Raw genomic sequence first — 230686 nt, 5'->3', positions numbered from 1 at the left:
CGGGCGTGTGCCCGCGCAGATGGATCACATCGAAGACGAGGTCGCCGACGGTGATCGTGTCACCGTCGGCCAGATAGCGCTGCGGCGTCACCGGCAGCGGCTCTGCGTCGAGCTCGTGGGCGGCGGTGGGAACCCCGGTCGCCTCGGCAAGCGCTTCGAGCGCCTGCCAGTGGTCGAAGTGCTGGTGGCTGGTCACGATGAGGGTCAACTTCGGCGCCTGTTCGCGCACCAGGTCGACCAGCAGCTCGGCGTCATTGGCGGCGTCGACCAATAAACTTTCCCCGGAGTGGGAACAGGTCACCACATAGGTGTTGTTGTCCATCGGGCCCACGGACATTTTCACGATGGTGGCGCCGGGCACCGTCCTGCGGGCCGCGGTCTGCGGTTCGACGTGTCCGGTGTAGGTGTCGGCGACGACTGTCATGGTCGCCACGTTACTTGTCGGTGGGTCGACATAGCATGGGGAGCGGCGTCCTCTCGCCAACAAACCCGCAGGAAGGGGGGCCGGTGGCTGACCGGCTGATCGTCAAAGGCGCGCGTGAGCACAACTTGCGCGGCATCGACTTGGACCTGCCCCGCGACAGTCTGATCGTCTTCACGGGATTGTCTGGATCGGGCAAGTCCTCGTTGGCGTTTGACACCATTTTCGCCGAGGGGCAGCGCCGCTACGTCGAGTCGCTGTCGGCCTATGCGCGCCAGTTCCTCGGTCAGATGGACAAGCCGGACGTCGACTTCATCGAGGGGCTTTCGCCCGCGGTGTCGATCGACCAGAAGTCCACCAACCGCAACCCGCGCTCCACGGTCGGCACCATCACCGAGGTCTACGACTACCTGCGCCTGCTGTACGCCCGCGCCGGTACCCCGCACTGCCCGGTGTGCGGTGAGCGCATCGCACGGCAGACCCCGCAGCAGATCGTCGACCAGGTGCTCGCCATGGATGAAGGTCTGCGGTTCCAGGTGCTCGCACCGGTGGTGCGCACCCGCAAGGGTGAATTCGTCGACCTCTTCGACAAGCTCAACAGCCAGGGCTACAGCCGGGTCCGAGTCGACGGTGTCGTGCACTCGCTGACCGAACCTCCGAAACTGAAGAAGCAGGAAAAGCACGACATCGAGGTGGTCATCGACCGCCTGACGGTCAAGAGCAGCGCCAAGCAGCGCCTCACCGACTCCGTCGAGACGGCGTTGAATCTGGCCGACGGCATCGTCGTGCTGGAGTTCGTCGACCGCGAAGACGACCACCCCCATCGCGAGCAGCGGTTCTCCGAGAAGCTGGCCTGCCCCAACGGGCATCCGCTGGCCGTCGACGACCTCGAACCGCGGTCGTTCTCCTTCAACTCGCCCTACGGCGCTTGCCCGGAATGCAGCGGCCTGGGCATCCGCAAGGAAGTCGACCCCGAGCTGGTGGTTCCCGACCCGGACCTGACGCTCGCCGACGGTGCGGTGGCACCGTGGGCGATGGGCCACACCGCCGAGTACTTCACCCGGATGATGGCCGGCCTGGGCGAGTCGATGGGCTTCGACGTCAACACCCCGTGGCGCAAGCTTCCGGCCAAGGCGCGCAAGGCGATTCTTGAAGGCTGCGACGAGCAGGTCCACGTTCGCTACAAGAACCGGTACGGACGGACCCGGTCGTATTACGCCGAGTTCGAAGGTGTGATGGCGTTTCTGCACCGGCGGATGGAGCAGACCGAATCCGAGCAGATGAAAGAGCGCTACGACGGGTTCATGCGTGACGTGCCGTGCCCGGAGTGCCAGGGCACCCGGCTCAAGCCGGAAATCCTCGCGGTCACGCTGGCCGCAGGGGAGTACGGCGCGAAGTCGATCGCCGAAGTGTCCGAGCTGTCCATCTCGGATTGCTCGGAGTTCCTCAACGCCCTCACCCTGGGTGCCCGTGAGTCGGCCATCGCCGGCCAGGTACTCAAGGAGGTGCAGTCGAGATTGGGCTTCCTGCTCGACGTCGGGCTGGACTATCTGTCGTTGTCTCGCGCGGCGGGCACCCTGTCCGGCGGTGAGGCCCAGCGCATCCGGCTGGCCACCCAAATCGGGTCGGGTCTGGTCGGCGTGCTCTATGTGCTCGACGAACCGTCCATCGGGCTGCACCAGCGCGACAACCGTCGTCTCATCGAAACCCTCACGCGGCTAAGGGATCTGGGTAACACCCTGATCGTTGTCGAACACGACGAAGACACCATCGCGCATTCTGACTGGGTGGTCGACATCGGACCGGCGGCCGGTGAGCACGGTGGTCAGGTGGTACACAGCGGCCCGTACGCCGATCTGCTGCGTAACCCCAACTCGATCACCGGTGCCTACCTGTCGGGCAAGCAGAGCATCGACGTACCGGCGATCCGCCGCCCGGTGGACCGCCGCAAGCAGATCACCGTCATCGGCGCGCGGGAGCACAACCTGCATGACATCGACGTCGCGTTCCCGCTCGGGGTGCTCACGTCGGTGACGGGCGTGTCCGGCTCCGGGAAGTCCACTTTGGTCAACGACATCCTGGCGACCGTGCTGGCCAACAAGCTCAACGGGGCGCGTCAGGTACCGGGCCGCCACACCAGGATCAACGGGCTGGAACACCTCGACAAGCTGGTCCGGGTCGACCAGTCGCCGATCGGGCGCACCCCGCGCTCCAATCCGGCCACCTACACCGGCGTGTTCGACAAGATCCGCACCCTGTTCGCCGCCACCACCGAAGCGAAGGTGCGCGGCTACCAGCCGGGGCGGTTCTCGTTCAACGTCAAAGGTGGCCGCTGCGAAGCATGTTCGGGCGACGGCACGATCAAGATCGAGATGAACTTCCTGCCCGACGTCTACGTCCCGTGCGAGGTGTGCCACGGCGCGCGCTACAACCGCGAAACCCTCGAGGTGCACTACAAGGGCAAGACGATCTCCGAGGTGCTCGACATGTCCATCGAGGACGCCGCTGAGTTCTTCGAGCCGATCAGCAGTATCCACCGCTATCTGCGCACGCTGGTCGACGTGGGGCTGGGCTATGTCCGGTTGGGACAGCCGGCACCGACGCTGTCCGGCGGTGAGGCGCAGCGCGTCAAGCTCGCCGCCGAACTTCAGAAGCGCTCGACCGGCCGCACCGTCTACATCCTGGACGAGCCGACCACCGGTCTGCACTTCGAGGACATCCGCAAGCTGCTGAAGGTCATCAACGGCCTTGTCGACAAAGGTAATTCGGTGATCGTCATCGAACACAACCTGGACGTCATCAAGACCTCGGACTGGATCATCGACATGGGTCCCGAGGGTGGTTCCGGCGGCGGCACCGTCGTCGCGCAGGGCACTCCGGAAGACGTGGCCGCGGTGCCGAGCAGCTACACCGGCAAGTTCCTCGCCGACGTGCTGCCTGCGGCACCGGCACCCAAGCGGACAACCCGGCGGCGCAAGGTCAGCTAGCCCTGGACCGTCGGGCGGATCGTGATGTCGCCGATCTCGACATCGCGAGGCTGCTCGATGGCGAACGCGATCGCCCGGGCAACCGCCTCGGGCGGCAGGCCGAAACTCTCCATCGCCGCGCGAGCCTGAGCACGCGCTTCGGGGTCTTTGATCGACGAATCCAGTTCGGTGTTGACGTATCCCGGGGAGATCGACGTGGTGCGGATGATGCCGTCGGTGGATTCCTGACGCAACGCCTCCAGCAGGGTGCGCACGGCGTTCTTGGTCGCGGCGTACACGCCCATTTCCGGGACGATCTTCAGCCCGGCGGTCGACACCACGGTCACGAAGTCGCCGTGTCCCTGCCGACGGAACACCGGCAACGCGGCGGCGATGCCGTGCAGGACCCCGCGCAGGTTGACGTCGATCATCGCGTCCCAGCCGTCGACGTCGAGGTCGGCCGTCGGCCCGATTCGCGCGATGCCGGCATTGCCGACGAACACATCGAGACGGCCGTACTCGTCGACGGCCGCCGAGACCAGGCGCTCGACGTCGGCGCGTTGCGTGATGTCGGTTGCGACGGTCAGCGCCGTCCCGCCGGCGTCGCGAATCTCGTCGGCCAATTCGTCGAGCCGGTCCCCGCGGCGGGCACCGAGGACCACGGCGGCACCCTGCCGTGCCAATAGTCGCGCCGTCGCCGCACCGATCCCGCTGCTGGCGCCGGTGATCGCGACGATTTTGCCGGTCAGGATTGATCCGGCTTGTGCATCGACGCGCGGATCTCTTCCAGTCGCTCGGCCGCCGCCCGCTGACGGGACTCGTACTGCTCCTCGACGGTGCGACCTTCGGGCGTCTCGGCGTCCAATTCGGCTGAGCCGAGCGCAGTTCCGTACCGCGTCTCGATCTTCTCCTGCACCGATTCGAAGGTGGGCACCCCGGATTCGTTGTAGCCGGAGTCCAGCGGGGGTTGGGCGACGGATTCGTCGGGCATGACGATCACCGTACTCCGGGCGGCCTCCCGGCGGCAGCGATCGTGACCGGCCCCGGTGGCGGCACCGGCGGGCCCGGTAGCGCGACCGCCGGGATGCCGGGTGTCCCGATCTGGCCGGCCAGCCAGGGCAGGGCGTCGGCAAAGGCACGCGCGGCGAAGGGCCAATCGTGCTTGCCGGGCTGAGCCACCACCGAACAGTTGATGCCATTGGCGGTGCCCAATCCGCACAGGGTGTTCGCCGCCGCGGTTTGGTCGTTCGGATTGGGGTTGGCGTCGCGGCCGCCGAGGCCGCTCGCGCCGGTCTCGATGGTGGTGGGGGTCGCGCGCTGCGCGGACGGGGATCCGGAGATGGCGAACCACCCTGATACGCCTTGGTAGGGGCCGTGTCTGGTGATGACGGTGGCGGGATCGAAGTTCGCGTACGCGGCCGCGTCACCCCCGAACAGCCGGGAGATCGTCTGGGTCCTGGTGCCGGAGTTGGGGGTCAAATCGCCGGCGATGTCCTCGAACGTGCTGAACATGTCCGGGTGCATCGTGGTGAGGTCGACGGCGCAGGTACCGCCCATCGACCAGCCGACCAGGCCCCAGTTCGTGCGGTCGGCACTGACACCGAAATTCGAAAGCAGGAACGGCACAACGTCTTTGGTCAGATGGTCGGCCGCATTGCCCCGCGGGCCGTTGACGCATTCGGTGTCGTTGTTGAAGGCCCCGCCGGAGTCGACGAACACGAACACCGGAGCGTTGCCGTGATGTGCGGCAGCGAAGTCGTCGATCGTCTTGATCGCGTTGCCCGCGCGTAGCCAGTCAGCGGGGGTGTTGAACTCCCCGCCGATCATCATCACCGTCGGCAGCTTCGGCGGCGGGTTGGTGGCGTAGTACGCCGGCGGCAGGTAGACGAGTTCGTCGCGATGCGCGAAATGCGAGGCGTCCGAGGGGATCGTCACCTTCACGACAGTTCCCTTGGCCGGGATGGCGTGTTGCTGCACCATCGCGGTCACCGTCGCGCGGTCGGTCTGGTCGGGCAACGGGCCCGCGGTGACTTGATTCCAGGCGGTCTGCACGGTCGGGAAGTAGCCCACCCAGAGGTTGAGCATCAACGCCGTCGCCAGCCCGCACAGCGGTATCGCGAGCACCGACATCCCACGACGCCACCAGCGCGTGCCGCGCCAGCCGACGACTGCGACCACCACCGCCAGCCCCGTGGCGGCGATCCACACCCACAGCTGCTGCGGGGCGGGGTCACCGGCCAGGCCGTCGTCGGCGATGCTCCATTGGGTGAACCAGGCGGCGGCGATACCGACGATGGCGGCCAGTGGCAGCCAAAGCAGACGCCAGCGCCGGGTGCGCCAGCCCACAGCGAACACCAGGACCAGGCCGGCCACGATCTGCACCGTGAGGGGCAGCCATCCGTGCATCAACGAAATGTGTTGGTGATCAGCCGCGGTCACGTTCTCATGGTGACGACAGTTCCTGGCTGGTCGCTGTGAAGTTCCTTCGGCGGGCTACCTGGGTTTGGCGAGCGGGAAGGGCAGCGTTTCCCTGATGCTGCGTCCGGTGATCAGCATGACCACGCGGTCGACGCCGACTCCGAGGCCACCGGTCGGTGGCATGGCGTATTCCATTGCCTGCAGGAAGTCCTCGTCGAGCTCCATCGCCTCGGCATCGCCGCCGGCGGCCAGCAGCGACTGCTCCTGCAGCCGGCGTCGCTGCTCGACCGGATCGGTCAGCTCGCTGTAGGCGGTGCCCAGTTCGACGCCCCACGCCACCAGGTCCCACCGCTCGGCGACCCCTGGCTTGCTGCGATGCGGACGGGTCAGCGGCGAGACCGAGGTGGGGAAGTCGGTGTAGAACGTCGGTGCTTCGGTGTGTTCCTCCACCAGCCGCTCGTAGAGTTCGAGCACCACCGCCCCGCAGTCCCAGTGGGTCAGGTAGGGGATCCGCGCGGCGTGGCACAACCGGCGCAGGACCTCCAGATCGGTGTGCGCGTCGATCTGTTCGCCGAGGGCCTCGGAGACAGCGTCGTGCACAGTCTTGACCGTCCACGTTCCGGAGATGTCGATCGGCTCGAGCTGGTCGGGGAAGTCCTGCCTCGGCCGCATCACCACCGCGGAGCCGTTGGCGGCGATCGCGGCGTTCTGGATCAGTTCGCGGCAGCCGTCGAGCCACACCCGGTAGTCGGCGTGCGCCTGGTAGGCCTCGAGCAGGGTGAACTCCGGGTTGTGGCTGAAGTCGACGCCCTCGTTGCGGAACGCCCGGCCCAGCTCGAAGACCCGCTCGACGCCACCGACGCACAACCGCTTGAGATACAGCTCAGGGGCGATGCGCAGATAGAGGTCGAGGTCGTATGCGTTGATGTGGGTTTTGAACGGCCGGGCGTTGGCCCCGCCGTGGATCTGCTGCAGGATCGGCGTCTCGACTTCGAGAAAACCCTTGTTGAACAAGGTGTCCCGGATCGAGTGCAGGACGTTGCTGCGCGCGCGGATGAGGTCGCGGGCTTCGGCGTTGATGGCGAGGTCGACGTAGCGCGCGCGGACCCGAGCCTCCGGATCCTGTAGGCCCTTCCACTTGTCCGGCAAGGGACGCAGGCACTTTCCGAGCATGCGCCACTGCGCGACCAGTACCGAGCGGGTGCCGTTCTTGCTGTACCCCATGTGCCCGGTGACCTCGACGAGATCACCGAGGTCGACTGCGGCGAAGTCTTCGGCCGCGCCGTCGAGCGTCGCCTTGTCCAGCAGCAACTGCACATCGCCGGACCAGTCGCGCAGCTGGGCGAACACAACGCCGCCGTAGTCACGCGCACGCAGGATCCGGCCTGCGACGCTGAGGGTGACGTCGTCGGCGGCGTCCAGTGCCTGGGCCACGGTGTGGGTCGGCGGGCTGCCTACCGGGTATGCGTCGATCCCGTTGCGCTGCAACGTTTTCAGTTTCGCCATCCGGACACGAACCTGGTCGGGGAGACGGTCGCGATGCCGGCGCTCGGGGTCGGCGGCAGGCTCGTCGACCGCATCGGGCGCCGTGCCGTCGGCGTGTAGCCGTCCCGACGCGGCCAGGTCCTCGGGGACCGCCGAGTAGTGGCCGGTGTGCTGCTTGGTGCGCCGGGAGAACGGCAGCACCAGAAAGCCTTCGGCAATCACGGACGCGACACCGACCCGCGGTACCAGCCGGGCGTCCTCGTAGCAGGCGTAGCGGGGCACCCACTGTGGTTGATACTTCATATTGGAGCGGTACAAGGTCTCCAGCTGCCACCACTTCGAGAAGAACACCAGCATGGCGCGCCAGAGCCGCGCCACGGGGCCGGCGCCGAGCTGGGCGCCCTGCTCGAACGCGGCGCGGAACATCGCGAAGTTCAGCGAAACACGGTTGACGCCAAGTTCTTCGGCGTTCTGGAGCAGTTCGGTGACCATCAGCTCGATGGTTCCGTTGGGGGACTGAGGCGAGCGGCGCATCAGGTCCAGCGACAGCCCGTTGTTGCCCCACGGCACGAGCGAGAGCATCGCGACGACCTGGCCGGCGCCCGGGTCGCTTTCCTCACTACCCGCGCCCTGCACGGCCTCCACCAACAGGCAGTCACCGTCGGCGCGGTCCCCGAGCCGGCCCAGCGCCATCGAGAAGCCGCGTTCGGTTTCGGTGTCGCGCCAGCCGTCAGCCCGGCTGATCACGTCGGCCATCTCGTCAGGGGAAAAGTCGCGATGCCGCCGGAACCGGACTGTCAGGCCCGCGCGGCGGGCCCGGGTGACGGCTTGGCGCACCGCGCGCATGTCGGACCCGGACAGATGGAACTGGTCGGGATAGAGGATCGCCTCGTCGCCGAGTTGGAGGGCGTTGAGCCCGGCTTCCCGGAAGGCTTGGGCGCCTGTGGAACTGGCCCCCATCACCCCGGGCGCCCAGCCGTACTCCTGGCACAGCGACAGCCATGCCGCGATGGCTTGCGGCCAGGCGCGCGGGTCACCGATCGGGTCCCCGCTGGCCAGGCAGACCCCGACCTCGACGCGGTAGGTGATCGCGGCGCGACCGTTGGCGGCGAACACCACGGACTTGTCGCGGCGGGTGGCGAAGTAGCCGAGCGAATCGTTTTTGCCGTACACCTGCAGCAGTCCCCGGATCGCGGACTCGTCCTCTCCGGTCAACGCGTTCTCGGCGCGCTGGGACTGGAACAGCACGATCGCGGCCACCATCAGCGCCATGGCCCCGAACAGGCCGAGCAGTGCGTTGACGAACGTGTGCGGATGGCCGGTGAAGGATTCGGAGCCGGCGCCGGCGAATGCGCTGACCCGGTTGAGTGCGTAGAGGAATCGGTCTTCGCGAGCCAGCGTGCCGGGGAAGAATTCGAGGAGGGCCCAGCCGATCGCGGTGCCGACGGCCAAGCCGGCCACCAGCGTCGCGGCAGCCTTGACGAGGGCCCCACGGCGGACGCGCGCCCAGAATTCCTTGTAGGCCAGCACCAGCGCGATCGCCGCGGCGATGTGGAACACCAGGCCGATGACTTCGCCGGCGTCCACGGCTGCGGTCTCGTCGCCGGTCAGCAGGTCGGTGATGTTCCACACCGACGCGGCCACCATGTAGAAGATGAGAATCCACCAGGCGATCCGTTTGCGCGCCGCGAGCGCGGCGGCCAGCAGAGCAAGGACGAAGGCCCACGCGAAGCTGGTGTCGGGGAAGTTGAACAGATAGCTGTTGATGAACTCCCGCGGTATCCGAATGACGTGCCGCAGGATCGTCGAGACGCTCGACAGCAGCGACAGGGTCGCGATCACGCCGATGATCCAGCCGGCCGCGGCGGGCACCCAGCGGAACCGTGAAGTTGGCCGGCTCGTGGTGACGGTCATAGTGCCGCCGAGGATATTACTTCGACATACGAATTGTCTGTGGTGTGCTACCAGACGGGGCCGGTGTATTTCTCGCCCGGACCGTGGCCGGGTTCCTCGGGCGCGGCGCTGGCTTCCCGGAACGCCAGCTGCAGACTCTTGAGTCCGTCACGGACCGGGCCGGCGTGCGGCCCCAGATACTCCGCCGATGCGGTCACCAGGCCGGCAAGCGCGGTGATCAGCCGGCGGGCCTCGTCGAGGTCGCGGTGTTCGCTGGTGTCGGGATCAGGGGAGGAGAGCCCGATTTTCTCCGCGGCCGCGCTCATCAGCATCACCGCGGCACGGGTGATCACCTCCACGGCGGGGACGTCGGCCAGGTCGCGTGCCCGCGGGTCACTCGCGTCAGCCGGCGGTGTATTGGAGTCCGTCATGCCTGCTAGACTGGCATGCACGACCGTCCCGGCGTACGCCAGGACAGCAAGTGGAGTCCCACTCCCACCGTCGGCCACGGATGTTTCCGCAGGTACAACGGTCCGGTCGCAGGTACCGCAATGGTATCTGTTCTGCGGTTTCGCAGGCGGCGTCAGCCGTGATCGGTCGGCACTGGGCCCTGCTACATGCAGGGCCTTCTCGCTGATGGCGTGGTTTCTCCCGGCTGTTTCCTTGTGGCTCCGCGATGGTCCGAAGAGGAAACCGATCCAGGGAGGCCCCATCAGCACTGAGACCCGTGTCAACGAGCGCATCCGCGTACCTGAAGTCCGACTGATCGGGCCCGGCGGGGAGCAGGTAGGCATCGTGCGCATCGAAGACGCTCTTCGCGTCGCCGCGGATGCCGATCTTGACCTCGTCGAAGTAGCCCCCGACGCCAAGCCGCCGGTTTGCAAGATCATGGACTACGGCAAGTTTAAGTACGAGACAGCCCAGAAGGCGCGCGAGTCCCGCAAGAACCAGCAGCAGACCGTCGTCAAGGAGCAGAAGCTCCGGCCCAAGATCGACCCGCATGACTACGAGACCAAAAAGGGTCACGTGATCCGCTTCCTCGAGGCGGGGTCCAAGGTCAAGGTCACGATCATGTTCCGCGGCCGCGAGCAGTCGCGACCGGAACTCGGGTTCCGACTCCTGCAGCGGCTGGGTGCCGACGTCGCCGATTACGGCTTCATCGAGACCTCTGCCAAGCAGGACGGCCGCAACATGACGATGGTGCTGGCACCCCACCGCGGCGCGAAGACTCGCGCCAAGGCGGCGCATGACGCCGACGCCCCCGCGGGGCGCCAGGCCGAGGCGCAACCCACCGAAAACCCAGAGACCACGTAGAACTGAGGACCAATGCCCAAGGCCAAGACTCATAGCGGAGCATCGAAGCGCTTCCGCAAGACCGGCACCGGGAAGATCGTGCGGCAGAAGGCGAACCGTCGCCACCTGCTCGAGCACAAGGCCACCAAGCGCACCCGCCGCCTGGACGGTCGCACCGTCGTGGCGGCCAACGACGCCAAGCGTGTCAACGCGATGCTGAACGGCTAAGCGCCGTAACCCTCAACTTTCTGACCGAACGAGAATAGGAACACCCCAATGGCACGCGTGAAGCGCGCACTCAATGCCCAGAAGAAGCGGCGCACAGTACTCAAGGCGTCGAAGGGCTACCGCGGCCAGCGCTCGCGGCTCTACCGCAAAGCCAAAGAGCAGCAGCTGCATTCGCTGACCTACGCCTACCGGGACCGTCGTGCCCGCAAGGGTGAGTTCCGCAAGCTGTGGATCTCCCGCATCAACGCGGCTGCCCGCGCCAACGACATCACCTACAACCGGTTGATCCAGGGCCTGAAGGCCGCCGGCGTCGAGGTCGACCGCAAGAACCTCGCCGAGATCGCCGTCAGTGACCCCGCCGCGTTCACCGCGCTGGTTGAGGTCGCCAAGGGCGCGCTGCCGGAGGACGTCAACGCTCCCTCCGGTGAAGCCGCCTGACATTTCGGAGTCAGAGGCACTCACTGAACGATCCGCCCGGGTGGCGGCTGCAGTAAAACTGCAGCGCCACACCGGGCGTCGTCGTGCTGGGCGCTTTTTGGCCGAGGGCCCCAACTTGGTTGAGGCTGCGGGGCGCCGCGGACTGGTGGTCGAGGTATTCGCCACCGACGCTGCCGTGCAGCGCCATGCCCAGTTGCTCACCGGGTTGACCGTCCACCGGGTGACCGAGCGTGCGGCCAAGGCGCTCTCGGAGACGGTGACGCCCTCGGGGCTGGTCGCGGTGTGTACGGCGCCCGCCGACGATATCGATGCGGTGCTGGCCGGCCGGCCACAGTTGGTGGTGGTGGCCGTCGAACTATCGGAGCCGGGTAATGCCGGGACCCTGATCCGGTTGGCCGACGCGATGGGCGCCGCGGCGGTGGTGTTCGCCGGACACAGTGTGGATCCGTACAACGGCAAGGTCTTACGCTCCTCGGCGGGCAGTATCTTCGCGGTGCCGGTGGTGGTCGCCGACGATCCGGAGGATGTTGTTGCCCGGCTGCGCGGCGCGGGCCTGCAGGTGCTGGCGACGACGCTGGACGGCGAGGTGAGCCTGGACGACACCGACCCTGTCCTGGCCGCGCCGACCGCCTGGGTGTTCGGTCCGGAGTCACAAGGTCTTTCCGCTGACGTTGCCGCGCTGGCCGACCACCGGGTGAGGATCCCGATGGCTGGCGGCGCCGAAAGTCTGAATGTTGCTGCCGCTGCGGCTATTTGCCTGTATCAGAGCGCGCGCGTCCAGCGTGGCGGTGGCAACTCGTGCACAATGGCGGAATGAGTTCGGCTCGGCAGATCGGATTACCGGTCACCCGGATCGAGGGCCGGGACAAGGTGACCGGGCGTGCCCGCTACACGGCCGACACCGTGGTGCACGGATTGGCCTATGGCACAGTGGTGCAGTCCGGGATCGCCCACGGCATCGTGACCGTCGAATCGCTGCGGGAGAGCGCCGCCCGCGCGGCCGAGGCACCGGGCGTGCTGCATGTGTTGACTCCGTTGAACTGTCCGGTCCTGCATCGATTGCCGGACGACGTCACGTTCGACCTGCCGATGGAGCGCAGGCCACCGCTGTCGGATCTGACGGTTCAGCATGTCGGCCAGCACATGGCCGTGGTGGTCGCTGATTCGCCGGAGAACGCCACCTATGCAGCGTCGTTGTTCGACCTCCGCTACGAAATGCAACCGGCCGCATTGGGCATCGACGAGGTACTCGGCGCCACCCCGGCACCGGATGAGAAGGACGGCCAGATCCGCTACGGCAGTTACCTTCCGGATCACTTCGTGAAACTGGACGAGGAGAAACTGCAAGACCATCGCGGGCCCCGTGACGAACCGACCGGCGCGGCACGCCTCGATGTCGAATACACGACACCGCTCAATGCGCACTATCCGATCGAACTCTCGGCCACCATCGCGGCGTGGGACGGTGATCTGCTCACCGTGCATGACGCGACTCGGTGGATCACCGGAGAACGCGCGGCGCTGGCCGCCTACCTCGGTATCCCGGAACCTCACGTCCGGGTGGTCGCACCTCTGGTCGGCGGTGCGTTCGGGTCGAAGAGCTTTCTGTGGATGCACGTGGTGTTGTGCGCGGTCGCCGCGCGGGAGATCGGGCGTCCGGTCAAACTCGTCCTCACCCGCAACCAGATGTTCTCCTCGACAGGGCATCGGCCGCGGACCCGCCAGCAGATCAGTCTGGTCGCAGGCGGCGATGGTGCGCTGCGCAGCGTCGAACATCACACCGTGACCGAGACGTCGACGGTGGCTCACTTCTGCGAGCCCGCCGGGCTGTCCAGCCGCATCCTCTACCAGACGCCGCGGCTGGTGGTGTCCCACCGGACCGCGCGAATCAATGCTCCCACACCATGTTTCATGCGAGGACCGGGGGAGGCGCCGGGTCTGTTCGCGCTGGAATCCGCGATGGACGAACTCGCCGTCGACCTCGGCATGGACCCGTTGGAACTCCGCATCCGCAACCACGCCGACGCCGACCAGGCCAGCGCAAAACCATGGTCGGGCAAGCATCTCCTGGACTGTTACGAGGCCGGGGCGCGGCGGTTCGGGTGGGATAAGCGCCCTCTGCAGCCGCGATCGTTGTCGGACAACGGTATTCAACTCGGCTGGGGTATGGCCACCGCGACATATCCCGGTCGCCGGATGCCGGCCTCGTGCAGCGTGACCACTGCCGCTGACGGTTCCGTACGATTTGCTTCGGCCACCCACGAGATCGGCACCGGGGTGCGCACGGCGATGTGTCAGGTCGCCGCGGACGCCGCGGGTTTGCCGTTGCCGTCCGTGACGTTCGATTCCGGTGATTCCCTGTTCCCGGATGCGCCGTACAGCGGCGCGTCGCAGACGACGGCCACGGTCGGCTCGGCCGTCCATGCCGCCGCCACCCAATGGAGTGACCGGTTGCGCGCGTTGCTGATGACCGATGAGAGCACACCATTCCACGGAGCAGGTGACATCCGGTTGGTTGACGGCGATGTGGTCTCCGCGGGCCACCGGATGGCGGTCGCCGAGGCGATCACCAACGGTGGACAGCATTACCTGGACGAGCTGAGTTTCACCGTTTCGGTCGACGGTGGGCAGCAGCGCGACAGCGTCTCGCAGTCGTTCGGCGCGCACTTCTGTGAAGTCGAGGTCGACGAAGAGATCGGGCGGGCGACGGTGACCCGCTGGGTTGCGGTGATGGACTGCGGCCGAGTCCTCAACCCGGCACTGGCCCGCAATCAGGTGATGGGCGGCATCACGTTCGGCGTCGGCATGGCGCTGCTGGAACAGGTGCCCTATGACGCCCGAACCTCGCAACTCATCGGTGAGTACTACGTCCCGACGCACGCGGACCGGCCCGAGTTCGACATCACGTTCATCGATGAACCCGACTTCGGTCTGGACCCGCTCGGCGTACGGGGTATCGGCGAGATCGGCGCCTGCGGCGTCGCCGCGGCAGTGGCCAACGCGATCTTCCACGGTACCGGCCGCAGGATCCGCGATCTGCCGATCACTGTGGAGCAGTTGATGATTCACGATGTCGCGAGTCAGGGGAGCTGATGGTGTCCGACCACGGGATCGCCCTTCGCATCAACGGGACGCTGCACGAGGTCAGTGTCGACGTTCGGACCACATTATTGGACCTGTTGCGTGAGCGGCTCGGGATGACCGGCACCAAGAAAGGGTGCGATCACGGCTTGTGCGGCGCATGTACGGTGGCCGTCGACGGCGAGCGGATCGTCAGCTGCCTGGCGCTGGCCGTGTCGGTGGACGGGTCGGCGGTGACCACGATCGAAGGGATCGAAAGCAGCGACGCACTCGATCCCGTGCAACAGGCCTTCCTCGACCACGACGGGTTCCAGTGTGGCTATTGCACTCCGGGCCAGATCTCGTCGGCGCACGCGATGCTGCGTGAGCATGCCCGCGGCGATCTGTCCGCGGCATCGTTCGACGGTGACCGCGACGCCGCGCTCGCGGGTCACCCGGAACTGACCGAGCATGAGATCCGAGAACGGATGGCGGGCAACATCTGTCGGTGCGGCGCCTACTCGAACATCGTCGATGCCGTCGCGGCGGCAGCGAAGGCGACGTCGCAGTGAAGACGTTCGGCTTCCGGCACGCGCTGTCGGTGGACGATGCGATCCGTTCCGTCGTCGAGACCGGCGGCGCGTACCTCGCCGGTGGCACGAATCTCGTCGATCTGATGAAAAACGGTGTGCTGCAGCCGTCGGCGCTCGTCGACGTTCGACGCCTCGGGCTGACTTCGGTGGTGAGTACCGACATCGGCGGTGTGCGCATCGGTGCCGGTGTGACCAACAGCGCATTGGCCAATCATCCGTTGATTCGGCGCCAGTATCCGGTGTTGTCGCACGCGATTCTCAGCGGCGCCACCACCCAGTTGCGCAACATGGCCACCGTGGGTGGCAACCTGCTGCAACGAACCCGCTGCCCTTATTTCATGCAAACCGAGTTCGACCGCTGCAACAAACGGGTGCCGGGATCGGGATGCGCCGCGCTCGACGGGTTCAACCGCGAGCATGCGCTGTTCGGCGGCAGCGAGCAGTGCGTGGCGACCAATCCCTCCGACATGGCGGTGGCGCTGGCGATCCTCGACGCCGTCGTGCATGTGCAGGGCCCCGACGGCGACCGCAGCATCCCGATCGCCGACTTCTTCACGCTGCCCGGAGACGCCCCCGATCGCGAAAACTGTCTGCAGCCGGCGGAACTCATCACTGCGGTCGAGCTGCCCGCGTCGGCATTTGCGGCGCACTCGTGGTACCTCAAGCTGCGTGATCGACACAGCTATGCCTTTGCGCTGGTGTCGGCGGCGGTCGGCCTCGAACTGGTCGACGGGGTGATCGCGTCCGCAGCAATCGCGCTGGGCGGCGTCGCCCCGCGGCCGTGGCGGGTGCCTGCGGCCGAGGCGGCGTTGATCGGCCTGCGGCCCGAGGATGCGGTGCTGCGCAGGGCCGGCGAGCAGGCGATGGCGGGTGCCCGGCCGCTGAGTCAGAATGCGTTCAAGGTCCCGCTCGGGCGCAGCGCGGTGCATCGGGCGCTGGTCCGGGCGCTCGGTACAGGCGGGGTTCCGGAACCTTAGGGTTGGTGCCCGCCTTCGAGCGACAATCCAGTCCGTGTCAGTCCGCTGTGCAACCTTGGCGGCATGACCAACTCGCTGCTGCTGCGGGGGACCAACCTCCGCTACGTGCTGACCAGATATCTGCAACTCAACGGCCCAACCACTGTCGCCGACCTGGTCGTGGCGCTCGACGACTGGGGGTTTACCGTCGCCGGCAGGCCATCCAAGGCGATCTCGGATGCCCTGCGATGGGAACGGGTCCATGACCGAGTCCGCCCCCTCGGCCGCGGACGATACGCGGCCAAATGGGGCATTCCGCGTGGGACAGAACACCGCATTCATCAGCGTGTGGCAGCGCTGCGAGAGCAAGCCCGCCAGCTGTCGCTCGGAGGCGGGCACCAACCCTATGCGGCGCAGCAGGGTTGCACCCCGGAGCTCACGCCCCGAGCAAACCCTTGGCCACGTGGGTGATCTGCACTTCGTTGCTGCCGGCGTAGATCATCAGCGACTTGGCGTCGCGGGCAAGCTGTTCCACCCGGTATTCGGTCATGTACCCGTTGCCGCCGAACAGCTGGATCGCTTCCATCGCCACATCGGTGGCGGCCTGCGAGCAGTAGTACTTCATCGCCGACGCCTCGGACAGCGAAATCGGCGTACCGGTCTGCCCGCATTCGATCACCCGGAACAGCATGTTGCGCACGTTCATTCGGGCCACCTCCATGTTGGCCAGCTTGAGCTGGATCAACTGGAACTGACCGATCTCCTTGCCCCACAACGTGCGTGTCTTGGCGTAATCGGTGCACAACCGCAGGCATTCCTCGATGACACCGAGCGCCATCGACACCACGCCGATCCGCTCCGCGGCGAAACTCGACCGGGCGCTGTCGCGGCCGTCGCCGGACTTGTTCTCCTCGGTTTCGCCCAGCAACCGGTCCCGGCCAAGGCGCACGTTGTTGAAGAACAGCTCACCGGTGCGCGAACTGTGAATCCCCATCTTGCGGAACGGCTTTGCCTGAACGAAGCCCTCCATCCCGCGATCGAGCACGAACGTCAGCACCTTGCGATCGCGCTTGTCGGCCCCATCGCCCTCGTCGAGCTTGGCGTACACCACCACGACGTCGGCGTCGGGTCCGTTGGTGATGAACGTCTTCTGCCCGTTGAGGATGTAGTCGTCCCCGTCGCGAACCACGTAGGACTTCATGCCGCCGAACGCATCCGAGCCCGAATCCGGCTCGGTGATCGCCCATGCCCCGATCTTCTCGTAGGTCACCAGCTCCGGCAGCCAGCGCTCCTGCTGGGCCAGCGTGCCGCGGCTCTGGATCGTCGGGACCGTGAGTCCCAGGCTGACACCCATCCCGGTGACCAGGCCCATGCTGACCCGGCACAGCTCACTGATCAGGACGAAACCCATTCCTGCCGAGCCGCCGTCGCCGAACATGCCACCACCGCCGCCGGACTTCGACTCGGTGCCGGCCCGCAGCCGGTCCAGTCGTTTGTCCAGTGACTCGCGTGCCATCTCGGCGATGCCGAAGGTGGCGAACAGCTTGCGGATGATGGGGTACGGCTCCATATCGCCGCTCTCCAGGTCGTCGAGGTGCGGGCGCACCTCTTTGTCGACGAACTCACGGACGGCGTCGCGCACGGCGATATCGACGTCGGACCATTCGATCATGGGTTCTCCGGTTCAGGCGGCGGCGGAACGTCCTCGGGCGGGCCGCAAACCGGCGAGTGAGAACGTCGTGTGAACCAGCGACCCCGCACGCGCGAAGAGGCTCTTGGTCCGAGGGACATAGTGCATGGACAGCCCACGGCGATCTTTAGGGGGTGCCATGAAACCGGGTGCTTCGACCAGCGGCGCGTCCGCCGGGAGGTGTCCTGAGGCCCGCCGGTATGCCGACAGCGCGCGGGGGTGCAGCCGGATCTCGTCCGGCACCGCCAAGAACGCGACCTCGACCGCCTTGCCCAGCAACCGCAGCACCACTTCGTCGCCGGGCGTCCAGCGCATTCCGGCCTTCTCCCGCACCACCGGGTCGAACAATCCGGCGGCGATCCACCGCTGGCCGGCCACCATCGGCTTGAACAACTGATCCCACACCGGCGTCGGCATCAGCACGAATTTCGGCTTGGGGATGCGGATATCGAAGATGTCGAGGGTCGCCCGGTTGATCTCCAACTCGTCGCGGCACACCCGGTCCCAGTACTCGCAGAAGTCCTCCCACGTTTCCGGGACCGGCTTCATGCTCATGCCGTACATCGCGTACCACTGCACGTGTTCGTCGAACAGCTGGCGCTTTTCGGCCTCGGTCAGGCCGCCGCAGAAGTATTCGGCCACCTTCAGGATCAACATGAAGAACGTGGCGTGCGCCCAGTAGAACGTTTCGGGGTCCAGCGCGTGATAGCGCCGGCCCGCGGCGTCGACGCCCTTGATGCCGCGGTGGAATCCCTTGATCTGCTCACCGGTCTGACGGGCTCGCTCCCCGTCGTACACCACGCCCATGATCGGATACACCGACCGGGCCACCCGCTGAAGCGGCTCGCGGTGCAGGATCGAATGCTCTTCCACTCCAGCGCCCAGCTGCGGGTACATGTTCTGCAGCGAGCCGATCCACACCCCGAGCATCCCGGTGCGCAGATCGCCGAAGTATTTCCACGTCAGGGAGTCCGGCCCAAGCGGCTCGGCGTTACTTGTGGTCGACGTTGACCTCATCGCCTAACGATAGGTCTGACAACAGGTGTTGTCTACGATGGCGACGAAGCTGTGACCAGTCGTTTGGCATAGCGAGACGTCGACCGCGTCACACCTGGTTGGCCGGCCCGAAAAGCGTTGCCTAGGCTTGATCTTGTGGACGTCGAGCCGTTCGACGATCAACCCGATTCCCTCGTTGACGTCAACCAGCTGGTGCAGCCCGGGCGTGGGCCCGCGGCGTGGTGGCACAACACCAATCACAACCCCGGTGTCATCGCCCTCGTTCGTCGTGCCCGGCGGATGCTGCCCGGCGATCCCGACTTCGGCGACCCGCTGTCCGCGGCAGGCGATGGCGGGGCCCGTGCCGCCGCACGTGCCGCCGACCGCCTGCTGCGCGATCGTGAAGCGGCCACCCGCGAGGTGAGCTTGGCCACACTGCAGGTCTGGCAGGCGCTCACCGAACGCGTGTCGGGCCGCCCCGCCAACCCGGAGGTCACGCTCGTCTTCACCGATCTGGTGGGCTTCTCCAGCTGGTCGCTGCAGGCGGGTGACGACGCCACCCTGCGGCTGCTGCGCCGCGTCGCCCAGGTCGTCGAGCCGCCGCTGCTCGATGCCGGCGGCCACATCGTCAAGCGGATGGGCGACGGCATCATGGCGGTCTTCGCCGACCCCGCGACCGCCGTGCGTGCCACCATGGCGGCCCGCGAGGCGGTCCGAACAGTCGAGGTAGACGGCTATACGCCGCGTATGCGCGCCGGAATCCACACCGGCAGGCCGCAACGCATCGGCTCGGACTGGCTCGGTGTCGACGTCAACATCGCCGCTCGGGTGATGGACCGTGCGACCCGGGGTGGACTGGTCGTATCGGGGGAGACGCTGGAGTGCATCAGCCCCGACGAACTCGATGCGCTGGGCGTCACGGTCAAGCGGATCAGGCGTCAAATGTTCGCCTCTCGTGCCACCGGTGTGCCTGCTGATCTGGCGATGTACCGCCTCAAAACCCGCAGGGATCTGCCAGTCGAGGACGATGGAGACGATCTCGAAGCCCAGGCATAGTGGATGGAGATGGTTCTTTCACTGTTGACGAGGCTGGTCCGCCTCCGAGTCACCCTGGCTTACACCGCCGCGCTCGTGGCGGTGGCGGCCGTGCTGGTGGCCCTCGGCCCGCATTTCCGTGAACAGGTCATCTGGCATGCGAGCACCAACCTGCACAATCTCGCGCACGGCCGGCTCGGCACGCTGATCGGCAGCGCGTTCGTCACCGAAACCGGTCCGATCTACGTCTGGCTGCCCGGCTTGTTCGCAATTCTCGGTCTGGCCGAACTGTTGTGGCACAGCCGCCGGATGGTGGTGGCGTTCGTCGTCGGCCATGTCGGAGCGACGCTGCTCGTCGCAGCGGGCCTGACCGGCGCGCTGGCCGCCGGGTTGGCATCGTGGTCGATCGTCAACGCCACCGACGTGGGCATGAGCTACGGGGCAGTCGGAGTCCTGGGCGCGTTGACCGCGGCGATACCCCGCCAGTGGCGCGCGGCGTGGACGGGCTGGTGGCTGGCGGTCGCGGTCGGCTCGGCCATCGGAACCTTCGGTGACTTCACCAACGTCGGCCATGGCGTGGCGCTGATCCTCGGAATGGCGGTCGGCACCCGATTCGGCCATCCCGCGCACTGGACCACCGCGCGGTACGCGCTGTTGGCAGTCGCGGCGGCGTTCGGTTACCTGATCATGGCCAACACCGGGTTGTCGATTCTGACGACATCGACGCTGGGCGTTCTGGGCGCGTTGACTGCCACGCAGGTAGCCCGTCGGCGCGCGGTGCGCCGGGCCTTGACCGTCGCACCGTCGCCGCAGCCCGCCGTCTCCTGAGCAACACCCACCAGCTTGTCTGACCAGCTGCGCCGCAAACACGCGTCAGTTGTGACATAAATCTAGTCAGTACTGACATACGTGTGGTACGAATTCTCCCGAAGCCAGGGAGGGTGCCGACGTGACTCACCGCGACGCGACGTCAACTATGCGCGGCACGCTCCGCGTCGCGGTGGGACTGGGTTCTGTCGTCGTGCTTGCCGCGGTGGTCGCGGTGGCAGTCATCATGTTTCGCGGCGATCTCGCCCCGGGCGTGCCGATCACGGTGCTCTCGCCGCGTGCGGGGCTGGTGATGAATCCCGGCGCCAAGGTGAAGCTGCGTGCCGTCGAGGTCGGCACGGTGTCGTCGATCGACCAGAGTCCCAACGGTCAAGCGGTTCTTCACCTCTCGGTCGATCCGGCGCAGCTGTCGTTGATCCCCGGCAACGTAGGGGTCGAGATCTCCTCACCGACGGTGTTCGGTGCCAAGCTCGTCGAGCTGACGACGCCGGAGCATCCGTCTGCGCAGCCACTGCGTTCCGGTCAGGTCATCGACGCGACCAATGTGACGGTGGAAATCAACACCGTCTTCCAGCGGCTCACCTCGCTGCTCTCGCACGTGCAACCCGAGAAGCTCAATGAGGTTCTCGGTGTCCTCGCCGGCGCGATGAACGGCCGGGGCGAGCAGCTGGGAAAGATGTTCTCGGACATCGACACCCTGTTGGCCGAACTCGAGCCGAGCCTGCCCAATCTGCGCCACGACATCCGCGCGGCGGACGTCGCCGCCGGCGCCTACTCCGACGCGGCGCCCGACCTGGTGGGGTCGGTGGGCAATGTGACGCGGATCAGCCAGACGATCGTCGAGCGGCAGGACGATCTGGATGCGTTGCTGCTCAGCGCAATTGGGCTGGCCGACACCGGAACCACCGTCGTCGACGAGAATCGGGCGGCGCTCACCGACGTCCTGCGCATGTTGGTACCCACCACGGACCTGACCAATCGCTACCACGAAGCGTTGAACTGCACGCTTGCCGGTCTTCTCCCGATCGCGAAGGCGCCGCCGCAGCCCGATCCCGGCGCCGTCGTGTCAGTGAGCTTCACCATGGGCCTGGAGCGGTACCGCTATCCCGCCGACCTGCCAAAGGTGGCTGCGACCGGCGGCCCGCATTGCGCCGACCAAGGGCTGCCGCACCTGGCGCCCAACACCAAACCGCCCTTCCTGGTTACCGATATCGGTGCCAATCCCGCCCAGTACGGCAATCAGGGAATCCTGCTGAATTCCGACGGTCTCAAGCAGCTGTTGTACGGCCCGCTGGACGGCCCACCCCGAAACTCCGCACAGATCGGGCAGCCCGGCTGATGCGGTCATTACGGGCGACGACAGTCAAGTTCACCGTGTTCGTGGTGGTGATGGTCACCGCGACGGCGTTGCTGTTCATGACTTTTGCCCAATACCGCACCGGAAACACCAACGGGTACTCGGCAGTGTTCGCCGACGCATCGCGACTCAAACCCGGTGACAGCGTGCGGGCGGCCGGTATCAGGATCGGCACGGTCGACACGGTGACCCTTCGGGCCGACGCGACCGCCCTGGTGACATTCGACGCCGACCGCGACGTCCTACTGACCGGCGCAACCAAAGCCGCGGTGCGCTACCTCAACCTCGTGGGTGACCGCTACCTGGAGTTGGTCGATGCGCCCGGCCCGAATGCCGTGCTGCCTGCCGGTTCCCAGATCCCCATCGATCGCACCGAACCGGCCCTCGACCTCGATCTGTTGCTCTCCGGCCTCAAGCCGGTGATTGCGAGTCTGAATCCGCAGGACGTCAACGCCCTCACCGCTTCCCTGGTGCAGATCCTGCAGGGGCAGGGCGGCACCGTGGAATCGCTGTTCGACAAGACGTCCTCGTTCACCACCGCACTGGCTGAAAACGACAGTGTCATCGAGCAACTCATCGACAACCTCAAGGTCGTCCTGTCCACTCTGACGGCCGAGGGTGACCGATTCTCGGCGGCAATCGACCGCATCGAGAAGTTGATCACCGGCTTCGCCGCCGATCGCGATCCGATCGGTGCGGCGATCACCGCCCTCGATGCCGGCACCGCGTCGCTGGCCGACCTGCTCACCGCCGCGCGGCCACCGTTGTCCGGAGTGGTCGACGAGTTGAGCCGACTCGCCCCGATTCTGGATCAGGACAAGGAACGGGTGGATCGGGCACTGGTGAAGGCGCCGGAGAACTATCGGAAGCTGAGCCGGCTGGGCGCCTACGGCAGCTTCATCCAGATGTATGTGTGCGGCATGTCGGTGCGCGTGACCGACCTGCAGGGCAGGACCGCGGTCTTCCCCTGGATCAAACAGACCAACGGAAGGTGCGCTGAGCCGTGATGTTGAAATACCGCGGCGCAGCGCTTATCCGGGCCGGCTTCATCGGAGTCTCGGTCGCCATTCTGGTGACGCTTGTCGGCCTGGCGCCGCAAACGCTGTGGTCGTGGGCGACGCAGGTGCGTTACCAGGCTGTGTTCCCCGAAGCCGGCGGGCTGGTGGCCGGCAACGACGTGGTGGTGTCCGGCATCAAAGTGGGCACCGTCTCGTCGGTCGCACTACTGCGCGGGGATGCGTTGGTGACCTTCACCGTCGACGGCTCCGTGCACCTGGGATCGCAGACCACCGCGCATATCAAGACCGGAACCGTGCTCGGGGCGCGAATCGTCACGCTGGTCCCGGCGGGCGCCGGGACGCAGAAGCCCTCCGATCCGATCCCGGTCTCTCGAACCTCGTCACCCTACGTGCTCACCGACGTCATCGGAGATCTCACCGCCAACGCCTCGGGGCTCGACACGGCGACGTTGAATCAATCGCTCGAAACCCTTTCCGACACTGTCGATTCGATGGCGCCGCAACTCGGGCCCACATTGGCGGGGCTGACCAGGTTGTGCCAGTCGATGAACAGCCGCAACGACACACTGCGGGATCTTCTGCACAGTGCATCGGATCTGGCCGGGGTGCTGTCCGAACGCCGTGAGCAGGTCAACGCGCTCATCCTCAACGGCGCTGACCTGATCACTGTTCTCGCGCAACGCCGTCAGGCGATCGCTGAGCTCCTGGCCAACACATCGTCGGTCAGCAGGCAGCTCTCCGCGCTGGTTCACGACAACGAAGCCAAGCTGGCGCCCACCTTGACCAAACTCAACTCGGTCACCGAAGTGCTGCAGAAGAACAGCGACAACATCGCCAAGGCGCTGCCGGGGCTGGCCAAATACGAGATCACCATGGGCGAAGCCGTATCGAGCGGCTTCTACTACCAGGCCTACACCGCCAACGTCGTTCCTGCAGCGTTCCTGCAACCGTTCTTCGATTACGCATTCGGATTCCGTCGAGGCACGGACGCGGGACAACCGCCGGACAACGCCGGACCGCGAGCGGAGTTCCCGTTCCCGTACAACGGGATTCCGCCCCAACCGCAGGAGGGTCCACGGTGAGGCTCCGCAGCAAGATCGTCGCGGGCACCGCCGCGGTACTCGTCGCCCTCGCAGCTGCCGGCACCACACTGCTGGTTATGCACACGGTCTATCCCGCAACCACGATCACCGCGTATTTCACGGCGGCCACCGCCATCTATGCCGGTGACGAGGTGCGCGTGTCGGGGGTGAAGGTCGGCAGCATCGAGTCCATCGAGCCCGCCGGCAAGCAGGTCAAGATGGTCCTTCGCGTCGACCCGGGAGTGTCCATCCCCGCCGGCGCCCAGGCGGTCATCGTCGCACAGAACCTGGTGGCTGCCCGCTACCTTCAGCTGACGCCCGCCTATCGAGACAGCGGTCCGACGATGCCATCGGGTGCGGTGATCCCGGTTGAACGGACCGCCGTCCCGATCGAATGGGACGACGTCAAGACCCAGTTGATGCGGCTGTCAACCGATTTGGGGCCCAGCAGCGAGACAACCCGGCCTGCGCTGGCGCGGCTGATCGACGACACCGCTGACGCAATGGGCGGCAACGGCGTGAAGCTTCGACAGATGCTGGCCCAATTGTCAGCTGTCGCACGAATTTTCGCGGACGGAAGCGGCAACATCGTCGACATCATCAAGGGCATGCAGAATCTTGTCACCGTGCTGCGCGACAGCAGCGGAGCGATCGTCGACTTTGAGCAGCGTCTGGCCGCACTGATGGGGACGCTTGACGACAACACCGGCGATCTCGACGCCGCGTTGCGCGACCTGGCGACAGCCACCGCCGATGCGCAACGCTTCGTGAGCGGAAGCCGCGAGGTGACGGTCGAACAGGTCGAGCGCCTGACCGATGTCACCCGAAACCTGGCCGACAACCGCAAGAGTCTCGAGCAGCTGCTGCACGTGGCGCCGAACGCCTTCGCCAACTACTACAACGTCTACAACCCCGACACCGGCGACAACATCGGATCGATCGTCTTCAACAACTTCACCAACCCGATCCAGTTCATCTGCGGGCAGATCGGTGCACTGGAGAACGCCACCGCGCCGGAGACGGCGAAGCTGTGCGCCCAGTACCTCGGCCCGGCGATGCGGTTGCTCAGCTTCAACTTGTTGCCGTTCCCGATGAGCCCGTTCCTGATGAAGGCGCCGTCTCCGGAGAATCTCACCTACTCCGATCCGGCACTGGCGCCAGGGGGATCGGGGCCTGTCCCCGGTCCGCCCGAGAATCCGCCCGCGATCTCCGCGTATCAGGGGACACCGTGAGACACCGGCGAATCCAGGCGGCCATGGTGGTCGTCCTCATCACTTACGGGATCTCCGGATGTGGTTATCGGGGCCTGAACTCGCTGCCGCTGCCGGGTACGCAGGACAGGCGCGGCTCGAGCATCTTTCACGTCGAGGTCTCCAATGTCGCCATGTTGGAATCGAATTCGCCGGTCCTGATCGACGATGTTGTCGTCGGCACCGTCGGCGAGATGCGATTGCGCAACTGGCATGCCGACGTCGAGGTGTTCGTCCGCCCGGATGCGGTGGTGCCGGCCAACGCGGTCGCCACCGTCGGACAGACGAGTCTGCTGGGTTCGATGCACCTGGAGCTGGATCCGCCGATCGGCGTAGCCCCGCAGGGCCGGCTCCAGCCGGGAACGACGATCCCGCTGAACAGGTCATCGACATACCCGTCTACCGAGCGGACCTTGTCCACGCTGTCGGCGGTGGTCAACGGCGGGGGACTCGGTCAGATCGGTGATGTCATCCGAAACGCCAACACCGCATTCTCGGGACGGCAGGCCCAGATCCGAGACATGCTGCGGCGATTGGACGATTTCGTCGGTGCGCTGGACGGCGAACGCAGCGATCTGCTCGACATGATTCAGCAGCTGAATACCTTCGCCAGCACGTTCGCCCAGCAGCGTGACGTTGTCACCGCCGCATTGAGGCGCGTTCCGGCGGCACTCGACGTGCTCATCCGGGAGCGGCCGCGTATCGTCACCGCGCTGGACAAACTGCGAATATTCAGCGAATCCACCACCGATCTGATCGATGCGGCGCAGAGCGACCTGGTCACCAACCTGGGCAACCTCGAGCCGACGCTCAAGGCGCTGGCCGATGTCGGGCCCGAGCTCGACACCGCGCTGGCCTTCGCCACGACGTACCCCTATAACCAGAGCTACATCGACCGGGCAGTACGCGGCGACTACGTGAACATGTTCCTGGTTGCCGACCTGACGATTCCGCGACTCAAGCGAACGATGTTCCTGGGCACCCGGTGGGGCGACCAGGACGCGAAACTTGTTCCCGCTCCGGGCGAGCCGTGGTACCTGAACTACACCTACGACCCGCTCAAGACCGGCATCGCCGATCCGGTGCCGGCCACACCGCAGACGGCGCCGACGCCGGGCGGAGGCGGCTGATGCTGACCCGACTCGTACGGATCCAATTGGTGATCTTCAGCATCATCGCCGTTGCCGGCCTGCTGCTGATGACATTCCTGTTCATCCAGGTGCCGACGCTGCTGGGGATCGGCAAGATCAGGGTCACCCTGGAATTGCCCAGCGGCGGTGGTCTGTACCGGTTCTCCAACGTGACGTACCGCGGCGTGCAAGTCGGCAAGGTCACCGACCTGCGACTGACCCCGGGCGGCGCGCAAGCCACGCTGTCGCTGGATACATCGCCGAGAATCCCCGCCGATCTGCGGGCCGAGGTCCGTAGTGCCTCGGCGATCGGCGAACAGTATGTCGACCTGCGGCCGCAGCGCGGATCGGGTCCGTACCTGCAGGACGGATCGGTGATCACGCTGCAGCAGACCACCATCCCGCAAGCCGTCGGCCCGATGCTGGACAGGGTGAGCGCGCTCGTCGGGAGCATTCCCGGCGATAAAATCGCTGTCCTGCTTGACGAGTCGGACACCGGCTTGCGCGGCGCCGGGTACGACCTGTCCTCGCTGCTGGATTCCTCGGCGACCGTCATCGACAAGATCGACGGCGTACGCACGGAGACCAGGTCATTGGTCGACGACGCCGTCCCGCTGTTGGATTCACAGGTTGCCACCACCGATTCACTGCGCGTATGGGCTCGTGGTCTGGCCGAGGTGACCAAGACGATCGCCGGGGACGACGACCGGATCCGTGCCCTGCTCGACACCGGGCCTGCTGCTGCCGACGAGGTCACCCGGCTGCTCGATCAGCTGGAGCCGACATTGCCGGTGTTGCTGGCCAACCTGAGCACGCTGGGTCAGATTCTGGTCACCTACAACTCGTCTCTCGAACAGCTCCTGGTTCTGTTGCCACCGGCCATCGCCAGCACTCAGGCATTCGGGCTGCCGACCAACAATCCCACGGGATTGCCGGTGGGGGAGTTCGCGATCACGTTGGGTGATCCGCCGCCGTGCACCGTCGGCTTCCTACCGCCGTCGTCGTGGCGGTCACCGGCCGACACAACGACCATCGACACCCCCGACGGCCTGTATTGCAAGCTGCCACAGGATTCGCCACTCGCGGTCCGTGGCGCACGGAACTATCCCTGCGTCGGCAAGCCGGGCAAGCGTGCTCCCACCGTGGAGATGTGCGACAGCGACCAGCCCTTCGTGCCGACAGCGGTGCGCCAGCACGCGGTCGGTCCGTATCCGCTGGACCCGAATCTCATCTCGCAGGGGGTTCCGCCCGACAGCAGGGTCAATCCCGACGACCACATCTTCGGCCCACCTGGTTCGCCCGCACCGGGGTTGGCTCCCAGTGCATTTGGCTCACCTGCTTCAGGCCGGTCGCCAGTGCAGGTCATTCCGTACAGCCCGGCGACCGGCAGTTACGTCACCGCCGACGGGCGCAGATTCGTCCAGTCGGATCTCGGCGCCTCGAAGGCGCCGACATCATGGAAAGACCTTCTGCCGTGCTAACTCTCGGAGGTCAGCGGCGCCAGTCCGGAACGCACCAGGCCCACACTGGTGGCCACCACCTCACGCAGATCGGTCGCGCAGCCGTCGCGTCCCCACCGCTCGACTGCGGTGACCAGAGCCGCCGCCAACACCGCGCCCGCGACCTCGGCGATCAGGTCGACATCGGGAAGGTCGGTGTAGCGACGCTTGACGAAATCGGTCAGCACCGCCGCGAACGACGCCTGCACCACCCGAAGATGCCCGGCCGCTCGATCCCCGTCGAGCAGTGTCGCCCGCATGATCGCAGCCTGGCGGACGACCTCCAGGTCGTGCGGGAAACTGACGACGCTGCCCAGCACTGCGTCGAACAGCGATTCGTCGGCCGGGCGCCGCGCCAGGGCATCGGCGAACCATTCGAGTTGAGTCTCGTAGTCCTGGAACAGCACCGCCTCTTTGGTCGGGAAGTGCCGGAAGAACGTCCGTTCGGTGACGCCCGCATCGTCGGCGAGCTGGGCGACGGTCACGTTCGTGAACCCGTCGGTGGCGAACCTCGCCAACGCCACCTCGCGCAATGCCTCTCGCGTCGCAGTGCGGCGCCGGTCATGCGAGTTCGTCATTACGGCATTTTCGCACAATGTCTTTCGCAAATTCACGGCAGTCGTGACATCAGTTCCATCGAGTGAGGAGAAACCAACAATGACCGACTACGACGCGATCGTCATCGGGGCGGGTCACAACGGCCTGACCGCGGCGGCAGTCCTGCAGCAACACGGCCTACGTACGGTGGTGCTCGAACAGAACACCTATTCCGGTGGTATGGCGGCAACTGTGGAATTGATCGACGGATTCCGTTACGAGATAGCCGGTTCTGTCCAGTTTCCGACCGCCCCGGAGGTCGCCGCGGCCCTGGAACTGCACACGATTCCGCAGGTCCATTCGGAGGTTCAGTCGGTCAATCTCGGTGAGGCAGGCGAGGAACCGATGATCCTGTACAGCGATCCGATGAAGTACATGACGCATCTGTCCGAGAGGCACGGGACCGATGCCGTGCTGGGTATGGCCAAGATGCTCGAGTGGACCACAGGTCCCTCGCGTGCACTGGGGCGCTTTGAGGCGCGCACCCCACCGAAGACCCTCGACGAGATGTATGCCTGCGCGACAAACGAATCCGAGCGCCGTGCCATCCACGAGATGCTGTTCGGCACGGCGATGGATGTCATCGACCGCAACTTTCCGGACAAGGACAAGTACGCGACCATCCGCGGGATGCTGGCGTTCCTGGCGATCAACTCCACCTATCGCGGTCCGTTCACACCGGGCAGTGCGACGTGCCTGGCGTTCGCGATGGGTGTGCCGGACATGGACGCCACGATGATGACGAAACTGGAGGGTGGCATTGGTGCAGTCTGCGACCACCTCAAGAAGCTGTTCGTCGATCGTGGCGGCGAAATCAGATATCGCACGAAGGTCGAGCAGATCCTCGTCGAGGACGAGCGGGTGACCGGAGTCCGGCTGCGTGACGGCTCGGTGCTGACTGCACCTGTCGTGGTGTCCAACCTGTCGCCTGATCTGACGTTGATCGATTTGGTCGGAACGGAGTATCTGCCGGGCAACTTGGTCGAGAGGCTGGCCGGACGCGACCATCGCGCCACGTTCATCCAGATGCATTTCGCGCTGGACGGCCTACCCGAGTTCGCCGCGCCGTACGAGCTCCTCAACGAAGAGGGCATGCAGCAGTCGGTCGGTGTCTTCGGTACACCCGAAGAGCAGCAACGACAGTGGGAGATGGCCCGGGCCGGAATGCTGCCGGACAATCCGTCGTTCGGTATGCAGATCCCGTCGGTTACCGACCCGTCCCTCGCGCCGCCGGGAAAGCACGCGGCCAGTGCGTACGCCTACGGATTTCCGGTGGAGGCGCCCCGCGAACAACACGGACGGCTCAAACACGAGATGGCCGAGACGGTGATCGACAAGATCACGAAATTCGCGCCGAACTTCCGGGACATCCAGATTCGGCACATCACGTTCGCGCCCTATCACATGCAGACGATGTTCGGTGCGCCCGACGGAGACTTCTGCCACGGTCTGCTGCACCCGGATCTGATGGGTCCGAACCGCCCGGGCCCCAAAGGATTCCTGGACATCCAGATTCCAGTACAGGGTTTGTATCTGGGCGGTGCCGGATGCCACGGCGGCCCCGGCATCACCTTCGTCCCCGGATACAACGCGGCCTATGCGGCGCTGGACGACCTGGCGGCGTCATGACCTACGTCATCGGCGAGCCGTGTGTGGATATCCGCGACAAGGCGTGCGTGGACGAATGCCCGGTCGACTGCATCTACGAAGGGCAGCGGATGCTGTACATCCATCCCGACGAGTGCGTCGACTGTGCGGCTTGTGAGCCGGTGTGTCCAGTCGAGGCGATCGTGTACATCGACGACGCCACCGACGAGTGGCAGCCGTACGTGGCAGCCAACGCGGATTTCTTCGCCGATCTCGGATCACCAGGCGGGGCACGCGGATTGGGCAGGCAATCCTTCGACGCGCCGCTGGTGTCCCAGCAGCCGCGAAAGGACGTTGCCGAGCACTAGCTGCCTTCGCCGTCTCCGGATAGGAAGCGTTCTGGGTGGTGGTAGGTGTTGGTGCCTGCGGAGAGTGGGAGTTGTGGTGGGGGGATCCATTCGGTGTCGCCGTTGGCGAGTTTTCGGGTTTTCCAGCCGTGGTCGAGGAGTCGGTGATCGGCCGGGCAGGCCAGGGTGAGGGTGTCGATGTTGGTCAGCCCGCCCTGGGCCCATTCGTCGACGTGGTGGACCTCGGTGAGATAGCCGGGTGCGTCACATCCCGGGCGGGTGCAGCCACGTTCCTTGCTGTGCAGCATGATCCGCTGATCAGGTGTGGCGATGCGTTTGGTGCGGCCCAGCCACAAGGCCTGCCCGTGCACCCCGTCGAACAGAGCGAGGTAGTGGTAGGCGTGGCTGGCCATCCGGATGACGTCCGGGATGGGTAGCAGGGTTCCGGTGGCGGTGACCGCGTGCCCGGTCTTGGCCTGCAGGTCCTGCAGGGTGGCCGAGACGATCACCGTCACCGGTAACCCGTTGTGCTGACCGAGTTTCGGATCCCCGAGCTGACCACGCACCAATGCGGTCAACGCATCATGCTGGCGTTGGCCGTGGCTGCGCAGGTCACGCTCGGCCACGTCCTCGGATGGGGTGAGGGCGGGGGTCTGGTCGGCGGGGTTGCACACCCCGGGTGCGGCGAACTTGGTGAACCACCCATCCAGCAGCGCCCGCAACTCCGGCGTGGCGATCAACCGGCCCACACTCATCCCGTCGACTTGTTGCCCACCGCACCAGACGAAGCCGCGTTTACGGGCGCGGTCGTCATCGGAGAACGTCCCGTCGGGGTTGAGGTGCAGCGCCAACCGGTGGGCGATCTTGTCCAACTGGTCGGGCCGCATCGTTTGGGCGTGCTCGGCCAGTGTGCGTTCGGCCCTCTCGACCTCCACCGCCGGGACATGATCGGGCAAGTCACGAAAGAACCGCTGGATCACCCGCAGATGCTCGCCGTCGAGTTTCCCGTCATGCCAGGCCTTAGAGGTCTCGGGCAGCAGCGGCGGCAGCGGCTCACCGGTCAACGCCCGCCGCGGCGCCACCTGCTCGGCATCCCGCATGCGGCGTTTGGCCTCCCGCGGACTGATCCGCAACACATCGGCCAGGGTGATCGGTACCGGCGGGCAGCCCTCGACCTGCTCCAACCGCCCCACCACCGCGTGCGACACCGCGACCTGCCGGCGTCGCGCGGTCTCCAACCGCTGCAGAACCCTGAACCGATCCGGCGGTGACAACCCCTCGAGATCGACTGCGGCCAACGCCTCGACGACATCGTCGAGCGCCTCCAACACGCCGTCGATCAAACCCATACATCGAACATTAGTGCGAACCACCGACAAAAATAGCTGCCGGCAGCGAACCTGTGGATGAACGCGGAACTGGGGAAAACGATTCAGCGCGTTGGCGATTCCGCTAGCGGAACTCTTCGGCGCAGGCCTCGATCCAGTCCGACCGCCAGGACTCCGGTGGGTCGTCGAGCAGCTCTCCGGGCATCAGCCAGTCGTAGATCTCGGCGTAGGTGCGGGTGCGCTGCCCCTCGATGCGGCGGTTGAGCATCGAAGGCTCCAGCTCCTCGAATCCGTTGAGCCCCATCGAGGCGACGATCTGGGCAGCGCTGGCCACCGTGGCGCGTTGGAAGTTGACCACCCGCTCGGTCTTGTCGGGAACATAGAGCGCCCGGGCCCTCGCCTTGTCCTGGGTGGCCACACCGGTCGGGCATCTGTTGGTGTTGCACTTCATCGCCTGAATGCACCCGATCGCGAACATCATCGCTCGGGCGGACAGCGTGAAATCCGCACCCTGGCAGATGCGGCTGACGATGTCGACCCCGCTGGCGACCTTGCCCGAGGCCCCGACCCTGATGTGGCGACGCAGTCCCGTCCCGACCAGGGCGTTGTGCACCAGCATCAGCCCCTCCGTCAGGGGCATGCCGACGTGGTCCTCGAATTCCTGTGGCGCCGCACCGGTTCCGCCCTCAGACCCGTCGACGATGATGAAGTCCGGGGTGATCCCGGTGTGCAGCATTGCCTTGCAGATCGACAGGAATTCGGTGCGCGCGCCGATGCAGAGTTTGAATCCAACCGGCTTACCACCGGACAGACTTCGCAGCGTTGCGATGAAGTGCATCATCTCCAGCGGGGTCCTGAACGCGGTGTGCGCCGGCGGGGACACCACCGTCTGACCGATCGGCACGCCACGGGTGGCGGCGATCTCGGCGCTTACCTTGGCGCCGGGCAGCACCCCGCCGAGGCCGGGCTTCGCTCCCTGGGACAGTTTGATCGAGATCGCTTTCACCGTCGGCCAGGCCGCCTTCTCTTCGAACAGCGCGGCGTCGAAGTGCCCGCCGGCGTCGCGGCACCCGAAATAGCCGGAGCCGATCTCCCAGATCAGGTCGCCGCCGTGCTTGAGGTGGTACGGGCTGATGCCACCCTCGCCGGTGTCGTGGGCGAATCCGCCGCGGGCGGCGCCGCCGTTGAGGGCCTCGATCGCATTGCCCGACAGCGCACCAAAGCTCATCGCCGAGACGTTCAACAGCGCGATGTCGTAGGGCCGGGTGCAGTCCGGGCCGCCGAGCCGCACCCGGGGTGCCAGTTCAGATGCGAAACGGGCCCGCAGGGAGTGGCGGAGGAATTCGTAGCCCAGTGCGTTGACGTCCCGTTCGGTGCCGAACGGCTCGTCGCTCTTGGTGCCCTTCGCCCGTTCGTAGACCATGTCGCGGGTCTCTCGATCGAACGGACTGGCCTCGGTGTTCGACTCGATGAAGTACTGCCTGATCTCGGGGCGCATCGCCTCAGCCAGCCAGCGGGCGTGCGCCAGCACCGGGTAGGACCGCAGGAGAGTGTGTCGGGTCTGCAGCAGGTCCCAGGTGCCCAAGGCCGCGATCGCGACCAGCGGCACGGCGATCAGCCACCACAAGGAACTGGCTGCCAACGCGAGCGCCGCGGCGGCCAGTGCCACCACCCACAGCGAGGTGACGGCGAGGGCTCTGAGCATCGGGCTCCCTTGAGGGTGAAATGCCTGCGAGGCGTCATTCTGGCATCACCTATGATCGGCACTTGCGTCACATCCGTGGCGGAAATAAGCCCAGCTGCGAAAAAGGAGTGTCTTGCCGCGTGGGTGCCCAACCCGTCGACTTGTCGCAGGAATCGCTGACAGAGGCCGTCAGCGCGGCCCGGCACGCCTTCGAAGAGGCGGCCGACCTGGATGCGCTGGCCCGCGCCAAGACCGATCATCTGGGCGACCGCGCGCCGCTCGCACTGGCCCGTCAGGCGCTGGCGACTCTGCCGAAGGCCGACCGGGCCGAGGCGGGCAAGCTGGTGAACGTCGCCCGCGGCGACGCCCAGCGGAGCTATGACGAGCGCCTGGCGGTGCTGCGCGCCGAACGTGACGCGGCGGTCCTGGTTGCCGAAGCCATCGACGTCACGCTGCCTTCGACGCGGCAGCCCGTCGGGGCGCGGCACCCGATCACCATCCTGGCCGAGCACGTAGCCGACACCTTCATCGCGATGGGCTGGGAGCTGGCCGAAGGCCCCGAGGTCGAGACCGAGCAGTTCAACTTCGATGCGCTGAACTTTCCGCCAGACCATCCGGCCCGCAGCGAGTCCGACACGTTCCACATCGCCCCGGAGGGTTCGCGCCAGCTACTGCGCACCCACACCTCTCCGGTCCAGGTGCGTACGCTGCTCGACCGCGAGTTGCCGGTCTACATCGTGTCGATCGGGCGGACGTTCCGCACTGACGAACTGGACTCCACCCACACCCCGGTCTTCCATCAGGTGGAGGGGCTTGCCGTGGATCGCGGGCTGACGATGGCCCACCTGCGGGGCACGCTGGATGCGTTCGCCCGTTCCGAATTCGGCGAGGGCGCCCGCACCCGGATGCGGCCGCACTTCTTCCCGTTCACCGAGCCCTCGGCCGAAGTGGATATCTGGTTCCCGAACAAGAAGGGCGGCCCCGGCTGGGTCGAGTGGGGTGGTTGCGGCATGGTCAATCCAAACGTGTTGCGCGCCGCGGGTATTGACCCTGAGGTCTACTCGGGCTTCGCATTCGGGATGGGCCTTGAGCGCACGCTGCAGTTCCGCAACGGCATCCCCGACATGCGCGACATGGTCGAAGGCGACGTGCGGTTCTCGTTGCCGTTCGGGGTCGGTATCTGATGCGCCTTCCCTACAGCTGGCTGCGTGAAGTCGTGCAGCGCGGCGCACCCGATTGGGATGTCGAACCTCACGACCTCGAACAGGCCCTCATCCGGGTCGGCCACGAGGTCGAGGACATCATCACCCTCGGCCCGGTGAGCGGACCGCTGACCGTCGGGCGGGTGACCGCCATCGAAGAGCTCACCGAGTTCAAGAAGCCCATCCGGGCGTGCAAGGTCGATGTGGGCGAAGCCGAGGATCGCGATATCGTCTGTGGTGCAACCAACTTCGCTGTCGGCGACCTCGTCGTCGTCGCGTTGCCCGGCACCACGCTTCCCGGTGACTTCCACATCGCCAGCCGCAAGACATACGGCCGGCTGTCCGACGGCATGATCTGCTCGACGGCCGAATTGGGTTTGGGCGCCGACCATTCCGGCATCCTCGTGCTGCCGCCGGACACTGCCGAACCCGGCGCGGACGGCATCGCCGTGCTCGGACTCGACGACGTGGTCTTCGACCTGGCGGTGACGCCGGACCGCGGTTACGGCATGTCGGTGCGTGGCATCGCCCGGGAAATCGCCTGTGCCTACGACCTGGACTACGACGACCCGGCCGACGTTGCCCCACTGCCCGCCGAGGGCGTGGCGCTGCCGGTCACCGTCGAGCCGGAGACCGGCGTCAGCCGTTTCGCGTTGCGGCCGGTCACCGGTATCAATCCGAACGCATTGTCGCCGTGGTGGTTACGCCGCCGGCTGATGCTCTGCGGTATCCGGCCCATCTCACCGGCCGTCGATGTCACCAACTACGTGATGCTCGAGCTCGGCCACCCGATGCACGCGCACGACCGCAGCCGCATCAACGGCGAATTCGTGGTGCGGTTCGCCAAGCCGGGGGAGACCGTCGTCACGCTCGACGACATCGAACGCACACTCGACCCGGCCGACGTGCTGATCGTCGACGATGTCGCGACGGCGGCGATCGGCGGCGTGATGGGCGCGGGCACCACTGAGATCGACGACGACTCCACCGACATCCTGCTGGAAGCCGCGGTATGGGATCCGGCGGCGGTGTCGCGAACGATCCGCCGTCTGCACCTGGTCAGCGAGGCGGGCCGGCGCTACGAACGCTCCGTCGACCCCGCCATCTCCGTCGCCGCGGTCGATCGCTGTGCCCGGCTGCTCGCCTCGATCGCTGGTGGCACCATCGAACCCACCCTCACCGACTGGCGCGGGGACCCACCACGCGACAACTGGTCCCCGCCACCGGTGCGGATCCGGTTCGATCTGCCCGATCAGCTGGCGGGGGTGGAATACGACGGCGGCACCACGGTCAAGCGGTTGACCCAGATCGGCGCCGAGGTGACCGAGGACGAGGCCGACCCGGCGATCCTCATCGTGACCCCGCCGAGCTGGCGCCCGGATCTCGCCCAGCCCGCCGACCTGGTCGAAGAGGTGCTGAGGCTGGAAGGCCTGGACAAGATCCCGTCAGTGTTGCCCACCGCACCCGCCGGCCGTGGCCTGACCGCCGGGCAGAAGCGGCGGCGGGCGGTCGGCAAGGCGCTGGGACTGTCCGGCTATGTCGAGGTGTTGCCCACTCCGTTCCTGCCCGCAGGCGTCTTCGACCAGTGGGGCCTGTCGGACCGCGATCCGCGCCGGGTCACCACCACAGTGCTCAACCCGCTGGAGGCCGACCGGCCCAGCCTGGCCACCACGTTGCTGCCGGCTCTGCTGGAAGCGATGTCCCGCAACGTGTCTCGAGGCTTCGGCGACGTCGCGCTGTTCGCCATCGCGCAGGTGGTGTACCCCACCGATCAGACCAAGGGTGTCGAGCTGATCCCGACGCACCGCCGGCCGAGCGACGAGGAGATCGCCGCACTGGACGCTTCGCTGCCCAGTCAGCCGGTACATGTGGGTGCGGTGTTGACCGGTCTGCGCGAACCGCGCGGACCATGGGGTCCCGGGCGTTCGGTGGAGGCGGCGGACGCTTTCGAGGCAGTGCGGACCATCGCCCGCGCCTGCGGTGTCGAGGTGACGCTGCGCGCAGCGCAGTACCTGCCGTGGCATCCGGGCCGCTGCGCCGAGGTCCTCGTCGACGGGCAGGTGGTCGGCCACGCCGGGCAATTGCATCCATCGGTCATCGAGCGCTCCGGGTTGCCGAAGGGCACCTGCGCACTCGAACTGGACCTGGACGCCGTGCCGATCGTCGCGACGCTGCCCGCCCCGCGGGTGTCGCCGTTCCCGGCGGTGTTCCAGGACGTCAGCCTGGTCGTCGCCGGTGATGTCCCCGCTGCGGCAGTGGTCGACGCTGTTCGTGGCGGCGCCGGTGAGCTGTTGGAGGATGTTGCGCTCTTCGACGTCTACACCGGACCGCAGATCGGCGCGGACCGCAAGTCGCTCACGCTGGCTCTGCGCTTCCGGGCGCCGGACCGGACGTTGACCGAGGACGAGGCCAGCGCCGCCCGCGATGCGGCGGTCGCCGCGGCCGCCGAGGCGGTCGGGGCCGAGCTGCGGGGCTGATCCCTCGCCGCGCGGGCCGCCCTGGAATGAATTTGCATACGTTTGCATAACCATGCAGAATTATGGGATGACTTCGGTGGCGATTGCCGGCGCCAGTGGTTACGCCGGCGGTGAGATCCTGCGCTTGCTGCTCGGACATCCGGCGTACGCGGACGGCCGGCTGACCATCGGAGCGCTGACCGCCGCCGCCAGCGCAGGCACGCAGCTGGGAGAACATCACCCGCACCTGTTGCCGCTGGCCGGCCGGGTACTCGAGCCCACCGAGACCGAGATCCTGGCGGGCCACGACGTGGTGTTCCTGGCCCTTCCGCACGGCCACTCGGCGGCGCTGGCCGAGCAGCTCGGCGATGGCACCGTGATCATCGACTGCGGCGCCGACTTCCGGCTCACCGACGCCGATGACTGGCAGCGGTTCTACGGGTCGGAGCATGCGGGTAGCTGGCCCTACGGGCTGCCCGAACTACCCGGCGGCCGGGACCGGCTGCGGGGCGCCACCCGGATCGCCGTACCCGGCTGCTATCCGACCGCGGCGCTGCTGGCGTTGCTGCCCGCGGTCGCCGCGGACCTGGTCGAGCCCGCGGTCACCGTGGTGGCAGTCAGCGGCACCTCCGGAGCGGGCCGCGCGGCCAAGGTCGACCTGCTGGGCTCCGAGGTCATCGGTTCGGCGCGGGCGTACAACATCGCCGGTGCGCACCGGCACACCCCGGAGATCGCGCAGGGTCTGCGCGCGGTGACCGACCGCGCTGTGACGGTCTCGTTCACTCCGGTGTTGATCCCCACGTCCCGCGGCATTCTGGCCACCTGCACCGCCCGCACCAAGGCGTCGGCGTCCGAGATTCGCGCGGCGTACGAAAAGGCTTATGACGCCGAACCGTTCATCCACCTGCTGCCCGAAGGCCAACTGCCCCGCACCGGGGCGGTGATCGGCAGCAACGCCGCTCAGCTGGCGGTGGCGGTCGACGCCGACGCCGGCGTGCTGGTCGCGGTGTGCGCCATCGACAACCTGGTGAAGGGCACCGCCGGGGCGGCGGTGCAGTCGATGAACCTGGCGCTCGGCTGGGGCGAGACCGAAGGACTGTCGATCGTGGGAGTGGCGCCATGACAATCGGAGGGCAGGAGCGGAGCGACCTGGGAACGGGCACCGCGGATCAGACCAAACTTGTTCGCACCCAGGGGGTTACCGCGCCTGCGGGGTTCCGCGCCACCGGGATCGCCGCCGGCATCAAGGCCTCCGGCAACCTCGACCTCGCCCTGGTGTTCAACGAAGGCCCCGACTACGGGGCCGCGGGTGTGTTCACCCGCAATCAGGTCAAGGCCGCCCCGGTGCTGTGGAGCCAGCAGGTGCTCACCACCGGCCGGCTGCGCGCGGTGCTGCTGAATTCCGGTGGCGCCAACGCCTGCACCGGTGCGGGTGGCTTCCAGGACACCCACGCCACCGCCGAGGCGGTCGCCGCGGCGCTGTCGCAGTGGGGCACCGAGACCGGACCGATCGAGGTCGCGGTCTGTTCGACGGGTCTGATCGGCGATCGGCTACCGATGGACAAGGTGCTGGCCGGTGTCACCGAGATCGTCCAGGAACTCGGCGGTGGGCTGACCGGCGGTGAGGAAGCCGCGCGCGCCATCATGACCACCGATACCGTGCCGAAACAGGTTGCCCTGCATCACGCCCCGGAAACGGGGGAGAACTGGACCGTGGGCGGGATGGCCAAGGGCGCGGGCATGCTGGCCCCGTCGCTGGCGACGATGCTGGTGGTGCTGACCACCGACGCGGTAGCCGACGCCACAGCGCTGGACACCGCATTGCGCCGCGCGACCGCCAAGACCTTCGACCGCCTCGACGTCGATGGCAGCTGCTCGACCAACGACACGGTGCTGCTGCTGGCCTCCGGTGCCAGTGAGATCGCGCCCAGCCAGGACGATTTGGACGCGGCCGTGCTTCGGGTATGCGACGACCTCTGCGCGCAATTGCAGGCCGATGCCGAAGGTGTCACCAAGCGCATCGCGATCACCGTCACCGGGGCGCCGAGTGACGACGACGCGGTGACCGCGGGCCGGATCATCGCGCGCGACAGCCTGGTCAAGACGGCGTTGTTCGGTTCCGATCCGAACTGGGGACGGGTGCTGGCCGCGGTCGGAATGGTGCCGTTCGAGATCGACGCCCAGCGGATCACCGTGTCATTCAACGGTTTCCCGGTGTGCGTCGACGGCGCCGGCGCGCAAGGAGCTCGCGATGTGGACCTCTCAGGCGCGGACATCGAGGTGACGGTCGATCTCAAGCTCGGCGACGGGCAAGCGACCATTCGCACCACCGATCTGTCCCACGCGTACGTCGAGGAAAATTCGGCCTACAGCTCATGACCGCGACCGTGAACACCAAAGCGGCGGTCCTCGCCGAGGCACTGCCGTGGCTCAAGCAGCTGAACGACAAGATCGTCGTCATCAAGTACGGCGGCAACGCCATGACAGACGACCGGCTCAAGGCCGCGTTCGCCGACGACATGGTGTTCCTGCGCAATGTCGGTATTCACCCGGTCGTGGTGCACGGTGGTGGTCCGCAGATCAGTGCGATGCTCAAGAAGCTCGGCATCGAAGGTGAATTCAAGGGCGGGTTCCGGGTCACGACGCCGGAGGTGCTCGACGTCGCCCGGATGGTGCTGTTCGGTCAGGTCGGGCGTGAGCTGGTGAACCTGATCAACGCCCACGGCCCGTACGCGGTCGGCATCACGGGAGAGGACGCGCATCTGTTCACCGCCGTGCGGCGCGGCGTCACCGTCGACGGGGTGGCCACCGACATCGGACTGGTGGGCGACATCGACCACGTCAACGCCGCGGCAGTACTGGATCTCATTGCGGCCGGCCGTATTCCGGTGATCTCCACGATCGCCCCGGACGTCGACGGCGTCGTGCACAACATCAACGCGGACACCGCCGCCGCAGCCGTCGCCGAGGCGCTTGGCGCCGAGAAGCTGCTGATGCTCACCGACGTCGAAGGCCTCTACACTCGGTGGCCCGACCGGGATTCGCTGGTCAGCCAGATCGACACCGCGACCCTGGCCGAGATGCTGCCGAACCTGGAGACCGGAATGATCCCGAAGATCGAGGCCTGCCTGCGGGCCGTCGAGGGCGGGGTCCCCAGCGCGCACGTCATCGACGGTCGCGTCGAACACTGTGTCCTGGTCGAACTGTTCACCGATGAAGGCACCGGCACGAAAGTGGTTCCATGACACTGATAGAGCGTTGGTCCGACGTCATGATGGACAACTACGGCACCCCGCCGCTGGCATTGGCCGGCGGTGACGGCGCCGTCGTCACCGATGAGAACGGCAAGACCTACCTCGATCTGCTCGGCGGCATCGCGGTCAACATCCTCGGCCACCGTCATCCCGCGATCATCGACGCGGTCACCACCCAGCTCAACACGTTGGGCCACACCTCGAACCTGTATGCCACCGAGCCGGGCATCGCGTTGGCCGAAGCACTGGTCGACCAGCTCGGCGCGCCTGCCCGGGCGTTCTTCTGCAACTCCGGTACCGAGGCCAACGAGGTGGCCTTCAAGATCACCAGGCTGACCGGTCGCACGAAACTCGTTGCCGCCCAGAATGCCTTCCACGGCCGCACCATGGGCTCGCTCGCGTTGACCGGTCAGCCGACCAAGCAGGCACCGTTCGAACCGCTGCCCGGCTTCGTCACTCATGTGCCCTACGGCGACGTCGAGGCGCTCGCAGCAGCTGTCGATTCGGATACCGCGGCGGTGTTCCTCGAACCCATCATGGGTGAGGGGGGTGTGGTGGTGCCGCCCGAGGGTTATCTGGTCGCCGCGCGGGAGATCACCAGCCGCCACGGAGCGCTGCTTGTGCTCGACGAGGTGCAGACCGGGGTCGGGCGCACCGGCGCATTCTTCGCCCACCAGCACGACGGCATCACGCCCGATATCGTCACGCTGGCAAAGGGACTCGGCGGTGGGCTCCCGATCGGCGCCTGCCTGGCGATCGGACCGACCGCCGACCTGTTGACCCCGGGACTGCACGGCAGCACCTTCGGAGGAAACCCGGTGTGTACCGCGGCGGCGCTGGCGGTGCTCAGAGTGCTTGCCCAAGACGACCTGGTCACCCGCGCCGACGTCCTGGGCAAGACGCTGAGCCACGGCATCGAGGCGCTGGGCCACCCGCTGGTCGACCATGTCCGGGGGCGCGGCCTGCTGCGCGGTGTCGTGCTGACCGCGCCGCACGGCAAGATCGTCGAAACCGCCGCCCGCGACGCCGGTTTCCTGGTCAATGCCGCGGCACCCGACGTGGTGCGACTCGCCCCGCCGCTGATCATCACCGAGGCGCAGATCGACAGTTTCCTGCACGCACTACCCGCGATCCTGGATGAGGCGGCCCGATGAGCACCCTGAGGCATTTCCTGCGTGACGACGACCTGAACCAGCAGGAGCAGGCCGAGATCCTGCAATTGGCAGCCGTTCTCAAGAAAGAGCCGATGAGCCGGCGCCCGCTGGAGGGTCCGCGTGGCGTGGCGGTGATCTTCGACAAGAACTCCACCCGGACCCGGTTCTCGTTCGAGGTGGGCATCGCCCAGCTCGGCGGGCACGCCGTCGTCGTCGATGGCCGTGCCACCCAGTTGGGTCGCGAAGAGACCCTCGAGGACACCGGCCGGGTGCTGTCCCGCTACGTCGACGCGATCGTCTGGCGCACGTTCGCCCAGCAGCGGCTGAACGCGATGGCCTCCGCGGCAACGGTTCCCGTGGTCAACGCGCTCTCGGACGAGTTCCACCCCTGCCAAGTGCTGGCCGACCTGCAGACGCTGGTCGAACGCAAGGGTTCGCTGAACGGCCTGCGGATGACCTACTTCGGCGACGGCGCCAACAACATGGCGCACTCGCTGATGCTCGGCGGGGTGACCGCGGGCATCCACGTCACGATCGCCGCGCCGGCCGGATTCGAGCCGCACCCGATGTTCGTGGCGGCCGCCGAACATCGCGGCAGGCAGACCGGGGCCACGGTGACGCTGACCACCGATGCGGTCGCCGGTGCGAAGGGCGCCGACGTCCTGGTCACCGACACCTGGACGTCGATGGGGCAGGAGAACGACGGCCTCGACCGGGTGGTGCCGTTCCGGCCCTTCCAGCTCAACGCCGGCCTGCTCGACCACGCCGACTCTGATGCCGTTGTGCTGCACTGTCTTCCGGCGCACCGCGGACACGAGATCACCGACGAGGTGATCGACGGTCCGCACAGCGCGGTGTGGGACGAGGCCGAGAACCGGCTGCACGCCCAGAAGGCGCTGCTGGTCTGGTTGCTGGAGCACAAGTGACCAGCGAGGTCAGCACGACACGAGCCGGGCGGCAGGCCCGGATCGTGGCGCTGCTGTCCGCACAGTCGGTACACAGCCAGAGCGAGCTCGCCGCGCTGCTTGCCGACGAGGGTATCGAGGTCACCCAGGCGACGTTGTCGCGTGACCTCGAGGAGCTGGGCGCGGTCAAGCTGCGCGGCGCCGACGGCGGTAGCGGCGTCTATGTCGTGCCCGAGGACGGCAGCCCGGTGCGGGGGATATCCGGAGGCACGGAGCGGGTATCCCGCCTGCTCGGAGATCTACTGGTATCCACCGACGCCAGCGGCAATCTGGCCGTGCTGCGCACCCCGCCGGGTGCGGCGCACTACCTGGCCAGTGCGATCGACCGGGCGGCATTGCCCGATGTCGTCGGCACCGTCGCCGGCGACGACACCATCCTGGTGGTGGCCCGTGAGCCGATGACCGGCGCGCAACTGGCCACCATGTTCGAGACCTTTCATTAGAACCCAAAGGCAAAGGAGCACTTCATGTCCGAACGCGTCATCTTGGCGTATTCCGGCGGCCTGGACACCTCGGTGGCCATCAGCTGGATCGGCAAGGAGACCGGCAAAGAGGTGGTGGCCGTGGCCATCGACCTCGGCCAGGGCGGCGAGGACATGGAGGTCGTCCGCCAGCGTGCCCTCGATTGCGGTGCCGTCGAAGCGGTCGTGGTCGACGCCCGCGACGAGTTCGCCGAGCAGTACTGCCTGCCGGCGATCAAGTCCAACGCCCTGTACATGGATCGCTACCCGCTGGTGTCGGCCCTCAGTCGGCCGCTGATCGTCAAGCATCTGGTGACGGCGGCCCGTGAACACCGCGGGGGCATCGTCGCGCACGGCTGCACCGGCAAGGGCAACGACCAGGTCCGCTTCGAGGTCGGATTCGCCTCGCTGGCACCCGATCTCGAGGTGCTGGCCCCGGTCCGCGACTATGCCTGGACCCGGGAGAAGGCGATCGCGTTCGCCGAGGAAAACGCCATTCCGATCAACGTCACCAAACGCTCACCGTTCTCCATCGACCAGAACGTGTGGGGGCGGGCGGTGGAAACCGGTTTCCTGGAACACCTCTGGAACGCGCCGACCAAGGACGTCTACGACTACACCGAAGACCCGACGCTGAACTGGAGCACCCCCGACGAGGTGATCGTCGGCTTCGAGCGGGGCGTGCCGGTGTCCATCGACGGAAAGCCGGTGAGTGTCCTGCAGGCCATCGAGGAGCTCAACCGACGGGCCGGTGCCCAGGGGGTCGGTCGCCTCGACGTCGTCGAGGACCGGCTGGTCGGCATCAAGAGCCGCGAGATCTATGAGGCCCCGGGTGCGATGGTGCTGATCACCGCCCACACCGAACTCGAGCACGTCACGCTGGAGCGTGAACTGGGCCGGTTCAAGCGCACCACCGATCGCAAGTGGAGCGAATTGGTGTACGACGGTCTGTGGTTCTCACCGCTCAAGCGCTCCCTGGAGGCCTTCGTCGCCGACACCCAGCAGCACGTGACCGGCGAGATCCGGATGGTGTTGCACGGCGGGCACATCGCGGTCAACGGCCGGCGCAGCCCCACATCGCTGTACGACTTCAACCTCGCCACCTACGACGAGGGCGACACCTTCGACCAGTCGTCGGCCAAGGGATTCGTCCACGTCCACGGGTTGTCGTCGAAGATCGCAGCCCGCCGGGACTTGGCAGGCAATCAGACGTGAGCACCAACGAGGGCTCGCTGTGGGGCGGCCGCTTCGCCGACGGCCCGGCGCCCGCCCTGGCGGCGCTGAGCAAGTCCACCCATTTCGACTGGGTGTTGGCACCCTATGACGTGGCCGCCTCCAAGGCGCACGCCAAGGTTCTGCACACCGCGGGCCTGCTGACCGACGAGCAGCGCGACGGGTTGCTCGCCGGCCTGGACAGCCTGGGGCAGGACGTCGCCGACGGAAGCTTCACCCCGCTGGTCACCGACGAGGATGTGCACGGGGCGCTGGAGCGCGGCCTTATCGACCGGGTCGGTCCGGATCTCGGGGGCCGGCTGCGGGCGGGACGATCGCGAAATGATCAGGTGGCCACGCTGTTTCGGATGTGGCTGCGCGATGCGATGCGACGCGTCGCCGACGGTGCCCTCGAAGTGGTGGGAGCGTTGGCGACGCAGGCCGCGGCTCACCCGACGGCGATCATGCCGGGCAAGACCCATTTGCAGGCCGCGCAACCGGTGCTGCTCGCCCATCACCTCCTGGCGCATGCGCACCCGCTGCTGCGTGATGTCGACCGCATCGCCGACTTCGACGACCGCACCGCGGTGTCGCCGTACGGTTCGGGCGCACTCGCCGGCTCGTCGCTGGGACTGGATCCCGACGCCATTGCCGAGGAGCTGGGATTCGCTGCCGCAGCGGACAATTCGATCGACGCCACCGCCGCTCGCGACTTCGCCGCCGAGGCCGCCTTCGTCCTGGCGATGATCGGGGTCGACCTGTCCCGGCTGGCAGAAGACATCATCCTCTGGAGTACAACCGAATTCGGTTACGTAACGCTGCACGACTCCTGGTCGACCGGCAGCTCCATCATGCCGCAGAAGAAGAACCCGGACATCGCCGAACTCGCCCGCGGCAAGTCCGGCCGGTTGATCGGCAACCTCACCGGCCTGCTGGCCACCCTCAAGGCGCAGCCGCTGGCCTACAACCGGGACCTGCAGGAAGACAAAGAGCCGGTCTTCGACTCGGTGGCCCAACTCGAACTCGTGCTGCCCGCGATGGCCGGACTGGTCGCGACCCTGCGATTCGACACCGACCGGATGGCCGCGTTGGCGCCGGCCGGCTACACCTTGGCCACCGATGTCGCCGAGTGGCTGGTGCGCCGTGGCGTGCCGTTCCGGGTGGCACACGAGGCGGCGGGCGAGGCGGTGCGTGCAGCCGAGGGCCGCGGGGTTGGGCTTGATGAGCTCACCGATGAGGAACTGGCTGCGATCAGCGGTGAGCTGACCGCCGAGGTGCGCGATGTGCTGACCGTCGACGGATCGGTATCCTCCCGCGACGCCCGTGGCGGCACCGCACCGACCCAGGTGGCCAGCCAGCTCGGTGTGGTGCGCGAGAGCGTCGAGAACCTGCGCATCCGTTTGCGCCGCTAGAACGGCGCACGCGACCCACTACGATCGCCAGGTATGGGGGGAGCGCCGGATACGGCCGCCACGCCGCGGCGGGGCGTTCGTGGCTGGTTGGCCGGCCTCAGCCTGAGCCAGATCGGCCAGTTGGTGACCGTGGTCATCCTGGCCGGCACCGCGTTGTTCGGCGGGCTCGACACCGTCGACTCCGCCGTCACCGAGTTCAAACCGGGTGACGAGTTCAGCGACAACGCATTCACCGTCACGCTCGAGCGCGCAACCCTGGTCGACGAACTGCGGTCGGGTACCACGCTCATCGCGCCGAAGACGCCGGGCCGGACGTATCTGGGCGTCGTTATGAAGATCCGCAACGACGGCACGGTTCCGGCGTATCTCAACGACGAGATCGACCTGCGCGACCAGCCGGGCAAGCGGTTCTACGGTGTCGTCCGAGTGACCGACGGCAGCCCCGTTCCGAGCCTCGGCCCGGGTCTGACCGAGGAAGTCGGCGCGCTCTGGACACTGCCTCAGAACGCGCTGCGCCCGGGCGATTCCGTGACCGTGCGGATCTGGAAGAAGAAGTTCACCGAGCTCATGGTGACCTACGGGCGGACATGGGTGGACAGTGAGACCGAGTACGGCCAGGCGACAATTCCGGTGCGGGGCAAGCAATGAGCCGTCGCTCCGCGGCCGTGGCTGCGGCAACCGTGGTGGCCATCGCGCTGGCGACGCTGGTGTGGTTGCATCTTCCGGTCAACACGACCATCTATGGGCCGTTCGACGTTCATGCGGGTATCGCCAGCCGGGCCGTCGGCCAGAATCTGTCGGCAACGGTCACCCACGCCTCGATAACCCCGACCGTCATCGCAGCGCAGTCCCGGAAACGGTATGCGGCAGCAGGTGTGTGGGTGGTGGTGCTGACGAGGCTCGAGGCTGCCCGGGAGCCGGTGCTGCCGCACGCCGACCTGCTCGTCGGTCCCAACACCTACGCGCCCACCACCCAGCTGTTGTCGGGCGCGGACCTGGTGCAACCCGGAATCACTCAGCAGCGCACCTGGGCCTTCGACGTGCCGCCCGATCTGCTGAAGACGGTCCCTTCTGTGGTGATGCGGGTCTGGGGAGGCGACGGTCGACTCGATTCACGGTTGGTGATCGACATCCCGCTCGCGGGCATCGAGCGCCCTGGTTCGATCGTCGTTCCACCGTCGAAAGTGGGGGCACAGTGAAGCTGCCGATCCCGCGAAAACTGTGGCAGCGCAACGTCTCGGCGATGGTTGTCGTGGTGGCGGCGCTGGCGGTCCTGGTGGTGGTCGACCTGTGGCCCGACTGGTCACGGTACCGGGACACGGTGGCCCCACCGCACGTGATCGCCGCGGGCCGTAGCGGCACGGTCGACGGTCAAACCTGGTCGATATCGGGCGTTCGTCACCTCGACCGGACGCCCGGCCCGAGTGCTCGCCCGTTACCCGAAGGGACTGTTCTCCAGGTGGTGTCGATCGACCGGGCCAACGGTCCCGCCGGCGACCTGTGCACCGGTGTCATCACCGACGGCACCCGCCGGTGGCAGGCCGAAAGCGTCGGCGGTTACACCGCTGCACTGCCGGACAACGTCTCTGAACGCTGCACCAGGCCAGGTCCCGTGCAATTCAGTTTCCTGCTTCCCCAGGATGTGGTGCCCACCGCCGTCGACGTGACGAACCTCGACGGCCGGATCAGGCTGCGGCTGCAGCTGTAGACGACGCCTCGGGTTCGGGATCATGCGAGATGTGCTCGACGCAGTACGCGAATGTGCTTGCGACCAAACAGATTCGCAGCGGCTCCACGATGAGATGCGACACCAGGCTCACAGTGCCGCCGAAGCCCTGCCAGAAAGTCTGGGGCTGCGGGCCGATGACCCAGGCGACGCCCCGGAGGAGGTAGCCGTCGCCGAGCTGTGCCCGGTAGAAACTTCCCGTCATGTCGAGCCACGCCAGTCCGAGGTAGCCGAGCACGTACAGCGTCAACGCCAGGACGCCGCCGTGTAGCACGATGCGCGCCGAGTCGGTGATGGGTCGGAACTTGCCGACCTGATCCACCCCGTAGTCGACGACCTTCTCGCGCACCGCTTTCGGTATCACGCCCACGCGCCTCTGCAGGCGCTTCCCGGTGGTCGCCGAGCGGTCGATCCAGGTGGTCGCCCGCTGACCACCCACGCGCTGCAGCACGCTGCGCCAATCGCCTGACGAGGTGACGCCGTAGACGATGCCCGCCACGGCAAGCCAGATCAGCGGAACTGCGGCACCCCCGAACACCGTACGCAGCGCCCACATCACGACATCCCATACCTTCTCCAGCGGTGAGAAGTAGGAGAACACCTCAGCGCGGGTATTGCTCAGCCACACCATCACTCGCCGGTGCGCGACCCAATCGCCGGGCTTGGTCAGCAGGGTAAGACCCTGGTTGACCGAGAAACTGAGCACCAGGAACACCCAGAGTGCGTCGAAGTACAGTCGCACCGCCACCAGCCAGGACGGCAACCGATCCTTGAGCTTGCTCAGCACCGTGCGGAGCACCAGGGCCGCGCCGACGAGCAGCCAGGTGCCTGTGCCCACCGGAAGTTCGGCGGCGTGCAGATCGGTGGGCGGCCCACCGTTGACAACCGCCATCATCGATTCGCCGACACGGTACTGCAGTGCGCGTTGCTCGAAGGCCAGCCAGTCCTCGCGAAACATCTGCCATGCCAGGTAGATCGCGAAGAACGGGACGACGACGGTGGAGAACAGGTCGATGCGCCGCGCCGGCTTGCGCCCCCGCGCCGAGAGCACCGGGAAAGCCGGGCGCAGCACAAGGAACATCGCCACATAGGAGCCCAGCCGCGCCATCCCGGCAAGCGGCATGATCAGCGACGCCCACCAGTGGTTGTCGTAACCGGCCCAGGCGGCCCACTCGATGGCGCCGCGGCGGCCGAGCACGCCGAGCAGGTACAGGGCGGCCAGTTGCGGCCAGTACTGCGCGAAGACGCGCAGCGGCCGCAGCAGGTAGCGCATGGTTGACATCTTACGAAGCGTGCAGCTGAATCACTCGAGTCGTTCCGACAGATCGAGCCAGCGGGCCTCGAGATCTGTGATCTCGCCTTCGAGCGATCGCAGCTCTTGGGTCAGCTTGCTCAAGCCGACATGGTCGGACTGGTCGTGCTCGGCCAGTTCGACATGTTTGGCGTTCACCCGGTCGGACAACTTGGCCAGAGCCCGGTCCAACGACGCGATTTCCTTTTCCACGCTGCGTAATTCGGCACCTGACAGTGCCTCGGCCGATGGCGCGGAGCCGGATCCCTTGGACGGGCCGGGCGTGGCGGCGGCGGGGTGCGCCTTCGCCAGGCGCAGGTACTCGTCCACGCCGCCCGGAAGGTGGCGCAGTCGTCCGCCGAGGATCGCGTACTGCTGATCGGTGACACGCTCGAGCAGGTAGCGGTCATGGGACACCACGATCAGGGTGCCCGGCCAGGAGTCCAGCAGATCCTCGGTGGCCGCCAACATGTCGGTGTCGACATCATTGGTGGGTTCGTCGAGGATCAGCACGTTCGGCTCGGACAGAATCGTGAGCAACAGCTGGAGCCTGCGCCGTTGGCCACCGGAGAGTTCCCCGACCCGCGCGGACAGGTGCTCGCGGCGGAAGCCCAGGCGTTCCAGCAGCTGAGCCGGCGTGACGTCCTTGCCGTCGACGGAGAAGTCGGTCTGCAGCTGGGCGAGGACTTCCCGGACCATGTCGCCCTCGAGACCGGCCAAGATGCCTGCCTGCTGGTCGAGTATTGCCAGCTTGACGGTCTTGCCGCGCTTGACCCGGCCGCTGTCGGGTGTGACGGTGCCCGCGATCAGGCCGAGCAGCGTCGACTTTCCGGCGCCGTTCGCGCCGAGGATCCCGGTGCGCTCGCCGGGCGCGATCCGCCACTCGATATCGCGCAGTACCTGTCGTCCGTCGTAGGTCACCCCGACGTCGAGCAGGTCGACGACCTCTTTACCCAGCCGGGCGGTCGCCAGCTTGGCGAGCTCGATCGGGTTGCGCAGCGGCGGCACGTCTTCGATCAGCTGGTTGGCGGCCTCGATGCGGAACTTCGGTTTGGACGTCCGCGCCGGCGCGCCGCGCCGCAACCACGCCAGCTCCTTCTTCATCAGGTTCTGGCGCTTGGCCTCGACCGTCGCGGCCTGCCGGTCCCGTTCGACCCGCTGCAGAATGTAGGCGGCGTAGCCGCCGTCGAACGGCTCGACGATGCCATCGTGAACCTCCCAGGTGGTGAGGGCGACCTCGTCGAGGAACCACCGGTCGTGGGTCACGACGAGCAGCCCGCCGCCGGTACGGGCCCACCGCGTCTTGAGATGCCCGGCCAGCCAGGTGATGCCCTCGACATCGAGGTGGTTGGTCGGCTCGTCGAGTGCGATCACATCCCAGTCGCCCATCAGCAGCCGAGCCAGCTGGACGCGGCGGCGCTGACCGCCGGACAGCGTGGACACCAGCGCATCCCAGGCGATATCCGCGACCAGACCACCGACGACATCACGGACCTTGGGGTCGCCGGCCCACTCGTGATCAGCCAGATCGCCGACCAGTACATGCCCGACCGTGCTGGCGCCGTCGAGGGTGTCGGACTGGTCGAGTGCGCCCACGTGGATGCCCGTGCGACGGGTCACCCGCCCTGAATTCGGTGACAGTTGCCCGGTCAGCATGCTCAACAGGCTCGATTTGCCGTCGCCGTTGCGGCCGACGATGCCGATGCGGTCGCCTTCGTTGACTCCGACGGTTACGGAGTCGAAGACCACCTGGGTCGGGAATTGCAGATGCAGGGCTTCAGCTCCGAGCAGGTGTGCCACTGGCACGAGGCTACTGGTGAGAATGCAAACCGACGGGACGTGGATCGGCGTTATGCCATGATGTGCTGGCTGTCGGGGCCTCAAGCAGCAGCGACGTGGGACAGGGGAGCACCCGTGGATCTGAATTTGTCGGCGGTCACCAGGCCTGTGGAACGGCTGATGGCGACGGCGCAGAACGGTTTCGAGGTACTGCGGCTGGGCGGTCTGGAAACCGGGGCGGTGCCTTCACCGTTCCAGATCGTCGAGAGCAAGCCGATGTACAAGCTCCGGCGCTACTTTCCGCCGGACAGCAGGCCCGGCCAGCGGCCTGCCGGGCCGCCGGTCCTGATGGTCCACCCGATGATGATGTCGGCGAACATGTGGGACGTCACCCGCGAGGACGGCGCCGTGGGGATCCTGCACGAGGCGGGTATCGACCCGTGGGTGATCGACTTCGGCTCACCCGACGAGGTGGAGGGCGGCATGGAACGCAACCTCACCGACCACATCGTCGCGCTCAACGAGGCCATCGACACCGTCAAGGACACCACCGGTCAGAGCGTCCATCTGGCCGGCTATTCGCAGGGCGGCATGTTCTGCTACCAGACCGCGGCCTACCGGCGAACCAAAGACATCGCCAGCATCGTCGCGTTCGGCTCCCCGGTCGACACCCTGGCCGCGCTGCCGATGGGTATCCCGCCGAACATCGGTGCGGTGGCCGCCGACTTCATGGCCGACCACGTGTTCAACCGCATCGACATCCCGGGATGGTTGGCCCGCACCGGGTTTCAGATGCTCGACCCCCTCAAGACCGCGAAGGCCCGTATCGACTTCCTCATGCAGCTGCATGACCGCGACGCGCTGCTGCCGCGCGAGCAGCAGCGACGCTTCCTGGATTCCGAAGGCTGGATCGCCTGGTCCGGCCCCGCGGTCTCCGAATTGCTCAAGCAGTTCATCTCGCACAACCGGATGATGTCGGGCGGCTTCAACATCAACGGCCAGCTGGTGACGCTGTCCGATATCACCTGCCCGGTGCTGGCGTTCGTCGGCGAGGTCGACGACATCGGTCAGCCCGCCTCGGTGCGCGGGATCAAGCGTGCCGCTCCCGGCGCCGACGTCTACGAGGTGATGATCCGCGCCGGCCACTTCGGTCTGGTGGTCGGATCCAAGGCGGCGACGGCGACGTGGCCGACGGTGGCGGACTGGGTGCGCTGGCTGTCCGGGCAGGATTCCCGACCCGCGGCGATCGCGCCCATGCAGGACAGCGACGCCGAGCCGGACGAGTCCGGGGTGGCCCTGTCCGCACGGCTGATGCACGGCGTTGCCGAGGCGTCGGAAGTTGCCTGGTCGCTGGCGCGCGGTGCGGCCGGGGCGGTGGTGAACACCAGGAAGTCGATGCGCACGCTGGCGGTGGAGACCGCCCGCACGCTGCCGCGCCTGACCCGGCTGGGACAGATCAACGACCACACCAGAATTTCGCTCGGCCGCATCATCGACGAGCAGGCCGACGGCGCACCCAACGGTGAGTTCCTGTTGTACGACGGGCGGGTGCACACCTACGAGGCGGTGAACCGACGGATCAACAATGTCGTCCGCGGCCTGATATCGGTCGGCGTCCGGCAGGGCGTACGGGTCGGTGTGCTCATGGACACCCGGCCGTCGGCGCTGGTGGCGATCGCCGCGTTGTCCCGCCTCGGTGCGGTCGCGGTGCTGATGCCCCCCGACGCCGACCTCGCCGAAGCGATCCGCATCGGGGGCGTCAGCGAGGTCATCACCGATCCGGGCAACCTGGACGCGGCCCGCAAACTCCCGGTCCAGGTGCTGGTTCTCGGCGGCGGCGAGACCCGCGACCTCAATCTGCCCGACGACAGCAATGTCGTCGACATGGAGAAGATCGATCCGGACGCCGTCGCGTTGCCGGGGTGGTACCGGCCCAACCCGGGCTTCGCGCGGGACCTGGCGTTCGTCGCGTTCAACACCGTCGGCGGGGCGCTGGTGCCCAAACAGATCACCAACTATCGCTGGGCGTTGTCCGCGTTCGGCACCGCCTCTGCTGCGGCGCTGGGCCGCGGGGACACCGTGTACTGCCTGACTCCGTTGCATCACCAGTCCGGGTTACTGGTGAGCCTCGGCGGCGCGGTGGTCGGCGGAACCCGCATCGCGTTGTCGCGCGGGCTGCACCCGGACCGCTTCCTCACCGAGATCCGGCAGTACGGCGTCACGGTCGTCTCCTACACCTGGACGATGCTGCGCAGCGTTGTCGACGACCCGGACTTCCGGTTGCGTGGCAACCACCCGGTACGGCTGTTCATCGGCTCGGGCATGCCGCCGGGCCTGTGGCAGCGGACCGTCGACGCCTTCAGCCCGGCCAACGTGGTCGAGTTCTTCGCCACCACCGATGGCCAGGCTGTCTTGGCCAATGTGGCCGGCGCGAAGATCGGCAGCAAGGGCCGTCCGCTGCCCGGCGGCGGCCAGGTCGAGTTGGCTGCCTACGACGCCGACGACGACCTGATCCTGGAGGACGACCGCGGGTTCGTCGCGGTCGCCGAACCCAACGAGGTGGGTGTGCTGCTGGCCCGGCCGTGGGGGCCGATCGATCCGACCGCCTCGGTCAAGCGTGGCGTGTTCGCCCCGGGCGACACCTGGATTTCGACCGAGTACGTGTTCCGGCGCGACGCCGACGGCGACTTCTGGCTGCTGGGCAACCGTCCGCTGCTGATCCGCACCGAGCGCGGTGTGGTGTTTCCGGAGTTGGTCACCGACGCCGTCAGCCGGATCAACGCCGTCGACCTGGCCGCCACCTACAGCGTCGAGGAGGCCGGGGGAGTCGTCGCTGTCACCGCGATCACGCTGCGCGACGGCGTGTCGGTGACTACTGCGGACCTGACCGACGCGTTCGCGTCGATGCCGGTCGGCTTGGCGCCCGACGTGGTGCATGTGGTGCCGGAGATCCCGCTCAGCGCCACCTGCCGGCCGACGGTGTCGGCTTTGCGCGCCGACGGCATACCGAAGGCATCGCGTAACGCCTGGCATTTGGAGCCCGATACGGGGAAGTACAAGCGTTTGACGGCTGCGGCGCGCGCTCAGCTTTGCGGTACCGACGACTCGAGCGGTACCGAGAACTGAGCCTCTGCCCAGGTCGCGCGGCGCTGTTAGGCTCGCCGATAACCGCAGATCGCCACGCGTCGGAGGAATGCATGACAACCCAGACCGTTTCACGTCACTGGCGTCGCGCTGTCCGCGGCACGGCGATCGGTGCCCTGACCGCTGGGCTGCTGGTCGGCGTGGGCACGCAACAGGCGCTGGCGGACCCGAGCACGGCCCCGGCCACCCCCACGGCGCCGGCGACCGCGGATGCCAACGGCGTCCCGCAGTTCCAGAGCGCCGACCAATTGCTGCTGTTCATCGACCAGAACTACGACCAGGGCGCCAGCGGCGGGCAGTTGTCCAACCTGATCAAGTCGGTGATGAAACTGCGCGCACAGGGCATCAAGCCGTCGAGGACCAATATCGCCGAGATCCAGAATGCGCTGCAGTACCGCCCGAACCAGAAACCGCTGATCCAGGCGCTGCAGAACACGTTGGGTTACCAGCAGAAGATCTTCGCCCAGATGCAGCTCCTGCAGCAGGCACAGCAGCGGCAGCAGAACAATGCCGTGATGGGCGCCGGTCAGATGCCCAGCGACGGCGCACCGACCATCGGCGGCAACAACGCCCCGGCGGCGGCACCTCCGGCTGTGAGCCCATAGCCCCACATGCTCGACGAGAAACTGCTCAACATCCTGGTGTGCCCAGCCGACCGCGGGCCGCTGTTGCTGGTGGACGAACTTCTCTACAACCCTCGGCTGCACAAGGCCTACCGCATCGAGGACGATATCCCGGTGTTGCTGGTCGACGAGGCCGTCGAGGTCAGCCCCGAGGATCATGAGCGATTGATGGCGCGCTCGGCGTCCTAGAGCCCGGGCAATTCGCCGGTGAGGTAACGCTGCAACGTCGGCGCGATGGTCGCGCTGATTTGTTCCGGCGTCAGCGAGGCGAACGGCTCGAGCCCGATGATGTAGCGGGCCATCACCACGCCCACCAGCTGTGAGGCGACGAACTGCACGCGCAGTCGTCCCGTGCCCGGCGGGTTGTCCACTCGCGGCGCCACCTCGGCGGTGATCACTTCCTGCAGAAACGAGCGGACCAAGCTGACATCAGAACCGGTCAGCAGTGACCGGATGGTGGCGATGAGGCCCGCGCCCATCTCCGAATCCCACAGCGGCAGCAGGGTGGCGGGCAGCACGTGGCCGAGATCCTCGATGGGGGTGTCGCGCAGCGGAACCAGCACGGTCATCGGGTCGATCGGCAGTTGGATCGCGGCGGCGAACAGCTGCTGCTTGGTACCGAAGTAGTGATGGACCAGGGCCGAATCCACGCCGGCGGCAGCGGCAATCGAGCGGATCGATGTCTTGTCGATCCCGTTGCGGGCGAACAACTCTCGAGCGCGGGTGAGAATGCGCTCCCGAGTGTCGGAAGAACCGCGCGGCCGGCCGGGGCGTTTGGCCGAGCCGGCGCTCACGGTGTTCGCCGGCGCAGCGTCGCGGCGGCCAGCGCCATGGCCGCCATCGCGAAAGCGAGGACCACGACGATGTCCCGGACCGCGATGGTGGTCAGCTCGGTATGGCTGTTCACCTGCTGCAAGGCCTCCAGCGCGTAGCTGGCCGGCATCGCGTTGCTGATCCATTCCAGCCAGGTTGGCATCTGATTGCGCGGCACGATGATTCCGGCCAGCAGCAGCTGCGGGACGATCACCACGGGCATGAACTGTACGGCCTGAAACTCGGTGCGGGCGAACGCACTTGCCAGCAGGCCCAGGCCAACACCCAGCACGGCGTTGATGACGGCGATGACGAACACCCACACCGGGCTGCCCAAGGTGTCGAACCCCAACAGCCAGAACGCCACGACGCACGCCAGGATCGCCTGCGCGGCGGCCGCGACCGAGAACGCCGTGCCGTAGGCGGCCAGCAGATCGAGCCGGCGAAGGGGAGTGGTCAGAATCCGCTCGAGAGTTCCCGACGACCGTTCGCGCTGCATGGTGATCGAGGTGATCAGAAACATCACGAACAGTGGGAACAGTCCCAGCAGGATCAGGCACGCGGTCTGGAATGGCGAGACCGCGCCGGGGAACTTGGGCACGTCGTCGAACATGAAGTACATCAACGTGATGACCGCGCTGGGCACCACGAGAATCATTGCGACACTTCGATGATCGGCCCGGAGCTGACGCAGGATGCGGCCCGTGGTGGCCAGATAGGCGCGCGCGCTCAGCTTGCTGACGCTGCGGTGCTGTGCCTGATGATGGACAGGAACGCTTCCTCGAGTGACGTGCATCCGGTGTCCTCTCGCAGTCGGGTGGGGGTGGTCTGGGCCAGCAGTCGGCCGTCGCGCATGAGGAGCAGCCCCGCGCAGTGGTCGGCCTCGTCCATCACGTGGCTGGACACCAGCAAGGTGGTGCCCCGGCGGGCCAAGTCGTCGAATTGGGCCCACAGGTCTACGCGCAGCACGGGATCGAGGCCGACGGTCGGTTCGTCGAGCACCAGCAGGTCGGGCTGACAGACCAACGCGCAGGCCAGCGATACCCTTGCGCGCTGTCCGCCGGACAGGTTGGCGCAGTACGCCGCGGCGTGATCGCGCAGTCCGACGTCGTCGACCGCGCGATCGGCCACCGCGGGGGTGGCGCCGTACAGCGCGGCGAAGTAGCGGACGTTGTCGATGACCCGGAGGTCGTTGTAGATCGTCGGATCCTGGGTGACGTAGCCGACCCGGTGCCGCAGTGCGGGGGATCCCGCCGGGTGCCCGAGCACGGTCACGGCTCCCGACGTGACGATCTGGGTGCCGACGATGCTGCGCATCAGCGTGGTCTTGCCGCAGCCCGACGGGCCGAGCAGTCCGGTGATCGAACCGCGGGGGATCGTCACCGTGATGTCGTGCAGGGCGACCCGCTTACCGCGCACCACACGCAGGCGCTCGACCCGGATGGCGGGATCGGCACGGTCCACCAACAATTCATCACCCGATGAACTCATCACGCGATGAATAATGCTCCCCGGCGCGGGGAAGGTCAAGGGCTGGGGCAGAATTTCGTCCGATGGGTGGCGATCAGCTGGTTACGGATCCGGTCTCGGCGGCGCGGCTGCTGCTCGGCGGGGTGATCAGCTGCCGGGGTGTCAGCGCGCTCATCGTGGAGGTCGAGGCGTATGGCGGTCCGCCGGACGGCCCGTGGCCGGACGCCTCGGCGCATTCATATCGGGGTCCGAGTGTCCGCAACAACGTGATGTTCGGCCCGGCTGGTCACCTCTATACGTACCGAAGCCACGGCATCCACGTCTGCGCGAACGTGTCGTGCGGACCCGAGGGCACGGCGGCGGCGGTGCTGGTGCGGGCCGCGGCGATCGAGTCGGGTCTGGACGTGGCGCAGATCCGTCGTGGCCCGTTGGTGCGCCCGGCGGCGCTGGCCCGCGGTCCGGGCAACCTCTGTTCAGCGCTGGGCATCGTGATGGACGACAACGGGGTCGACGTCTTCGATCCGGCATCGCCGGTGACCGTCCAGCTCGGTGACGGGGATGGTCCGGAGAGTGCCGGGCCACGGGTCGGGGTCTCGCAGGCCGCCGACCGGCCGTGGCGATTGTGGCTCACCGGACGTCCCGAGGTGTCGGCATACCGCCGCAGTCCGCGGGCGCCAATCCCGGGCGCGAGCGACTGAGCGCATCCCATGCGGGAAGATCAACGCATGAGCACGACGATTCTCGACGAGTTGGGCTGGCGGGAGCTGATTGCGCAGTCGACCGATATCGACGCGCTCGCCGCGGCGGCCGCCCAACCCCCGATGACTGTGTATTGCGGATTCGATCCGACCGCGCCGAGCCTGCATGCGGGAAACCTGGTGCCGTTGCTCACACTTCGCCGATTCCAACGAGCCGGCCATCGGCCGATCGTGCTGGCGGGTGGCGCGACCGGGATGATCGGTGATCCTCGTGACACCGGCGAGCGGACCATGAACACCACCGACACCGTCGCTCAGTGGGCAGAGCGCATCCGTGGCCAGCTGGAGCGGTTCGTCGACTTCGACGAGTCACCCAGCGGCGCGATCGTGGAGAACAACCTGAATTGGACCGCGCAGCTGAGCGCCATCGATTTCCTGCGCGACGTCGGCAAGCACTTCTCGGTGAACGTGATGCTCGACCGTGACACGATCCGTCGCCGGCTCGACGGCGACGGCATCTCGTACACCGAATTCAGCTACATGCTGCTGCAGGCCAACGACTATGTGGAACTGCACCGGCGCTACGGCTGCTCACTGCAGATCGGTGGGTCCGATCAATGGGGCAACATCATCGCCGGGGTGCGGCTGGCCCGTCAGACGTTGGGCGCAAGCGTCCATGCGCTGACCGTGCCGCTGGTCACCGCCGCTGACGGAACCAAGTTCGGCAAGTCCACCGGAGGCGGCAGCCTGTGGCTGGATCCCGAGATGACCAGCCCCTATGCCTGGTATCAGTACTTCGTCAACACCGCAGACGCCGACGTGATCCGGTACCTGCGCTGGTTCACCTTCTTGTCCGCCGACGACCTTGCCGAGCTCGCCCAGGCGACCGCGGAACGACCACATGAGCGGGCCGCACAGCGGCGGCTGGCCCAAGAACTGACCACGTTGGTCCACGGCCAGGCTGCGACTGACGCCGTTGAGCACGCGTCGCAGGCGTTGTTCGGCCGGGGCGAGCTCTCCCGGCTCGATGAACCGACGCTGTCGGCCGCGTTGCGGGAGACGACGGTGGCCGAGCTCGGCCCGGGCGGTGCGGACGGCATCGTCGATCTATTGGTGGCCACCGGCCTGTCGGCGAGCAAGGGTGCCGCCAAGCGCACGATCGCCGAAGGGGGAGTGTCGGTCAACAACGAGAAGATCGACAGCGAGGACTGGGTGGCACAACCGTCCCACTTCCTGCACGGGCGCTGGTTGGTGCTGCGGCGCGGGAAGCGGAATATCGCTGGGGTACAGCGGGTTTGACGACTCGCGGCGCGGGCGAAACGCCGATCTAGCAGGCGATTTGACTCGCCGTTAGCTCGTCTGTAACTTATTCCAAGTCAGAGCGGCCCGGCCAAGCCGGAGAGCGCGAAGACCTCCCGGGAATCAAACCTGGTAACAGGGTTGTTCCTCTTGTCCGCACGATATCTACGCGGCCTTCGGGTCGCGGGGTTACTGCGCGGTCGAGTGGGTGACTGGGGTGTGTTGTTTGAGAACTCAATAGTGTGTTTGGTGGTTTTTGTTTGTTGTTGTTTTTTGCCGCATTCTGATACCCCCGTGTTGGGGTGCGGTTGTTGATGCCAGTTTTGGTGTCTTTTGTTTGGTTTCAGGCTTGTTCTGATTCGAATTCTGCCTTGCCTTTTTGGGTGAGGGGTTTTTGTTTGGAGAGTTTGATTCTGGCTCAGGACGAACGCTGGCGGCGTGCTTAACACATGCAAGTCGAACGGAAAGGCCCTTCGGGGTACTCGAGTGGCGAACGGGTGAGTAACACGTGGGTGATCTGCCCTGCACTTTGGGATAAGCCTGGGAAACTGGGTCTAATACCGAATAGGATCATGGCCTTCATGGGTTGTGGTGGAAAGCTTTTGCGGTGTGGGATGGGCCCGCGGCCTATCAGCTTGTTGGTGGGGTAATGGCCTACCAAGGCGACGACGGGTAGCCGGCCTGAGAGGGTGACCGGCCACACTGGGACTGAGATACGGCCCAGACTCCTACGGGAGGCAGCAGTGGGGAATATTGCACAATGGGCGCAAGCCTGATGCAGCGACGCCGCGTGAGGGATGACGGCCTTCGGGTTGTAAACCTCTTTCAGCAGGGACGAAGCGCAAGTGACGGTACCTGTAGAAGAAGGACCGGCCAACTACGTGCCAGCAGCCGCGGTAATACGTAGGGTCCGAGCGTTGTCCGGAATTACTGGGCGTAAAGAGCTCGTAGGTGGTTTGTCGCGTTGTTCGTGAAAACTCACAGCTCAACTGTGGGCGTGCGGGCGATACGGGCAGACTTGAGTACTGCAGGGGAGACTGGAATTCCTGGTGTAGCGGTGGAATGCGCAGATATCAGGAGGAACACCGGTGGCGAAGGCGGGTCTCTGGGCAGTAACTGACGCTGAGGAGCGAAAGCGTGGGGAGCGAACAGGATTAGATACCCTGGTAGTCCACGCCGTAAACGGTGGGTACTAGGTGTGGGTTTCCTTCCTTGGGATCCGTGCCGTAGCTAACGCATTAAGTACCCCGCCTGGGGAGTACGGCCGCAAGGCTAAAACTCAAAGAAATTGACGGGGGCCCGCACAAGCGGCGGAGCATGTGGATTAATTCGATGCAACGCGAAGAACCTTACCTGGGTTTGACATGCACAGGACGCCGGCAGAGATGTCGGTTCCCTTGTGGCCTGTGTGCAGGTGGTGCATGGCTGTCGTCAGCTCGTGTCGTGAGATGTTGGGTTAAGTCCCGCAACGAGCGCAACCCTTGTCTCATGTTGCCAGCACGTTATGGTGGGGACTCGTGAGAGACTGCCGGGGTCAACTCGGAGGAAGGTGGGGATGACGTCAAGTCATCATGCCCCTTATGTCCAGGGCTTCACACATGCTACAATGGCCGGTACAAAGGGCTGCGATGCCGTGAGGTGGAGCGAATCCTTTCAAAGCCGGTCTCAGTTCGGATCGGGGTCTGCAACTCGACCCCGTGAAGTCGGAGTCGCTAGTAATCGCAGATCAGCAACGCTGCGGTGAATACGTTCCCGGGCCTTGTACACACCGCCCGTCACGTCATGAAAGTCGGTAACACCCGAAGCCGGTGGCCTAACCCTTGTGGAGGGAGCCGTCGAAGGTGGGATCGGCGATTGGGACGAAGTCGTAACAAGGTAGCCGTACCGGAAGGTGCGGCTGGATCACCTCCTTTCTAAGGAGCACCACGAGAATCAGGCCCGCCCACATCGTGTGGGGGTTCGGTGATCTGATCGATTCGTTGGATGGCCTTTTATCACCTGTCGTGGGTGTCACCTGTAGTGGGTGGGGGTCTGGTGCACGACAAGCAAACGACCAGGACGGGGACCTTCCTTTGGTGGGGGGTTGTCTGGTGCTGCCAAACACACTGTTGGGCTTTGAGACAACAGGCCCGTGCCCGGGGTTCCGGGTGGCTCCGCGTTGGCGGGGTCGGTGTGTTGTTGCTCCATCTTTGGTGGTGGGGTGTGGTGTTTGATTTGTGGATAGTGGTTGCGAGCATCTGGCACGCATGAGGCGCCGGCTTCCTTTGGGGGTTGGTGGTTTTGTGTGTGCGATTGATGTGCAATTTCTTTTTTCGAATTGGTTTTTTGTGTTGTAAGTGTTTAAGAGCGCATGGTGGATGCCTTGGCACTGGGAGCCGATGAAGGACGTGGGAGGCTGCGTTATGCCTCGGGGAGCTGCCAACCGAGCGTTGATCCGAGGATGTCCGAATGGGGAAACCCGGCACGAGTGATGTCGTGTCACCCACTACTGAATACATAGGTAGTGGGGGGGAACGCGGGGAAGTGAAACATCTCAGTACCCGTAGGAAGAGAAAACAATTGTGATTCCGTTAGTAGTGGCGAGCGAACGCGGAGGATGGCTAAACCGTATGCATGTGATACCCGGCAGGGGTTGTGTGTGCGGTGTTGTGGGACGTTTCGTCTTCGGTCTGCCGGCCGGGGCGGGAGTGATAAACCGTGGTGTTAGGTGAAGTGACCTGGGATGGTCTGCCGTAGTGGGTGAGAGCCCCGTAACTGAAAACATCACGGCTCCTGTGGAACTGTTCCCGAGTAGCAGCGGGCCCGTGGAATCTGCTGTGAATCTGCCGGGACCACCCGGTAAGCCTGAATACTTCTCAGTGACCGATAGCGGATTAGTACCGTGAGGGAATGGTGAAAAGTACCCCGGGAGGGGAGTGAAATAGTACCTGAAACCGTGCGCTTACAATCCGTCAGAGCCCTCCTTCGTGGTGGGGTGATGGCGTGCCTTTTGAAGAATGAGCCTGCGAGTCAGGGACATGTCGCGAGGTTAACCCGGGTGGGGTAGCCGTAGCGAAAGCGAGTCTGAATAGGGCGTATCCACACAACAGTGTGTGGTGTAGTGGTGTGTTCTGGACCCGAAGCGGAGTGATCTACCCATGGCCAGGGTGAAGCGCGGGTAAGACCGCGTGGAGGCCCGAACCCACTTAGGTTGAAGACTGAGGGGATGAGTTGTGGGTAGGGGTGAAAGGCCAATCAAACTCCGTGATAGCTGGTTCTCCCCGAAATGCATTTAGGTGCAGCGTTGCGTGTTTCTTGCCGGAGGTAGAGCTACTGGATGGCCGATGGGCCCCACAGGGTTACTGACGTCAGCCAAACTCCGAATGCCGGTAAGTGAAAGCGTGGCAGTGAGACGGCGGGGGATAAGCTCCGTACGTCGAGAGGGAAACAGCCCAGATCGCCGGCTAAGGCCCCTAAGCGTGTGCTAAGTGGAAAAGGATGTGCAGTCGCAGAGACAACCAGGAGGTTGGCTTAGAAGCAGCCACCCTTGAAAGAGTGCGTAATAGCTCACTGGTCAAGTGATTGTGCGCCGATAATGTAGCGGGGCTCAAGCACACCGCCGAAGCCGCGGCATCAACCTTGTGTTGATGGGTAGGGGAGCGTCCTGCACACCGGTGAAGCAGCCTGGTAATGGAGCTGTGGAGGGTGTGGGAGTGAGAATGCAGGCATGAGTAGCGATAAGGCAAGTGAGAACCTTGCCCGCCGAAAGACCAAGGGTTCCTGGGCCAGGCCAGTCCGCCCAGGGTGAGTCGGGACCTAAGGCGAGGCCGACAGGCGTAGTCGATGGACAACGGGTTGATATTCCCGTACCCGTGTGTGAGCGTCCCTGATGAATCCATTCTGCTAATCGCCCAAATGGTGGCCAACCAATTCCTTCGGGAAGCGGGGGTCGCCGGCTGCGCGAGACCGGGTGGGTAGTAGTCAAGCGATGGGGTGACGCAGGTAGGTAGCCGTACCAGTCAGTGGTAATACTGGGGCAAGCCCGTAGGGAGTCAGATAGGCAAATCCGTCTGGCATATATCCTGAGAGGTGATGCATAGCCGAGTGAGGCGAATTCGGTGATCCTTTGCTGCCAAGAAAAGCCTCTAGCGAGCGCACACACGGCCCGTACCCCAAACCAACACAGGTGGTCAGGTAGAGAATACCAAGGCGTACGAGTGAACTATGGTTAAGGAACTCGGCAAAATACCCCCGTAACTTCGGGAGAAGGGGGACCTCCTACTGTCATGGCACTAGCTGCCGGCAGCGGTGGGGTGGCACAAACCAGTGAGAAGCGACTGTTTACTAAAACACAGGTCCGTGCGAAGTCGCAAGACGATGTATACGGACTGACGCCTGCCCGGTGCTGGAAGGTTAAGAGGACCCGTTAACCCTTCGGGGTGAAGCGGAGAATTTAAGCCCCAGTAAACGGCGGTGGTAACTATAACCATCCTAAGGTAGCGAAATTCCTTGTCGGGTAAGTTCCGACCTGCACGAATGGCGTAACGACTTCTCAACTGTCTCAACCATAGACTCGGCGAAATTGCACTACGAGTAAAGATGCTCGTTACGCGCGGCAGGACGAAAAGACCCCGGGACCTTCACTATAGCTTGGTATTGGCGTTCGATACGGTTTGTGTAGGATAGGTGGGAGACTGTGAAACTCACACGCCAGTGTGGGTGGAGTCATTGTTGAAATACCACTCTGATCGTATTGGACTTCTAACTTCGGACCGTATATCCGGTCCAGGGACAGTGCCTGGTGGGTAGTTTAACTGGGGCGGTTGCCTCCTAAAATGTAACGGAGGCGCCCAAAGGTTCCCTCAACCTGGACGGCAATCAGGTGTTGAGTGCAAGTGCACAAGGGAGCTTGACTGCGAGACGGACATGTCAAGCAGGGACGAAAGTCGGGACTAGTGATCCGGCACCCCCCGAGTGGAAGGGGTGTCGCTCAACGGATAAAAGGTACCCCCGGGGATAACAGGCTGATCTTCCCCAAGAGTCCATATCGACGGGATGGTTTGGCACCTCGATGTCGGCTCGTCGCATCCTGGGGCTGGAGCAGGTCCCAAGGGTTGGGCTGTTCGCCCATTAAAGCGGCACGCGAGCTGGGTTTAGAACGTCGTGAGACAGTTCGGTCTCTATCCGCCGCGCGCGTCAGAAACTTGAGGAAACCTGTCCCTAGTACGAGAGGACCGGGACGGACGAACCTCTGGTACACCAGTTGTCCCACCAGGGGCACCGCTGGATAGCCACGTTCGGACAGGATAACCGCTGAAAGCATCTAAGCGGGAAACCTTCTCCAAGACCAGGTTTCTCACCCTTTAGAGGATAAGGCCCCCGCAGACCACGGGATCGATAGACCAGACCTACACGCACCGCAAGGTGTTCAGGAACTGGCACTAACCGGCCGAAAACTTACAACAACCAAAACAACAAACCAATTTGTTTTCGGAAACTGTAAAGACGCACACACATTGCCCGCAACCACACCACAACAATCAACACACTGCACCCCACCACCAAAACTATGTACACTCGGAAAAGAGTGAATAAAGTTACGGCGGCCATAGCGGCAGGGAAACGCCCGGTCCCATCCCGAACCCGGAAGCTAAGCCTACCAGCGCCGATGATACTACCCCACAGGGTGGAAAAGTAGGACACCGCCGAACACAATTTAGAGAAACGCCCCCCGAGAAATCGGGGGGCGTTTCCATTTGAATTACGAATTCCATAATGCATTTTTCAATTGTCCGAATTGTGGCTGTCTGAGGCCTGCCCGTATCCTTTACAGGTGGTCGATGACAGGCAAGGCAATTCCGGTGGGCGTCCGTCCCGTCGGCCCTCGGCGGCAGGTGCTGGAAACCGCGATCGCCGGGGCAACAACGCACCACACCGGTCCGGACCGGGCCGTGCCCGTCCGGCGCAGCCGCGGCCGGCCGCCGATGGTGACGGGGGCGGCGCCGCCCAGGCCGGTCCGGTCATCCCGGCGTCCATCGAGGCCAAGCAACTCGCGCCCGAAATCCGCGGCGAACTCACGACTTTGGATAAGTCGACCGCCGACACCGTGGCCCGCCACCTGGTCGCGGCCGGCGAACTGCTCGACGAAGACCCGCAGGCCGCGCTGGAGCACGCCCAGGCCGCACGAGCCCGGTCGGGGCGGATCGCGGCGGTACGTGAAGCGGTCGGCATCGCCGCCTACCAGTGCGGCGACTGGGGTCAAGCACTGTCCGAATTCCGTGCCGCCCGCCGGATGGGCAGCAAGTCGCAGCTGCTTCCGCTGATCGCCGACTGCGAACGTGGCGTCGGACGGCCCGAACGCGCCATCGAACTCGCCCGCAGCCCCGAAGCGGCCGAGCTCACCGGTGACGACGCCGACGAGCTGCGGATCGTCGCCGCAGGCGCACGTGCCGACCTCGGTCAGCTCGAGCAGGCGCTGGTGGTGTTGTCCACACCGCAGCCCGACCCGTCGCGCACCGGCTCGACCGCTGCGCGACTGTTCTACGCCTACGCGGAGACGCTGCTGGCCCTCGGTCGCGGCGAGGATGCGCTGCAGTGGTTCATCCATGCCGCCGCAGCCGACGTCGAGGGCGTCACCGACGCCGAAGACCGGGTCGGCGAGCTGGCCTGAGATGACTACCCTTGCGCAGCAACATGATTGCTTGCTGCTCGATTTGGACGGCACCGTGTTTCGCGGTCATGAGCCGACCGAGGGCGCTATCGATGCCCTGGAGGCCGCGCAGACCCGCAAGCTGTTCGTCACCAACAACGCCTCCCGCGCCGCCGAAGACGTGGCGGCGCACTTGCGGGATCTGGGCTTCGTCGCGGACGCCGCCGATGTGGTGACCAGCGCCCAGAGTGCGGCCCGGCTGCTGGCCCAGCAGTTGAAACCGGGGTCGAAGGTGCTGATCGTCGGGACCGATGCGCTGGCAGGTGAGATCGAGGCGGTCGGGCTGCAGCCGGTGAGGCGGTTCGATGACGAGCCAGTGGCCGTCGTGCAGGGACATTCGATGACGACAGGATGGCCCGACCTGGCCGAGGCCGCGCTGGCCATCCGCTCCGGTGCGCTCTGGGTGGCGGCCAACGTCGACCGCACCCTGCCCACTGAACGGGGACTGCTGCCCGGAAACGGCTCGATGGTCGCCGCACTGCGCACCGCGACCGACGCCGAATACCAGGTGGCGGGCAAGCCCGCTCCGGCCCTGATGCGAGATGCCCTGGCGCGGGGCTCCTTTGATACTCCGCTGGTCGTCGGTGACCGCCTCGACACCGATATCGCAGGAGCCAACGCCGCGGATCTGCCCAGTCTGATGGTGCTGTGCGGGGTCAGCACCGCCGCCGAGGCGGTGCACGCCGTCCCCGAGCAACGCCCCACCTACATCGGTGGCGACCTCCGCGACCTGCACACCGGCTCAGAATCCCTGCGAGTCGCCGAGCAGCCGGCCTGGCGTGTCGAGGTGGGCGACGGCTCAGTGATCGTGAGCACGGCAGGCACAGACCACAGCGACGACGGGCTCTCGGTGGTCCGTGCGACCGCTCGCGCCGTGTGGGACGCGGCCGGAGCGGGGCGTCGGCTGACGGTGCGAGCCGGCGACGACACCGCACGCGCCGCGCTGCAGCGCTGGTCCCTGCTGACGGCACAGGATCAGCTAGCGTGAACGGTGATATGAACGCCGACCCCGAACAGATTCGCGCCGCTATCGACGCCGTGCTGGCCCAGGTGCCCAGCGTCGATCCCGACAGCGTCGACGTCGCCGATGTGGACATCGATGCGGTCGGACGGCAGCTCGAGGAAGCGCACCAAATCCTGGTCAATGCGCTGGAATCGGTGGAGAAGGGCTGAGTTCGCGCATGACGCGGCGTGCCCGGGTTGACGCTGAGCTGGTCCGTCGTGGACTGGCGCGGTCCCGGCAGCAGGCCGCCGAACTCATCGGCGCCGGCCGGGTCAGCATCGACGGCATGCGTGCGGTCAAACCTGCCACCGCGGTCGCCGTCACCGCGAACCTGACCGTCGAAGCCGGCGACGAGCGCACCTGGGTGTCGCGCGGCGCCCACAAGCTGATCGGAGCCCTGGACGCCTTCGGCATCGACCCGGCCGGGCGGCGCTGCCTCGACGCGGGCGCCTCGACCGGTGGCTTCACCGAGGTGCTCCTGGACCGTGGCGCCACCGAAGTCGTGGCGGTCGACGTCGGCTACGGCCAGCTGGCGTGGTCGCTGCGTTCCGATCCGCGCGTGGTGGTCATTGAGCGCACGAATGTGCGGGACCTGACACCCGATGCGATCAGCGGCCCTGTCGACCTGGTCGTGTCCGACCTGTCGTTCATCTCACTGGCCACGGTGCTGCCCGCACTGACTGTCTGCGCGTCCCCCCACGCCGATATCGTTCCCATGGTGAAGCCACAGTTCGAGGTCGGTCGCGAGCAGGTGGGTGCCGGCGGGGTGGTGTCCGATCCGGAACTGCGGACTGCCGCGGTGCTGGCCGTCGCAGCTCGCGCCGGTGAACTCGGCTGGCAGACGGTCGGCGCGACCGCCAGCCCGCTGCCCGGCCCCTCGGGCAACGTCGAATACTTCTTGTGGCTGCGTGCCGAAACAGACCACGGACTGCACGGAGACGAACTGGACGGCGCGGTACGCCGCGCCGTCGCGGAAGGACCGCAATGACTTCTGAGCGGGCAATCCTGCTCGTCGTACACACTGCTCGCGAGGAGGCCATCGAGACGGCCCGCCGGGTGGAAAAGGTGTTGGGCGACAACGATATAGCGCTGCGGGTTCTCTCTGCCGAATCCGTGGACCGCGGCACCCATTTCGACCCCACCGAAATGCAGGCGGTGGGCTCGACCACCGAAGTGGTCGACGCCGACGCCAACGCGGCCGTCGGGTGCGAGTTGGTGCTTGTCCTCGGAGGTGACGGCACCTTTCTGCGGGCCGCCGAACTGGCCCGCAATGCGGAAATTCCGGTGCTCGGAATCAACCTGGGGCGCATCGGGTTCTTGGCCGAGGCCGAAGCCGAGGCCATCGACACCGTTCTCGAGCACGTCGTCACCCGCACCTACCGCGTCGAGGAGCGGATGACTCTCGACATCGCGGTGCGCGACAAGGGCGAGGTCATCGCCCGCGGCTGGGCCCTCAACGAGGCCAGCCTGGAAAAGGGCGCGCGGCTCGGGGTGATCGGCGTCGTGCTGGAGATCGACGGCAGGCCGGTCTCCGCGTTCGGCTGCGACGGCGTGCTGGTCTCGAGCCCGACCGGCTCCACCGCGTACGCGTTCTCGGCGGGCGGGCCCGTGGTGTGGCCGGATCTGGAGGCCATGATCGTGGTGCCCAACAACGCTCACGCGTTGTTCGCACGCCCGATGGTCACGAGTCCGACTGCGCTGATTGCCATCGAGATCGAGGACGACAGCCACGAGGCGCTGGTGTTCTGCGACGGCCGCCGCGAGATGCGGGTGCCGGCCGGCGGGCGGCTCGAGGTGACCAAGTGCACGACCCCGCTGAAGTGGGTGCGCCTGGACAGCGCGCCGTTCACCGATCGGTTGGTTCGCAAATTCCGGCTGCCGGTCACCGGCTGGCGGGGGCAGTGATCCGCCGATGCTGGCTGAGATCCGGATCGAGTCATTGGGCGCGATCAGCGCCGCCACCGCTGAGTTCGACCGCGGACTGACCGTGCTGACCGGCGAGACCGGCACCGGCAAGACCATGGTGGTGACGGGCCTGCACCTACTCGGCGGGGCACGCGCCGATGCCACCAGGGTGCGGTCGGGTTCTGAGCGGGCGGTGGTCGAAGGCCGTTTCGCCACTGCAGAACTCGACGACGCCACCGGCAAGCGGATCGACGAGATCCTGGACTCCTCCGGCGCCGATCGTGACGACGACGGCAGCATCATTGCGCTGCGAACCGTCAGCCGCGACGGGCCGTCGCGGGCCTACCTCGGTGGGCGCAGCGTGCCCGCCAAGTCGCTGTCGACATTCACCTCGGAACTGCTGACGCTGCACGGCCAGAACGACCAGCTGCGGCTGATGCGCCCCGAGGAACAGCGCGCTGCCCTGGACCGCTTCACTGGGGTCGACGCGAAACTGGAGCGCTACAAGAAGCTGCGCGACCAGTGGCAGGTGGCCCGGCGGGATCTGGTCGACCGGACGAACCGGGCTCGCGAGCTGGCGCAGGAAGCGGACCGGCTGAAGTTCGCGCTGACCGAGATCGACGGTGTCGACCCGATGCCTGGAGAAGACGAATCGCTGGTGGCCGACATCCGCCGGCTCTCCGAACTCGACGCGCTGCGCGAGGCGGTCGCCGGCGCGCGCGCCAATCTCTCGGCCGACGATCTCACCGACGGTGAACCCCGTTCTGCCACGGATACTTTGGGGCGTGCGGCGGCCCTACTGCAGTCCACCGACGATCCCGCGCTGGCGGCGTTGGCCCGTCAGCTCACCGACGCGCTGACCGTCGCCGGCGACGTCGCCCGTGAACTCGGCGACTTCCTGGGCGACCTGCCCGATGACGCCAGCGCCTTGGAGACCAAGCTCGCGCGCCAGGCCGAGCTGCGCAACCTGACCCGCAAGTACGCCGCCGACGTCAACGGTGTGCTGGCGTGGGCCAAGGAGTCCCGCGAGCGCCTGGCGCAGCTCGACGTGTCGGAGGACGCGCTGGCCGGGCTGGGCCGCCGCGTCGACGAGCTCGCCGGCCAGGTGGCGACGTCCGCTCTGGAGCTGTCCAAGGCCCGCACCAAGGCGGCGAAGGGCTTGGCCAAGGCCATCACCGCCGAGCTGAACGGGTTGGCGATGACGCACGCCGACTTCAGCGTGACGGTGTCGCTGATGCCGGCCCGCGACGACGACAGTGCACCGTTGCGGTTGCCGTCGGGCGAGACCGTGCATGCCGGTGGAGAGGGCATCGACCTGGTCGAGTTCGGGTTCACCGCGCATCGCGGTTCCGATGTCCTGCCGCTGAACAAGAGCGCGTCCGGCGGTGAACTGTCGCGCGTGATGCTCGCGCTGGAAGTGGTGCTGGCCGCGTCGGCGGAGGGCACCACGATGGTGTTCGACGAGGTGGACGCGGGCGTCGGGGGTCGGGCCGCGGTGCAGATCGGCCGCCGTCTGGCGCGGCTTGCCCGCACTCATCAAGTCATCGTCGTCACCCACCTGCCGCAGGTCGCCGCCTACGCCGACAGCCACCTCGTCGTCGACAGCGCAGGCAACGGGACCAGCGGGGTGCGCCGCCTGGACACCGAGCAGCGGGTGGGGGAGCTGGCGAGGATGCTGGCCGGACTGGGGGAGTCCGACACCGGCCGCGCGCACGCCCGCGAGCTGCTCGACGCCGCTCAGGGCGATCGGGGACTCAGCTGAGCTCGATGACGATCGCGTAACCGTCGTGGTCGCCGGTGGTGGTGGTCCGGCGGTCGAGCTCGTTGTCCATGTCGACCAATCCCAGATCGGTTGCGCCGGCGCGCACCAGCGCGGCCCGCAGTCTGTCGCGGGCTCGATTGAACGACACGTAGACGTGGGTCGGGACGACATAGAAGAAGCCGGGGCGCTCGCGGCTGAACGAGGCGGTCCACACATAACCGGTCCCGTCCGGGGCGGGAGCTGCGCCGAACACGCGGCCATGATCATTGGTCAGCAGCCAGTGGGCGTTTGAGAACGCCTGCTCGGGTCCGGTGGGCTGCTGTCCGTAGACGACGCCGTCGATCAGACCCTGATACCCCGTGGAATGGACCGGCTGCGCGGGGAAGCCGGCCGCGCTCAGGGTGGCGTCGAGCTTGCGGGCCGACTCTTCGGCAGTGCTCGACGTCGGGTCGACGATGATCACGTTGATCGGTTGGTAGAGAGTCTTGAACGGATATTGCTGGTTGGGCCAGTCGGCGAGCGCGCCGCTCCGGCCGAGCATCCACTTCCCGATCGTCCCGTAGGCGGTCGTCGCGGTCTCGACAGGACTGGGACGCGCCTCTGGAGCGCCGGTCAGTGAGTCGTGCAGGTCCTCGAAGAACGTCGTGACCGCCGTGACGAGGGCCGGCACCGGCGGCGGTGAGACCACCGGTCGCGGGGCGGGCCGAGCCAGGCGGGCCGCGGGCCTGGAAACCCTTGAGGCCGACAGTGTCTTGCGGGTACGCGGGGTGGTGGTGGCGGCGGGCGATGGGCGGGAGTGGCCGGTCGAACCTGCCGAACTATCGGACCCGTGTGCGGCCGAGCTGGCACCGGGCGACTCGGCGCTGGCGACACCGCCCCCGGCCAGCACGGCCGCGCCCACGCCCAGCCCGACGAGCAGCCCGCTGAACCAGGTCGCGCGGGACATTCGGCTCATGCTCGGCTCCGTCGATCGGTTAGCTGACGGTAACGGGCGACGGCCTCGCATGGAGGAAATCGCGTATCCGAACTGTGTTACTGCTGTGACAAGATGTGACTTGTGTGGCTGGTGTTACGGCGCGCCTCCGCGAATATCGGCCGCGCCGCCGACAGAATCCCAGCATGAAGATGTCAGCGCTTCTCTCCCGTAATACCGGTGCACGACCAGGAGTCGCGGGGACAGCCCGCGTCGATCGCGACATCGATCGCCTGCTTCGCCGTGTGGGCCCGGGCGACATTGTGGTGCTCGACATCCTCGACCTGGACCGGATGACGGCGGACGCTTTGGTCGACGCGAACATCGCCGGCGTGGTCAACGCCTCTCCGTCGATCTCGGGCCGGTACCCCAACCTGGGCCCGGAAGTACTGGTGGCCAACAACATCACGCTGATCGACAGCGCCGGTCCCGAAGTCTTCAAGAAGATCAAGGACGGCGCGAAGATCCGGCTGCACAACGGTGGGGTGTACTCCGGCGATCGCCGTCTCGCCCTGGGCGTGGAGCGCAGCGACGAAGAGATCGCCGACCTCATGCAGGACGCCAAGACCGGGCTGGTCGCGCATCTGGAGGCGTTCGCAGGCAACACCATCGAATTCATCCGCAGCGAGAGCCCGCTGCTGATCGACGGTATCGGCATTCCGGACATCGACGTCGACGTCTACCGCCGTCATGTCCTGGTGGTGGCCGACGGACCCGGCGCCGAAGACGACCTCAAGGCGCTCAAGCCCTTCATCAAGGAGTACCAGCCGGTGCTCATCGGGGTGGAGAGCGGCGCAGACCTATTGCAGAAGAACGGTTACCGGCCCCAGCTGATCGTCGGCAACCCCGACCAGATGAGCGCTGACGTGCTCAAGAGCGGTGCGCAGGTGGTCCTGCCGGCCGATGCCGACGGGCACGCCAACGGTCTGGAACGCATTCAGGACCTGGGCATAGGGGCGATGACGTTCCCGGCCGCCGGCTCGGCCGCCGACCTGGCGCTGCTGCTCGTCGACCATCACGGCGCCTCGCTGATCGTGACGGCCGGTCATTCGGCGAGCATCGAAGAGTTCTTCGACCGCTCCCGCCAGCAGAGCAACCCGTCGACGTTCCTCACCAGGCTGAAGGTCGGCGAGAAGCTCGTGGACGCGAAAGCTGTTGCCACGCTGTACCGGAACCACATCTCCGGCGGGGCGATCGCCATGCTGATCCTGGCGGTGCTGTTCGCGATCATCGCCGCGCTGTGGGTGTCGCGGGCCGACACATTCGTCATCGACTGGATTGTGACCTACTGGAACCGCTTCTCGCTGTGGGTGCAGAGCTGGGTGACCTAGGCCTAGAGCAGAAAGGCTCACCGCTGTGATTTCGCTACGCCACCATGCCATTTCGCTGGCTGCGGTGTTCCTTGCGCTGGCCGTCGGCGTCTTCCTGGGCTCCGGCGTGCTGTCCGATACGTTGCTGTCCGGATTGCGCGACGAGAAGCAGGACCTCAACAAGCAGATCACCTCGCTGACCGATCAACGCAATGCGTTGAACGAAAAGCTCAGCGCTGCTGATGATTTCGATAAACAGATGTCGAGCCGAATCGTCAAGGACGCGTTGGCCGGCAAGGCGGTGGTGCTGTTTCGCACCCCAGACGCCAACGACGACGACGTGGCCGCGACAAGCCGGCTGATCGGTCAGGCCGGCGGAACTGTGACCGGCACGGTCGCGCTGACGCAGCAGTTCGTCGACGCCAACTCCGCGGAGAAGCTGCGTTCGGTGGTCAACTCCTCGATCGTTCCGGCCGGCGCACAGCTGAGCACCACGCTGGTCGACCAAGGTTCGCAGGCCGGCGACCTGCTCGGCATCGCACTGCTGATCAACCGCGACCCCGCCATCCGACCGGCCGACGACACCCAACGCGACACCGTGCTGGCCGCGCTGCGTGACACCGGTTTTCTGACCTACCAGGGCGACCGCCTGGCCGCGGCCAACACCGCGGTCGTCGTGACCGGCGGAGCGCTGGGCGACGACGCGGGCAACCAGGGCTCCACGGTTGCCCGGTTCGCCGCGGGGATGGCCCCGCACGGGTCGGGAACGGTGCTCGCAGGCCGGGACGGTTCAGCCACCGGAACCGCGGCTGTCGCGGTGACGCGCGCTGATGCCGGGATGGCAGCCGACGTGACCACAGTCGACGACATCAGTTCTGAGGCCGGCCGCATCACCACCGTCCTGGCGTTGCAGAACCTGGTCAACGGGGCGCCGTCGGGGAAGTTCGGCATCGGGCCGGGCGCGGCGTCGCTCACCGTCCCGCAGTAGACGCCGGGCAACACAGAGGTAACGAAGGCCACTGGCGTGTTAGCGCCGGGTTGTCGGCGTCGGTGTTAGGGTGAGATTCCGTGGGTAGGCAGGCCCCAGGCAGTTCCCAGCGATCCCCTGCCCGACGTCACGGAGGTTGCTCTTGCCCCCACTGCGCAAGCACCCGCAGACCGCCACCAAACACATCTTCGTCAGCGGTGGAGTTGTCTCGTCCCTCGGTAAGGGCCTGACCGCCAGCAGTCTCGGTCAGTTGCTGACCGCGCGCGGTCTGCAGGTGACGATGCAGAAGCTAGACCCCTATCTGAACGTCGACCCGGGAACGATGAACCCGTTCCAGCACGGCGAGGTGTTCGTCACCGAGGACGGCGCCGAGACCGACCTCGACGTCGGGCACTACGAGCGCTTCCTGGACCGCAACCTGTCCGGATCGGCCAATGTGACCACCGGGCAGGTGTATTCGTCGGTGATCGCCAAGGAGCGCCGCGGCGAGTATCTCGGCGACACCGTGCAGGTGATCCCGCACATCACCGACGAGATCAAGGGCCGCATCCTGGCGATGGCCGAGCCCGATGCGTCCGGCAACCGGCCCGACGTGGTGATCACCGAGATCGGCGGCACCGTCGGTGACATCGAGTCGCTGCCGTTCCTGGAGGCTGCGCGCCAGGTCCGCCACGAAGTCGGCCGGGAGAACTGCTTTTTCCTGCATGTCTCGCTGGTGCCCTACCTGGCGCCGTCGGGCGAGCTGAAGACCAAACCCACCCAGCACTCGGTGGCCGCGCTGCGCAGCATCGGTATCAGCCCCGACGCGCTGATCCTGCGCTGCGACAGGGACGTGCCCGAGCCGCTGAAGAACAAGATCGCGCTGATGTGTGACGTCGACATCGACGGGGTCATCTCGACGCCCGATGCGCCGTCGATCTATGACATTCCCAAGGTGTTGCACCGCGAGGAACTCGACGCCTATGTGGTGCGCAGGCTGAATCTGCCGTTCCGCGATGTCGACTGGACGCAGTGGAACGACCTGCTGCGCCGAGTCCACGAGCCCAAGGAGACCGTCCGAATCGCGTTGGTGGGCAAGTACGTCGACCTCTCGGACGCCTATCTGTCAGTGGCCGAGGCACTGCGCGCCGGCGGGTTCGCACACCGCGCCAAAGTCGAGATGCGCTGGGTCGCCTCCGATGATTGTGAGACCGACAACGGAGCGGCTGTTGCACTGGATGACGTGCACGGCGTGCTGATTCCCGGCGGGTTCGGCATCCGCGGCATCGAGGGCAAGATCGGTGCGATCCGGCACGCCCGCCACCGTGGGCTACCGGTGCTGGGCCTGTGCCTGGGGTTGCAGTGCATCGTGATCGAGGCGGCCCGGTCGGTGGGGCTGGCCGAAGCCAACTCGGCCGAATTCGAACCGGGCACACCGGATCCGGTGATCTCCACGATGGCTGACCAGCGTGAGGCCGTCGCCGGTGAGGCCGACCTGGGCGGGACCATGCGGTTGGGTGCCTACCCCGCCACGCTGGAAGCCGGTTCGATCGTCGCCGAGGCATACGACTCGACGCACGTGTCGGAGCGCCACCGCCACCGCTACGAGGTCAACAACTCCTACCGCGACCGGATCGCGCAGAGCGGTCTGCAGTTCTCCGGCACCTCACCGGACGGTCATTTGGTCGAGTTCGTCGAATACCCGCGCGATATTCATCCGTTCCTGGTCGGAACGCAGGCCCATCCGGAGCTCAAGAGCCGGCCGACCCGGCCGCATCCGCTGTTCGTTTCGTTCATCGGGGCGGCCATCGACTACAAGGCGGGCGAGCGGCTGTCGCTGGAGATCCCGGAGCAGCACTCCAACGGCAAGGAACACCCGGAAGGGGCGGCCCAGCCGCTGGCCGAGCAGGTTCCAGAGCATTCAGCCCGTGGCTGACCACGACTTCGAGACCGTCTCCTCTGAAACCGCTTATCGCGGAAACATTCTCGCCCTGCGAGTCGATCAGGTCCGGATGCCGGGCGGCAACATCGCCAAGCGCGAGGTCGTCGAGCATTACGGCGCGGTGGCGGTCGCCGCGGTCGACGAAGCCGGCCGGGTGGCGATGGTCTACCAATACCGGCACCCGATCGGGCGCCGGCTGTGGGAGTTACCCGCCGGGCTGCTGGACGAGCCGGGGGAGGACCCGACCGAGGCGGCGGCCCGCGAACTGCGCGAAGAGACCGGCCTGACCGCCGAACGCTGGGACGTGCTCGTCGACCTGATGTCCTCGCCAGGTTTCAGCGACGAGGCGTTGCGCGTCTATCTCGCCCGGATTCTCACCGACGTCGGGCGCCCCGAGGGCCACGACGAAGAAGCCGATATGGAGGTGCACTGGGTCCACATCGCCGATGCGGTGCAGCAGGTGTTGTCCGGCGAGATTGTGAATTCCACTGCGGTAGCCGGCATTCTGGCCGCGCACGCGGTGATCGTCGACGACAAGCCGACCCGGCCCGCCGATGTGCCGTTCCCGGACCGCCCGACAGCGTTCGCCGCGGGAAAGGCCCGCTCATGACGACCTTCTCGGCCGACATCCCGGGTCGCTCCGCTCCTGCCCTCCGAACTGCTTTGGACGATCAGCTGCAGGGCTATCTCGACCACCTGACCATCGAGCGCGGGGTGGCGGCCAACACGATCAGCTCCTACCGGCGCGACCTGCGCCGTTACGTCGAGCATCTGGCGTCGCGCGGCATCGACGACCTGACCGGAGTCAGCGAGAACGACGTCAGTGAGTTCCTGGTGGCGCTGCGCCGCGGTGATCCTGACGCCGGCGTGGTGCCGTTGTCGGCGGTCTCGGCAGCGCGCGCCCTGATCGCGGTGCGCGGCTTTCACCGGTTCGCCGCCGCCGAGGGAATCATCGGCATCGACGTCGCTCGGGCGGTCAAGCCGCCGACCCCGAGCCGTCGACTCCCCAAGAGCCTCACCCTCGACGAGGTCCTGGCCCTCCTCGAAGGCGCCGGCGGGGACGCCCCGTCGGACGGCCCGCTGACGCTGCGCAATCGCGCCCTGCTCGAGCTGTTGTATTCGACCGGCGCGCGGATCTCCGAGGCCGTCGGCCTCGACGTCGACGATGTCGACACCGAGGCCCGGTCGGTACTGCTGCGCGGCAAGGGCGGCAAGCAGCGCCTGGTGCCCGTCGGCCGCCCGGCAATCGCGGCGCTCGACGCCTACCTGGTGCGAGGCCGCCCCGACCTGGCGCGCCGGGGCCGCGGCACGCCGAAGATCTTCCTCAACGCCCGCGGCGGGCAGCTGTCGCGGCAGAGCGCATGGCAGGTGCTGCAGGACGCCGCCGAACGGGCAGGCATCTCATCGGCCGTGTCGCCGCACACGTTGCGGCACTCCTTCGCCACCCATCTTCTCGACGGCGGCGCCGACGTCCGCGTGGTGCAGGAACTGCTCGGACACGCCTCGGTCACCACAACGCAGATCTACACGCTGGTCACGGTGCATGCCCTGCGCGAGGTATGGGCCGGCGCACATCCGCGGGCATGATGTCGCGGGTCTGCCTCGTGCGGCGGCGACACACCGTTAGACTTTCGCGGATGTTCGCCACGCCGCCGAAAAGCCTGCTGACGGGGGGCACGGCGTGACCGACGAGGCAGACGAAGCCACACCGATCGGTCTCACCGGCCGCCCGCCCCGCCACATTCCCGAACCACAGCCGCTGACCTCGCATGGGCCGGCCACGGTCATCTCGATGTGCAACCAGAAGGGCGGGGTCGGCAAGACCACGTCGACGATCAACCTCGGGGCGGCGCTGGCGGAGTACGGCCGGCGGGTGCTGCTGGTGGATCTGGATCCGCAGGGCGCGCTGTCGGCAGGGCTGGGCGTGCCGCACTACGAGCTGACCCACACCGTGCACAACCTGATGATCGAGCCTCGGGTGAGCATCGACGAGGTGCTGATCAACACCCGGGTGAAAAACCTGGACCTGGTGCCCAGCAACATCGACCTGTCGGCTGCCGAGATCCAGCTGGTCAACGAGGTCGGACGCGAGCAGACCCTGGCCCGCGCGCTGCACCCCGTACTCGATCGCTACGACTACGTGCTGATCGACTGCCAGCCCTCGCTGGGCCTGCTGACCGTCAACGCCCTGGCCTGCTCCGACGCGGTGGTCATCCCGACCGAATGCGAATACTTCTCGCTGCGCGGGCTGGCACTGCTCACCGACACCGTCGACAAGGTGCGTGAGCGGCTCAATCCGCGGCTGACGATCAGCGGCATTCTCATCACCCGGTTCGACAACCGAACCGTCAACGCCCGTGAGGTGATGGCGCGGGTGCTGGAGCGCTTCGGCGACCTGGTGTTCGACACCGTCATCAGCCGCACCGTGCGCTTCCCCGAGACCAGTGTCGCCGGCGAGCCCATCACCACCTGGGCGCCGAAATCGGTTGGCGCACAGGCATACCGGTCGCTGGCCCGCGAGGTCATAGACCGCTTCGGCAAGTGACTGATTCGCCGGCGCCTGAAAAGGGCTTCCGTGTCAGGCTGACCAACTTCGAGGGTCCGTTCGATCTGCTGCTGCAGCTGATCTTCGCCCACCGCCTCGATGTCACCGAGGTCGCGCTGCATCAGGTCACCGACGAATTCATCGCCTACACCCGCGAGATCGGTCCGAAGCTCGAGCTCGACGAGACGACCACCTTTTTGGTGATTGCTGCCACACTGCTCGACCTCAAGGCCGCGCGTCTGCTGCCGGCCGGTGATGTGCACGACGAGGAGGATCTGGCGCTGCTCGAGGTGCGCGACCTGTTGTTCGCGCGACTGCTGCAGTACCGCGCGTTCAAGCATGTCGCCGAGATGTTCGCCGAGTTGGAGGCCGCAGCGCTGCGGAGCTACCCCCGGGCGGTGACGGTCGAGGATCGCTTCGCCGACCTTCTTCCCGAGGTCATGCTGGGTGTCGACGCCGCAGCCTTCGCCGACATCGCCGCCGCGGCGTTCACCCCGCGCCCGGTTCCTACCGTCGCGACCGAGCACTTGCATGCGTCGCAGGTGTCGGTGCCGGAGCAGGCCGAGCTGCTGTTGGAGTTCTTGTCGGCGCGCGGCGCCGGGCAGTGGGCGTCGTTCAAGGAACTGGTGGCCGACTGCGAGGCGCCGATCCAGATCGTCGGACGGTTCTTGGCGCTGCTCGAACTGTATCGGGCCAGGACGGTAGCATTCGAGCAGCCAGAACCACTTGGTGTGCTCCAGGTTTCATGGACCGGCGACCGGGTTGTGAACGAAGAGCTGGTCCGAGCCGAGTGGGAAGAAGAGTAGAACCAATCATGACCGACGACGCAGCCGACATACCCGAGGTCGCCCCTGGGTCCGACTCGGGGTCGGATCTCGGTATCGACGTCGCCCTTCCCGAGATGGACGACGACGAACTGGTCCGGGTGCTGGAGGCGCTGTTGCTGGTCGTGGACTCTCCGGTCAACGCCGAGACGCTCGCGTCGGTGACCGAGCAACCACAGGATCGGATCACCGCCACCCTGGAACGCATGGCGGCAGCGTTGGCGGACCGCGACAGCGGCATCGACCTGCGCGACGCGGGCGGTGGCTGGCGGATGTACACCCGGGCCCGGTTCGCGCCGTATGTGGAGCGGCTGTTGCTGGACGGGTCGCGGTCGAAGCTCACCCGCGCGGCGCTGGAGACGCTGGCCGTGGTCGCCTACCGGCAGCCGGTGACGCGGGCGCGGGTCAGTGCGGTGCGCGGGGTCAACGTCGATGCGGTGATCCGCACGTTGGTGGCGCGCGGGCTGATCACCGAGGCGGGCACCGACGAGGACAGCGGCGCGACCACGTTCGCCACCACCGAGTTGTTCCTCGAGCGGCTCGGGCTGTCGTCACTGACCGATCTTCCCGATATCGCCCCGCTGCTTCCCGACGTCGATTCGATCGACGATCTGAGTGAAAACCTGGATGCCGAACCACGTTTCGCCAAGCTGGCCGGTGTCTCGGCAGCCGATCCGAACGTCTCGATCGATGTGGACACCGATGCCTGAACCAGAAGGAGTGCGGCTGCAGAAGATCCTGTCGCAGGCAGGAGTGGCCTCGCGGCGGGTGGCCGAGCGGATGATCACCGATGGCCGGGTAGAGGTCGACGGACGCATCGTCACCGAGTTGGGCACCCGGGTCGATCCGGCCAACGCCGACATCAGAGTCGACGGGTCACGGATCGTCGTGGACGACTCGATGATGTACCTGGCGATCAACAAGCCCATCGGAATGCACTCGACGATGTCGGACGAGCGGGGCCGGCCGTGTGTCGGTGATCTGGTGGAGCACCGGGTCCGCGGCAACAAGAACCTCTTTCACGTCGGGCGCCTCGACGCCGATACCGAGGGCCTGTTGCTGCTGACCAACGACGGTGAGTTGGCGCATCGGTTGATGCACCCGTCGTATGAGGTGCCCAAGACGTACCTGGCGACGGTAACCGGCTCGGTGCCAAAGGGTTTGGGTAAGACGCTGCGGGCCGGTATCGAACTGGACGACGGCCCGGTCAAGGTCGACGATTTCGCCGTGGTCGACGCCGTGCCGGGCAAGACGCTGCTGCGGGTGACATTGCATGAGGGACGTAAGCGGATCGTGCGCCGGCTGTTGGCCGCGACGGGCTATCCGGTTGAGGCGCTCGTGCGGGTGAGCATCGGCGAGGTGACGCTCGGTGAACAGCGGCCCGGCAGCATCCGCGTGCTGACGCGCAAGGAAGTCGGCGATCTGTACAAGGCGGTAGGTCTGTGAGTTCATGCGTTGTGGCGGTCGACGGGCCGGCCGGAACCGGAAAGTCTTCGGTGTCACGAGGATTGGCGCGTGCGTTGGGTGCCCACTACCTGGACACCGGTGCGATGTACCGGCTCGTAACGCTGGCGATCTTGCGCGCCCACATCGATTTGACCGACGCGGACGCCATCGCGGCAGCCTCCGATGTGGCGCTGTCGGTGGGTTCTGACCCGGACGTGGACCGGGCTTACCTTGGCGTTGAAGATGTTTCGGCCGAGATTCGGGGCGACGAGGTCACCCGCGCGGTCTCGGCGGTGTCGGCGGTCCCCGAGGTGCGCACCCGGATGGTGGCGCTGCAGCGTGAATTGGCGGCGGAGGCCGACAGTGTCGTGGTCGAAGGCCGTGACATCGGTACGGTCGTGCTGCCGGATGCCGACGTGAAGATCTTTCTGACCGCCTCGGCCGAGACGCGAGCGCGCCGACGCAACGATCAGAACGTCGCGACCGGGCTGCCCGATGACTACGAGACGGTGCTGGCCGATGTGATCCGCCGCGACCACCTCGATTCGACCCGCGCGGTGTCGCCGTTGCGGCCTGCGGAGGACGCGATCATCGTCGACACCAGCGACATGACCCAGGACCAGGTGGTGGCCAGTCTGCTTGATCTGGTCGAAAAGCGAAGTGGTGCAATGCGATGAGCGAGGACGGCACGTGGTCTGACGAAAGCGAGTGGGAGCTTTCCGACGACGGATTCGACGACGACGAGCAGGCGCTGGCACCGCCACCGGTGGTGGCGGTGGTCGGTCGGCCCAACGTCGGCAAGTCCACGCTGGTCAACCGCATTCTCGGCCGGCGTGAGGCCGTGGTGCAGGACCTGCCGGGGGTGACCCGCGACCGGGTGTCCTACGACGCGTCCTGGACCGGGCGGCGCTTCGTCGTGCAGGACACCGGCGGGTGGGAGCCGGACGCCAAGGGCTTGCAGCAGTTGGTCGCCGAGCAGGCCTCGGTGGCGATGAAGACCGCCGATGCGGTGATCCTGGTCGTCGACGCGACCGTCGGTGCCACCAGTGGTGATGAGGCGGCGGCGCGAATCCTGCGCCGTTCAGGCAAACCGGTGTTCTTGGCGGCCAACAAGGTTGACAACGAGAAGGGTGAAGCCGACGCGGCCGCGTTGTGGTCGCTCGGACTGGGGGAGCCGCACCCGATCAGTGCCATGCACGGTCGCGGGGTGGCGGACCTGCTCGATGAGGTGGTCGCGGATCTGCCTGCGCAGTCCGAGGTCGCTCAGGCCACGGGCGGACCGCGACGGGTGGCGCTGGTGGGCAAGCCCAATGTCGGCAAGAGCTCGCTGCTGAACCGGTTGGCAGGTGCCGAGCGTTCGGTGGTGCACGACGTCGCGGGAACCACGGTGGATCCGGTGGATTCGCTCATCGAATTGGGCGGCAAGACATGGCGTTTCGTCGACACCGCGGGCTTGCGCCGCCGGGTCGGGCAGGCCAGCGGCCACGAGTTCTACGCTTCGGTACGCACCCACAGCGCGATCGATGCGGCCGAAGTGGTCGTCGTGCTGATCGACGCGTCGCAACCGCTGACCGAACAGGACCAGCGCGTCCTGACGATGGTGATCGAAGCGGGGCGGGCGCTGGTCCTGGCATTCAACAAATGGGATCTTGTCGACGAGGACCGGCGCTATCTGCTGGACCGTGAGATCGACCGCGAACTGGCGCAGCTGCAGTGGGCGCCACGGGTGAACATCTCCGCCAAGAGCGGCCGTGCGGTGCAGAAGCTGGTGCCGGCGATGGAGACCTCGCTGGCGTCCTGGGATTCGCGCATCTCGACGGGGCAGCTCAACACGTGGATTAAGGAAGTGGTCGCGGCGACGCCGCCGCCGGTGCGGGGCGGTAAGCAGCCGCGGATCCTGTTCGCCACCCAAGCGACCGCGCGTCCGCCGACGTTTGTGCTGTTCACCAGTGGTTTCTTGGAGGCGGGCTATCGCCGGTTCCTGGAGCGGCGGCTGCGGGAGACCTTCGGTTTCGAGGGCACCCCGATCCGGATCAATGTGCGGGTGCGGGAAAAGCGCAAGCTCAAGCCGCGCTGATTCGGCGGGTTTGACGGTATTTGGCCGCTGCTGGGCATAGATTGCCGGTCATGGAGTTTGCTACCTCATTGGCGCCCAGCCGCCGACTGGTCTATGGCATTGCCGGTTTGATGATCGCCGCGGCGCCTGCCGTCGCCGTGTTCTCCGGAGCATTCGACGGTGCGATGCCCCGAGTGCTGGCGTGCTCGGAATCCGACACCGAGGACAGCTTCTCGATGAACTGCGCGCCGTCGGTCATCCCCGACACCAGCGACATGCTGACCGAAGCCGAGGTCGCCGAGCCCGGATGGAACGGTGGGGACCACGGCGGCGGTCCGGCCGGTGGCGCGCCCGGCAGCGGCGGCCACCGCTAGGTCGCAGGGCCGCGGTTCCCATACGTGTCGAAGTGGACGACGTCCTCCACCGGCCGGCGGGTGGTCGGGCCGTAGCGTCCGCGCGGCCAGCCCAGCGGAACGACGCAGATCGGCGTCACCGAAAGCGGTAGGCCCAGGATTCTGCGCGCCGAGGTGACGTTCCACAGCGGCATGGTGATCAGCGACGCGCCCAGTCCCATCGCCCGCGCGGCCAGTAGCAGGTTCTGCACGCTGGGGTAGATCGAGCCGAAGTACGACGTCTCGCCCACGAACGGCGTCGGGACGTACGGCACGCGGGTGCCCCCACGCAGGCAGGGGACCACCAGGACCGGTATCTCGCTGAAGTGCTCGACCTGCCACTGGACGGCCTTCAGGATCTTGCGCATCGACTCGTCGTTGGCGGCTTGCCGTCTGCCGAGAGCGCCGTAGATCGACCAGGGCTGGCGGTATCGCTTGCCGAGCTGGTCTTTGACGCGTTGGTCCTTGACGACGATGAACTCCCAGTTCTGACCGTTGGACCCGGTGGGAGCGCGAAGTGCGAGCTCGATGCACTTCATCACGATGGCGTCGTCCACCGGGTCGGGTTTGACCCGCCGGATGGCGCGCTGGGTCATCATCGCGTCGAGCAGGGGCATGGAGAGGTTGGCCAGCGCCTCGTCGGTACTCGGAATCTCGCTCATGGGAACTACAGGCTAGGTGGGCGCACTGCCGGTGTAGGGCCGTGTGCTGTATCACGCTGCAGGGGAGCATGTTTGGTAGCCCCTGCGGGCGCCGTCGGTGCTGAGCGGTTCGCCGGATAGGGTTCCTGGGTGTCCGTTGCCCACATGATCGTGATCGTTCTGGCCGGGATGGGGGCCGGCGCCATCAATTCGCTGGTCGGTTCGGGCACGTTGATCACTTTTCCGACGCTGGTGACCCTCGGTTTCCCGCCCGTGACGGCGACGATGTCGAACGCGATCGGCTTGGTGGCCGGCGGGGTGTCGGGTACCTGGGGGTATCGCAAGGAACTGCGTGGGCAGTGGGATCGGCTGCGCTGGCAGATCCCGGCGTCGCTGATCGGCGCAGGCATCGGGGCGTTTCTGCTGCTGCACCTGCCGGAGAAGGTGTTCACCCAGATCGTTCCGGTGCTGTTGGTCGGCGCCCTGGTGCTGGTGGTGATCGGGCCACGTATTCAGGCCTATGCCCGGGCGCGTGCCGAGGCCGCAGGCCGTTCGGCCGAGCATGTGTCGCCCAAACGGATGATCGCCCTGGTGGTCGGGACATTCGCGGTGGGCATCTACGGCGGATACTTCACCGCCGCGCAGGGCATCCTGCTGATCGGGGTGATGGGCGCGCTGCTGCCCGAGGACATGCAGCGGATGAACGCGGCCAAGAACTTGCTGTCGCTGCTGGTGAACATCGTCGCCGCGGTGGCCTACACCATCGTGGCGTTCGACCGGGTGAGCTGGGAGGCGGCCGGGTTGATCGCCGCCGGATCGCTCGTCGGCGGGTGGCTGGGCGCACACTACGGGCGGCGGCTGTCGCCGAACGTGCTGCGGGCAGTGATCGTGGTGGTCGGGCTGATCGGGTTGTACCGATTGCTCACGGTGTAGCTGCGGGATCAACCCGCATGGACCCCCTCGCGCGCAACCATGTTGCGCTGTCGAGATCGGTCGGGCTGACAGGATTTGAACCTGCGACCCCTTCACCCCCAGTGAAGTGCGCTACCAAGCTGCGCCACAGCCCGCGTGCCCACCGGAACCAACCGATGGACGCCAAGGAACGATACATCAGCGGCGCCTGAAACTCCGAAACGGTCGACGCGTGCCCACAGAGAGTCGGCACCTCGCCCGGTCATGCTCGCGAGCAACAGCTTCACCAGCCTGACTCGGCACCGGATCGACAAGGGCTTCTGGGCGGGCCGGTAGGGCGGCAACCGCCCTGCGCGAGAACGCTATTCGATCCGTCAGGTGGCCTGCTGGGAGGGCGACTCGGCGGCCAGCGCGGCACTGAGTCCGCGGGCAGCCGCGGCGAGTTGTTCGCCCATCCGGATGACGTCGGCGCCACTCATCGGCTCGGGACTCGGAACAAGGCTCAGGATCAAGGCAATACGAGAGTCCGCAGCCAAGACCGGCGAGTCGATGTGGCTCACCTCGTAGGTTCGGTCCCTGTCCAGGCTGAGCGGAAACCACTGCTCCTGATGGATCAGCTCGTCGGTCAGCGCCTGCGCCAGCTCGCTGAGCCGGGTGGAACGGACCTCGGCACTACGGACGATGAGCGCCAGTTCCTGCAGGCGCAGATCGGGCAACAGATGAAGCCCGACCGCGTAGCCACGCCGTTCGGCGGCGGCGATGGCGTTCCGGTATCGGTCGCGCACGTCTTCCGGCAGCGCGGCCAGCCACCGCTCCCGCGCGCCCGCCCCGGCCCACGCCACCGTCGACGCCCCGTACGGCGGGCGGTGCGGGAACTGCGTACCGATCGGCATCGGATGGCCACCGCCGAGGCGGCTTCGAACTTGGTCGACGACGGTGGAATGGTCGTCGCCGACCGAGAAGGCGACGCAGTGCGCACCGGTCGCGGCGGACAGTTCGATCATCGCCGAGCGGGCCAGCGCCAGGGCCGGATAGTGGCCCGCCGCCTCCCGCCCGAGGCGGACCAGCGCGGGGCCCAGGTGGTACGTCTTGCGAACCGGGTCGCGCAGCAGCCAACCGGCCCGCAGAAGTTCCGAGAGCATCGAGTGGCAGCTGGCCTTGTGAACACTCAGATAGCGCGACACCTCGGCCAACGTCAGCCCGTCGCGTCCCTCGCCGGCCAGGTGCTCGAACAGGTTCACGACCCGCTCGGTCTGCGGGGATGGGCGCGGCGGCATTGACCGATGGTCGCATAATGCGACTCCTTGCGGTGATATACGCGACCGTGTGACGATGCCCACAATGAAGGACCTACGGGGCGCAGTGGCCGTCGTAACCGGGGGAGCCGGTGGCATCGGACGTGCCATGGGCAGACGCTTCGGCCAAGAAGGCATGAAGGTGGTGCTGGCCGACGTCCTCGCCGAACCGCTGGACGATGCAACCCGGGCGTTGACGGACGACGGCATCGAGGCGATCGGCGTCGTCACCGACGTCACTGACTACTCCTCGGTCGAATCACTGGCCAGGCAGGCTCTCGATCGCTTCGGGGCCGTCCATGTGGTGTGCAACAACGCCGGCACCGGCGCGGTGTCCGAGGGGTACATGTGGGAACACGATCTTGCGGACTGGCGCTGGGGCATCGACGTCAACGTCCTCGGTGTCATCCACGGCATCAAGGCGTTCGTGCCGATCCTGCTCGACCAAGGTGAGGGCCACGTGGTCAACACCTGCTCGGGCAACGGTGGTTTCGCGCCGATCGCCCGCGGTGCGATGGGCGGGCCGGCCACTGCGGTATACCCGATGACCAAGGCGGCCGTGCTGTGCCTGACCGAAAGCCTCTACACCCACCTGGAAATGACCGGGACCGGTGTGCGGGCCCATGTGCTCTTCCCCGGCGGCTTCTTGAACACCGGCATCTGGGAGTCGTGGCGACACCGCCCGCAGCAGTACGCCGCGACCCAGGAACGTCGCACCGAGCCGCACACCCTCGCCAACGTTGTCGCCCGCTTCGAAACAGCCGGTGCCCATGTGGAATTCACGCCACTGGAAACAGTTGCCGCTCAGGTTGTCGAGGGTCTCCGGACGGACAGCTTCTGGATGATGGGGCCACCCGCACCGTCCGATGACGTGGTGAGCAAGAAGGCGGCCTCGATCATCGCGCGAGGCGAACCCGACTACCTGGTCGACGTCCTCGGCAAGCACGCCGGGCAGAAGGCCGAAACTGAAGGAGGAAACCGATGAGCGTCAACGCCGTTCGCTATGGTCCCCGTCCGCCAGCCGCGCGCGTCGATCACGAGATCGACGCGACCAAGGCGCCGATCGCCACCGAGGCGGTCACCGTCACCTATCTCACCGACCCGGAGATCGTCGCTGCGGTCCTGCCCAAGCCGCTCGAACCGGCGGCCGAACCCCTGGTCCGCGTCCAGTTGCAGCGGGTCCAGATCGAGGGTCGACCGCCGTTCGGGTCGGCGGTGTTCTCGGTGACCGCCCGGCACGGCGACATCGACGGCGACTACCCGTTGTTCATGCCGCAGTCCACCGAACAATCCGTCACCGGTGGACGCGAAACCTTCGGTGAGCCAAAGAAGTTGGCCGACATCCGAGTGGACCGCGATGCCGACGATGTCACCGCGATCGTCGCCCGGCTGGGTTATCCCCTCGTCACGGTGCGCGGGCGGGTCACTGGTCCGGCGGAGTTGCCGCCCGACCAGGTGAACACCGAGTTCTACTTCAAGTTCCTGCGCGCTCCCGACGGCGACGGCATCACCGATCCGCACCTGGTCTACGGCGAGTACCACCGGCATTACGAGCTGCTGGAGGACATCGACGGCACGATCGAGCTGGGGGAGTCGCCACTGGACCCGGTCGCCGACATCGTGGTCCGCCAGCTCAGGTCGATCACCTGGTGCCGACGGCGGACCGTTCAGGTCGGCCGGATCGCCGGGCGGGTGCCGGCGGAGTGGCTGTTGCCGTACGTCCACCAGCGCTACGACGACGTCGCTCTGCTCGCCGCGCCGAGGCCCGAGCCGACGCGGGTGTAGCGGATGGACCGGTATACCGTCATCTCAGCCGACTGCCACGCCGGCGCCGACCTGCTCGACTACCGCGACTATCTCGATCCGGGATTCCGGGACGAATTCGACAGTTGGACAACGACGTACGTCAATCCGTTCGCCGATCTCGCCGACGCCGACGCCGAACGCAACTGGGACAGCGACCGCCGCAACGCCGACCTGGACGTCGAGGGGGTCGCCGGTGAGGTGATCTACCCCAACACCATTCCGCCGTTCTTCCCGTCGTCCAGCCTGGCGGCCACACCACCCGAGACCACCCGTGAGCTCGAGCTGCGCTGGGCCGGGCTGCGTGCACACAATCGCTGGCTGGCCGACTTCTGCTCGCTGTCGCCCGAGCGTCGCGCCGGGGTGGGGCAGATCCTGCTACAGGACCTCGACGAAGCCGTCGCCGAGGTGGCGCAGATCGCCAAACTCGGTCTGCGCGGCGGTGTTCTGCTGCCGGGGATACCGCCCGGGGCGGCCATCCCACAGCTGTACGCCGAGCACTGGGAACCACTGTGGGCGGCGTGCGCCGACGCCGGTCTCGTGGTCAACCACCACGGCGGCAACGCCGGACCCAGCCCCCTCGACGGCTGGGGCAGCTCATTCGCGGTATGGGTGTACGAGACGCACTGGTTCGCGCACCGGGCGCTGTGGCACCTGATCTTCAGCGGTGTGATGGATCGTCACCCGGACCTCACCGTGGTGTTCACCGAGCAAGGTGCCGGGTGGATCCCGGCCACCCTGGACTCCCTCGACGTCGCCGCGGCCCGTTACGCGCGAGAAGGATCCGCCATCGCCCGGTTCGCCGGACCCACCGCGGGCTCCCTGAGCCTCAAGCCCAGCGAGTTCTGGGCCCGCCAATGCTATGTCGGAGCCAGTTTCATGCGGCCGGTCGAATGCGCCGAACGGCACGAGATCGGCGTCGACCGAATCATGTGGGGAAGCGACTACCCGCATCTGGAGGGAACCGGTTTCTTCACCCGAGAAGCGTTGCGCTACACATTCTCCGGCGTGGCACCTGAGGAAGTCGCGGCCATGCTCGGCGGTAACGCGGCGGCCGTCTACGGCTTCGATCTGGCGGCGCTGCAACCCCTGGCCGACCGGATCGGTCCGACGGTGGCCGAGGTCGCCGAACCGCTGGCGGAGGTACCCGCGGGTGCAAGCAGCACCGTTTTCGAGCCCGACCCCATCCGTACCTGGTAATCGAAAGGCCCATCGTGAACAACGCTGCCCCGTACCTGATCATCTCCGCCGACACGCACGCCGAGCTTCCGACCGAGCGGTACCGGGAATATGTCGACCCCGAATACCGGGAGGATTTCGAGGCCTACCTCGCCGAGAAGCAGGCCGCGGCGCAAGCCGGTGGGTTCATCGACGAGGAGTTCGCGCAGACCTGGTTCGACGAGCACGGGGAGGGCATCGCCGGCGGATGGGATGTCGCTCAACGGGATAAGGAACTCGACGGAGACGGGGTGGCCGGCGAGGTCATCTTCCCAGACGCCGATGCAGTCACGGGCGTGGCGGGAGCTCCGTTCGGCGCCGGCCTTGGCCAGTCGGGCGACCTCGACCCCGGCCGGGCGATGGCCGGCGCACGAGCGCACAACCGGTGGCTGTCCGAACTGTGCAGCCACAGTCCGGAGCGGCGCGCCGGAGTCGCGGTGATCCCGATCCTGGCCGATGTCGATGCGGCGGTTGCCGAGATCACCCGAGCCGCCGAAGCCGGTCTGCGAGGCGGAATCCTGATCCCCGTGCTCTGGGGTGACTACCCGCCGTATCACGATCGTCGCTACGACAAGGTCTGGGCCGCTTGCCAGGACCTGCAGATGCCGGTGCACACCCACGTGGGTCCCGCTCCGAGTGCGGAGTACGGCGAGCACTTGGGGATCTACACCACCGAGGTGCGGTGGTGGGGAGCCCGGCCGCTGTGGTTCGCCCTCTGGGCCGGGGTGTTCGAGCGTTTCCCCGCGCTGCGCTGGGGTGCCACCGAGTGCGGTGCGTTCTGGGCCAACGATCTGCTGTGGTTGATGGACACCCGCTTCCTGCGGGAGCATTCGGCGAAGAAGATGAGCCGAGCGCTCGAGGGTGATCTGACCATGCCGCCCTCGGCGTACTTCGACCGGAACTGCTTCATCGGCGCCACCACGACCGAGCGTCGCGAACTGGCTCGGCGTTACGAGATCGGTGTTGCGAACATGCTGTGGGGCAACGACTATCCGCATCCGGAAGGAACCTGGCCGAACACCCGTAAATGGCTGCGGCACGCGTTCTGGGACATCCCCATCGACGAGACCCGGCAGATGCTGGGGCTGGCGGCGGCCGAGATCTACCACTTCGATCAGGAAGCTCTGGCTCCGCTTGTCCAGCGCATCGGTCCGACGCCGGACGACCTCGGGCAGGACGATGCCGTGAGCATTCCGAAGTGGGAGGCGGCGCGGCAGGCCGGCCGGCACTGGCTCACTGATACCGAGCCCCTCGCGGACCTGGTGGAGAACTGACGGTCTCGCGGCTTTCGGTGAGAAGCGTGCGCCACGCTTCTCGGGACGGTAAGAGAGTGGATATGGAACATACTGGGCCACTGCGCGGTATTCGCGTTCTGGAGTTGTCGCTGGCGCTGACCGGTCCTTACATCGGTGCGCTGTTCGCCGACCAGGGTGCCGATGTGGTGAAAGTGGAGCGGCCCGACATCGGCGACATCCTGCGCTGGATCGGCCCGAGTGTGAACGGGTTGAGCGCGGTGTTCCGGGTGTGCAACCGCGGCAAGAAGTCGATCGCGGTAGATGTCCGAACCGACGCCGGACGGGAGATCGCGCTCGAGTTGGCGACGCAGGCCGACGTGGTGATCCAGAACTTTCGTCCGGGCGTGGCCGATCGGCTCGGTGTCGGGTATGACGACGTCGTCGCGATCAATCCCGAGGTCGTCTACGTCTCGCTGACCGGTTTCGGTGAGGTCGGGCCCTATCGGGACCGCAGCGCCTACGACACGGTGATTCAGGCTTACGGTGGTGTGGCGTCCAGCCAGGCCGCACCCGACGCCGGGGAGCCAATCTTCTTGCAGCAGGTGCTGGCCGACAAGGTCACCGCGCTGTATGCCAGCCAAGCCGTCACCGCCGCTCTGTTCGCTCGGGCGACCGGGCGCGGCGGACAACACGTGCATGTCTCGATGGTGGATGCGGTGGTGTCCTTCTTGTGGACCGATGCGGCCGGCAACGAGGTCTTGCTCGACTCGGACAACTCGCAGCCGTCCAGTTTCACATCGGGATTCAAGCCGTTCCGGTTCATCGACGGGTGGGGTGTGGTGACTCCGATCTCGGATTCCGACTTCACCGGCATGTGCCGCGCGCTGGACGCGCCCGGCGCCGACGATCCACGACTGCAGACCGCCGAGCTGCGAAATCAGCACCGCCCGTTGATGGCCGAGGTGATGGCAGCGTGTTATGCCGGCGCGGAGAAGCTGACGGTGCACCAAGCGACGGAGAGATTCGAAGCCGCCGACGTACCGTACGCGATGATCGTGCCGCCCGAGGAACTGCCCGACGATCCGCACGCCATCGCTATGGGATTGTTCGAAGAACGTGACGACCCGGTGGTGGGGCGGGTGCGAATCCCGCGGCATCCCGCCCTCTTCGACGGCACTCCGGCTCGATTAGCCGGTCCGGCACCGAAATTGGGCGAGCACACCGAAGAGATACTCGCCCAGATGGGCCGCGTTGGTCAGGGGTCCGGCTTACGGGAAGCCGGGGTCATCGCCTGACGGCGGTCGGCTAGACCGCGACAGCCTCGAGAATGCTGATCGGACCGACGGTGTCGACCACTCGAGTCAGCCGGAACCCCGCCTTGTCGAGCAACTGACCGTACTCGGCCGCAGTGCGTTCGCGAGCGTTGGCGACGACAAGCATCTCGATGTCCACCCACTTGCCGTGAAAATTCCTGTCGTGGTCGGGAATGACGAACTCGATCAATAACACTCGTGCGTCCCGACGAGCGGCGCTGCGGACGTTCTGCAGAATGCGAACCGCATCGTCGTCGGGCCAATCGTGGATGATGTGCTTGAGCACATAGGCATCGGCGCCCTCCGGAACGGATTCGAAGAACGATCCCGGGTCGATTCGGATGCGGTGCTCGACCCCGTGCCGGCGGAGCAGAACCGGTGCACCGGCCACCACCTCGGGCAGGTCGAACAACACGCCGCGGGCCTGCGGCGCCGATTCGAGGATGGCGGCGAGCAGCCGGCCGTGACCGCCGCCGACGTCGGCGATCGTGGCGAAGCGGCTGAAGTCATAGGCCGCGACGACAGCGCTGACCGACGACTCCGACAGTCCCGTCATGGCCTGGTTGAAGAGTCCGGCGAGCGCCGGCTCATCGGCCAGGTAGTCGAAGATCGGCTTGCCCCGCAACGCCGGAACCACCGCGGAGCCTGTGCGTATCGCGTCCGCCACGTGACTCCAATGCTCGCGGTGCTGGGCTGAGCCAACCCAGCGGGCCATGCCCGCCATCGAGACGGGGGAGTCGGTGCGCAACGTCTCGGCAAGGGCGGTGAGCTCGTAGCGGCCGTCGCTGCGGTGCCGGAATACACCGATACCGATGAGGGCCCGAAGCATTCGGCGCAATGCGTCCTGGTCGACATTCAGTCGCCGCGAGAGCTCTTCACCGGTTGCAGGACCGCCCGCCAACTCATCAGCGATCCCGAGTTCGGCAGCGGCGGAGATCAATTGGGCAATCCAGGCGCCCATGATCAGTTCCATCATCGCCGCGGCCGGTGGGACGGCGCGTTGATTGATCCGGGATAGGTGATGGCGGACGCGCTCGACGGCCCGGACAAGTTTCGTCGGTGGCGTTTTGGTGGACGTCACGGGACCATCCCTTCCTGGTTCCTCGCGTAGCCATAAGCGACCGAACCGTAACCCCACTTTCCGTTTAGTGCAAGTGGGCACTTGCATTAGCATCTGGGTGTGCCCAAACGCATCGACGAAGACGACCTGTTCCGCACGACTGTCGCGGTATTCGCCGAGTGCGGGTACCGGGCCACCACCACCCAGGAGATCGCGGCGCGGGCGGGTGTCAACGAAGCGACGCTGTTCCGGCGCTACGGAGCCAAGGCGGCGCTGATCAACACGGCGCTGACGCACGTCTTGGCGGACTCATCGTTCGCGAGCGTGGCGGTCAGTGACGATGTCACGGCCGACCTCACCACGCTGGTGCGATCCTACGTCGAGACCGCGCAGCGCTACGGCGGTGCGGTCGCGACCCTCCTTGCCGAGGTGCCTCGGAATCTGGAACTGCGAGAAGCGATTACGGCGTTGATGCCCAATCTGGTCAACGCGGCCGCCGTGATCGCGGCGCATCAGGACGCTGGGCGGCTGGCGGCAGGCGACCCGCTACACGCGTTGGTCACATTGATCGGGCCCTTGTTGGTGTTCGGCCTATGGGCGCGCACCGGGGCGACGCCGGCGGTTCCCGATATCGACGCGGGCAAGGTGGCGGCTGCTTTCCTGGACGGGCACCGCGCCCGCGGCTAGTCGGGGTGGGTGGTCGGCAGGCCGAGTTCGTCCGCCGGCGCGCTGAGGTAGCGCTGCACGCTGGGACCGATGAGGGTGACCACCTCGTCGGGGGTCAGCGTCGACAGCGGTGGCACCCGCATGACGTACCGCAGCATCGCCGTGCCGACGAGGCTCGTGGCGGCGAGCATCGCCCGCAGTCGCGCATCGTCGGCACCGCCAAGGGCATCGGTGACCGCGGTCATCACATAACTGTGCAAGAACTCCCGAAATGCCTCGTGCGCATCATTGTTCGACGTCGCCGACTGCAGCATCGAGACCATGCTCGCAGCGGTGTCGGGTTGCTCCCAGATGCTCAGATAAGCGCGCACGATGCGGAGCCCCAACGCGTCGTCATCGCCGGCGGTCAGCTGGTCGGTGAAGAGACCGGGGTCGAGAACCAGCTTCATCGACTCGCGGAAGAGTTCTGCCTTCGAGCCGAACAGATACAACACCATCGACGGATCGACATGGGCTTCGTCGGCGATCGCCCGCAGCGTCGTCTTCTCGTAGCCGTGCCGAGCGAATTGGTTCTTGGCCGCACGCATGACCACGTCCCGGGACACGGGTTCGCCGTGGCGTCTGCCGCGTCGCTTGTCCATCGCTGCACGTGAAGGCATGTCTGACGATATCATTTCAATATCCATTGAATTAATTCTCTCGACGGTCTACGCTCTGCTCATGATTTCATCCGTCGTTGAAAAAAGTCCGGAAGCTCGGCCGGGACGTGCGGCGGAGCGGATGCGCGCGGGCTCAGCGGCCACGCGTGCGATGGGAATCGTCGTAGGTCTCTCCGTTGTGGTGGCGGTGTTGGCCATCGCATTCGCGCTACCGGCGGCCCGCAGCAAGCCACATGACCTACCGATTGGCATAGCCGGTCCGCACGCCGGACGGATCGCAGCTCTGCTGCAGCAGAACCAGTCCGGTTCATTTCGCGTGACCACCTACCCCGACGAGGCGGCGTTGCGGGCCGCCGTTCGTGGCCGGGATGAGTACGGCGGCCTGGCGCTCGGCCCTGCCGGCCCCGTCCTGCTCACCGCCACCGGTGCCAGTCCGGCTGTGGCTCAGGCACTTTCCCAGCTCGGCAATCAACTCTCGACAGCGATCACAGTCCCAGTGCGAACCGAGGACCTTGTGCCCCCGACCGCTCGAGACCCGCGTGGAGCGGGGCTCATCGCCTCCGGTCTGCCCATCACGCTCGCGGGCCTACTACCGGCGATCCTGTTGGTGTTGTTGCTGCCGAACCAGATTTGGCTCAGAGCCTTTGCACTGCTGATATTTTCAGCGACGGCAGCGGTGGCGATCACCGCGGTCCTCTGGTGGGTCGTTGGTTCACTCGATGGGAACGCCGGCGGTGTCGCGGCCGCTCTGATGCTGGGTGTGGCCGGTGCGGGGCTGGCGGTGCTGGGGTTGGGTACGGTGTTCGGGCGCATCGGGCTGGTGGTTGGTTCAGCGTTGGCACTGCTGTTGGGAAATCCGCTGTCAGGCCTGGCCAGTGCGCCAGAACTGTTGCCCCGGGGGTGGGGCGAGCTCGGTCAGTATCTTCCTCAGGGCGCGACGGCGACGCTGCTGCGTTCGACGGCATTCTTCAACGGGGCAGGAGGCGGCGCCGCGGTTGTGGTGTTGACTGCGTGGGCAGCCGCAGGCACGGTTCTCATCGGGATCGCGTTTCTCCGGTCGCGGACTCACCACGGCTCGAACGCCCGGCACTTCGGTGGCGCTCTCGTCTGGTTGGGTGCCGGCGCGATCACCGTGGGCATCGGCGCTGCTCTCGCGCAGGGGTCCGGGTCAGCCAGCGCCGACACCGGACACAGCGGGCGAAGCGACGCCGGACCAGCCTCACCCACCCGCCATGGCGATGCCGTCAAGGCCAACGCGCCGAAGGTAGTTCGGCCATCTGCCGGCGCCAATCGCACGACTGCCGGCCGAGCCGAGAAGAACCCAAGACCTCATGACGTACTGGGCTGGGTCCGCCGGGAGTTGCGCTACACCCTGTTCAACAAACCTCCGGTGATATCACCCGTTCAACATTCGCAGGATCCCGTTACCGGTGTCGTCACAGGTGATCTCCACGGCACCAACGGATCTCGGGGTGGACTGACGTACACAGTCAGTCAACCCGACAATGCTGCGGTCCACGTCAACCCGGACGGCACCTTCACCGTCACTCCCGACGCGACCACCGCCCACATTGGCGGGTCGGTGAGCTTCACTGTCACCGCCGACAACGGCCGCGCCTACCGGCTGCCCGGCATGCTGGGCCGCATCCAATCGGTAATCCACTACTACGCACAACGATTGGGCATCAGCGGCCAAGACTCGGCAACTACGACGGTGTCCGTCGATGTCGCGTCCATCAACAAGGCACCGTCCATCAGCGGGTATTCGGACACCACGTCCTCGGTCGACGGCTCGGTCTCCGGCCAAATCCAGGCAGCCGATCCCAACCAGGACAGCCTGCACTTCAGCGGATCGGCGACGAGCGCAGCCGGGGGAGTCGTCACCATCAACGCCGACGGATCGTTCACCTACGCGCCGACATTTCAGATACGCCACGCCGCAGCCGCTGACAACGCACCCGACACGGCAACCACCGACAGTTTCACGGTCACCGTCAGCGACGGCTACGGCGGTTCCACCACCCAGACGATCACGGTGCCGGTGAGTGCCGTCAACGGAAACCCCAGCGGCGGCACGATCACCGATTTGGCCGTCGACGACGTCATTGGTGTGGTCACCGGATCCGTCATCGGCGTCACCGACCCGGATTCGGACCCGCTGAGCTACAGCTCGAATCCGGCCACACCGGGTGGGGGGTTCGTCGACGTCTACGGTGACGGGTCATTCACCTACAACCCGACTGCCGAGCAGCGGCATCTCGCCGCGGCGTTGGGCGCCCCCTTCACCGTGACCCACGACAGCTTCGTCATTTCGGTCGCGGATGGCCACGGCGGCAGCACCGCGATCACAGTCGTGGTCCCGGTCGCGCCCGAGGTGGATGAACCTCCGACCGGGGTCGCGGCCGGCTGACGGCGACGAAGGTCGAGAACCGACACTGTGAGCTCGTAGAGGACTAGAGTTCGCTCGCCGGTCGAGAATTCTCGAAGACGGGAGGGCGGCGACGATGAGAAACCTACCCGGTGCCGCCGGGGTGTTGACGGCGATCATGGCTATCGGATCCACGGTGGCGGGTCCGACAGCATCAGCCTCGCCTGCGTGCACACCCGATTCGCTTGGTTTGACCACCAGCGCTCCCGCGTCACCCGGCGATGCGACGCAGATCCATTTCGACGTGATCTTCACCAACATCTCGCCTCAGCCGTGCGAGCTGAACGGGTATCCCGGCGTGGATCTCATCGGTCCAGACGACCCGATGTGGGGTCCGGATTATCAGGTGCCGCAACAAGGCGACGCTGCAGTGCCGATCACGCTCGCACCGGGCGTCTCCGCGAGCAGCCGTCTGACGTTCCTGGCGGACCCCAATGGCTGGGTGCCGGACACCATCGCGGTGACGCTGCCGAATGTGCCTGGGCGGATGGAAGTTCCCTGGATCACCGGCCGGGTGCCCGTCGCCCGGCAGGACGCCGCGAGTCACCCGGGGACCTACGTCGGACCGCTCCACGCGGTGGCGTCCGATGGATAAGGGGGAGCTGGCGGCCGAGCTCGGTCATCCGGGCGCTCAACAACTGCTGTCGGGGGCGATGGCTCGGCTCGCCTACAACGGATACGACGGCTTTCCACGCGTCATCCCCGTCGGGTTCCACTGGACGGGGGAACGGATCGTGGTGTCGACGGCGCCGACCTCACCGAAAGCCCGTGCGCTGGCGTCGCGGCCCCAGGTCGCCGTGACCATCGACGGCGGCTCGTCGCCTGAAGAGGCCAAGGCGCTGCTGGTGCGGGGCCTGGCCACCCTGGAAACAGTCGACGGCGTCACCGAGGAGTACCTCACGTCGGCTCGAAACACCATGAGTGGTGAGGAACTCACCGAGTTCGAGCGCAACGTGACGTCTACCTACCCGCAGATGGTTCGGATCTCGATCGAGCCGGTATGGGCTCGCTTCTACGACTTCGGCGCAGGCCGATTGCCGAAGTTCCTGTCGGACTTCATGACCGACAGCTAGGCCGTGATGCTTTGGGCGTAACTGAACACGTTGGCCGGGTCATAGGCCGCCTTGATCTGACGTAGCCGCTCGACATTGGTGCCCCAGTAGGCGTGTTCCCAGTCCGGCATTCCGGCGTTGGGCACGTTGACATAGGCCCCGTTGACGTAGGGCGCCAACGCTTCGGTGAGTCCGGCGACCCACGCGAGCACTGCCGCGGTCTCATCCTCCGCGGCCGGCGGGCCGCCGCGAACACCCCACCCTGCGCCCGGCTCGGCGTAGTACAACGCACCGCGGTGGGCGAACGCCGACCCGCCCGACGGCTCACTGTCGGCCAGCGCGCCACCGAACGCGTTGGTGAAGTAGTTGCACCCCGCGGGTGCCTTCGCCATGAACTCGGCAATGATGCGCACCGCGTCGGACGGCAAGGGGTCCGTCATGAACTGTGAGGCGAACTTCCAGTTCGCCGGTTCCGCTGTGATGGGGATCTGGAATCCCGCGTAGATCTCCGGCCACGTCGAGTCCTGCACCACGACATCAGGCCTCCCGATCGACAGCATGGGCGAAAGTAGCTGCAGTGCTTCAGCTTCCGTTCCGCCGGCAAGCAGGGCATGTAGCCCGATCTTGTCGCCCTCGATCTCCAGCTGACTCGTCAGCCGACGGTCCGCGTACGGCGCGGACTGCTGCCAGGACTCGAACACCGCCTCCAAATCCTCGAAGCCGGGCCACGTGGCGACGACGAAGATCGCTTGTGTCAGCGGATGAATGCGATACGTCAACGACGTGACGATGCCGAAGTTTCCGTTGCCCGCGCCCCGGAGCGCCCATAACAGGTCAGGGTTGTTGTGTTCGTCGGCGACGATCACCTCGGCGCCGCCGTCGGTTGAGGCGATAACGATCTCGACCGCCAGCAGGTTGTCCGACGCCATTCCGTACTTGCGTGTCAGCAGGCCGAAGCCGCCGCCCAGCGTCGCGCCGACCAGCCCGACGCTGCCTTCGGTTCCGGTGGGGGCCGCAAAACCTGCCACGCCGAGTCCGGTGACCGCCTCCAGCTGGTTGAGTCCCGCCCCGACGGTCGCGGTCCGGGCGTGCGCGTCGATGGTCACCGACTTCAACCCGCTGACATCGATCACCACCCCGCCGTCGACACCAGACCAGCCTTCCAGCGCGTGGCCGCCGCTGCGAACTCGGACGGCGAGTCCCTCCTTGCGTGCCCAGGTCAGAGCGTTGACGACATCGTCTGTGTCGCCGGCGAAGACGACGGCCTTGGGGCGGTGGGTGAAGAAGTGGTTCCAGCCCCGGCTGGCGTCGGCGTAGTCGGCATCGCCAGGGTGGACCACCCGGCCGGTGAGTGCAGCGGTCATGATCACTCCACCTCCGCGAACATGTTGGAATCTCCAGGCTCGTGCTCGAGCACCGAGCGATTGAACTTCCACATGTAGAGGAAGTACAGCCCGCCGGCCGCCGACAACCCGAAGGCCAGCGCGATGGGCGCCCATCCCGGGGACGTCGTGATCACCACGAAGAGCGAAATGATCACCCACACAAGCGCTCCGATCGCGACCGGCCATTCCCAGCGACCCAGGTCGAATCCGCCCGGCCTGCTGTCGAGCTTGTGACGCGTCGCCAGATACAAGATGATCGTGAACAGGTAGGGCAGGATCGTGACGATCGCGCCGGCCATGATCAGTTGCAGCAGTGCGTCTCCGGGCATCACCGCCATCAGGATCACGCCGACGGCCAGCACCAGGAATGTCGCGGGAATCGGTGTGCGGGTGCGCGGGTTGACCCGGCCCATCACCTTGTGAGCGGGAAAGCGGCCGTCACGCGACATCGCATAGATGTAGCGGGCTCCCGACACCATGCTGACCAGGGCGGCCCCGAAGAATGCCAGGGCGATCGCGGCCAGCAGCGGCCGCTCGAAGCCCGGCCCGAAGCGCTGATTCATGATCTCGGCCACCGGCGACTCGGTGTTCGAGACCTTGGCCATGTCGGTGATCGACACGGTCAGGATGATGACGAACACCATTCCCAGCACCGAGGCCGCAACGACCGAGCCGATGATCGCGCGCGGAACGGTACGCGTCGGATTCTTGGCCTCCTCAGCCATATTCGAGGCCGTCTCGAAACCCACCAGGGTGGACAACCCCATGATCGATGCCGCCATCAACCCGCCGCCGATGACCCAGAAATTCGGGTTGCCTTCGGTGATGCCGCGGGAGAACAGGTTGGCGGGTTCGGCGGTGCCGCTCACCATAATTGCGATGGTCAGGGCGACGCCGATGACGAGCAGAATGGCCAGTTCGACGCCAACGGACAGTGAGTTGACCCAACCGACGATGCGCGTTGCGGCAACGGCAAGGATGAATTGAATGATCAACAGCGCCACGGTCATTACGCGCGCGGTCGTCTCACTGGGCTCCATACCGAACAGCGGCATCAGACACTGGCTGGCCAGGGCGTTGTCGATGGTGACCGGACTGGCGACCGCACTGAGAACGGCCAGCCAGCCGAAGGCCCACCCGAGTTTGGGGCTGGCCAGCCGCGACGCCCAGGCGTAGGACGATCCGCTGAGCGGGATGCGCGCAGCGAATTGTGCGTACACCAACGCCACCAGAATCTGTCCGATCGCGACGATGGGGAACAGCCAGATGCCAACCGGCCCCGAATCCCGCAACACATCGTCATAGGTGGCGAAGATTCCCACCGCGACGGACAGGGACGCGAACGAGATGGCAAATACCTGAAAGCCATTCAGTGTTCGCTTGAGTTCCGGTTCGTAGCCGCAGTCTTCGCAGAAGTCGTCGGCGGCTTCGTCGCCGGTGAGAACTTGTGTCACGTGCTTCACCTTGCTGTTCGGTGTTGAGGGGACTGTAGGCCGCGGAAAGCAGTTACTTGCCGGTATGGGCCGTACTGGTGTGGGCGGCGCCAGGGAGGTGACCGGCACCCGCGCCGCTGTCGTCGCCGTGAATCGGTATCGGATGCCCCCGGGGTACGACTTCCTGGTCCCCGCGGTCGACAGACTGAAGTTGATGGGTGCCGGTCACCGGAGTCGCGGAGTCGGCCTGTGCCAGGCCGGTGCCGATGCCCAGAGCGGCGGCGGTGATGCCGCCGAAGAGTGCGCCGTAGGCGGCCATCTTCGTGATGCCGGTGATCGTGTTCATGCTGTTGAACGTATGGCCCATGGGCACACCGACTCTTCGGCTGAACTATGTGTTCTCCAGCGCGGCGAATGGGTCAAATGATGTAGGCCGTCCATGCCGCGATATGAACCGGGGACGGCGACAGCGTGACAGTTCGGCACGGCGGTTGGCGATTCGCCACCCTCGGCCGGCCGGCGCACGATATGAATCACGGGTGAGCAACCACCACGTGAACCTGACCCCGCAAGAAGAGTCGCTGATCGGCGAGAGCCAACCCGAAGCGTTGGCTCGGATGGACGCCTCGCAGTTGAAGGATCTGCAAAGCCGGCTCCGGCAGGCGCGGGAGAAGAACTTCAGCCTGTTGCGGCGCCAGGGCGCGGCTCGGGTGGAGGCCGAGGGCGGGCGCGGCGCCGCGCAGCCGGCCAATGAGAAACGCTCGGAAAAGGTGGATGTCTTCGACGAGGCGTTGGCTCGGGTGACGCAGCGGCTCGACGCCGTCGAGTAGCAGCTACCGCGCGGGGTCGCCGGGGCGGCCGCCCCGCCCCGCGAGGCCGCCCTTGCCGCCGGTACCTCCGTTGGGTGGACTTCCCGCCCTGGCGCCGCGTCCTGCTCGGGTCCCGCCGACACCCAACCCGCCGTTGGCCCCCGAGCCGCCGTTGCCGCCGGTCCCGGAATTGCTGTTACCACCGTTGCCGCCCGACCCGCCCGAGCCGCCGACGATGCCGCCGGCCCCACCGCTGCCTCCGCTGCCGCCTTGGCCGCCGGTGCCGGTGGTCGCACTGCCGCCCTGACCCCCGACTCCGCCTCGGCCGCCGGAGATTCCGCCCGCGCCCCCTGCGCCGCCGTTGCCGCCCAACCCGGCGATCCCGCTCGTGGTGCCGCCGCCGGTACCGCCGTCGCCGCCGCTACCACCGACCCCGAGGATGCCGCCAATGCCACCGACCCCGCCTTGGCCCCCGTTGAAAGATCCTCTGTTACTACCATTTCCGCCGCCACCGCCGGATCCGCCGCGGCCGTCTATCACGCCGCCGTTGCCACCGCGACCGCCTTGCCCGCCGGCTCCGCTGGTGCCGGCGTCACCTCCTTGGCCGCCGTCGCCGCCAGCGTGGAACAGTCCGCCGTTCCCGCCGGCGCCCCCGCCCCCACCATTGCTGATGACAATGCCGACGCCGAGGCCGCCGTCACCACCGTTGCCGCCGTGACCGCCGACACCACCGATCAGGCCGGAGTCGCCACCGCGGCCACCGGTGCCGCCGTTGCTGCCCGGGGATCCCATCCCGCCGTCACCACCGTCGCCGCCGTTGCCGATCAGGACACCGCCGTGGCCGCCATTACCCCCGTCGATGTGTTCGGATATCCCGCCGCCGCCCCGACCACCAGAGCCGAACAGGCCGGCGTTGCCGCCGCTGCCACCGTTGGCCCCTTGTCCGCCATTGCCGAGCAACCAGCCGCCGTTACCGCCGGTGCACGCGGTGCCACAGGTCGCGGGGTCGGGGCTGTATCCGTTGCCGATGAGCAGCCCGCCGTTGGGATGCTCGGCGGTGCCGTCGCCGACGAGCATCACCGGCGCGGGCCCGACGGATGCAAGCATGGCATGTCCCGGGTTGCCGTCACCGCAGGAGGGAATGCTCGAATTACATTGTGGTGCAGCACTTGCCGGGGTAGTCGCCGCCAGCGCGACGGCAACGTAGCCGGCGCCGGCGATGACCGCACCCGCGACGCCGCCGCGCACGTGATGAGCGCTGCTCATATAGTGGCCCGTCCGATGGCGAGCGGATGGACGACCGCCGGCATCCCGTGCCACACCGCGGCATCGGCCCGCACCGTGAACCCACATGCGTGCATCAGCTGCAGCGTCGGGCGGTTGCACACACATCCGCCCGCGAAGCCGCGCCATGGCCGCAGCATCACGTCCTGGTACGCCGCAAGCAAACGCGAGCCCGAGCGGATGTGTTCGATGAACAACAGCTGTCCGCCCGGTCGTAGCACGCGGGCGATCTCCCGCAACGCGGCCTCGGGGTCGGGAACGGTACACAAGACCAGCGTCGAGACGACGGTGTCGACCGATGCGTCGGTGAACGGCAGATGCAGGGCGGACGCATCGCAGATCCGCGCCGTGCGCCCGACCCGTTCGAGCCGCCGGGCGAGTTTGCGGCGCATCGCGGGTTCGGGTTCGGTGAGCACGAGCTCGTCGACGCCGTCGGGGTAGTGGGGGAGGTTGAGCCCTGTTCCTGCGCCGATCTCTACGACGCGTCCGCGCGCGTCGGCCACCAGCTCGCGCCGCCGGCGTCGCATGCCGATCAGCTCGCCCAGCCAGACGAACGGGTCGTAGACCAGCGCCATGACGCGCAGCCACACCGCGTAGGCGGGCGTGGGCTGCGGTTCGGTGCGGGAGTTCTCGCGGGCGGTCTCGGTCATGTCGAGAAACTACGGCCGCGCCGCGGCGACCCGCATCGCTCAACCCGGCCATCTTGCGTGGATGGCCGGTTCGGGTCACTCCGGGGTCGAGTCCGTCCGCGAATGCAGGAAATCGGGTGAACCCGACAGCTGCCTGGCTCGTGTCGTAGCAGACGACAGTTCCGGGTCGGCCAACGAGATAGGGGCACGTGCGCATCGTGGAACACGGTCTGATGGGACTTGCCTTCGGCGCCGGGTTGGTGGCTGTACTCAACCCGTGCGGCTTTGCGATGCTGCCTGTCTATATGACGCTGGTCGTCCGCGGCGACGCCGCCGGTCAGCTCACGGCGCTGCGCCGGGCCGGGATGGCCACCATCGAGATGGTGCTGGGCTTCATGACGGTATTCGGTGCGTTCGGCCTGCTCTCGGTCTCCGCGGCCGCGGCTGTACAGCAATACTTGCCGTACGTCACGGTGGCGATCGGCGTCGTCCTGGTTGCCCTGGGCATCTGGTCGCTGGCCGGCAGGCACCTTCCCGGACTCAACCCTGTGACCAGAAGCAGCCGGTGGGCTCCGACAGCGCGTGGCGGCTCGATGTTCGGCTACGGCGTCGGATACGCGATCGCGTCGCTGTCCTGCACCATCGGACCGTTCCTGGCCGTCACCGCGGCCAGCTTCCGCAGCAGCCTGATCGTCGACGGGCTGGTGACCTATCTGGTGTACGCGGCGGGCATGTCGCTGATCGTCGGCGTCCTGGCCATCGCCGCGGCCTTCGCCAATCCGATCGGGGTGTACCGAATGCGTCGAATCCTGCCGTATATCAACAGGTTCGGCGGGGCCCTGGTGCTGCTCGTGGGTATGTACGTCGGGTACTACGGCGTCTACGAGATACGCATCTTCAGCGGCGCCGCGTCGCCGCGCGACCCGGTGGTGGCCGGTGCCGGACGCATTCAAAGTGGTCTGGCGGAGTGGGTGCACGGCCACGGCGGTTATCCTTGGCTCGCGGCGTTGTCGGTCTTGACGCTGAGCGCGTTCGCGGTGTCATGGACCAGGCGCCTGCGCCGAACCGCCAAGGTTCGCCGCGTACTGCGGCTGCATTCCGGTGGGTTGAGCCCGTTCGCCCCGTAACTGACCGAATTCCGTTGGATTCCTGCTGAACCAACCGGAAACGCCACTCGTGACTCAAAAAAGAGGACACTGAGTGCGCGATCAGGGAAAGTTCATCACAGGACGAGGAGTGTCGATGTCGACACCTACGGTTGAGGCGAACGACGGTGTCGGGCCGCCCGAGGTCACGCCCGGCGACGCCCGGCAACGGATCCTCGATGCGACGGTCGAATGCTTCCGCGCCCACGGGTACGAGAAGTCGTCGATGCGTCTGATCGCGAATACGGCCAAGGTGTCGCAGACGCTGCTGCATTACCACTTCGAGACTAAGGAAAAGCTCTTCGAGGCCGCCATCAACGATGTGGCGACGAAACTGTTCGCCACGGCCGCGACCCAGCTGATGCCGGCCGATTCCGTGGGCGATGGTCTGGCCGACGCTGCCGGCCTGCTCTACACCCTGTTCATCGACAACATCGACACCGTGACGTTCGTCGTCGAGTTCGGGGCGGCGGCCAACCACAACGAATTCCTGCGCACCGCCTATCTCGAATTCCGGGACACTCAGCGACGGCAGTTCGCCATGCTGCTGCGGTCCATCGCCGGTGACGCGGCGCCGGAACATGTGATCGACGAATCGGTGCGACTCATGGAGGTTGTGCTCCTCGGGATGTCGATGCAGCGCCCGTTCGCGTCCGACCGGGACCGGTTGCGCGGCGACTTCGACAGCTTTGTCCTCATGTTGATCACCCGGCTCTTCGAGGGCTTGGCCTCGGGGTGACGGGATGACCACAGTCGACGGTCCGTCGTCACCCGGCGACACCCACCCGTACGCGCTGTGGGATGCGGCGTACGTTCTCGGCTCGCTGTCGTCGTCGGAGCGGCGTGAGTTCGAGGCGCACCTGAGGGGCTGCCCGTCCTGCGTCGACGCCGTCAGCGACCTCAGCGGAATGCCGGCGCTTTTGGCGCGGATCGACCGTGGTTACGTCGACACCCTTGACGACCGCGGCGGCCAGGTCGGACTGCCGGCACTGCGGGACGAACTGCTGGCCACGGTCAGCGCACGACGGCGTCGAACACGGACGGCGACGTGGACCTGGTCCGCGGCCGCCGCGATGGTGGTCGGCCTCACTGTTGTTGCCCTCCAGTCGAACCCGATCGTGATGACGCCGGCGCCGGTCCAGGCGACAGCGCTGACGATGACACCGATGAGGCCGGTTCCCCTGACTGCCACAGTCACTCTCACCCGGCGGACGTGGGGGACCCGCGTCGAGATGCAGTGCATCTATGAAGCCGCACCGATGGACGTCGACTACGGCGGCGGCGAGGCGAGCGACAAACTGGCGATGGTGGCGGTCGGTCGCGACGGGAGCCACACCCAGCTGGCCACGTGGACCGCGCGGATCGGGATGCCTGCATCGCCCGGTGGCAGCACGTCGATGCCTCTCGACGACATCGCTTCAGTCCAAATTGTTTCCGCCGATGCGGGAACTGTATTGCTCGAGCGCGACCTGTGAGGCTGCGGCGGCAGGTCAGATTTTTTCGACGTGCCGCCTCAATGCGTTTTACCTTCAGATGGGCATGTGCCCTCAGTCTGCGTTGGCGGCGAACTGAGCTTCGAGGTCGTCGCGGGTGACCGGCGGTCCCGGGAGCGGTGCTTCGTCAGGTGATCGCAGACCTCGGACGAACAAGCTGATGTGGCGGCGGCCGATGGTGGGCCACGCGGGACCGTGGGGCAAGGGCTGGCCGGTCATGGCCGCACACATGATGACATCGGTGGCGTTGACGTCGGTGTGCACCGTCCCGGCCGTGCGGCCCTCGGCGAGGAATTGTTCAAGGTAGGCGTTGATCCGTCGACGGGCGGCGACGGCGGCCTCCGAGGTCAGGGGCGGCGCTCCGCGCAGGGGCAACACCAGCTGGTGGCCGAGGTTCAGGCTTTCGAGCAGGTAGGTCTCTACCGCGTCGGCTCCGGTCTGCCCGGAGTCTTCGATCCGATCCAGGATGTCGATGAGCATGTCGTACGAGCGGTGCTCCAGGGCCTGCAGCAGCGCCGTGCGATCCGGGAACCCGCGGTAGAAGGTGCCGACACCGACCCCAGCGGCCTTGGCGATGTCCGCCAGCGGAATGTTGAGTCCCTGACGGGCCATTGCGTCGGCCGCGGCTTGCAGAATCTTCTCTCGGTTTACGAGCGCGTCGCGCCGCACCGCGCGTCGACGCGGCTGCGGGGGCAACTCAGCGGTCATCCCTCGAGTCTCACACAACACTCGGATCGGCCGACGAGGGCGACGCGGCGATGCGATGGGCGGCGGGCTCCCCGTCGTCGATTCCAGGGCCGAAGGCGGCGAAAGAGTGTGCCGCCCAATCGATCTCTGGATTCAATGCGGCCGCGCGCCAAGGCTGGGCCTTGGATCCGGCGAATCCTTCCGGCGGTAACGGACTTTGCATTGCCCAAACGCCCTGAGCCACCTACTCTACCGTTATGCGGAATATTTCGTCCGCTGTTCAGCGTCGCTGCAACCGCAGGACGCAGCTGCGGTGAGCGGAGATGAGTGTGGCGTTATCTGGTGTGGTCGCCGTCGTCGGAGCAACCGGACAGCAGGGCGGCGCCACCGCGCGGGCTCTGCTGAGTGCCGGGGTGGCGGTACGGGCGCTGGTCCGCGACCCGCAGAAACTGGCCGCGCAGGCGCTGATAGCTGCTGGAGCCCAACTGGTCATCGCTGATTTCGACGACCCGGCAAGTGTTCGGACGGCCTTCGACGGGGCCGAGCGTGTCTTCGCGATGACCACGATGACGTCGGGCCGTGGGACGGATGGTGAGATCAACGACGGCATCCTCATCGCGGATGCGGCCAAGTCTGCCGGAGTCGAGCATCTCGTATACAGCTCGGTGGGCGGCGCGGAGCGGCATACCGGGATCCCGCACTTCGAGAGCAAGCGCCGCGTCGAGGAGTACATCGAAAACATCGGAATACCAGCCACATACGTGCGGCCGACGTTCTTCTACGACAACCTGCTGAGCCAGTCGTCGGAACTCGAGGACGGCAACATAGTCGTGCGCCTTCCGATGCCCGACGGCATTCCGCTGCAAATGGTGGCTGTCAGCGACATCGGCGCCGTCGCCGCCGCTGTGCTCACCGACCCGTCTCGTGTCCCTATCGGCGCGGTCGAGATCGCCGGCGATGAGCTGACCGGCTCACAGATCGCCGACGTATTCGGACGTCGAGCAGGACAACCAGCACGTTTCGAGGCTCTGCCGGCCGCCGCTGCCGGCGATGACGACCTGCGCGCGATGTTCACCTGGTTCTCCACACCACCGTCCTACCAAGCAGATCGGGCGCTCACCGCAGAACTCGACCCCATTGTGCAGACATTCGAACAGTGGCTCGATCAACGCTGGAACCCGTGATCAGACCAACCTGGCAGTTCGGCCAGCATGGCGACTGGTGCACGCATAAAAACAGGCCCCTAAGCTGGCCGATCACGAGAGGCGACCCGACATGAGCATGGCTTACCTGGCTCAGCCCGAGCAGCAGCAAAAGCTGGAATGGCTCGACGGCGGCACGCTGGCGATCTTGCTGGACGGCAAGGCAACTGACGGACAGTTGATGGTCGGACGCTTTGATGTCAGCGAAGGTGAGGCGCCGCCTTACCACAAGCACACCCGCGAGGACGAGGTGTTCCTGTTGATCAAGGGAACGGCATTGGTTTGGGTCGATGACCAGGAGATGGAGCTATCGGAAGGCGGGATCGTCTTCTTGCCCAGGAACATTCCGCACACTTACCGCATCACGTCGAAGACGGCGGACTTGCTGATGATCAACACTCCGGCGGGAATCGAGGGCATGTTCCGGCACTCTGGGCGTGATCGGGCGACACCACGACCGGACGATTTCGAGATCTCTCCCTCGAAGATGGCAGAAGGAGCACAGGAATTCGGCCAGATCATCCTTGGCCCCCCGCGTTGACATCCCGTCCGAGTGCGTTGCCGCCCCGTCGGGTGTTCGCCATGGAGAGACCGCATGGACGGCTCTGGCGCCCAGTGGCGCTCTAAAAGACTAGATGACAACAACTTTCGGGATGGTGCCACGAGCGACGCTCGAGGCAAGGCCGGCGAAGTAGGCGCCGGACCACATCCACAGTCCCGCTTGCAGCCGCAGCGAGCTGCGGCCGATGGCCGCATCGCCGTCGGCATAGGCGGTCATGCTGGACAGCACCGCCGCTTTGCTGACCATGAGGTAGGCCGAACTCAACTGCACCAGCGCCGTATACGAGGCGGGGGAGAAGCCGGCTTGGGCCAACCCTTCCCAGACGAACTTTCCGGCGCCGGTCGCGCCCTGGAGCACAGTTGTCCACATCGACATCTCCGACCAGCCGGGCGTGGCCGGGTCGTCGAGCTTGCCCAGTGCGCTGTCGTAACGGGTGGCGAGCTCCAACGGGAACGCGGTCGAGTTGCACGCCAGGAAGCCGCTGCAGGCCAACGTGTCCTGCATCGACGGAACCCCTGCCGGTGGGTGCTCCAGCACCACCTGCAGATAGCCGCGGTTGTACCCGTACAGCGCCAGCAGCACCGGTACCGAAACATGTGCGACTGCCGAGACCGCCCAATCCGGCGCATTGGCCGCCACGCCTGTCAGCCCGGCTGATACGGCGTCGAACAACCGGATGCCGATCGCCGACGGCGACAGGTCGATTGCCGGGGAGGGCGCTGCGGGCACCGTGATCGCCGGAGCGCTGGTGGGGGTGGCGTGCAGGTTGTCGCGCAACCAGATTCCGCCGAAGTAGCCCGATGCCGCCAGGTTGCCCAGCAGCAGCCGCACCTGCGGCGCCGGAATGTTGTCCTCGGCCAGCGTGTCCAGACTCTTGACTGCCAGATCGCCGAAGAAGAACCGTGCACTGTCGGCCGGATCGCCGCCGGCCGCAACGAAATTCGTGGCGAATGGCTTCATGAAGTCGCCGGAGACCGTGAACGACGCGCCATTGACGACTGGCATCGGCGGCAGTATCACCGATACGTCGGGCGTCACAGTCGTTGTCAGGGAGGTCTTTTCGATTAATCGCGGAGCCGAGTGTGCTGCCTGTCGTGCGGCTGGGCGGCGACTCTGAGTGCGGGCCGACGTGGGGCGGCCGGCCTGCCGCGCCGACTTGGCGGCGGGCTTTGTCACCGACTTCTGGACAGAGGACCCGGCGTCGGGGGCGGCCGAGGCCACCCCGTGCCCGAGGAAGAGCCCGGCGCCGATCCCGAGCGCGAGCACACCGCCTGCGAAATACCCCGATGCCTGCACGCTGCAGAGACTATCAGTTCAGCAAATAATCGTGTCGGCGTTTACGCGTTCAATTCAGCGCGCGCCTCGGCCACGGTGTCCTCGTCGCAGAGACGCAGACTGTGGGCCAGTTCGGCGGCCTGCCCGGCGTCGGCGACCAGGTGCATCGGAATACCCTCGTCGCGCAGCGCCTGCGCGCGCTCGCGCAGAGACGCGTTGCGGTCCTCGTCGTCGGCGCCGACCTGACGGATGATGGCTGCCAGCACCCGTCCAGGGAATTCGCGGGCCACTTCCTCGTAGATCAGCGGGTCGCGCTGACCGCTGTCGCCGATCACGACAAAACGCATCCGCGGATAGGCCTCGAACAACCGGCGGACGGCGGCCCGCTTGTGCTCGGCGCCGCTCCGGCGCAAGTAGCGCTCGGTCGGGCCCCAGTCGGTGAGGAACATCGGGCCCGGCGGAAAGGCGCGCAGTTCGACGAACTGTTCCAGCATCGAATAGAACGACCAGCTGCCCGTCGAGACATAGAAGAAGGTGGGCTCCGCGCGACGGCTCCCGGTACGGGTCTCGACGCCGCGGGCCAGACCGCGGTAGAACGCCGCCATGCCGGGGATCGCGCTGCGCTGCTCCACGGCATGCAGCAGGGTCCTGGCGACCATCGCCACACCCTCGGTGAGGCCGGTGAGAAGAATGGTGTCGTCGATGTCGGAGATCACCAGATACGGCGCGGTCAGTGCCGGTTTGATCACCCAGCCGGCACCGGCGGCAGGTTCGTCGTCGGTGATCCCCGCGGCGACCGCCTCCGCGGTGTGCCAGCCGATGCGCAGCTTGGGCACCGGCAGCGAGAAGTTGGCGAAGCCGTGGCTGTCGGTCACCTCGGTGGCCCGATGCGTGCCGATACGCAGCTCGACCTCGGCACCGACGATCGACAACGTCGCGTGCCGTCGCACATTGCTCTGGGCGACGTCCCAGTAGGGGATTCGGCTGTCGCCAGGCAATTCCGGTGTCTCCATCACCCGGACCCGGACCTTGGCGACGTCGTCGGCGACGTACCCGCGGTAGACCACCACGTGAACGCCGCGGAATGCACCGAACTGCAGCTTGAGGTCCCGACGTCGCTCGGTGAGCCTGCCTTCCAGCCCGGCCACGACGGCGGTCAGATCCGAGGTGATCCGGCGGGGCAGACGAGGCATGAGAACAGCATGGCAGCCCGGGGTCCCCTGATTGGTGGACACCGGATTCATCCTCAGCGTCGGCCGACCGCCCGATGCCGCCGACGCTGGCGAACAAGCACAGTCGTAGGCAACGACGACGACACCGAACAGGGAGGTCAGCCATGTTGGCTCGAATCACGCGTTGGCTGGAGAAGGCGGGTAACAGCCTCGGCGGCGCGGATGCGCTGAACCCGATCGATCCCTTCTACGGTGCGACGTGGGCCGGTCCCGTGCCCGCCACCGTGGAAGGGCGCAGCATGAGCGCCGGGCGGCTGCCCTTGGTGGCGGCCGCGCACCTGCCGGTGTTCTGAGCCGTCGGTCTGGGCGCGCCGATCAAGTTCGCCCCGCCCAATGGGGTGGCGTACTTCGAAAACCTCGGCTGGTCGGTCGCGTTCGCGGAGTCGCTGTTGACGGCGGCCCGACGGTTCCGGCGGTTGCCGCTGCTCCTCCGGCTCGCCGCCCGTCTAACGCAGCCCGACCCGCGCAATCCGGGCGACAAGATGTGGAGCGCGGCAGTGTGTGTCACCCCGCGGGCCGGCTCAGGCCAGTAATGGATCGATCGCCGAGCGCGGCACCAGCACCTGGGTGGCGCCCGCCGCCTCGGGCAGCAGCTGGCCCTGGCTGAAGAAGAAGATCACGCCGTCGTCGGTGATCGCGAAGTCTTGGTAACTGGCGGGGTCCATCCCGGTGACCGGATCGACCGAGATCGGTTGGCCGGCCTGCTTCTGCAATTCGGCGACGACGATCGGGTACACCACGGTCAGTGGGTCGGCGCCGGGCCGCCACAGCGTGGCGTAGGTGATCGGCGTGCGGGAGGTCTGATCCCAGTTGAACGCTTTGAACGACGTGTCAGGGTGTGCGCCACCGATGTTCTCGTAATTCTGCAGGACCACCGATTCGGTACCCCGTGGCGGGACCGTCGAGGTGTAGGAGGTCGCCGTGATGTCGAGTTCGAAGGGCATGTCGCCCGGATTCGATGCCTGGGCGACGTTGAGGAAGCCGTCCCGAGTCTGGCTGATGTAATCGGCGACGGACTTGAGGTCCGGGTAGCGGCTGGGGAAGCTGATCTTGACCTGGTAGGCCGGGTCGGATTGCTGGATATCGCACGTCTGACCGTTGTCGATGCCCTTGAGATCCGCACAGTAGTTCTTGGGCGCGGCCGCAGCGATGCCGGGGGCGGCAGCGATCGCGGCGGCGGCGATCAGCATGGCCAGGGTCGCCTTGCGCATATCCGGATCCTTCCGTCGTGTCGACCCAGACTAGGACATGGCGCCGCGGCCAACGGGCAAGCGGGCTAGCGGGCTAGCGGAGGGCAGCTCGGCCTCGGATGCGCCCGAGGAGCACCAGCACCAGCAGCGTGACGAGAAGCAACAGTGTGGTGCTGGCCGCCGCCTGAAATGCCTGACCGCGATCAGTGAGCCCGAAGATGGTCACCGGCAGGGTTTTCCATGTTGCGGGATACACCATCACCGTTGCACCCAGCTCGCCCATCGACAGTGCCACCGCCAGCCCGGCGGCCGCGCCGAGCGCGGGCAACAGAAGCGGAAGGGTGACGCGCAGGAGCACTCGGACTGGGCCGGCCCCCAGCGACTCCGCGACCTGCCGATACGCCGGGTCCAACCGATTGAGCGCAGCTGACACCGCACTGAAAGCGAACGCGAGCACCAGCACGAAGTGGGCGAGGATGACGATCCACCGGGTGCCCCCCAGAAGGACTGGACGGCTGTTGAACGCGATCAGGAGCCCCAGTCCGATTGCGACCGACGGCACCGCGATCGGCAGATGGAATATGGCATCGGTCAACCGGCTCAGCCAGCGGGGCGCATCCTGGGCCGCGATCGCGGCCCAGGTTCCGATTACGAGCGCGAGGCCGCCGGCCAGGAACGCGGTCTGCACACTGACGGAAAGGCTGGCGAGATTCTCGCCGGAGAGCGCCGGTCCGAATCTGGCGAACCCGACGTTCGACGGCAGCGGACCGTTCCACGCGCCGGAGAGTCCGGCGATCACCACGGTGCCAAGGGGGGCGACGAATACCACCAGCACCACCACAGCGAAGACGGTCAATAATATGACGCGACTACGCTTGCCCCACAGCAACATCCGGCTAATCCTCTCAGGCCCGGCCGACGGAGATGCGGGTGAAAATGGCCCGGTAGCCGGCATACAGGGCCAGGGACAGCGCGATCTGGACTGTCGCGATCACCGCGGCGCCGGGCAGGTCGAACGTCACAATTCCCCGGGTATAGATCAGCACCGGCAGTGTGATCACACCCTTTGCGCCGGTGAACAGGACGATCCCGAACTCGTTGAGTGTCAGCAGCAAAACCAGGCTGCCGCCGGCCATCAGAGCCGGCCACGCTTCCGGCATGATCACCGACCGCAGGACCCGCAGGGGAGATGCACCCAGACTCGCCGCGACGTCGAGTTGCTGGCGCGGGAGAAGCGCGAAAGCCGCCAACAGCGGTCGGATCACGAAGGGAGTGAAGAAGGTGATCTCGGCGGCGACCACGCCCGCCGGGGTGTACAAGAAATTGAGCGCCGGCGACGAACTTCCGCTGACGCTGGAGATCAATGCATTGACCGCGCCCGCGCTGCCGTAGATGAACGTGAACGCGAGCGTGATCAGAAACGACGGCAGTGCGAGGACCGAGTCGATGAGTCGGCCGACCACTGATGAGCCCCGAAATGGCATGAATGCCAGCACGATTGCCAGGAATGTGCCCAGAACCAGACAGCCGGCTGTCGACGTCACCGCGATCGCCACGGTGCGCCACAGGGCAGACCGAAACGCCGGTGAACTCAAAACCGATTCCCACGTGTCGGTACCGAGGCCGTCGCCGCGAACTTTGGCCGATTCCAGGCACACTCGTAACAACGGGTAGACCGCGACGAGCAGCACGATGAGCAGCGGCGGCAGCGTCCACCACACCTGCCTGCGGCCGTGGCCCGTCCGGCCGGTGGGTGCCGCTTCGGTCGGTGCAGGCTGGTCGAGAAGCGCCGTCATCGGCCCGCCTGGACGAGCACGCCCGCAGGTTCCGGAAAACGCACACCGACCTCGGTGCCCACCGGGTAGCCGGTGTGTCCCGGCGCGTCCACCTCGATGAGGCGGTCGGCCATCCCTGCCACCGACAACACCACACGAGTCGTCGCACCCCGCCACACCGACGCGTTGACGGTGGCACGCAGTGCTTCCGGATGGCCCAAGCCCACGATCTGCAGTGCATGCGGCCGAATGCACAGGAGCGCCTGCGCGCCGGGCGCCCACTCGACCTTCCCTACCGCAGGCTGCGGCGCCTCCGCACTGACAGTCTTGTGCGCAACATTGACCAGCGCTGAGGTGCCGATGACGCGCCCGATGGTGCAGGGGATCAGGTTGGCCCCGCCGAGAAAGGCTGCCGTGAAACTCGTCGGCGGGCGCGTCCACAGGTCCTGCGCCGTATCGACATCCATCAGCCGCGCGTCGTTCATCACAACCACGCGATCGGCCAATGCCAGCGCCTCGGCCTGGTCATGGGTGACGTACAGCATCGCGGTGTCGGGCAGTGCCTCTTTGAGTTGCTGCAATTCCGCCAGCATCGACTGACGAAGGCGCGCGTCCAGGGCGGCCAGCGGCTCGTCGAGCAGAAGCACCTTGGGGCGGATCGCCAACGCACGTGCGATCGCCACCCGCTGCTGCTGTCCACCGGAAAGTTCACGCGGCAAGCGCTTTCCGAATGACGCCATACCCACCATGTCGAGCGCTTCGGCAACGCGCGGACCGATCTCCCGGCGGGCGACCCGCTGGGACTTCAATCCGAAGGCGACGTTGTCGGCGACCCGCATGTGCGGAAACAATGCGTACGACTGCAGCACAACCCCGATGCCGCGCTTCGACGGCGGCAGATCGGTGACATCACGTCCGCTGAGCCGGACCCGACCGGCCGTCGGCCGGACGAATCCCGCCAGCGCGTTCAGCGCGGTCGACTTGCCCGACCCGCTGGGGCCCAACAGCGCGACGGTTTCACCGACGGCGACTCTGAGGTTGAAGTCGATCAGCGCGTCGGTCCTCTTCTTGCCACGCCGGTAGCTCACCCCCACCCGGTCGAAGATGATGGCCGGGGCCGCGTCGGATACCGCCGGTGCCGACCGGCCGGTGGACGTGGCCTGAGATGAACTGACGGCGATCTCACTCACCTCAGTTTCCGGTGGCCTTCTGGTAGGCGGCGACGTCGGCGTCGAGGTCGGCGAGCACCGCGTTCCAGTCCGGCGACCAGACCTGCACACCGTTGAGCAGGCCGGTGGGCGTGGTGTTGTCCGACGAGCCAGCCGACGCCGAGACGACGGCATCCTTGACCGGGATGCCCAAAGCATCTGTGGCAACTGTTTTTTGCACCTCATCGGACAGCAGGAAGCTCAACAACTTCTTGGCAGCGTCTACATGCGGTGCACCCTTGGTGACACCTGCGACATAGGGCAGCGCGACCGTGGTTCGGGTGTGGTCGGCCATCTCGGGGAAGAAAATGACGAACTTCGAGCCGTCGTCTTTGATCGAGCCGAGATTCATCTGGACGTCACCGTTGGCAACCAGCAGTTCGCCGTTGCTCACCTTGGGCTGCAATTTTCCGGTGGATGACGACGGTCCGACGTTGTTGGCCTGTAGCTTGCCTAGGTAGTCCAGCGCCCCTGGCGTGCCCATCAGATGCTGCAGCAGAACCAGCACCGCGGTCCCGTCGCCGGCCTGCCCCGGGGTCGAATACTGCACCTTCCCCTTGAATTCCGGCTTCAGTAGGTCATCCCAGCTGACCGGCATCGGGTTCGCGCCGGGATTGGCAATGAAACTCAGTGCATTGTTGACGATCGCCACGTACTTGCCGCCGGGGCCGACAAGGTCCGGGGAGATGCCGGTCGTATCGGCGTCACCGGCCTGCAGCAATCCGGACTTGTCCGCTTTCTGGATGAACGGCGGCAGAGTGACCAACAAGTCAGCCTGCGGATTGGATTGCTCTTTCTCCACCCGCGAAACCACCTCGCCGGAACCCGCTTCGACGACGTTGACGTTGATCCCGGTGTCCTTGGTGAATGTGGCGAACTGACCCTTGTACCAGTTACCCAGGCCATCGGCGCTGTAGACGGTCAGCGTTGTGCCGCCGCCGGAGCTCGACGTGCCGGTGCCGCCACACGCGCTGAGCAGTGTCGCGACGACGGCGACGCTGGCCACCGCCCTCCAATTTCGGATCTTCATGAGTACCTTCCGGTTGCGCGGTTAGGGGTGATCAGGTCGGCGAATTCGGTCACGGTCGACACGATGTGGGTGGCCCCGGCGTCGCGCAGTTGCGCGGCATTGTGCGCGCCGGTGAGCGTGCCGGCCGCGACTGTGCAGCCGGCGCGTAGCGCGCTGTGGATGTCGCTGCTGGTGTCTCCCAGCGCCGCGACGTTGCCGACCCCGTCGACCTGCAGACGCATGAGCGTGGTCAGGATCAGGTCGGGGTAAGGCCGGCCGCGAATGCCGTCGCCGGGGGCCAGTGTCAGATCGGCCAGCGACTGCCAGCCGAGCGCGGCCAGCAGCTTGTCCTGGGTGGCGGCGCTGAATCCGGTGGTCAATGCGACCTTCACGCCTGCCTGCCGCAAGGCGGTGATGGCGTCGGCCGCCCCCGGAATCGGCCGGGCGTTGCCGGTGTCGATCAGTTCGTCATAGGCCTGCTCGAAGGCCAGATTCGCCCGCTGTGCCAGCTCTTCTGTTTCGAACAGAGCGCGGAAGACGGCGATCTTCGACTGGCCCATGGTGTCGAGCACGTAACGGCGCGCGCGTTCGCGTTCTTCGCCACTCGGCCGCAGGCCCGCCGCGGTGGCCGCAGCCTCGAAGGCCTGCACCACCAGGCCGTCGTCGGCCACCGTGGTGCCGGCCATATCGATGACTGCCAGTTGAATATCGTTGTTCGCCAAAATGTTTCCTCGTTTCCGTTCAGAGCCCGATCAGTTCTGCGGTGTGTTCGGCGATCGCGGGCGCCAGCGTCATCCCGCGGCCTCCGGGCCCCGTGATCACCCAGTTGCCGTCGCCGATCGCGCGCCGGCAGACCAGTTCGTTCCGGTCGACGCACTGGCTGTACACCCCGGCCCACCGGTGGCGAACCGGCGGCAAGCGCCGTCCCAGAAGCTCTTCGACCAACCCCACGAGATACGAGTAGGGCGCCTCGTGTACATCGAAGTCGAACGGCTCGGTGTATTCGTGGGTGTCGCCGATCGTGAGCCCGCCGTGGAGTCGCTGCACGCACAACAATTGCATCCGGTCAGCTTCTGCAATGGGGTGCTGAGGCTCGTTGTCCCGCAATCTGTTCAGTGCGGTCCCGGCGAAAGCCGGGTAGTACCGAAAGCTGTCGCCATCGGCGATCGCGGTGCTCAGCGGTTCGCCGAGTGGCTCGGTCTGCATCATCTGTAGCCGCACCCGCCGCACCGGAAGATCTCCGGCGAGTTCGCGAGTCAGTCCGCCATGCGCCGCGCCGGGGCACAGCAGGACGACATCACCCTCGTGGCGGCGGCCATGATCGTCGCGCACGACGTGACGCTCGACCGATCGGGCTTCAGTGCCCGGAAAGAACAGGTATCGACCGCTGTTTTTCAGATGTGCGCGGATGGCGGGCAAGGCTTGCCGTGATTCCACGGCGGCATCGCGCGAACAATGGAGTCCGGCAAGGAAGTTGCCACGCAACGCGGGGTTGAGGGCGCGCACCTCAGTGGGTGCCAGCAAGCGGAAACCGCGGCGGGCGGCGTCGGGACGGCGGCTCACGTCCTCGGCGACCGCCACCTCTCGGGCGGTGCGGAGCAGCGTCAGCGACCCCGCGGGACGAAAGCCCACGCCGGGGACTCGCTCGCCGATCTTCTCCCACAACTCGCGAGCCCGCAGGGCGGCGTCGAGTTCGCACTCCGCGCGTCCGGAAACCCAGACCAGTCCGAAGTTGCGCACGGTAGCGCCGCGTGCTTCGACCTCTCGTTCCAGCTGGACGACGGTGTGCCCGCGTTCGACGGCCTCCCACGCATGGGCGGTTCCCAGCACGCCGCCACCGACAATGGTCACCCGCATGGATAGAGGCTCTACGCCCCGAGCGACGGCGGACCTACGGTGCGGTTCAGCGCGCCTGAACAGAAGCTAAACGATTGGTATAGACCAATTCGCGCTATCCTGTCAGCCATGGTCCTCACCGATGTGCTGGCGGAGACGTCAGCCTTACTCATGTCGCTGCGTGGCGTGTGGGACGAAGACTGTGTCGACGAACTCGACCACGCGATGCAGGCCGCGGCCCGTGCCGTCGACGACGGCGCCGACGACGAACTGGTGCTGGCTGCCGCCTTGCACGATCTGGCGCACAGCCCGCTGTACGTCGGTCCCGACCGAGATCCCCACGATGTCGCCGCATGCAACTGGCTGACCCCGCGCTACGGCAGTCGCGTGGGATGGCTCGCGGGTGCTCATGTGATGGCCAAGCGCTACCTGGCCGCCACCGACCCGGCCTATGCCGAGGCACTGTCACCGCGGTCGGTGCTGTCGCTGCGGCAGCAGGGTGGCCCGGCCGTCGATGACGAAATATCCGGGCACCCTTGGTGGTCCGACGGGTTGCGGCTGCGGCGCTACGACGATGCCGCGAAAGTTCCCGGGGCGCCGGCGTTGAGCATTGCCGATCTCCTGGGCATCGCTGAGCGAGTGCTCCGACGCCGCGCGACATGAGCAAGGTGCATATGGTCCGCAGCGGCCTCACCGAACTCTTGGCGGGCCTGCAGGAGGGCGATGCCGTGCCCGCCGAGCGGGACCTGGCGATGCGATTTGGTGTCGCGCGTGACACGGTTCGGCAAGCGCTGCACGAGTTGCTGCTGGAGGGCCGTATCCAGCGCCGGGGCCGCGGTACCGTGGTCGCGAAGCCGAAACTCACACAACCACTTTCACTTCAGTCGTACACCGAGGGCGCCGACCGGATGGGCCGCAAGCCAGGCCGCATCCTGGTCACGTGGGAGGACGTCGAGGCCACCGCCGAGCTGTCGGCCGGACTCGATGTCGAACTCGGGGAGCCGGTGATGCACCTCGAGCGTGTGTTGTTGGCCGACAACGAGCGAATCGGACTGGAGAGCACCTACCTGCCCCTGTCCCGGTTCCGCACCTTCTATCAAACCTTCGATCCGGAGACGTCGTTGTACGCGGCGATCCGTGCGACGGGGGTCCGGTTCGCCTCGGCCGTGGAGCGCATCGAGACCATCCTGCCCACTCCGCGGGAGGCGGGTCTGCTGATGACGACCACCGCCATGCCGATGCTGCATCTGCACCGTCGCTCACTGGACGTCCACCGAAGGCCCATCGAGGTGGTCCGCGCGCTGTACCGCGGCGACCGTGTCGCCTTCCAGACGATGCTCGTCGACGATGCGTGAGTCAGCCCGTCCCGGCCTAGGACACGCCGAGCAGTGACTCGATCCCGCTGCGGGCGAAGTACAGCACGAATCCGGCCGCGACGATCCACAGCAGCGGGCTGATCTCGCGCGCCTTGCCGGCGGCGGAGCGCACCACCACCCACGTGACGAACCCGACGCCGATGCCGTTGGCGATGGAATAGCTGAACGGCATGACCGCGACCGTGAGGACGACGGGCAGGGCGACCGAGAATTCCGAGACGTCGACATGGCGGAGCTGGGAGAACATCATCGTCCCGACGATCACCAGCGCGGCCGCGGCGACTTCGGTCGGAACGATCTGCGCCAGCGGTCCGACGAACATCGCGGCCAGGAACAGCGCACCGGTGACGAGGTTGGCCAGCCCGGTTTTGGCGCCCTCCTCGATGCCTGCCCCGGACTCGATGAAGACGGTGTTCGACGATGCCGACGTCGCGCCGCCGACGACAGCACCGGCGCCTTCGATCACAAGCGCCGAACGCAGTCGCGGGAAGTTGCCGCGTTCGTCGGCCAGCCCGGCTTCCCTGGACAGTCCAGTGAAAGTGCCCATCGCGTCGAAGAAGTTGGCGAACACCAGGGTGAAGACGAGCATCGTTGCGGCCAGAATGCCGATCCGCCCGAAGCTGTCGAAACTGAAGGCGCCCACCAGAGAGAGATCGGGGAGCGCGAACGGCGATCCCGACAGGCTGGGGACCGACAGGGTCCAGCCACCGTGATTCTTGGTCGCGGGGCCCAGGTGCCAGATCGCCTCGATGATGACCGCGACGACGGTGCCGGCCACCAACCCCAGCAAGATGCCGCCCCGCACCTTGCGCACCACCAGGACGCCGGTGAGCAGCAGGGTGAACACGAACACCAATGTGGGCACCGTGGTGATGGACCCGTGGCCGCCGGCGCCCAATCCCACTGGGGGAGAGGGCAATCCGGTCGAGGAGATGAAGCCGGCATCAACCAGGCCGATGAACATGATGAACAACCCGATGCCGGCGGTGATCGCCAACTTGAGTTGCATGGGCACTGCGTCGAAGACGAGCCGACGCAAGCCGGTCACCGCCAGCGCCACGATGATCAGGCCGTTGATGACCACCAGGCCCATTGCCTCAGGCCAGCTGACCGTGCCGACCACGGTCGTGGCCAGGAACGAGTTGATGCCCAGGCCGGCGGCGAACGCGAACGGAAGCCGGGCGAAGACGCCGAACACAATGGTCATCACCCCGGCGGCCAGTGACGTGGTGGCCGACACCTGGGCGAAGCCCAGTTTGTGACCGGTCACGTCGGCGGCCCCGGACAGGATGATCGGGTTCAGCACGACGATGTAGGCCATCGCGATGAACGTGACCAGTCCGCCGCGAACCTCGGCGCCAATCGTCGACCCGCGGGCCGTGATCTCGAAGAAGCGGTCGAGACGATTCACGCTTGGCACCCTAAGCGACGACGTATGTCAGGCCGGCGCGGCGGTCACCGGGATGGTGACGGTGCCCTGGCACGCACCGCTTTCAATCGTGGTCTGGAACGTGCCCGCCAGCGATCCATCCGATTGCGGCGTGTAGGTCGTCACCGAATGCGCCGGGTCGTAGGTGATCGTGCCGTCCGGCAGCGTGCAGTCCCATCGCCAGCTGTTCGACCGCGACCATTGCGAGCCCGTCCACACGAAGCTGGTCGATTGCGCGGCGTTGTCCTTGGGTGTCGGGCCGTCGAGCACCGAGGCGGTGCAGATGTCGGCCGAACAGTCCGTGGTGATCTTGAACGAGGCGGTGTACGGCGTTTCCTGCTGTGTCGCCGCGATGGACGTGCCCGACTTCTGATCGGTGTGGAAGGTGATCTTGTACCAACCACCCCAGAATGCCTCGTCGGCGTGCGCGGCGGGTGCGGCCATCAGCAGCACAGCGGCGCTCGACGCGACACCAAAAACCTTGAAGCTAGCCAAAATAACTCTCGCCACCGGTGGGATAGCCGCCACCGTTCGTGGCGATGTGAACGTGAGTGTAGTGGTTGGCGTCGTTGCCGCCGAGGTTGGGCATGAGGGACGGTTTGCCGCCGTGGTCGTACATGATGCGGCGCCAGATCACGTGATTCAGCGACAGCCGGTCGGCATTGGCGAGGGCGAATGCCGCGATCCGGTCGCCCAGTTCCTTGCCTTCGGGCGTCTGCCAGTTCGGGATCATCACGTCGATGGCCAATCCCATCGGATGCCACTTCAACGAGTCGGCCCGCACTCCACCGATGTTGTGGATCTCCGGGAAGTAGGCGCTGATGAGGCGTTCGGCCAGGACCGTCTTGAGTTGCAGCCCCTGCTCGACACCGACGCCCGCGGGTAGCGCGTGCAGGGGGGTGCGGTTGACCGCACTTCTGCTGGCCACCAACTCGGCCTGCGTCATGACGACGTAGTGCGCCCCGATAGGTGCGGCGCCCACATCCAGGGGCGCTGCGGCGACCAGTTCGGCACAGCATTCGACCGTGCCCGATGTCATCCTGGCGGGGCCGGAGCCGGTGCTGCCGGACAGCACGGCGGCCAACGGGAGAGTGGCCAGCGCGACCACCGCGACCGACCATCGGCGCCGGGGCCTGGCTAACCGGTGTTTTCCCACGGACGGCACTTTACCTGGACAGTTCCGGCGCACATACACCGTTCGCTATCTTCTGGACTGGTGTCCAGGGCAGCTGGGAGACCCTGAAACGTTGCTATCGAACCGCGGTCGCGGCGCGCGCGGAAGCGTGCGAATCGGCGCCCGGGTGGGCTCTGAGCTGGGTGTTCATCTTCTGTTCACCGAACCGAATCCGGACCGATACTGTCGTCGTTACCGTTCGCTCGATCAGCCTCAGATTGCGGCGATTACTTCTTGAACCGGCCCGCGAATCCGCGCAGCGGCAGGTCGGCGCTCGTGATCAAGCCCGGTGCGGCGGCCACCACCGCGGGGATGGCGTTGAGCGCCGGCAACCCCGTGACGGTCATACCGATGGACGCGAACGACTCCACGTCGGAGAGGTCGACGCCCGGCTTCGGAAAGATCATGTGCTTGTTGTAGACGTACGGGTCGCCGGCGATCTGGGTGATGTAGCAACCCTTGATGTCCCAGCTCGGATCGGTATGTGGCGTCATCTGCCACTCGAGATGCGTCTCGACTCGCGGCACACCGTCGACCATGCCCTGGTATTTGAGGTAGTTGCCCCCGAGTGAGCCCTTGGGCAACTGGTACCAACCGAGGTCGACGTCCTTGGTGCAGGCGCCCAGTTCGTAGGTGAACTTCACCTCGTCGAGTTCGAGGTCGAAGCAGTCGGCCATCATCAGCACGCTGTCGGCGAAGACCCGGGTGTATTTCTCGAGCATCCCCGGCAGCGCGGGGTCGTCGACGGGCAGGCCGTAGCCGACCTCTTTCCAGGTGTCTGCCGAATGATGGCACGACACGTCCACGGACTCGATGGTGGTGACGTTCTCGATCTCGGCGACGTCGGACGAGCAGACGACGCCGAGGATCTGGTTGACTCCGGGGTTCATGCCGGTGCCGTAGAAGGTGGAGCCGCCCTTCTCGCACGCCTCCTGGAGAAGCTGGGACACCTTCTTGCCGGAATGGTGCGGATGGTTGGTGTCGCGATGCCAGCCGGTGATCCAGTCCGCGGTGGTGACGATGTTGATGCCCGCCTCGAGCACCGTCACATAGAGGTCCTCATCGGGGAACACCCCGTGGAAGGTCAGCACATCGGGCTTGGCGGCGATGATCTCGTCGACGGATCCGGTTGCGGTGACGCCGATCGGCGCGATTCCGGCGATCTCGCCGGCGTCGCGGCCGATCTTCTCCGGGGAGTAGCAATGCAGGCCGATCAGCTCCAGGCCGCGATGCTCACCGATGCGCTTGATCATCTCGGTGCCGACGTTTCCGGTCGCCACCTGGAACACCCGAATTGGGCTATTGGCTGACATTCGCGGGTTCTCCTTGATGGTCGGATACATAGAACTGGTTGGCCCACTTGCGAATTGCGGTGAAGCCGTCGAATTCAGTGGTCGCGAGCGCGGGCCGGTGGGTGTAGCGCTGGTGCTGCCAAATCTGGATGTCGGCGGCGAACTGGTCGATCACGTCCTGGGCGAAGGCTTGCGCCTTGGCTTCGGCTCTGGGGCTGTCATCGCCGGGTTTGCGGCCGATGTAGACCATGAACCGGACGTCGGAGGTGAACTCGTCGACCGGGGTGACCGCGGAGATCGTGCGGTTGTCCACCATGCCCCAGCTCTTGGTGACCGCGACACCGAGTCCGCCGTTGATGGCCTCGACGCCGCTGTTGATGTCGTCGATGATCTGGCCTTCGTCGCCCTCGAACGTGATCGTGAAATCCACGTAGGACACCGGCTCGTCGAAATCGTGACGGGTGAACAGCGGCACGATGGGCGTCTGGTGCACGAACTTGAAATGTGCGAAATCCACGCCGTTTTCGAGCACATACTGCGGATGAAGTTCAAGCTGCGGCCGGTATAGCCGGGCCTGCGGGTAATAGTCGGCAGCGGTCTTGTCGTCACCGAAGTCGGCGAAGATGTCCGGCGCGTCGAAGTACGGGTCGCGACCTTCCATGTCATGCCAGATGTACACCGAGGAATTTCGCTCCACGACCGGATAGGTGGGTATCCGGCGGCCGCGATTCGGCCTGTCCTGGTAGGGAATGCAGACGTTGCGTCCCTCGTGGTTCCACTGCCAGCCGTGAAACGGGCACTGGATGACCTCGCCGACCACCTGGCCGCCATACCCGAGGTGAGCGCCGAGGTGTTCGCAGTAGGCATCCATCACGGTCAACGCTCCCGACTGCGCGCGCCAGGCGACCATGTCGGTGTCGAAGTACTTCATGCGGTGGACGTCGCCGACCGCGATCTCGTCGGACCACGCCACCTGGAACCAGCCGGTGGGCTTCATCGACAGGGACGGTTTCGCCACGCTGGCGAGTCTAGAAACAGATCATAGAAGTGTCAATGAATCTGGGTTAGGCTGTCGATGTGGCCGAAGCGGACAGCGCGCGACGACGGCCGAACCGCCGGGGTTCGGCCACCCGCGAGAGCCTGCTCGAAGCCGCGTTGACTGCGCTGGCGTCCGGTCAGCCCGGCGCGGTGTCGGCCAACCGGATCGCGAAGGATGCCGGCGCGACCTGGGGCACCGTGCAATACCAATTCGGTGATACCGACGGCTTTTGGGCGGCGGTACTGCGCTACACCGCCGAGCGGCGCGCCAACATCTTCAGCCCGCCGGATACGTCGGCGAGCTTGCGTGACCGAGTGGCCGGCATCATCGACACGCTCTACGACGGGTTGACGAACCGCGACTCGCGCGCGATCGAGAACCTGCGGGCCGCGCTGCCGCGGGAGCATGCCGACCTCGAGCAGCAGTATCCGCAGACCGCCGCCGAGCTGTTCTCCTGGGGCCAGGGCTGGCAGGAGACCTGCCAGAAGGCGTTCGCGGACCTGCACGTCGATCCGCAGCGCATCCGGGAGATGGCCTGGCTGATTCCCGGCGCGATGCGCGGGATCGCCTCCGAGAAGCAACTCGGCAGCTATGGCGATCTCGATGCGGCCCGCCGCGGGCTCACCAACGCGATCGTCGCCTACCTCGGGTCCGCCTAGTTTCACGCCGAGATCGACGCCAGCGTGGGCGTCACTCGTACTTTCCCGCGCCAGCGTCGATCTCGACGCAGTCTTCCGTGACATTGAAGCCACGCAGGGTATGTGCGAGTAGAGCGCGGCGTGAGTTCAATCTCGCGCTGGTTCGCCTAGTTTCGCGCCGAGATCGACGCCAGCGTGGGCGTCACTCGTACTTTCCCGCGCCAGCGTCGATCTCGAGCGAGGTCAATCCTCCTTGGCGATAAGCCGTTTCAGCGCCACCCGGTCGGGGTCCAGCAGCTCGGCGATGCGCTCCTGGTTCACGTCGGCGACGATGATCTCGCCGACGTCCTTGTGGACATCGCTGAAGATGCCGTGCGCCTTCATCTTGTCGGCCTGGTAGATGTTGTCCTCGGTCGGCGTCACGTAGTAGACGGCGTCCGCCTTGAACCGGTGCACCATCCACAAATGGATCAGCGTCATCAAGCGCTTCTGGCGCAGCTTCTCGGCGAAGGTGTTCTGGTCGCGCACCGTCAGGATGCTCCGGCCGTGCCGGTCCTTGATCGGGTCGACGAGCACGTTGGCCAGCAGCTCCTGCTCGCCGCCCTTTTCCCGCTCGCCCCAGATGCCGAGCTCCAGGACCTCGCCGCCCGCTCGCCGCGGCCGCAAGCTCACCCGCAGCTTCTCGCCGAGCTCATAGTGCTCGCTCCACAGCGCCAACCAGTCTTCGAGCAGTTTCTTGGGCACTTCGGTCTGCACCAGATGCTGGTGCTGGGTGGAGCCCTTGCCCATCGACTTGGTGGTGGCGGTGCGGCCCGAGGACGCCGCCAGCGCGGCATCGCTGCGCGGACCACCGACCAGCGTCTGCGGCGTGCGATAAGGCGATTCGACCAGCCGCATCTTGCGCTGCAGGCGCGCCAGCGCCAGCATGCCGTCCTGGCGCAGTGCGGTGGCGAACTCCTCGGCGGCGACACCGTCGATCTGGTGGCCGCCGTAGGTCATGAAGTTGAAGACGAAGCCCATCTTCCCGAGCTCTTCGGGGAAGGCCCGCATCTCTTCGTCGGTCATCCCGGTGGTGTCCCAGTTGAACGAGGGGGACAGGTTGTAGGCCAGCATCTTGTCCGGATACACCGCATGGATGGCCTCGGCGAACTCGCGGGCATCGGCCAGATCGGCCGTCTTGGTCTCCATCCACAACAGGTCCGCAAACGGTGCTGCGGCAAGGGATTTCGCGATCGCGTAGGGAATGCCGCCGCGCACCTGGTAGTAACCCTCGGGGGTCTTGGCCCGCTCGGGATCCCACGCGGCGTCCACGCCGAGCTCGCGCGCCTTCTCCCGCGCCGCATACAGTGATGCGGTCTTGGCGAACTCGCGCCATTCCGCGGCGCTCATCTCGTGCGGCTCGCCTTCGCTCTCCCGGAACGCCAGAAGCTCGGCGACGGCGTCGCCGTAGGTGTCCAGCGACGCGTCGTCCTGCCAGGCGTCGACGAATCTCGACTCGACCTTGTCGAACAGGGCGTCCAGCGAATGCTCTCTACCCTCGCGCCATGCGCTCGCCTGTTCGGCGATGAGGTCCGCAATGCCCTGGCGCTGCAGCCACGCGTCGGCCACCGCGTATTCGGCTTCGGGCAGTGCGTAGAGCAGATGACCGTTGAGCTCGGTGACCCCCGACTCGTAGAACCGGCGGACCATCGCCAGGAAGCACGACTTGTACGGCGGCACCTTGAGATTGGTCGCGCCGAGCAGGAACGGCTGGTCGCGCTCATCTCCACGACTGTCGATGAGGTTGGCCGCCTCGGCGTCGGTGCGGGCGACGATGATGCCCGGCACACCCATGATGTCGAGCTGGAATCGGGCGGTGTTGAGCCGCTTGAGCTGTTCGTCGGACGGCACCAGCACCTTGCCGCCCTGGTGGCCGCACTTCTTGGTGCCTGGGCGCTGATCCTCGATGTGGTATCCCGCGACGCCGGCCTCCACAAAGCGGCGAATCAGGTTGCGCACGTGCGGGTCTCCGCCGTGGCCGGTGTCGGCGTCGGCGATGATGAACGGGCGGTAGTCGACGGCCGGTGTGGCCGCGCGCTGTTCCGGGGTCATCTGCAGGCGCAGGTACTGCTGGTTGCGGTCGGCCGTCAGCAGCGCGCGCACCAGGCCCGCGGCTTCCTCGGGCACCTGACTCAACGGGTAACTCGCCAGGTCCGGGCCAGGGTCCTCGGTGGTCGATCCCTTCGCCGAGGTCGCCCAGCCGCCGAGGTAGATGCCCTCGATGCCCATCCGCTTCATCGTCACCGCCTGGCCGGGCGAGTACGGCCCGAAGGTGGTGATGCTCTTCTTGGCCGCGAAGAGTTCCCGCAGGCGCTTGTAGAAGGCGGCCGACGCCTCGCGGGCGACGGTGTAGTCGACCGGGATCGTGCCGCGCTGCTCGACAACCTGGGCGGCGGTGTAGAGGCGGGTGATCCCCTCGAATCGCGGACCGTCGATGTATTGCTGGGTTTCGCTGACCGCACGCTCGTGGGGCGACTGGGTCGCTGAGTCCGCTTCGATGATGGACATAAGTCTCACGCTCCTCGCTGAGCTGTTCCCGCGCCGGCGACACCCCCGGGCGGCACAGTCGATTATCCCGACTCCACCGCTTACCGGAGCGGGTTTGGAGCCAGTTCGGGATACCGTCAGCATCCGCTAGGCGGTCACCACTCGTGCATCGTCGGCGCCATACATAAGCAGCAAATTTTGCAAAGGCAAATTCCAACCCCTATCGGGGCATTGGTGGTGGACGTGACGGTTCGCGGAATGGCTTGGGTAACTGCATATTTCACCGCGTGAATTCGGCGGGGCTTATATTGACGACGGCGCAACGAGAATTACCGAATTTACGGTTTGGCTAATTGCGCGAATGGCGACCATTCGACACTGAAATCAGGTACATTCCTGTGGTCCACGTCACTGGCCACGGCCGGGAGGGGCGCTCGTTCGCTTGGGTCGGGGTTGAGGAGGGGCTGGAAGTGAACTGGCGCGACCGTCCGCCGTTGAAGGCCGCCGGCTTGGTGTTCCTTGCCGTGATCGTCACGGTCCTGACGTTGGTCTATCTGCAATTTCGCGGCGACCTGTCGCCGCGGGCAACCCTGACGATGGTCTCCGATCGCGGCGGCCTGGTGATGGACACGGGTTCGAAGGTGACCTTCAACGGAGTGGTGATCGGCCGGGTCATAAATGTGAGCTCCGGTGAGCGCGATGGAAAGAACATTGCGCGGCTGCGACTCGACGTCGAGCCCCGCTATTTGGCCTACATTCCCGCCAATGTGCACGCCGACATCAAGGCCACCACGGTCTTCGGCAACAAATACGTCGCGCTGTCGACACCGAAGAACCCGGTGGCGGCCCGTCTGACGACGTCTGACGTCATCAACGCCTCCAGCGTCACCACGGAGTTCAACACTCTGTTCGAGACGGTCACGTCGATCGCCGAGAAGGTGGATCCGGTCAAGCTGAATCTGACCCTGTCGGCGGCGGCCGAAGCGCTGAACGGGCTGGGCACCAAGTTCGGCCAGTCGATCGTCAACGGGAACACGGTGCTCGACGACATCAACCCGCAGATGCCGCAGATTCGCCGCGACATCCAACGATTGGGCGATCTGGCCGACGTCTACACCAAGGCGAGCCCGGACCTGTGGGATGCGCTCGACCACGCGGTGGTGACCGCGAACTCGCTCAACGGCCAGCAGCACGACATCGATGCGGCGCTGCTGGCCTCCATCGGGTTCGGCAACACCGGCGCCGACATTTTCGAGCGCAGCAAGCCGTACTTCGTTCGCGGGATGGCGGATCTGGTGCCCACCACTCAGCTTCTGGACACCTACAGCCCGGAATTGTTCTGCGGCATCCGCAACATCGCACAAGCGGCGCCCAGCGCACTGGATGCGTTCGGCGGCAACGGATATTCACTCAGCACGATGACCGAGATCCTGGGTGCGCCCAATCCCTACGTATACCCGGACAACTTGCCCAGGACCAACGGCAGGGGCGGTCCGGGTGGAGCGCCGGGATGTTGGCAGACGGTCGACCGCAATTTCTGGCCGGCCCCCTATCTGGTGATGGATGACGGAGCCTCGATCGCGCCGTACAACCACTTCGAACTCGGCCAGCCCTTGCTCACCGAGTACGTGTGGGGTCGTCAGGTCGGAGAGAACACCATCAATCCCTGAGGGCTTACCGGAATCGGCACGCGCGCCTCGGACCCGCGGTTAACCTGAGCCGATGCGGGTCCATCTGGAGAGGTCACGATGCGTGGGCCATGCCCTGTGCTATGCCGTTGATCCCGAACTGTTCCCGGTCGATGACATGGGTTACTCGACACTAGAGGACCACGACGTCGCACCCGGGGACGAGCAGCGCACCCGGGACGGTGTCGAAGCCTGCCCGGAACAGGCGCTGGTGCTCTGGGGCGACTGATTGGCCGCGCACGAGGTGTCCGGTGACCCCACACTGCGCCGGACCCTCACTGTCTGGTCGGCGGTGGGTGTGTCGGTTGCTCTCATGGCGCCGTCGATGGCGATCAACATCAATCCGCAGGGGACGGCTTCCGCGGTCGGGCGTGCCGTCCCACTGGCATTCCTGTTGGCGACCGTCGGTGTTCTGCTGATCGCCCACACGTTCGTCCGGCTCGCGCAACGGTTCAGCCACGCCGGCAGTGTGTACGCCTTCGTCGGTGTCACGCTCGGACCGCGCGCCGGCAGTGTGGCCGGCTGGCTGAATGCGGGAACCTACGTCTTCTTCGGCGCGGTGACCGCGACGGCGGCTGGCATTTTCCTCACCGATCTGGCTCGAAAAATCCTTTTTCCCAACGAGTTACCGGATTGGATTGCGTTCATTTTCGCCTGGCTCGTGCTCGCTGGGGTGTGGTGGCTCGCAGCCCGCGAGATCAAAGGAGGCGCCACCGTCCTCCTGGTCACCGAAGGTCTGACGGTCATGCTGATCCTGGTGGTGGCGGCGATCACGTTGGGCACGTTGATCTCCGGCCACGCGCCCGGCGGTCAGCACGTGGACATGTCGGTGTTCACCGTCGCCCCCGGTACCTCGGTCTCGACGGTCTTCCTGGGAGTCGTGTTCGGATTCTTGTCTTTCGCCGGTTTCGAGGCTGCGGCGACTCTCGGTGAGGAGACCGAGGCGCCGCGGCGCAACATTCCCCGCGCCATCCTCGGTACCGCGCTGTTCGGTGGGGTGTTCTTCGTGGTTGTCACCGCAATCGAGATGATGGCGTTCGGTACGGACACCGCCGGAGTCACGGCCTTCGGCAAGTCCGACGCGCTGATGGGCGATCTCGCAGAGCAGTACGTTGCCCCTTGGCTGTCCTACGTGATCGTCGTCGGCGCCACGTTCAGCGCGGCAGCCTGCTGCCTGGCCAGCGTGGTGGGGGCGAGCCGGCTGATGTTCGCGCTCAGCAGGGACGGTATCGGCCCGGTTGCGCTGGCAGCGGTGCATCCCAGGCGCAACGTCCCGCATGTCGCAGCCGCTGCAGCGGTGGCGGTGGTATTCGGGATCCAGGCCATCGGCTGGGTTGCCCTGCGAGCGCGACCATTCGACGTGTTCACCATAGCGGCCACAGCGGGCACGCTCATATTGCTGGTGGCCTACGCGCTGGCCACGCTGGGAGCGGTAAGGCTGCTGTTCCTCGCGCGTGACAACCGGATTCGCAAGTCGGAGGTGATCCTGCCGTTGCTCGGATTGGCGCTGCTGGGATACACCCTGTATCGCAACGTGATTCCGTGGCCACAAGGCAGTGCGGTGTGGGGGCCGTGCCTGGCTGTTGCCACTCTGGTGCTGGTTGTGGCCGGCGTGCTCGCGCGGCCCGCCGCTGCCCGCGAAGCAGGAGAGAAACTCGTAGCCCAACAAGGCTTTTGACGAAGTACGCCGCACTGCCCAGGTGGGCAATGCGGCGCATTCATCGATGCGCTATGCAGGCTGAGGGGCGGGATCGCCTGGCGGAGGGGCGATATCGGCATTGACCGGCACGATGTCGCCGGCCGGCGGAGGAACATCCGCAGCCGGCGGCGGCGGTGCATCGACGGCGTCGACGAACACCGGCGCATCCGGGGCCGGCGGGGGAGCATCGGGGCCCGGCGGCGGCGCGAGCGGATCCTGCATATCCTCGGCAGGCATCGGCAGGTACATGTGGTGGGTGAACTGCGGCTGATAGGCGCCGCCGCCGCCCACGCGCACGCCGCCGCCCTCACCGCTGGACACCGCGGTGCCGTCGGGCAGCGTGACTGCGGTGTGGCCGCGGTTCCAGCCGATCACCAGCGAGTTGGGGGCGGTTCCGTAGTGGAATCCGCGGGCGAGGAGGGCCGCTTCCTCGTTGCCGGTGTGGAACCGGCTGCCGAAGGCGGGCCTGCCGGTGGCCACATTGGACACCCAGGAGGCCAGTCCCGAGCAGTCGGTGCCAGCCGGTGTGTCCCCGCCGGGGACGTACGGCGTGCCTGACACCTGACTGATCAGAGTCATCAACGTCGCGATTGCAAACATGCGGCCGAAACTAACAACAATTTGCGCGTACACCAAAGTCTGTGCTTTTCACCACGTTTCGCAAAACCGTGTGGTCTGCACAACATAAATTCTGAGAAATTTAAGGATAATCCGATTGAACCGCTTTGCGCATTCCGCGAATTAAACGTTATTACAAGGGATTTCGGCAACCCAGGGCTGGCAGCGCTTTGGCGGTGGTTGCGCGACCGGGTGGCTCATCGGCACTGGCCGTGACGGCGCCGAAACTACTTGAACGATTCAGGTGAGGTGGAATCGCGACTTTGCCGTGATCGCGCGAGGGGCCGAAGATCAGCCTTCGGCGCGAACCTGATCCTTGACTGCAGGCACGATCGGCGGGGCGGTCTTCCAGTTGGGCACACCGTCAGACTCCAGCGCCACCGGCCAGCCTTCCTCGTGGACCTGTGCCCAGTGCGAGTGATTGAGCTGATGCAGCGTGAAGCAGGCGTTCAGCGCGTTGTAGAAGCCCATGTTGTCTTGTGTTTGATTGACCGCTTCCTTGGCGAGCAACGCGGCCATCGTGGGCACCTCGGCGATCCGGCGGGCGAATTCCAGCGTCTTGTCCGCGAGTTCGTTCTGAGGAAAGACCTTCGAGATCATGCCCAGCTGGTAGGCCTCGTCGACCTCCATGGCATCGCCGGTGAGCATCAGCTCCTTGGTCTTGCGGGGACCGAACTCCCACGGATGGGCGAAGTACTCGACACCGCACATGCCCAGCCGGGTCCCCACCACATCGGCGAACCGCGTGCCTTCGGCCGCCACGATCAAATCGCAGGCCCACATCAGCATCAGCGCCGCCGCGTAGACGTCTCCGTGCACCTGGGCGACGGTGATCTTGCGCAGGTCGCGCCAGCGGCGGGTGTTGGCGAAGAAGTGGTGCCACTCCTGCAGCATCAGCTTCTCCGCGCCCTCGCGGGTGGCGCCCAGGCCCTGGAAGCTCGGGTGCTGGTCCGGCCCGGGGGTGTACTCGGCCCGGGACACCGCCGACCCGAGGTCGTGACCGGAAGAGAACATCGGGCCGTGGCCGCCCAGGATGACCACTCGAACCGTGTCGTCGGCCTCAGCCCGCAGGAACGCCTCGTTGAGCTCGACCAGCATGCCGCGGTTCTGCGCGTTGCGTGCCTCGGGACGGTTGAGCATGATGCGGACGATGCGGCCGTCATCGAACTCTTCGTAGGTCAGGAAGCGGTAATCGGTGGACATAGCGGCATTCTATGCAGACGAGAACGCCGTTACCCGAGGCGGGCGCGCAATTCACGCTTGAGCACCTTGCCGTAGCTGTTCTTCGGCAGGTCGTCGACGAAGACGTAGCGCTTGGGCCGCTTGAACCGCGCGATCCGCTCCAGCAGGTGGGCATCGAGCGTCGGGCCGGCTGCAGAGCCCACCACGAATGCCACGACAACCTCGCCCCATTCCGGATCCGGCGCACCGACCACGCAGGCCTCGGCCACATCCGGATGCTCCAGCAGCGCCTCCTCCACCTCCCGCGGATAGATGTTGCTGCCACCGCTGATCACCACATCCTTGGAGCGGTCGTGCAAGGTCAGGTAGCCGCGGTCGTCGAACGAGCCCATGTCCCCGGTGTAGAGCCAGCCCTGCTTGACGGTGTCGCGGGTGGCCTCCGGGTGGTTCCAGTACCCCGACATCACCACGTCGCCCCGGCACACGATCTCACCGATCTGGCCCGGCTGCGCGCGACCACCGTCGGTACGCAGCACAGCCACCTCGACCCCGGCCCGGGGATATCCCACCGACCCGAGGATCGCGTCGTCGCCGAGTTCATGGTCGGCGCGCCGTAATCCGGTGATCGTCATCGGCGACTCACCCTGGCCGTAGATCTGCGCGAAGACCGGCCCGAACGCGGCCATCGCCTTCTTGAGGCCGTCGACGTACATCGGGCCGCCGCCGTAGACGATCATGCGCAGGGTCGCGGGCGCCTCCCGCCCGGTGCCGACCAGACGCTGAATCATGGTGGGCGCCAGGAACGCCGACGCTCCCGGGTGCGCCGCGCAGAGATCGAGGAACTCGTCCGGGTCGAAGACGCCGGATGCGGCAACCACCTGCCGTGCTCCGCGCAGCACATAGGGCGCGATGTAGAGACCGGAGCCGTGCGACATCGGGGCGGCGTGCAACAAGCTGCAATTCTGGTCCGGTGAATCGATGTCGGCCAGGTGGGCCACCGTCATCGCGGTGAGGCTGCGATGGGACAGCATCGCTCCTTTGGATCGACCGGTGGTGCCGCTGGTGTAGAACAGCCACGCCAGAGACGACGGGTCGGTCGCCGGGACGTCAGCGGGCGCAGCGGTGAACAGGTCGTCGTAGTCCTGGCCGCCGATCACCTCGACACGCACCGGGGAGTGCGGAGCCAGCTCGGTTGCGATCTTTGGGGATGCGAAAACCGTTGCTGCGCTGCAGTCGTCGAGAATTTGTGCCATCTCGCGGGGATGGAGCTTGAAGTTGACGGGGACGACGACGCACTCGGCCGCCCACACCGCGTAGAAGAGTTCGATGATCTCCGCGCGGTTCTCGCTGGCGATCGCGATCCGCTGGCCTGGTGCGTGGACACCCCGAAGCGATGCCGCCAGTCGCAGCGCGCGCTGCCTGAGCTCATTCCAGGTGTGCAACTGCTGCTCGCCGCGGTAGACCGCACCGCGGTCGCCGAAGCGGTCCGCGGCCTGATCGAGGGTGGCGAACAGGTTCACCGGGCGACCCACTCCGAGGTCAGCGCGAAATCGGACAGATACTTGGTGGAGCTCCAGCCGCCGTCGACCACGATGGTCTGGCCGTTGATGAAACTGCCTGCGGGGGAGCACAAGAACGCCACCGTGCCGGCGATATCCTCGACCCGACCCAGCCGGGTGTGCGGTGTCATCTCGGTCTGCATCTTCCGGAAGCCGGGATCGTCGAGGCGGTGCTCCACCATCGGGGTGACGGTGACGCCCGGCGCGACGGCGTTACTGCGAATCCCTTGTGCGCCGTACTGGCACGCGATGTGCAGGGTCAGTGCGGTCAGGCCGCCCTTGGCTGCGGAGTAGGCGCCGCCGCGCAGACCGCCGACCACGGCGAAGGTCGAGGTGACATTGATGATGGCCGAACCTGTTCGCATATGCGGGATTACGTCGCGGGCGAGTCGGAACGGCGCCCGCAGCATGACGCCGAGGAAGTAATCCAGTGTCTCGTCGTCGGTTTCGTGCAGCGGCTTCGGGCTGCCGACGCCTGCGTTGTTGATCAGAAAGTCGACGTGTCCCCAGCGGGAGACCGCTTCTTCGACGATCCGCTGCGGAGCGTCGTCATCGGTGAGGTCGACGGCCAGCGTGGCCACCCGATCTGGATCGCCGATCGCGTCCGCCAGCGCGGCCAGCCGGCTCGCGTCACGCCCGGTGCCGACGATAGCCATTCCCGCCGCGGCGAGTGTTGTGGCGCAGGCGAATCCGATTCCGCTGCTGGCCCCCGTCACCACCGCGACCTGTGGATCACTCATCCGCGTCGACCAATCTCGCTCGTATCCGATGTTTCAGTACTTTGCCTGCGTCGTTCTTGGGCAGCGCGTCCCAGACGACGACCTGCTCGGGCCACTTGAACTTCGCGACACCGGTGGCCTGCAGGTAGTCGCGCAGATCACCGACGTCTGGCCCCGGCGCCCGGTCGGTGACGATCACCGCGCACGCTCGCTCCCCGGTGCGCGGATCGGGCACCCCGACGATTGCGATCTCGTTGATGCCGGGGTGGCCGAGCAGGACGTCCTCGATCTCCTTGGGCGCGATGTTCTCCCCGTTGCGGATCACGATGTCCTTGGCCCGGCCGGTGACGACGAGATAGCGGCCGCCCACCCAGTGACCGAGGTCGCCGGTGCGGAAGTAGCCGTCGGCATCGAAGGCGTCGGTGTCGTCGTCCGGGTGCAGGTAGCCCAGCAGCATCTGCGGGCCGCGTGCCCGGATTTCACCGTCCACGATCGTGACGTCGGCGATGCCGGGTCGGCCGTCGGTGTCGGCGGCGTGGTCGCGATCGTCGGGAGCGCCGATCGTGGTGACCGGCACCTCGGTGGAGCCGTACACCCGGGTGACCATCGCTTGCTCGAAATAGTCGGCCGCAGTGCGGATCAGCTGCGGTGGGACCGAGGCGCCGCCACAGATGAACACCCGCAGGTCGGGCAAGCGGGTGTTCGCGCGTTGGGCGGCGGCGAGAATCGCCTGAAGGAACGGTGTCGCGCCGGCCATGTGCGTGCAGTGCTCGGCGGTCAACCGTGCGACCGCCTCGTCGGCGTCCCACCGGTCCATCAGCACCGCGGTGGTGCCCAGCAGGACTGGGCATTCGAACGCATAGATCGACCCACCGATGTGGGCGATGGGGGAGGGAACCAGGAATGCCGACCCAGGGTCGATCAGCCAGTGCCCGCCGATCTGGCGAATCAAAGCGTGAATCGAATTATGGCTGTGAAGAACCCCTTTGGGCCGTCCGGTGGTGCCGGACGTGTAGAGGATCATCCGGACGGCGTCGGGGTCCAGAGTCGGAGCCGGAGCCGGCGGGCTCGGCAGCGAGTCGAACGCGAACTGCCCGGCCAGCGGTCCGCCACGGACCACGATGACAACCGGTGGATCGGGCAGCGTCGCGGTGACCCGCTGGAGCATCGCCGCATAGTCGTGACCGCCGACGTCACCGGGGACGAAGATCATTCGCACATCGGCGTCAGCCAGGATGAAGGCCAGCTCGTGGTCACGCAGCGACGGCAGAATCGGATTGACCACCATGCCGGCCACCGTCGCTGCGTGGTAGACGATCGCCGCTTCATGCCAGTTGGGCAACATGAACGACACCACGCTTCCGGCAGGCATCCGGGTCAGCATCGCGCCGGCCAGCCGGCTCGCCCGATCGTGAAGCGTCGCGCAGTCCAGGCGCACCGGGCCGTCGACGATTACCTCCCGCCGTGGGGTGTCACGAGCGGCGGCGGCCAACGCGTCCGCCAGGGTGTCGTGCACCCACGATCCGGAAGCGTAGGCCCGGGTGGCCAATTCGGCGTCACGCTGCGCGGAGCGCACGGCCCCTCAGCCCTTCACCCGTCGCATCGTCATCGAATGGCGGAACCGCGAGGCCGGGTGGGTGTTGACGGTGACCTGGGCGATCTCGCCATCGGACGTGATGTAGGTCCGCTGCATCTCAAGGGCCGGTGTGCCCGGTTCGACCTTGAGCCGGCCGGCCAGTTCGAGGTCGACCTGGACCGCGGAGATCTCTTGCCGCACTTCGACGATGCTGAGCCCGAACAGGTCCTCGATGAGCGGGAAGATGGGCCCGCTGTGGTTCTGCAACATCCGGCCCACCGCCGCGAACGCCCGGTTGATGTAGTACTCGGTGCGACAGACCGGGGCGTCCGCCCCGTCAGCGCTGCGGAATCCCCGAACCGCCAGCCATTCGTCGCCGGCCGCCAGACCTGTCCGGTGCTCGAGCGCGTCGTCGATCGTGACCATGGCGATCGATTCGATGGCGAACCGGGCACCCGTGGCGAAGGCCAGCAGGTCGTTGATGGACACCACATCCTGGACGTAGGCGTGCGCCGACGGCCGAGGCACCACCATCGTGCCTGCCCGCGGCCGGGACGACACCAAATTGTCCTCACGCAGCCGTCGCAAGGCTTCGCGGACTGTGTATCGGCTGACCGAAAACCGTTGACACAGTTCGTGTTCGGTGGGCAGCTGGGAACCGACGGGGTACACCCCGTCCACGATCTCCTTGCGCAGCGTGCGGGCCACCTGGATGTAGCGGTGGTCGCCGGACTCGGGATGCGGCATGTCAGCTCCTCCGGCGCAGGGCCAGGACACTGCCGTCGGCATCCGCCGAGACGTACACGGTGCCGTCCGGCGCGGCGGCGATCCCGGCGAAGGGCCCCTGGGGACCCGAGAACGGTGGCATGCCGCGCAGCGGCTTGGGGGTGACGCCGGGCGGGGCGCCGACCGGAAGACCCGAGGCGATCGTGGTGCGGGATCCGCTGTCCAGATCGACTTCGAGCAGCGACTTGGTGTCGCTGTCGACGATGTAGAGCCGGTTACCGTCCACCAGAATGCCCTGCGGACAACCCAATCCGTCCACCACCGGGTCGATCGTGCCGCCGTCGATCCTGACCACCCGGCCGCGTTCGCTGACCAGCGGGCTGCCGTCGGGCCCGAACGCCACCCCGACCGGGGTGTCCAGTCCGGCTGCCAGTACCTCGGTGCGACCGGCGTCCACCGACACCAGCCGCCCGGTGCCCTGCTCGACGGCGACTATGCCGCGCGCTCCGACGGCCACCCCGTAGAGCTGGTCCAATCCGTCTGCCAGAAAATCGCTTTCGCCGTCGGCGGGGCGGAACCGGGCGACCTGCCCGCCTGAGGTCGTCACCACGTATTCACCCGGCCCTGTCGCGGTGACCCCACGAATGAAACCGGGGTAGCCCGGGCTGAACAGCATGCCGAGGGTCTCGAGGGTGCCGTCGGCGCGCAGCGCATAGAAGTAGGTGCCGTCAGCGATGTACACCACGCCGTCGGGGCCGACCGTGAGATCCAACGGCCAGTTCAGTCCGCCGGGCAGCGCGGTGCGGGTCTGCAGTCCGTCGAGGACCTCGGTGATCTCACCGGTGAAGTTGGAGACGAACAGTCTGTTCCCGACGAAGGTGAGGTTGTCCAGTCCGGGACTGAGATTGGCCAGCACCGTCTGCTGCCCGGTGCGCGGATCGATCTGCAGCACCTGGCCGCTGTGTACCTGGGTGGAGACCAGATTCCCGTTCGCGTCGAACTTGACCGCATCGGGCACGCCCAGGCCGCCGGCCACCACGTCGGGGCCGCCGCCGTCCGGATCGATGCGCCAGATCTCGTTGGCCCCCATCACCGGGAAGTACAGCAGCCCGTCGGGTCCGACCTCCATCGCGTTGGGTGAGGGCACGTTCTCCAACAGGATGCGCGGCGGGCCGCCGGCCGGATCGAGCTCGAGGAGGCGGCCACCCTCGCGGCATTCACCGATGAAGAGCCGGCCGCGGTGCACGGTGATGCCGTTGGCGCACGGCAGATCGTCGCGCAGCACCCGGGTGGTGCCGTCGACGGCCCGCATGCTGACCCGCCCGTCCATCACCTCGGTGGCATAGAGGTTCCCGGCATCGTCGAACGCAACGTCGTCCGGGGCGATGATGTCGCCGCCTTTGGCGCTGATCGTGTCGAGTGATCCGGTCCCGATGTCCAGGGAGCTGATCTGGCTGCCGGTCACCTGGGCGATGTACACCCGACCGTCCGGACCGGTCCGCAGACCGTTGGCGCCGAACAGCCGGCTGGGCGCGGTCCGGCGCTCGATGGTCCAGCCCTCGGCCACCACCGGGGGTTGGGCGAGGGTGAAGCGGCCGTTCTGCTGCAGCATCACGGCGTGACCGTACCAAGCTGATTTAGTCCAGACAATAGGCGCCATAATTCTTCGCAGCGACCCTTGACGAGGCTATAACCGCTGCGGAATCATGTTCTCCATTCGGCAGAGCGTAGATATTTGTCCGGACAAAAAATGCGTGAAAGCAGGTTATGGCGGATCTCCTCAGGCTCGACGGCCGCATCGTGGTGGTGTCGGGCGCCGGCGGCGGCGGCATCGGAACCGCCGTCACCGGCATGGCCGCACGGGCCGGCGCGACCGTCGTCGCCGTCAGCCGTTCACAGGACAACCTCGACACCCACATCGGTCCGCTGATCGCCGACGGACTGCCGATCGTGCCGGTGACGGCCGACGCCGCGACCGACGACGGGATCGCTGCCGTGCTGGCCGCGGTGCGCGGCACCGAGGGGCGACTGTACGGCCTGGTGAACATTGCCGGCGGCGCCGCGCCCTCGACATGGATGCCCGCCACCCGGGTCAGCCGTGACGACTGGCGAGACCTGTTCACCGCCAATCTCGAGACGATGTTCTTCATGAGCCAGGCGGTGGCCGCCGAGATCCGGGCGGCCGGCGGGCACGGTTCGATCGTGTCGGTCTCGTCGATCAGCGGGATGAACACCGCGCCGTTCCACATCGCCTATGGCACGGCCAAAGCCGCGATCGTCGCGGCCACCCGCACCCTCGCGGTCGAACTCGCACCCGACGACATCCGGGTCAACGCGGTTGCGCCCGGAGTCACCGAGACTGCGGCGTCGCGTACCTACGTCGACGCCGATCCGGAACGGGATCGAGCGGCGATCGCGATGGGACGGCGGGGACAACCGGAAGAACAGGCCGGTGCCATCCTGTTCCTGCTCTCGGACCTCGCCGGCTACATCACCGGCCAAACCCTGCTCGTCGACGGTGGCCTGGACCTGCGATGGAGCCATCTGCGCGCCGACAACACCTCGCTGTTCCTCTCCGACGACGACTTCCGCCGCGAGATCAGCAGGCCCTGAAAGGATTTGACGATGGGCGAACTGGAGACTGCCGAAGAGCTCGCGGAGCCGATGACCATCGGTGTCGATGCCTACATCTCACCGGAGTACGCCCGTGCCGAGCGCGACAAGCTGTGGCGCAAGGTGTGGCAGCAGGTTGGCCGCGTCGAGGAACTGCCCGAAGTGGGCAGCTATCTGACATATGACATCCTCGACGACTCGATCATCGTGGTTCGGACCGGTCCCGACGAGTTTGCGGCGCATCACAACGTCTGTATGCACCGCGGCCGTCGGCTGGTGGACACCCCGGCAGGGGCCAAACATGCTGTGGGACGGGCCCGTAAGTCATTCGTGTGCGGATTCCACGGCTGGACATACGGTCTGGACGGCGCCTGTACCCATATCCGTGAAGAAGCCGACTGGAAGGGTGCGCTGAAACCGGGCAACACCCGGTTGCGGCCGGTGAACGTCGACACCTGGGGCGGCTGGCTGTGGGTCAACATGGACCCCGACTGCGAGCCGTTGGCCGACTACCTGTTCCCGGCCGCGAAGATCCTCGACCCGTTCGGGTTGGAGAACATGCGGTGCAAGTGGCGCAAATGGGTGCACTTCGACTGCAATTGGAAAGTCGCGCTGGAGGCGTTCAACGAGACCTACCACGTCTTCACCACCCACCCCGAGTTCAACAAGTTCGGTGAATTCAAGGGCTGGGCCAAGGCGCAGGGCCGGCACAGCAACATCGGTTACGACGCTCCGGAGGACATGGCCGAGACGAAGTCCAAGATCAGGCTCGGGACCGGCGACCCGCGGATCTCCACCGCGGAAATGCAGGTGTACACCATGGAGGAAACCAACGCCACCACCACGCAGACGCTGGTGGCCGCCGCGCTGCGGCTCGTCGACGAATTGCCTGAGGGCACACCGGCGGACAAGGTGCTCGAGCACTGGCTGGCCGCGGCGCGGCGCGACGACGAGGCGCGCGGGGTCGTCTGGCCGACGATCCCGGCCGACATCCTCGGACAGAGCGGCACCGCCTGGCAGCTGTTCCCGAACTTCCAGATCGGGCAAGGCCTCACCAGTGCACTGTGCTACGGCGCGCGCCCCGACCCGGGCTACGACCCGGACAAGTGCATCTTCGAGGTGTCGGTGTTCGAGCTCTACCCGAAAGGCGCCGAGCCCCAGACGGAATGGGAGTACAGCCCGGTCGGCGATCCGCGGTGGCGCAGCGTCCTGCCCCAGGACTTCTCCAACATGGCCGCCGTCCAGCAGGGGATGAAGTCGCTGGGTTTCCCCGGGACACAACCCAACCCGTACCGCGAGCGCAGCACGGTCAACCTGCATTACCAGTTGTCGAAATACATGGGTCTCGGCGAGCCGAGACCGCTCGCAGAGGAGAACGGCCGATGACCGCCGAGTGCGGACCCACCCCGACGCCCGGCGACATCGACGTCGATGCGCTGCGGGAGAAGTACCGCGTGGAGCGGGAAAAGCGGCTACGTCCGGAAGGCTCCGCGCAATACCTTGAGCTCGACGGTGAGTTCGCCGAGTTCTACGAAGTCGATCCGTATACGCCGGTGGTGCAGCGCGATCCGATCTTCGACGACGTCGACGTGGTGGTGCTCGGCGGCGGTTTCGCCGGGTTGCTCGCCGGGGCCTACCTGAAGAAGGCCGGCGTCGACGGCATCCGGGTCATCGAGATGGCCGGCGACTTCGGCGGCGTCTGGTACTGGAACCGGTTCCCGGGGATCCAGTGCGACAACGATGCCTACTGCTACATCCCGATGCTCGAAGAGCTGGGCTTCATGCCGTCGAAGAAGTTCGCCGACGGCGCCGAGATCTTCCAGCATTGCCGCAACATCGGCAAGCACTTCGGCTTGTACGACGGAGCGCTGTTCTCCACCCAGGTGCGCGAATTGCACTGGGAGGACGACACGCAACGCTGGCAGATCAGCACCGACCGCGGCGACGACCTCAGGGCCAGGTTCGTCGTGATGGCCCAAGGCTCCTACAACCGGCCGAAGCTGCCCGGCATCCCGGGCATCAAAGACTTTCAGGCGGCCGGTGGTCACGTGTTCCACTCCGCGCGCTGGGACTACGACTACACCGGCGGTGACGCCGACGGCGGGCTGCACAAGCTGGCCGACAAGCGCGTCGCTCTGGTCGGCACCGGCGCCACCGGCATCCAGCTGGTTCCACATCTGGGCCGCGATGCCCAGCAGCTCTTCGTCTTCCAGCGCACCCCGTCATCGGTGGACGCGCGAACCAACCCGCCCACAGATCCGGCCTGGGCCGCGACCCTGCAACCCGGCTGGCAGGAAGAGCGCAAGCGCAACTTCCACAACTGGTCGCCGTTCGTCGGGGTGGTGTTCGGTGAACCGGACCTGGTGTGCGATTTCTGGACCGAGCTCGGGCGGAACCTGACCGCCCGGATCGCCGCCAGTGAGGATCCCGCATCGGTGTCGATCGAGCAGATCATGGCGTTCCGCGAGGAAGAAGACTTCAAGATCATGGAGCGGCTGCGCCGCCTCGTGGCCGAGATCGTCGAGGATCCGGCCACCGCCGAGGCGCTGAAGCCGTACTACCGCTTCATGTGCAAGCGTCCGACCTCCAGTGAGCACTACCTGGCTACCTTCAACCGTCCCAACGTCACCCTCGTCGACGTGTCGGCGTCGAAGGGCGTGGAACGGCTGACCGAGAAGGGGATCGTCGCGGACGGGGTCGAATACGAGGTCGACTGCGTGATCTTCGCCAGCGGCTTCGAGATCTCCACCGAGATCAGCAGGCGGTTCGCGATCGACGCCATCGTCGGGCGAGACGGGGTGTCGCTGTTCGACCACTGGCACGACGCCTACGCGACCTTGCACGGCATGACCAGTCGCGGCTTCCCCAATCAATTCTTCATGGGGTTCATCCAGGGCGGAGTCTCGGCCAACACCACCGCGATGTTCGAGCAGCAGGCCAAGCACATCGCGTACATCATCGCCGAGGCCCAGCGCCGCGGCGCGACCACCGTCGAGCCAAGCCAGGAGGGACAGGACGCCTGGGTCAGCACCGTGCGCGAGCTGTCCATCGACAACTCGGCCTTCGAATTATCCTGCACGCCCGGCTATTACAACAACGAGGGCCGCGGCGGTTCGGAGAACAACGGATCGTTCCTCGGCGACTTCTATTCGCCCGGCTTCTATGCCTTCGACGAACTCCTCGCCGACTGGCGTGCCACGGGTGATCTCGACGGCCTGGTGCTCGGAGATTAGATGACACAGGCACGATTCGACGACCGCGTCGCCGTCATCACCGGCGCCGGCCGGGGGCTGGGCCGCGAGTACGCGCGGCTGCTCGCCGGACTGGGTGCCAAAGTGGTGGTCAACGACGTCGGCGGTGAGTTGACGGGTCACGGCGCCGACGGCGGTCCGGCCCAGCAGGTCGTCGAGGAGATCATCGCCTCCGGTGGGGAGGCGATCGCGTCGACCGACTCGGTGGTGACCGCCGCCGGCGGTGCGGCGATCGCCGCGGCGGCCACCGAGGCGTTCGGGCGTGTCGACGTGCTGATCCACAACGCCGGGAACGTCCGGCATGCGGCGCTGTCGGAGATGACGGTAGAGGACTTCGACGCGGTGCTCGACGTGCACCTGCGCGGCGCGTTCCACGCGGTGCGGGCGGCATTCCCGCTGATGTGCGCGGCCGGCTACGGCCGGATCGTCCTCACGTCATCGATCGGTGGTCTCTACGGCAACCACGAGGTGGCCAACTACGCCGCCGCCAAGGCCGGGGTGATCGGGTTGTCCAACGTCGTCGCGCTCGAGGGCGCCGCGCACGGGGTGCGCTGCAACGTCATCGTCCCGGCCGCGGTGACGAGAATGGCCGAGGGGCTGGACACGTCGGCCTACCCGCCGATGGGGCCGGAGCTGGTCGCCCCGGTGGTCGGCTGGCTGGCGCACGAATCCTGTTCGGTCACCGGCGAAATCCTGACCGCCATCGCAGGCCGGGTGGCCCGGGTGGCCATCGTCGAAAGCGCGGGGGTGTACCAACCGGCGTGGACAGTCGACGACGTGGGCGCCCACATCGGTGCGATCCGCGACCTCACCGAGCCGCTGCAGTTCCCGGTGGTCCCCGACGGGCACAACGCGCACATCGGTCACAGCTTCGCCGTGGCCAGGGGCACAGCGTGACCGGCACCGGGCCGCTGGCCGGGATCCGGGTGGTCGACCTCACCGCAATGGTGATGGGGCCGTACTGCACCCAGATCCTCGCCGATATGGGCGCCGACGTCATCAAGGTCGAGCCACCGGCAGGCGACGACACCCGTTACGTCTCGGTCGGCCCCGCGCCGGGTCTGTCCGGGGTATTCGTCAACGTCAACCGAGGCAAACGCAGTGTGGTACTTGATCTTCGCTCCGAGGAAGGCCGCGCCGCACTGCGCGCGCTGATCGCCGGTGCCGACGTCTTCATCCACTCGATGCGGGCGAAGGCGATCACCAAGCTCGGGTTCGGCTACGACGACGTCGCCGCCATCAACCCGTCGATCGTCTACACCAACTGCTACGGGTACGGCCACCGTGGACCCGATCGCGACCGCCCCGCCTACGACGACACCATTCAGGCCGAGTGCGGGCTGCCTGCCGTGCAGGCCGAACTGACCGGCGAGGCCAACTACGTCGCGACCATCGTCGCGGACAAGGTCGCCGGGCTCACCGCGGTGTATGCGACGACGATGGCGCTGTTCCACCGCGAACGTACCGGTGAAGGTCAAGAGGTCGAAGTCGCGATGTTCGAGACGATGGCCTCGTTCATGCTCGTCGAACACGCCAACGGGGCGATGTTCGATCCGCCACTCGGGCCGGCGATGTATCACCGGACCGTTGCGCCCAACCGAAAGCCGTACCGCACCAAGGACGGCTACATCTCAGCGCTGATCTACAACGACCGGCACTGGGCCAGCTTCATCAACGCGGTGCAGCCCGCGTGGAACACCGAGCGCTACACCACCCTGTCGGCCCGCGCCGCCGAGATCGACACGGTGTACTCGCTGGTGGCGCAGACCATGACCGAACGCACCACCGCGGAGTGGCTGACATTGTTTCTCGCGCTGGAAATCCCGGCCGCACCGTTGAACACCCCGCAGGCGCTGTTCGACAACGAGCAGCTGAACGCGGTCGGCTTCTTCGAGACGGTGGACACCCCGCAGGGCCCGGTCCGGATGCCGGGTGTGCCGACCTGGTTCTCCCGCACCCCGGGCCGCATCGGTGGGCCCACTCGTGAGCTGGGCGCCGACACCGCGGACGTGCTGGCGGAGCTGGGTCTGGCGGAGGTGGAAAGCGCATGACGCCCGCCGGCGACGATGCAGAGCGAGGCACGAGCGATGAGGAGGAGCGGCGCATGGGTCTCGACTTCGCGATGGGTGCACCCGCGGCGGCGCTACGCTCGCAGCTCAGAGAATTGGTGAAAGAGCATGTCCCCGAGGGCTTCCTCGGGGCGTTCACCGACGACCCGGCGGATCTGGCTGCTGCTCAGCGGTTCTGTCGGACACTGGCCGAACGCGACCTGCTTTGCCTGGCGTGGCCGCAAGAGTTCGGCGGGCGGGGCGCCTCGGCGTGGGAGCAGACCGTTGTCCGCGAGGAGATGTGGGCCCATCACGAGCCGCGCGGCGCGCAATACATGGGCGTCAACTGGGTGGGCCCGACGCTGATGCGCTACGGCACCGAAGCCCAGCAGCGCCAACATCTTCCGCCGATCGCCCGCGGTGAGGTCATCTGGTGTCAGGGTTTCTCGGAGCCGGAGGCAGGCTCGGACCTGGCGTCACTGCGCACGACCGCCCGCCGAGACGGTGACACCTGGCGGATCAGCGGACAGAAGATCTGGACCTCGTACGCGACCATGGCCCAGTGGTGCTTCCTGCTGGTGCGCACCACCAAAGCCGACAAGAAACAGCAGGGCCTGTCGATATTCCTGGTGCCCATGGATGATCCGGCCATCCAGGTCCGCCCTATTCGCACCATGATGGGTCCACATCACCTCAACGAGGTGTTCTTCGACGAGCTGCGGGTAACCGAGGCCGATCTGCTCGGGCCGTTGGACGGTGGCTGGTCGATCGTGCAGGATGTGCTGTCCTTCGAACGGGTCGGGATCGCCCGCTATGCCCGCTGCGAACGACTCCTCACGCTGGCGCCGCAGGCGCTGGGGGATCGGTGGGAGCAGCTGCCCGAGGAGCTGCGCGCACGCTGGGTGCGAATGTTGTTGCACTGCAGGCGGGCCCGGCTGATGGCGTACCGGGTGGTGGCACTGCAGAGCAGCGGGCGCATTCAGCCAGGCGACGCCGCGGCCTACCGGATCGCAGTGACGAAACTGGATCAGGACAGCGCCGAGGTGCTGATGGACATCATCGCCGAGGTGCCCCGTGACGACTCCGCGACGGCGTATTACCGTGCCGAGGTCGAAGACCACTGGCGCTACTCGCAGTCCGCGACCGTGGCCTCGGGCAGCATCGAGATGCAGCGCATTCTGATGTCGAGGGCGCTGCTGGCAGGTGCACGATGAACCTCGAACTATCCGACGACGCAGCCGAATACGGCCGCCAAGCACTGCGCGCCTTCGAGGCTGCCGGCGGGGACTCACTGGTCCAGCAGGCCGAAGCGAAGCCCGGCGACCGCGACGCGCTCGTTGTTCCGGTGCTGACCGAACTCGGCGCCTTCGACCTCGACGTGCGCACCGACCCGGAATCCGCCGAGGCCGCCGCCGCGCTGTGCCGCAGCGCGGGCTACTGGGCGCTGCCGTACCCGCTGGCCGAGCGCCTGGCTCACCCGACCGACCTGGACGCCGACGGACTGATCGTGGTGTCCGCCACCGCCCCCACCGCCGCAGTCCACGGCCTGCGGCACCGGTGGATTGCGGTCACCGTCGACGGTGCCCGCAGTTCGGCGACGCCAACCGCAGCGGTGGGGCCGGGCTTCATCTGCGCGCTGGAGCTGACGCCGATCGACACCGGCGGCACCGGCGACGTCGCGCTCGGCCTCGTGCTGCCGTGCTGGACCCTGCTCGGGATGCTGGACCGCGCCATCGAACTCACCATCGCCCACATCACCCTGCGTAAGCAGTTCGGCCAGCCGCTGTCGGCGTTCCAGGGAGTGCAGTTCCAGCTGACCGACGCCGAAGTGGAGCGCAGCGGGCTCGAGATGTTGGCCAAACACGCACTGTGGAGCCAGGACACCGACGATGCGCTCGCGCTGCGGCTGGCCGCCATCGAGGCTGCCGAGGTGGTGTTCCGGGTGTGCCACCAACTGCACGGTGCCGCCGGCTTCTGTGACGAGACCACCCTGTCGTGGCTGTCCCGGTACAGCCAACCGCTGCGCCGGCTTCCGTTCGGTCTGTCGGCGACCCGCGACCAGTTGGCCCGCCGTACGGGGCGGCGCGGCCTGACAGGGCTGTTCGCGTGAGCCTGGCGGATTTCCGTTCCGAGGTCCGTGCCTGGTGCGCCGACCATGTGCCGGCTGACTGGCGGTCTGACCAAACCGGCGTCCCCGACGCCGAATTCGTCGCCTTCCAGAAAGCGTGGTTTGCCCAACTGCACGCCGCGGGCTTCGCCGTCCCGCACTGGCCGGCGCGGTGGGGCGGCGGAATGCCGGTCGATCAGCAGATCGTGCTGTACTCCGAACTCGCCGCCCACGACGCCCCGCGGTTGGTCCTGGCGTTCGTCGGCATCCACCACGCCGCGTCCACCCTGCTGGTTGCCGGCACCGAGGAACAGCGCGCCCGCCACCTGCCCGCGATCCTGGACGGCGAGATCTGGGTGCAGGGATTCTCCGAACCCGAGGCCGGATCCGATCTGGCCGGCCTGCGTACCACCGCCAGACGAGTCGACGACACCTACCTGGTCAACGGTCAAAAGATCTGGGCCAGTGGGGGATTACACGCCGACTGGTGCCTGCTGCTGGCCCGCACCGATCCCGAGGCGCCCAAACGCCGGGGGATCTCCTACTTCCTGCTGGACATGACCACGCCGGGTATCGAGGTGCGGCCGATCCGCAACGCCATCGGGGAGTCGCACTTCTGCGAGATATTCCTCGATGACGTGGTCATCCCGGCTGCCAATCTGATCGGCGCCGAGAACGAGGGCTGGCAGGTCGCTCAGGCGACGCTGGGTGCCGAGCGCGGCATGACGATGCTGGAATTGACCGAGCGGCTGGGGAATGCGGGTTTCCGCTGGCTGGTGCAGGCCTGCTCGCCGGTGATGGATGCGAGGGTCGCCGATCGCCTGGCGCAATTCGAGATCGAGATCGCCGGGTTGCGCGGACTGTGCCGTGACCTGGTGTCCCGCGGCGAGAGCGAAGCCACCGGGGCGGCGGACGCCTCGGTGGTGAAGTTGTTCTATAGCGAACTGCTGCAGCGGATGACCGATTTCGGCGCCGAGATCGGCGGCCTGGCCGCCCACACCACACTCACCAAGCCCGCGTCCAGCGGCTGGGAGTCCGGAGCGTGGATGCTGGACTTCATCGGTTCCTGGGAATGGACCATTCCGGGCGGCGCCAGCGAGATTCAGCGCACCATCATTGCCGAGCGCGGGCTGGGGTTGCCGCGCGAACCGAGTCCGAGCGAGGCCTCGTGAGACCGCGAGAGTCGGGCAGACCTGATGACAAGCGAATTCGAGCAGTTCCACGCCGACCTCCGGTCGGTGGCCGGCGAGCTCCTGGCCAAGGAGCGCACCGTCGAGTGGGCAGTGATCGCCGACGCGGGATGGGCCGGACTGGAAGTGCCCGAGCACCTCGGCGGCTCCGGCGCGACGTTCGCCGAGGTGGCCGTGATCTGCGAGGAGATCGGCCGCGCAGCCAGCGCCACCAGCTTCCTCGGCAGCGCCGTGCTGGCTGTGGGAGTGCTGAACTGCCTGGCGCCCAGCGCCACTCGCGACCGGCTGCTCGCCGGCATCGCCTCAGGAGAGACCAGGGTGGCCGTCGCGCTCGAACCGCTCGGCTTCGTGCCCGACGCCGGCGGCGCCGACACAGTCCTGGTGCTCAGCGACGGCGGGGTCGCCGAGGCGGCCGTGACGATCACCGCGCAACCGGTGCTCGACGAGACCCGGCGGCTGGCCCGGGTCGCAGTCGAACAACGCTCGCAGGTCATGGTTTTCGACGGTGATCCCGAGGATGCCGTCCGCCGGATCCACGACCGGGCTGCCGTGGCCATCGCATGCGACAGTCTCGGCGTGGCGGAGGCCATGCTCGCCGCGACCGTCTCGTACGTGACGATGCGCCACCAGTTCAGCAGGCCCATCGGCTCGTTCCAGGCCGTCAAACACGCCTGCGCCGACATGCATGTGGCGATCGCGGTCGCCCGCCAGCTGGTACGCGCGGCTGTACACGCCGTCGCCGAGAACCAGCCCGATGCCGGGGCGGCCGCGGCAAGGGCTAAGTCGTACGCCTGCAGCACCGCCGTCGACGTGGCAGGCAAGGCGCTGCAGTTGCACGGCGGCATCGGCTACACGTGGGAAAGCGGCATCCACATCTACCTCAAGCGCGCCGCGCTGAATCGTTCGCTGTTCGGCTCGCCCGCAGCGCATCGTCATCAACTCGCACAAAGCTATCTGTAACGGAATCAAGGAGTTTCGCATGGGTGTACCGGTCTACAAACGCATTCTCGACCTGTTCGAGGCCGAGGGTGTGAATACACTGTTCGGCATCCCGGACCCCAACTTCGTGCACATGTTCACCGAAGCCGATGCCCGCGGCTGGTCGGTCGTGGCGCCGCACCACGAGCTGAGCGCGGGCTTCATGGCCGAGGCCGCATCCCGGATGACGGGCAAGCCCGGCCTGTGCATCGGCACGCTCGGCCCGGGGATGGCCAACATCGCCGGGGCCATCCAGTGCGCACTCGTGGAGAACTCACCGGTGATCTTCCTGGGCGGCCAGCGGGCCCGGGTCACCGAGCGCCGGGTGCGCCGCGGGCGCATCCAATTCGTCCAGCAGGAACCGCTTTTCGCCGCATCGGTGAAGTACAGCAGCTCGATCGAGTACGCCGACCAGACCGACGAGATCATCCATGAGGCGATCCGCAAGGCCATGTCGGGCACGCCGGGACCGACCTACGTCGAGTTCCCGTCTCACGTCATCCTCGAAGAGCTGGACGTCGACGACGCACCGCCGCCACCGTCCTACCGGCTGGTCAACCAGGGCGCAGGCGGCCGTGAGGTGGCCGAGGCCGCCGCATTGATTCGCGACGCCCAGCGGCCCGTGCTGCTGGTCGGTCACGGTGTGCACACCTCCCGCACGCAGCAGGAGGTCAGGCAGCTGGCCGAACTGATGGCGTGTCCGGTGATCCAGACCTCCGGCGGGACATCGTTCATCCCGGGTCTGCAGGACCGGACGTTCCCGTACCTGTTCTCCCCGGCCGCCAACCAAGCCGTCGAAGAATCCGACCTGTGCGTCGCGCTGGGCACCGAACTCGGCGAACCCATGCACTACGGCCGCACCCAGCATTGGGCCGCCAACAACGCGACGCGCAAATGGGTGCTGGTCGAGCAGGACCCAACCGCCATCGGCGTCAACCGGCCGGTCGACGTGGCGCTGGTCGGTGACCTGCGCGGTGTGGTGCCGCAGCTGGTGGAGGCGCTGCGAGCGACCCCTCGCTCCCCGTCGGCCACCCTCGAGACTCTGATCCGGGCCGACGCCGCCGAGCTGGCTCGGGTGGCCGAGGAGGCACCGAGCGGTCGCACCCCGGTGCACCCGGCCCGGTACGTCGTCGAGGCCACCAAGGCGTTCGACGAACTCGACGACGGCATCCTGGTGCGCGACGGCGGGGCAACCGTGATCTTTCAGTGGACCTATTCGCAGACCAAGCCGCGCGACGTGATCTGGAACCAGAACTTCGGTCATCTGGGGACAGGTTTGCCCTACGCCGTCGGCGCCTCGGTGGCCGACGGCGGTCGGCGCCCGGTCATGCTGCTGACCAGTGACTCGGCGTTCCTGTTCCACATCGCCGAGCTGGAGACCGCGGCCCGGCAGAACCTGCCTTTGGTGTGTGTGGTCGGCGTCGACCATCAATGGGGCCTCGAGGTGGGCGTGTACAAGCGGACCTTCGACCAGCCGTCGCCACAACCCGGCGTGCACTGGAGCAAGGATGTCCGGATGGACAAGATCGCCGAGGGTTTCGGTTGCCACGGTGAGTATGTGGAGAAAGAAGAGGAGATCGGCCCGGCGATCGCCCGCGCCTACGCCAGCGGAAAGGTCGGCGTGGTGCACGTGTGCATCGACCCGAAGGCCAACTCCGAGGAGATGCCGAAGTACGACCGATTCCGGACTTGGTACGCCGAAGGCACCCAATAACCCAACCGGATTGAGGAGGATGTGATCATGCGCGAATATCTGAAGTTTTACATCGATGGCCAGTGGGTGGATCCGGTCGAGCTGAAGACGCTCGACGTCGACAACCCGACACTCGAGCAGGTCGGCGGCACGATCGCCATCGGCAGCGACGCCGACGTGGACAAGGCGGTCAAGGCGGCCCGCACGGCATTCGGGACGTGGTCGGTCAGCTCCAAGGAAGACCGCCTCGATGCTCTGCAGACGATCCTCGACGAGTATCAGAAACGGCTGAAGGATCTCGCTGACGCGGTACACGAGGAGATGGGTGCACCTCCGACGCTGGCCGCGGGGCCGCAGGTGATGATGGGTCTCGGTCACCTCTCGACCGCCATCGACGTGCTGAAGAACTACAGCTTCGAGACAGAGCGCGGCCAGACGATGGTGGTCAAGGAGCCGGTCGGGGTGTGTGGCCTCATCACGCCGTGGAACTGGCCGATCAACCAGATCGCCTGCAAGGTGTTCCCCGCCCTGGCTGCCGGCTGCACCATGGTGCTCAAGCCGTCGGAGGTCGCGCCGTTCTCCGGGCAGGTCTTCACCGAGATCATCGACGCCGCAGGGCTTCCCGCGGGTGTCTACAACATGGTCTTCGGTGACGGGCCGGGGGTCGGCGCAGCGCTGTCCAGCCATCCCGGCATCGACATGGTGTCGTTCACCGGCTCGACCCGGGCCGGCATCGAGGTGGCGCGCAACGCCGCCCCCAGCGTCAAGCGGGTCAGCCAGGAGTTGGGCGGAAAGAGCCCCAACATCGTGCTCGACGACGAGGCGTTCGGTCAGAGCGTGGCGGCCGGGGTCGCGGTGATGATGATGAACTCGGGGCAGAGCTGCAATGCGCCGTCGCGCATGCTGGTCCCGAAGTCGCGGATGGCCGAAGCGGTGGCGGTGGCGAAGGCGACCGCCGAAGGAGTCAAGGTCGGCGACCTGTCCGACAGCTCGGCCATCGGGCCGGTGGCCTCCCGCGCGCAATTCGAGAAGGTACAAGGCCTCATCGAGAAGGGCATCGCCGAGGGAGCGACGGTGGTGGCCGGCGGCCCGGGCCGTCCTGAAGGCCTCGACACCGGCTACTACGTGCGCCCGACGGTGTTTGCGGATGTGAACAACGATATGACGATCGCCCGCGAGGAGATCTTCGGACCGGTGCTGTGCATCCTGGGTTACGACACCCTGGACCAGGCCGTCGAGATCGGCAACGACACCGACTACGGCCTCTACGGCTACATCTCCGGCGCCGACCTGGACCAGGCGCGCGCGCTGGCCCGCCGCATCCGTGCCGGCGCGGTCGCCATCAACCACGCGTTCGACATCAAAGCCCCCTTCGGCGGATACAAAACCAGTGGCAACGGACGGGAATGGGGCGAAGAGGGTTTCGCCGATTTCCTGGAGACCAAGGCGATCCTCGGCTACGCGCCGGTCGGCGCCGGGGACTAGGCCGGGCACGCACTAGCATCGGCACCCATGCGGGTGCTGGTGCAGCGGGTCACGTCGGCGTCGGTCTCGGTGGGCGGCGAGGTGGTCGGGGAGATCCGGCCGTCCGGCCAGGGCCTGCTGGCCCTGGTCGGCGTCACCCATTCCGATACCGACGCCATCGCGCGTAAGATCGCCGAAAAGCTTTGGCAATTACGGATTCTCGATGATGAACGGTCCGCGGCCGATACCGGTGCACCGATCCTGGTGATCAGCCAATTCACCCTGTACGCCAACACCGTGAAGGGGCGCAGGCCGAGCTGGAACGCGGCGGCGCCGGCCGCCGTCGCCGAACCGCTCGTCACGGCCTTCGCCGATGCGCTGCGGGCGCTGGGCGCCCACGTCGAAACCGGAGTGTTCGGCGCTGACATGAAGGTCGAGTTGGTCAACGACGGCCCGGTCACGGTGTTACTGGAGCTGTGACTCCCAGCGTGCGCAGCGGTCTGCCCGCGGTCTCGCGCACCGTCAGTACCGCGGCCAGGGACACCACCGCAGCGACGGCGACGTAAATGCCTGCGACATACGCGTTACCGGTGCGGGCACTGAGCAGCGTCACCACGTAGGGGGTGGTGCCGCCGAAGACCGCCACCGAGACGTTGTAGCCGATCGACAGCCCGCTGTAGCGCACGCGGGTGGCGAACAACTCGGCCGCGACCGCAAGGGACACCGACACGAACACCGCCTCGATCGCCGCCAGCAGACAGTGCGCGACGATGGCGCAGGCCAGCGAGCCGGAGTTCAGCAGCAGGAACGCGGGGTAGGACAGTACTGCGAAGCCGACGGCGCCGGTGACCAACAGCGGCCTTCGACCGATCCGGTCCGACAGGGCCCCCAGCGGGAGTATCAGCACCAGGGCCACGACGCTGGCGGCGGTGATCGAGACGAACGACGCTGTCTTGGAGAACTGCAGAGTCTTGATGAAATACGTTGGCAGATATGTGAATACCACGTAGAACCCCACGTTGTGGATGATCATCAACCCGATCACCTGCAAGATCGGCGCCCATGCCGTGGTGACCGCCTCACGCAGCGGCGAGGCCGCCACCTCGTCGGCCTCGGTCAGCTCGGCGAACGCCGGAGTATCGTCCAGGCGCAGCCGGATGTAGAGGCCGACAAAGCCCAGGGGACCGGCCAGCAGGAACGGGATCCGCCACCCGTAACTCTCCATCGCGCCGGCCGGTAGTGCTGCTTGGAGCAATGTCACGGTGATCGAGCCGAGTAGAAATCCCAGCACCGCCGACCAGACGAGGAAGCCGACCACCAACCCGCGCTTACGGTCAGGGGCGAACTCGGCGAGATAGCATGCGCCACCGCCATATTCGCCTCCCGAGGAGAAGCCCTGCAGGCATCGCAGCAGTAGTAGGCCGAGTGGGGATAGCACGCCGGCGGAGGCGTAGGTCGGCAGCAGTCCGATCAGCAGCGTCGAACCGGACATCAGCAGGATCACCAGGGCCAGCACCCGCTGACGGCCGAGACGATCGCCGAGCGGACCGAAGAAGAAGCCTCCCAGCGGCCGCATGAAGAAAGCCGCGGCGAAGATGGCGAAGGTGTTCAGCAGCGCGGCGGTCTCGTTGCCGGGCGGGAAGAACTTCACCGAGATGATCGTGGCGAGGAAGCCGTAGATCGCGAAGTCGTACCACTCCACCGCGTTTCCGATCGACGCTCCCGTGATCACCCGACGAAGGGGCGCTGCGCTCGCCGCATTGTGGCCCATGGGCAATCCCGATCGCCTCCCATCGAGGTCAACAGTCCGCGCCGAACAAAGATCATTCCGCTGCAATCGAAATCGTCACTGTACTGCCGCCCCGGCCGCCCCCGACGAAAACTCATGAGCAAATCGGCGGATAAGCCCGAGTGGGTTTGGTTGACTGGCAGTTGACGACTGGCAGGTATGGGAGGTCGACCAATCGACGGTGAGTCTGAGCATACGGACGCCGGCGTCCCCGATGACGTCCGGCACACAGTGATGAAAGCCGCCTACGACGAGCTCACCCGGTGGGGCTTGGAACGATTCGACATCCCGACCATGTGCTCTCGGCACAAGATCGACGAAGCACTGGTCACCGAGTACTGGGGCGACGGCAGCCGGCTCGCGCTTGAGGCGCTCTTGTATTGGAGCAACGACGTGCTCACCGCGCCCGACACCGGATCGCTGCGCACCGATTTGCAGGCCCTGGCCACGGTGGTGGCCCAACAAGTCAACGACACGGTCGGTCGCAGCCTGCTGCGGGCGTTGGTGGTGGACGACCGTGCCGCTTTCGCAGACGACACCCGGATGGCGTTCTGGATGCGGCGGTTCGCCAGTATCCGGTCGGTGTTCGACCGGGCCGCCGCGCGCGGTGAGCTGCGAGACGGCGTCGACACGATCGCCGCGATGCAACTCGTCCTCGCGCCGATCAATGTGCGTGCGCTCTACACCCGGGAACCGATCGCCGAGCACTACTGCGCTGCCATCGCCGACCTGGCCTGGCATGCCGTTGCGAAACGGTGACGTAGTCGCTGCCCGAGGCCGTCCGGAACGAATGTCGGTCGCCGGATTCCACGTTGGGCACCGGGATACCGCATTGGACTGCGGTTAGCGGCCTCCGATGAGTGGTATCTGAGGACGATGAGACCGCCCGTGGACGTAGTGGTCGTCGGCTCCGGGCCCAACGGGCTGGCTGCCGCGGTGATCGCCGCGGCCGCTGGGTTGTCGGTCCGGGTCCTGGAGTCCCAATCGGCCCCCGGCGGTGGCTGCCGCACCGAGATGCTGAATCTTGGGGTGCCGTTGCTACACGACGTGTGTTCGGCGGTGCACCCGATGGCGGTGGCCTCGCCGTTCTTCGAGCAGTTCGACCTGGCTGCGCGTGGTGTCGACCTACCGAAGCCGGCTATCGCCTTCGCCCAGCCGCTCGTGGATGGCCGGGCCGCGGTGGCCTATCAAGACCTCAACCGCACCGTGGACGAGCTGGCCGAAGACGGCGCGCGGGAGGGCCGGACCTACCGGCAGGTGATGGAACCGCTCGTCGAGAACTGGTCGACGGTGCGCGATATCGGGCTCAGCGACCTTCGCAGCGTGCCCCGCAGTGCTCTGCGACCCGCCGGCATGGCCGGCGCCGCAGCTCTCGCGAGCCGGGCGGTGGAGCTGGGCAGCCCGCTCTGGGACTGGCTGACCAGGGCGCCGCGCGCCGGTGCATTGCTCACCGGTGTCTCCGCGCACGCCAACGTCGTGATTCCGGCACTGGCCGGCGGCGCGACGGCCTTGCTCCTGGGCACCCTCGCCCACAGCCACGGCTGGCCGATTCCGGTTGGTGGCAGCCAGTCGATCACCGGCGCATTGCTGGCCGATCTGGCCGACCGCGGGGTGGAGGTGGTCACCGATTGCCAGATCACTGAGGCCGCCCAGCTGCCGCGGGCGCGGGCTTATCTGTTCGACACCTCCCCATGGGTGCTCACGCAGGTGTTCGGTACGCAACTGTCCAAGAGCTACCGCTCGGCGCTGGGGAGGTTCACTCCGGGCAACGGTGTCGCCAAAGTGGACTTCGCGCTGTCGGGTCCGGTGCCGTGGACGGATCCGCGGTTGGCCGAGGCAGGGACTCTGCACATCGGCGGCAGCCGAGAGGAGATGAAGCGGGCCGAGCGCGACACAGCCGCCGGCCTGCACAGCAGCACTCCGATGACTCTGGCCAGCCAGCCCACGGTGGTCGACGCCACCCGGTTCGGGCCGAGCGGCACTCGGCCGTTGTGGACCTACGCCCACGTGCCGAACAGCTCGACGGTGGACATGACCGAGGCGGTTACCACCCACATCGAGCGGTTCGCACCCGGGTTCCGCGATGTCGTGATCGGCTCGCGCTGTATTCCGGCCGCCGCAATGGCCGGGCACAATCCCAACTACGTCGGCGGTGACATCGCAGTGGGAACCGTGTCGCTCTATCGCATGCTCGCCCGGCCGGTTCCGAGGTGGAATCCCTACCGCACACCCCTGGACAACGTGTATCTGTGCTCGGCGTCGACCCCGCCCGGGCCCGGTGTGCACGGTATGTGTGGCATGCACGCCGCGGCGCGAGTCCTGGACGAACAATTCGGCATTCGGCAGCTCCCCGAGATCGGCCCGGCAGCCGTGGCGCGTCTACCGCGGAGCTGAGGGGCTGGGCCTTACCGGGCCAGAATGCCGACCGCACCGGCCAATCTATGACGAACATAAAATCTATGACGAACATAAAACGTTGCTGCCCGTAAACAAATCTGCAGCTTCAGTGGAAACCTCCAGGTACCCGCCGGCGCTTCCGGATCGGACCGGATCGGACCGGATCGGAGTGGTCATCGCGGAGGCCTGCATCCAAACGGCCACCGACCTGGCCGGCTTTGTCGGTGGTGTGACGCCTGACGACTGCCGGGACGGAGCCATCAATCCGAAAAGTATTGGGCGAGAACCGGTTTAGCTCTGATAGTTACCGGGAAAACGGACGGCTGAGAGATGTCAATTGTGAGAAGGAAGTGTTATCAGTGAGTTCCGTAAGAAATCGAATTGTGACGATTTCGGCCCTGTTTGCCGCCGCGGCCATACCGGCAGCGGTGGGACAAAGCGCGTCGCCGGCCGCAGATCCGATCGCGGATCCTTGCCCGACCAGCGAGACCACCCAGATCTACTTCGACGGTTGTCTGCCGTCGATCGACTCGCCGTCGCCGGAAGTGAATCTCCGTGGCCCCGATCAGCTGCCCGAGATTCGAGGGATCCCGTGTGACGGTTCGAACACCGGCACCTGCATCGGTCTGAGTCAGCTGCCGGGGGGAACGCCGGCCCAGCCGAACGCGACCGCCGATCAGCCCGATACGCAGGTTCGATCCTCGCCGTGAGGCGGGCATCATCCGCCGACGTGGATGTCCGCTAGGGAGACCGAGGTCGTTCGGGTCTAACCGAACCACGCGTGGACAGTGGCCCGCTGGAGCGCCGCAGAGGCGCCCACGCGGGCCCTTCGATGTGATCAGGCACCAACCAGATAGCCACAGCCAGGTTGTAGCAGAACAGTGCCGCCCACACCAGCAACACCGGCGCGGTCGAACCGAACGGGTGGCTGTGGTGGGCACCTGCGACGGCGCAGACGACAACCAGGATCACCGCAGCCACACTGACTGACCCGGTGACCATCAACGCAAGGCGCCGCCACAAAGCCGCCACTCCGGTGGCAACCGCCACCCCGAGCAGACACCATCCGAGTGTCCAGCCGATCCGCACGCCCCCGACCATCACGGCGTCGCGGCTTGGGGACATGCCGAGGATGATCAACACCGCGACGGTCGGGACGCCGACGACCACCGCTTGTACGGCCAGCCAGCGCCGAGCCCCCGACCAATGTGCGCCGGTGAGACTGACCCGTCGGATGTCGGTGGTCTCACCCGGTATCCGCCCTCTGGTATCACGTGCCATTGTGAGTCTCCTTCGGTCCGGTAAGAGTCGGTTATCACCTCTACCCCCGTGACGTTGCCGAATGGACCAGCCGTAAACACCTTGTCCGGCATTCCTAACGATGCCCACATAGTCAGCATGGCTGGTGATCGGAGCCCGCAGACGTGTTACACCAGACAACAGTTGCTGTTATGCAAACAATATAAGTGTTCGGTGAGGCCTCGATTAGGGTGCGGGCGGGACCGGTATGCACAGCCTCAGGCCGGGTAGCCATGGCTCATGCCCGCAGTGCCCGAGCCATGGACGTTACGCGACTACGCGTTCATCGCCGACGGAGAACGAGGCGCACTGATCGGCCCTCGCGGCGAGTACGTATGGATGTGTGCGCCCCGGTGGGACAGTGATGCCGTGTTCGGAACGCTCATCGGCGGCGGCGGCAGCTACACGGTCTCGCCGACAGATCCGTTCGTGTGGGGCGGCTACTACGAGTCTGGCTCGCTCATCTGGCGGTCACGGTGGGTAACCACGTCCGGCATCATCGAATGCCGGGAGGCGTTGGCGTTTCCCGGCCGGGCAGACACCGTTGTCGTCCTCCGGCGCATCGAGGCGATTCGGGGGGACGCCCGCCTGCACGTGCGACTGCAGCCGACTGCCGAGTTCGGCCGACTGCACATGCGCGACATCCGGCGCGACGACGCGCGCGGCTGCTGGTCGGCCAATGTCGGACCGTTGCGGATGCGATGGTCGGGCGCCGCAGAAGCGCAGATCGCCGGCGACACTGCCGCAGAGCGTTCGCTGGAGGCCACCGTCGTCCTCAGCGAAGGGGAGAGCGCGGATCTGGTGTTCGAACTGTCCGACCGCGAGCTGCCGGATCGGCCGTTGGTTGCTCCGCAAGTTTGGTCGGATACCGAAAAAGCCTGGGCAGCAGCTATTCCCAGCCTTGGTCCGACCGCAGCTCCACGAGATGCTGTGCACAGCTACGCGGTCATGCGGGGGCTGACCACCTCCTCCGGGGCCATGGTCGCGGCCGCCACCATGAGCCTGCCGGAACGCGCCGACGAGGGAGCCAACTACGACTACCGGTACGCCTGGATTCGTGACCAGTGCTATGCCGGTATCGCGGTGGCCGCCGACGGGCCACATGAATTGGTGGGCACAGCAGTGCATTTCGTGTCCGAACGGCTACTGGCCGACGGTCCCAACCTTCGGCCCGCCTACACCGGTGCCGGCGACACCGTGCCCAAACAACGGCGGCTCGACCTGGTCGGATATCCCGGCGGCTACGATCTCGCCGGAAACCACGTCCGCGACCAATTTCAACTCGACGTCTTCGGCGAGGCGCTGTTACTGTTCGCGGCCGCGGCGCGCCACGACATGCTCACCACCGACAGTCGCCGGGCTATCGATGTCGCCGTCGACGCGATCGACGCCAACATCGACCGACCCGATGCGGGCATCTGGGAACTCGACGAACGACGCTGGACGCATTCGCGCCTGTCGTGCGCGGCCGGTTTGCGCGCTGTGGCCGCCGCCGGGATCGACCGGGACTCGGGCCGACTGAGTACGCTGGCCGACCACATCGTCGCCGACACATCGTCACGGTGCCTGCACCCCACGGGCCGGTGGCAGCGGGCGGCCGACGACGAGCGGGTCGACGCGTCGTTGCTCCTACCCGCACTGCGGGGCGCCCTGCCGGGCCGCGACCCGCGTTCGGTCGCAACCTACCGTGCTGTGCAACGCGATCTGAGTCGCGACCACTACGTGTACCGCTATCCGCCTCGACGGGGACTCGGAACCAGTGACAGCGCCTTCCTTCTGTGCGGGTTCCTCATGGCGCTCGCCGCTCAGCAACAAGGCCACACGGTCGAGGCATACCGCTATTTCGAACGCAACCGCTCCGGTTGCGGGACGCCGGGGTTGTTCTCCGAGGAGTACGACATCCGCCAACGCCAGTTGCGCGGAAACATCCCGCAGGCATTCGTCCACGCGCTGATGTTCGAGGCATCGAGCACATTGGCGCGATCCACCCCAGACGACATGAAAGGAATGCGTGATGGCTGGATCGATGAACGGTAAAACCGTCGTAGTCACAGGCGCCAGCGCCGGAATCGGCCGTGCGGTGAGCCGGATCTTCGCGAACGAGGGGGCCAACGTGGGTCTCCTGGCGCGCGGGTACGAGGGCTTGGCCGCCACCGCCGCCGAGGTCGAGCACGCCGGCGGCCGAGCGCTCGCCGTTGCCACCGACATGTCGGATTACAAGCAGGTCGAAATGGCCGCAGATGCCATCGAGTCTGCGCTCGGTCCGATCGATGTCTGGGTCAACGTCGCCTTCGCGTCGGTGTTCGCCCCGTTCCACCAGATCGAACCCGACGAGTTCAAGCACGTCACCGAGGTGAGCTATCTGGGCTTCGTCTACGGCACGATGGCGGCGTTGCACGCAATGCGCCCGCGAAACGCGGGAACCATCGTGCAGGTCGGATCGGCACTGGGTGGTCGGGCCATCCCACTGCAATCGGCCTATTGCGGAGCCAAGCACGCCGTGAACGGCTTCACCGAGTCGTTGCGAACCGAGCTGATGCATGACCACAGTGGGGTCCATGTGACGGTGGTGCAGATGCCGGCGGTCAATACGCCCCAGTTCACCTGGGTGCTGTCTCGCCTGCCGAAGCATCCGCAGCCGGTTCCGCCGATCTACCAGCCTGAAGTCGCGGCACGCGCGGTGCTGTTCGCCGCCAAACATCCTGCCCGTAAACAGTTCTGGGTGGGTGCCAGCACGGTGGCAACGTTGTTGGGACAACGCATCGCGCCGCGGGTGCTGGACCGCTATCTGGCTGCAACCGGCTACAAGTCGCAGCAGACCGATGAGCCGGCACCGCGTAACGCTCCGAATCTGTGGCAACCCCACGATGACGACCTCGATGCCGACCACGGCGCGCATGGGTCCTTCGATGACAGGTCGCATGACCGCAGCCCGCAATGGTGGCTGCGGGAACACATCGCACCGATCGCCGCGGTGGCCGGGGGAGCGGCGGTGGCGGCGTTGGCCGCGCAACGCCGGTAATCGCCAGTCACCACGGGCTGAGTCGTCCGGTCGGCGCGAGAACGACTGACCGACGGCCCGGTTACATCAGATAGCCGTCGACTTCGAGACGCGCCGCGGGCTCCCCACCGGCTGCGGTGAATGCGGTGAGCGTACGGACGAGGCCATGCCGCTCGCGATTCGGCATCTTCGCCACGACGCGCGCGATCTCGTCGCGTCGGTGCTCGGTCACCTCGCGCACGATCTGCTGGCCGCGTGCCGTCAACTCCACCACCAGCTCGCGTCGCGAATCAGGATGGGGCCGTCGATTGATCAGCCCCGCCGTGACAAGACGGTCCACCATTCGACCCGTAGTCGACGGCTGCACGTCCAGGAGTCCGGCCAGAGTGGCGACGTTGACCGCGCCGCGGGCCGACAGAATGACGAGTGTCCGAAACTGCGGGATGGTGATTGTCTCGTCGACCTGAGCGATCGAGCGGGCCGAGATCGCCACCAGTAGACGCGACGCGGTCAACAGTGCATCGATGATCGCGTCCGACGAGTCGTCTTCGGCCGTCCCGTTGTGGGGCGTCATCGGTTCCTCCATCGCCGTGGGCGAATCCGCCGCTGTACTCCGCTCCAAATGTAGCGCGGCTCACGACGATTGCGAGCACTGGTCGCATCGTGCTGATGATCAAATACCGCTGGCTGCAACTGTTGCATAGTGCTATGGTTGCGGTGAGCGGCGCGCCGCTACGTGCGATCCGCGCGCGTCGGCTCGTAGCAGAGTGGATTCCGGCCGACGGGCAGGACGTGCGAGATGAAAATTGCGATCAGCGGCGCCGGGGTGGCCGGTCCGACACTTGCGTACTGGCTGCACCGGTGCGGGCACGAACCGACGTTGATCGAACGTGCGCCGCACTTTCGCGCCGGCGGCTACCTCATCGACTTCTGGGGGGTGGGATACCGCGTCGCGCAACGGATGGGTGTGGAGCCGGCGATCCGAGAGGCCGGATATCGGCTCGAGTCGCTTCGCTCAGTAGGACCGGACGGACGGGCCCTGGCCAGTATGAAGGTGAGCGAATTTCGGCGGGCTGCACGCGGTGAACTGATCAGCGTGGCGCGTGGCGACCTTGCGGCAATCATCTACGCCAGCATCGAAGATCAAGTCGAAGCGATCTTCGACGACAGCATCACCGCGATCGATCAGAACCCTGGCGGCGTCACACTGACTTTCGCGCGCACGCAGCCACAACAATTCGACATGCTCGTCGGAGCCGATGGATTGCACTCGAACGTGCGCCAACTGGAGTTCACCGCAGACGGCAGCGTGGAGCGTTACCTGGGTTGCCTGGTCGCGGCGGCAGTCGTGGAGGGTTATCGGCCTCGCGACGAGCTGGTGTATATGACCTACGGTCGCCCCGGTCGGTCGGTCTCACGGTTTTCGCTGCGCGGCGACCGCACCCTCTTCCTGTTCGTGTTCCGCTCGGATCCATGCAGTGATCCCGGCGACCTCGACGCGCGAAAAGAACTGCTGTGGCGTGAATTCGGGGATGCCGGCTGGGAGTGTAAACAGATCCTCACCACACTTGAGGATGTCGACGACCTGTACTTCGATGTGGTGAGCCAGATCCGAATGGACCGCTGGTCGCAGGGGCGGGTGGCATTGATCGGAGATGCGGCTGCCTGCGTCTCTCTGCTCGCCGGCGAGGGCACCGGTCTGGCCATGACCGCCGCCTACGTCCTGGCTGGTGAACTCCACTGCGCACAGGGCGATCACCATCGCGCATTCCTGGCATATGAAAGCCGGATGCGCCCCTTCATCGAAGACAAACAGGGCGTTGCGAAGAAACTGCTTCCGGTGTTTGCGACCAAGACGGAGTTCGGCTTACGGATTCGCCATCTGGTGATGCGGGCGATGAACTTCGGTCCGATTTTCGATCTCGTCGCCTCCGGCACTCTGCGCGACGACTTTGAGTTGCCGGACTACTCGATGTGATCTCGGCAGCCGATCCCCATGGTGCGAGAAAGGTCAGCGCAAGTGAAGATAGACAGACACGTCGAACCCCCCAGGCGTTTGGCCCGAATGCTCTACCGGATGCCGATCTACGCCTACCGCCTGGGCTGCGGCTGGATCTTCGGGGATCGGCTGATGCTGCTCAATCACATCGGCCGGGTCTCCGGCGCACCGCGCCAAGCGGTGCTTGAGGTGGTCAGGCACGATCGCGGGCACGATCGATATGTCGTGGCCTCCGGCTGGGGACCCACGGCAGCCTGGTACCGCAACGTTCTGCACACCCCGCGGGTCAGCATCCAGGTCGGCAGACGGAGAATACCGGTGACCGCCGTGCCTCTCTCCCCGGAAGAGGGAGCCGACGTCTTCGCCCGGTACGCGGCACGACACCGAACCCTGGCGCGCCACTTGCTCCCGCGTCTGATGGGATTTTCGGTCGACGGATCCGAAGGCGACTTCCGGGCTGTCGGGCTCCACCTGCCCTTCGTCGAGTTTGTTCCGCGCGCTCAGCAATTCGGTCAACCAGCAACCGAATCAACCGATTCGGGCAGCTATTCGAACGACGAAAGGAGATAGCGATGAGAACGGCGATGGTGGCCGAGGACGCCAGCCCCCTTGCGGCCGAAAGCGGCGAGGCCGGCGGTAAGAGCATCTATGTCGCGGAGCTGTCGGCGGCGATGGCTGCCCGCGGCCACGATGTCACGGTCTACACCCGGCGCAGTGACCCAGACAGCCCGAGGTGCATTGTGACGTCGCGAGGCTACACCGTTGTGCAGGTGGACGCCGGTCCGGCCAAGCCCTTGCCGGAAACCGAAGTATCGCACCACCTCGGAAAATTCAGCCATTCACTCGCCGAACAGTGGGTCGAAGAGCCACCCGACGTAGTGCACGCACACTACTGGACATCGGGCGTCGCAACGGAATTGGCCACCCGTGGCACCGGCATTCCGACAGTACAGACATTCCACGAGCTGGGCGCCGCCAAGGACCGGCAGCTGGGCCGGCGCCACGCCGACGCAACCGCGCGGACGAAACTGGAGGGATTGGTCGCACGGCACGCCTCATGGATCGTTGCGACGCACACCGACGAGCTGCAGGAGCTGATCCGGCTTGGGTGTTCGCGGTCTCATGCGTCGGTTGTGCCATGCGGTGTCGACGTGGAAAAGTTTTCAACAACCGGCCCCAGCGTCGAGCGTGGCAACCGCCCCCGGATCGTTGCTGTTGGTACGTCATTGGCGCACAAAGGATTTGACACGATAATCATCGCGCTGCGGGCTATTCCTCAGGCAGAGCTGGTGATCGTCGGCGGAGCTGACGTCGAAAGCCTTGCCGACGATGACGAGGTGCGGCGGCTGTCAGTGCTGGCCTCTGAGTTGGGCGTGGCTGAACGCGTGGTGTTCACCGGAGCAATACCGCACGACGCAATGCCCGAAATGCTGCGCTCGGCCGACGTGGTGCTGTCCACTCCGTGGAGCGAAGGTTTCGGCATTGTGCCCCTGGAAGCCATGGCGTGCGGAATCCCGGTGGTCGCGTCGGCAGTGGGCGGGGTGCGAGACACCATCGTGCACGACGTGACCGGCTCCCTGGTGCCGCCGCGCAACCCGCGCGCCATCGCCGCGGCCACCTCGACGATGCTCAATGATGCGTTCCTGCGGCGCAGTCAAGGACTTGCCGGACGAGATCGTGCCTGCGCGCGATACGCCTGGAATGAAATCGCCGACGAAGTGCTGCGCATCTATGAGGGTCTGCTCGACGCTCGCCCGACCTTGGACGCCACCCCGCCGGTCAAGGGTTACCCCACAATCGAGAAGTCGGCTGAATTCTGAACTCACAGGCGGTAGTCGGCCGCCCCGGCCGCCAACGTCATCCCGTGACCGGGACGTCGGCTCGTCACTTCCAGTGTCCCCCCGCTCACTGTGGGAGCCCCATCGACCAGCAGCGGTTCAAGGCGCACGTGGTCGGTGAACCATTCGACATGACGCACGCGGGGAACCGCCGCCGCAACCGGGGCGTGCAGCGAGGGCGCGCAATGCCCCGAAACATCCAGATTGTGTGCCGCGGCGATGGCGCATCCGCGTAGGAACCCCGTGTACCCGCCACAGCGGGTGGCGTCGAGCTGGAGGCAGCTGACGACCGGAGCCAGGGCTTGTGCATCGTAGGTGTCACTGATGTATTCGCCGGCGGCGACGTCGGCGGTCACCGCCCCTCTGAGGTCGGCGAGACCGGCCTTGTCGTCACTGCTGACCGGTTCCTCGAACCAGCGGAGCCCCAGGTCGGCCAGTTCTTCACCGACCCGTTTGGCTTGGCCACACGTGTAGGCGCCGTTGGCATCGACCATCAATTCGATGTCTGGACCAGCGATTTCACGCAGCAGCGCCGCCCGGCGCACATCCCATTCGACGTCGCTGCCGAAAGCTTTTCCGATCTTGATCTTCATGGATCTGCACCCGGCGGCCCGCCATGCCGCGACGTCCTGGGCGATCTCAGTGTCGGTCGAAGAGGTGAACCCACCCGAGCCGTAGATCGGCACACGGTCGCGGACCTGACCGAACAATGTGGTGACCGGGACGGCGAGCAGTCGTGCCTTGAGATCCCACAACGCGATATCGACCGCGCTGATCGCCTGCATCACAAGACCTTTGGTACCCAGATTGCGGCATGCGCGGTGCATCGCCGACCACGCGCCTTCGATGTCGAACGTGTCTCGGCCCCGTATTGCCGGTGTGAGGTTGTCCACGATCACCGCGGCGGCAGCGGTGCCGCTGTACGTCCAGCCCAGGCCCTCGACATTGCCGGCATGTACCTCGGCGGCGACCGCGGTCGTCGCATCCCATGTCAACGTTCCATCGGATTCCGGATGCGGTGCCGGAAATCGGTACGTCGACACCGTGACCCGCTCGATCGTAGGGGCGGCCGTCACGGCATCGCCTTACCGCGGTGATGCCGGAAGGCCAGAGTTGCGCCGAGGACCATCGCAGCGCCGATGCCCGCCAGCCGAGGGCCGGCACCGTGTCCGCTGTCGTCTTGGGTGCGCCAGCCGAGGGTGTCGGCGAGCACCTCGACGGTGTGGCGCGGGTTGCGGTCAGGAGCAAGGTGGCTGATCTGGGTGCGGCAGCTGAAGCCGTCGGCGATGACCGTCGTCGCGGCGTCCGCGGCGCGGACCGCCGGCATCAGCTTGTCCTCGGCGCACGTCACCGAGACGTCGTAATGGCCGTTCTCGAAGCCGAAATTGCCGGCGAGACCGCAACACCCGGCGTCGAGGATCTCGGTGGAAAGACCTGTCCGGTCGAGGAATTCGTGGTCCTTGTCGATGCCGAGAATAGCGTGCTGATGGCAATGCGGTTGCATGATCGCCTTGCCGTCCCGGTACTGCGGGCGCCAGTCCGGTGCGCGTTCGGCGAGCAGCTCCCCGATGGTGCGTGTCTGCTGAGCCAGCCGTTGGGCGTCTTCGTCACCGTGGAGCAGCTCCGGCAGGTCGGAGCGGAAGACCGCCGCGCAGCTGGGTTCCAACACAACGACCGGGGTGCCGGCGCGCAGAGCCGGCCTGAGAACCCCCAAGGTGCGCCGCAGGACACGCTGGGCGACCTCGAGCTGACCGGTGGAAATCCAGGTCAGTCCGCAACAGACGGCCTGACGCGGAACGTTGACCTCGAACCCGGCGTCCTCCAGGACGGCGACTGCGGCCTTGGCGATGTCCGGATCAAAGCTGTTGGTGAAAGTGTCCGGCCAGAGCACCACGGTGCCGCGGCTACCCCGGTGCGCGCGGCGACGGCGGAACCAGTCGGTGAACCGCTGGGTGGCGAAGCGCGGGATGTCGCGATGCTGGTCAATGCCGCCGGCGGCCCGCAGTGCAGTCGTGATGCCGGGCGTGTGCGCCAGTGTGTTGATCGGCCGCGGCGCAGCAGCGGCGATGCGGGCCAACAGTGGCAGCCAGCCCATCGAATAGTGGGCCAGCGGGCGGAGTCGGCGTTTGTAGTGGTGGTGCATGAATTCGGCCTTGTAGGTTGCCATGTCGACGTTGACCGGGCAGTCGCTGCGGCACCCCTTGCACGCCAGGCACAGATCCAGCGCGTCGCGAACTTCCCTCGACCGCCAGCCGTCGGTGATGACGTCGCCCTGCAACATCTCGAACAGCAGCCGGGCCCGACCTCGCGTGGAGTGTTCTTCTTCACCGGTGGCCCGGTAGCTCGGGCACATCACCCCTGATTCATGACCGCGGCATTTGCCGACCCCCACGCAACGGTTGGCGGCACGAGAAAAGCGGTGGTCATCATCGGGATAGGCGAACAGCGTTTTGGGTTCGATCGGGCGGAATTGCGAGCCCCAGCGCAGATCGGCATCCATGGGCCGGGGATGCACGACCTTGCCGGGGTTCATCTTGTTGAGGGGGTCGAAGATGCTCTTGAGTTCGCCGAACGCCTCGATGATCTTCTCGCCGAACATGATCGGCAACAGCTCACCGCGCTGCTGGCCATCCCCGTGTTCACCCGACAGCGATCCGCCGTAGCCGGTCACCAGCTGCGCCGCGGCCTCGATGAAGCTCCGGTACGTGGCGATCCCGGCGGCAGAGGTCAGATCGAAAGGGATGCGGGTGTGTACGCAGCCCTGCCCGAAGTGTCCGTACAGCGAGGCACTGCCGTAGTCGTAGCGCTCCAGCAGCTGCTGGAACTCGGCCAGATAGTCGCCCAGTCGCTCAGGAGGAACGGCGGCGTCTTCCCAGCCCGCGTGGGTGTCCTTGCCATCGGGCTGGTGTGCGGTCGCGCCGAGCCCGGCCTCCCTGGCGCTCCACATCCGCTCTTGCTGGTCGGCGTCGTCGATCACCAACGTGTCCTGAGAGTCGCCGCCGGTCAGGTCGTCGAGCATGGCCCGGGCGCGCTCGTCGGCTTGCTCGGGGTCGTCGCCGTTGAACTGGACGATCAACCAGGCGTCACCGCTGGGCAATTCGTCCAGTGCGCCCTCGGCGAGGTGCTTGACGTGCTCGAGTGAAACCAGGCGACTGTCGAAACCCTCCAGTGCGGCCGGCTGGTGCGGCAGGATCTGGGGCACCGCCGCTCCCGCCGCTTGGATATCGGAGAAGCCGAGGACGGTAAGCACCTGTGCCGTCGGCCGCCGCACCAGCGCAATCTCGGCCCGCAGCACTGTGACCAGCGTGCTCTCACTGCCGACCAGCAAACGGGCGGCATCTAAGCCCTTCTCCGGCAGCAGATTGTCCAGGTTGTAGCCAGAGACACGTCGCGGGATGTCGGGATACCGCAGCCGGATTTCGTCGGCGTATCTGTCGCGAAGGCCAATCAGCCGACGGTAGAGATCGGCCCTGTCGTCGTCGCCGGCCAGGATCTCGGCGAGCTGTTCATCGGAGGTGGGGCCGACCCACAGCCGTAATCCGTTGTAGGTCAGCACTTCCAGTCGCCGTACCGAGTCCACCATTTTGCCGTAGGCCTGTGCAGTCGCCCCGCAGGAGTTGTTGCCGATCATGCCGCCGATCGTGCAACTCACGTGGGTGGACGGCCGTGGTCCGACCATCCAGCCCGATTCCTTCAGGGCGTCGTTGAGGTCGTCGAGTTTGATGCCGGGTTCGACGACGGCGGTGCCGGCCGACTCATCGACCGAGACCACGCGGGTGCAGAACTTGCTCCAGTCGATGACCACCCCGGTATTGGTGCATTGGCCGGCCAGGCTGGTGCCGCCGCCGCGAGAGAACACCGAGCAGTCGTGTCTTCGGCACGTCGCGACGGCTTCGGCTGCGGCTTCCGGGGTGTGCGGCACAACGACGCCGATGGGAATCTGGCGGAAGTTGGAGGCGTCTGTGGAGTAGGCGCCCCGGCTGCCGGTATCGAATCGGACCTCTCCGTCTACGCGCCGTTCGAGCTCCTCGCGCAACATCGTGCGGTCGCGGCCAATTAGTTGATTGGAAGCAAGGATTGCCACTGGGAAACTCCTGTCAAACCGGTTTGTGTTCAGCGGCTTCGGGTAAGCGCCGTGCAGAACAGCAGATACCGGGTGCCCTCCGATACAGAGGAGAAAACATGGCAATGACAGTTGCGGACTACCTGCTTTCCCGCCTCCGGGACTGGGAAGTTCGACATGTGTTCGCGTATCCCGGCGACGGGATCAACGGGATCGTCGGCGCCTTCGGGGCTGCCGACAACCAGCCGCAATTCGTGCAGGCGCGACACGAGGAGATGGCTGCCTTCGAGGCAGTGGGTTATGCAAAGTTCAGTGGCGGACTCGGGGTGTGCATGGCGACCTCCGGACCCGGCGCGGTGCATCTACTCAACGGGCTCTACGACGCCAAGCTCGATCACGTGCCGGTCGTCGCGATCGTCGGGCAGACCGCACGAAGCGCGATGGGTGGTTCTTACCAGCAGGAAGTCGATCTGCAGTCGCTGTACAAGGACGTGGCCAGCGATTACCTGGTGGAGGTCAACGTCGCAGAACAACTACCGAATGCCCTGGACCGGGCCATCCGGACAGCTCTGACCAGACGGGCGCCGACGGCCCTGATCATTCCGTCGGATCTGCAGGAGGAGGAATTCACCCCACCACAGCACGCGTTCAAGCAGGTTCCCTCCAGTGGCCCGAGCTTCGGCTATCCGGTACTCGAGCCGTCGCAGCACGCGGTACAACATGCCGCCGAGATCCTCAACGCCGGAGAGAAGGTCGCGATCCTGATCGGCCAGGGCGCCCGAGGCGCAGCCGAAGAAGTGAAAATGGTTGCCGAACTCACCGGAGCCGGGATAGCAAAGGCCTTGCTGGGCAAGGACGTTCTTCCTGACAACCTGCCATATGTGACCGGCTCGATCGGACTCCTCGGTACCCGCCCGAGCTATGAGCTGATGCGTGACTGTGACACCCTGCTCATCGTCGGGTCGAATTTTCCCTACACCCAATTTCTGCCGAAGTTCGGCCAGGCTCGCGCCGTCCAAGTCGATATCGACGGAACCTCGATCGGTATGCGGTATCCCACCGAGATCAACATCGTCGCCGATGCGGCCGCGACCCTGCGGGCGATCATCCCGTTGTTGCTACCGAAGGATTCGACGACGTGGCGTGACGACATCATCGACAACGTCGCGCGCTGGTGGGAGACCATGGAAAAGCAGGCAATGCTGTCCGCCAAACCGGTCAACCCGATGCGGGTGGTCTGGGAGCTGTCCTCCCGGCTGCCCGGTGATGCGATCGTGGCGGCGGACTCCGGGTCATCGACGAACTGGTACGCACGATGCCTGAAAGTCCACGACCGGGTCCGCGGATCACTATCAGGGACGCTGGCCACCATGGGGCCCGGCGTACCGTACGCGATCGGCGCCAAGTTCGCCCATCCCGACCGCCCTGCGATCGCTCTCGTCGGTGACGGCGCGATGCAGATGAATGGCCTGGCCGAACTGCTCACCGTTTCCCGCTACCACCGGCAGTGGACCGATCCGCGGCTGGTCGTGTGCGTGTTCCACAACAACGACCTCAACCAAGTCACCTGGGAACTTCGAGCGATGGGCGGATTCCCGAAATTCGAGGAATCGCAGGCACTTCCGGATGTCTCCTACGCCGATATCGCGCGTTGCATGGGATTGGAGGCCATCACCGTGGATGACCCTGACGAGATCGGGAAGGCGTGGGACCGTGCGTTGGCCGCCGACAAGCCGACCGTGATCGACGTGTACTGCGACCCGGAGATGCCCCCCATACCACCGCATGCAACCTACGAACAGGGAAGGGAACTGCTGACCGCGCTGGCCAAGGGCGACCCGGCCCGCTGGCACATCATTATGCAGGGCGCAAAAGCCAAGGCCCAAGAGTTCTTACCCCATCGGGAAGGGTGATCCGATGAACTGGCTGGCTCTCACCCGGGCCGGGTTCGGAGTCGCGGTGCTGGTCGCTCCCGACGAGGTCGCCGGACATGTGGGCGATAGGGACCTGAGCAACGGAACCCGCACCGCCATGCGGATTCTCGGCGGTCGGCTGCTCGCCGAGTCTGCTGTGTGCGCCCTCCGACCGACCCGGTGTGTGCTGAAGATGGAAGCAGTCGTAGACGTCATACACGGGGTGACCATGGGTGGCGTTGCTGTTCTCAGCCGCAACGACAGTCGCCGGCGGGCCGCCGGTGCGAACGTTGCCACGGCGACGGCATTCACCGTCGCCGACGTGATCGCGGTTCGGCGGCACGAGCCGCCGAGCGCGCCGGAGAGCATCACGGTCCTGCAGTGGCGGAACACGTTGGCCGAACGGTTGTGCCAGTGGTTGCTGCGATGAGGTCCCGACTTCTTCGGAGGTTGGTGTGACGCCTGCGTGGCTCGTGATGCTGTCCTGGTGTGCGCTGACACTGGCCGCGATCAGTTCGGTGATCATCCTCGCCGACATCTATGCACGAGGCTATCGGCAGCGGATGCGGGTGATGGAGGCGGTGTGGCCGGTGACCGGCCTGTACTTCGGCCCGATCGCCGTCTGGATGTATTGCCGTTACGGAAGACCACAGAGCGGCAAGTGGTCAGCCGAGCGCAATCGCAGAAATCCGCCCGACAAGCCGAGCTGGGCCACCACCGCGATCGGTGTCAGCCACTGCGGGGCGGGATGCACTCTCGGTGACATCATCGCCGAATTCGCGGTCTTCGCGCTCGCCCTCGAACTATTCGGGAGCGCGCTGCTTCCGGAGTACATCGGTGATTACACGGCCGCGCTGGTGTTGGGAATCGTGTTCCAGTACTTCGCGATTGCCCCGATGCGGGGCTTGGGGCTGCGCAAAGGACTGATGCAGGCGGCGAAAGCGGATGTGCTCTCCCTGACTGCATTCGAAGTGGGACTGTTCGGGTGGATGGCGTTGACGTCGTTGGTCATCTTCGGCGGGCATCCATTGCACCCGAACAATCCCGTCTACTGGTTCCTCATGCAGATCGGCATGATCATCGGTTTCGCCACGGCGTGGCCGGCCAACGTCTGGTTGATCAGGCGAGGGATCAAAGAGGCGATGTGAACGGCTGGGAACACGCGCTGATCGGCGACTGGCACCAGGCGCTGTGGGCGGCGGTGAAGGCTTTGACGCTCTTCGTGACTGCGGCAGGGGCGTTCCGCGTCACCCAACGGCGCGCCATTGCGGAGTTCACCCCGTTCGATTGGGTCACCGCAGTCGCCGTCGGCGCGATCGTCGGGCGAACCGCGACCGCGTCGGACACCGCGTGGCTGACGGGGGCGGTGGCGCTGGTGACGTTGATGTCGGCACACGCGCTGATCGCTCGGATGCGGTTTGTTCCGTCGCTGCGGCGCTTGGTGGATCCGCCGCTGCGCGTGCTCATCCGCGACGGGGAGATCGACGAACGAAATTTACGGCGCAGTGGGCTGACTCGCACCGATCTCGACGCGGCGCTGCGACAACACGGCCATGACAGCCCGCGCGACGTTCATCTGGCATTGTTCGAAGAGAGAGGTGCGGTGTCCGTGCTGCCCGCGAAAAGCGATTGAACGCTGGCGCAGCGCAACGAGGAGGAGGCGGGGGATTTGCAGCAGTCAATCGACGGGCCGTCGGCGGCAGATGTCGATGCGGTATTGCGCGCCTCCCGCGCGCTGGTGGGCATTGCGGCCGCCTCCATAGCCGAGATCTCGGAAGTCGTCACCGTCCCGCAGCTGCGGGTGCTGGTGATGATCGACACCCACGGTCCGCTGAATCTCGCATCGGTTGCCGCGGGGCTGGACATCAGCCCGTCCAACGCCAGCCGGATCTGTGACCGGCTGATCAAGGCCGGCTTCCTGCACCGGCAGGATTCCGCGGCCGACCGGCGCAATATCTCGCTGTCGCTTACCCCAGACGGCAGACAACTGGTCCGCAAGATGAATCGCCATCGCCGCCGTGCCATCACCCGGGCGCTGCGCGCGATGAGCGCCAAAGAGCGGCAATCTGTGGTCGCCGCACTGGACGCGTTCGCCGTGGCTGCCGGGGAACCGGCGGGTGAGGCAGGGCTGCATCTGGTCTGGCCGGCCTGACAGCGCCGATTTGTTACCGGTCCGCGCTCTGGCGTGCACATCGGACGTGAGAACGTAGACCTCTATGCAATCCCACAGCTTCGTCACCTACGAGGAATTCGGGCGCCGGTTCTTCGAGATCGCGGTGACCGAGGAGCGGGTGGCTGCCGCGTTCGCCGAGATCGCCGGCGGCGAATTCGAGATGGGCCCGATGGCCCAGGGACCGGGCGGCCTGGCCAAGGTCACCGCGAAAGTGAGAATCCAAGAGCCGACCGCCCGCCGCAGCGTGGGTGACACCATCACCTTCAACGTGCGCATCCCGCTGGTGATCGAGCTGATCGTGGACTTGCGGGTCGACAAGCAGCGGTTCAAGGTCGACGGCGACATCGCGCTGCGGGCGACCGCCCGCGCGGCCGAACCGCTCACCCTGGTCATCGACGTCGCCAAGCCGCGTCCCTCCGACATCGCGGTGCACGTCACGTCGAAATCGGTGCGCGGCGAGATCCTGCGGATCGTCGCCGGTGTCGACACCGAGATCCGCCGCTTCGTCGCGGCATACGTCGCCGACGAGATCGACAGTCCCGCCTCGCAGCAGGCGAAGGTCATCGACGTCGAAGAGGCCGTCGCCGCAGCCTGGGACTGAGAAAGCCCCGTCACGTCACGATTAACGGTGTCTTAACGAAATCTTTCGCAAAGCGGGTAACCCCATCCGATGAACGGGTTGAGTGGACGGCGATGACCGCCGTCGACGTCGACCCCGAAGCGCCGCAGCGCGATCCGGATCCCAGAACCGACCGGCTCACGCTGCTCCGTCGCATCGCCATCGGGATTTGGCTCGCCGGAATCGTATTGTGGACTGCCACAAACGGTGTGGCCATCAACCGCGAACTCGTTCTGCTCTACGTGTGCACCGGGCTGCTGGCCGCCAGCATCGGAAGGCGCCGGGTGTTGCTGATCGTGCGGGATTGGCTGCCCTTCGCTGTGGTGCTGATTGTCTACGACCTGAGCAGGGGAGCAGCCGGGCTGATCGGCACCCCCACCCAGTGGGTGTGGCAGCCGGAGGTGGACCGCTGGATGTTCGGCGCGGTGCCCACGGTGTGGCTTCAGGAACACCTCAAGATGCCGTCCCCGCCCTGGTGGGAGGTGGTGATCAGCACGGTGTACATGTCGTTCTTCATCCTTCCGTACGTGGTGGCCGGCGTGCTGTGGCTGCGTGACCGGGCCGAGTGGAAGGCATTCGTCCGGCGTTTCCTGGTGCTGTCGTTCGCCGCGCTGGCCATCTATGCGGTGCTGCCTGCGGCCCCGCCGTGGGCGGCCGCTCGCTGCGAGCCTGCCGATGTGGCAGGCGGTCCGTCCGCACCACCGTGCATGTTCAGCCCGGTGCCGCACGCCGACGGCGGGCTGCTGGGCCCGGTGACCACCCAGCACCCCGGCGCCAATGACGTCGTGGAGCGGATCTCCAGCCGGGGCTTCGCGATGCTGCATCTGGACGTGGCCCGCGCGCTGCTCGACGAGGGGCAGGCCAGCGTCAACCTGGTCGCGGCCATTCCGTCGCTGCACGCTGGCCTGTCGGCGATGATCGCGGCGTTTCTGTGGGGACGGGTCGCCCGGCGCTGGCGACCGCTGCTGGCCGGCTACGTGATGATCATGGCGTTCACGCTGGTGTACGCCGCCGAGCACTACGTCATCGATTTGCTACTCGGTTGGGCGCTGGCCGCCGTGACGGTGCTGGCGGTGCGCCGTTACGAGCGTCGCCGACTAGCCGCGGCGGGACCGCCCGGTGAAATTGAGTGGCCGCCCGACAGCGCTGAGTTGGGTGAGGACGTCCTCGACGCGCGCCCTGGGCACCTCGGCCCGCCACTGCGGGAGGCTACCGGTCAGCTGTAAGGAGCTGGGCCCCAACGACAGACTGGTCAGGGTCAGGCCGCTGGCCAGCTCCGGGAGCCGCACCGGGTAGGACGGCAACCGCGTCGGCAACGCCCACCGCCGCCGAGTGGTGCGCAGCGCCCGCGGATGCAACCACAATGTCGAGCCATCCAATTCCACGTCGACCTCGACGCTGCCCAGCCGGGGGTGGCGGGTCCATCGCAACCTGGCGATCCCGTCGTCATCGACGTGACCCGACAGCCGGGGCAGCGACTCGGAGAACACCGCGTTGAGCGCCTGGGTGGAGACGGCCATGGTCACCTCGACGGGGGCGGCGACCAGTACCGGCGGAACGCCCGGCTTCAGGTGCACATTGTGCAGAACCATCGTGGCGCCTTCGAAATGATGCTTGCCCCAACGGATATCGGTCGCGGCGATCCGGACGGCGTTCAGCTGTCCGACGGCAAGGCCGCGAACGTCAAGACGGGAGTTGAATTCGGTGACGGTCAGCGTGACGTCCCCGCCGTCGAGTCGCACGGTCATCGTGCGGCCGACCACCAACCGCTTGACGGTCATGAACAGGGTGCGATACGCCATCGCCGCCCCGGTGCTCACCGGGAAGGTCGCCGCCGACGACCAGACCGAAGACAGCAGCGAACGTGCCATAGGGCTACCCATCCTGCTCGGTCGGCACGGCGCGGCGCAACAGTCCAACCCATGAGTTTGTATTCGCCGGGCGAGGGTATAACTGGGCCGATGACGTCCGTGGTGGTGGTAGGAAGCGGCTTCACCGGGTTCGAATGTGCACGACGGCTGCAGCGTCGCCTGCACCGGAGCCACGCAAATGTGCAGATCACCCTCATTTCGCCGATCGACTACATGCTCTACACACCGCTGCTGCCCGACGTGGCCGGCGGCCTTGTCGATGCGCGGTTCGTCTCCATCCCGCTGGCCGGCACGCTTCCCGGTGTTCAGGTGATCCGCGGCCGCGTCGACAACGCGGACCTGGCGGCGCACACGCTCGGCTACACCGACCCCGAGGGCCGAACCCACGAGATGCACTGGGATCGGCTGGTGCTCACGCCCGGCTCGGTGACTCGCCTGTTCGACATTCCCGGCCTGGCCACCTACGCCCGCGGCCTCAAATCGATCGCCGAGGCGCTCTACTTGCGTGACCATTTCCTCGAGCAGCTGGAGTTGGCCGGTATCGACTCCGACCCGGCGGTCGCCGCGGCCCGACGCACCGTCGTGGTGGTCGGCGCGTCGTATTCCGGCACCGAACTGGTCGTCCAGCTGCGGGCGCTGGCCGACGCCGCGGCCCGCCAGATGGGATTCGGCCCGGAAACGGTGCGCTTCCTTCTGCTGGACCTTGCCGAACAGGTGATGCCCGAAGTGGGCGAGAAACTCGGCAAAGCCGCACGGGAAGTTCTGCGCGATCGCGGCATCGATGTTCGGCTGGGTCTGACGCTGAAGGAAGTGCACGCCGATCACGTTGTGCTCAGCGATGATTCGCGGGTCGACACCCGGACGGTGGCCTGGGTGACCGGGGTGAGCGCCGCACCGCTGATCGAGACGCTCGGTCTGCCGACCGAGAAAGGCCGGTTGAAGGTCGGCGCGGACCTGCGGGTGCCCGGGCACCCCGACGTCTTCGCCGCCGGCGACGCCGCCGCCGTCCCCGACCTGACCAAGCCGGGCACCATCACCCCGCCCACCGCACAGCATGCGGTGCGGCAGGGAAAAGCGTTGGCGCGCAACGTCGCCGCCAGCCTGGGATTCGGCACCGCCAAGGACTACCGGCATCGCAACATGGGTTTGGTCGTCGACCTCGGCCCGCGCAAGGCCGTGGCCAATCCGCTCAACATCCAGGTCTCCGGCCTGCCCGCGAAGGTCGTCACCCGCGCCTATCACCTGTACGCGATACCGCGCGGAGTCAACCGGTGGGCGGTTGCACTGGCCTACCTCACCGACCTGATCTTTCCGAGGACGCTGGTGTCGATGGGACTCGCCAGCCAGGAAGATGCCCAGTTCTCCACCAGCGAGGGCATTCCGATGATCAAGGCCGACTGACTACAGATCCAGGGTCAGGTGGGCGCCGTCGGCTGCGCGCGATACGCACGTCAGCATCATCCCAGCGGTCCGCTCGGGTTCGGTGAGAAGCGAATCCCGATGCTGCACAACGCCGTTGAGGACGCGAGTGCGGCAGGTTCCGCAGAAGCCCTGCTGGCAGGAGTACGGTGCCGGGACGCGCTCGCGTTGCAGCGCCGACAGCAGCGTCTCCTCGGCCCGCACCGCCAGCGTGACGCCCGTCGAGGCCACTGTCGCGGTGAACGTCGTGCCGTCGACCACCGGCGGGGCGGCGAACCGCTCGAAGTGCAATTCGACGTCGTCGCGACCGGTCAGTGCTGCCCGAATCGCGGTCAGCATGGGCGCGGGACCGCAGGTGTAGACGCCGGAGCCATCCGGACAGTCGCCCAAAAGTTCGGCGGCGGTCGGGATTCCGTGTTCATCATCGGTCCGGATCTGCACCCGGTCGCCGAACCGGCCGATCTCGTCGAGGAACGGGATGGACTCGTGGCTACGCCCGGCGCAGATCATCGACCAGTCGATACCCAGCCGCTGGGCCACATCCAGCATCGGCAGGATCGGGGTGATGCCGATACCGCCGGCGATGAACCGCAGCTGCCGGGCGGGGGAGCCGTAACCGGGAACCGTGAGCGGGAACGCATTTCGCGGGCCACCGGTGGTCACCGTTGCCCCGATCTGAAGGTCGTCGTGCACCTCGATCGACCCGCCACCACCATCGGGGATGCGCCGCACCGCGATCCGGTAGCTGGTGCGCGAGGCCGGGTCGCCGCACAGCGAGTACTGCCGGATCCGCCCACTGGGCAGGCGGATGTCCACATGCGCGCCGGGATGCCACACCGGCAGGGGCCGTCGATCCGGCGCCGCCAGCGTCAGTGCCACCACGTTCTGATCCCGCGCGACCACGCGGCGGTCGACGACCTGCAGCGTGAACGTGCGCTCGCGGGGCCGCGGCGTGGCCGGGCGTCGCACTGCACCGCTGATCGCCCACAGCGCTGTGATCGACGCGTCGGTGAGGCGCAGCAACGGGTCGTGGCGAGTGCGGCCCGATGCGCTCGGCGGCGCGGGCCGTGGCCGGACTCTCACAGGTGCGCGGCGCGGGCGGCCGGCGAGCTGGCCAGGTAGGCGACCGCCTGCGCGGTGGACCCCACGTCCTCTGGTGAGTAGTTCGGCCGGAAGTAGGTCAGCGTGGTCGTGCCGAAGAGCTTGCGGTACTTGGGCAACAGGCCGCGTTTGGAGTCGTCGGCCCGCAGCTTCTGCATTCGCCACCAGCTCATGTCGAGGCTGGGGTCCGTCCGGCACAGGAACCAGGCGCCGCGGTTGAAGAAACCGGCCATCAGTGTCGCCGCGATGGCCATCGAGCGGATCCGGTCGAGATAGCTGTCGTGGAAGTAGACCGCGACATCGTGCGCGACGTTGCGGTGCTCGACCTCTTCACTGCCGTGCCAGCGGAACACGTCGACCAGGGTGGGGTCGGCGCCGTAGTCGTCCCAGGCGCAATTGAGCGCGAAGTCGCCCAGTACCGCGGTGTAGTGCTCGATTGCCGCGATCAGCCACAGGCGATCGCACAGATTGTTCAGCCGCTTGCGTGGGTCGGCCGACGTGCTTGGCGAGAGCACCTGACCGAACACGTAGTCGATCTGGCGCAGGATCGGCTCGGGGTCGACGCCGCGCGCCACCATCAGCTCCTGCAGAACCTTGTCGTGGGTGTCGGCGTGGGTGGCCTCCTGGCCGATGAACCCGCGCATGTCCTCGGCCAGCCGCGGATCCTTCACCAGCGGCAGCGCTTCGTTGTAGGCGTCGACGAACCATCGCTCGGCAACCGGGAGGACGATGTTGAGCAGCCCGACCATGTGGGATGCGACGGGATGGCCCGGGATCCAGTGCAACGGCGCCCCGGACACGTCGAAGGCGACTTTGCGGGCCTGGATCTGCACCGGGCCCGGATCGATCTCCCGTTCGAAACGGCGTGGGCGCAGCATCGGCAAACCTCCCGGCAGTGACTGCCGAGGAGTCTAGCTCGTCGCGGGGCGGGCTCAGCCGACCTGAGTCGGCGTCACGATGACGGTTCCGGGAGCACCCGGAGTCGGGCGCGAACCACCGTCGGACGGGATCTGCTGGGCGGGCGCCGTACCCGGTGCGCTGGGTGCAGGCGCGTCGGGCTGGGCGGCCTTGGTGCAGTTCAGCATCAGCGACATCTTGCCGCTGGCCAGGTATTTCTGGCTTTGCACGATGCACTTGGCCTGCGGAACGTCACTGCCCACCGAGCCGCCGAAGACCGTCGAGATGCCTTGAGCGTGCAGGATCGCGACCGCCTTGTAATACGGTTCGCCGAGGATGTTCATCGTGCCGCCGGCATTGGGGTCGGCGCTGCTGGACCCCATGCTGAGGGCGGCTGCTGCCGAACTTGCGGCAAGCGCGCCGGCGGCCACCAGGATGAGCCTTTTCACTCCAACCTCCGTCTGTGTCTGCGGTCGAACATAGCCCAGGGAGCTTGGAAGTCGCTCTGCGAGCAGATCACACCAGCCTCTTGCGACCTCTATCGCCACAAGGGCATGGATTCGTTTCACCGGTGTGTGACTAGAACGTCTCCCGGTGTCGTTCCTGCTCGACGACGGCGTCCAGGTCGGTCAGCCGCGCCATCGAGGACACCGCGCGCGCGGTGCGGTTGTTGCCGGCCAGCAGGTCCTGGTGGCGATGCACGAACCCCCAATATCCCGCGGTGAAGGGGCACGCGTTCGGCCCGAGGCGGACCTTGGGGTCGAAGCTGCACGAGCGGCAGTGATCGCTCATCTTGTTCACGTAGGCACCACCGGAGGTGTACGGCTTGGTGGCCAGTAGGCCGCCGTCGGCGTGCTGGCTCATCCCGACCACATTCGTCGGCATCACCCACGCGAAGCCGTCGACGAACGCGGTGGCGAACCACTCGGTCAACGCCCGCGGCTGGTAACCGCGCTGCAGCGCGTGGCTGCCCAACACCATCAGCCGCTGGATGTGGTGCGCCCACCCGCGGTCGCGCACACCGCCGAGCGCCTGGCGCAGGCATTCGGCGGTGACCGAGTCGGCGTCGAGTTCGGCCCACCAGGCCGGCAGCGGGGTGTCGGCGGACAGGGCGTTGTTGTCCAGATAAGCCGGGCCGAAGTGCCAGTACAGGTGCCACATGTACTCCCGCCACCCCAGAATCTGGCGGATGAACCCCTCGGTCGCGGCCAGTGGGGCGGTGCCGTCCCGGTAGGCCTGTTCGGCGGCGTGCACGGCGTCCAGCGGGTGCAGCACCCCGAGGTTCAGCGGCACCGACAGCAGCGAATGCGACATCGCCCAGTCGCCGCCCATCATGGCGTCCTCGTACCGGCCGAACAGCGGCAGCCGACGCTCGATGAACCTCGTCAGCGCCCGGCGGGCCTCGGCCGGGGTGACCGCGAACAGCCGCGGCCCGTCGACGCCGACCGTTGGTAGATCCATCGCATCCAGGTCGCGGCGCACCTGGTCGTCGATATCGTCTTCGCGCGGGTGGTACGGCGCATCGACGCCGATCGATGCACCGTTCTTGGGTGGGGGCTCGCGGTTCTCGGCGTCGAAGTTCCACCGCCCGCCCACCGGCTCGGAACCGTCCATCAACACGCTGAACCGCCTGCGCTGCTCGCGGTAGAAGTCCTCCATCCGGAACCGGCGCCGATCCCCGGCCCACCGTCGAAAGTCGGTTCTCGACAACGCAAATCCCGGGGTGGGCAACACCTCGGCAACCATTCCGTCGCGCTGGAGGCGCCGCACGAAGCGATCGGCGGCGAACGATGTCGGTTCGTGCACCAGCACCGGCTTGCCGTAATCGCGCAACGCCGCGGTGTAGGTCTCGGCGCGCACCAGGGTTGCCCGCTCACCCAGATCGGCCGCGGCGTGCCGCACGGCGGACAACACCAGGTGCAGCTTCTGCCGGTGAAAGCGGCGCCGTCGCAGTGCGGAGGTCGCCTCGACCAGCAACACCGGACGCTGCGCGTGTTCACCGCCGTAGAACTCCCGCCCGAGCTGATCGGCGAACAGCCACAGCGGAGTGTCGTCAGCGCTCATCGTCGGGTGCTAGCCGCCGTTGCCGCGCAATATCTCCTCGGCACATCGCAAGCGGGTATGCCCGGTTTCCTGCATACACACACGGACCGGGGACTCGGTCTCGGTCGGCGGAGCCGCAATGGGAGAAGTCGGCGACGACGTGACCACCGGATTCGGGATCTCGTCGGAATGCACCGACCACAGATAGCGGTTGGTGTACTGCAACTTCGTGCAATAGGCGGTCGCGCCGTCGGCGGTGGTTCCGGTCGCGCCCGGTTCGGTGCAGTCCGAGCCGATCACCGCGGTGGGGGTCGGCTCGACAGTGACGGTGTCGGTGTCGGTCGCCTCGGACGTCTCGGTCGTCGTCGCGGTGGCCGGTGGTGTCGTCGTCGCGGCCGGCGGTGGGGGCGGCGGGACCAGCGGGCTGGTCGCGGTCGTGGTGGCGGTGCGGAGGTCCTGGACGGCAACGTCCTCCCCGCGGTCGCGCCCGGCGACGAAGGCGATCGCGACACCGCCGACCAGCAGCACCGCCAGGACCGGGAGCAGGACCTTGAGCCACCGATTGTGGGACTGCGGGGCCGGCGCGCCGCTGGGCGCCGCATCGGTGATCGGGGTCAGCCGGGTGGCGTCGGCGTCGGGGTCGGCCAGGCCGTCACCCGACGCCGGGGTGGTGATGTGGTGGGCCAGGGCGCGCGCGAAGTCCACACAGCGGTCGAACCGCTCCGCAGGGTCCTTGGCCAGCGCCTTGCGCAGCGCTCCGTCGAGGTTCGCCAGCTCGGGGCGGTGGTCGGCCAGGCTCGGCGGCAACGCCGACAGGTGCTGGCTGATCACCACGGCGGGATTGGAATGCGGAAACGGCGGGGTGCCGGTGAGCAGGTGGTAGGCAGTGGCCGCCAGCGCATACTGGTCGGCGCGCCCGTCGAGGTCGCGGCCCATCAGCTGTTCCGGGGCGGCGTAGGACACCGTGCCGACCGTCATATTGGTTTGGGTCAACCCACTGGCATCGTTGTCCCACCGGGCAATCCCGAAGTCCGCCAACAGGATCCGCTCCTCGCCGGTTTCCTGCTTGGACACCAGGATGTTGGCGGGCTTGACGTCGCGGTGCAGCAGATGGCGTTGGTGGGCGTAGTCCAGCGCCTCGGCCACCGCGGTGACGATCTTGAGCACCTCGGCCTGCGGCAGTCCGGTGGGGAAGTTCTTCAACAGATCGCCGGCGTCATTGCCGTCGACGAAGTCCATGGCGATCCACAGCTGGCCGTCGGTCTCGCCCCGGTCGTGGACGCCGACGATGTGGGGGTGCCAGAGCGTGGCTGCGATGTCGGCTTCACGTTCGAACCGCGCCCGGTATTCGGCGTCGCTGCTCACCGAGGCCGGTAACACCTTGAGGGCGTCGCGGCGCGGGAGCCGGGGATGCTGAGCCAGGTACACCTCACCCATCCCGCCCGCGCCCAGCAATCGCAGGATCGTATAGCCCGCGAATGTCTCGCCTTCGGCCAGCGGCATGGGCTGATACTACAAATGTCCTGCCCTGGCGGGTTCGGACGCGCTGAGCGCAGCCAGCTGGTCCTCGGTGACCCCGAGGACGCGCAGGCAGGCATCGGCAACGTGGCGGGCGAGCGCGGCGGGGTCCGGGTGTGGTGGCGGTATCCACATGTTCACCAGGGACTCGACCAGACGGAAGGGGAGGTCGGCCGCGTCGTCGGTGATCCCGGTCGCCGCCAGGACAGCGCGGCTGAGGTCGAGGTAGGCCTGTCGCAGTCGCTCACGCTCTGTCCAGAAGGTGGCCAGCCGCGCTTCCCGGAGCTCGGGCAACAGGTAGAGAGCACCCAGGTTCCACTGTGAGGTCAGCAGCTGGGCGCCGTCGAAGGCGGCCAGGGCGTGCAAGGTCGCTGCGGCCGAGCGTGGGTCGCTGCCCTGTTCGAGCCCGGACAGGAACGTAAGGGTCGGCGTCACGGTCTGGTGCAGGAGCGCGGAGAGCAGCTCGTCCTTGGTTTTGAAGTAGTGGTACAGCGAGGCTTGCCGGATGCCGACCGCCTCGGCGATGGCCCGGGTCGAGGTGCTGGCGTAGCCGCGGCTGGTGAACAGCTCCGCCGCCGCGTCGAGGATCTCGTCCCGGGCGGTCGTGCCGGGTCTGCGTCGTTCGGTCAAGCGCGGACGGCCCGCCCGCGTCGTCTCCATGGTCCGATGTTGACCTACATCACCTGCGAAAAGACAGACCCGCGGATTTTCTGTCACATGACAGAAACGCGGGATACCTATCGGTTACGCGCCGTCTTGGTTTGGTTACGCCAGCGACACCCACCGCAACGAGAGGCCCGTAAAACTGTCAGTCGACAGGCTGATGGCTCACCGATGAGCGCATCCTCGTGGACCCTCTGACCTTCGGGAGACTCTGCATGGCGAGCGCCGCAAGTGTCGCGCTGCGACCTGACGCACCGGCGACGACGCCGGGTGATGTGGTCGCCGCGGTGGATGATCTCTGTGTCACGTTCCGCCGCAACGGCAAGGACGTGCACGCGCTGCGCGGAGTGTCGCTGCAGATCGCGCCCGGAGAAATCGTGGGCCTGGTTGGCGAATCCGGCTCGGGCAAGAGCGTTCTGGGATTCAGCATGCTCGGCCTGCTCGGCTCCGCTAAGACCGCGGGCAGTGTTGCGGTCTGCGGAACCGACATGCTCACCGGCGCTGCCAAGCAGCTGCGCAAGGTTCGCCGGCTCGACCTCGGCGCGGTGTTCCAGGATCCGATGACGTCGCTGAACCCGACGATGCGGATCGGCAAGCAAGTCGAGGAAGTGGCAGGCAGCAGCGACGAGGCCCTGAAACTGCTGACCGCAGTTGGCATTCCGGATCCCGAACGGCGGATGCGGGCCTATCCGCACGAACTGTCCGGCGGATTGCGCCAGCGGGTGATGATCGCGATCGCGGTGGCCGGGAACCCCGAATTGATCATCGCCGACGAGCCGACCACCGCACTCGACGTGACCGTGCAGGCGCAGGTGCTGGCGCTGCTGCAGCGGCTGCGTGCCGAGATCGGCTGCAGCATCGTTCTGATCACCCACGACCTCGGCGTCGCCGCGCAGATCGCCGACCGCATCGCCGTGCTCTACGCCGGGCGGATCGCTGAAATAGGACCCACCGCCGACGTTCTCGCCGCTCCCGCGCATCCCTACACTCACGGCCTGTTGCAGTCGCGGTTGACGCTGGACACGGCGCGGGACCGTCCGCTGGCGGCGATGGCCGGCCAGGTGCCCAGCCCGAGCGCGCCACTGCCCGGGTGCGCGTTCGTGCCGCGGTGTGCGCTGGCCCGCACCGAATGCTCCGCAACCCCGCCGGATCCGGTGGCATGCGCGGAGAACCGGGTGAGCGCCTGCATCATCGAGCCTGCGCAGATGCGCACCGAGTTGGCCGGCATCGTCGCCGCCGAGGTCGAGGCTTTCCCGGATCGTGCCGAGATCTCTCTCGAACAGCCGCCCGCCGTCGACGCCCGCACCGTCACCAAGACGTTCACCGTGCGCCGTCGCAGGCTGGACCGCTCCGGGGCATCCGGGGGCAAACTGCAGGCGCTGCGCGGAGTGTCGCTGACCGTCGCGCACGGCGAGTCGGTGGCGCTGGTCGGGGAGAGCGGCTCGGGCAAGTCGACGCTGCTGCGCATCATCGCCGGCTTGGAGAAGGCGACCACCGGCGAAGTCGAACTGGCCGGCGACACCCGCCCGCAGATGGTCTTCCAAGACGCCGGTGCCTCACTGACACCGTGGTTGTCCGTCGGCGAGCTGATCGGTGAACGGCTGCGTGGCACCTCGATGTCACGCAGCGAGCGCAAGGACGCTGTCGCAGCGGTGCTGGAGCGAGTCGGCCTTCCGCAGGATGTGGTCAAGTCGCGGGCCGCGCAGCTCTCCGGCGGCCAGCGGCAACGCGTCTCGCTGGCGCGGGCCACCGTGATCCCGCCGCAGGTGCTGCTCTGCGACGAGCCGACCAGCGCGCTCGATGTGTCGCTGGCCGCTTCGGTGCTCAACCTGATCGGCGAACTGCGCCGCACCCTGGACATGTCGGTGGTGTTCGTGACCCACGACCTGTCGGTGGCGCGGGTGGTCGCCGACCGCATAGCGGTGATGTATCTGGGGCGCATCGTGGAGATCGGCCCCGCCGAAGACGTGATCGGACGCCCGACACATCCCTACACCCAGGCGCTGGTCGACGCGATCCCCGACCTGGGTCGCGACTGCCGGGTGCTGGCAGGCGAACCCGCCAGCCCACTGTCACCGCCGACCGGCTGCGCCTTCCACCCGCGGTGCCCGATCGCGATCGACACCTGCAGCGACATCGAGCTCGACGTCCGCCTGGAAGGCACTCCCGGCAGCCCGCACCAGGTCGCCTGTATCGAACGGAAGGCGCGCTGATGGCCATCGCAGTCCCCGCCCCGGCACTGTTGCGCAGCCGCGCGAAGAGGATGTCGGCGCTACCGAAAGACCGTGCGCTGATCGTCAATTGGCTTGGTGTGTCGTTGCTGCTGCTGGTGACGGTGATCGCCGTCGCCGTGCCACTGCTGGCCCCGCATGACCCGCTGGTGCCGGTGGGTATGCCGCTGCAGGCGCCCGGCAAGAACGGCTTCCTGCTCGGTACCGACAGCGTCGGACGGGACATCTTGAGCCGCGTGCTGTTCGGCATCCGGTCGAGCTGGTTCGCGGCCCTGGTGGTGGTCGGCGTCGGGCTGCTCATCGGAGGGCTCGTCGGGCTCATCGCAGGCGCGACCGGCGGCTGGCTGGACGCAACCTTGATGCGGATCACCGACGGCTTCCTGTCGCTGCCCGCGCCGGTGCTGGCCATCGCCGTCGTCGCCGCACTGGGACCCGGGTTCGTGCACACCCTGATCGCGGTGTCGATCGTGTGGTGGCCGTTCTACGCGAGGCTGGTTCGCGGTGAGGTCGCGCGGTTGGCGGCCCGGCCCCACGTCGAGGCCGCCCGGCTGGCCGGGGTCGGACCCGTCCGGGTCGCCACCCGCCACCTGCTGCCCGGCGCTGTGCCCAATGCGCTGGTGGCCGCCAGCCTCGACCTCGGCACGTTGATCCTCACGCTGGCTGCGCTGTCGTTCCTCGGCCTCGGGCAATCGGCCCCCGCCCCGGAACTCGGCGCCGACGCCGCCCGCAACCTGAGCTATTTCCTGCAGCAGTGGTGGGTGCCGGTGATGCCCGGCCTGGGTGTCCTTGTCCTCGCAGTGATCGGCAACGTCGCCGGTGACAGCCTGCGCAACCTGATGAAGACGAGCTAGGAGGCCCGCAGGTGAAAACGTTCATCGCCTCCCGACTGGCCGCGACGCTGGTGATCCTGGTCGCACTGACCGCCGTGATGTTTGTGCTGCAACATATTTCGCCACTGGATCCGGTCAAGGCCCAGATGGGTGCACAGGCGTCGGCCTCGGCGGTGGCCGCGCGCCGAGAAGCGTTGGGCCTCAACGATCCGATCGTGACCCAGTTCTGGCACTACCTCACCGGAGCGGTCCAGGGCGACCTCGGAACGTCGTACCGGACTCGGCACGCCGTCGCCTCCGATCTCGGTAGCTTCTTCCCGGCCACCCTGGAACTGGCCATCTACGGTATCGGTATCGCACTGGTTCTGGCCGTGCTGCTGGCATTCAGCACCACTTTGAAGTGGCGCGGTTCGGCTGTGCTGCGGGCGATCCTGTTCACCGGGTCCTCGGCGCCGATGTTCCTGCTCGGCATCCTCGGGCTGATCGTCTTCTACCAGAAGCTGGGCTGGGTGCCGGCCAACGGGCGCATCGGTATCAGCAATCCGCCGACCGGCCCCACCGGATTGCTCACCGTCGACGGACTGCTCAGCGGGCGTTTCGACGTCGTCACCGATGCCCTGCACCACCTGATCCTGCCTGCCCTGGTGCTGGCATTGGGCCCGGCGGTCGCCATCGGCCGGGTGCTTCGGTCCAGTCTGCTCACCGACATGGACAGCGACTATGTGCGAACCGCACGCGCGAAAGGCTTGTCGGAGAGCCGAATAGTGGCCGGTCACGTGCTGCGCAACTGCGTCGGTTCGGCGTTGTCGATGACCGGGCTGCAGGTCGGCCTGATGTTCGCCGGCGTGCTGGTGGTCGAGCAGGTCTTCGGCTGGCCGGGCATCGGCCAGTACATCGCTCAGAGCATTCCGGTGGCCGACTTCCCGGCGATCGCCGGCGTCACGCTGATGCTCGGCGCCCTCTACGTCTTCATCAACACGGTCGTGGATCTTCTCCAGGCCGCCGCAGACCCCCGCATCGCAGTTACAGGAGGATAGGTGCCGAAACAGCCACTGATAGTGGGCAATCCGGTCTTGGTCGTCGTCGACATGCAAGAAAGTGGCGACATGCCCGTCGAGGAGGTGGGCATCCCGCACATGGCTGGATACGCCGATCGAATCGGCCGGGCGCGGCAGCTGATCGCCGCCGCGCGTGCCGCGACGATCCCGATCGTGTTCTTCCAGGAAGTGCACCGCGCCAGCGGCATCGACTTCGGCCGGGAACTCGACGGTGTCGAAGGACCGCACTGCATCGACGGCAGGCCGGGCACCCCGCTGCATCCCGAGCTGTTACCCGACTTCACCGGCCCCAACCACGAGTTCCACATCGTCAAGCGGCGCTATTCCGGTTTCATCGGAACCGAATTCGAGATCGTGCTGTCCGGGCTGAAGGCCGACACGCTGATCCTGATCGGCGGCCTGACCGACGTATGTGTGCACTACACCTTCGCCGATGCCCATCAGCGCGACTTCCACGTGCGGGTGGTGTCCGACTGTGTCGGCGGTTCGTCGATCTACCGGCACGATGCCGCACTGGACGCCATGGAATACCTGCAAACCGGCGCAACGCGGACCACCGAGGAGATCCTCGACGCCTTTGCATCCCTGACCACCCCGGTACTCGAAGGAGCCGCCCGATGAAGAAACTCACTACGCTGCTCGCGATCGGCGCGACCGCAGCCCTGGCTCTGACCGCCTGTGGCGGTTCGAATTCCGGGGGCAGCAGCACTCCGAACGCGGCGCCGACCGACAAGGTGCTGAAGCTGTCGTTCCTGCAGGATCCGGGCCAGCCGCCGGACCCCGACATCTACTACGCAGGCCAGGGCCTGCTGCTGACCACCAACACCTATGAGGGTCTGCTGCAGTACAAGGCCGGCACCGACAAGGCGGAGCTCCAGCCGCTGCTGGCCACCGAGTGGACGGCCTCGCCGGACAACAAGGTGTTCAACTTCAAGCTGCGTCAGGGGGTGAAGTTCCACGACGGCACTCCCTTCACCTCGGCGGCGGTCAAGGCGTCCTTCGACCGGCGCGCGGCGGTGAATCAGGGGCCCGCTTACATGGTCTCCGACGTCGAATCGGTAACCACCCAGGGCGATTACGACGTGACCGTCACGCTCAAGGCGCCGAACTCGGCGTTCCTGGACTACCTGGCCTGCCCATACGGTCCGCGGATGATGAGTCCTGACGGCCTGCAGAAGAACGGGGGCACCGACCACGCGCAGGGTTATCTGACCACCCATGACCTGGGCACCGGCCCGTACACGCTGACCGCCGCCGAGGTCGGCTCGAAGTACCAGCTGACCGCCTTCGGCGACTACTGGGGCGCCAAGCCGTACTTCGAGAAGGTCGAACTGCCGGTGATCACCGACGTCTCGGCGCAGCAGCTGCAGTTCAACAACGGTCAGCTCGGCGCGATCCTGCACGACCTGCCGTCCTCGGCCGTGCAGTCCTATCTGGACAACAAGGCGTTCGCGAATTACTCACTGCCGACCATGATGTCGAACTTCGTCTACATCAACCCCAAGAAGGGGATGATGACCGACGCGAAGAACCGCAACGCCGTCATGCAGGCGATCGACGTCGACGAATTGGTCAAGCAGACCTACTTCGGCCGCGGCAAGAAGGCTGACCAGATCTACCCGGCGAACATGATGGCCGCTGAGTATGGCAAGCAGTCGGTGACCCATGATCCGTCCGTTCTGACCACGCTGGCTGCGAGCCTGCCGGCCGACCAGAAGTCCGTCACCATCGGCTACGACTCATCGAACCCCGATAACCAGTTGATTTCCAACCTGATTCAGACCCAGCTGGCCGCGGCCGGACTCAATGCCAAGGTCCAGGCCTACCCGACGTCGGAGATCTACGGCTGGGTCGGCGGTGACGGTCAGGCGGCACCGGAGATCATGACCTACCTCGGCTGGCCTGATGCACCGTCGCCCTACACGTGGGGGCACATCTCCTGGGATGCCGACGGTGGCCTGAACTTCTTCGGGTGCTCGGCCCCGCCGATCACCGACGCGTTGGCCAAGGGTCTGCCCACCGGTGACCTCGCGGACTTCTCCACCGCCGGTGAGGAAGCGGTGAAGACCGGTTGCTGGCTGAACATCGCCAATGTCAACGATTTCATGGTCGCCCAGCCGTGGCTGAAGGGTATCGAGCAGGCGCACGTGGTGACCGATCCGAACTCGCTGCGGTTGGCCGCGCTGTCGGTGGGCTGACGCGAGTGGGTCTCGGAGATGGCAAGGTTCGTCGTATCGTCCTGCTGACGCTCGGGTGGGAGGAGTTACCGAAGGCGGTGTCGGTGTACGGCTCGCCACCGGAACTCCGGCTGCGTGAACCGGTTCCGGGGGTGTTGTTGCAGACCGATGGCGGCTGGGTGCTGCTCGACACCGGCTTCAACACCGCGCTGATCCGGGATCCGGCGCTGTACCGGCGGTTCTATCCGACCGTCGAGTACATCCCGGTTCTGCCGGGGCCGGGTGAGCCGATCGAGGAGTCGCTGCACGACATCGGCATCGACGTCGACGACATCCACCTCGTGGCGCTGTCGCACCTGCACCACGACCACGCCGGCGGCGTGAAGTTGTTCGCCGGCAAGGTCCCGGTGCATGCGCAGCGGCGCGAGCTGGAGTACGGGCTCTCGAACCACCCGGAGCCGGAACGACATGCCATCGCCCGCATCGACTTCGACGATCCCCGCATCGACTGGGTGCTGGCCGACGGTGAAGCCGAGATCGCGCCCGGTATCACCGCGGTGCCCACCTACGGGCACACGCCGGGGCATCAGAGCTTCGTCGTCGATCTCGACGAGTCGGTGGGCGGCGGCGGGTTCGTGTTCGCGTTCGACGCCGCCGACCTCACCGAGAACATCGAGCACGAGTTGGCGATCGGCGGGTTCATCGACGTCGACCCGGCCGACACGGTCGAGCCGATCCGCAAGCTGAAGAGGCTGGCCACCGACAAGGGATACGAGCTGGTGCCCGGCCACGACCCGCATGTCTGGCCAGAGCTGACGAGGGCCTTCGCGGAGCGGTTCGGCCCGGTGCCGCCGCCGTGACCACGGCCGCCGTCGAGCACGTCATTCGCGCGCCGCGCGCGGTGATCGACGGCGTGGTCCGGCCCGCGGCGATCGGGTTGGCGGACGGCATGATCCGCGTTGTCGCCGGCGTCGACGAGAAGCTCGCCGGCGACGGCGAAACGGTCTTCGGCCCTGATGTGGTGGTGTTGCCCGGTCTGGTGGACACCCATGTGCACATCGACGACCCGGGAACCGACTGGGAGGGCTTCGACTCGGCGACGGCGGCGGCGTTGGCCGGTGGCATCACCACGGTGGTGGACATGCCGCTGGACTGCGACCCGGTGACGACCACGATGGCGGCGTTGGAGGCCAAGCGGTCCGCGGCAGACGGCGCCTGCCATGTCGACACCGGTTTCTGGGGCGGCATCGTGCCGGACAACCTCGAGTCGTTCGGTGAGCTGGCCGGCGCGGGAGTGTTCGGCTTCAAATGCTTTCTGTCCGAATCGGGAAACGCCGACTTTCCGCCGCTGGACCCCGACCAGCTTCGGACGGCGATGGCCGTTGTGGCCGAACTGGATTCAGTGCTGCTGGTGCACGCCGAGAGCGAGCGGGTACTGACAGATTGCCCGGAGCCGGCCGGGCGGTCGTATGACGACTTCCTTCGGTCGCGGCCCGACGCCGCCGAGGAGGATGCGGTGCGCATGGTGCTCGACGCGGTCGCCGCGACCGGCGCCCGAGCCCACATCGTGCACGTGTCGAGCGCCGAGGTGCTGCCGATGATCGCCGAGGCCAAAGCGGCAGGACTTCCCGTCACCGCCGAAACATGCCCGCACTATCTGACTTTCGCCGCCGAGACCATCCCCGAGGGTGGGACGGTGTTCGCAGCCTGCCCGCCCATCCGCGGTGGGGACAACCGCGACCTGCTCTGGGCTGCCCTGGCCGACGGAACGCTCGACATGGTGGTATCCGACCACTCGCCGTGCGCGCCACACCATAAAGACCTCACCGGCGGTGACTTCGGCAGGGCCTTCGGTGGGATCAGCTCGCTGCAGATCGCACTGCCCGCGCTGTGGACCCAGGCGCGCCGGCGCGGATTCGCCGTGCACGAGGTATCCCGGTGGATGGCGCAGGCGCCCGCTGAACTCGCCGGCATGACCGACCGGGGAGCGATCGCCCCAGGCAGACGCGCCGACTTCTGTGTGTTCGACCCCGACGCCTCGTGGGTGGTCCGGGGTGCCGAGCTTCAGCACCGTCACCCGGTGACCCCGTATGAGGGCAGTGCGCTGACCGGTGCGATCCGTCAGACCTGGCGGGGCGGACGGCCGGCCGGTGAGGACAGCCGCGGCAACCTGCTGGCCGCCGGACTCCGGGAGCCGGCATGAAGATTCTGGTGCTCAACCCCAACACCTCGGCGACGATGACGGCGGAGATCGACGCCGCGGCCAGGGCGGCCGCCGCACCCGAGACCGACATCGTCACCGCGCAACCCGCTTTCGGATCCGTCGCGATCGACTCCGCTGCGGAGAGTTACCTGTCCGCCGTCGGGGTGATGGACGTCGTCGCCACCCAGCTCGCCGCCGGAACGTTCGACGCCGACGCCGTGGTGCTGGCCGGTTTCGGCGAGCACGGCAAAGATGCGCTGCAGGAGATGCTCGACGTCCCTGTGCTCGATATCGCCGAATCGGCCGCCCACGTCGCTCAGCTGATCGGCAGGAGGTTCTCGGTGGTCACCACCCTGGCCCGCTCCATCGCGCCGATCGAGGACCGACTGCTGTTGGCCGGGTTGGCTGCCCACTGTGCGTCGGTACGGGCGTGCGGCCTCGGGACCGCCGAGGTCGATGCCGACCCGGCCGGAGCGGTCGCCGCGATCGTCGCCGAAGCCGAACGCGCGGTGACTCTGGACGGCGCCGACGTGATCTGCCTCGGTTGCGCAGGGATGGCCGGGGTGACCGCCGCGATCACCGAGAAACTCGGCGTGCCCGCCGTCGACGGGGTGGCCGCCGCAGTAGGTCTGGCGCAGATGCTGGTCGGCCTGAACCTGTCCACCAGTAAGGCCGGTGTGTATGCCGCCGGGCCGGAGAACGCCCGCACGCACTGGCCACTATCGCAGGGGTTACGCACATGACCGGACTGGACTTGGCCTGCCGTGCGGTCGGCGGCAGCGTCGTGGCGGCCAGCGACGAGTCGTTCGGTTTCAAGGAACGGCTGATCGACGCGGCCGAACCCGACTTCGTGCCAGGCACTTTCGACTTGCGCGGCGAAGTCGTCGACGGCTGGGAGACCCGCAGGCACGCACCCGCGCCGGACTGGGTCATCATCCGGCTCGGAGTGCCGGGCCGGCTGCACACCATCGACGTCGACACCCGGTTCTTCACCGGCAACCATCCGACCGGCGCCGCGCTGTACGCGGCGACGCTGGCCGCCGGCGCCGACCCGTGTGATGCACGGGTGGACTGGCGGGTGCTGTCGCCGTCGACGGCTCTGAAAGCCGACGCGCACAACCTGATTGCCGTGGACGACGCGCGCCGCTACACCCACCTCAAGGTGGTGATCGCATCTGACGGCGGGGTGGCCAGGCTGCGGGCCTACGGCGATCCTGTTCCCGACCCGGCGCTGTGGTCGGGGGTGACCGTCGAGGTTTCCGGCGCCGAGCACGGTGGGCGCGTCGAGCACTGCAGCGACACGTTCTACTCCGACGCGCGGGCGCTCATCGCCGCGGACCGGCCGCAGAACATGGGGTCGGGCTGGGAAGCCCGGCGCCGGCGCGACATCGGACCCGACACCCATGACGCGGTGACGATCTCCTTTCTGACGCCCGCTGATCTGCTCCGCATTGAAATCGACACCTCCTACTTCGTGTTCAACGCCTCACGCGAGGTGTCCGTGCTCGGCACCCGTGACCGGCCCGATGCCCGACGGCCGTGGTGGGCGTTGCCGTTCGACGAGGTGGTGCTGCCCCGCACACACCTGATCGCCGACGCACGCCAAGTCTTCGTGGTCGATGCCCCCGCGATCACCGCCATTCGAGTCCAGGCCTACCCCGACGGCGGCATCGCGCGGGTGCGGGCGCTGGGCCGGCCCACGGCATCCGGATTGGCCGAGCTGCACTCGAGATGGGACGCGTCGCTGTGACCCTCGCGACCCCGGTGATCGCCGACTGCACCGGACTGTGGCGACGCACGCTGCTGGTCGAGGCCGACGGCTCCCGCGATATCGGCACGAATGTGCAATGGCTGCAGGGCATCTCCATGTTCGTCGATCTTCGCGGACCTGGCGAGGGTTTCGCCGGCCTGCTCAGCCAGCGTGACGACGTCTTCGAATGGGCCCGCCTGGTCGACCTGCAGCCACCCGGCCTACCCGACGCGGGGAGGATGAGCTGGAATGGTGACACCCTCGTGGAGATCGGCGTGCACGCCGACTACACCGAGCACTGGCAGCGCGAAGCCGTTGCGACACAACCCTGCTGGGGACTTGTGCTGTCGGCGTCGGCCATGACGGGTGTGCTGGTGCGAGTGGGGGACCGGTTCGGCTGGGCTCACCCCCAGGAGATCTCGCTGGGGACGGTCGACGGAACCGGTTGGCGGATCGACGAATCCAGCCATCCACACCGGGTCGGGGCGCGGCTGCAGCCGAGAATCCAGTCAGGACGGCTACGAGTCGACGACGACAGCGCCTGGGACATCAACGACAGCGAAGGAAGCGTGACAGTGTGAGTGGGGCGACATCATTCCAATCGGTACCTGTGATCGACATCAGCGGGTTGCGGTCCACCGATCCTGCCGACCGGGAGCGCGTCGCGGCCGAACTCGGCACGGCGGCACGTGACGTCGGCTTCTTCTACATCTCGGGGACTTCGGTCAGCGACGAGCTTTTCGATCGGCTACTGGAGGCCACCAAACAGTTCTTCGCCCTGCCGCTGGCGGAGAAGATGAAGTCCTACATCGGGCTGTCGAACTGTCATCGCGGTTATGTGCCGGTGGGTGAGGAAGGGTTCTACAGCGACAAGCCAGACTTCAAGGAAGCATTCGACACCGCACTGGACCTGCCCGCCGACGACCCCGACCACCTGGCGGGAAACCCGATGCTCGGACCCAACGTGTGGCCCAACCTTGCGGGCTTCGCCGAAACGGTCACCGAGTACTACCAGGCGGTGCTGGGCGTCGGACAGGATCTGTTGGGCGCCTTCGCCGTCGCGCTCGGAGAAGATCCGGACACCTTCACCCGGCACGCCACCAAGACGCCGAGCCAGTTGCGGCTGATCTACTATCCGCACAACCCGCACGCCGAAGACGCCCAGGGCATCGGCGCACACACCGACTACGAGTGCTTCACACTGCTCAAGCCCACCGCGCCCGGGCTCGAAGTCCTCAACGGCGCCGGGGAATGGATCGACGTCCCACCGATTCCCGGAACGTTCGTGGTCAACGTCGGCGACATGCTCGAACTGTGGACCAACGGGGCCTTCGTCGCCACGTCGCATCGGGTGCGCAAGGTCAAGCAGGAGCGGTACTCGTTCCCGCTGTTCTTCAACGTCGACTACCACACGGTGGTGCAGCCGCTGCCGCAGTTCGTCACCGCAGACGAGGAGTCACGACCGGCTTTGGTGGCCGGCGAGCACCTGTTCGCCCAGACCGCGCAGACGTTTGCCTACCTGCGGTCCCGGCTCGAGAGTGGCGATCTGGTGTTGCCGGACGGCTCGCTGGAGACCGGTACCTTCGGCCAGCAGGCGCTGCAGTCCCGCAACTGAGTGCGCAGGCTGCGGGCGTCAGGGCTCACCTCGATGCGGCAGTCGGTGAGCAGGCTTGACCTGTGCGTGGTGCGCGGCCGCGTGCTGCCCTTCGATCGGCGTCGACCTGCCGTTGATGGTGACGCCGGGACCGCTCCTCAGAACGGTCGTCGAGGTTTGGAACAGCGATCCCACGATGGACCCGGGCCCGTGGGCTTCGATGTCGTTTCGCCGGCCAAACCCGCTGAATGCAACATTTCGGGTGCCGGTCTGCTGCTTGCCGCCGAAGCCGGCGAAGACCTGGCTGTCACGGGAAAAGAAGCTGGCGGCAACGTTGAATGAGCCCACGGCGAGCACGTTGCTGCCGAACGGTGTGGTCGACGACGGGCTGAACACATTGAGTGCGATGTTGCCGATGCCCTCCGCCGCGGCCTGGGCCACGTATCGGCTGCTTCCCACGGCGATGGCGATGTTGCCGAAGGCCTTGTCTGCCAACGGTGTCCGGCCCGCATATCCGACCGACGAGTCGCCCAGCGCCGCCGCGAAATTCAGGTCACCGCCGGCCAAGATGGCTGTCGCATCGTTGCCGACGGCCACGGAGGTGCCCAGGCGGCTGCCGCGGTTGGCGTAGGCGCCAGCGCTGTAGCCGAGCGCGGTGACCGAATTCAACACGGTGTCTTCCTCGATCTTCGAAAACGAAAGCTTCCCTACCGAGATGGCGCTCCCGAGCGTGCCCAGGGCGTAGGCCTGTGCGCCGGGACCCAGCGCGATGGCGACACTGGTGGGGGTGCTGAAACAGTTGGTGCTGTTGCCGATCCCGAAAAACGATGCGCAGCTCGCACTCGCCTGCGGTGCGGACCCGAGTGCGGCCGCCACCGCGCCGGCGCCAAGCGACGCCAGTAGTATTCCGCCGGCGACCTTGTTACGTGCGAATCCTGTCATGCCCCGAACCTATGAGCGGCCAGGCATTCGGCGCATCACCCAGCCCGGCCATCTTCAGCAGATGGCCGTTCGCGGCCATCGGGGTGGCTATCTCAGCCGACGGGTGGGGCGCGTCTCGATCGCATCGATCGTCAGGGCACGCCGGCTCAGCACCCAGCCGGGTTCGGCTCGCTGGTACTCGTCGTCGTAGTGCAGGTACCACACCAGATCGGTGAAGCCCTCGGAACGGCGGTTGAAATGGTGTGCGGTCGCCGCGATACGCCCCTGCGCAACATCGGGATTCGAGCCGGCCGTGTACACCTCGGAGTCGATGCTGTGGTGGGTCCGCCCGACGCTGGTCGCCGCGGCGAGCGCCTCGCGAATGGCGTCAGGGCCGCGGTGCGATCGCGCCGGGGTCAGCATCTCCGGTGGTTCGGGCAGGATCAACTCACCGTCAGCCGCAAACAATCCGATCACGGTCTCGACATCCCGATCGTCGACCGCCGCCGCGTAGCGATGCACCAGATCCGACAGCGCCAGGCGATCCGGCACCGAAAGACTCACGGTTGCAGGCCCAATCGCTGCGCGCAGGCCGAGAGGAGGTCCTTGGCTTCGTTGATCTCGGTGACCGCAGGCATCCCGAGCACCACTCGTCCGGCTCCGACCTCGGCCAACCGCCCCGCCCGGTCGGCGTCGACCTTCGTCACCAGATGCCCCAGCGACAACTCGAGCGAAGCGGGGTCGCGCCCGGCGTCCTCGGCGGCCAGTCGCATCACCTCCACCAGCGTCGCAAGCTCGGCGCCGCCGACCCCGAGTGGCTGGAAACCGTCACCGAGCCGTCCCGCCCGCCGTGCCGCCAATCGGCTGTGCCCACCGATGTGAATCGGAATTCCCTCGGCTGCAACCGGTTTCGGGTAGCACATCGCGTGGTCGAAGTCATAGAACTCACCGTGGTGGCTCACTCCGCCGGGATTGTCGGCCCACAGCGCACGCAGCACCTCGATCTGCTCGTCCGCGCGACGGCCCCGGCTGGTGAAACCGGCTCCGCAGGCTTCGATCTCCTCCCGCAACCAGCCGACCCCGACGCACAGGCGCACCCGTCCGCCGGACAACACGTCGACGGTGGCGGCCCGTTTGGCCAGCATCACCGGATGGTGATTGGGCACCACCAGTACCCCGGTGGCCAGACCCAACGTGGTGGTCTGGCCGGCCAGGAACGCCAGCATCTCCAGCGGGTCGGGCACCGGGCACTCCGGGGCAACGTCGACCCGGCCGGACGGATCGTAGGGATACACGCTGGTGTACTGCGTCACCAGCACCGTGTGCTCGGCCATGACGATCGACTCGAAGCCACACGCCTCCAGATGGCGGGCGAACTCCGTCATCCACACGGGGTTCGCGGTGACCCCCGCGGCGATGGGAGCGACGACGGCGAACTTCACGTCGTGAGGCTAACCCGCGGGCTCCGGATCGCCTTCGCCCAGTCCCGGCAGATGAGCCATCAGCCGGTCCAGGAACACGACGTGGCCCTTCAGTAACTTCCGGCGTGCCTGGGCCACCGGGAACCATCCGACTCGGTCGAGTTCGGGGAAGTCCTGCATTCGCCCGGACCCCTTCGGCCACTCCATGCTGAAGGTGTTGCTCTGTGCCTGCGTGACATCCAGGTCCGTCTCGACGGCGAACACCGTCAACACCTTGCCGCTCGGCTGCTTGACCGCATCGAAATCGATCCGGATACCCTGCGGCACATCAGATCCCAACTCCTCGGCGAACTCACGCCGTGCGGCCGCCCACGCGTCGTCGGTTTCGGGGTCGTACTCGCCCTTGGGGATCGACCACGCGCCGTCGTCCTTGCGTGCCCAGAACGGCCCACCGGGATGTCCGATGAGCACCTCCACGACGCCGTCGACGTGTCGGTGCAGCAGCACGCCCGCGCTGTATTTCGGCATCGCTACTGCGGGTGTGGCGCGGTCGCGGACTGCATCACCGCCGCCAGCGTCTGCGCCCGCGGGTCGGTCAGCACATCCTCGAGCAATAGTGGCGAGCCGTCGGGTCCGGTCAGCGGGACGCGCCAGTTCGGGTATTCGTCGGTGGTGCCTGGCTGATTCTGGGTGCGCCGGTCGCCCACCGCATCGGTCAACGCCAGCGCCAACAACCGCGACGGGGTCCGGGCCAGATACCGATGCAGCGCCAGGATCACCTGCTCGGTGTCGGCATCGTCGCCGAGAAGGCCGACCCGGCGAAGCTCGGCCAGCCAGGCCGCCTGCTCGGCACGATCGTGGGCAAGTTCCTCCTCCGCGGGGCGGGTGAGCAGGCCGAGCTCGTCGCGCAACCGCACGTGCTCACCGGCGAGATAACCGGCCGTCGGCGGCAGATCGTGCGTGGTCACCGAGGACAAGCACAACTCTCGCCAGCGCTCGGCAGGCAGTGGTCCGCCGCCGCCGTCGCGGTCCAGTTCGAACCACAGGATCGACGTGCCCAGCACGCCGCGAGCACGCAGATAGTCACGCACCCACGGTTCCACCGTGCCCAGATCCTCGCCGACGACGACGGCGCCGGCCCGGTGCGCTTCGAGTGCGACGATGCCGATCATCGCGTCGTGGTTGTAGCGGACGTAGGTGCCCTTCGTCGGCGCGGCGCCGGACGGGATCCACCACAACCGGAACAGCCCGATGATGTGATCGATCCGCACCCCGCCGGCATGCCGCAGGATCGCCGCGATCAGATCCCGAAAGGGTTGGTAGCCAAGCTCTTCGAGCTGGTCGGGCCGCCATGGTGGTTGCGACCAGTTCTGGCCGAGCTGGTTGAACTCGTCGGGCGGGGCACCGGCGGCGACCCCGGTGGCCAACACATTCTGCAATGCCCAGGCGTCCGCTCCGTCGGGATGCACGCCGACGGCGAGGTCGTGCATGATGCCCAGCGCCATCCCGGTGCGGACGGCCTGGGACTGCGCGGCGGCCAGCTGATCGTCGAGCTGCCACTGCAGCCAGCGGTGGAACTCCACCGCCGAGCCGTGCCGGTGGACGAACTCGGCCACGTCGGGGCCGGCCGGATGGCGCAGGCCTTTCGGCCACTTCCGCCAGTTGCCGCCGTACTTCTCGGCCAGCGCCGACCAGGTGGCGAAGTCGTCGAGGGCCCGGCCTTCCCGCTGTTTGAAGGCCTCGAAGGCGAGCTCACGGCCCGCCGACCGCGGCACCCGGTAAATCGCTTTCAGTGCAGTACGTTTCGCCGCCCACGCCGAGTCGCGGTCGATGGCGTCGATCTTGCGTGACCGGGCCTGGACCGCGGCCCGCAACTTCCACACCCGGCCACGCTTGGGCAGCTGAGCGAACTCGGGAACGGACTCGACCCGCAGGTAGATCGGATTGGTGAACCGCCGGGATGTCGGCAGGTAGGGGGAGGGTTCCATGGGCCGGGTGGGTGCGGCCGCCTGCAGCGGGTTGACCAGGATGTAGCCGGCCCCGTGACGCGCCCCGGCCCACACGGCGAGGTCGGTGAGATCACCGAGATCGCCGACACCCCAGGAGTTTTCGGAGCGCACACTGTAGATCTGGGTGGCCAGGCCCCACGCCCGCCGCGCGCCGAGCCGGGCAGGCAGACCCAGCCAGGCCGGGGTGACGATCAGCGGCGTGCTGAATTCCTGACCGCCCGAGCTCAAGTGGACGCTGTGATAGCCCAGCGGCAGATCGGCGGGCAGCACGAACGTCGCTTCACCCACCAGCCTTCCGTCCAGGTCGTGCGGTGGAGTGAAGTTGTCGGCTTGGCGCACCCCGGTGCGCACCGTGCCATCCTCCAGCCGGACCCAGACGTGCGCCGGGTCACCATGGGTGACATGCGCCCAGAACGACGTTTCACTGTCGGCGCGGCCGATGATCGTCGGCGGCAGTGACCGGGACCAATACCGGGTGTCGTCTGCCGAAAGCGCTGCGGCGCGGCCCTCTTCGGTCCCGGCCTGCACACCGAGCGCGGCCAGCACCGCCACCAGGGTGTCCTCCTCGACCGGCACGGACCGCCCGGTCCAGTCGTAATACTCGGTGGCCACACCGAACCGATGGGCGAGTTCGGCCAGCGACGAAGCAGTCATGTGTGCCATCTTGCTTGGTTGCCCGTAACCTCGCCTCACATGGGCGGCCCCGGACTCGCTGTACGAAATCGGCGAGCCCGCATCGCCAGCGCCGCCCTGTTCCTGACGAACGGCGCGCTGTTCGCCAATCTGCTGCCGCGCTTCCCCGAGATCAAGGCCGACCTCGGCCTGTCCAACTCGGCTTTCGGTCTGGCGGTGGCCGCGTTCTCGGCGGGCGCGCTCCTGACCGGGGTGACCGCCGCCGCCCTGGTCCGCCGCTACCGTTCCTCGGTGGTCGCGGTCGCGAGTTCTCTGCTGCTCGCCGCGTTCACCGTGCTCGCCGGCCTGGCACCCACCGGGCTGACGCTGGCGGCCGCGCTGTTCTGCGCCGGTGCGGCCGACTCGGTGACCGACGTCGCCCAGAACGTGCACGGGCTGCGCGTGCAACGCGCGTACGGCCGCTTCATCATCAACTCGCTGCATGCGGTGTGGTCGTCGGGCGCGGTGCTCGGCGGCCTGATCGGCGCAGGCGCAATCTATCTCGGCATTCCCCGCGCCGTGCAGCTCTCGGCTTCGGCGCTACTGTTCGGCGCGGTGTGCCTGGTCGCCTACCGGTACCTGCTGCCAGGCCCCGACCATGACCACGCCGAACCCCGGCCGGGCGAGCGGGCCACCGCCCCGGCGGGTCGCAGCGTCTATGTGGCGTTGGCCGCGCTGGTGGCCATTGCGATCGCCGGCGCCGCAGTAGAGGACGCGGGCAGTTCGTGGGCCACGTTGTATCTGCGAGATTCGCTGTCGGCACCCGCTGCGCTCGCCGCGCTCGGCTATGTCGCCCTGGTCGGCTTCCAGTTCATCGGCCGTCTTGTCGGCGACCGGCTGACCGACCGGTGGGGGCCGTGCACGGTCGCCCGGGCCGGCGGCGTGATCGTCGCCGTCGGGATGGCGGGCGCCCTGGCGTTCCCCGGCATCCCGGGCACCATCGCGGGGTTCGCCGCCGCCGGATTCGGTTCGGCCACCCTGGTGCCCGGTGCCATGCACGCCGCCGACGAGCTTCCCGGACTGCGGCCGGGCACCGGGCTGACGGTGCTGACGTGGCTGATGCGAGTGGGATTCCTCGGATCGCCGATCCTCGTGGGGGCGCTCGCCGACGCCGTGTCGTTGCGCGCCGGTCTACTGACCGTCCCGCTGGCCGGACTGGCGGCGGTACTGCTGGCCCGGGCCCTCAGCCCACGGCACCGGTCAGTTCGATCGTGAGCACACCCGCGATGATCAGCGCGATGCCGCCCATCATCAGCGGGGTGAGGGGCTCGGCGAACACCACCCGGGCGATCACCGCGATCAGCGCGACACCGGCCGCCGACCACACGCCGTAGGCGACCCCGACCGGCATGCCCAGCGACAGGGTCACCGACAGCAGCGTGAACGACACCAGATAGCCGAGCAGCATCGGCGCGACCCACGCCTTCTTGCGGAAACCGTCCGAGGCGCGCAGGCACAGGGTCGCGCACACCTCGATGAGGATGGCCCCGGCCAGCGTCAGCCACATCACGGCGTGCCCTCCTCGCCGGCGTGATTGCGCGAACCGAGCTCTACGAGCAGGACGCCGGCGATGATCAACCCGATCCCGGCGACGATCGGGACCGTGAACGGGTCGCCGAAGATCACCGCTGCCAGAATCGCCGTCGCCGCGGTTCCCACCGCGCCCCAGACGCCATAGGCCACCCCGACCGGCATACCGGCCCGCAGCACCAACGCCAGGAAGTAGAACGAGGCGAGATAGCCGGACACCACCAAGACCAGCCACGCCGAATGGTCCTGTGACGCGCGCAGCGACAGGGTGCCGGTGACCTCCACGGTGATAGCGGCCAACAGGAGCGCCCATTTCCGCACGCGGGTCAGGATAGCTGGGCGCAATCCTGTGGCCGCCGTCATAGCTGGCCGCGGCGGTGACCGGATAGACCAGCCGCCGCACGCCCGGGTGCGTTACCCGTCGGTAGCGTGGATGGGTGGTGTCGTTCATCGACACGCACTTCTGTGGCAGGAGGACAACGATGACAGCGGATGCGAGCGTGCGGCCGATCGTGGACAACCCGATCGTCGAGACCCGCTACGGGCCGGTCCGCGGGGCCGACGACGGCCGGGTCAAGACCTGGAAAGGCATTCGCTATGCCGCCCCGCCGGTCGCAGACCTGCGCTGGCGGGCACCCGTTGCCCCGCAGCCGTGGACCGAGGTTGCCGACGCGACGACATTCGGTCCGGTCAGTCCGCAGCCGCGCAGCCCGATCCCGATGGGCTTGGGCACCCGCGCCGACGAGGACTGCCTGTTCCTCAACATCTGGGCGCCGTTGGAGACCGGGACAGCGGCCACCGGCGAGCCCAAGCCGGTGATGGTGTGGGTGCACGGCGGCGCCTACATCTTCGGGTCGGGCAGCCAGCCGATGTACGACGGCACCGTGCTGGCCACCGGTTCCGATGTCGTCGTCGTCACGATCAACTACCGGCTCGGCGCGCTGGGTTTCCTCGATCTCTCGTCGGCGGGGTTCGACAGCAACGTCGCACTGCGCGACGTGCTGGCCGCGCTGCGCTGGGTGCAGGAGAACATCGCCGAGTTCGGCGGCGACCCGGACCGGGTGACGTTGTTCGGTGAATCCGCCGGAGCCGCGATCACCACCACCCTGCTGGCGGTGCCGGAGGCAGCCGGATTGTTCTCCCGTGCGATCGTCCAAAGCGCACCAGCCACGTCCATTTACGGCGGCGAGCGCGCCGGCGCCGTCGCCGAGCTGTTCCTGGACAGGCTCGGCATGACAGCGGATGAGGCGCACCGCGCGCCCCTCGAAACTCTGGTCGACGCATCACAGCATCTGTTCGACCATGTTCCGGCCACCACGCCCGGACTGCTGGCATTCGCACCCACCGTGGACGGTGATCTGGTGCCGGACTACCCGGTGACGCTGGCCAGGGCAGGCAAAACCCATCCGGTGCCGCTGCTGATCGGTACCAACAAGGACGAGGCCGCCCTCTTCCGGTTGATGCGCTCACCGTTGATGCCCATCGCGCCCAAGTCGGTCCGGACGATGTTCAACGAGATGGCCAACGACCAGCCGGACCTGCAGCTCCCGACCGCCGATCAGGTCAGTTCGGCGTACCCCGCCAGAATGGCACGTACCCGCAGTCTCGGGGTGGCCAGCGACGTCGGCTTCCGGATGCCGACGGTGTGGTTCGCTGAGGGGCACACCTCCGTTGCGCCGGTCTACCTCTACCGATTCGATTGGGCCACACCACTGTTCAAGACGATCCGGCTGGGCGCCGCGCACGCCACCGAGCTGATCTACGTGTGGGGCAATCTGATCTCGGGTCCGCGCGACGTCACGTTCAAACTCGGCGGGCTCAAGACCGGCGAGGAACTGTCCGAGCGGATGCGCGCGCGCTGGACGGCGTTCGCGGCCACCGGCGACCCCAACCTGCCGCTCGGTCACCCGCACTGGGCGCCGTATCGCCTCGATGACCGCGCGACGCTGGTCATCGATCGCCGGGACCGCGTCGTCGATGACCTGGACCGGCCGATCCGCGAGACGTGGGGCAGCGAGGTACTCAGCTTTCGCTGAGCCTTCTTGACACCGTGTCTAACAACGCGGCCGCAACGCGTTAGACTCCCGCCCGGGAGGTGTCGCGTGGATCGAATCGGTGAACTGTTGTCCGTTCTCCCGCCGCAGATGCGTGAGCCGGTGCTGTTCGCAATCCCGTTCTTCCTCCTGCTGCTCATTCTCGAATGGACCGCGGCCCGCAAGCTCGAGCGCCTGACCGAAGCCGAACAGCCCGCGTCCGGCGCCTATCACGCGCGCGACGCGTGGGCCTCGATCTCGATGGGCCTCATGTCGGTCGCGACGATGGGTGTCTGGAAATTCCTGGCTCTGCTGGGCTACGCCGCGCTCTACGCCTACGTCGCGCCGTGGCACCTCTCGCCGACCAAGTGGTACACGTGGGTGGTCGCGATCGTCGGGGTGGACGTGCTGTTCTACGCCTACCACCGCACCGCCCACCGGGTCCGGCTGATCTGGGCCACCCACCAGGCGCACCACTCCAGCCGATACTTCAACTTCGCGACCGCGCTGCGGCAGAAGTGGAACAACAGCGGCGAGATCATCATGTGGATTCCGTTGCCGCTCTTGGGTGTTCCGCCCTGGATGGTGTTCACCAGCTTCTCGATCAGTCTGATCTACCAGTTCTGGATCCACACCGAGCGCATCGACAAGCTGCCGCGGCCCTTCGAGTTCGTGTTCAACACGCCGTCGCATCACCGCGTGCATCACGGGATGGACCCGGAGTATCTCGACAAGAACTACGGCGGCATCCTCATCATCTGGGATCGCCTGTTCGGCACATTTGCGCCCGAACTGTTCCGCCCGCACTACGGCCTCACCAAGCCGGTCACCACATTCAACATCTGGACATTGCAGACCCACGAGTACGCGGCGATCGCGCGCGACGTCCGCTCGGCGCGCCGCTGGCGTGACCGGCTGGGTTACATCTTCGGTCCGCCCGGCTGGGCGCCCCGCACCACCCGGCGGCCGGCGACTACGGTGGCCGCAAGCTAGTCAACATCGGTGCCGCCACCCGAGGATGGAGCCCATGGAGGTCAAAGAGGTCCTGCTGCCCGGAGTCGGGCTGCGGTACGAGTTCGACAACGCTGACGGCAATCGCATTGGGGTGATCGCCCGGCGCGGCGGTGATTTCGAAGTCGTCGTCTACGGCGCCCCCGACCCCGACCAGGCACGCCCGGTGTTCCGCCTCACCGACGAGGAAGCCGACGCGCTGGCCCAGATCCTCGGTGCCCCGCGAATGGTGGAAAGCTTCGCCGACCTGACCAAGGAAGTGCCCGGCCTGGACGCCGGCCAGGTCGAGATCGCGGTGGGGTCGCCGTTCGTCGACCGCCCGCTGGGCGACACCAAGGCCCGCACCCGTACCGGCGCATCGATCGTGGCCATCGTGCGCGACGAAGAGGTGTTGGCCTCGCCGAAACCCGACCAGGTGCTGCACGCCCGCGACGTACTGGTCGTGATCGGCACCGAGCACGGCATATCCGGCGTCCGTCGAATCGTCGACCAAGGATGATCTAGTGGCTGTGTCGGCGGCGCTGCTGCTCGAGCTCGGCGTCATCTTCACGGTCCTGACGATCCTGGGAACCCTGGCGCGCCGGTTCGCGCTCTCACCGATCCCGCTCTACCTGCTCGCCGGGCTGGCCCTGGGCAACGGCGGAATCGCGCCGGTTCCTGCGGCGGGGGAGTTCGTGTCCACCGGCGCCACGATCGGCGTGGTCCTGCTCCTGCTGACCCTCGGCCTGGAGTTCTCCATCGGCGAGTTTGCGGCCAGCATGCGTCGGCACCTGCCCTCGGCCGGTGTCGACCTCGTCCTCAACGCCACCCCGGGTGCGATCGCCGGCTGGCTGCTCGGCCTGAACTTCGTCGGCATCCTGGCGATGGCGGGCATCACGTTCATCTCCTCGTCGGGCGTGATCGCCCGTCTACTCAACGACCTGCGCCGGCTCGGCAACCGGGAAACCCCTGCCGTGCTGTCGATCCTGGTGCTCGAAGACTTCGCGATGGCCGCCTACCTGCCGCTGCTGGCCGTGCTGGCGGCCGGCGGCACGTGGTGGGAGGCGCTGCTGTGGATGGCTGCCGCGATGGTCGCGCTGGTCCTGGTGTTCGCGGCGTCGTACCGCTGGGGCCATCATCTGGGCAGGCTGATCAGCCATCCCGACGACGAACAACTCCTGTTGCGCATCCTCGGGCTGACCCTGCTGGTGGCCGCAGCTGCCGAACATCTGCACGCCTCGGCCGCGGTGGGCGCATTCCTGGTCGGACTCACGCTGACCGGGGAGACCGCTGAGCGGGCCCGCGCCGTGCTCACCCCGCTGCGGGATCTGTTCGCGGCGGTGTTCTTCCTGGCGATCGGGTTGTCGGTGGCGCCTGCGGACCTGGTACCGATGTTGCCTGCGGCCGTACTGCTGGCCGCCGTCACCGCGATCACCAAGGTGGCCACCGGGGTGTATGCCGCCCGCCGCGACGGAGTCGGCAGGCCGGGCCAACTTCGGGCGGGCACCGCGCTGGTCGCCCGCGGCGAGTTCTCGCTGGTGATCATCGGATTGGCGGGGACCACCGTCGCTGCGGTGGGGACGCTGGCCACGCCGTATGTTTTCGTCCTGGCCATCGTCGGGCCTCTACTCGCGCGGTTCGCCCGGTAGGACGCCCCCGTCATGGCACCATGCTGGGGTGCAGACCGTATTTGACCGCGACGTCGACCCCGCCCTGATCGCCCGGGCGCTGGGCTCCGCCGCGTTCGGATCGATGTGGCTGGACTCGTCGCTGGTCGCCCGCCCCGACTACCCCCGGCTCTCCAGCGACCTGACGTGCGACCTGTTGGTGGTCGGCGGCGGTTACGCCGGCCTGTGGTCGGCCCTGCACGCGAAGGCGCGCAACCCCGCAGCGCGGGTGGTGCTGATCGAAGCCGAACGGGTCGGCTGGGCGGCATCGGGGCGCAACGGCGGCTTCGTCGAGGCCAGCATCACCCACGGCGCAGAGAACGGAAAGTCGCGCTGGCCAGACGAATTCGACCGCCTGGAGAAGCTCGGCCTGGCCAACCTCGACGGAATGCAGGCCGATATCGCCGCCTACGGCATGAACGTGGACTGGGAGCGCACCGGCATGCTCACCGTCGCCACCGAACGCCATCAGGTCGGGTGGCTGGCCGAGGGCGCCGACGGCGGCGAGGGCCGGTTCCTGGACCAGGCGGCCGTGCGCGCCGAGGTCGCCTCACCGACCTATCAGGCCGGGCTGTGGGCGACCGACACCTGCGCGATCGTGCACCCGGCCCGGCTGGTCTTCGAACTCGCCCGGGCCTGCTCGGAGGCCGGGGTCGAGATCTTCGAGCACACCGCGGCGACGTCGGTACAGCGCGAACAGCGGGGGATCCGGGTGGAAACCTCGGCCGGGGTGCTCCAGGCCGACCAGGTTGTGTTGGCCACCAACGTGTTTCCGAGCCTGCTGAAGCGAAACCGGTTCCACACCATCCCGGTGTACGACTACGTGCTGTCCACCGAGCCGCTCACCGACGACCAGTTGGACCGCATCGGATGGCGCAACCGGCAGGGCATCGGAGACAGCGCCAACCAGTTCCACTACTACCGCCTCTCGGCGGACAACCGGATCGTCTGGGGCGGGTACGACGCGGTCTATCACTACGGGCGTCGCGTCGATTCGATGTACGAAGACCGGCCCGAGAGCTACCGCAAGCTGGCCGCGCACTTCTTCATCACGTTCCCGCAACTCGAGGACGTCCGGTTCAGCCACCGCTGGGCCGGTGCGATCGACACCAACACCCGGTTCTGTGCGCACTGGGGTCTGGCCGGCCGGGGCCGGATCGCCTACGTCAACGGATTCACCGGTCTGGGTGTCGGCGCCGCACGGTTCGCCGCCGACGTCTGCCTCGACCTGCTCGACGGTCACCCCACCGAGCGGACCGAGCTGGAGATGGTCAACCGCAAGCCGTTGCCGTTCCCGCCCGAACCGGTGGCCAGTGTGGGCATTCAGGCCACCCGGTGGTCGTTGGACCGGGCCGATCACAACGAGGGCAAGCGCAACCTCATCCTGCGCACCCTCGACCGCCTGGGCCTGGGGTTCGACTCCTAGCTCCGGCTTTTAACCCCATCTGCGGCGATTCGTGCGGCGACACGCCGGGTATGTCATTGTTCGTTGGTAACGATTTGAAATCGGCGCCGATACACAGTCGAGATACTTCCGCGGCGCGTCCTTGACGTACCGCCGACCGATCGGGGTGTACAGTGTCGCGCTTTGCTCAGAAAGTTGTCCTCGCCACTGCCGCTGTTGTCGCCGCCACCGGGACCTTGGCGCCGATCGCTGCAGCCGCCCCCGGCGTCGTCGTCTCGCCCGGCATGGAAATTCGCCAAGCAAGCAACGTCTGCACGCTCGGATACGTCGATCCGGTGGCGCGGGTGGCCTACTCGGCCGGCCACTGCCAGGCGGACGGCCCGGTCACCGACCGCGACGGGCGCTTCATCGGCATGGTGTCGACCTTCCAGGACAACACCCCGGACGGTGCCGTCGTCCGCACCGACCAGGTGATCTCCGACTACGAGATGATCACCCTCGGCGCCGACGTCACGGTCAACAACATCCTGCCCGGCGGCCGCCAGCTGGTCGCCGAGGCGGCCCCGCCGATGGCCAACGGCCAGCCGGTCTGCCATTTCGGCGTGATCACCGGCGAGAGCTGCGGCTCCATCGAGCGGGTCAACAACGGCTGGTTCACCATGGAGAACGGCGTGGTCAGCCAGAAGGGTGACTCCGGCGGTCCGGTGTACATGCCGATCGACAACAACAAGGCCGTGATCGTCGGGCTGTTCAACAGCACCTGGGGGAATCTGCCTGCGGCGGTGTCATGGGTGGCCACCAGCCAGCAGGTGCGCGCCGGCGCCGACGTGGTCAACGTCGCTGCCGCCGAGCAGGCCAACGCCAACTGACGTTCATTGAGCGCTGACGTCGCATATTCGACGCCTAGCTGACACCTGAGCGCTCAATCAACTAGCGCGCGAGCGCGAACACCGGGATTGCCGGTGCGGCCGAACGTAATTCGGTATCCGTCGACTGCGGTGTGAGGCCGGCGATGTGGCCCTTGACCTCCCAGTACCACCGATCGATATAGCGCTGGAGCAGGGCCGGCTTGGCGTCGTCGTCGACCTCGGTGAGGCGGACCGGTCTGCGGCGCCACCGGGGGCCGAGCTCCACCTCGCCCGCCGCCCGCGCATTGCGCGCCCATTGGGTGTTGCCGCGCGGGGACACCAGGTACTCGGTGTCGCCGACCCGCAGCACATTGACGACCACACTGCGCAGCGCGCCGGATTTGCGGCCGCGCACGCGCAGCGCCTGCGTGCCCGCGATGCTGACGCCCGCCTCGGCGAGCCGGCGGATGACGGCGTTGGCCGCCCGGGCGGCAGCGTTCGGACGGTCGTAGTGCTGATTCATGGTGCGTCCCCTCAACTCGACGTTCAGAGAGCAGTGCTCTCGTAACGAGGATGCCAGCGGTATGGCCGAAAAGCAAGAGCAGTGATCTCGGCTGTGTCAGACTCGGCGCGTGGGGAAACGGGAGGACGCGCGGCAACGCATCGAAGCCCAGATCGTCGAGATCGGGCGCAGGCAGCTGGCCACCGTGGGGGCGGCCGGGCTGTCGGTGCGGGCCATCGCCCGCGAGCTGGGCATGGTGTCCTCGGCGGTGTACCGCTACGTCGCGAGCCGCGATGCCCTGCTGACTCTTCTGCTGGTCGACGCCTACTCCGACCTCGCCGACGCGGTCGGGCAGGCGCGGGCGGACACCGATGGCGGCTGGCGAGCCGACGTCGCGACCATCGCCCACGCCATCCGCAACTGGGCGCTGGGTCAGCCCGCCGAGTGGGCCCTGCTGTACGGCAGCCCGGTGCCGGGCTATCACGCGCCGGCCGAGCTGACCACCGGACCGGGCACCCGGGTGATCGGCATGCTGTTCGACGCGGTCGCCACCGGGGTGGCCACCGGAGATATCGCCCTCACTGAACGCCATGTGGCTCAACCGATGTCGACCGACCTGATCCATGTGCGGGACGAGTTCGGCTTCCCCGGCGACGATGCGCTGGTGATCCGGTGCACCGCGATCTGGGCCATGCTGATCGGGGCGATCAGCCTCGAGGTATTCGGCCAGTACGGCACCGACACCTTCACCGATCCTCGGGCGTTGTTCGACGAGCAGCTCCACCTCGCCATCGAGCTGCTGACCGCGGGACCGCAAAACTAGAACACGTTCTAGCCACACCGGCGGCCCGGGGATATCCTCGAACCGATGACCGACCAGACACCTGTCCAGATCGCGTGGGTGACCCGCGACCTGGATGCCACCGAGGCGGCGCTGACGACGCTGCTCGGGGCCCGAAAATGGATTCGCATGCCCGATGTGCACTTCGGGCCCGACACCTGCGAACACCGCGGCAGCCCGGCCGACTACAACGCCGACATCTCGTTGAGCTACGCCGGTGACACCCAGCTCGAACTCATCGCGCCGACGCGCGGCGAGAGCATCTACACCGAGTTCCTCGCCCAGAGCGGCCCCGGGCTGCACCACATCTGCATCGAGGTCCCCGACGCCGACGCGTTCGACGCCGCGCTGACCGGCGGCGGCGAGTCGACGGACGTCGTCGCCCGCGGGGTGATGCCCGGCGGCATGCGGTTCGCCTACCTGTCCGCCGCCGCGGCCGGCGTGCCCTACCTCGAAATCGCCTACATCCCCGACGAGATCCGCACGTTCTTCGACTATGTGAAACAGGAGCAGCAATGAGTGGCCTGGACATTCCCGCGACCGTCGCCGCCGCGGATGTGACCGAATGGTCCGACGAGGTCGACGTCGTGGTGATCGGCTTCGGCATCGGCGGCGGGTGCGCTGCGGTCAGCGCGGCGGCCGCCGGTGCGCGGGTGCTGGTGCTCGAGCGTGCCGCGGTCGCAGGTGGCACGACCTCGATGGCCGGCGGCCACTTCTACCTCGGCGGCGGCACCGCCGTCCAGCAGGCCACCGGGCATACCGACAGCGTCGAAGAGATGTACAAGTACCTCGTCGCGGTGTCACGCGAGCCCGAACTCGACAAGATCCGCGCCTACTGCGAGGGCAGCGTCGAGCATTTCAACTGGCTCGAGGAGCTCGGGATCGCGTTCGAGCGCAGCTACTACCCGGAGAAGGCGGTGATCCAGCCCAACACCGAGGGGCTGATGTTCACCGGCAACGAGAAGGTGTGGCCGTACAAGAACATGGCGGTGCCCGCCCCGCGCGGCCACAAGGTCCCGGTTCCCGGTGACACCCAGGGTGCGGCGATGGTGATCGACCTGCTGCTCAAGCGGGCCGCCGAACTGGGCGTGCAGATCCGGTACGAAACGGGCGCAACGAATCTCGTCGTCGACGACGGGGCCGTGGTCGGCGTCTCGTGGAAGAAGTTCACCGAGACCGGGTCGATCCGGGCCAAGGCTGTGGTGATCGCCGCGGGCGGTTTCGTGATGAACCCCGAGATGGTCGCCAAGCTCACGCCGAAGCTCGCGGAGAAGCCCTTTGTGCTCGGCAACACCTACGACGACGGCCTGGGCATCCGCCTCGGCGAGTCGGTGGGCGGGGCCACCAAGCACATGGACCAGATCTTCATCACCGCGCCGGTTTACCCGCCGTCGATCCTGTTGACCGGAATCATCGTCAACAAGGAGGGCAAGCGGTTCGTCACCGAAGACTCCTACCATTCGCGCACGTCGGGTTTCGTGATGGATCAGCCCGACAGTGCGGCGTACCTGATCGTCGACGAGGCGCACATGCAGCGCCCGGAGATCCCGCTGATCACCTTCATCGACGGCTGGGAGACGGTCGAGGAGATGGAGGCCGCGCTGGGCATCCCGACGGGCAATCTCGTCGAGACGCTCACCAACTACAACGAGCACGCCGCCAAGGGCGAGGATCCGGAGTTCCACAAGCAGCCGGAATTCCTTGCGCCGCAAGACAAGGGGCCGTGGGGTGCCTTCGACCTGACGCTGGGCAAGGCGATGTACTCCGGCTTCACCGTCGGTGGTCTGGCCACCGACGTCGACGGCGAGGTGTTGCGCGCCGACGGCAGCGTGATTCCGGGACTGTATGCGGCGGGCGCGTGCGCGTCCAACATCGCTCAGGACGGCAAGGGCTATGCCAGCGGCACCCAGCTGGGGGAGGGCTCCTTCTTCGGCCGGCGGGCGGGAACGCACGCCGCCACGGTGGCGGCTGAAAGTGCCCGCGCCGCAGGCTAAACGGTTGCCGGCTCGTTGCCCTCGACATGGCCGAGGCGCCACTGGCCCTCGCCGAGCAGCTCCAGGTGCCGGACGTGGTGCTGCTCGACGGTGCTGCGGTGGCTGACGCTGACCAGGATGGTGTCCGGTAGCTCGGTGCGCACCATGTCGTAGAGCGCGAACTCCAGACCCTCGTCGAGCGCCGAGGTGGCTTCGTCGAGGAAGACCGCCTTGGGTTTGGTGAGCAGCACGCGGGCGAACGCGATGCGCTGCTGCTCGCCCGGCGACAGGACCTTGGCCCAGTCCTGGGACTCGTTGAGGCGGATCGTCAAGTGCGACAGAGCGACCTTGGACAGCGCCTGTTGCAGGTCCTCATCGCTGATCTCACCGGAGGTGGCGGGGTAGGACACCACCGTCCGCAGGTCGCCCAGCGGGACATACGGCATCTGCGACAGGAACATGGTGTCGTCATCCCCGGGGCGGCACAGGGTGCCCGAGGTGAACGGCCATAGCTGGGCCAGGCTGCGCAGAAGCGTGGTCTTGCCCGCGCCCGAGGGCCCGGTGATGACCAGTGTCTCGCCGGACTCCAGCCGCAGGTCGATCGGATCGACAAGCTGGCTGCCGCTGGGCGTGCGGACCTCGACGCGGCGCAGTTCCACCGAACCGTCAGTGCTGGTGACTGTCGTCAGCTTGGGCAGCTCGCGCGCCTCGGCGTTGGTTTCCACCAGGCCGTGCAGACGAATGATGGCCGCCCGGTAGGAGGCGAACGAGTCGTAGGCGTTGCGGAAGAACGACAGCGAGTCGTGGATCGACCCGAACGCGCTCGACGACTGGGTGACGTCACCGAGGTCGATCTGCCCGGCGAACAGCCGCGGCGCCTGGATCACCAGCGGCAGCGGGTTGATGATCTGGCTCATCGACAGGTTCCAGCCGGTCAGCGCGATCGTGCGATTCACATAGCGCTTGTAGTTGGCGATGATCTGGGCGAACTTGGCGCGCAGCAGGCCCCGCTCGGCGTTCTCGCCGCGGTAGAAGCCGACGGCCTCGGCCGAATCACGCAGCCGGACCAGCGCGTAGCGGAAGACGGCGTTGGTGAGCTCGTTGCGGAAACTGAGCCGGATCAGCGGATGGCCGATCCAGAACGCGATGACCGTCGCCACCAGCACGTAGACCAGCACCACCCAGAACAGCGCGTGCCCGAGGGTGACACCCAGGAACGTCAGCGGACCCGACAGGTTCCACAAGATCACGGTGAACGAAACCACCGTCACCAACGAGTTGATCGCGCCGAACAGCAGCGTGCTGGAGCTACCGATCATCGGGGTGTTCGGCGAGGACCCCACCCCGGCGGTGAAGATGTCGATGTCGTACTGGATGCGCTGATCGGGGTTGTCGATGTCGGTGTCGGTGAACCGGGTGCGGTAGTAGGCATGGTCGTCGAGCCAGTCGCAGGTGAGCCGGTCGGTGAGCCACACCCGCCAGCGAATGATGAACCGCTGCATGAGGTAGATGTCCAGCATCACCCGGCTGATGTAGATGGTCGCCAGGATGCCGAACAGGATCAGCGCCGCCCAGAATCCGTTGATACCGGACTGGCGAACTTCCTCGTTGCCGCCGCCTGCGCCCTGGAACGCGACCTGCAGCGACGTGAACAGGTCATTGCTGTAGTAGCTGAGCAAGACGTCGAGGCGCACCGAGATGATCGTCGAGAGCAACAGCACGGCGATCCAGATCCACACCCTGATGCTTTGGCGACCTTTGAAGTAATCCCCGGTGATCCGCCAGTACTGCCGGCCCCACACCGTGTAGCGGGCCAGCAGGACCAGCACGATGAGACTCAAAACGGCGCTGATCGCCCACGCTTTGGAAATCCAGATCAAGGACGGGACGAGCTCGTGTCCCCAGTCCATCGACGGGGTGAACTTCTCCAACGCGCTTCTCCTCCTGCGGCGCCGACCACACGACGCCCGATCTGCTGGCTTCCCGGCGAACCTACCCCGGCATCCCGGCGAAGGCGCGCGTGTGTGTCAGATGACGGGCGAAATGTGAGATTCGGCGTGTCGTCGGACCCGCCCCCGGGTCGAGTCATGGGCAGTGAAGCAAAGATAGCCGTCCGGGCGGATAACGACGGTTGCTCAACGTCCGGGTTGCTATCGGGCGGCGAATCGTGCCGACGGTACCGTTGACCCGTGGCGAAAACTCGCAAGGACAGTGTTGCCGGACCCGGCCGCATCAGCCGGGGCTTCTGGCGCATGCTCGGTGCCACCACCGAGAAGACCAAGGCCCATTCGATGGCCGAGGTGAACGCCTCGGCCGAGTTCGACGACAAGGCCAAGGGCCTCGACGACGAGCAACTGGCCAAGGCCGCGAAGCTACTGGAGCTCGGCGACCTCGCGTCGTCGTCCGACATTCCGCAGTTCCTGGCCATCGCCCGCGAAGCCGCGGAGCGCACCACCGGCCTGCGCCCGTTCGACGTCCAGCTGGCCGGTGCCCTGCGGATGCTCGCCGGTGACGTCATCGAGATGGCCACCGGTGAGGGCAAGACCCTCTCGGGTGCCATCGCCGCCGCCGGCTACGCACTGGCCGGGCGCAACGTCCACGTCGTGACGATCAACGACTACCTGGCCCGCCGCGACGCAGAGTGGATGGCGCCGCTGATCGAGTCGATGGGCCTCACGGTGGGCTGGATCACCGCCGAGTCGACCGCCCAGGAACGCCGCGCCGCCTACGAATGCGATGTCACCTACGCCTCGGTCAACGAGATCGGCTTCGACGTCCTGCGCGACCAGCTGGTCACCGACGTCGCCGATCTGGTGTCGCCCAACCCCGACGTCGCGCTGATCGACGAGGCCGACTCCGTGCTGGTCGACGAGGCCCTGGTGCCGCTGGTGCTGGCCGGCACCACCCACCGCGAGACCCCGAAGGTCGAAATCGTCCGGCTGGTGGGCGATCTGCGGGCAGGTATCGACTACGACACCGATGCCGACAGCCGCAACGTGCACCTCACCGACACCGGCGCCAAGAAGCTCGAGGCCGCGCTCGGCGGTATCGATCTCTACTCCGAGGAGCACGTCACCACCACGCTGACCGAGGTGAACGTCGCCCTGCACGCGCATGTGCTTCTGCAGCGCGACGTGCACTACATCGTCCGCGACGGCGCCGTGCAGCTGATCAACTCCTCACGCGGGCGGATCGCCTCGCTGCAGCGGTGGCCGGACGGCCTGCAGGCCGCGGTCGAGGCCAAGGAGGGCATCGAGACCACCGAGACCGGCGAGGTGCTGGACACCATCACCGTGCAGGCTCTGATCAACCGGTACCCGACGGTGTGCGGCATGACCGGCACCGCGCTGGCCGCCGGTGAACAGCTGCGCCAGTTCTACAAGCTCGGTGTCTCGCCGATCCCGCCCAACACGCCGAACATCCGCGAGGATGCCGCCGACCGCGTCTACATCACCGCCGCGGCCAAGATCGAGGCGATCATGGAGCACATCGTCGAGGTGCACGCCACCGGTCAGCCGATTCTGGTCGGCACCCACGACGTCGCCGAGTCTGAAGAGCTGCATGAGCGGCTGGTCCGCCGCGGCGTCCCGGCGGTGGTGCTCAACGCGAAGAACGACGAGGAAGAGGCCGCCGTCATCGCCGAAGCCGGCAAGCTCGGCACCGTCACGGTGTCGACCCAGATGGCCGGCCGCGGCACCGACATCAGGTTGGGCGGGTCGGAAGAAACCGACCACGATAAAGTCGCCGAGCTCGGCGGTCTGCATGTCATCGGCACCGGGCGGCACCGCACCGAACGCCTCGACAACCAGCTGCGCGGCCGCGCCGGCCGGCAGGGCGACCCCGGCTCGTCGGTGTTCTTCGCCAGCTGGGAGGACGACGTCGTCGTCGCGCACCTCGACGAGGGCAAGCTGCCCGCCGAGGCCGACGAGACCGGCAGGATCACCAGCCCCAAGGCGGGCGCCCTGCTGGACCACGCCCAGCGGGTGGCCGAGGGGCGGCTCCTCGATGTCCACGCCAACACCTGGCGCTACAACCAGCTCATCGCCCAGCAGCGCGCGATCATCGTCGAGCGCCGCAACACCCTGCTGAGCACGCCGGCGGCCCGCAACGAGCTCAAAGAGCTGTCGCCCGAACGGTACGAGGAACTGGCCGAGAAGTCCGGCGACGATCAGCTCGAGACGATCTGCCGCCAGATCATGCTGTTCCACCTCGACCGCGGCTGGGCCGACCACCTGGCCTACCTGGCCGACATCCGGGAGAGCATCCACCTGCGCGCGCTGGGCAGGCAGAACCCGCTCGACGAGTTCCACCGGATGGCCGTCGATGCGTTCGCGCACCTGGCGGCCGACGCCATCGAAGCCGCCCAGCAGACCTTCGAGACCGCCAACATCCTCGAAGAGGAGCAGGGCTTGGACCTCTCGAAGCTGGCCCGGCCGACGTCGACCTGGACGTACATGGTCCACGACAACCCGCTCAACGACGACACGTTGTCGGCGCTGAGCCTGCCCGGGGTCTTCCGCTAGGGCTAAGTTCATCACCATGGACCGTCGCGACCGGGTGCTGACGATCCCGAACGTCTTGTCGGTGATCCGGCTCGTGCTGGTGCCGGTGTTCCTGTACCTGCTGTTGGCCACCGATGCGTACGGGTGGGCGGTGGCGATCCTGATGTTCAGCGGCTTCTCCGACTGGGCCGACGGCAAGATCGCCCGCCTGGTGCCAAACCAATCGTCACAGCTCGGCGCCCTGCTGGACCCGCTGGTCGACCGCGTCTACATGGTGGCTGTGCCCGTGGGGATGGGCTTCGCGGGCGTGGTCCCGTGGTGGCTGGTGGCGACGCTGGTCGGCCGCGATCTGGTGCTCGCCGCCACCTTGCCGGTGGTGCGCAGCCGCGGGCTCACCGCGCTGCCGGTCACCTACATCGGCAAGGCGGCGACGTTCGCGCTGATGTCCGGTTTCCCGCTGGTGCTGCTCGGCCAGTGGGACGCGACGTGGAGCCGGGTGATCGGCGCCTGCGGCTGGGGCTTCCTGCTGTGGGGTGTCGGCATGTACCTGTGGTCGGCGGTGCTCTACCTGCTGCAAGTCCGTCTGGTGGTGACCACGCTGCCCAAGGCCGGCGTCAGCGATGCCCGCACCTGACAGCGCGCTCGGCGGCTACGACCCGCGAGCCGGCCGCAGCGAACGCCACGAGCGGCGACCTGCCCTCATTCCGCTGCCTGGTCTGTTGCGCTCGCTGCTCACCGAACATCTCGACCCCGGCTACGCCGCCGCTGCCGCTGCGCGGGAGAAGAGCGGACAATCCCGCGGACTGATCGCCGACCGGGCCTGGCAGGCAGTGGCGGCGGTGTTGATCGCGGTGGTGTTCGCCGCGGCGGTCGCGCAAGCCCGGACCACCGCGCCCGGCGTCAACGCCGCCCAGCAGGTCCTGGCTGCCAGCGTGCGATCCGCCGAAGGCACCACCGACCGGCTCACCCAGCGCCGCGACGAGCTGGCCACCCAGGCCGACACCATCCAGCGCCGCCAGCTGCGCGACGATGCGGCAGGCCGGGATCTGCTCAGCAGGCTCGACGCGCTCAGCCTGGCCGCGGCCACCACCGCGGTCATCGGACCGGGCCTGTCCGTCACGGTCACCGACCCCGGGATGGGGCGCGATCTGTCCGACGTGTCCAAACAGCGGGTGGCCGGCAGCAGGCAGATCATCCTGGATCGCGATCTGCAGCTGGCGGTGAACTCGTTGTGGGCCAGTGGGGCCGAAGCGATCTCGGTCGGGGGAGTGCGGATGGGGCCCAACGTGACGATCCGTCAGGCGGGCGGCGCCATTCTGGTCGACAATCATCCGATCAGCAGCCCGTACACGATCCTGGCGGTGGGGCCGCCGGGCGAGATGCGCGATACCTTCGATCGGAGCAGCGGGCTGCAGCGGCTGCGGCTGCTCGAAGTGTCTTACGGGGTGGGGGTCAGCGTGAGCAGCGGCGACGGCCTGTCGCTGCCGGCGAGCGCAGTACGGGAGATTAAATTTGCCAAGCAGATCGGCCGTTAAGGGGCGCACCAGCAGATGATCGGAATCGCCGCACTCATCGTCGGCATCGTGCTGGGCCTGGTATTGCATCCCAGTGTCCCCGAGGTCATCCAGCCGTACCTGCCGATCGCCGTCGTCGCCGCGCTCGATGCGGTGTTCGGCGGGCTGCGGGCCTACCTGGAGAAGATCTTCGACCCGAAGGTGTTCGTGGTCTCATTCGTTTTCAACGTGCTGGTGGCAGCGCTGATCGTCTATGTCGGCGATCAGCTCGGCGTGGGCACCCAGCTGTCGACGGCGATCATCGTCGTGCTGGGCATCCGCATCTTCGGCAACGCCGCCGCGCTGCGGCGCCGGCTGTTCGGGGCCTGAGGTGACCGACGACGAACACGGCCGCCACGAACTGCCGGGCCCGGCGCCGGCGCCGCTACGCAAGCCCCGCAGCCGCACGCAGATCATGTTCGGCGCGCTCGGCGTGCTGCTGTGTCTGATGCTCGGGGTGGCGATCGCCACCCAGGCCCGGCAGACCGAGACCGGGGACGCACTGGACACCGCGCGCCCGGCCGACCTGCTGGTCCTGCTCGGCTCGCTGCAGCAACGCGAAGCCACGCTCAACACCGAGGTGGCCGATCTTCAGCGCAACCTCGCGGCCATGCAGACCGCCGGCAGCAGCGACCAGGCCGCGATCCAGAACGCGCAGGCCAGGCTGGCTGCGCTGTCGATCCTGATCGGCACGGTCGCCGCCACCGGGCCCGGCGTGACGATCACGATCGACGATCCCGGACCCGGCGTCGCACCCGAAACCATGCTCGACGTCATCAACGAACTGCGAGCCGCCGGCGCCGAGGCGATGGAGATCCGCTCCGGGCAGCAGGCCGTCCGCGTCGGCGTCGACACCTGGGTGGTCGGCAGCCCCGGCGCGCTGGTGATCGACACACGAACTCTAAGCCCGCCGTATTCTGTTCTGGCCATTGGCGATCCGCCCACCTTGGCTGCCGCGATGAACATCCCGGGCGGCGCCGTCGACAGCGTCGAACGGGTGGGCGGGCGAATGACGGTCGCGCAGTCGGACCGTGTGGACATCACCACCTTGCGGCAACCGAAAGCGCGCCAATACGCTCAGCCCGTCAAATGAGCAGCCGACACCGAGGAGCACTGTGAGCGAAATCCCAGCCGACCTGCGCTACACCGCCGAGCACGAGTGGGTGCTGCGTACCGGTGACGACACCGTGCGCGTCGGTATCACCGACTTCGCCCAGTCCTCGCTGGGTGACGTGGTGTACGTGCAGCTCCCCGAGGTGGGCAGCGACGTCACGTCCGGTGAGTCGTTCGGCGAGGTGGAGTCCACCAAGTCGGTTTCCGACCTCTACGCCCCTGTGTCGGCCAAAGTGATTGCCGTCAACGGTGAATTGGAAGGCAGCCCCGGACTGGTCAACTCCGATCCCTACGGTCAGGGGTGGTTGTTGGAGTTGCAGGTCGACGGCGATACCCTCGAACAGGGGTTGGCGGCGTTGCTCGATGCGGACGCCTATCGGGACACAGTGACTGAATGACATTGTTAGGGTGCCTGCCAGCCACCGATCCGGAGGTGGTGGGCACAACGACGACCACTGCGCGGTACGGTCGTCGTAAGTGATTGGTGAGGCGGACGGGCGCCTTGTGCGGATTCCCGCCAAGTGCAGCCATGGCAGCCAGTGAAGGAGCAACGGGTGACCGACAAGGACCAGAACTCTGACGAAGTCACCGTGGAGACGACGTCCGTCTTCCGGGCCGACTTCCTCAACGAGCTGGACGCCCCGGCGGCCACCAGCGGCGAGAGCGGGGTGTCCGGGGTCGAAGGTCTCCCGGTCGGCTCGGCGCTGCTGGTCGTGAAGCGCGGCCCCAACGCGGGTTCGCGGTTCCTGCTGGACCAGGCGACGACGTCGGCCGGCCGCCATCCGGACTCCGACATCTTCCTCGATGACGTGACCGTGAGCCGCCGGCATGCCGAGTTCCGCTTGGACGGCAACGAATTCCAGGTCGTCGACGTCGGCAGCCTCAACGGCACCTACGTGAACCGCGAACCGGTCGACTCGGCCACCCTTGCCAACGGCGACGAGGTCCAGATCGGCAAGTTCCGCCTGGTGTTCCTCACCGGACCGAAGTCGGCCGAGGACGAAGGTGGTCCGGGAAGCTAGTGACCGCCCCCGATAGTCCCGCGCTTGCCGGGATGTCTATCGGAGCGGTCCTGGACCTGCTGCGACCGGACTTCCCGGACGTGACGATCTCCAAGATTCGATTCTTGGAAGCCGAAGGTCTCGTCACGCCGGAGCGCAGCGCATCGGGGTATCGACGGTTCACCGCGTACGACTGCGCACGGTTGCGGTTCATCCTGACCGCGCAGCGCGACCACTATCTGCCGCTGAAGGTCATCAAGGCTCAGCTCGACGCCCAGCCGGACGGCGAACTGCCACACGTCGGATCGCCGTACGCCGTACCGCGTTTGGTGACGGTGGCGGACGGCAGCCAAGTCGGTGACGACGCCGACGCCGAGACCGACGTAGCGCGCACCCAGGTGCGGCTGAGCCGTGAAGATCTGCTGGAACGCTCCGGCGTTGGCGAGGAGTTGCTGACCGCGCTGTGCAAAGCGGGCGTGATCACCACCGGCCCGGGCGGGCTGTTCGACGAGTATTCGGTGGTGATCGCACAGTGTGCGCGAGCGCTGGGGGATTACGGAGTGGAACCGCGGCACCTGCGGGCGTTCCGGTCCGCGGCCGATCGGCAGTCCGATCTGATCGCCCAGATCGCCGGCCCGGTGGGCAAGGCGTCGAAGACCGGGGCACGCGATCGCGCGGACGACTTGGCGCGTGAGGTCGCCGCGCTGGCAATCACGTTGCATACGTCGCTGATCAAGTCCGCTGTACGAGACGTTCTCGACCGCTGAGGACTAGACTCCAAAGGACTGCAACGAGCGCGGAGGTCAGACACAGATGGGCGAGGTTCGTGTGGTGGGCATTCGCGTCGAACAGCCCCAGAACCAGCCGGTCCTGCTGCTGCGGGAGTCCAACGGCGATCGGTATCTGCCGATCTGGATCGGCCAGTCCGAGGCCACCGCGATCGCGTATGAACAGCAGGGCGTCGAGCCCACCCGGCCGTTGACTCACGACCTGTTCCGAGATGTCATTGGCGCACTGGGCCATTCGCTCAAAGAGGTGCGCATCGTGGATTTGCGGGAGGGCACCTTCTTCGCCGACCTGATCTTCGACCGCGACATCAAGGTGTCGGCGCGTCCGTCGGACTCGGTGGCGATCGCCCTGCGGATGGGCGTGCCGATCTACGTGGAGGAGGCGGTCCTGGCCGAGGCCGGGCTGCTGATCCCCGACGAGAACGACGAGGAATCCACCGGCGCGGTCCGCGAAGACGAGGTCGAGAAGTTCAAGGAATTCCTCGACAGTGTGTCCCCGGACGATTTCAAGGCAACCTGACCACCAAGATCACGGACACGTATCACTTGGCCGAAGCGGTTCGACACGCCCGAGGGATGACCGTTGGCACGCCCAAGGGAAGCCATACTTTCATCACGACGACGAGCACGACCGCCCGTCGAGAAGCGTATGCTCGGTGGACTCGGACTGGGCAAACGTGGTTGGTGGAGCGGTAAGCGGGCCATAGGTTCGAACGGCGAGAGGAAGCATCGTGGGCGAGCAGCCACGTCAGGGACAGTTGGACCTTGCTGGCACGGGCTCTGATTCCGATGGCCGCTTTGAGGCGGACACGCCCGCCGGCGCGCCGGTGAGCGAGGCGGTGCAGCAGGGGCTGTTCCCCGACGACTCGGTTCCCGACGAATTGGTCGGCTACCGCGGGCCGAGTGCCTGCCAGATCGCCGGAATCACCTACCGCCAGTTGGACTACTGGGCGCGTACCTCGCTGGTGGTGCCGTCCATCCGCGGTGCGGCCGGCTCGGGCAGCCAGCGGCTGTACTCGTTCAAGGACATCCTGGTCCTCAAGATCGTCAAGCGCCTGCTCGACACCGGCATCTCGCTGCACAACATCCGCGTCGCCGTCGATCATCTGCGGCAACGCGGCGTGCAGGACCTGGCCAACATCACTCTGTTCTCTGACGGCACAACGGTGTACGAGTGCACCTCGGCCGAAGAGGTCGTCGACCTGCTGCAGGGCGGGCAGGGTGTGTTCGGCATCGCGGTCAGCGGCGCCATGCGGGAACTGTCCGGCGCGATCGCCGACTTCCCCGGTGAGCGGGCCGACGGCGGCGAGTCGATCGCCTCGCCGGAGGACGAGCTGGCGTCCCGGCGCAAGAGCCGCGACCGCAAGATCGGTTAGCAGCTAGAATCTTCTCTGTATCGCCCTCGCGCGGGAGAGTTTCGTGGCATCCAGTCACGGACGCCGAAGGAGCAACACCTCTCCGTCAACCTCTCAGGCACCCGGACCGCGCGTGGCCACGATGCCTCTGGAAAGCGGTGACTCGGATTTTTCTCGCCGGGATCACCCGCCCATGGGGAAAGGCAGCACCGCCCACATGCGGGCTGACCGAATCTCTCAGGCGCCCGGTCCGGGTGGACGACAGAGGGAGAGGACGCCGCTGACGGCTGCGCCGTAAGTCAGGAGTCCCCATGTCGAAACACGCAGGGTCCAATCACACCCCCACCTTCGCCGATCGTCACATCGGACCCGATTCCGACGCATTGGCCACCATGCTCGACGTGATCGGGGTCGCCTCGCTCGAGGAACTCGCGGCCAAGGCGCTGCCTGCGGGCATCCTCGATGCGCTGTCCGCCGACGGCATCGCACCCGGCCTCGATCAGCTGCCCGCCGCGGTGGGCGAGCACGAGGCGCTCGCCGAGCTGCGGGCACTGGCCGACACCAACACCATCGCGGTGTCGATGATCGGCCAGGGCTACTACGACACGCTCACCCCACCGGTGCTGCTGCGCAACATCCTGGAGAACCCGGCCTGGTACACCGCGTACACGCCGTATCAGCCGGAGATCAGCCAGGGCCGGCTCGAGGTGCTGCTGAACTTCCAGACGATGATCGCCGACCTGACCGGGCTGGATCTGGCCAACGCCTCGATGCTCGACGAGTCCACCGCGGCCGCCGAGGCGATGACGCTGATGCACCGCGCGTCGCGCGGTTCGGCCAATCGGCTTGCGGTCGACGAGGACATGTTCGCCCAGACCGCAGCCATCCTGGCGACCCGCGCCGAGCCGCTGGGCATCGAGATCGTCACCGCGGACCTGCGGGGCGGGCTTCCCGACGGTGAGTTCTTCGGCGTCATCGCGCAGCTTCCCGGCGCCAGTGGTCGGGTGACCGACTGGTCCAAGCTGGTCGAGCAGGCCCACGAGCGCGGCGCGCTGGTGGCACTGGGAGCCGACCTGTTGGCGATGACGCTGATCGCCCCGCCGGGTGAGCTGGGCGCCGACGTCGCGTTCGGAAGCGCGCAGAGATTCGGTGTGCCAATGGGATTCGGTGGCCCGCACGCCGGTTTCCTTGCGGTGCACAACAAGCACGCCCGCCAGTTGCCCGGCCGCCTGGTCGGGGTGTCGGTGGACAGTGACGGCGCGCCGGCGTACCGGTTGTCGCTGCAAACCCGCGAACAGCACATCCGCCGCGACAAGGCGACCTCCAACATCTGCACCGCACAGGTGCTGCTGGCGGTGATGGCCGCCTCCTACGCCAGCTACCACGGTCCGCAGGGTCTGACCGGGATCGCCCGGCGCGTGCACTCCCACGCCCGCTCGCTGGCCGCCGGGCTGAGCGCTGCCGGCGTCGAGGTGGTGCACGACACCTTCTTCGACACCGTGCTGGTGCACGTCCCGAACCGCGCTGCCGCGGTGCAGGCCGAGGCCAAGGGCCGCGGCATCAACATCTGGCGGGTGGACGCCGACCACGTGTCGGTCACGTGCGACGAGGCCACCACTCCCGCACACGTCGCCCTGGTGCTGGAGTCGTTCGGCGCCGGCCCGGCAGGCGAGTACACGGGTCCCGAAATCGATTCGCGGACAAGCGAATTCCTCACCCACCCGGCGTTCCACCGCTACCGCACCGAAACCGAGATGATGCGCTACCTGCGCACGTTGGCCGACAAGGACATCGCGCTGGACCGCAGCATGATTCCGCTGGGGTCGTGCACGATGAAGCTCAACGCCGCCGCCGAGATGGAGTCGATCACCTGGCCGGAGTTCGGCCGTCAGCATCCGTTCGCCCCTGCCGGTGACACCCCGGGACTGCGCAAGCTGATCGCCGACCTGGAAGGCTGGCTGACCGGTGTTACCGGGTACGACGCAATCTCGTTGCAGCCCAACGCCGGATCGCAGGGTGAATACGCCGGCCTGCTGGCCATCCGCGACTATCACCTGGCCAACGGCGACACCGGTCGCGACGTGTGCCTGATCCCGTCCAGCGCGCACGGGACCAACGCGGCGTCCGCGGCCATGGTCGGGATGCGGGTGGTCGTGGTGGCCTGCCGCGAGAACGGCGATGTCGACCTCGACGACCTGCGCGCCAAGATCGGTGAGCATGCCGAGCGACTGGCCGCGCTGATGATCACCTACCCGTCGACCCACGGGGTGTACGAGCACGACATCGCCAACATCTGCGCCGCGGTGCACGACGCCGGCGGGCAGGTGTACGTCGACGGCGCCAACCTCAACGCCCTCGTCGGGCTGGCCCGGCCGGGCAAGTTCGGCGGCGACGTCAGCCACCTGAATCTGCACAAGACGTTCTGCATCCCGCACGGCGGGGGCGGCCCCGGCGTCGGGCCGGTGGCGGTGCGGTCGCACCTGGCGGCGTTCCTGCCCGGCCACCCGATGGCCGAGGAGCTGCCGAAGGGCCACCCGGTGTCAGGGGCCCCGTACGGATCGGCGTCGATCCTGCCGATCACGTGGGCCTACATCCGGATGATGGGCGCGGGCGGCCTGCGCGAAGCCACGCTCACCGCGATCGCCTCGGCCAACTACATCGCGCGCCGCCTCGACGAGTACTACCCGGTGCTCTACACCGGCGAGAACGGCATGGTCGCCCACGAGTGCATCCTCGACCTGCGGGGGATCACCAAGTCCACCGGCGTGACCGTCGACGATGTGGCGAAGCGGTTGGCGGACTTCGGTTTCCACGCACCGACCATGAGCTTCCCGGTGGCCGGCACGTTGATGGTGGAGCCCACCGAGAGTGAGAGCCTGGCCGAGGTGGACGCGTTCTGCGAGGCGATGATCGCGATCCGCGCCGAGATCGACAAGGTCGGCTCGGGGGAGTGGCCGGCCGAGGACAATCCGCTGCGGAACTCACCGCACACCGCCGAATGCCTGCTGGTCGACGAGTGGACCCACCCGTACACCCGCGAGCAGGCGGCCTACCCGCTGGGCAAGGGAAACCGGGCGAAGGTGTGGCCGCCGGTGCGCCGCATCGACGGGGCGTACGGCGACCGGAACCTGGTGTGCTCCTGCCCGCCGGTGGAGGCGTTCGCCTAGCGCTTCTCGTCGAGTCAAAACTGAGGGCGAACCTTCGGCCCGAAACATCGCCCTCTGTTCTGACTCGATGCCTGATAGCGTCACCCTGTGCTGCCAGCCGAGGTTCGCCAGTGGCAAGAGGGCGGCCGGATGCTGTCCACGAGCGCCGGCAATGTCTTCGTCCGCTCTCACGCCGGCTCGTCCGGCCCGACCCTGCTTCTGCTGCACGGCTTCCCGTCGAGTTCCTACGATTTCCGCGGCGTCGTCGATCGCCTGGGGGACCAGGCCTGGCTGACGCTGGACTTCCTCGGCTTCGGACTGTCGGACAAGCCCCGCCCGCACCGCTACAGCCTGCTCGAGCAGGCCGACATCGTGGCGCAGGTCGTCGCCGACGCCGCACCGGGCCCGGTGGTGCTGCTCGCCCACGACATGGGCACGTCGGTGGCCACCGAACTGCTGGCCCGTGACGTCGCAGGCACGCTGCCGTTCGAGATCCAGCGCGCCGTCCTCACCAACGGCAGCGTCATCATCGAGCGCGCCAGCCTGCGGCCCAGTCAGAAGATCCTGCGTGGCCCGCTCGGCCCGCTGTTCGCCCGGCTGACCAACCAGCGAGGCTTCCTGCGCGGTTTCGCCAAGCTGTTCAGCGCCGCGCATCCGCTCTCGGACGCGGAGGCCCAGGCCCAGTGGGCGCTGCTGGCACGCGACGACGGCCATCGCATCCTGAACCTGCTGTGCGCCTACCTCAACGAACGGGTACGTTTCGCCGACCGGTGGCACGGGGCCGTCCGCGACTGGGACAAGCCGCTCGGATTCCTCTGGGCCACCGGCGATCCGGTGGCCACCACCAGCGTCCTGGCCGGCCTGCGGGAGTTGCGGCCTGCCGCTGAGGTGATCGAACTGGCCGGCATCGGCCACTACCCGCAGATCGAGGTGCCCGACGAATTCACCGCGGGCGCCCGACGGCTGCTGCAGATTTAGGACAACAGGGTCGACACGGCCGTCGCCAGGTCCGGCGAGTCGGACGTCGCGACATTCTGGTACGTGCCGCCCGAGGCCTGCGCGACGGCTTCCCACGTCGCCCGGTCGGAGTCGTCACCGAAATCGATCACGTTGATCGCCACGGGCTTGGCCGGATCGGCCGCCGACTTCACGTACTGAACCAGCCCGGGGCCGTCCAGCGTCTGATCGGTGTGCGGGCCCTGGGTGATCACCAGCATCGAATTGGCCTGGCCCTGACGGAAGTTCGCCAGCGCCTCGCCGTAGGCCAGCCGCAGCGTGGTGAACGACACGGCACCGCTGCCCGACGGCGCCAACCCGCCCAGCGTGTTCGTCAGCGCCGCGGCCTGATCCGATACCGGCGCCAGTGGCACCGCCGACTTGCCCTCGACACCGTTGAACGTCCACAGCCCGACCGCCGCGTTCGACGGCAGCGCCCCGATCCGGTTGGTCAGTGCGGTCACCACATTGGCCAGCCGCGACTTGCCGCCCTCGTCGGTGCCCATCGCCTGGTTGAGCATGATCGTGGTGGCCGACCCGGTGGCCGGAGTGGACACCGCCGCCGCGAGCGTGGCCCGCACCGACTCGTCCTCGATGGTCAGTGGCGAACCCAGTTGCGGGAAGCTGACCACATCGTTACCCGGCGGATTGGTGCCCTCGGCGCGGAAGCCGGCCTTCGCCAAGGCGCTGAGCTGTTCGGGTTTACGCATGAACCGGGCGAACTGGCTTGCCGCACTGATCTGTTCCTCGGACAACCAGGTCCCGGACAGCAAGACAGTGGGGTAGTCGGCCACCGCCACCGGTCCCGACGGCAACCATTCGGCGACACTGTTCTTGGCGTCCGGCGTCGACGACGCGCGGGCGAACAACTGCTGTTCCGTCGTCGCCACCGCGTGCACGGGCGCACCGGGGTCGCCGGAACCCAGCAGGGACTTCCACGCCGTGTCGGCGGTGTCGTCGGCGAGCTTGGGCTGGCCGGCGACCAGACCGTTGACCGCGCCGAGGCCGGCCGTGGCCGGCGCGTTCGCCGGCGCCGACGTCGAGGCCACCGCTTCGGCGGCCAGGTAGGTGGCGTCGGCATCGCCGACGGTGGGCAGGGCCAGGCGCAGCGAGCCCCAACCGGGCAGGTTCAGACCGTCCAGCGCGGTCGGGTTGGATTGCAAGCCCGGCAGCGCCGCCCAACCCTGCTGTCCCAGGGCGTCTTTGAGCTGCGGTCGAACCGCGAGAACCACAGGCGACGTGACCAGCGATCGGGCGTCGCTGACGACTTCCTTGCCCGCGGTGGATTGCAGGCGCGCCGCACCGATGGAACTGGCCGGAATCCACAGCGCCGGACGCTCGCCGAGATCGCCGGGCCAGCTGGAGACGAATCCGTCGACCACCCGATCCGAGTCGGCCGCGGTGACAACCATTTTCACGCAGCGATCCCCGACCGGGGTGACCGTGGCGTTGAAACCCTTGGCGAAGTTGTTGACATCGTCGACGATCGACGGGTCGGCCACCACCCCGACGTTGAGGGTGCCGCCCAGGCACTTCTGGGCGGCGTCGGTCGACCGATGGGACAGCGCATCACCGAAGAACCGCCACAGGATCACCGCGCCGACCACCACCACGACCGTGATCAGCGCGGCGATCACCCCGAGACTCACCCCGCGGCGGCCGCTCTCGCTGCGGTGCCCGCCCTCGAAAGCGATTCTGCGGCGGGCGGTGTCGGTCAGCGCAGCGGAGCCGGTGTCGTCATGTGCATCATCGACGCCGGAACCATCCGCATCACCGGGACGGGCGAAGCGACCGGTCGGATTGTCGTCGGCAGGCTCGTCACCGAATGAACCTCCGGGACCCGGTCTACTGTGCCTGCCCATGGCGGTGCTTGATCCTCTTCCCTGTCAACGGTGATGCGATGCGGAGGTGCTTGTCAGGCGCCGGCGCTGGCCTTGTACTCCCTGCGACGCCGATGCAGGATCGGCTCCGTGTAGCCGTTGGGCTGCGCGGCGCCGGCCAGGATCAGCTCCTGGGCAGCCTGGAAGGCGATGCTGTTGTCCGGATCCGTCGACATCGGCTTGAAGTCGGGATCGGACGCGTTCTGCTCGTCGACCACCGCCGCCATCCGGCGCAGGCTCTCCCGCACGGCGTCCTCGGTGATCACACCGTGCCGCAGCCAGTTCGCCAATAGCTGGCTTGAAATGCGCAGCGTCGCACGGTCTTCCATCAGCGCGACGTCGTGGATGTCCGGCACCTTCGAGCAGCCGACACCGGCGTCGATCCAGCGCACCACGTAGCCGAGGATCGACTGGCAGTTGTTGTCCACCTCTTCGTGGATCTCCTCCGGCGACCACGCCAGCTCCTTGGCGAGCGGGATCGTCAGCAACTCGTCGATGCTGGTGCGGGTCTTGCCGGCCAGCTCCTTGTGCACCTCGTAGACGTCGACGTAGTGGTAGTGCATCGCGTGCAGGGTGGCCGCCGTCGGCGACGGCACCCACGCGGTGGTGGCACCGGAGCGGGGCTGCCCGATCTTCTGTTCGACCATGTCGGCCATCAGATCGGTCATGGCCCACATGCCCTTGCCGATCTGCGCCTTGCCGGAGAACCCGGTCGCCAGGCCGATGTCGACGTTCTGGTCCTCGTAGGCCTTGATCCACGGCTGGGACTTCATGGCGCCCTTGCGGATCATCGGGCCGGCTTCCATCGACGTGTGGATCTCGTCGCCGGTGCGGTCCAGGAAGCCGGTGTTGATGAACGCCACCCGGTCGGCGGCGGCCTTGATGCAGGCCTTGAGGTTCGCCGAGGTGCGGCGCTCCTCGTCCATGATGCCGACCTTGATGGTGTTCTGCGGCAGGCCCAGCACGTCCTCGACGCGGCTGAACAGCTCGCAGGTGAACGCGACCTCGTCGGGGCCGTGCATCTTGGGCTTCACGATGTAGATCGACCCGGTGCGGCTGTTCTGCCGGGGGCTGCCGTCCTCGGCCTTGAGGCCGTGCACCGCGATCAAGCTGGTGAACAGCGCGTCCTGGATGCCTTCGGGGATCTCTGTTTCTTCGCCGCCATCAGCACACATTACGATCGCGTCGTTGGTCATCAGGTGCCCGACGTTGCGGACGAACAGCAGGCTGCGCCCGGGCAGCGTCAACTCGCCGTCGCCCGGCGTCTTGTAGGTCCGGTCGTCGTTGAGGACGCGGGTGAAGCTCTTGCCGCCCTTGCTGACCTCTTCGGCCAGGTCGCCCTTGTTCAGGCCGAGCCAGTTGCGGTAGCCCAGCACCTTGTCGTCGGCGTCGACGGCGGCCACCGAGTCCTCGAAGTCCATGATCGTGGTGATCGCGGACTCCAGCACGACATCCTTGACGCCGGCTTGGTCGGTCTTGCCGACGGGGGATTCGGGGTCGATCAGGATCTCGATGTGCAGGCCGTTGTTGACCAGCAGCACCGACCACGCGGGTTCGCCCAGCTCGCCCGTATAGCCGACGAACTTCTCCGGGCTGGCCAGCCCGGTGGACTCGTCGCCCAGCGCGATCTCGAGGGCGCCGTCGGCGACGCTGATGCCGGTCGCGTCCGCCCATGATCCCGACGCCAGCGGAACGGCCTTGTCGAGGAAGTCCCGGGCGTAGGCGATCACCTTGTCGCCGCGGACCTGGTTGTAGCTGGTGCCCGGCTCGGCGCCGCCCTCGGTGCTGATGACGTCGGTGCCGTAGAGGGCGTCGTAGAGCGAACCCCAGCGGGCGTTCGCGGCGTTGAGCGCGAAACGGGCGTTGAGGATCGGAACCACCAGCTGCGGGCCGGCGGTGGTGGTGATCTCGTCGTCCACCCCGGAGGTGGTGATGCTGAAGTCACCCGGATCGGGCTGCAGGTAGCCGATATCGGTGAGGAACTGCTGGTACTCACCGGCGTCGATGCCGCCGATGATCCGCTGCCGATGCCACCGGTCGATCTGCGCCTGCAGATCGTCGCGGCGGGCGAGCAGATCCTGATTCTGCGGCGTCAGGTCGGTGACGACCTTGTCCACCCCGGCCCAGAAGCTGTCGGCATCAATCCCGGTGCCGGGCAGCGCCTCGTTGGTGATGAAGTCGTACAACACCTGCGCCACACGCAGGTTGCCCACGGGCACGCGATCGCTCATCTGTCCTCCCTCACGACAATCAATTCATCTTACCCGCAGGTAGGAACCCCTCCGACACAGTGTCGTAGGCCACCTCCGCACCCAGCAGCCGCTCACACCACGCCAGCAGCGCCGCGCGCAACGGCGCCGCGCGCTCGGCTATAACTCCCTGGCACCGCACGTATTCCGCCCGCCCGGCGGGTTCCTCGACGGTGATGGGCTCAAACCCGAAGTCCGACAGGTCGTACGGGCTGGCCCGCATGTCGAGTTCACGCGCGTCGGCCGCCAGCTCCAAACAGCCCACCAGCAATTCCGAGTTCACCAGCGGCCCGAGCTTGAAGCACCACTTGTAGAGATCCATGTTCGCGTGCAGACAGCCCGGCTGTTCCCAGTCGCGTTGCGCGGCGCGGGTCGGTACCCCGCGGTTGCGCGGCGCGGCTGCGGGGGTGAAGAACCGATAGGCGTCGAAATGTGTGCAGCGCAGCGGCATCGACTCGACCACCGCATCGGTGCCCGCGCCGCCCAGCCGCAGCGGGACCTTGTCGTGGCGAACCGCGTCGGTGCGGTAGACCATCGCCCATTCGTGCAGACCGAAGCAGCCGAACTGCGGAGCGCGGGCCGCGGTGCCGCGCAGCAGGTCGGCCACGAAGCCGACCGTGGACAGTCGGGTGCGCAGGAAGCCGGCTTCGACGGTCACCCCGTCGGACGTCGCCGTGTAGCCGGCGCGGTCCAGGTATTCGGCGCCGGCGGGTCCGGCCAGCGCGGTGCCGTAGCCGGGATGCCACACCCGCAGCTGACGCGGTCGCAGGCTGTAGTAGGTGAACAGGAAATCCCACACCGGGTGCGCCTCGCCGCGCCGGGCGCGCTGCCGGTGCGGAGCTGTGAACGAGTCGATGCGGCGTCGATGCGAGGCTGCCCGCGCGGTCCACTCCGCTTCGCGGAGCCGGTGCGGCATGGTCTCTCCTCCTGGGCCGCGGCTCAGGACACCGTGGCCCGGGTCAGTTTACCGAGGTCACATACGACACATGACCGGGCCGCAGAACGGGAAAGCACTATCCGCCCCCTCGTAGCCAAGGCCGAAGGATGAATTGATGACGACCTCCCAGCCGAACCCGCGGCTGACCCGCTGGGAACACCACAGCGAGTGGCCGCTGGCCGCCGTGGCGGTGGTGTTCTTGGTGACCTATTCGCTGCAGGTGCTCGCCGAGCCGCGCGGTGTGGCGGGGGCAGTGCTGAACACCGTGATGACCGTGCTGTGGGTGACGTTCGTCGTGGACTACGTGGTCCGCTTCGCGCTCGCGGAAGCTCGGGCCCGGTGGTTTGTCCGGCACTTGTTCGACCTGGCAACTGTCGCACTGCCGTTCCTGCGGCCGTTACGGGTACTACGGCTGGTCGTGCTGGTGTTCACCCTGCAACGCGCTTTCGGCAACGCGCTGCGCGGCCGGGTGGTGGTCTATGCCACCGCCGTGGCGACCCTGCTGGTCTACGCCTCGTCGCTGGCGGTTCTGGACGTCGAAAGGGGTGCTCCCGACGCCAACATCACCAGCTTCGGCGATGCCTTGTGGTGGTCGCTGGCCACGATCACCACCGTGGGTTACGGCGACCAATATCCGGTAACGGTCGTCGGCCGGCTGATCGCCGCGCTGCTGATGGTCGGCGGAATCAGCCTCATCGGTGTCATCACCGCCACCGTCGCATCATGGATTGTGCAGCGCGTATCGGAGGACAACACCGCCTCCAACTCCGCCACGGCAGACCAGATCGAGGCGCTGCGCGACGAAGTCCGGCAGTTGAGCGAGGCGCTGGCCGTCACCGGCGACCGGCGCACACCGTCGCACGGGACCAGGTCCTACCGCTCCGAGGGGTCGCGACGTAGTCGCTAGCCGCGGAGCGGCTGCCGGTCACGAACGG

At 66.8% G+C, this 230686-nt stretch carries 212 protein-coding genes, 1 tRNA gene, 3 rRNA genes, 2 pseudogenes and 2 riboswitches (2 of these 220 running past the window's edge); of the genes and pseudogenes, 144 read left to right on the top strand and 74 right to left on the bottom strand.

The genetic code is table 11. The features are described 5' to 3' along the window. Nucleotides 1-424, bottom strand: partial view of an MBL fold metallo-hydrolase gene (locus G6N32_RS15755; RefSeq protein WP_115321269.1) — the 5' portion only. 254 nt of this gene lie to the left of the window's left edge; the window shows 424 of its 678 coding nt (coding positions 1-424); the start codon lies at nucleotides 422-424; its stop codon lies beyond the left edge, outside the window. Nucleotides 425-507: 83 nt separating this feature from the next. On the opposite strand from G6N32_RS15755, the gene uvrA reads away from it, so the two are divergent. Beyond that, nucleotides 508-3408 carry an excinuclease ABC subunit UvrA gene (gene uvrA, locus G6N32_RS15750; RefSeq protein ID WP_115320387.1) on the top strand — a complete coding sequence of 967 codons (2901 nt, stop codon included), beginning with the start codon at nucleotides 508-510 and terminating at the stop codon, nucleotides 3406-3408. On the opposite strand, the gene G6N32_RS15745 is transcribed toward uvrA, so the two are convergent. From G6N32_RS15745 to G6N32_RS15725, 5 genes are all read right to left on the bottom strand, one after another. Then, nucleotides 3405-4139, bottom strand: a complete 735-nt coding sequence (locus tag G6N32_RS15745) for an SDR family oxidoreductase (RefSeq protein ID WP_115321267.1) — start codon at nucleotides 4137-4139, stop codon at nucleotides 3405-3407. The two genes, uvrA and G6N32_RS15745, sit on opposite strands and share 4 nt — an antisense overlap. Continuing rightward, nucleotides 4133-4378: a hypothetical protein gene (locus G6N32_RS15740; RefSeq protein ID WP_115321268.1), complete on the bottom strand. Its 246-nt coding sequence runs from the start codon at nucleotides 4376-4378 to the stop codon at nucleotides 4133-4135. The genes G6N32_RS15745 and G6N32_RS15740 overlap by 7 nt, the downstream gene beginning before the upstream one ends. A gap of 5 nt (nucleotides 4379-4383) precedes the next feature. Next, nucleotides 4384-5793, bottom strand: coding sequence for an alpha/beta hydrolase (locus tag G6N32_RS15735; RefSeq protein ID WP_115321266.1), 1410 nt, complete (start codon nucleotides 5791-5793; stop codon nucleotides 4384-4386). An 87-nt stretch (nucleotides 5794-5880) separates the two neighbouring features. Continuing rightward, on the bottom strand, nucleotides 5881-9204 hold the full coding sequence (gene lysX / locus G6N32_RS15730) for a bifunctional lysylphosphatidylglycerol synthetase/lysine--tRNA ligase LysX (RefSeq protein WP_115320386.1): 3324 nt from the start codon (nucleotides 9202-9204) through the stop codon (nucleotides 5881-5883). Nucleotides 9205-9251: 47 nt separating this feature from the next. Next, on the bottom strand, nucleotides 9252-9614 hold the full coding sequence (locus G6N32_RS15725) for a DUF1844 domain-containing protein (protein ID WP_115320385.1): 363 nt from the start codon (nucleotides 9612-9614) through the stop codon (nucleotides 9252-9254). A 280-nt stretch (nucleotides 9615-9894) separates the two neighbouring features. On the opposite strand from G6N32_RS15725, the gene infC reads away from it, so the two are divergent. From infC to G6N32_RS15685, 8 genes and pseudogenes are all read left to right on the top strand, one after another. Further along, nucleotides 9895-10497, top strand: coding sequence for a translation initiation factor IF-3 (infC, locus tag G6N32_RS15720; RefSeq protein ID WP_163789562.1), 603 nt, complete (start codon nucleotides 9895-9897; stop codon nucleotides 10495-10497). Nucleotides 10498-10509: 12 nt separating this feature from the next. After that, nucleotides 10510-10704 carry a 50S ribosomal protein L35 gene (gene rpmI, locus G6N32_RS15715; protein ID WP_036344784.1) on the top strand — a complete coding sequence of 65 codons (195 nt, stop codon included), beginning with the start codon at nucleotides 10510-10512 and terminating at the stop codon, nucleotides 10702-10704. Between the two features lie 48 nt (nucleotides 10705-10752). After that, on the top strand, nucleotides 10753-11142 hold the full coding sequence (gene rplT, locus G6N32_RS15710) for a 50S ribosomal protein L20 (RefSeq protein WP_083122489.1): 390 nt from the start codon (nucleotides 10753-10755) through the stop codon (nucleotides 11140-11142). A gap of 1 nt (nucleotide 11143) precedes the next feature. Further along, nucleotides 11144-11959: a TrmH family RNA methyltransferase gene (locus G6N32_RS15705; RefSeq protein ID WP_115321264.1), complete on the top strand. Its 816-nt coding sequence runs from the start codon at nucleotides 11144-11146 to the stop codon at nucleotides 11957-11959. Further along, on the top strand, nucleotides 11956-14235 hold the full coding sequence (locus G6N32_RS15700; RefSeq protein ID WP_115320384.1) for a xanthine dehydrogenase family protein molybdopterin-binding subunit: 2280 nt from the start codon (nucleotides 11956-11958) through the stop codon (nucleotides 14233-14235). The genes G6N32_RS15705 and G6N32_RS15700 overlap by 4 nt, the downstream gene beginning before the upstream one ends. Continuing rightward, nucleotides 14235-14774 (top strand): (2Fe-2S)-binding protein, encoded by a 540-nt coding sequence (locus G6N32_RS15695; protein WP_115320383.1) that lies wholly within the window; start codon nucleotides 14235-14237, stop codon nucleotides 14772-14774. The genes G6N32_RS15700 and G6N32_RS15695 overlap by 1 nt, the downstream gene beginning before the upstream one ends. After that, the gene (locus tag G6N32_RS15690) at nucleotides 14771-15772 is read left to right on the top strand and encodes an FAD binding domain-containing protein (RefSeq protein WP_115320382.1); all 1002 of its coding nucleotides are present in this window, start codon (nucleotides 14771-14773) and stop codon (nucleotides 15770-15772) included. The genes G6N32_RS15695 and G6N32_RS15690 overlap by 4 nt, the downstream gene beginning before the upstream one ends. 63 nt (nucleotides 15773-15835) lie before the next feature. Continuing rightward, nucleotides 15836-16151 (top strand): annotated as a pseudogene (locus tag G6N32_RS15685) (hypothetical protein); the annotation flags it as partial. A 36-nt stretch (nucleotides 16152-16187) separates the two neighbouring features. Here the strand turns inward: G6N32_RS15685 and G6N32_RS15680 are convergent. Continuing rightward, nucleotides 16188-17423, bottom strand: a complete 1236-nt coding sequence (locus tag G6N32_RS15680; protein ID WP_115320381.1) for an acyl-CoA dehydrogenase family protein — start codon at nucleotides 17421-17423, stop codon at nucleotides 16188-16190. Nucleotides 17424-17435: 12 nt separating this feature from the next. Continuing rightward, nucleotides 17436-18458, bottom strand: a complete 1023-nt coding sequence (locus G6N32_RS15675) for an oxygenase MpaB family protein (RefSeq protein ID WP_115320380.1) — start codon at nucleotides 18456-18458, stop codon at nucleotides 17436-17438. A 135-nt stretch (nucleotides 18459-18593) separates the two neighbouring features. Here G6N32_RS15675 and G6N32_RS15670 point away from each other — a divergent pair, with 135 nt between their 5' ends. From G6N32_RS15670 to G6N32_RS15635, 8 genes are all read left to right on the top strand, one after another. After that, a complete protein-coding gene (locus tag G6N32_RS15670; RefSeq protein ID WP_115320379.1) occupies nucleotides 18594-19493 on the top strand; it encodes an adenylate/guanylate cyclase domain-containing protein in 900 nt (299 codons plus the stop codon). 9 nt (nucleotides 19494-19502) lie between these two features. Continuing rightward, the gene (locus G6N32_RS15665) at nucleotides 19503-20300 is read left to right on the top strand and encodes a rhomboid-like protein (RefSeq protein WP_115321263.1); all 798 of its coding nucleotides are present in this window, start codon (nucleotides 19503-19505) and stop codon (nucleotides 20298-20300) included. A gap of 148 nt (nucleotides 20301-20448) precedes the next feature. Beyond that, the gene (locus tag G6N32_RS15660; protein WP_115320378.1) at nucleotides 20449-21639 is read left to right on the top strand and encodes an MCE family protein; all 1191 of its coding nucleotides are present in this window, start codon (nucleotides 20449-20451) and stop codon (nucleotides 21637-21639) included. Continuing rightward, entirely contained in the window at nucleotides 21639-22664 is a 1026-nt protein-coding gene (locus G6N32_RS15655; RefSeq protein WP_115320377.1) for an MCE family protein, read from the top strand. The genes G6N32_RS15660 and G6N32_RS15655 overlap by 1 nt, the downstream gene beginning before the upstream one ends. Continuing rightward, nucleotides 22664-23758, top strand: a complete 1095-nt coding sequence (locus tag G6N32_RS15650; RefSeq protein WP_115320376.1) for an MCE family protein — start codon at nucleotides 22664-22666, stop codon at nucleotides 23756-23758. The genes G6N32_RS15655 and G6N32_RS15650 overlap by 1 nt, the downstream gene beginning before the upstream one ends. Further along, nucleotides 23755-24990 (top strand): MCE family protein, encoded by a 1236-nt coding sequence (locus G6N32_RS15645; protein WP_115320375.1) that lies wholly within the window; start codon nucleotides 23755-23757, stop codon nucleotides 24988-24990. The genes G6N32_RS15650 and G6N32_RS15645 overlap by 4 nt, the downstream gene beginning before the upstream one ends. A gap of 23 nt (nucleotides 24991-25013) precedes the next feature. Continuing rightward, a complete protein-coding gene (locus G6N32_RS15640) occupies nucleotides 25014-26138 on the top strand; it encodes an MCE family protein (protein WP_163789560.1) in 1125 nt (374 codons plus the stop codon). Continuing rightward, nucleotides 26138-27619: an MCE family protein gene (locus tag G6N32_RS15635; protein WP_115320373.1), complete on the top strand. Its 1482-nt coding sequence runs from the start codon at nucleotides 26138-26140 to the stop codon at nucleotides 27617-27619. Before G6N32_RS15640 ends, G6N32_RS15635 begins: the two co-directional genes overlap by 1 nt. On the opposite strand, the gene G6N32_RS15630 is transcribed toward G6N32_RS15635, so the two are convergent. After that, the gene (locus G6N32_RS15630; RefSeq protein WP_115320372.1) at nucleotides 27616-28215 is read right to left on the bottom strand and encodes a TetR/AcrR family transcriptional regulator; all 600 of its coding nucleotides are present in this window, start codon (nucleotides 28213-28215) and stop codon (nucleotides 27616-27618) included. The two genes, G6N32_RS15635 and G6N32_RS15630, sit on opposite strands and share 4 nt — an antisense overlap. 79 nt (nucleotides 28216-28294) lie before the next feature. Between G6N32_RS15630 and G6N32_RS15625 the strand changes: the two genes are divergently transcribed. Both G6N32_RS15625 and fdxA read left to right on the top strand, forming a co-directional pair. Beyond that, a complete protein-coding gene (locus G6N32_RS15625; protein ID WP_115320371.1) occupies nucleotides 28295-29863 on the top strand; it encodes a phytoene desaturase family protein in 1569 nt (522 codons plus the stop codon). Next, the gene (fdxA, locus tag G6N32_RS15620) at nucleotides 29860-30189 is read left to right on the top strand and encodes a ferredoxin (RefSeq protein WP_115320370.1); all 330 of its coding nucleotides are present in this window, start codon (nucleotides 29860-29862) and stop codon (nucleotides 30187-30189) included. The genes G6N32_RS15625 and fdxA overlap by 4 nt, the downstream gene beginning before the upstream one ends. Here the strand turns inward: fdxA and G6N32_RS15615 are convergent. Together G6N32_RS15615 and G6N32_RS15610 are read right to left on the bottom strand one after the other, a co-directional pair. Next, nucleotides 30186-31517, bottom strand: a complete 1332-nt coding sequence (locus G6N32_RS15615) for an HNH endonuclease signature motif containing protein (RefSeq protein WP_115320369.1) — start codon at nucleotides 31515-31517, stop codon at nucleotides 30186-30188. The genes fdxA and G6N32_RS15615 overlap by 4 nt on opposite strands. Nucleotides 31518-31620: 103 nt before the next feature. Beyond that, nucleotides 31621-33201, bottom strand: coding sequence for an FMN-binding glutamate synthase family protein (locus G6N32_RS15610; RefSeq protein WP_115320368.1), 1581 nt, complete (start codon nucleotides 33199-33201; stop codon nucleotides 31621-31623). A 119-nt stretch (nucleotides 33202-33320) separates the two neighbouring features. On the opposite strand from G6N32_RS15610, the gene pheS reads away from it, so the two are divergent. The 13 genes from pheS (at nucleotide 33321) to G6N32_RS15545 (ending at nucleotide 47004) form a co-directional block, all read left to right on the top strand. Next, entirely contained in the window at nucleotides 33321-34364 is a 1044-nt protein-coding gene (gene pheS, locus G6N32_RS15605; protein ID WP_163789289.1) for a phenylalanine--tRNA ligase subunit alpha, read from the top strand. Continuing rightward, nucleotides 34364-36859, top strand: a complete 2496-nt coding sequence (gene pheT / locus G6N32_RS15600; protein WP_115320366.1) for a phenylalanine--tRNA ligase subunit beta — start codon at nucleotides 34364-34366, stop codon at nucleotides 36857-36859. The genes pheS and pheT overlap by 1 nt, the downstream gene beginning before the upstream one ends. A 67-nt stretch (nucleotides 36860-36926) precedes the next feature. Beyond that, complete coding sequence (gene argC / locus G6N32_RS15595) at nucleotides 36927-37961, top strand: N-acetyl-gamma-glutamyl-phosphate reductase (RefSeq protein ID WP_115320365.1); 1035 nt, start codon at nucleotides 36927-36929, stop codon at nucleotides 37959-37961. Beyond that, nucleotides 37958-39217, top strand: coding sequence for a bifunctional glutamate N-acetyltransferase/amino-acid acetyltransferase ArgJ (argJ, locus tag G6N32_RS15590; RefSeq protein ID WP_115320364.1), 1260 nt, complete (start codon nucleotides 37958-37960; stop codon nucleotides 39215-39217). The genes argC and argJ overlap by 4 nt, the downstream gene beginning before the upstream one ends. Then, nucleotides 39214-40083: an acetylglutamate kinase gene (gene argB / locus G6N32_RS15585; protein ID WP_115320363.1), complete on the top strand. Its 870-nt coding sequence runs from the start codon at nucleotides 39214-39216 to the stop codon at nucleotides 40081-40083. The genes argJ and argB overlap by 4 nt, the downstream gene beginning before the upstream one ends. Then, complete coding sequence (locus tag G6N32_RS15580; protein WP_115320362.1) at nucleotides 40080-41246, top strand: acetylornithine transaminase; 1167 nt, start codon at nucleotides 40080-40082, stop codon at nucleotides 41244-41246. Before argB ends, G6N32_RS15580 begins: the two co-directional genes overlap by 4 nt. Then, the gene (argF, locus tag G6N32_RS15575) at nucleotides 41243-42172 is read left to right on the top strand and encodes an ornithine carbamoyltransferase (RefSeq protein ID WP_115320361.1); all 930 of its coding nucleotides are present in this window, start codon (nucleotides 41243-41245) and stop codon (nucleotides 42170-42172) included. The genes G6N32_RS15580 and argF overlap by 4 nt, the downstream gene beginning before the upstream one ends. Beyond that, a complete protein-coding gene (locus G6N32_RS15570) occupies nucleotides 42151-42654 on the top strand; it encodes an arginine repressor (protein WP_172507318.1) in 504 nt (167 codons plus the stop codon). Before argF ends, G6N32_RS15570 begins: the two co-directional genes overlap by 22 nt. A gap of 24 nt (nucleotides 42655-42678) precedes the next feature. After that, nucleotides 42679-43887, top strand: coding sequence for an argininosuccinate synthase (locus G6N32_RS15565; protein WP_115320359.1), 1209 nt, complete (start codon nucleotides 42679-42681; stop codon nucleotides 43885-43887). Beyond that, nucleotides 43884-45296, top strand: coding sequence for an argininosuccinate lyase (gene argH, locus G6N32_RS15560; protein ID WP_115320358.1), 1413 nt, complete (start codon nucleotides 43884-43886; stop codon nucleotides 45294-45296). The genes G6N32_RS15565 and argH overlap by 4 nt, the downstream gene beginning before the upstream one ends. A gap of 33 nt (nucleotides 45297-45329) precedes the next feature. After that, nucleotides 45330-45944, top strand: coding sequence for a hypothetical protein (locus G6N32_RS15555; RefSeq protein ID WP_115320357.1), 615 nt, complete (start codon nucleotides 45330-45332; stop codon nucleotides 45942-45944). Continuing rightward, nucleotides 45941-46495: a hypothetical protein gene (locus tag G6N32_RS15550; protein ID WP_115320356.1), complete on the top strand. Its 555-nt coding sequence runs from the start codon at nucleotides 45941-45943 to the stop codon at nucleotides 46493-46495. The genes G6N32_RS15555 and G6N32_RS15550 overlap by 4 nt, the downstream gene beginning before the upstream one ends. Then, on the top strand, nucleotides 46492-47004 hold the full coding sequence (locus G6N32_RS15545) for a hypothetical protein (RefSeq protein ID WP_147292040.1): 513 nt from the start codon (nucleotides 46492-46494) through the stop codon (nucleotides 47002-47004). Before G6N32_RS15550 ends, G6N32_RS15545 begins: the two co-directional genes overlap by 4 nt. Here G6N32_RS15545 and G6N32_RS15540 read toward each other — a convergent pair. Continuing rightward, nucleotides 46982-48295, bottom strand: coding sequence for a hypothetical protein (locus G6N32_RS15540; RefSeq protein ID WP_115320355.1), 1314 nt, complete (start codon nucleotides 48293-48295; stop codon nucleotides 46982-46984). The two genes, G6N32_RS15545 and G6N32_RS15540, sit on opposite strands and share 23 nt — an antisense overlap. A 30-nt stretch (nucleotides 48296-48325) precedes the next feature. After that, a complete protein-coding gene (locus tag G6N32_RS15535; protein ID WP_115320354.1) occupies nucleotides 48326-50113 on the bottom strand; it encodes an ABC-F family ATP-binding cassette domain-containing protein in 1788 nt (595 codons plus the stop codon). A 159-nt stretch (nucleotides 50114-50272) separates the two neighbouring features. On the opposite strand from G6N32_RS15535, the gene G6N32_RS15530 reads away from it, so the two are divergent. From G6N32_RS15530 to G6N32_RS15520, 3 genes are all read left to right on the top strand, one after another. Further along, nucleotides 50273-53218: an acyl-CoA synthetase gene (locus G6N32_RS15530; protein WP_232077782.1), complete on the top strand. Its 2946-nt coding sequence runs from the start codon at nucleotides 50273-50275 to the stop codon at nucleotides 53216-53218. A gap of 71 nt (nucleotides 53219-53289) precedes the next feature. Then, entirely contained in the window at nucleotides 53290-53841 is a 552-nt protein-coding gene (locus G6N32_RS15525; RefSeq protein WP_115320353.1) for a hypothetical protein, read from the top strand. Between the two features lie 6 nt (nucleotides 53842-53847). Further along, nucleotides 53848-54048, top strand: coding sequence for a Trm112 family protein (locus G6N32_RS15520; RefSeq protein WP_115320352.1), 201 nt, complete (start codon nucleotides 53848-53850; stop codon nucleotides 54046-54048). On the opposite strand, the gene G6N32_RS15515 is transcribed toward G6N32_RS15520, so the two are convergent. The 3 genes from G6N32_RS15515 to G6N32_RS15505 are packed head-to-tail and all read right to left on the bottom strand — an operon-like array spanning nucleotide 54045 to nucleotide 56166. Next, nucleotides 54045-54653 carry a TetR/AcrR family transcriptional regulator gene (locus G6N32_RS15515; RefSeq protein ID WP_115320351.1) on the bottom strand — a complete coding sequence of 203 codons (609 nt, stop codon included), beginning with the start codon at nucleotides 54651-54653 and terminating at the stop codon, nucleotides 54045-54047. The genes G6N32_RS15520 and G6N32_RS15515 overlap by 4 nt on opposite strands. Continuing rightward, nucleotides 54650-55468: an ABC transporter permease gene (locus G6N32_RS15510; protein ID WP_115320350.1), complete on the bottom strand. Its 819-nt coding sequence runs from the start codon at nucleotides 55466-55468 to the stop codon at nucleotides 54650-54652. Before G6N32_RS15510 ends, G6N32_RS15515 begins: the two co-directional genes overlap by 4 nt. Then, nucleotides 55402-56166, bottom strand: a complete 765-nt coding sequence (locus G6N32_RS15505; RefSeq protein ID WP_115320349.1) for an ABC transporter ATP-binding protein — start codon at nucleotides 56164-56166, stop codon at nucleotides 55402-55404. Before G6N32_RS15505 ends, G6N32_RS15510 begins: the two co-directional genes overlap by 67 nt. Nucleotides 56167-56225: 59 nt before the next feature. On the opposite strand from G6N32_RS15505, the gene G6N32_RS15500 reads away from it, so the two are divergent. The 11 genes from G6N32_RS15500 to recN all read left to right on the top strand — a co-directional run bounded on the left by G6N32_RS15500 (nucleotide 56226) and on the right by recN (nucleotide 69497). Further along, a complete protein-coding gene (locus tag G6N32_RS15500) occupies nucleotides 56226-56840 on the top strand; it encodes a DNA-3-methyladenine glycosylase (protein ID WP_115320348.1) in 615 nt (204 codons plus the stop codon). 27 nt (nucleotides 56841-56867) lie between these two features. Then, complete coding sequence (gene tyrS / locus G6N32_RS15495; protein WP_115320347.1) at nucleotides 56868-58139, top strand: tyrosine--tRNA ligase; 1272 nt, start codon at nucleotides 56868-56870, stop codon at nucleotides 58137-58139. A gap of 395 nt (nucleotides 58140-58534) precedes the next feature. Next, nucleotides 58535-60052: ribosomal RNA gene (locus G6N32_RS15490) — 16S ribosomal RNA — on the top strand. A 417-nt stretch (nucleotides 60053-60469) separates the two neighbouring features. Beyond that, nucleotides 60470-63583, top strand: a 23S ribosomal RNA gene (locus tag G6N32_RS15485). A gap of 133 nt (nucleotides 63584-63716) precedes the next feature. Beyond that, nucleotides 63717-63829, top strand: a 5S ribosomal RNA gene (gene rrf, locus G6N32_RS15480). Together the 16S, 23S and 5S rRNA genes form the textbook arrangement of a ribosomal RNA operon. A 122-nt stretch (nucleotides 63830-63951) precedes the next feature. Beyond that, complete coding sequence (locus G6N32_RS15475) at nucleotides 63952-64788, top strand: tetratricopeptide repeat protein (RefSeq protein WP_115320346.1); 837 nt, start codon at nucleotides 63952-63954, stop codon at nucleotides 64786-64788. A 1-nt stretch (nucleotide 64789) separates the two neighbouring features. Further along, nucleotides 64790-65815, top strand: a complete 1026-nt coding sequence (locus G6N32_RS15470) for an HAD-IIA family hydrolase (protein WP_115320345.1) — start codon at nucleotides 64790-64792, stop codon at nucleotides 65813-65815. Further along, nucleotides 65812-66000 (top strand): hypothetical protein, encoded by a 189-nt coding sequence (locus G6N32_RS15465; protein WP_115320344.1) that lies wholly within the window; start codon nucleotides 65812-65814, stop codon nucleotides 65998-66000. Before G6N32_RS15470 ends, G6N32_RS15465 begins: the two co-directional genes overlap by 4 nt. An 8-nt stretch (nucleotides 66001-66008) precedes the next feature. Then, on the top strand, nucleotides 66009-66818 hold the full coding sequence (locus G6N32_RS15460) for a TlyA family RNA methyltransferase (protein WP_115320343.1): 810 nt from the start codon (nucleotides 66009-66011) through the stop codon (nucleotides 66816-66818). Beyond that, nucleotides 66815-67735 carry an NAD kinase gene (locus G6N32_RS15455; RefSeq protein WP_115320342.1) on the top strand — a complete coding sequence of 307 codons (921 nt, stop codon included), beginning with the start codon at nucleotides 66815-66817 and terminating at the stop codon, nucleotides 67733-67735. Before G6N32_RS15460 ends, G6N32_RS15455 begins: the two co-directional genes overlap by 4 nt. 7 nt (nucleotides 67736-67742) lie before the next feature. Continuing rightward, nucleotides 67743-69497 (top strand): DNA repair protein RecN, encoded by a 1755-nt coding sequence (recN, locus tag G6N32_RS15450; RefSeq protein WP_115320341.1) that lies wholly within the window; start codon nucleotides 67743-67745, stop codon nucleotides 69495-69497. Here the strand turns inward: recN and G6N32_RS15445 are convergent. Next, nucleotides 69490-70452, bottom strand: a complete 963-nt coding sequence (locus G6N32_RS15445) for a hypothetical protein (protein ID WP_147292039.1) — start codon at nucleotides 70450-70452, stop codon at nucleotides 69490-69492. The two genes, recN and G6N32_RS15445, sit on opposite strands and share 8 nt — an antisense overlap. A 164-nt stretch (nucleotides 70453-70616) precedes the next feature. Between G6N32_RS15445 and steA the strand changes: the two genes are divergently transcribed. The 12 genes from steA to G6N32_RS15385 all read left to right on the top strand — a co-directional run bounded on the left by steA (nucleotide 70617) and on the right by G6N32_RS15385 (nucleotide 81934). After that, the gene (gene steA, locus G6N32_RS15440; RefSeq protein WP_036344812.1) at nucleotides 70617-71801 is read left to right on the top strand and encodes a putative cytokinetic ring protein SteA; all 1185 of its coding nucleotides are present in this window, start codon (nucleotides 70617-70619) and stop codon (nucleotides 71799-71801) included. A 25-nt stretch (nucleotides 71802-71826) separates the two neighbouring features. Next, the gene (locus tag G6N32_RS15435) at nucleotides 71827-72768 is read left to right on the top strand and encodes a copper transporter (protein ID WP_115320339.1); all 942 of its coding nucleotides are present in this window, start codon (nucleotides 71827-71829) and stop codon (nucleotides 72766-72768) included. Nucleotides 72769-72910: 142 nt separating this feature from the next. Continuing rightward, the gene (locus tag G6N32_RS15430) at nucleotides 72911-74683 is read left to right on the top strand and encodes a CTP synthase (RefSeq protein ID WP_115321261.1); all 1773 of its coding nucleotides are present in this window, start codon (nucleotides 72911-72913) and stop codon (nucleotides 74681-74683) included. After that, nucleotides 74676-75299 carry an NUDIX domain-containing protein gene (locus G6N32_RS15425; RefSeq protein ID WP_115320338.1) on the top strand — a complete coding sequence of 208 codons (624 nt, stop codon included), beginning with the start codon at nucleotides 74676-74678 and terminating at the stop codon, nucleotides 75297-75299. Before G6N32_RS15430 ends, G6N32_RS15425 begins: the two co-directional genes overlap by 8 nt. Further along, nucleotides 75296-76276, top strand: coding sequence for a site-specific tyrosine recombinase XerD (gene xerD / locus G6N32_RS15420; protein WP_115320337.1), 981 nt, complete (start codon nucleotides 75296-75298; stop codon nucleotides 76274-76276). The genes G6N32_RS15425 and xerD overlap by 4 nt, the downstream gene beginning before the upstream one ends. Nucleotides 76277-76370: 94 nt before the next feature. Beyond that, nucleotides 76371-77234, top strand: coding sequence for a ParA family protein (locus tag G6N32_RS15415; protein WP_036344816.1), 864 nt, complete (start codon nucleotides 76371-76373; stop codon nucleotides 77232-77234). After that, the gene (locus G6N32_RS15410) at nucleotides 77231-78040 is read left to right on the top strand and encodes a segregation/condensation protein A (RefSeq protein ID WP_115320336.1); all 810 of its coding nucleotides are present in this window, start codon (nucleotides 77231-77233) and stop codon (nucleotides 78038-78040) included. The genes G6N32_RS15415 and G6N32_RS15410 overlap by 4 nt, the downstream gene beginning before the upstream one ends. An 8-nt stretch (nucleotides 78041-78048) precedes the next feature. Beyond that, complete coding sequence (gene scpB / locus G6N32_RS15405; RefSeq protein ID WP_172507296.1) at nucleotides 78049-78768, top strand: SMC-Scp complex subunit ScpB; 720 nt, start codon at nucleotides 78049-78051, stop codon at nucleotides 78766-78768. Beyond that, a complete protein-coding gene (locus tag G6N32_RS15400; protein ID WP_115320334.1) occupies nucleotides 78761-79504 on the top strand; it encodes a pseudouridine synthase in 744 nt (247 codons plus the stop codon). Before scpB ends, G6N32_RS15400 begins: the two co-directional genes overlap by 8 nt. Continuing rightward, nucleotides 79501-80181 (top strand): (d)CMP kinase, encoded by a 681-nt coding sequence (cmk, locus tag G6N32_RS15395; protein ID WP_115320333.1) that lies wholly within the window; start codon nucleotides 79501-79503, stop codon nucleotides 80179-80181. Before G6N32_RS15400 ends, cmk begins: the two co-directional genes overlap by 4 nt. Next, nucleotides 80178-81581 carry a ribosome biogenesis GTPase Der gene (gene der / locus G6N32_RS15390; protein ID WP_115320332.1) on the top strand — a complete coding sequence of 468 codons (1404 nt, stop codon included), beginning with the start codon at nucleotides 80178-80180 and terminating at the stop codon, nucleotides 81579-81581. Before cmk ends, der begins: the two co-directional genes overlap by 4 nt. Nucleotides 81582-81631: 50 nt before the next feature. Further along, a complete protein-coding gene (locus G6N32_RS15385) occupies nucleotides 81632-81934 on the top strand; it encodes a hypothetical protein (protein WP_083122894.1) in 303 nt (100 codons plus the stop codon). Here the strand turns inward: G6N32_RS15385 and G6N32_RS15380 are convergent. After that, complete coding sequence (locus G6N32_RS15380; protein ID WP_115320331.1) at nucleotides 81931-82614, bottom strand: nitroreductase family protein; 684 nt, start codon at nucleotides 82612-82614, stop codon at nucleotides 81931-81933. The two genes, G6N32_RS15385 and G6N32_RS15380, sit on opposite strands and share 4 nt — an antisense overlap. Nucleotides 82615-82758: 144 nt before the next feature. Between G6N32_RS15380 and G6N32_RS15375 the strand changes: the two genes are divergently transcribed. After that, nucleotides 82759-83526, top strand: a complete 768-nt coding sequence (locus G6N32_RS15375) for a sulfite exporter TauE/SafE family protein (protein ID WP_172507316.1) — start codon at nucleotides 82759-82761, stop codon at nucleotides 83524-83526. A 60-nt stretch (nucleotides 83527-83586) separates the two neighbouring features. On the opposite strand, the gene G6N32_RS15370 is transcribed toward G6N32_RS15375, so the two are convergent. Then, nucleotides 83587-83660, bottom strand: a tRNA-Pro gene (locus tag G6N32_RS15370). Between the two features lie 219 nt (nucleotides 83661-83879). Beyond that, complete coding sequence (locus tag G6N32_RS15365; RefSeq protein WP_115320329.1) at nucleotides 83880-84782, bottom strand: helix-turn-helix domain-containing protein; 903 nt, start codon at nucleotides 84780-84782, stop codon at nucleotides 83880-83882. A 64-nt stretch (nucleotides 84783-84846) separates the two neighbouring features. Here G6N32_RS15365 and G6N32_RS15360 point away from each other — a divergent pair, with 64 nt between their 5' ends. From G6N32_RS15360 to G6N32_RS15340, 5 genes are all read left to right on the top strand, one after another. Then, nucleotides 84847-85785: an SDR family NAD(P)-dependent oxidoreductase gene (locus G6N32_RS15360; RefSeq protein WP_115320328.1), complete on the top strand. Its 939-nt coding sequence runs from the start codon at nucleotides 84847-84849 to the stop codon at nucleotides 85783-85785. Then, nucleotides 85782-86585 carry an acetoacetate decarboxylase family protein gene (locus G6N32_RS15355; RefSeq protein WP_115320327.1) on the top strand — a complete coding sequence of 268 codons (804 nt, stop codon included), beginning with the start codon at nucleotides 85782-85784 and terminating at the stop codon, nucleotides 86583-86585. The genes G6N32_RS15360 and G6N32_RS15355 overlap by 4 nt, the downstream gene beginning before the upstream one ends. A gap of 3 nt (nucleotides 86586-86588) precedes the next feature. Beyond that, nucleotides 86589-87803: an amidohydrolase family protein gene (locus tag G6N32_RS15350; RefSeq protein ID WP_115320326.1), complete on the top strand. Its 1215-nt coding sequence runs from the start codon at nucleotides 86589-86591 to the stop codon at nucleotides 87801-87803. A gap of 14 nt (nucleotides 87804-87817) precedes the next feature. Continuing rightward, nucleotides 87818-89095, top strand: coding sequence for an amidohydrolase family protein (locus tag G6N32_RS15345; protein WP_115320325.1), 1278 nt, complete (start codon nucleotides 87818-87820; stop codon nucleotides 89093-89095). A gap of 62 nt (nucleotides 89096-89157) precedes the next feature. After that, nucleotides 89158-90351 carry a CaiB/BaiF CoA transferase family protein gene (locus G6N32_RS15340; protein WP_115320324.1) on the top strand — a complete coding sequence of 398 codons (1194 nt, stop codon included), beginning with the start codon at nucleotides 89158-89160 and terminating at the stop codon, nucleotides 90349-90351. Between the two features lie 10 nt (nucleotides 90352-90361). Here the strand turns inward: G6N32_RS15340 and G6N32_RS15335 are convergent, their stop codons facing one another. Continuing rightward, nucleotides 90362-91450 (bottom strand): methyltransferase, encoded by a 1089-nt coding sequence (locus G6N32_RS15335; protein WP_163789287.1) that lies wholly within the window; start codon nucleotides 91448-91450, stop codon nucleotides 90362-90364. Between the two features lie 99 nt (nucleotides 91451-91549). Here G6N32_RS15335 and G6N32_RS15330 point away from each other — a divergent pair, with 99 nt between their 5' ends. Next, the gene (locus G6N32_RS15330; protein ID WP_115320322.1) at nucleotides 91550-92116 is read left to right on the top strand and encodes a TetR/AcrR family transcriptional regulator; all 567 of its coding nucleotides are present in this window, start codon (nucleotides 91550-91552) and stop codon (nucleotides 92114-92116) included. On the opposite strand, the gene G6N32_RS15325 is transcribed toward G6N32_RS15330, so the two are convergent. Continuing rightward, the gene (locus tag G6N32_RS15325) at nucleotides 92113-92754 is read right to left on the bottom strand and encodes a TetR/AcrR family transcriptional regulator (RefSeq protein ID WP_115320321.1); all 642 of its coding nucleotides are present in this window, start codon (nucleotides 92752-92754) and stop codon (nucleotides 92113-92115) included. The two genes, G6N32_RS15330 and G6N32_RS15325, sit on opposite strands and share 4 nt — an antisense overlap. A 121-nt stretch (nucleotides 92755-92875) precedes the next feature. On the opposite strand from G6N32_RS15325, the pseudogene G6N32_RS28850 reads away from it, so the two are divergent. From G6N32_RS28850 to G6N32_RS15310, 4 genes and pseudogenes are all read left to right on the top strand, one after another. Continuing rightward, nucleotides 92876-93817: pseudogene (locus tag G6N32_RS28850) on the top strand (ABC transporter permease); the annotation flags it as partial. 570 nt (nucleotides 93818-94387) lie between these two features. Further along, a complete protein-coding gene (locus G6N32_RS28845; RefSeq protein WP_232077781.1) occupies nucleotides 94388-95164 on the top strand; it encodes a cadherin-like domain-containing protein in 777 nt (258 codons plus the stop codon). Between the two features lie 94 nt (nucleotides 95165-95258). Further along, on the top strand, nucleotides 95259-95777 hold the full coding sequence (locus G6N32_RS15315) for a DUF4232 domain-containing protein (protein ID WP_115320319.1): 519 nt from the start codon (nucleotides 95259-95261) through the stop codon (nucleotides 95775-95777). Continuing rightward, nucleotides 95770-96255: a pyridoxamine 5'-phosphate oxidase family protein gene (locus G6N32_RS15310; RefSeq protein ID WP_115320318.1), complete on the top strand. Its 486-nt coding sequence runs from the start codon at nucleotides 95770-95772 to the stop codon at nucleotides 96253-96255. Before G6N32_RS15315 ends, G6N32_RS15310 begins: the two co-directional genes overlap by 8 nt. On the opposite strand, the gene G6N32_RS15305 is transcribed toward G6N32_RS15310, so the two are convergent. From G6N32_RS15305 to G6N32_RS15295, 3 genes are read right to left on the bottom strand one after another with little or no spacing between them, the layout of a single operon-like run. Further along, nucleotides 96252-97598: an FAD-binding oxidoreductase gene (locus tag G6N32_RS15305; protein WP_115320317.1), complete on the bottom strand. Its 1347-nt coding sequence runs from the start codon at nucleotides 97596-97598 to the stop codon at nucleotides 96252-96254. The two genes, G6N32_RS15310 and G6N32_RS15305, sit on opposite strands and share 4 nt — an antisense overlap. A 2-nt stretch (nucleotides 97599-97600) precedes the next feature. Next, the gene (locus G6N32_RS15300) at nucleotides 97601-99073 is read right to left on the bottom strand and encodes an APC family permease (RefSeq protein ID WP_115320316.1); all 1473 of its coding nucleotides are present in this window, start codon (nucleotides 99071-99073) and stop codon (nucleotides 97601-97603) included. Between the two features lie 52 nt (nucleotides 99074-99125). Beyond that, nucleotides 99126-99398, bottom strand: coding sequence for a hypothetical protein (locus tag G6N32_RS15295; protein WP_147292037.1), 273 nt, complete (start codon nucleotides 99396-99398; stop codon nucleotides 99126-99128). Between the two features lie 193 nt (nucleotides 99399-99591). Between G6N32_RS15295 and G6N32_RS15290 the strand changes: the two genes are divergently transcribed. Further along, entirely contained in the window at nucleotides 99592-99882 is a 291-nt protein-coding gene (locus G6N32_RS15290; protein WP_115320314.1) for a hypothetical protein, read from the top strand. 3 nt (nucleotides 99883-99885) lie between these two features. Here G6N32_RS15290 and G6N32_RS15285 read toward each other — a convergent pair whose 3' ends face one another. Both G6N32_RS15285 and G6N32_RS15280 read right to left on the bottom strand, forming a co-directional pair. Further along, the gene (locus G6N32_RS15285) at nucleotides 99886-101127 is read right to left on the bottom strand and encodes a PE family protein (protein WP_163789284.1); all 1242 of its coding nucleotides are present in this window, start codon (nucleotides 101125-101127) and stop codon (nucleotides 99886-99888) included. Next, nucleotides 101124-101795 (bottom strand): class I SAM-dependent methyltransferase, encoded by a 672-nt coding sequence (locus tag G6N32_RS15280; RefSeq protein ID WP_115320313.1) that lies wholly within the window; start codon nucleotides 101793-101795, stop codon nucleotides 101124-101126. Before G6N32_RS15280 ends, G6N32_RS15285 begins: the two co-directional genes overlap by 4 nt. A gap of 197 nt (nucleotides 101796-101992) precedes the next feature. On the opposite strand from G6N32_RS15280, the gene G6N32_RS15275 reads away from it, so the two are divergent. The 3 genes from G6N32_RS15275 (at nucleotide 101993) to G6N32_RS15265 (ending at nucleotide 104394) form a co-directional block, all read left to right on the top strand. Continuing rightward, on the top strand, nucleotides 101993-102901 hold the full coding sequence (locus G6N32_RS15275; RefSeq protein ID WP_115321260.1) for a cytochrome c biogenesis CcdA family protein: 909 nt from the start codon (nucleotides 101993-101995) through the stop codon (nucleotides 102899-102901). A gap of 115 nt (nucleotides 102902-103016) precedes the next feature. Then, the gene (locus G6N32_RS15270; RefSeq protein ID WP_115321259.1) at nucleotides 103017-103658 is read left to right on the top strand and encodes a TetR/AcrR family transcriptional regulator; all 642 of its coding nucleotides are present in this window, start codon (nucleotides 103017-103019) and stop codon (nucleotides 103656-103658) included. A 4-nt stretch (nucleotides 103659-103662) separates the two neighbouring features. Then, on the top strand, nucleotides 103663-104394 hold the full coding sequence (locus tag G6N32_RS15265; RefSeq protein WP_115320312.1) for a zf-HC2 domain-containing protein: 732 nt from the start codon (nucleotides 103663-103665) through the stop codon (nucleotides 104392-104394). Nucleotides 104395-104466: 72 nt separating this feature from the next. On the opposite strand, the gene G6N32_RS15260 is transcribed toward G6N32_RS15265, so the two are convergent. Further along, nucleotides 104467-105120 carry a TetR/AcrR family transcriptional regulator gene (locus tag G6N32_RS15260; protein WP_115320311.1) on the bottom strand — a complete coding sequence of 218 codons (654 nt, stop codon included), beginning with the start codon at nucleotides 105118-105120 and terminating at the stop codon, nucleotides 104467-104469. 308 nt (nucleotides 105121-105428) lie between these two features. On the opposite strand from G6N32_RS15260, the gene G6N32_RS15255 reads away from it, so the two are divergent. Then, nucleotides 105429-106283 carry an NmrA/HSCARG family protein gene (locus G6N32_RS15255; RefSeq protein ID WP_163789282.1) on the top strand — a complete coding sequence of 285 codons (855 nt, stop codon included), beginning with the start codon at nucleotides 105429-105431 and terminating at the stop codon, nucleotides 106281-106283. 91 nt (nucleotides 106284-106374) lie between these two features. After that, a complete protein-coding gene (locus G6N32_RS15250; protein WP_115320309.1) occupies nucleotides 106375-106842 on the top strand; it encodes a cupin domain-containing protein in 468 nt (155 codons plus the stop codon). 90 nt (nucleotides 106843-106932) lie between these two features. On the opposite strand, the gene G6N32_RS15245 is transcribed toward G6N32_RS15250, so the two are convergent. Then, a complete protein-coding gene (locus G6N32_RS15245; RefSeq protein ID WP_147292036.1) occupies nucleotides 106933-108159 on the bottom strand; it encodes a hypothetical protein in 1227 nt (408 codons plus the stop codon). Between the two features lie 41 nt (nucleotides 108160-108200). Beyond that, complete coding sequence (locus G6N32_RS15240; protein ID WP_163789280.1) at nucleotides 108201-109331, bottom strand: phosphatase domain-containing protein; 1131 nt, start codon at nucleotides 109329-109331, stop codon at nucleotides 108201-108203. A gap of 143 nt (nucleotides 109332-109474) precedes the next feature. Here G6N32_RS15240 and G6N32_RS15235 point away from each other — a divergent pair, with 143 nt between their 5' ends. Beyond that, nucleotides 109475-109663, top strand: a complete 189-nt coding sequence (locus G6N32_RS15235; protein ID WP_115320306.1) for a hypothetical protein — start codon at nucleotides 109475-109477, stop codon at nucleotides 109661-109663. 228 nt (nucleotides 109664-109891) lie between these two features. On the opposite strand, the gene G6N32_RS15230 is transcribed toward G6N32_RS15235, so the two are convergent. The 7 genes from G6N32_RS15230 to G6N32_RS15200 all read right to left on the bottom strand — a co-directional run bounded on the left by G6N32_RS15230 (nucleotide 109892) and on the right by G6N32_RS15200 (nucleotide 116409). After that, nucleotides 109892-110581: an esterase gene (locus tag G6N32_RS15230; RefSeq protein WP_115320304.1), complete on the bottom strand. Its 690-nt coding sequence runs from the start codon at nucleotides 110579-110581 to the stop codon at nucleotides 109892-109894. A 73-nt stretch (nucleotides 110582-110654) separates the two neighbouring features. Beyond that, a complete protein-coding gene (locus G6N32_RS15225; RefSeq protein ID WP_115320303.1) occupies nucleotides 110655-111452 on the bottom strand; it encodes an ABC transporter permease subunit in 798 nt (265 codons plus the stop codon). Nucleotides 111453-111465: 13 nt separating this feature from the next. Next, entirely contained in the window at nucleotides 111466-112356 is an 891-nt protein-coding gene (locus G6N32_RS15220; RefSeq protein WP_115320302.1) for a 2-aminoethylphosphonate ABC transporter permease subunit, read from the bottom strand. After that, nucleotides 112353-113525 carry an ABC transporter ATP-binding protein gene (locus tag G6N32_RS15215; protein ID WP_172507295.1) on the bottom strand — a complete coding sequence of 391 codons (1173 nt, stop codon included), beginning with the start codon at nucleotides 113523-113525 and terminating at the stop codon, nucleotides 112353-112355. Before G6N32_RS15215 ends, G6N32_RS15220 begins: the two co-directional genes overlap by 4 nt. A 1-nt stretch (nucleotide 113526) precedes the next feature. Then, complete coding sequence (locus G6N32_RS15210; RefSeq protein WP_115320301.1) at nucleotides 113527-114573, bottom strand: 2-aminoethylphosphonate ABC transporter substrate-binding protein; 1047 nt, start codon at nucleotides 114571-114573, stop codon at nucleotides 113527-113529. Continuing rightward, complete coding sequence (locus G6N32_RS15205) at nucleotides 114570-115238, bottom strand: phosphonatase-like hydrolase (protein ID WP_232077780.1); 669 nt, start codon at nucleotides 115236-115238, stop codon at nucleotides 114570-114572. Before G6N32_RS15205 ends, G6N32_RS15210 begins: the two co-directional genes overlap by 4 nt. A gap of 55 nt (nucleotides 115239-115293) precedes the next feature. Beyond that, entirely contained in the window at nucleotides 115294-116409 is a 1116-nt protein-coding gene (locus G6N32_RS15200; RefSeq protein WP_163789279.1) for a TIGR03364 family FAD-dependent oxidoreductase, read from the bottom strand. Nucleotides 116410-116517: 108 nt separating this feature from the next. Between G6N32_RS15200 and G6N32_RS15195 the strand changes: the two genes are divergently transcribed. Next, the gene (locus tag G6N32_RS15195) at nucleotides 116518-117051 is read left to right on the top strand and encodes an HD domain-containing protein (RefSeq protein ID WP_115320299.1); all 534 of its coding nucleotides are present in this window, start codon (nucleotides 116518-116520) and stop codon (nucleotides 117049-117051) included. Further along, nucleotides 117048-117743, top strand: coding sequence for a GntR family transcriptional regulator (locus G6N32_RS15190; RefSeq protein WP_115320298.1), 696 nt, complete (start codon nucleotides 117048-117050; stop codon nucleotides 117741-117743). The genes G6N32_RS15195 and G6N32_RS15190 overlap by 4 nt, the downstream gene beginning before the upstream one ends. Nucleotides 117744-117759: 16 nt before the next feature. Here the strand turns inward: G6N32_RS15190 and G6N32_RS15185 are convergent, their stop codons facing one another. The 5 genes from G6N32_RS15185 to G6N32_RS15165 all read right to left on the bottom strand — a co-directional run bounded on the left by G6N32_RS15185 (nucleotide 117760) and on the right by G6N32_RS15165 (nucleotide 122677). Continuing rightward, nucleotides 117760-119175 carry an NCS2 family permease gene (locus tag G6N32_RS15185; protein WP_115320297.1) on the bottom strand — a complete coding sequence of 472 codons (1416 nt, stop codon included), beginning with the start codon at nucleotides 119173-119175 and terminating at the stop codon, nucleotides 117760-117762. 27 nt (nucleotides 119176-119202) lie between these two features. Then, nucleotides 119203-119703 (bottom strand): Rv2253 family sensor-like surface protein, encoded by a 501-nt coding sequence (locus tag G6N32_RS15180; protein ID WP_473743255.1) that lies wholly within the window; start codon nucleotides 119701-119703, stop codon nucleotides 119203-119205. Next, nucleotides 119681-120349: a VldE C-terminal domain-containing protein gene (locus tag G6N32_RS15175; protein WP_115321251.1), complete on the bottom strand. Its 669-nt coding sequence runs from the start codon at nucleotides 120347-120349 to the stop codon at nucleotides 119681-119683. The genes G6N32_RS15180 and G6N32_RS15175 overlap by 23 nt, the downstream gene beginning before the upstream one ends. Before the next feature lie 245 nt (nucleotides 120350-120594). Next, on the bottom strand, nucleotides 120595-121680 hold the full coding sequence (locus G6N32_RS15170) for an NAD(P)H-dependent amine dehydrogenase family protein (RefSeq protein ID WP_115320296.1): 1086 nt from the start codon (nucleotides 121678-121680) through the stop codon (nucleotides 120595-120597). Beyond that, a complete protein-coding gene (locus tag G6N32_RS15165; protein WP_115320295.1) occupies nucleotides 121667-122677 on the bottom strand; it encodes an aromatic ring-hydroxylating dioxygenase subunit alpha in 1011 nt (336 codons plus the stop codon). The genes G6N32_RS15170 and G6N32_RS15165 overlap by 14 nt, the downstream gene beginning before the upstream one ends. A gap of 59 nt (nucleotides 122678-122736) precedes the next feature. Between G6N32_RS15165 and G6N32_RS15160 the strand changes: the two genes are divergently transcribed. Next, nucleotides 122737-123357 carry a TetR/AcrR family transcriptional regulator gene (locus G6N32_RS15160; protein ID WP_115320294.1) on the top strand — a complete coding sequence of 207 codons (621 nt, stop codon included), beginning with the start codon at nucleotides 122737-122739 and terminating at the stop codon, nucleotides 123355-123357. A 222-nt stretch (nucleotides 123358-123579) separates the two neighbouring features. On the opposite strand, the gene aceA is transcribed toward G6N32_RS15160, so the two are convergent. Further along, nucleotides 123580-125883: an isocitrate lyase ICL2 gene (aceA, locus tag G6N32_RS28630; protein WP_115320293.1), complete on the bottom strand. Its 2304-nt coding sequence runs from the start codon at nucleotides 125881-125883 to the stop codon at nucleotides 123580-123582. Between the two features lie 449 nt (nucleotides 125884-126332). Here aceA and G6N32_RS15150 point away from each other — a divergent pair, with 449 nt between their 5' ends. Genes G6N32_RS15150 through G6N32_RS15140 form a run of 3 tightly spaced genes read left to right on the top strand, consistent with a single transcriptional unit; the run spans nucleotide 126333 to nucleotide 129228 of the window. Next, nucleotides 126333-127532, top strand: coding sequence for an MCE family protein (locus tag G6N32_RS15150; RefSeq protein ID WP_115321250.1), 1200 nt, complete (start codon nucleotides 126333-126335; stop codon nucleotides 127530-127532). A 52-nt stretch (nucleotides 127533-127584) separates the two neighbouring features. Then, the gene (locus G6N32_RS15145) at nucleotides 127585-127779 is read left to right on the top strand and encodes a ferredoxin (protein WP_115320292.1); all 195 of its coding nucleotides are present in this window, start codon (nucleotides 127585-127587) and stop codon (nucleotides 127777-127779) included. Beyond that, nucleotides 127780-129228 carry an APC family permease gene (locus G6N32_RS15140; RefSeq protein WP_197935718.1) on the top strand — a complete coding sequence of 483 codons (1449 nt, stop codon included), beginning with the start codon at nucleotides 127780-127782 and terminating at the stop codon, nucleotides 129226-129228. It abuts the gene before it with no gap. Nucleotides 129229-129279: 51 nt separating this feature from the next. On the opposite strand, the gene G6N32_RS15135 is transcribed toward G6N32_RS15140, so the two are convergent. The 7 genes from G6N32_RS15135 to G6N32_RS15105 form a co-directional block, all read right to left on the bottom strand. Further along, on the bottom strand, nucleotides 129280-129849 hold the full coding sequence (locus G6N32_RS15135) for a C40 family peptidase (protein WP_163789277.1): 570 nt from the start codon (nucleotides 129847-129849) through the stop codon (nucleotides 129280-129282). A 309-nt stretch (nucleotides 129850-130158) separates the two neighbouring features. Then, complete coding sequence (locus G6N32_RS15130; RefSeq protein WP_115320291.1) at nucleotides 130159-131070, bottom strand: enoyl-CoA hydratase; 912 nt, start codon at nucleotides 131068-131070, stop codon at nucleotides 130159-130161. Nucleotides 131071-131099: 29 nt separating this feature from the next. Next, complete coding sequence (locus G6N32_RS15125; protein WP_115320290.1) at nucleotides 131100-132581, bottom strand: AMP-binding protein; 1482 nt, start codon at nucleotides 132579-132581, stop codon at nucleotides 131100-131102. Further along, the gene (locus tag G6N32_RS15120; protein WP_115320289.1) at nucleotides 132566-133348 is read right to left on the bottom strand and encodes an SDR family NAD(P)-dependent oxidoreductase; all 783 of its coding nucleotides are present in this window, start codon (nucleotides 133346-133348) and stop codon (nucleotides 132566-132568) included. The genes G6N32_RS15125 and G6N32_RS15120 overlap by 16 nt, the downstream gene beginning before the upstream one ends. Then, entirely contained in the window at nucleotides 133341-134903 is a 1563-nt protein-coding gene (locus G6N32_RS15115) for an AMP-binding protein (protein ID WP_115320288.1), read from the bottom strand. Before G6N32_RS15115 ends, G6N32_RS15120 begins: the two co-directional genes overlap by 8 nt. A gap of 6 nt (nucleotides 134904-134909) precedes the next feature. After that, nucleotides 134910-135650, bottom strand: coding sequence for a GntR family transcriptional regulator (locus G6N32_RS15110; protein ID WP_115320287.1), 741 nt, complete (start codon nucleotides 135648-135650; stop codon nucleotides 134910-134912). Nucleotide 135651: 1 nt separating this feature from the next. Beyond that, nucleotides 135652-137241: a Vgb family protein gene (locus tag G6N32_RS15105; protein ID WP_115320286.1), complete on the bottom strand. Its 1590-nt coding sequence runs from the start codon at nucleotides 137239-137241 to the stop codon at nucleotides 135652-135654. A 155-nt stretch (nucleotides 137242-137396) separates the two neighbouring features. On the opposite strand from G6N32_RS15105, the gene G6N32_RS15100 reads away from it, so the two are divergent. The 12 genes from G6N32_RS15100 to dtd are packed head-to-tail and all read left to right on the top strand — an operon-like array spanning nucleotide 137397 to nucleotide 151453. Continuing rightward, nucleotides 137397-138242, top strand: a complete 846-nt coding sequence (locus tag G6N32_RS15100; RefSeq protein ID WP_115320285.1) for an SDR family NAD(P)-dependent oxidoreductase — start codon at nucleotides 137397-137399, stop codon at nucleotides 138240-138242. A 12-nt stretch (nucleotides 138243-138254) separates the two neighbouring features. Continuing rightward, nucleotides 138255-139628 carry an aromatic ring-hydroxylating oxygenase subunit alpha gene (locus G6N32_RS15095; protein WP_115320284.1) on the top strand — a complete coding sequence of 458 codons (1374 nt, stop codon included), beginning with the start codon at nucleotides 138255-138257 and terminating at the stop codon, nucleotides 139626-139628. Continuing rightward, nucleotides 139625-141475: a flavin-containing monooxygenase gene (locus G6N32_RS15090; RefSeq protein ID WP_115320283.1), complete on the top strand. Its 1851-nt coding sequence runs from the start codon at nucleotides 139625-139627 to the stop codon at nucleotides 141473-141475. The genes G6N32_RS15095 and G6N32_RS15090 overlap by 4 nt, the downstream gene beginning before the upstream one ends. Next, complete coding sequence (locus tag G6N32_RS15085; RefSeq protein WP_115320282.1) at nucleotides 141476-142390, top strand: SDR family NAD(P)-dependent oxidoreductase; 915 nt, start codon at nucleotides 141476-141478, stop codon at nucleotides 142388-142390. Then, nucleotides 142387-143544, top strand: a complete 1158-nt coding sequence (locus G6N32_RS15080; protein WP_115320281.1) for a CaiB/BaiF CoA transferase family protein — start codon at nucleotides 142387-142389, stop codon at nucleotides 143542-143544. The genes G6N32_RS15085 and G6N32_RS15080 overlap by 4 nt, the downstream gene beginning before the upstream one ends. A 53-nt stretch (nucleotides 143545-143597) precedes the next feature. Beyond that, nucleotides 143598-144755 carry an acyl-CoA dehydrogenase family protein gene (locus G6N32_RS15075; RefSeq protein ID WP_115321244.1) on the top strand — a complete coding sequence of 386 codons (1158 nt, stop codon included), beginning with the start codon at nucleotides 143598-143600 and terminating at the stop codon, nucleotides 144753-144755. After that, on the top strand, nucleotides 144752-145651 hold the full coding sequence (locus tag G6N32_RS15070) for an acyl-CoA dehydrogenase family protein (protein ID WP_115320280.1): 900 nt from the start codon (nucleotides 144752-144754) through the stop codon (nucleotides 145649-145651). The genes G6N32_RS15075 and G6N32_RS15070 overlap by 4 nt, the downstream gene beginning before the upstream one ends. Next, nucleotides 145648-146820, top strand: coding sequence for an acyl-CoA dehydrogenase family protein (locus tag G6N32_RS15065; protein ID WP_115320279.1), 1173 nt, complete (start codon nucleotides 145648-145650; stop codon nucleotides 146818-146820). The genes G6N32_RS15070 and G6N32_RS15065 overlap by 4 nt, the downstream gene beginning before the upstream one ends. A 24-nt stretch (nucleotides 146821-146844) precedes the next feature. Further along, nucleotides 146845-147798, top strand: a complete 954-nt coding sequence (locus G6N32_RS15060) for an acyl-CoA dehydrogenase family protein (RefSeq protein WP_115320278.1) — start codon at nucleotides 146845-146847, stop codon at nucleotides 147796-147798. A gap of 19 nt (nucleotides 147799-147817) precedes the next feature. Then, nucleotides 147818-149530 carry a thiamine pyrophosphate-binding protein gene (locus tag G6N32_RS15055; RefSeq protein WP_115320277.1) on the top strand — a complete coding sequence of 571 codons (1713 nt, stop codon included), beginning with the start codon at nucleotides 147818-147820 and terminating at the stop codon, nucleotides 149528-149530. A 27-nt stretch (nucleotides 149531-149557) separates the two neighbouring features. Next, on the top strand, nucleotides 149558-150994 hold the full coding sequence (locus tag G6N32_RS15050) for an aldehyde dehydrogenase family protein (RefSeq protein WP_115321242.1): 1437 nt from the start codon (nucleotides 149558-149560) through the stop codon (nucleotides 150992-150994). Between the two features lie 27 nt (nucleotides 150995-151021). Beyond that, nucleotides 151022-151453: a D-aminoacyl-tRNA deacylase gene (gene dtd / locus G6N32_RS15045; protein WP_115320276.1), complete on the top strand. Its 432-nt coding sequence runs from the start codon at nucleotides 151022-151024 to the stop codon at nucleotides 151451-151453. Here dtd and G6N32_RS15040 read toward each other — a convergent pair. Next, complete coding sequence (locus G6N32_RS15040) at nucleotides 151431-152744, bottom strand: MFS transporter (protein WP_115320275.1); 1314 nt, start codon at nucleotides 152742-152744, stop codon at nucleotides 151431-151433. The genes dtd and G6N32_RS15040 overlap by 23 nt on opposite strands. 177 nt (nucleotides 152745-152921) lie before the next feature. Here G6N32_RS15040 and G6N32_RS15035 point away from each other — a divergent pair, with 177 nt between their 5' ends. The 3 genes from G6N32_RS15035 to G6N32_RS15025 all read left to right on the top strand — a co-directional run bounded on the left by G6N32_RS15035 (nucleotide 152922) and on the right by G6N32_RS15025 (nucleotide 155869). Continuing rightward, the gene (locus G6N32_RS15035; RefSeq protein WP_232077120.1) at nucleotides 152922-153521 is read left to right on the top strand and encodes a TetR-like C-terminal domain-containing protein; all 600 of its coding nucleotides are present in this window, start codon (nucleotides 152922-152924) and stop codon (nucleotides 153519-153521) included. A 129-nt stretch (nucleotides 153522-153650) separates the two neighbouring features. After that, complete coding sequence (locus G6N32_RS15030; RefSeq protein ID WP_197935716.1) at nucleotides 153651-155156, top strand: phytoene desaturase family protein; 1506 nt, start codon at nucleotides 153651-153653, stop codon at nucleotides 155154-155156. 386 nt (nucleotides 155157-155542) lie between these two features. Further along, a complete protein-coding gene (locus G6N32_RS15025) occupies nucleotides 155543-155869 on the top strand; it encodes a hypothetical protein (RefSeq protein ID WP_115320272.1) in 327 nt (108 codons plus the stop codon). A gap of 31 nt (nucleotides 155870-155900) precedes the next feature. On the opposite strand, the gene G6N32_RS15020 is transcribed toward G6N32_RS15025, so the two are convergent. Beyond that, nucleotides 155901-156440 (bottom strand): hypothetical protein, encoded by a 540-nt coding sequence (locus G6N32_RS15020; RefSeq protein WP_147292035.1) that lies wholly within the window; start codon nucleotides 156438-156440, stop codon nucleotides 155901-155903. 258 nt (nucleotides 156441-156698) lie between these two features. On the opposite strand from G6N32_RS15020, the gene G6N32_RS15015 reads away from it, so the two are divergent. After that, nucleotides 156699-158495 (top strand): glycoside hydrolase family 15 protein, encoded by a 1797-nt coding sequence (locus tag G6N32_RS15015; protein ID WP_115320270.1) that lies wholly within the window; start codon nucleotides 156699-156701, stop codon nucleotides 158493-158495. Then, nucleotides 158473-159480, top strand: coding sequence for an SDR family oxidoreductase (locus G6N32_RS15010; protein WP_197935714.1), 1008 nt, complete (start codon nucleotides 158473-158475; stop codon nucleotides 159478-159480). The genes G6N32_RS15015 and G6N32_RS15010 overlap by 23 nt, the downstream gene beginning before the upstream one ends. Nucleotides 159481-159541: 61 nt before the next feature. On the opposite strand, the gene G6N32_RS15005 is transcribed toward G6N32_RS15010, so the two are convergent. Next, nucleotides 159542-160033: a MarR family winged helix-turn-helix transcriptional regulator gene (locus G6N32_RS15005; RefSeq protein WP_115321239.1), complete on the bottom strand. Its 492-nt coding sequence runs from the start codon at nucleotides 160031-160033 to the stop codon at nucleotides 159542-159544. A gap of 225 nt (nucleotides 160034-160258) precedes the next feature. On the opposite strand from G6N32_RS15005, the gene G6N32_RS15000 reads away from it, so the two are divergent. The 3 genes from G6N32_RS15000 (at nucleotide 160259) to G6N32_RS14990 (ending at nucleotide 163278) form a co-directional block, all read left to right on the top strand. Continuing rightward, nucleotides 160259-161437 carry an FAD-binding domain gene (locus tag G6N32_RS15000; RefSeq protein WP_115320268.1) on the top strand — a complete coding sequence of 393 codons (1179 nt, stop codon included), beginning with the start codon at nucleotides 160259-160261 and terminating at the stop codon, nucleotides 161435-161437. A 99-nt stretch (nucleotides 161438-161536) separates the two neighbouring features. Then, nucleotides 161537-162028 (top strand): nitroreductase family deazaflavin-dependent oxidoreductase, encoded by a 492-nt coding sequence (locus G6N32_RS14995; protein ID WP_232077119.1) that lies wholly within the window; start codon nucleotides 161537-161539, stop codon nucleotides 162026-162028. 2 nt (nucleotides 162029-162030) lie between these two features. Further along, nucleotides 162031-163278 carry a glycosyltransferase gene (locus tag G6N32_RS14990; protein WP_115320266.1) on the top strand — a complete coding sequence of 416 codons (1248 nt, stop codon included), beginning with the start codon at nucleotides 162031-162033 and terminating at the stop codon, nucleotides 163276-163278. 2 nt (nucleotides 163279-163280) lie between these two features. Here G6N32_RS14990 and G6N32_RS14985 read toward each other — a convergent pair whose 3' ends face one another. Beyond that, nucleotides 163281-164372, bottom strand: a complete 1092-nt coding sequence (locus G6N32_RS14985; RefSeq protein ID WP_115320265.1) for an enolase C-terminal domain-like protein — start codon at nucleotides 164370-164372, stop codon at nucleotides 163281-163283. Next, nucleotides 164369-167380, bottom strand: a complete 3012-nt coding sequence (locus tag G6N32_RS14980) for an FAD-binding and (Fe-S)-binding domain-containing protein (protein ID WP_308213160.1) — start codon at nucleotides 167378-167380, stop codon at nucleotides 164369-164371. Before G6N32_RS14980 ends, G6N32_RS14985 begins: the two co-directional genes overlap by 4 nt. Before the next feature lie 98 nt (nucleotides 167381-167478). Between G6N32_RS14980 and G6N32_RS14975 the strand changes: the two genes are divergently transcribed. From G6N32_RS14975 to G6N32_RS14935, 8 genes are all read left to right on the top strand, one after another. Next, nucleotides 167479-169272, top strand: coding sequence for a thiamine pyrophosphate-requiring protein (locus G6N32_RS14975; RefSeq protein ID WP_115320263.1), 1794 nt, complete (start codon nucleotides 167479-167481; stop codon nucleotides 169270-169272). A 4-nt stretch (nucleotides 169273-169276) separates the two neighbouring features. After that, nucleotides 169277-169702, top strand: a complete 426-nt coding sequence (locus G6N32_RS14970; RefSeq protein WP_115320262.1) for a hypothetical protein — start codon at nucleotides 169277-169279, stop codon at nucleotides 169700-169702. Between the two features lie 25 nt (nucleotides 169703-169727). Beyond that, nucleotides 169728-170420, top strand: a complete 693-nt coding sequence (locus G6N32_RS14965) for a DUF4396 domain-containing protein (protein WP_163789275.1) — start codon at nucleotides 169728-169730, stop codon at nucleotides 170418-170420. Next, nucleotides 170417-170905 carry a DUF421 domain-containing protein gene (locus G6N32_RS14960; protein ID WP_115320260.1) on the top strand — a complete coding sequence of 163 codons (489 nt, stop codon included), beginning with the start codon at nucleotides 170417-170419 and terminating at the stop codon, nucleotides 170903-170905. Before G6N32_RS14965 ends, G6N32_RS14960 begins: the two co-directional genes overlap by 4 nt. Nucleotides 170906-170941: 36 nt before the next feature. After that, nucleotides 170942-171424 (top strand): MarR family winged helix-turn-helix transcriptional regulator, encoded by a 483-nt coding sequence (locus tag G6N32_RS14955; RefSeq protein ID WP_115320259.1) that lies wholly within the window; start codon nucleotides 170942-170944, stop codon nucleotides 171422-171424. A gap of 64 nt (nucleotides 171425-171488) precedes the next feature. Beyond that, the gene (locus G6N32_RS14950) at nucleotides 171489-172046 is read left to right on the top strand and encodes a hypothetical protein (protein WP_115320258.1); all 558 of its coding nucleotides are present in this window, start codon (nucleotides 171489-171491) and stop codon (nucleotides 172044-172046) included. Nucleotides 172047-172138: 92 nt separating this feature from the next. Further along, the gene (locus tag G6N32_RS14945) at nucleotides 172139-173290 is read left to right on the top strand and encodes a phosphatase PAP2 family protein (RefSeq protein WP_115320257.1); all 1152 of its coding nucleotides are present in this window, start codon (nucleotides 172139-172141) and stop codon (nucleotides 173288-173290) included. Nucleotides 173291-174025: 735 nt separating this feature from the next. Beyond that, nucleotides 174026-175336 (top strand): NAD(P)/FAD-dependent oxidoreductase, encoded by a 1311-nt coding sequence (locus G6N32_RS14935; RefSeq protein ID WP_115320256.1) that lies wholly within the window; start codon nucleotides 174026-174028, stop codon nucleotides 175334-175336. Here the strand turns inward: G6N32_RS14935 and G6N32_RS14930 are convergent, their stop codons facing one another. From G6N32_RS14930 to G6N32_RS14905, 6 genes are all read right to left on the bottom strand, one after another. Next, nucleotides 175337-176437, bottom strand: coding sequence for a PDR/VanB family oxidoreductase (locus G6N32_RS14930; RefSeq protein WP_115320255.1), 1101 nt, complete (start codon nucleotides 176435-176437; stop codon nucleotides 175337-175339). Beyond that, nucleotides 176434-177333, bottom strand: coding sequence for a metal-dependent hydrolase (locus G6N32_RS14925; protein WP_115320254.1), 900 nt, complete (start codon nucleotides 177331-177333; stop codon nucleotides 176434-176436). Before G6N32_RS14925 ends, G6N32_RS14930 begins: the two co-directional genes overlap by 4 nt. 54 nt (nucleotides 177334-177387) lie before the next feature. Continuing rightward, nucleotides 177388-177801: a hypothetical protein gene (locus G6N32_RS14920; RefSeq protein ID WP_115320253.1), complete on the bottom strand. Its 414-nt coding sequence runs from the start codon at nucleotides 177799-177801 to the stop codon at nucleotides 177388-177390. 130 nt (nucleotides 177802-177931) lie between these two features. Continuing rightward, nucleotides 177932-179416, bottom strand: a complete 1485-nt coding sequence (locus tag G6N32_RS14915) for a cryptochrome/photolyase family protein (protein WP_115320252.1) — start codon at nucleotides 179414-179416, stop codon at nucleotides 177932-177934. A gap of 9 nt (nucleotides 179417-179425) precedes the next feature. Further along, entirely contained in the window at nucleotides 179426-180898 is a 1473-nt protein-coding gene (locus G6N32_RS14910) for a serine/threonine-protein kinase (RefSeq protein ID WP_115320251.1), read from the bottom strand. Between the two features lie 9 nt (nucleotides 180899-180907). Further along, nucleotides 180908-181573 (bottom strand): TetR/AcrR family transcriptional regulator, encoded by a 666-nt coding sequence (locus tag G6N32_RS14905; RefSeq protein ID WP_115320250.1) that lies wholly within the window; start codon nucleotides 181571-181573, stop codon nucleotides 180908-180910. A gap of 218 nt (nucleotides 181574-181791) precedes the next feature. On the opposite strand from G6N32_RS14905, the gene G6N32_RS14900 reads away from it, so the two are divergent. From G6N32_RS14900 to G6N32_RS14850, 11 genes are read left to right on the top strand one after another with little or no spacing between them, the layout of a single operon-like run. Further along, entirely contained in the window at nucleotides 181792-183789 is a 1998-nt protein-coding gene (locus G6N32_RS14900) for a dipeptide ABC transporter ATP-binding protein (protein WP_115320249.1), read from the top strand. Further along, nucleotides 183789-184658 (top strand): ABC transporter permease, encoded by an 870-nt coding sequence (locus G6N32_RS14895; RefSeq protein WP_115320248.1) that lies wholly within the window; start codon nucleotides 183789-183791, stop codon nucleotides 184656-184658. Before G6N32_RS14900 ends, G6N32_RS14895 begins: the two co-directional genes overlap by 1 nt. Before the next feature lie 11 nt (nucleotides 184659-184669). Next, nucleotides 184670-185674, top strand: a complete 1005-nt coding sequence (locus G6N32_RS14890; protein WP_115320247.1) for an ABC transporter permease — start codon at nucleotides 184670-184672, stop codon at nucleotides 185672-185674. Beyond that, nucleotides 185675-186316 carry a cysteine hydrolase family protein gene (locus tag G6N32_RS14885; protein WP_115320246.1) on the top strand — a complete coding sequence of 214 codons (642 nt, stop codon included), beginning with the start codon at nucleotides 185675-185677 and terminating at the stop codon, nucleotides 186314-186316. Next, nucleotides 186313-187893 carry an ABC transporter substrate-binding protein gene (locus tag G6N32_RS14880; RefSeq protein WP_115320245.1) on the top strand — a complete coding sequence of 527 codons (1581 nt, stop codon included), beginning with the start codon at nucleotides 186313-186315 and terminating at the stop codon, nucleotides 187891-187893. The genes G6N32_RS14885 and G6N32_RS14880 overlap by 4 nt, the downstream gene beginning before the upstream one ends. Before the next feature lie 5 nt (nucleotides 187894-187898). After that, nucleotides 187899-188732: an N-acyl homoserine lactonase family protein gene (locus tag G6N32_RS14875; RefSeq protein ID WP_115320244.1), complete on the top strand. Its 834-nt coding sequence runs from the start codon at nucleotides 187899-187901 to the stop codon at nucleotides 188730-188732. Then, entirely contained in the window at nucleotides 188729-190075 is a 1347-nt protein-coding gene (allB, locus tag G6N32_RS14870) for an allantoinase AllB (RefSeq protein WP_115320243.1), read from the top strand. Before G6N32_RS14875 ends, allB begins: the two co-directional genes overlap by 4 nt. Beyond that, nucleotides 190072-190818: an aspartate/glutamate racemase family protein gene (locus G6N32_RS14865; RefSeq protein ID WP_115320242.1), complete on the top strand. Its 747-nt coding sequence runs from the start codon at nucleotides 190072-190074 to the stop codon at nucleotides 190816-190818. The genes allB and G6N32_RS14865 overlap by 4 nt, the downstream gene beginning before the upstream one ends. Next, the gene (locus G6N32_RS14860) at nucleotides 190815-191825 is read left to right on the top strand and encodes an allantoicase (RefSeq protein WP_115320241.1); all 1011 of its coding nucleotides are present in this window, start codon (nucleotides 190815-190817) and stop codon (nucleotides 191823-191825) included. Before G6N32_RS14865 ends, G6N32_RS14860 begins: the two co-directional genes overlap by 4 nt. Then, nucleotides 191807-192406: a hypothetical protein gene (locus tag G6N32_RS14855; RefSeq protein ID WP_115320240.1), complete on the top strand. Its 600-nt coding sequence runs from the start codon at nucleotides 191807-191809 to the stop codon at nucleotides 192404-192406. The genes G6N32_RS14860 and G6N32_RS14855 overlap by 19 nt, the downstream gene beginning before the upstream one ends. Further along, complete coding sequence (locus G6N32_RS14850; protein WP_115320239.1) at nucleotides 192403-193440, top strand: isopenicillin N synthase family dioxygenase; 1038 nt, start codon at nucleotides 192403-192405, stop codon at nucleotides 193438-193440. The genes G6N32_RS14855 and G6N32_RS14850 overlap by 4 nt, the downstream gene beginning before the upstream one ends. Nucleotides 193441-193458: 18 nt before the next feature. On the opposite strand, the gene G6N32_RS14845 is transcribed toward G6N32_RS14850, so the two are convergent. From G6N32_RS14845 to malQ, 5 genes are all read right to left on the bottom strand, one after another. Continuing rightward, the gene (locus G6N32_RS14845; protein WP_115320238.1) at nucleotides 193459-194361 is read right to left on the bottom strand and encodes a hypothetical protein; all 903 of its coding nucleotides are present in this window, start codon (nucleotides 194359-194361) and stop codon (nucleotides 193459-193461) included. 87 nt (nucleotides 194362-194448) lie between these two features. Next, nucleotides 194449-194904 carry a nuclear transport factor 2 family protein gene (locus G6N32_RS14840; protein ID WP_115320237.1) on the bottom strand — a complete coding sequence of 152 codons (456 nt, stop codon included), beginning with the start codon at nucleotides 194902-194904 and terminating at the stop codon, nucleotides 194449-194451. Next, nucleotides 194901-195782, bottom strand: a complete 882-nt coding sequence (locus G6N32_RS14835; protein WP_115320236.1) for an LLM class F420-dependent oxidoreductase — start codon at nucleotides 195780-195782, stop codon at nucleotides 194901-194903. The genes G6N32_RS14840 and G6N32_RS14835 overlap by 4 nt, the downstream gene beginning before the upstream one ends. A gap of 9 nt (nucleotides 195783-195791) precedes the next feature. Further along, nucleotides 195792-196289: an NUDIX hydrolase gene (locus G6N32_RS14830; RefSeq protein ID WP_115320235.1), complete on the bottom strand. Its 498-nt coding sequence runs from the start codon at nucleotides 196287-196289 to the stop codon at nucleotides 195792-195794. Nucleotides 196290-196291: 2 nt separating this feature from the next. Continuing rightward, nucleotides 196292-198433, bottom strand: a complete 2142-nt coding sequence (malQ, locus tag G6N32_RS14825; protein ID WP_410432641.1) for a 4-alpha-glucanotransferase — start codon at nucleotides 198431-198433, stop codon at nucleotides 196292-196294. Nucleotides 198434-198463: 30 nt separating this feature from the next. On the opposite strand from malQ, the gene G6N32_RS14820 reads away from it, so the two are divergent. Then, entirely contained in the window at nucleotides 198464-199657 is a 1194-nt protein-coding gene (locus G6N32_RS14820) for an MFS transporter (RefSeq protein ID WP_115320233.1), read from the top strand. Here G6N32_RS14820 and G6N32_RS14815 read toward each other — a convergent pair. After that, nucleotides 199626-199949 carry a DMT family transporter gene (locus G6N32_RS14815; protein ID WP_102806495.1) on the bottom strand — a complete coding sequence of 108 codons (324 nt, stop codon included), beginning with the start codon at nucleotides 199947-199949 and terminating at the stop codon, nucleotides 199626-199628. The two genes, G6N32_RS14820 and G6N32_RS14815, sit on opposite strands and share 32 nt — an antisense overlap. Further along, the gene (locus tag G6N32_RS14810; protein WP_115320232.1) at nucleotides 199949-200293 is read right to left on the bottom strand and encodes a DMT family transporter; all 345 of its coding nucleotides are present in this window, start codon (nucleotides 200291-200293) and stop codon (nucleotides 199949-199951) included. Before G6N32_RS14810 ends, G6N32_RS14815 begins: the two co-directional genes overlap by 1 nt. Before the next feature lie 161 nt (nucleotides 200294-200454). Between G6N32_RS14810 and G6N32_RS14805 the strand changes: the two genes are divergently transcribed. The 6 genes from G6N32_RS14805 (at nucleotide 200455) to G6N32_RS14780 (ending at nucleotide 206936) form a co-directional block, all read left to right on the top strand. Further along, a complete protein-coding gene (locus G6N32_RS14805) occupies nucleotides 200455-202008 on the top strand; it encodes a carboxylesterase/lipase family protein (RefSeq protein WP_115320231.1) in 1554 nt (517 codons plus the stop codon). A 108-nt stretch (nucleotides 202009-202116) separates the two neighbouring features. Then, nucleotides 202117-202998, top strand: a complete 882-nt coding sequence (locus G6N32_RS14800) for a sterol desaturase family protein (protein WP_115321237.1) — start codon at nucleotides 202117-202119, stop codon at nucleotides 202996-202998. Between the two features lie 34 nt (nucleotides 202999-203032). Beyond that, nucleotides 203033-203515 carry a cation:proton antiporter regulatory subunit gene (locus G6N32_RS14795; RefSeq protein WP_115321235.1) on the top strand — a complete coding sequence of 161 codons (483 nt, stop codon included), beginning with the start codon at nucleotides 203033-203035 and terminating at the stop codon, nucleotides 203513-203515. Between the two features lie 4 nt (nucleotides 203516-203519). Beyond that, nucleotides 203520-204644: a cation:proton antiporter gene (locus tag G6N32_RS14790; RefSeq protein ID WP_115320230.1), complete on the top strand. Its 1125-nt coding sequence runs from the start codon at nucleotides 203520-203522 to the stop codon at nucleotides 204642-204644. Between the two features lie 28 nt (nucleotides 204645-204672). Then, nucleotides 204673-206088 carry an NAD(P)/FAD-dependent oxidoreductase gene (locus tag G6N32_RS14785; RefSeq protein WP_115320229.1) on the top strand — a complete coding sequence of 472 codons (1416 nt, stop codon included), beginning with the start codon at nucleotides 204673-204675 and terminating at the stop codon, nucleotides 206086-206088. Between the two features lie 152 nt (nucleotides 206089-206240). After that, nucleotides 206241-206936: an Rv1815 family serine proteinase gene (locus tag G6N32_RS14780; protein ID WP_115320228.1), complete on the top strand. Its 696-nt coding sequence runs from the start codon at nucleotides 206241-206243 to the stop codon at nucleotides 206934-206936. A 61-nt stretch (nucleotides 206937-206997) separates the two neighbouring features. On the opposite strand, the gene G6N32_RS14775 is transcribed toward G6N32_RS14780, so the two are convergent. Beyond that, nucleotides 206998-207438: a nitroreductase/quinone reductase family protein gene (locus G6N32_RS14775; protein WP_115320227.1), complete on the bottom strand. Its 441-nt coding sequence runs from the start codon at nucleotides 207436-207438 to the stop codon at nucleotides 206998-207000. A gap of 109 nt (nucleotides 207439-207547) precedes the next feature. Between G6N32_RS14775 and G6N32_RS14770 the strand changes: the two genes are divergently transcribed. Genes G6N32_RS14770 through G6N32_RS14760 form a run of 3 tightly spaced genes read left to right on the top strand, consistent with a single transcriptional unit; the run spans nucleotide 207548 to nucleotide 210252 of the window. Further along, the gene (locus G6N32_RS14770) at nucleotides 207548-208240 is read left to right on the top strand and encodes a TetR/AcrR family transcriptional regulator (RefSeq protein ID WP_197935712.1); all 693 of its coding nucleotides are present in this window, start codon (nucleotides 207548-207550) and stop codon (nucleotides 208238-208240) included. 45 nt (nucleotides 208241-208285) lie between these two features. Then, entirely contained in the window at nucleotides 208286-208777 is a 492-nt protein-coding gene (locus tag G6N32_RS14765) for a VOC family protein (RefSeq protein ID WP_115320225.1), read from the top strand. Continuing rightward, nucleotides 208774-210252: an FAD-binding protein gene (locus G6N32_RS14760; RefSeq protein ID WP_115320224.1), complete on the top strand. Its 1479-nt coding sequence runs from the start codon at nucleotides 208774-208776 to the stop codon at nucleotides 210250-210252. The genes G6N32_RS14765 and G6N32_RS14760 overlap by 4 nt, the downstream gene beginning before the upstream one ends. Here G6N32_RS14760 and G6N32_RS14755 read toward each other — a convergent pair. Further along, nucleotides 210249-212162, bottom strand: coding sequence for an ABC transporter ATP-binding protein/permease (locus tag G6N32_RS14755; protein WP_115320223.1), 1914 nt, complete (start codon nucleotides 212160-212162; stop codon nucleotides 210249-210251). The two genes, G6N32_RS14760 and G6N32_RS14755, sit on opposite strands and share 4 nt — an antisense overlap. Nucleotides 212163-212483: 321 nt before the next feature. On the opposite strand from G6N32_RS14755, the gene secA2 reads away from it, so the two are divergent. The 12 genes from secA2 (at nucleotide 212484) to G6N32_RS14695 (ending at nucleotide 224667) form a co-directional block, all read left to right on the top strand. Then, nucleotides 212484-214754: an accessory Sec system translocase SecA2 gene (gene secA2 / locus G6N32_RS14750; RefSeq protein WP_218565266.1), complete on the top strand. Its 2271-nt coding sequence runs from the start codon at nucleotides 212484-212486 to the stop codon at nucleotides 214752-214754. Nucleotides 214755-214770: 16 nt separating this feature from the next. Further along, nucleotides 214771-215367 (top strand): CDP-alcohol phosphatidyltransferase family protein, encoded by a 597-nt coding sequence (locus G6N32_RS14745; protein WP_115320221.1) that lies wholly within the window; start codon nucleotides 214771-214773, stop codon nucleotides 215365-215367. Further along, nucleotides 215354-216268 (top strand): DUF881 domain-containing protein, encoded by a 915-nt coding sequence (locus G6N32_RS14740; RefSeq protein WP_115320220.1) that lies wholly within the window; start codon nucleotides 215354-215356, stop codon nucleotides 216266-216268. The genes G6N32_RS14745 and G6N32_RS14740 overlap by 14 nt, the downstream gene beginning before the upstream one ends. 15 nt (nucleotides 216269-216283) lie before the next feature. Further along, a complete protein-coding gene (locus G6N32_RS14735; RefSeq protein ID WP_036344963.1) occupies nucleotides 216284-216616 on the top strand; it encodes a small basic family protein in 333 nt (110 codons plus the stop codon). Beyond that, complete coding sequence (locus G6N32_RS14730; protein ID WP_115320219.1) at nucleotides 216501-217379, top strand: DUF881 domain-containing protein; 879 nt, start codon at nucleotides 216501-216503, stop codon at nucleotides 217377-217379. Before G6N32_RS14735 ends, G6N32_RS14730 begins: the two co-directional genes overlap by 116 nt. Before the next feature lie 22 nt (nucleotides 217380-217401). Beyond that, entirely contained in the window at nucleotides 217402-217797 is a 396-nt protein-coding gene (gcvH, locus tag G6N32_RS14725; RefSeq protein ID WP_083119047.1) for a glycine cleavage system protein GcvH, read from the top strand. Nucleotides 217798-217953: 156 nt separating this feature from the next. Continuing rightward, nucleotides 217954-218421, top strand: coding sequence for a glycogen accumulation regulator GarA (gene garA / locus G6N32_RS14720; RefSeq protein WP_232077118.1), 468 nt, complete (start codon nucleotides 217954-217956; stop codon nucleotides 218419-218421). Beyond that, the gene (ftsR, locus tag G6N32_RS14715; protein WP_115320217.1) at nucleotides 218421-219167 is read left to right on the top strand and encodes a transcriptional regulator FtsR; all 747 of its coding nucleotides are present in this window, start codon (nucleotides 218421-218423) and stop codon (nucleotides 219165-219167) included. Before garA ends, ftsR begins: the two co-directional genes overlap by 1 nt. A 46-nt stretch (nucleotides 219168-219213) precedes the next feature. Further along, nucleotides 219214-219708, top strand: a complete 495-nt coding sequence (locus tag G6N32_RS14710) for a bifunctional nuclease family protein (RefSeq protein ID WP_115320216.1) — start codon at nucleotides 219214-219216, stop codon at nucleotides 219706-219708. 211 nt (nucleotides 219709-219919) lie between these two features. Further along, nucleotides 219920-220564, top strand: a complete 645-nt coding sequence (locus G6N32_RS14705) for a MerR family transcriptional regulator (protein WP_083119051.1) — start codon at nucleotides 219920-219922, stop codon at nucleotides 220562-220564. A gap of 21 nt (nucleotides 220565-220585) precedes the next feature. Next, nucleotides 220586-220683, top strand: a riboswitch (glycine riboswitch). Continuing rightward, nucleotides 220684-220818: riboswitch (glycine riboswitch) on the top strand. Between the two features lie 36 nt (nucleotides 220819-220854). Continuing rightward, nucleotides 220855-223710: an aminomethyl-transferring glycine dehydrogenase gene (gene gcvP, locus G6N32_RS14700; RefSeq protein ID WP_115320215.1), complete on the top strand. Its 2856-nt coding sequence runs from the start codon at nucleotides 220855-220857 to the stop codon at nucleotides 223708-223710. Between the two features lie 129 nt (nucleotides 223711-223839). Next, nucleotides 223840-224667, top strand: a complete 828-nt coding sequence (locus tag G6N32_RS14695; RefSeq protein ID WP_115321213.1) for an alpha/beta fold hydrolase — start codon at nucleotides 223840-223842, stop codon at nucleotides 224665-224667. On the opposite strand, the gene G6N32_RS14690 is transcribed toward G6N32_RS14695, so the two are convergent. From G6N32_RS14690 to G6N32_RS14680, 3 genes are read right to left on the bottom strand one after another with little or no spacing between them, the layout of a single operon-like run. After that, nucleotides 224664-226547 carry a substrate-binding domain-containing protein gene (locus tag G6N32_RS14690; RefSeq protein ID WP_115320214.1) on the bottom strand — a complete coding sequence of 628 codons (1884 nt, stop codon included), beginning with the start codon at nucleotides 226545-226547 and terminating at the stop codon, nucleotides 224664-224666. The genes G6N32_RS14695 and G6N32_RS14690 overlap by 4 nt on opposite strands. Nucleotides 226548-226600: 53 nt before the next feature. Then, nucleotides 226601-228796 carry a malate synthase G gene (locus G6N32_RS14685; RefSeq protein ID WP_115320213.1) on the bottom strand — a complete coding sequence of 732 codons (2196 nt, stop codon included), beginning with the start codon at nucleotides 228794-228796 and terminating at the stop codon, nucleotides 226601-226603. 19 nt (nucleotides 228797-228815) lie between these two features. Then, the gene (locus G6N32_RS14680; RefSeq protein ID WP_115320212.1) at nucleotides 228816-229730 is read right to left on the bottom strand and encodes a 3-methyladenine DNA glycosylase; all 915 of its coding nucleotides are present in this window, start codon (nucleotides 229728-229730) and stop codon (nucleotides 228816-228818) included. 136 nt (nucleotides 229731-229866) lie between these two features. Here G6N32_RS14680 and G6N32_RS14675 point away from each other — a divergent pair, with 136 nt between their 5' ends. After that, nucleotides 229867-230658 carry a potassium channel family protein gene (locus G6N32_RS14675; RefSeq protein WP_115320211.1) on the top strand — a complete coding sequence of 264 codons (792 nt, stop codon included), beginning with the start codon at nucleotides 229867-229869 and terminating at the stop codon, nucleotides 230656-230658. 18 nt (nucleotides 230659-230676) lie between these two features. Here G6N32_RS14675 and G6N32_RS14670 read toward each other — a convergent pair whose 3' ends face one another. Further along, nucleotides 230677-230686: the final stretch of a hemolysin family protein gene (locus G6N32_RS14670; protein ID WP_115320210.1), read on the bottom strand. The gene runs 1043 nt beyond the window's last position; 10 of the gene's 1053 nt are visible here — the last part of the coding sequence; its start codon lies beyond the right edge, outside the window; the stop codon is at nucleotides 230677-230679.

It is taken from the genome of Mycolicibacterium aichiense (genome assembly GCF_010726245.1).
Taxonomy (GTDB): domain Bacteria; phylum Actinomycetota; class Actinomycetes; order Mycobacteriales; family Mycobacteriaceae; genus Mycobacterium; species Mycobacterium aichiense.
Note: the sequence above shows the minus strand (reverse complement) of the source record. Positions and strands in the feature narration are given on the sequence as shown.

Excerpts from the sequence above, each read along its gene's own strand:
- G6N32_RS14880 (WP_115320245.1), top strand. The coding sequence starts at position 186,313 with ATGAAGAAACTCACTACGCTGCTCGCGATCGGCGCGACCGCAGCCCTG.
- G6N32_RS15135 (WP_163789277.1), bottom strand. The coding sequence starts at position 129,849 with ATGTTTGCAATCGCGACGTTGATGACTCTGATCAGTCAGGTGTCAGGC.
- fdxA (WP_115320370.1), top strand. The coding sequence starts at position 29,860 with ATGACCTACGTCATCGGCGAGCCGTGTGTGGATATCCGCGACAAGGCG.
- G6N32_RS14735 (WP_036344963.1), top strand. The coding sequence starts at position 216,284 with ATGATCGGAATCGCCGCACTCATCGTCGGCATCGTGCTGGGCCTGGTA.
- G6N32_RS14925 (WP_115320254.1), bottom strand. The coding sequence starts at position 177,333 with ATGCTGCGCCCACGCCGTTTCGAACGGGAGATCGATCCGGGCCCGGTG.
- G6N32_RS15635 (WP_115320373.1), top strand. The coding sequence starts at position 26,138 with ATGCTGACCCGACTCGTACGGATCCAATTGGTGATCTTCAGCATCATC.
- G6N32_RS14975 (WP_115320263.1), top strand. The coding sequence starts at position 167,479 with ATGGCAATGACAGTTGCGGACTACCTGCTTTCCCGCCTCCGGGACTGG.
- G6N32_RS15550 (WP_115320356.1), top strand. The coding sequence starts at position 45,941 with ATGAGCCGTCGCTCCGCGGCCGTGGCTGCGGCAACCGTGGTGGCCATC.
- G6N32_RS15650 (WP_115320376.1), top strand. The coding sequence starts at position 22,664 with ATGTTGAAATACCGCGGCGCAGCGCTTATCCGGGCCGGCTTCATCGGA.
- G6N32_RS15375 (WP_172507316.1), top strand. The coding sequence starts at position 82,759 with ATGATCGTGATCGTTCTGGCCGGGATGGGGGCCGGCGCCATCAATTCG.
- G6N32_RS15280 (WP_115320313.1), bottom strand. The coding sequence starts at position 101,795 with ATGACCGAGACCGCCCGCGAGAACTCCCGCACCGAACCGCAGCCCACG.
- G6N32_RS14860 (WP_115320241.1), top strand. The coding sequence starts at position 190,815 with ATGACCGGACTGGACTTGGCCTGCCGTGCGGTCGGCGGCAGCGTCGTG.
- G6N32_RS15230 (WP_115320304.1), bottom strand. The coding sequence starts at position 110,581 with ATGCGCAAGGCGACCCTGGCCATGCTGATCGCCGCCGCCGCGATCGCT.
- G6N32_RS14775 (WP_115320227.1), bottom strand. The coding sequence starts at position 207,438 with ATGAATCAGCACTACGACCGTCCGAACGCTGCCGCCCGGGCGGCCAAC.
- argB (WP_115320363.1), top strand. The coding sequence starts at position 39,214 with ATGACCGCGACCGTGAACACCAAAGCGGCGGTCCTCGCCGAGGCACTG.
- G6N32_RS15460 (WP_115320343.1), top strand. The coding sequence starts at position 66,009 with ATGACGCGGCGTGCCCGGGTTGACGCTGAGCTGGTCCGTCGTGGACTG.
- gcvP (WP_115320215.1), top strand. The coding sequence starts at position 220,855 with ATGTCGAAACACGCAGGGTCCAATCACACCCCCACCTTCGCCGATCGT.
- pheT (WP_115320366.1), top strand. The coding sequence starts at position 34,364 with ATGCGCCTTCCCTACAGCTGGCTGCGTGAAGTCGTGCAGCGCGGCGCA.
- tyrS (WP_115320347.1), top strand. The coding sequence starts at position 56,868 with ATGAGCACGACGATTCTCGACGAGTTGGGCTGGCGGGAGCTGATTGCG.
- G6N32_RS14730 (WP_115320219.1), top strand. The coding sequence starts at position 216,501 with ATGTCGGCGATCAGCTCGGCGTGGGCACCCAGCTGTCGACGGCGATCA.
- G6N32_RS15660 (WP_115320378.1), top strand. The coding sequence starts at position 20,449 with ATGCGCGGCACGCTCCGCGTCGCGGTGGGACTGGGTTCTGTCGTCGTG.
- G6N32_RS15700 (WP_115320384.1), top strand. The coding sequence starts at position 11,956 with ATGAGTTCGGCTCGGCAGATCGGATTACCGGTCACCCGGATCGAGGGC.
- G6N32_RS15235 (WP_115320306.1), top strand. The coding sequence starts at position 109,475 with ATGTTGGCTCGAATCACGCGTTGGCTGGAGAAGGCGGGTAACAGCCTC.
- G6N32_RS14830 (WP_115320235.1), bottom strand. The coding sequence starts at position 196,289 with ATGCCGAAATACAGCGCGGGCGTGCTGCTGCACCGACACGTCGACGGC.
- G6N32_RS14855 (WP_115320240.1), top strand. The coding sequence starts at position 191,807 with ATGGGACGCGTCGCTGTGACCCTCGCGACCCCGGTGATCGCCGACTGC.
- G6N32_RS14685 (WP_115320213.1), bottom strand. The coding sequence starts at position 228,796 with ATGAGCGATCGCGTGCCCGTGGGCAACCTGCGTGTGGCGCAGGTGTTG.
- G6N32_RS15445 (WP_147292039.1), bottom strand. The coding sequence starts at position 70,452 with ATGAGCCGAATGTCCCGCGCGACCTGGTTCAGCGGGCTGCTCGTCGGG.
- G6N32_RS15625 (WP_115320371.1), top strand. The coding sequence starts at position 28,295 with ATGACCGACTACGACGCGATCGTCATCGGGGCGGGTCACAACGGCCTG.
- G6N32_RS14740 (WP_115320220.1), top strand. The coding sequence starts at position 215,354 with ATGCCCGCACCTGACAGCGCGCTCGGCGGCTACGACCCGCGAGCCGGC.
- G6N32_RS15005 (WP_115321239.1), bottom strand. The coding sequence starts at position 160,033 with ATGACGCCCCACAACGGGACGGCCGAAGACGACTCGTCGGACGCGATC.
- G6N32_RS15285 (WP_163789284.1), bottom strand. The coding sequence starts at position 101,127 with ATGAGCAGCGCTCATCACGTGCGCGGCGGCGTCGCGGGTGCGGTCATC.
- G6N32_RS15000 (WP_115320268.1), top strand. The coding sequence starts at position 160,259 with ATGAAAATTGCGATCAGCGGCGCCGGGGTGGCCGGTCCGACACTTGCG.
- G6N32_RS15040 (WP_115320275.1), bottom strand. The coding sequence starts at position 152,744 with ATGGGCCACAATGCGGCGAGCGCAGCGCCCCTTCGTCGGGTGATCACG.
- G6N32_RS15050 (WP_115321242.1), top strand. The coding sequence starts at position 149,558 with ATGCGCGAATATCTGAAGTTTTACATCGATGGCCAGTGGGTGGATCCG.
- G6N32_RS15655 (WP_115320377.1), top strand. The coding sequence starts at position 21,639 with ATGCGGTCATTACGGGCGACGACAGTCAAGTTCACCGTGTTCGTGGTG.
- G6N32_RS15265 (WP_115320312.1), top strand. The coding sequence starts at position 103,663 with ATGACCACAGTCGACGGTCCGTCGTCACCCGGCGACACCCACCCGTAC.
- rpmI (WP_036344784.1), top strand. The coding sequence starts at position 10,510 with ATGCCCAAGGCCAAGACTCATAGCGGAGCATCGAAGCGCTTCCGCAAG.
- G6N32_RS14900 (WP_115320249.1), top strand. The coding sequence starts at position 181,792 with ATGGCGAGCGCCGCAAGTGTCGCGCTGCGACCTGACGCACCGGCGACG.
- G6N32_RS15695 (WP_115320383.1), top strand. The coding sequence starts at position 14,235 with ATGGTGTCCGACCACGGGATCGCCCTTCGCATCAACGGGACGCTGCAC.
- G6N32_RS15170 (WP_115320296.1), bottom strand. The coding sequence starts at position 121,680 with ATGTCAGCCAATAGCCCAATTCGGGTGTTCCAGGTGGCGACCGGAAAC.
- G6N32_RS14695 (WP_115321213.1), top strand. The coding sequence starts at position 223,840 with ATGCTGTCCACGAGCGCCGGCAATGTCTTCGTCCGCTCTCACGCCGGC.
- G6N32_RS15315 (WP_115320319.1), top strand. The coding sequence starts at position 95,259 with ATGAGAAACCTACCCGGTGCCGCCGGGGTGTTGACGGCGATCATGGCT.
- G6N32_RS15195 (WP_115320299.1), top strand. The coding sequence starts at position 116,518 with ATGGTCCTCACCGATGTGCTGGCGGAGACGTCAGCCTTACTCATGTCG.
- G6N32_RS14765 (WP_115320225.1), top strand. The coding sequence starts at position 208,286 with ATGACCGACCAGACACCTGTCCAGATCGCGTGGGTGACCCGCGACCTG.
- G6N32_RS14915 (WP_115320252.1), bottom strand. The coding sequence starts at position 179,416 with ATGAGCGCTGACGACACTCCGCTGTGGCTGTTCGCCGATCAGCTCGGG.
- G6N32_RS15565 (WP_115320359.1), top strand. The coding sequence starts at position 42,679 with ATGTCCGAACGCGTCATCTTGGCGTATTCCGGCGGCCTGGACACCTCG.
- G6N32_RS15365 (WP_115320329.1), bottom strand. The coding sequence starts at position 84,782 with ATGCCGCCGCGCCCATCCCCGCAGACCGAGCGGGTCGTGAACCTGTTC.
- G6N32_RS15355 (WP_115320327.1), top strand. The coding sequence starts at position 85,782 with ATGAGCGTCAACGCCGTTCGCTATGGTCCCCGTCCGCCAGCCGCGCGC.
- rplT (WP_083122489.1), top strand. The coding sequence starts at position 10,753 with ATGGCACGCGTGAAGCGCGCACTCAATGCCCAGAAGAAGCGGCGCACA.
- G6N32_RS15455 (WP_115320342.1), top strand. The coding sequence starts at position 66,815 with ATGACTTCTGAGCGGGCAATCCTGCTCGTCGTACACACTGCTCGCGAG.
- G6N32_RS15090 (WP_115320283.1), top strand. The coding sequence starts at position 139,625 with ATGACCGCCGAGTGCGGACCCACCCCGACGCCCGGCGACATCGACGTC.
- secA2 (WP_218565266.1), top strand. The coding sequence starts at position 212,484 with ATGCTCGGTGCCACCACCGAGAAGACCAAGGCCCATTCGATGGCCGAG.
- G6N32_RS15470 (WP_115320345.1), top strand. The coding sequence starts at position 64,790 with ATGACTACCCTTGCGCAGCAACATGATTGCTTGCTGCTCGATTTGGAC.
- der (WP_115320332.1), top strand. The coding sequence starts at position 80,178 with ATGAGCGAGGACGGCACGTGGTCTGACGAAAGCGAGTGGGAGCTTTCC.
- G6N32_RS15580 (WP_115320362.1), top strand. The coding sequence starts at position 40,080 with ATGACACTGATAGAGCGTTGGTCCGACGTCATGATGGACAACTACGGC.
- G6N32_RS15190 (WP_115320298.1), top strand. The coding sequence starts at position 117,048 with ATGAGCAAGGTGCATATGGTCCGCAGCGGCCTCACCGAACTCTTGGCG.
- G6N32_RS14795 (WP_115321235.1), top strand. The coding sequence starts at position 203,033 with ATGGAGGTCAAAGAGGTCCTGCTGCCCGGAGTCGGGCTGCGGTACGAG.
- G6N32_RS15205 (WP_232077780.1), bottom strand. The coding sequence starts at position 115,238 with ATGGCCGGCACCACGGTGGCCGACGACGGCCTGGTGGTGCAGGCCTTC.
- G6N32_RS15200 (WP_163789279.1), bottom strand. The coding sequence starts at position 116,409 with ATGCGGGTGACCATTGTCGGTGGCGGCGTGCTGGGAACCGCCCATGCG.
- G6N32_RS14945 (WP_115320257.1), top strand. The coding sequence starts at position 172,139 with ATGACCGCCGTCGACGTCGACCCCGAAGCGCCGCAGCGCGATCCGGAT.
- G6N32_RS15740 (WP_115321268.1), bottom strand. The coding sequence starts at position 4,378 with ATGCCCGACGAATCCGTCGCCCAACCCCCGCTGGACTCCGGCTACAAC.
- G6N32_RS15530 (WP_232077782.1), top strand. The coding sequence starts at position 50,273 with ATGGCGACGGCGCAGAACGGTTTCGAGGTACTGCGGCTGGGCGGTCTG.
- G6N32_RS15010 (WP_197935714.1), top strand. The coding sequence starts at position 158,473 with ATGGCTGGATCGATGAACGGTAAAACCGTCGTAGTCACAGGCGCCAGC.
- G6N32_RS14815 (WP_102806495.1), bottom strand. The coding sequence starts at position 199,949 with ATGTGGCTGACGCTGGCCGGGGCCATCCTCATCGAGGTGTGCGCGACC.
- G6N32_RS15640 (WP_163789560.1), top strand. The coding sequence starts at position 25,014 with ATGGTGGTCGTCCTCATCACTTACGGGATCTCCGGATGTGGTTATCGG.
- G6N32_RS15095 (WP_115320284.1), top strand. The coding sequence starts at position 138,255 with ATGGGCGAACTGGAGACTGCCGAAGAGCTCGCGGAGCCGATGACCATC.
- G6N32_RS15380 (WP_115320331.1), bottom strand. The coding sequence starts at position 82,614 with ATGAGCGAGATTCCGAGTACCGACGAGGCGCTGGCCAACCTCTCCATG.
- G6N32_RS15060 (WP_115320278.1), top strand. The coding sequence starts at position 146,845 with ATGACAAGCGAATTCGAGCAGTTCCACGCCGACCTCCGGTCGGTGGCC.
- G6N32_RS15120 (WP_115320289.1), bottom strand. The coding sequence starts at position 133,348 with ATGAGTGATCCACAGGTCGCGGTGGTGACGGGGGCCAGCAGCGGAATC.
- xerD (WP_115320337.1), top strand. The coding sequence starts at position 75,296 with ATGACGACCTTCTCGGCCGACATCCCGGGTCGCTCCGCTCCTGCCCTC.
- G6N32_RS15085 (WP_115320282.1), top strand. The coding sequence starts at position 141,476 with ATGACACAGGCACGATTCGACGACCGCGTCGCCGTCATCACCGGCGCC.
- G6N32_RS15240 (WP_163789280.1), bottom strand. The coding sequence starts at position 109,331 with ATGCCTCGTCTGCCCCGCCGGATCACCTCGGATCTGACCGCCGTCGTG.
- G6N32_RS15015 (WP_115320270.1), top strand. The coding sequence starts at position 156,699 with ATGCCCGCAGTGCCCGAGCCATGGACGTTACGCGACTACGCGTTCATC.
- G6N32_RS15310 (WP_115320318.1), top strand. The coding sequence starts at position 95,770 with ATGGATAAGGGGGAGCTGGCGGCCGAGCTCGGTCATCCGGGCGCTCAA.
- G6N32_RS14745 (WP_115320221.1), top strand. The coding sequence starts at position 214,771 with ATGGACCGTCGCGACCGGGTGCTGACGATCCCGAACGTCTTGTCGGTG.
- G6N32_RS14865 (WP_115320242.1), top strand. The coding sequence starts at position 190,072 with ATGAAGATTCTGGTGCTCAACCCCAACACCTCGGCGACGATGACGGCG.
- G6N32_RS15055 (WP_115320277.1), top strand. The coding sequence starts at position 147,818 with ATGGGTGTACCGGTCTACAAACGCATTCTCGACCTGTTCGAGGCCGAG.
- G6N32_RS15130 (WP_115320291.1), bottom strand. The coding sequence starts at position 131,070 with ATGTCCACCGATTACCGCTTCCTGACCTACGAAGAGTTCGATGACGGC.
- argJ (WP_115320364.1), top strand. The coding sequence starts at position 37,958 with ATGACAATCGGAGGGCAGGAGCGGAGCGACCTGGGAACGGGCACCGCG.
- aceA (WP_115320293.1), bottom strand. The coding sequence starts at position 125,883 with ATGTCCATCATCGAAGCGGACTCAGCGACCCAGTCGCCCCACGAGCGT.
- scpB (WP_172507296.1), top strand. The coding sequence starts at position 78,049 with ATGACCGACGACGCAGCCGACATACCCGAGGTCGCCCCTGGGTCCGAC.
- G6N32_RS15270 (WP_115321259.1), top strand. The coding sequence starts at position 103,017 with ATGTCGACACCTACGGTTGAGGCGAACGACGGTGTCGGGCCGCCCGAG.
- dtd (WP_115320276.1), top strand. The coding sequence starts at position 151,022 with ATGCGGGTGCTGGTGCAGCGGGTCACGTCGGCGTCGGTCTCGGTGGGC.
- G6N32_RS14760 (WP_115320224.1), top strand. The coding sequence starts at position 208,774 with ATGAGTGGCCTGGACATTCCCGCGACCGTCGCCGCCGCGGATGTGACC.
- G6N32_RS15020 (WP_147292035.1), bottom strand. The coding sequence starts at position 156,440 with ATGGCACGTGATACCAGAGGGCGGATACCGGGTGAGACCACCGACATC.
- G6N32_RS15070 (WP_115320280.1), top strand. The coding sequence starts at position 144,752 with ATGAACCTCGAACTATCCGACGACGCAGCCGAATACGGCCGCCAAGCA.
- G6N32_RS15110 (WP_115320287.1), bottom strand. The coding sequence starts at position 135,650 with ATGCCGCATCCCGAGTCCGGCGACCACCGCTACATCCAGGTGGCCCGC.
- G6N32_RS15225 (WP_115320303.1), bottom strand. The coding sequence starts at position 111,452 with ATGTTGCTGTGGGGCAAGCGTAGTCGCGTCATATTATTGACCGTCTTC.
- G6N32_RS15210 (WP_115320301.1), bottom strand. The coding sequence starts at position 114,573 with ATGAAGATCCGAAATTGGAGGGCGGTGGCCAGCGTCGCCGTCGTCGCG.
- G6N32_RS15615 (WP_115320369.1), bottom strand. The coding sequence starts at position 31,517 with ATGGGTTTGATCGACGGCGTGTTGGAGGCGCTCGACGATGTCGTCGAG.
- G6N32_RS15610 (WP_115320368.1), bottom strand. The coding sequence starts at position 33,201 with ATGCTCAGAGCCCTCGCCGTCACCTCGCTGTGGGTGGTGGCACTGGCC.
- G6N32_RS14845 (WP_115320238.1), bottom strand. The coding sequence starts at position 194,361 with ATGACAGGATTCGCACGTAACAAGGTCGCCGGCGGAATACTACTGGCG.
- G6N32_RS15360 (WP_115320328.1), top strand. The coding sequence starts at position 84,847 with ATGAAGGACCTACGGGGCGCAGTGGCCGTCGTAACCGGGGGAGCCGGT.
- G6N32_RS14990 (WP_115320266.1), top strand. The coding sequence starts at position 162,031 with ATGAGAACGGCGATGGTGGCCGAGGACGCCAGCCCCCTTGCGGCCGAA.
- argF (WP_115320361.1), top strand. The coding sequence starts at position 41,243 with ATGAGCACCCTGAGGCATTTCCTGCGTGACGACGACCTGAACCAGCAG.
- G6N32_RS15540 (WP_115320355.1), bottom strand. The coding sequence starts at position 48,295 with ATGCGCTACCTGCTGCGGCCGCTGCGCGTCTTCGCGCAGTACTGGCCG.
- G6N32_RS15145 (WP_115320292.1), top strand. The coding sequence starts at position 127,585 with ATGCGGGTCCATCTGGAGAGGTCACGATGCGTGGGCCATGCCCTGTGC.
- G6N32_RS14805 (WP_115320231.1), top strand. The coding sequence starts at position 200,455 with ATGACAGCGGATGCGAGCGTGCGGCCGATCGTGGACAACCCGATCGTC.
- G6N32_RS15665 (WP_115321263.1), top strand. The coding sequence starts at position 19,503 with ATGGTTCTTTCACTGTTGACGAGGCTGGTCCGCCTCCGAGTCACCCTG.
- G6N32_RS15555 (WP_115320357.1), top strand. The coding sequence starts at position 45,330 with ATGGGGGGAGCGCCGGATACGGCCGCCACGCCGCGGCGGGGCGTTCGT.
- lysX (WP_115320386.1), bottom strand. The coding sequence starts at position 9,204 with ATGACCGTCACCACGAGCCGGCCAACTTCACGGTTCCGCTGGGTGCCC.
- G6N32_RS15400 (WP_115320334.1), top strand. The coding sequence starts at position 78,761 with ATGCCTGAACCAGAAGGAGTGCGGCTGCAGAAGATCCTGTCGCAGGCA.
- G6N32_RS14675 (WP_115320211.1), top strand. The coding sequence starts at position 229,867 with ATGACGACCTCCCAGCCGAACCCGCGGCTGACCCGCTGGGAACACCAC.
- G6N32_RS15735 (WP_115321266.1), bottom strand. The coding sequence starts at position 5,793 with ATGCACGGATGGCTGCCCCTCACGGTGCAGATCGTGGCCGGCCTGGTC.
- G6N32_RS15340 (WP_115320324.1), top strand. The coding sequence starts at position 89,158 with ATGGAACATACTGGGCCACTGCGCGGTATTCGCGTTCTGGAGTTGTCG.
- G6N32_RS14820 (WP_115320233.1), top strand. The coding sequence starts at position 198,464 with ATGGGCGGCCCCGGACTCGCTGTACGAAATCGGCGAGCCCGCATCGCC.
- G6N32_RS14905 (WP_115320250.1), bottom strand. The coding sequence starts at position 181,573 with ATGGAGACGACGCGGGCGGGCCGTCCGCGCTTGACCGAACGACGCAGA.
- G6N32_RS15105 (WP_115320286.1), bottom strand. The coding sequence starts at position 137,241 with ATGCTGCAGCAGAACGGCCGCTTCACCCTCGCCCAACCCCCGGTGGTG.
- G6N32_RS14935 (WP_115320256.1), top strand. The coding sequence starts at position 174,026 with ATGACGTCCGTGGTGGTGGTAGGAAGCGGCTTCACCGGGTTCGAATGT.
- G6N32_RS15035 (WP_232077120.1), top strand. The coding sequence starts at position 152,922 with ATGGGAGGTCGACCAATCGACGGTGAGTCTGAGCATACGGACGCCGGC.
- G6N32_RS15305 (WP_115320317.1), bottom strand. The coding sequence starts at position 97,598 with ATGACCGCTGCACTCACCGGCCGGGTGGTCCACCCTGGCGATGCCGAC.
- G6N32_RS15520 (WP_115320352.1), top strand. The coding sequence starts at position 53,848 with ATGCTCGACGAGAAACTGCTCAACATCCTGGTGTGCCCAGCCGACCGC.
- malQ (WP_410432641.1), bottom strand. The coding sequence starts at position 198,433 with ATGGCACACATGACTGCTTCGTCGCTGGCCGAACTCGCCCATCGGTTC.
- G6N32_RS14910 (WP_115320251.1), bottom strand. The coding sequence starts at position 180,898 with ATGCCGCTGGCCGAAGGCGAGACATTCGCGGGCTATACGATCCTGCGA.
- G6N32_RS14995 (WP_232077119.1), top strand. The coding sequence starts at position 161,537 with ATGCCGATCTACGCCTACCGCCTGGGCTGCGGCTGGATCTTCGGGGAT.
- G6N32_RS15510 (WP_115320350.1), bottom strand. The coding sequence starts at position 55,468 with ATGCACGTCACTCGAGGAAGCGTTCCTGTCCATCATCAGGCACAGCAC.
- G6N32_RS15500 (WP_115320348.1), top strand. The coding sequence starts at position 56,226 with ATGGGTGGCGATCAGCTGGTTACGGATCCGGTCTCGGCGGCGCGGCTG.
- G6N32_RS14680 (WP_115320212.1), bottom strand. The coding sequence starts at position 229,730 with ATGCCGCACCGGCTCCGCGAAGCGGAGTGGACCGCGCGGGCAGCCTCG.
- G6N32_RS15630 (WP_115320372.1), bottom strand. The coding sequence starts at position 28,215 with ATGACGAACTCGCATGACCGGCGCCGCACTGCGACGCGAGAGGCATTG.
- G6N32_RS14895 (WP_115320248.1), top strand. The coding sequence starts at position 183,789 with ATGGCCATCGCAGTCCCCGCCCCGGCACTGTTGCGCAGCCGCGCGAAG.
- G6N32_RS15250 (WP_115320309.1), top strand. The coding sequence starts at position 106,375 with ATGAGCATGGCTTACCTGGCTCAGCCCGAGCAGCAGCAAAAGCTGGAA.
- G6N32_RS14690 (WP_115320214.1), bottom strand. The coding sequence starts at position 226,547 with ATGGGCAGGCACAGTAGACCGGGTCCCGGAGGTTCATTCGGTGACGAG.
- G6N32_RS14970 (WP_115320262.1), top strand. The coding sequence starts at position 169,277 with ATGAACTGGCTGGCTCTCACCCGGGCCGGGTTCGGAGTCGCGGTGCTG.
- recN (WP_115320341.1), top strand. The coding sequence starts at position 67,743 with ATGCTGGCTGAGATCCGGATCGAGTCATTGGGCGCGATCAGCGCCGCC.
- G6N32_RS14950 (WP_115320258.1), top strand. The coding sequence starts at position 171,489 with ATGCAATCCCACAGCTTCGTCACCTACGAGGAATTCGGGCGCCGGTTC.
- G6N32_RS15525 (WP_115320353.1), top strand. The coding sequence starts at position 53,290 with ATGACAACCCAGACCGTTTCACGTCACTGGCGTCGCGCTGTCCGCGGC.
- G6N32_RS28845 (WP_232077781.1), top strand. The coding sequence starts at position 94,388 with ATGCTGGGCCGCATCCAATCGGTAATCCACTACTACGCACAACGATTG.
- G6N32_RS15675 (WP_115320380.1), bottom strand. The coding sequence starts at position 18,458 with ATGAGGTCAACGTCGACCACAAGTAACGCCGAGCCGCTTGGGCCGGAC.
- G6N32_RS14710 (WP_115320216.1), top strand. The coding sequence starts at position 219,214 with ATGGGCGAGGTTCGTGTGGTGGGCATTCGCGTCGAACAGCCCCAGAAC.
- G6N32_RS15260 (WP_115320311.1), bottom strand. The coding sequence starts at position 105,120 with ATGACCGCTGAGTTGCCCCCGCAGCCGCGTCGACGCGCGGTGCGGCGC.
- G6N32_RS15325 (WP_115320321.1), bottom strand. The coding sequence starts at position 92,754 with ATGCCTTCACGTGCAGCGATGGACAAGCGACGCGGCAGACGCCACGGC.
- G6N32_RS15220 (WP_115320302.1), bottom strand. The coding sequence starts at position 112,356 with ATGACGGCGCTTCTCGACCAGCCTGCACCGACCGAAGCGGCACCCACC.
- G6N32_RS15075 (WP_115321244.1), top strand. The coding sequence starts at position 143,598 with ATGGGTCTCGACTTCGCGATGGGTGCACCCGCGGCGGCGCTACGCTCG.
- G6N32_RS15725 (WP_115320385.1), bottom strand. The coding sequence starts at position 9,614 with ATGACGGACTCCAATACACCGCCGGCTGACGCGAGTGACCCGCGGGCA.
- G6N32_RS15100 (WP_115320285.1), top strand. The coding sequence starts at position 137,397 with ATGGCGGATCTCCTCAGGCTCGACGGCCGCATCGTGGTGGTGTCGGGC.
- G6N32_RS14800 (WP_115321237.1), top strand. The coding sequence starts at position 202,117 with ATGCGTGAGCCGGTGCTGTTCGCAATCCCGTTCTTCCTCCTGCTGCTC.
- G6N32_RS15680 (WP_115320381.1), bottom strand. The coding sequence starts at position 17,423 with ATGATCGAATGGTCCGACGTCGATATCGCCGTGCGCGACGCCGTCCGT.
- G6N32_RS15385 (WP_083122894.1), top strand. The coding sequence starts at position 81,632 with ATGGAGTTTGCTACCTCATTGGCGCCCAGCCGCCGACTGGTCTATGGC.
- G6N32_RS15350 (WP_115320326.1), top strand. The coding sequence starts at position 86,589 with ATGGACCGGTATACCGTCATCTCAGCCGACTGCCACGCCGGCGCCGAC.
- G6N32_RS15295 (WP_147292037.1), bottom strand. The coding sequence starts at position 99,398 with ATGAACACGATCACCGGCATCACGAAGATGGCCGCCTACGGCGCACTC.
- argC (WP_115320365.1), top strand. The coding sequence starts at position 36,927 with ATGACTTCGGTGGCGATTGCCGGCGCCAGTGGTTACGCCGGCGGTGAG.
- steA (WP_036344812.1), top strand. The coding sequence starts at position 70,617 with ATGAAGATGTCAGCGCTTCTCTCCCGTAATACCGGTGCACGACCAGGA.